At 74.0% G+C, this 222,809-nt stretch carries 224 protein-coding genes, 1 tRNA gene, 11 pseudogenes and 1 riboswitch (2 of these 237 running past the window's edge); of the genes and pseudogenes, 138 read left to right on the top strand and 98 right to left on the bottom strand.

Features of this window, described 5'->3' with window-relative positions:
- Nucleotides 1-308, top strand: the final stretch of a protein-coding gene (locus ACQPYN_RS04305; protein ID WP_433033925.1) for an acyl-CoA dehydrogenase family protein. It extends 1,705 nt beyond the left edge of the window; only the last 308 of its 2,013 coding nucleotides appear in the window; the start codon falls outside the window, past its left edge; it ends in the stop codon at nt 306-308.
- Between the two features lie 169 nt (nt 309-477).
- Nucleotides 478-1,029 (top strand): DUF4190 domain-containing protein, encoded by a 552-nt coding sequence (locus tag ACQPYN_RS04310; RefSeq protein ID WP_433033928.1) that lies wholly within the window; start codon nt 478-480, stop codon nt 1,027-1,029.
- Between the two features lie 329 nt (nt 1,030-1,358).
- On the opposite strand, the gene ACQPYN_RS04315 is transcribed toward ACQPYN_RS04310, so the two are convergent.
- Entirely contained in the window at nt 1,359-1,706 is a 348-nt protein-coding gene (locus tag ACQPYN_RS04315) for a phosphodiester glycosidase family protein (RefSeq protein ID WP_433038708.1), read from the bottom strand.
- Complete coding sequence (locus tag ACQPYN_RS04320; protein WP_433039176.1) at nt 1,624-2,025, bottom strand: hypothetical protein; 402 nt, start codon at nt 2,023-2,025, stop codon at nt 1,624-1,626. Before ACQPYN_RS04320 ends, ACQPYN_RS04315 begins: the two co-directional genes overlap by 83 nt.
- A 781-nt stretch (nt 2,026-2,806) precedes the next feature.
- Between ACQPYN_RS04320 and ACQPYN_RS04325 the strand changes: the two genes are divergently transcribed.
- The 7 genes and pseudogenes from ACQPYN_RS04325 (at nt 2,807) to ACQPYN_RS04355 (ending at nt 7,595) form a co-directional block, all read left to right on the top strand.
- The gene (locus ACQPYN_RS04325; protein ID WP_433033931.1) at nt 2,807-3,907 is read left to right on the top strand and encodes a TerC family protein; all 1,101 of its coding nucleotides are present in this window, start codon (nt 2,807-2,809) and stop codon (nt 3,905-3,907) included.
- 10 nt (nt 3,908-3,917) lie between these two features.
- Complete coding sequence (locus ACQPYN_RS04330) at nt 3,918-4,379, top strand: DUF309 domain-containing protein (protein WP_433033934.1); 462 nt, start codon at nt 3,918-3,920, stop codon at nt 4,377-4,379.
- A gap of 73 nt (nt 4,380-4,452) precedes the next feature.
- On the top strand, nt 4,453-5,037 hold the full coding sequence (locus ACQPYN_RS04335) for a type 1 glutamine amidotransferase domain-containing protein (protein ID WP_433033937.1): 585 nt from the start codon (nt 4,453-4,455) through the stop codon (nt 5,035-5,037).
- Between the two features lie 37 nt (nt 5,038-5,074).
- Nucleotides 5,075-5,593: pseudogene (locus ACQPYN_RS04340) on the top strand (lyase family protein); the annotation flags it as partial.
- Nucleotides 5,584-6,387, top strand: coding sequence for a lyase family protein (locus ACQPYN_RS04345; RefSeq protein WP_433033940.1), 804 nt, complete (start codon nt 5,584-5,586; stop codon nt 6,385-6,387). The pseudogene ACQPYN_RS04340 and the gene ACQPYN_RS04345, both read left to right, overlap by 10 nt.
- The gene (pcaC, locus tag ACQPYN_RS04350) at nt 6,384-6,782 is read left to right on the top strand and encodes a 4-carboxymuconolactone decarboxylase (protein ID WP_433033943.1); all 399 of its coding nucleotides are present in this window, start codon (nt 6,384-6,386) and stop codon (nt 6,780-6,782) included. Before ACQPYN_RS04345 ends, pcaC begins: the two co-directional genes overlap by 4 nt.
- Nucleotides 6,783-6,887: 105 nt before the next feature.
- The gene (locus ACQPYN_RS04355) at nt 6,888-7,595 is read left to right on the top strand and encodes a hypothetical protein (RefSeq protein ID WP_433033946.1); all 708 of its coding nucleotides are present in this window, start codon (nt 6,888-6,890) and stop codon (nt 7,593-7,595) included.
- Nucleotides 7,596-7,626: 31 nt separating this feature from the next.
- Here the strand turns inward: ACQPYN_RS04355 and ACQPYN_RS04360 are convergent, their stop codons facing one another.
- Nucleotides 7,627-8,148, bottom strand: a complete 522-nt coding sequence (locus ACQPYN_RS04360; RefSeq protein WP_433033949.1) for an FBP domain-containing protein — start codon at nt 8,146-8,148, stop codon at nt 7,627-7,629.
- Nucleotides 8,149-8,384: 236 nt separating this feature from the next.
- On the opposite strand from ACQPYN_RS04360, the gene ACQPYN_RS04365 reads away from it, so the two are divergent.
- Nucleotides 8,385-10,313, top strand: coding sequence for an MFS transporter (locus tag ACQPYN_RS04365; RefSeq protein ID WP_433038710.1), 1,929 nt, complete (start codon nt 8,385-8,387; stop codon nt 10,311-10,313).
- Between the two features lie 90 nt (nt 10,314-10,403).
- Nucleotides 10,404-11,501 (top strand): YoaK family protein, encoded by a 1,098-nt coding sequence (locus ACQPYN_RS04370; protein WP_433033952.1) that lies wholly within the window; start codon nt 10,404-10,406, stop codon nt 11,499-11,501.
- Nucleotides 11,502-11,603: 102 nt separating this feature from the next.
- Here ACQPYN_RS04370 and ACQPYN_RS04375 read toward each other — a convergent pair whose 3' ends face one another.
- From ACQPYN_RS04375 to ACQPYN_RS04385, 3 genes are all read right to left on the bottom strand, one after another.
- Nucleotides 11,604-12,500: a type IV toxin-antitoxin system AbiEi family antitoxin domain-containing protein gene (locus ACQPYN_RS04375; protein ID WP_433033955.1), complete on the bottom strand. Its 897-nt coding sequence runs from the start codon at nt 12,498-12,500 to the stop codon at nt 11,604-11,606.
- Nucleotides 12,501-12,645: 145 nt separating this feature from the next.
- Nucleotides 12,646-13,488 carry a YceI family protein gene (locus ACQPYN_RS04380; protein ID WP_433033958.1) on the bottom strand — a complete coding sequence of 281 codons (843 nt, stop codon included), beginning with the start codon at nt 13,486-13,488 and terminating at the stop codon, nt 12,646-12,648.
- A complete protein-coding gene (locus ACQPYN_RS04385) occupies nt 13,485-14,447 on the bottom strand; it encodes an MSCRAMM family protein (protein WP_433033961.1) in 963 nt (320 codons plus the stop codon). The genes ACQPYN_RS04380 and ACQPYN_RS04385 overlap by 4 nt, the downstream gene beginning before the upstream one ends.
- A gap of 179 nt (nt 14,448-14,626) precedes the next feature.
- Here ACQPYN_RS04385 and ACQPYN_RS04390 point away from each other — a divergent pair, with 179 nt between their 5' ends.
- Nucleotides 14,627-15,871 carry an acyl-CoA dehydrogenase family protein gene (locus ACQPYN_RS04390; protein WP_433033964.1) on the top strand — a complete coding sequence of 415 codons (1,245 nt, stop codon included), beginning with the start codon at nt 14,627-14,629 and terminating at the stop codon, nt 15,869-15,871.
- A 67-nt stretch (nt 15,872-15,938) separates the two neighbouring features.
- Nucleotides 15,939-16,847, top strand: a complete 909-nt coding sequence (locus tag ACQPYN_RS04395; protein WP_433033967.1) for a DMT family transporter — start codon at nt 15,939-15,941, stop codon at nt 16,845-16,847.
- On the opposite strand, the gene ACQPYN_RS04400 is transcribed toward ACQPYN_RS04395, so the two are convergent.
- The 4 genes from ACQPYN_RS04400 to ACQPYN_RS04415 form a co-directional block, all read right to left on the bottom strand.
- On the bottom strand, nt 16,819-17,139 hold the full coding sequence (locus ACQPYN_RS04400; protein WP_433033970.1) for a DUF202 domain-containing protein: 321 nt from the start codon (nt 17,137-17,139) through the stop codon (nt 16,819-16,821). The genes ACQPYN_RS04395 and ACQPYN_RS04400 overlap by 29 nt on opposite strands.
- A complete protein-coding gene (locus ACQPYN_RS04405; RefSeq protein WP_433033973.1) occupies nt 17,136-17,513 on the bottom strand; it encodes a YidH family protein in 378 nt (125 codons plus the stop codon). Before ACQPYN_RS04405 ends, ACQPYN_RS04400 begins: the two co-directional genes overlap by 4 nt.
- 67 nt (nt 17,514-17,580) lie before the next feature.
- Nucleotides 17,581-17,763, bottom strand: a complete 183-nt coding sequence (locus ACQPYN_RS04410) for a hypothetical protein (protein WP_433033976.1) — start codon at nt 17,761-17,763, stop codon at nt 17,581-17,583.
- A 78-nt stretch (nt 17,764-17,841) separates the two neighbouring features.
- The gene (locus ACQPYN_RS04415) at nt 17,842-18,918 is read right to left on the bottom strand and encodes a sulfite oxidase (protein WP_433033979.1); all 1,077 of its coding nucleotides are present in this window, start codon (nt 18,916-18,918) and stop codon (nt 17,842-17,844) included.
- A gap of 229 nt (nt 18,919-19,147) precedes the next feature.
- Between ACQPYN_RS04415 and ACQPYN_RS04420 the strand changes: the two genes are divergently transcribed.
- From ACQPYN_RS04420 to ACQPYN_RS04430, 3 genes are all read left to right on the top strand, one after another.
- Nucleotides 19,148-19,318 (top strand): hypothetical protein, encoded by a 171-nt coding sequence (locus ACQPYN_RS04420; RefSeq protein WP_433033982.1) that lies wholly within the window; start codon nt 19,148-19,150, stop codon nt 19,316-19,318.
- Nucleotides 19,319-19,868: 550 nt separating this feature from the next.
- A complete protein-coding gene (locus ACQPYN_RS04425) occupies nt 19,869-20,921 on the top strand; it encodes a hypothetical protein (RefSeq protein WP_433033986.1) in 1,053 nt (350 codons plus the stop codon).
- Between the two features lie 5 nt (nt 20,922-20,926).
- The gene (locus ACQPYN_RS04430; protein ID WP_433033989.1) at nt 20,927-21,568 is read left to right on the top strand and encodes a flavin reductase family protein; all 642 of its coding nucleotides are present in this window, start codon (nt 20,927-20,929) and stop codon (nt 21,566-21,568) included.
- Here the strand turns inward: ACQPYN_RS04430 and ACQPYN_RS04435 are convergent.
- Nucleotides 21,526-21,969: an acyl-CoA thioesterase gene (locus ACQPYN_RS04435; RefSeq protein WP_433033992.1), complete on the bottom strand. Its 444-nt coding sequence runs from the start codon at nt 21,967-21,969 to the stop codon at nt 21,526-21,528. The two genes, ACQPYN_RS04430 and ACQPYN_RS04435, sit on opposite strands and share 43 nt — an antisense overlap.
- Nucleotides 21,970-22,068: 99 nt before the next feature.
- Here ACQPYN_RS04435 and ACQPYN_RS04440 point away from each other — a divergent pair, with 99 nt between their 5' ends.
- The 3 genes from ACQPYN_RS04440 to ACQPYN_RS04450 all read left to right on the top strand — a co-directional run bounded on the left by ACQPYN_RS04440 (nt 22,069) and on the right by ACQPYN_RS04450 (nt 24,887).
- A complete protein-coding gene (locus tag ACQPYN_RS04440; protein WP_433033995.1) occupies nt 22,069-23,124 on the top strand; it encodes an LLM class F420-dependent oxidoreductase in 1,056 nt (351 codons plus the stop codon).
- 88 nt (nt 23,125-23,212) lie between these two features.
- Entirely contained in the window at nt 23,213-23,665 is a 453-nt protein-coding gene (locus tag ACQPYN_RS04445; RefSeq protein ID WP_274196006.1) for a MaoC family dehydratase, read from the top strand.
- Nucleotides 23,666-23,675: 10 nt separating this feature from the next.
- Nucleotides 23,676-24,887, top strand: coding sequence for an acetyl-CoA C-acetyltransferase (locus tag ACQPYN_RS04450; RefSeq protein ID WP_433033998.1), 1,212 nt, complete (start codon nt 23,676-23,678; stop codon nt 24,885-24,887).
- A gap of 8 nt (nt 24,888-24,895) precedes the next feature.
- On the opposite strand, the gene ACQPYN_RS04455 is transcribed toward ACQPYN_RS04450, so the two are convergent.
- The gene (locus ACQPYN_RS04455; protein WP_433034001.1) at nt 24,896-25,675 is read right to left on the bottom strand and encodes an enoyl-CoA hydratase/isomerase family protein; all 780 of its coding nucleotides are present in this window, start codon (nt 25,673-25,675) and stop codon (nt 24,896-24,898) included.
- A 194-nt stretch (nt 25,676-25,869) separates the two neighbouring features.
- Between ACQPYN_RS04455 and ACQPYN_RS04460 the strand changes: the two genes are divergently transcribed.
- A complete protein-coding gene (locus ACQPYN_RS04460) occupies nt 25,870-26,394 on the top strand; it encodes a MarR family winged helix-turn-helix transcriptional regulator (RefSeq protein WP_433034004.1) in 525 nt (174 codons plus the stop codon).
- The gene (locus ACQPYN_RS04465) at nt 26,391-29,105 is read left to right on the top strand and encodes an MFS transporter (protein ID WP_433034007.1); all 2,715 of its coding nucleotides are present in this window, start codon (nt 26,391-26,393) and stop codon (nt 29,103-29,105) included. The genes ACQPYN_RS04460 and ACQPYN_RS04465 overlap by 4 nt, the downstream gene beginning before the upstream one ends.
- 43 nt (nt 29,106-29,148) lie before the next feature.
- On the opposite strand, the gene ACQPYN_RS04470 is transcribed toward ACQPYN_RS04465, so the two are convergent.
- On the bottom strand, nt 29,149-29,640 hold the full coding sequence (locus ACQPYN_RS04470; protein WP_433038712.1) for an inorganic diphosphatase: 492 nt from the start codon (nt 29,638-29,640) through the stop codon (nt 29,149-29,151).
- A 426-nt stretch (nt 29,641-30,066) separates the two neighbouring features.
- On the opposite strand from ACQPYN_RS04470, the pseudogene ACQPYN_RS04475 reads away from it, so the two are divergent.
- The 25 genes and pseudogenes from ACQPYN_RS04475 to ACQPYN_RS04595 all read left to right on the top strand — a co-directional run.
- Nucleotides 30,067-30,567, top strand: a pseudogene (locus ACQPYN_RS04475) (D-alanyl-D-alanine carboxypeptidase); the annotation flags it as partial.
- A gap of 176 nt (nt 30,568-30,743) precedes the next feature.
- A pseudogene (locus tag ACQPYN_RS04480) lies at nt 30,744-30,905 on the top strand (D-alanyl-D-alanine carboxypeptidase); the annotation flags it as partial.
- Nucleotides 30,906-31,107: 202 nt separating this feature from the next.
- A pseudogene (locus ACQPYN_RS04485) lies at nt 31,108-31,281 on the top strand (D-alanyl-D-alanine carboxypeptidase); the annotation flags it as partial.
- Between the two features lie 41 nt (nt 31,282-31,322).
- A complete protein-coding gene (locus ACQPYN_RS04490; RefSeq protein WP_433038714.1) occupies nt 31,323-32,396 on the top strand; it encodes a zinc-dependent metalloprotease in 1,074 nt (357 codons plus the stop codon).
- Between the two features lie 10 nt (nt 32,397-32,406).
- Nucleotides 32,407-33,434: pseudogene (gene tilS, locus ACQPYN_RS04495) on the top strand (tRNA lysidine(34) synthetase TilS).
- A gap of 14 nt (nt 33,435-33,448) precedes the next feature.
- Complete coding sequence (hpt, locus tag ACQPYN_RS04500) at nt 33,449-33,994, top strand: hypoxanthine phosphoribosyltransferase (protein ID WP_274189970.1); 546 nt, start codon at nt 33,449-33,451, stop codon at nt 33,992-33,994.
- A gap of 65 nt (nt 33,995-34,059) precedes the next feature.
- Nucleotides 34,060-35,052 (top strand): hypothetical protein, encoded by a 993-nt coding sequence (locus ACQPYN_RS04505; protein ID WP_433034010.1) that lies wholly within the window; start codon nt 34,060-34,062, stop codon nt 35,050-35,052.
- Entirely contained in the window at nt 34,938-35,765 is an 828-nt protein-coding gene (locus ACQPYN_RS04510) for an efflux RND transporter periplasmic adaptor subunit (protein ID WP_433034012.1), read from the top strand. The genes ACQPYN_RS04505 and ACQPYN_RS04510 overlap by 115 nt, the downstream gene beginning before the upstream one ends.
- Nucleotides 35,766-35,770: 5 nt before the next feature.
- Nucleotides 35,771-36,481: an ABC transporter ATP-binding protein gene (locus ACQPYN_RS04515; RefSeq protein WP_433034015.1), complete on the top strand. Its 711-nt coding sequence runs from the start codon at nt 35,771-35,773 to the stop codon at nt 36,479-36,481.
- Nucleotides 36,478-37,686 (top strand): ABC transporter permease, encoded by a 1,209-nt coding sequence (locus ACQPYN_RS04520; RefSeq protein ID WP_433034018.1) that lies wholly within the window; start codon nt 36,478-36,480, stop codon nt 37,684-37,686. The genes ACQPYN_RS04515 and ACQPYN_RS04520 overlap by 4 nt, the downstream gene beginning before the upstream one ends.
- A gap of 25 nt (nt 37,687-37,711) precedes the next feature.
- Nucleotides 37,712-38,374: a hypothetical protein gene (locus tag ACQPYN_RS04525; RefSeq protein WP_433034021.1), complete on the top strand. Its 663-nt coding sequence runs from the start codon at nt 37,712-37,714 to the stop codon at nt 38,372-38,374.
- A 91-nt stretch (nt 38,375-38,465) separates the two neighbouring features.
- A complete protein-coding gene (locus ACQPYN_RS04530; protein WP_433034024.1) occupies nt 38,466-40,037 on the top strand; it encodes a helicase HerA-like domain-containing protein in 1,572 nt (523 codons plus the stop codon).
- A 169-nt stretch (nt 40,038-40,206) separates the two neighbouring features.
- Nucleotides 40,207-42,771, top strand: a complete 2,565-nt coding sequence (ftsH, locus tag ACQPYN_RS04535) for an ATP-dependent zinc metalloprotease FtsH (RefSeq protein WP_433034028.1) — start codon at nt 40,207-40,209, stop codon at nt 42,769-42,771.
- Between the two features lie 106 nt (nt 42,772-42,877).
- Nucleotides 42,878-43,492, top strand: a complete 615-nt coding sequence (gene folE / locus ACQPYN_RS04540) for a GTP cyclohydrolase I FolE (RefSeq protein ID WP_433038716.1) — start codon at nt 42,878-42,880, stop codon at nt 43,490-43,492.
- A 70-nt stretch (nt 43,493-43,562) separates the two neighbouring features.
- The gene (gene folP / locus ACQPYN_RS04545; RefSeq protein ID WP_433038718.1) at nt 43,563-44,381 is read left to right on the top strand and encodes a dihydropteroate synthase; all 819 of its coding nucleotides are present in this window, start codon (nt 43,563-43,565) and stop codon (nt 44,379-44,381) included.
- A complete protein-coding gene (folB, locus tag ACQPYN_RS04550; protein ID WP_433034031.1) occupies nt 44,378-44,752 on the top strand; it encodes a dihydroneopterin aldolase in 375 nt (124 codons plus the stop codon). Before folP ends, folB begins: the two co-directional genes overlap by 4 nt.
- The gene (folK, locus tag ACQPYN_RS04555; RefSeq protein WP_433034034.1) at nt 44,749-45,252 is read left to right on the top strand and encodes a 2-amino-4-hydroxy-6-hydroxymethyldihydropteridine diphosphokinase; all 504 of its coding nucleotides are present in this window, start codon (nt 44,749-44,751) and stop codon (nt 45,250-45,252) included. Before folB ends, folK begins: the two co-directional genes overlap by 4 nt.
- Nucleotides 45,252-45,731, top strand: coding sequence for a DUF3180 domain-containing protein (locus tag ACQPYN_RS04560; RefSeq protein ID WP_433034037.1), 480 nt, complete (start codon nt 45,252-45,254; stop codon nt 45,729-45,731). Before folK ends, ACQPYN_RS04560 begins: the two co-directional genes overlap by 1 nt.
- An 89-nt stretch (nt 45,732-45,820) precedes the next feature.
- Nucleotides 45,821-46,780, top strand: a complete 960-nt coding sequence (locus tag ACQPYN_RS04565; RefSeq protein WP_433034040.1) for a DUF6779 domain-containing protein — start codon at nt 45,821-45,823, stop codon at nt 46,778-46,780.
- A 48-nt stretch (nt 46,781-46,828) separates the two neighbouring features.
- Nucleotides 46,829-48,052: a PrsW family intramembrane metalloprotease gene (locus tag ACQPYN_RS04570; RefSeq protein WP_433034043.1), complete on the top strand. Its 1,224-nt coding sequence runs from the start codon at nt 46,829-46,831 to the stop codon at nt 48,050-48,052.
- 130 nt (nt 48,053-48,182) lie between these two features.
- Nucleotides 48,183-49,166, top strand: a complete 984-nt coding sequence (locus tag ACQPYN_RS04575) for a Rossmann-like and DUF2520 domain-containing protein (RefSeq protein ID WP_433034045.1) — start codon at nt 48,183-48,185, stop codon at nt 49,164-49,166.
- A 14-nt stretch (nt 49,167-49,180) separates the two neighbouring features.
- Nucleotides 49,181-50,080: a pantoate--beta-alanine ligase gene (panC, locus tag ACQPYN_RS04580; protein ID WP_433038720.1), complete on the top strand. Its 900-nt coding sequence runs from the start codon at nt 49,181-49,183 to the stop codon at nt 50,078-50,080.
- Between the two features lies 1 nt (nt 50,081).
- Nucleotides 50,082-50,528 (top strand): annotated as a pseudogene (panD, locus tag ACQPYN_RS04585) (aspartate 1-decarboxylase); the annotation flags it as partial.
- A 191-nt stretch (nt 50,529-50,719) separates the two neighbouring features.
- Nucleotides 50,720-51,550: a type III pantothenate kinase gene (locus ACQPYN_RS04590; protein ID WP_433034048.1), complete on the top strand. Its 831-nt coding sequence runs from the start codon at nt 50,720-50,722 to the stop codon at nt 51,548-51,550.
- Nucleotides 51,551-51,702: 152 nt separating this feature from the next.
- Nucleotides 51,703-52,473 (top strand): hypothetical protein, encoded by a 771-nt coding sequence (locus ACQPYN_RS04595; RefSeq protein ID WP_433034051.1) that lies wholly within the window; start codon nt 51,703-51,705, stop codon nt 52,471-52,473.
- A 17-nt stretch (nt 52,474-52,490) separates the two neighbouring features.
- Here the strand turns inward: ACQPYN_RS04595 and ACQPYN_RS04600 are convergent, their stop codons facing one another.
- Complete coding sequence (locus tag ACQPYN_RS04600; protein ID WP_433038722.1) at nt 52,491-54,020, bottom strand: GAF domain-containing protein; 1,530 nt, start codon at nt 54,018-54,020, stop codon at nt 52,491-52,493.
- Nucleotides 54,021-54,264: 244 nt separating this feature from the next.
- On the opposite strand from ACQPYN_RS04600, the gene exaC reads away from it, so the two are divergent.
- From exaC to ACQPYN_RS04620, 4 genes are all read left to right on the top strand, one after another.
- Complete coding sequence (exaC, locus tag ACQPYN_RS04605) at nt 54,265-55,788, top strand: acetaldehyde dehydrogenase ExaC (RefSeq protein ID WP_433034054.1); 1,524 nt, start codon at nt 54,265-54,267, stop codon at nt 55,786-55,788.
- A 16-nt stretch (nt 55,789-55,804) separates the two neighbouring features.
- The gene (locus ACQPYN_RS04610) at nt 55,805-56,242 is read left to right on the top strand and encodes a DUF779 domain-containing protein (RefSeq protein ID WP_433034057.1); all 438 of its coding nucleotides are present in this window, start codon (nt 55,805-55,807) and stop codon (nt 56,240-56,242) included.
- A 105-nt stretch (nt 56,243-56,347) separates the two neighbouring features.
- On the top strand, nt 56,348-56,947 hold the full coding sequence (locus tag ACQPYN_RS04615) for a cysteine hydrolase family protein (RefSeq protein WP_433034060.1): 600 nt from the start codon (nt 56,348-56,350) through the stop codon (nt 56,945-56,947).
- 120 nt (nt 56,948-57,067) lie between these two features.
- The gene (locus ACQPYN_RS04620; RefSeq protein WP_433034063.1) at nt 57,068-57,436 is read left to right on the top strand and encodes a histone-like nucleoid-structuring protein Lsr2; all 369 of its coding nucleotides are present in this window, start codon (nt 57,068-57,070) and stop codon (nt 57,434-57,436) included.
- Here the strand turns inward: ACQPYN_RS04620 and ACQPYN_RS04625 are convergent.
- Nucleotides 57,408-58,142: a Crp/Fnr family transcriptional regulator gene (locus ACQPYN_RS04625; RefSeq protein WP_433034066.1), complete on the bottom strand. Its 735-nt coding sequence runs from the start codon at nt 58,140-58,142 to the stop codon at nt 57,408-57,410. The genes ACQPYN_RS04620 and ACQPYN_RS04625 overlap by 29 nt on opposite strands.
- Before the next feature lie 182 nt (nt 58,143-58,324).
- Between ACQPYN_RS04625 and ACQPYN_RS04630 the strand changes: the two genes are divergently transcribed.
- The 3 genes and pseudogenes from ACQPYN_RS04630 to ACQPYN_RS04640 all read left to right on the top strand — a co-directional run.
- On the top strand, nt 58,325-59,584 hold the full coding sequence (locus tag ACQPYN_RS04630) for a M23 family metallopeptidase (RefSeq protein WP_433034069.1): 1,260 nt from the start codon (nt 58,325-58,327) through the stop codon (nt 59,582-59,584).
- 336 nt (nt 59,585-59,920) lie between these two features.
- Nucleotides 59,921-62,458 carry an ATP-dependent Clp protease ATP-binding subunit gene (locus ACQPYN_RS04635; RefSeq protein ID WP_274196038.1) on the top strand — a complete coding sequence of 846 codons (2,538 nt, stop codon included), beginning with the start codon at nt 59,921-59,923 and terminating at the stop codon, nt 62,456-62,458.
- 224 nt (nt 62,459-62,682) lie between these two features.
- Nucleotides 62,683-63,564 (top strand): annotated as a pseudogene (locus ACQPYN_RS04640) (oligosaccharide flippase family protein); the annotation flags it as partial.
- Nucleotides 63,565-64,116: 552 nt separating this feature from the next.
- Here the strand turns inward: ACQPYN_RS04640 and ACQPYN_RS04645 are convergent.
- Nucleotides 64,117-65,115 carry a helix-turn-helix transcriptional regulator gene (locus ACQPYN_RS04645; protein WP_433034073.1) on the bottom strand — a complete coding sequence of 333 codons (999 nt, stop codon included), beginning with the start codon at nt 65,113-65,115 and terminating at the stop codon, nt 64,117-64,119.
- A 34-nt stretch (nt 65,116-65,149) separates the two neighbouring features.
- Entirely contained in the window at nt 65,150-66,217 is a 1,068-nt protein-coding gene (locus ACQPYN_RS04650; protein WP_433034076.1) for a YihY/virulence factor BrkB family protein, read from the bottom strand.
- A gap of 61 nt (nt 66,218-66,278) precedes the next feature.
- Between ACQPYN_RS04650 and ACQPYN_RS04655 the strand changes: the two genes are divergently transcribed.
- On the top strand, nt 66,279-67,391 hold the full coding sequence (locus tag ACQPYN_RS04655) for a winged helix DNA-binding domain-containing protein (RefSeq protein ID WP_433034079.1): 1,113 nt from the start codon (nt 66,279-66,281) through the stop codon (nt 67,389-67,391).
- Between the two features lie 52 nt (nt 67,392-67,443).
- Here ACQPYN_RS04655 and ACQPYN_RS04660 read toward each other — a convergent pair whose 3' ends face one another.
- From ACQPYN_RS04660 to ACQPYN_RS04670, 3 genes and pseudogenes are all read right to left on the bottom strand, one after another.
- A complete protein-coding gene (locus ACQPYN_RS04660) occupies nt 67,444-68,244 on the bottom strand; it encodes an SIR2 family NAD-dependent protein deacylase (RefSeq protein ID WP_433034082.1) in 801 nt (266 codons plus the stop codon).
- A gap of 74 nt (nt 68,245-68,318) precedes the next feature.
- The gene (locus ACQPYN_RS04665) at nt 68,319-68,633 is read right to left on the bottom strand and encodes an antibiotic biosynthesis monooxygenase family protein (RefSeq protein WP_433034085.1); all 315 of its coding nucleotides are present in this window, start codon (nt 68,631-68,633) and stop codon (nt 68,319-68,321) included.
- Between the two features lie 9 nt (nt 68,634-68,642).
- A pseudogene (locus tag ACQPYN_RS04670) lies at nt 68,643-69,529 on the bottom strand (A/G-specific adenine glycosylase).
- A gap of 111 nt (nt 69,530-69,640) precedes the next feature.
- Here ACQPYN_RS04670 and ACQPYN_RS04675 point away from each other — a divergent pair.
- Nucleotides 69,641-70,549: a DUF4232 domain-containing protein gene (locus ACQPYN_RS04675; protein WP_433034087.1), complete on the top strand. Its 909-nt coding sequence runs from the start codon at nt 69,641-69,643 to the stop codon at nt 70,547-70,549.
- A 27-nt stretch (nt 70,550-70,576) separates the two neighbouring features.
- On the opposite strand, the gene radA is transcribed toward ACQPYN_RS04675, so the two are convergent.
- Together radA and ACQPYN_RS04685 are read right to left on the bottom strand one after the other, a co-directional pair.
- Nucleotides 70,577-71,980: a DNA repair protein RadA gene (gene radA / locus ACQPYN_RS04680; RefSeq protein WP_433034090.1), complete on the bottom strand. Its 1,404-nt coding sequence runs from the start codon at nt 71,978-71,980 to the stop codon at nt 70,577-70,579.
- Nucleotides 71,981-72,030: 50 nt separating this feature from the next.
- Nucleotides 72,031-72,573, bottom strand: a complete 543-nt coding sequence (locus ACQPYN_RS04685; protein ID WP_433034093.1) for a copper chaperone PCu(A)C — start codon at nt 72,571-72,573, stop codon at nt 72,031-72,033.
- Nucleotides 72,574-72,794: 221 nt separating this feature from the next.
- Here ACQPYN_RS04685 and ACQPYN_RS04690 point away from each other — a divergent pair, with 221 nt between their 5' ends.
- The 5 genes from ACQPYN_RS04690 (at nt 72,795) to ACQPYN_RS04710 (ending at nt 76,821) form a co-directional block, all read left to right on the top strand.
- On the top strand, nt 72,795-73,277 hold the full coding sequence (locus ACQPYN_RS04690; RefSeq protein ID WP_116707106.1) for a CarD family transcriptional regulator: 483 nt from the start codon (nt 72,795-72,797) through the stop codon (nt 73,275-73,277).
- Nucleotides 73,278-73,314: 37 nt separating this feature from the next.
- A complete protein-coding gene (ispD, locus tag ACQPYN_RS04695; RefSeq protein ID WP_433034096.1) occupies nt 73,315-74,007 on the top strand; it encodes a 2-C-methyl-D-erythritol 4-phosphate cytidylyltransferase in 693 nt (230 codons plus the stop codon).
- A 2-nt stretch (nt 74,008-74,009) separates the two neighbouring features.
- Nucleotides 74,010-74,474: a 2-C-methyl-D-erythritol 2,4-cyclodiphosphate synthase gene (gene ispF / locus ACQPYN_RS04700; RefSeq protein WP_433038724.1), complete on the top strand. Its 465-nt coding sequence runs from the start codon at nt 74,010-74,012 to the stop codon at nt 74,472-74,474.
- Nucleotides 74,475-74,551: 77 nt separating this feature from the next.
- Nucleotides 74,552-76,039, top strand: a complete 1,488-nt coding sequence (locus tag ACQPYN_RS04705) for a hypothetical protein (RefSeq protein ID WP_433034099.1) — start codon at nt 74,552-74,554, stop codon at nt 76,037-76,039.
- The gene (locus ACQPYN_RS04710; RefSeq protein WP_433034102.1) at nt 76,036-76,821 is read left to right on the top strand and encodes an ESX secretion-associated protein EspG; all 786 of its coding nucleotides are present in this window, start codon (nt 76,036-76,038) and stop codon (nt 76,819-76,821) included. Before ACQPYN_RS04705 ends, ACQPYN_RS04710 begins: the two co-directional genes overlap by 4 nt.
- Before the next feature lie 147 nt (nt 76,822-76,968).
- Here ACQPYN_RS04710 and ACQPYN_RS04715 read toward each other — a convergent pair whose 3' ends face one another.
- Genes ACQPYN_RS04715 through ACQPYN_RS04725 form a run of 3 tightly spaced genes read right to left on the bottom strand, consistent with a single transcriptional unit; the run spans nt 76,969 to nt 80,085 of the window.
- Nucleotides 76,969-77,895: a vWA domain-containing protein gene (locus ACQPYN_RS04715; protein ID WP_433034105.1), complete on the bottom strand. Its 927-nt coding sequence runs from the start codon at nt 77,893-77,895 to the stop codon at nt 76,969-76,971.
- Nucleotides 77,858-78,946: an AAA family ATPase gene (locus tag ACQPYN_RS04720; protein ID WP_433034108.1), complete on the bottom strand. Its 1,089-nt coding sequence runs from the start codon at nt 78,944-78,946 to the stop codon at nt 77,858-77,860. The genes ACQPYN_RS04715 and ACQPYN_RS04720 overlap by 38 nt, the downstream gene beginning before the upstream one ends.
- Before the next feature lie 14 nt (nt 78,947-78,960).
- Entirely contained in the window at nt 78,961-80,085 is a 1,125-nt protein-coding gene (locus ACQPYN_RS04725; protein ID WP_328302180.1) for an NDMA-dependent alcohol dehydrogenase, read from the bottom strand.
- A 153-nt stretch (nt 80,086-80,238) separates the two neighbouring features.
- Between ACQPYN_RS04725 and cysS the strand changes: the two genes are divergently transcribed.
- Together cysS and rlmB are read left to right on the top strand one after the other, a co-directional pair.
- Nucleotides 80,239-81,639, top strand: a complete 1,401-nt coding sequence (cysS, locus tag ACQPYN_RS04730; RefSeq protein ID WP_433034112.1) for a cysteine--tRNA ligase — start codon at nt 80,239-80,241, stop codon at nt 81,637-81,639.
- Nucleotides 81,640-81,644: 5 nt separating this feature from the next.
- On the top strand, nt 81,645-82,667 hold the full coding sequence (gene rlmB, locus ACQPYN_RS04735) for a 23S rRNA (guanosine(2251)-2'-O)-methyltransferase RlmB (RefSeq protein WP_433034115.1): 1,023 nt from the start codon (nt 81,645-81,647) through the stop codon (nt 82,665-82,667).
- Nucleotides 82,668-82,763: 96 nt separating this feature from the next.
- Here the strand turns inward: rlmB and ACQPYN_RS04740 are convergent, their stop codons facing one another.
- The 6 genes from ACQPYN_RS04740 to ACQPYN_RS04765 form a co-directional block, all read right to left on the bottom strand.
- Nucleotides 82,764-84,365 carry an adenylate/guanylate cyclase domain-containing protein gene (locus tag ACQPYN_RS04740; protein WP_433034118.1) on the bottom strand — a complete coding sequence of 534 codons (1,602 nt, stop codon included), beginning with the start codon at nt 84,363-84,365 and terminating at the stop codon, nt 82,764-82,766.
- Between the two features lie 53 nt (nt 84,366-84,418).
- Nucleotides 84,419-84,790: a hypothetical protein gene (locus ACQPYN_RS04745; protein WP_433034121.1), complete on the bottom strand. Its 372-nt coding sequence runs from the start codon at nt 84,788-84,790 to the stop codon at nt 84,419-84,421.
- A gap of 102 nt (nt 84,791-84,892) precedes the next feature.
- Entirely contained in the window at nt 84,893-85,654 is a 762-nt protein-coding gene (locus ACQPYN_RS04750; RefSeq protein ID WP_433038726.1) for a sulfite exporter TauE/SafE family protein, read from the bottom strand.
- Between the two features lie 8 nt (nt 85,655-85,662).
- Nucleotides 85,663-86,511 carry a metal ABC transporter permease gene (locus ACQPYN_RS04755; protein ID WP_433034124.1) on the bottom strand — a complete coding sequence of 283 codons (849 nt, stop codon included), beginning with the start codon at nt 86,509-86,511 and terminating at the stop codon, nt 85,663-85,665.
- Nucleotides 86,508-87,308, bottom strand: a complete 801-nt coding sequence (locus ACQPYN_RS04760; protein WP_433034127.1) for a metal ABC transporter ATP-binding protein — start codon at nt 87,306-87,308, stop codon at nt 86,508-86,510. Before ACQPYN_RS04760 ends, ACQPYN_RS04755 begins: the two co-directional genes overlap by 4 nt.
- Entirely contained in the window at nt 87,305-88,234 is a 930-nt protein-coding gene (locus ACQPYN_RS04765) for a metal ABC transporter solute-binding protein, Zn/Mn family (protein ID WP_433034130.1), read from the bottom strand. The genes ACQPYN_RS04760 and ACQPYN_RS04765 overlap by 4 nt, the downstream gene beginning before the upstream one ends.
- 190 nt (nt 88,235-88,424) lie before the next feature.
- Between ACQPYN_RS04765 and ACQPYN_RS04770 the strand changes: the two genes are divergently transcribed.
- Nucleotides 88,425-89,522: a LacI family DNA-binding transcriptional regulator gene (locus ACQPYN_RS04770; protein ID WP_433034133.1), complete on the top strand. Its 1,098-nt coding sequence runs from the start codon at nt 88,425-88,427 to the stop codon at nt 89,520-89,522.
- 42 nt (nt 89,523-89,564) lie between these two features.
- Here the strand turns inward: ACQPYN_RS04770 and ACQPYN_RS04775 are convergent, their stop codons facing one another.
- Nucleotides 89,565-90,992, bottom strand: coding sequence for an alpha,alpha-trehalose-phosphate synthase (UDP-forming) (locus ACQPYN_RS04775; protein WP_433034137.1), 1,428 nt, complete (start codon nt 90,990-90,992; stop codon nt 89,565-89,567).
- Nucleotides 90,958-92,331 (bottom strand): threonine/serine ThrE exporter family protein, encoded by a 1,374-nt coding sequence (locus ACQPYN_RS04780; RefSeq protein ID WP_433034140.1) that lies wholly within the window; start codon nt 92,329-92,331, stop codon nt 90,958-90,960. Before ACQPYN_RS04780 ends, ACQPYN_RS04775 begins: the two co-directional genes overlap by 35 nt.
- A gap of 338 nt (nt 92,332-92,669) precedes the next feature.
- Here ACQPYN_RS04780 and ACQPYN_RS04785 point away from each other — a divergent pair.
- Nucleotides 92,670-92,745, top strand: a tRNA-Thr gene (locus ACQPYN_RS04785).
- Between the two features lie 54 nt (nt 92,746-92,799).
- On the opposite strand, the gene ACQPYN_RS04790 is transcribed toward ACQPYN_RS04785, so the two are convergent.
- The 9 genes from ACQPYN_RS04790 to ACQPYN_RS04830 all read right to left on the bottom strand — a co-directional run bounded on the left by ACQPYN_RS04790 (nt 92,800) and on the right by ACQPYN_RS04830 (nt 97,997).
- Nucleotides 92,800-93,954, bottom strand: coding sequence for a site-specific integrase (locus tag ACQPYN_RS04790; RefSeq protein WP_433034143.1), 1,155 nt, complete (start codon nt 93,952-93,954; stop codon nt 92,800-92,802).
- A 6-nt stretch (nt 93,955-93,960) separates the two neighbouring features.
- Nucleotides 93,961-94,206 carry a helix-turn-helix transcriptional regulator gene (locus ACQPYN_RS04795; RefSeq protein WP_433034146.1) on the bottom strand — a complete coding sequence of 82 codons (246 nt, stop codon included), beginning with the start codon at nt 94,204-94,206 and terminating at the stop codon, nt 93,961-93,963.
- Between the two features lie 341 nt (nt 94,207-94,547).
- The gene (locus tag ACQPYN_RS04800; protein ID WP_274196068.1) at nt 94,548-94,760 is read right to left on the bottom strand and encodes a hypothetical protein; all 213 of its coding nucleotides are present in this window, start codon (nt 94,758-94,760) and stop codon (nt 94,548-94,550) included.
- Nucleotides 94,757-95,185: a hypothetical protein gene (locus tag ACQPYN_RS04805; RefSeq protein WP_433034150.1), complete on the bottom strand. Its 429-nt coding sequence runs from the start codon at nt 95,183-95,185 to the stop codon at nt 94,757-94,759. The genes ACQPYN_RS04800 and ACQPYN_RS04805 overlap by 4 nt, the downstream gene beginning before the upstream one ends.
- On the bottom strand, nt 95,182-96,690 hold the full coding sequence (locus tag ACQPYN_RS04810) for an FtsK/SpoIIIE domain-containing protein (protein WP_433034153.1): 1,509 nt from the start codon (nt 96,688-96,690) through the stop codon (nt 95,182-95,184). The genes ACQPYN_RS04805 and ACQPYN_RS04810 overlap by 4 nt, the downstream gene beginning before the upstream one ends.
- Nucleotides 96,687-96,908, bottom strand: a complete 222-nt coding sequence (locus ACQPYN_RS04815) for a hypothetical protein (protein WP_433034156.1) — start codon at nt 96,906-96,908, stop codon at nt 96,687-96,689. Before ACQPYN_RS04815 ends, ACQPYN_RS04810 begins: the two co-directional genes overlap by 4 nt.
- A 2-nt stretch (nt 96,909-96,910) precedes the next feature.
- Nucleotides 96,911-97,228, bottom strand: a complete 318-nt coding sequence (locus tag ACQPYN_RS04820) for a hypothetical protein (protein WP_433034158.1) — start codon at nt 97,226-97,228, stop codon at nt 96,911-96,913.
- The gene (locus tag ACQPYN_RS04825) at nt 97,228-97,593 is read right to left on the bottom strand and encodes a WhiB family transcriptional regulator (protein ID WP_433038728.1); all 366 of its coding nucleotides are present in this window, start codon (nt 97,591-97,593) and stop codon (nt 97,228-97,230) included. The genes ACQPYN_RS04820 and ACQPYN_RS04825 overlap by 1 nt, the downstream gene beginning before the upstream one ends.
- Nucleotides 97,593-97,997 (bottom strand): hypothetical protein, encoded by a 405-nt coding sequence (locus tag ACQPYN_RS04830; protein ID WP_433034161.1) that lies wholly within the window; start codon nt 97,995-97,997, stop codon nt 97,593-97,595. Before ACQPYN_RS04830 ends, ACQPYN_RS04825 begins: the two co-directional genes overlap by 1 nt.
- Before the next feature lie 164 nt (nt 97,998-98,161).
- On the opposite strand from ACQPYN_RS04830, the gene ACQPYN_RS04835 reads away from it, so the two are divergent.
- Genes ACQPYN_RS04835 through ACQPYN_RS04845 form a run of 3 tightly spaced genes read left to right on the top strand, consistent with a single transcriptional unit; the run spans nt 98,162 to nt 99,996 of the window.
- Complete coding sequence (locus tag ACQPYN_RS04835; protein WP_433034164.1) at nt 98,162-98,911, top strand: helix-turn-helix domain-containing protein; 750 nt, start codon at nt 98,162-98,164, stop codon at nt 98,909-98,911.
- A 38-nt stretch (nt 98,912-98,949) separates the two neighbouring features.
- On the top strand, nt 98,950-99,462 hold the full coding sequence (locus ACQPYN_RS04840; RefSeq protein ID WP_433034167.1) for a hypothetical protein: 513 nt from the start codon (nt 98,950-98,952) through the stop codon (nt 99,460-99,462).
- Nucleotides 99,463-99,522: 60 nt separating this feature from the next.
- Nucleotides 99,523-99,996, top strand: a complete 474-nt coding sequence (locus tag ACQPYN_RS04845; RefSeq protein WP_433034170.1) for an NUDIX domain-containing protein — start codon at nt 99,523-99,525, stop codon at nt 99,994-99,996.
- Here the strand turns inward: ACQPYN_RS04845 and ACQPYN_RS04850 are convergent.
- The gene (locus tag ACQPYN_RS04850) at nt 99,993-100,595 is read right to left on the bottom strand and encodes an HD domain-containing protein (protein ID WP_433034173.1); all 603 of its coding nucleotides are present in this window, start codon (nt 100,593-100,595) and stop codon (nt 99,993-99,995) included. The two genes, ACQPYN_RS04845 and ACQPYN_RS04850, sit on opposite strands and share 4 nt — an antisense overlap.
- A 241-nt stretch (nt 100,596-100,836) precedes the next feature.
- Between ACQPYN_RS04850 and ACQPYN_RS04855 the strand changes: the two genes are divergently transcribed.
- The 3 genes from ACQPYN_RS04855 to ACQPYN_RS04865 all read left to right on the top strand — a co-directional run bounded on the left by ACQPYN_RS04855 (nt 100,837) and on the right by ACQPYN_RS04865 (nt 103,733).
- Nucleotides 100,837-101,631: a hypothetical protein gene (locus ACQPYN_RS04855; protein WP_433034176.1), complete on the top strand. Its 795-nt coding sequence runs from the start codon at nt 100,837-100,839 to the stop codon at nt 101,629-101,631.
- A 34-nt stretch (nt 101,632-101,665) separates the two neighbouring features.
- Entirely contained in the window at nt 101,666-102,802 is a 1,137-nt protein-coding gene (locus ACQPYN_RS04860) for a helix-turn-helix domain-containing protein (RefSeq protein WP_433034179.1), read from the top strand.
- A gap of 67 nt (nt 102,803-102,869) precedes the next feature.
- Nucleotides 102,870-103,733 (top strand): hypothetical protein, encoded by an 864-nt coding sequence (locus ACQPYN_RS04865; protein ID WP_433034182.1) that lies wholly within the window; start codon nt 102,870-102,872, stop codon nt 103,731-103,733.
- A 268-nt stretch (nt 103,734-104,001) separates the two neighbouring features.
- Here the strand turns inward: ACQPYN_RS04865 and ACQPYN_RS04870 are convergent, their stop codons facing one another.
- From ACQPYN_RS04870 to ACQPYN_RS04885, 4 genes are all read right to left on the bottom strand, one after another.
- The gene (locus tag ACQPYN_RS04870; protein WP_433034184.1) at nt 104,002-104,316 is read right to left on the bottom strand and encodes a hypothetical protein; all 315 of its coding nucleotides are present in this window, start codon (nt 104,314-104,316) and stop codon (nt 104,002-104,004) included.
- A 310-nt stretch (nt 104,317-104,626) separates the two neighbouring features.
- A complete protein-coding gene (locus ACQPYN_RS04875) occupies nt 104,627-104,950 on the bottom strand; it encodes a hypothetical protein (protein ID WP_433034187.1) in 324 nt (107 codons plus the stop codon).
- 161 nt (nt 104,951-105,111) lie between these two features.
- Nucleotides 105,112-105,789, bottom strand: coding sequence for a hypothetical protein (locus ACQPYN_RS04880; protein WP_433034190.1), 678 nt, complete (start codon nt 105,787-105,789; stop codon nt 105,112-105,114).
- Nucleotides 105,786-106,550, bottom strand: a complete 765-nt coding sequence (locus ACQPYN_RS04885; protein ID WP_433034193.1) for a hypothetical protein — start codon at nt 106,548-106,550, stop codon at nt 105,786-105,788. The genes ACQPYN_RS04880 and ACQPYN_RS04885 overlap by 4 nt, the downstream gene beginning before the upstream one ends.
- A 245-nt stretch (nt 106,551-106,795) precedes the next feature.
- On the opposite strand from ACQPYN_RS04885, the gene ACQPYN_RS04890 reads away from it, so the two are divergent.
- Nucleotides 106,796-108,193, top strand: a complete 1,398-nt coding sequence (locus ACQPYN_RS04890) for a pentapeptide repeat-containing protein (RefSeq protein WP_433034196.1) — start codon at nt 106,796-106,798, stop codon at nt 108,191-108,193.
- 333 nt (nt 108,194-108,526) lie between these two features.
- On the opposite strand, the gene ACQPYN_RS04895 is transcribed toward ACQPYN_RS04890, so the two are convergent.
- Complete coding sequence (locus ACQPYN_RS04895) at nt 108,527-109,291, bottom strand: zinc-ribbon domain-containing protein (protein ID WP_433034199.1); 765 nt, start codon at nt 109,289-109,291, stop codon at nt 108,527-108,529.
- A 14-nt stretch (nt 109,292-109,305) separates the two neighbouring features.
- Nucleotides 109,306-110,727, bottom strand: a complete 1,422-nt coding sequence (locus ACQPYN_RS04900) for a hypothetical protein (protein WP_433034202.1) — start codon at nt 110,725-110,727, stop codon at nt 109,306-109,308.
- A gap of 521 nt (nt 110,728-111,248) precedes the next feature.
- Between ACQPYN_RS04900 and ACQPYN_RS04905 the strand changes: the two genes are divergently transcribed.
- The gene (locus ACQPYN_RS04905) at nt 111,249-111,587 is read left to right on the top strand and encodes a hypothetical protein (protein ID WP_433034204.1); all 339 of its coding nucleotides are present in this window, start codon (nt 111,249-111,251) and stop codon (nt 111,585-111,587) included.
- 265 nt (nt 111,588-111,852) lie between these two features.
- Here ACQPYN_RS04905 and ACQPYN_RS04910 read toward each other — a convergent pair whose 3' ends face one another.
- On the bottom strand, nt 111,853-112,008 hold the full coding sequence (locus ACQPYN_RS04910; RefSeq protein ID WP_433034206.1) for a hypothetical protein: 156 nt from the start codon (nt 112,006-112,008) through the stop codon (nt 111,853-111,855).
- A 35-nt stretch (nt 112,009-112,043) separates the two neighbouring features.
- Entirely contained in the window at nt 112,044-113,204 is a 1,161-nt protein-coding gene (locus tag ACQPYN_RS04915) for an MFS transporter (RefSeq protein WP_433034209.1), read from the bottom strand.
- Between the two features lie 1,119 nt (nt 113,205-114,323).
- Here ACQPYN_RS04915 and ACQPYN_RS04920 point away from each other — a divergent pair.
- The 3 genes from ACQPYN_RS04920 (at nt 114,324) to fmdA (ending at nt 116,629) form a co-directional block, all read left to right on the top strand.
- Nucleotides 114,324-114,560, top strand: coding sequence for an FmdB family zinc ribbon protein (locus ACQPYN_RS04920; protein ID WP_433034212.1), 237 nt, complete (start codon nt 114,324-114,326; stop codon nt 114,558-114,560).
- 84 nt (nt 114,561-114,644) lie between these two features.
- Nucleotides 114,645-115,316, top strand: coding sequence for an AmiS/UreI family transporter (locus ACQPYN_RS04925; RefSeq protein ID WP_433034215.1), 672 nt, complete (start codon nt 114,645-114,647; stop codon nt 115,314-115,316).
- Nucleotides 115,317-115,375: 59 nt separating this feature from the next.
- Nucleotides 115,376-116,629 carry a formamidase gene (gene fmdA / locus ACQPYN_RS04930; protein WP_433034218.1) on the top strand — a complete coding sequence of 418 codons (1,254 nt, stop codon included), beginning with the start codon at nt 115,376-115,378 and terminating at the stop codon, nt 116,627-116,629.
- Here the strand turns inward: fmdA and ACQPYN_RS04935 are convergent.
- The gene (locus ACQPYN_RS04935; RefSeq protein WP_433034221.1) at nt 116,536-116,871 is read right to left on the bottom strand and encodes a hypothetical protein; all 336 of its coding nucleotides are present in this window, start codon (nt 116,869-116,871) and stop codon (nt 116,536-116,538) included. The genes fmdA and ACQPYN_RS04935 overlap by 94 nt on opposite strands.
- A 230-nt stretch (nt 116,872-117,101) precedes the next feature.
- Between ACQPYN_RS04935 and ACQPYN_RS04940 the strand changes: the two genes are divergently transcribed.
- From ACQPYN_RS04940 to ACQPYN_RS04950, 3 genes are read left to right on the top strand one after another with little or no spacing between them, the layout of a single operon-like run.
- On the top strand, nt 117,102-117,467 hold the full coding sequence (locus ACQPYN_RS04940) for a hypothetical protein (RefSeq protein WP_433034224.1): 366 nt from the start codon (nt 117,102-117,104) through the stop codon (nt 117,465-117,467).
- Nucleotides 117,468-117,508: 41 nt separating this feature from the next.
- Nucleotides 117,509-117,793, top strand: coding sequence for a chorismate mutase (locus ACQPYN_RS04945; protein ID WP_433034226.1), 285 nt, complete (start codon nt 117,509-117,511; stop codon nt 117,791-117,793).
- Between the two features lie 43 nt (nt 117,794-117,836).
- A complete protein-coding gene (locus tag ACQPYN_RS04950; RefSeq protein ID WP_433034228.1) occupies nt 117,837-118,631 on the top strand; it encodes an alpha/beta fold hydrolase in 795 nt (264 codons plus the stop codon).
- A gap of 9 nt (nt 118,632-118,640) precedes the next feature.
- Here ACQPYN_RS04950 and ACQPYN_RS04955 read toward each other — a convergent pair whose 3' ends face one another.
- The gene (locus ACQPYN_RS04955) at nt 118,641-119,396 is read right to left on the bottom strand and encodes a helix-turn-helix domain-containing protein (RefSeq protein WP_433034230.1); all 756 of its coding nucleotides are present in this window, start codon (nt 119,394-119,396) and stop codon (nt 118,641-118,643) included.
- Nucleotides 119,397-119,856: 460 nt separating this feature from the next.
- Between ACQPYN_RS04955 and ACQPYN_RS04960 the strand changes: the two genes are divergently transcribed.
- Nucleotides 119,857-120,261 (top strand): hypothetical protein, encoded by a 405-nt coding sequence (locus tag ACQPYN_RS04960; RefSeq protein ID WP_433034232.1) that lies wholly within the window; start codon nt 119,857-119,859, stop codon nt 120,259-120,261.
- A 15-nt stretch (nt 120,262-120,276) separates the two neighbouring features.
- On the opposite strand, the gene ACQPYN_RS04965 is transcribed toward ACQPYN_RS04960, so the two are convergent.
- Nucleotides 120,277-121,173, bottom strand: a complete 897-nt coding sequence (locus ACQPYN_RS04965; RefSeq protein WP_433034234.1) for an AurF N-oxygenase family protein — start codon at nt 121,171-121,173, stop codon at nt 120,277-120,279.
- A 103-nt stretch (nt 121,174-121,276) separates the two neighbouring features.
- On the opposite strand from ACQPYN_RS04965, the gene ACQPYN_RS04970 reads away from it, so the two are divergent.
- The 5 genes from ACQPYN_RS04970 (at nt 121,277) to ACQPYN_RS04990 (ending at nt 125,526) form a co-directional block, all read left to right on the top strand.
- The gene (locus tag ACQPYN_RS04970; protein ID WP_274196102.1) at nt 121,277-121,918 is read left to right on the top strand and encodes a TetR/AcrR family transcriptional regulator; all 642 of its coding nucleotides are present in this window, start codon (nt 121,277-121,279) and stop codon (nt 121,916-121,918) included.
- Between the two features lie 72 nt (nt 121,919-121,990).
- Entirely contained in the window at nt 121,991-122,431 is a 441-nt protein-coding gene (locus ACQPYN_RS04975; protein ID WP_274196103.1) for a VOC family protein, read from the top strand.
- A gap of 2 nt (nt 122,432-122,433) precedes the next feature.
- The gene (locus ACQPYN_RS04980) at nt 122,434-123,099 is read left to right on the top strand and encodes a DUF3159 domain-containing protein (RefSeq protein ID WP_433034240.1); all 666 of its coding nucleotides are present in this window, start codon (nt 122,434-122,436) and stop codon (nt 123,097-123,099) included.
- Between the two features lie 231 nt (nt 123,100-123,330).
- A complete protein-coding gene (locus ACQPYN_RS04985; RefSeq protein ID WP_433034242.1) occupies nt 123,331-124,506 on the top strand; it encodes a hypothetical protein in 1,176 nt (391 codons plus the stop codon).
- A 108-nt stretch (nt 124,507-124,614) separates the two neighbouring features.
- Nucleotides 124,615-125,526, top strand: a complete 912-nt coding sequence (locus ACQPYN_RS04990) for a S1 family peptidase (RefSeq protein WP_433034244.1) — start codon at nt 124,615-124,617, stop codon at nt 125,524-125,526.
- Between the two features lies 1 nt (nt 125,527).
- Here the strand turns inward: ACQPYN_RS04990 and thiE are convergent, their stop codons facing one another.
- Entirely contained in the window at nt 125,528-126,196 is a 669-nt protein-coding gene (thiE, locus tag ACQPYN_RS04995) for a thiamine phosphate synthase (protein WP_433034246.1), read from the bottom strand.
- Between the two features lie 80 nt (nt 126,197-126,276).
- Between thiE and thiO the strand changes: the two are divergent.
- From thiO to ACQPYN_RS05010, 3 genes and pseudogenes are all read left to right on the top strand, one after another.
- Nucleotides 126,277-127,361: pseudogene (gene thiO / locus ACQPYN_RS05000) on the top strand (glycine oxidase ThiO).
- 19 nt (nt 127,362-127,380) lie between these two features.
- Nucleotides 127,381-127,489, top strand: a riboswitch (TPP riboswitch).
- A complete protein-coding gene (thiS, locus tag ACQPYN_RS05005) occupies nt 127,486-127,689 on the top strand; it encodes a sulfur carrier protein ThiS (RefSeq protein ID WP_433034248.1) in 204 nt (67 codons plus the stop codon). Its footprint overlaps the riboswitch before it by 4 nt.
- A complete protein-coding gene (locus tag ACQPYN_RS05010; protein WP_433034250.1) occupies nt 127,686-128,447 on the top strand; it encodes a thiazole synthase in 762 nt (253 codons plus the stop codon). The genes thiS and ACQPYN_RS05010 overlap by 4 nt, the downstream gene beginning before the upstream one ends.
- Nucleotides 128,448-128,512: 65 nt before the next feature.
- On the opposite strand, the gene ACQPYN_RS05015 is transcribed toward ACQPYN_RS05010, so the two are convergent.
- Nucleotides 128,513-129,052, bottom strand: coding sequence for a TetR/AcrR family transcriptional regulator (locus ACQPYN_RS05015; RefSeq protein ID WP_433034252.1), 540 nt, complete (start codon nt 129,050-129,052; stop codon nt 128,513-128,515).
- 62 nt (nt 129,053-129,114) lie between these two features.
- Here ACQPYN_RS05015 and ACQPYN_RS05020 point away from each other — a divergent pair, with 62 nt between their 5' ends.
- Complete coding sequence (locus ACQPYN_RS05020; protein ID WP_433034254.1) at nt 129,115-129,630, top strand: nuclear transport factor 2 family protein; 516 nt, start codon at nt 129,115-129,117, stop codon at nt 129,628-129,630.
- Between the two features lie 62 nt (nt 129,631-129,692).
- Here ACQPYN_RS05020 and ACQPYN_RS05025 read toward each other — a convergent pair whose 3' ends face one another.
- On the bottom strand, nt 129,693-130,979 hold the full coding sequence (locus tag ACQPYN_RS05025; RefSeq protein WP_433038730.1) for a cytochrome P450: 1,287 nt from the start codon (nt 130,977-130,979) through the stop codon (nt 129,693-129,695).
- Between the two features lie 68 nt (nt 130,980-131,047).
- Nucleotides 131,048-131,887, bottom strand: a complete 840-nt coding sequence (locus tag ACQPYN_RS05030; RefSeq protein ID WP_433034256.1) for a hypothetical protein — start codon at nt 131,885-131,887, stop codon at nt 131,048-131,050.
- Between the two features lie 42 nt (nt 131,888-131,929).
- Between ACQPYN_RS05030 and ACQPYN_RS05035 the strand changes: the two genes are divergently transcribed.
- Nucleotides 131,930-132,889 carry a D-2-hydroxyacid dehydrogenase family protein gene (locus ACQPYN_RS05035; RefSeq protein ID WP_433034258.1) on the top strand — a complete coding sequence of 320 codons (960 nt, stop codon included), beginning with the start codon at nt 131,930-131,932 and terminating at the stop codon, nt 132,887-132,889.
- 24 nt (nt 132,890-132,913) lie between these two features.
- Here ACQPYN_RS05035 and thiD (ACQPYN_RS05040) read toward each other — a convergent pair whose 3' ends face one another.
- Complete coding sequence (gene thiD / locus ACQPYN_RS05040; protein WP_433034260.1) at nt 132,914-133,750, bottom strand: bifunctional hydroxymethylpyrimidine kinase/phosphomethylpyrimidine kinase; 837 nt, start codon at nt 133,748-133,750, stop codon at nt 132,914-132,916.
- A gap of 82 nt (nt 133,751-133,832) precedes the next feature.
- Here thiD (ACQPYN_RS05040) and ACQPYN_RS05045 point away from each other — a divergent pair, with 82 nt between their 5' ends.
- On the top strand, nt 133,833-134,840 hold the full coding sequence (locus ACQPYN_RS05045) for an NAD(P)H-dependent glycerol-3-phosphate dehydrogenase (protein ID WP_433034262.1): 1,008 nt from the start codon (nt 133,833-133,835) through the stop codon (nt 134,838-134,840).
- 21 nt (nt 134,841-134,861) lie between these two features.
- Here the strand turns inward: ACQPYN_RS05045 and thiD (ACQPYN_RS05050) are convergent, their stop codons facing one another.
- The 3 genes from thiD (ACQPYN_RS05050) to ACQPYN_RS05060 all read right to left on the bottom strand — a co-directional run bounded on the left by thiD (ACQPYN_RS05050) (nt 134,862) and on the right by ACQPYN_RS05060 (nt 137,423).
- Entirely contained in the window at nt 134,862-135,695 is an 834-nt protein-coding gene (gene thiD, locus ACQPYN_RS05050) for a bifunctional hydroxymethylpyrimidine kinase/phosphomethylpyrimidine kinase (RefSeq protein ID WP_433034264.1), read from the bottom strand.
- Between the two features lie 64 nt (nt 135,696-135,759).
- A complete protein-coding gene (locus ACQPYN_RS05055) occupies nt 135,760-136,668 on the bottom strand; it encodes a S1C family serine protease (RefSeq protein ID WP_433034266.1) in 909 nt (302 codons plus the stop codon).
- Between the two features lie 167 nt (nt 136,669-136,835).
- Nucleotides 136,836-137,423, bottom strand: coding sequence for a peptide deformylase (locus tag ACQPYN_RS05060; protein ID WP_433034268.1), 588 nt, complete (start codon nt 137,421-137,423; stop codon nt 136,836-136,838).
- A gap of 142 nt (nt 137,424-137,565) precedes the next feature.
- Here ACQPYN_RS05060 and ACQPYN_RS05065 point away from each other — a divergent pair, with 142 nt between their 5' ends.
- Nucleotides 137,566-137,865 (top strand): DUF3263 domain-containing protein, encoded by a 300-nt coding sequence (locus ACQPYN_RS05065; protein WP_116707140.1) that lies wholly within the window; start codon nt 137,566-137,568, stop codon nt 137,863-137,865.
- A gap of 428 nt (nt 137,866-138,293) precedes the next feature.
- On the top strand, nt 138,294-138,701 hold the full coding sequence (locus ACQPYN_RS05070) for a LytR C-terminal domain-containing protein (protein ID WP_433034271.1): 408 nt from the start codon (nt 138,294-138,296) through the stop codon (nt 138,699-138,701).
- 14 nt (nt 138,702-138,715) lie between these two features.
- Here ACQPYN_RS05070 and ACQPYN_RS05075 read toward each other — a convergent pair whose 3' ends face one another.
- The 4 genes and pseudogenes from ACQPYN_RS05075 to moeA form a co-directional block, all read right to left on the bottom strand.
- Nucleotides 138,716-140,995, bottom strand: coding sequence for an AAA family ATPase (locus ACQPYN_RS05075; protein ID WP_433034273.1), 2,280 nt, complete (start codon nt 140,993-140,995; stop codon nt 138,716-138,718).
- 196 nt (nt 140,996-141,191) lie between these two features.
- Nucleotides 141,192-142,118 (bottom strand): annotated as a pseudogene (pssA, locus tag ACQPYN_RS05080) (CDP-diacylglycerol--serine O-phosphatidyltransferase); the annotation flags it as partial.
- Between the two features lie 8 nt (nt 142,119-142,126).
- Complete coding sequence (locus ACQPYN_RS05085) at nt 142,127-142,891, bottom strand: phosphatidylserine decarboxylase (protein WP_433034275.1); 765 nt, start codon at nt 142,889-142,891, stop codon at nt 142,127-142,129.
- A gap of 359 nt (nt 142,892-143,250) precedes the next feature.
- Complete coding sequence (gene moeA / locus ACQPYN_RS05090) at nt 143,251-144,501, bottom strand: molybdopterin molybdotransferase MoeA (RefSeq protein ID WP_433038732.1); 1,251 nt, start codon at nt 144,499-144,501, stop codon at nt 143,251-143,253.
- 130 nt (nt 144,502-144,631) lie between these two features.
- Here moeA and ACQPYN_RS05095 point away from each other — a divergent pair, with 130 nt between their 5' ends.
- The 3 genes from ACQPYN_RS05095 to groL all read left to right on the top strand — a co-directional run bounded on the left by ACQPYN_RS05095 (nt 144,632) and on the right by groL (nt 147,821).
- A complete protein-coding gene (locus ACQPYN_RS05095) occupies nt 144,632-145,843 on the top strand; it encodes a serine/threonine-protein kinase (RefSeq protein WP_433034277.1) in 1,212 nt (403 codons plus the stop codon).
- Nucleotides 145,840-146,010, top strand: coding sequence for a hypothetical protein (locus ACQPYN_RS05100; RefSeq protein ID WP_433034279.1), 171 nt, complete (start codon nt 145,840-145,842; stop codon nt 146,008-146,010). Before ACQPYN_RS05095 ends, ACQPYN_RS05100 begins: the two co-directional genes overlap by 4 nt.
- A gap of 176 nt (nt 146,011-146,186) precedes the next feature.
- Entirely contained in the window at nt 146,187-147,821 is a 1,635-nt protein-coding gene (groL, locus tag ACQPYN_RS05105; RefSeq protein ID WP_433034281.1) for a chaperonin GroEL, read from the top strand.
- A gap of 92 nt (nt 147,822-147,913) precedes the next feature.
- On the opposite strand, the gene ACQPYN_RS05110 is transcribed toward groL, so the two are convergent.
- Together ACQPYN_RS05110 and ACQPYN_RS05115 are read right to left on the bottom strand one after the other, a co-directional pair.
- Nucleotides 147,914-149,293: an MFS transporter gene (locus tag ACQPYN_RS05110; protein WP_433034283.1), complete on the bottom strand. Its 1,380-nt coding sequence runs from the start codon at nt 149,291-149,293 to the stop codon at nt 147,914-147,916.
- 92 nt (nt 149,294-149,385) lie between these two features.
- On the bottom strand, nt 149,386-150,006 hold the full coding sequence (locus ACQPYN_RS05115) for a TetR/AcrR family transcriptional regulator (protein WP_433034285.1): 621 nt from the start codon (nt 150,004-150,006) through the stop codon (nt 149,386-149,388).
- A 104-nt stretch (nt 150,007-150,110) separates the two neighbouring features.
- Here ACQPYN_RS05115 and ACQPYN_RS05120 point away from each other — a divergent pair, with 104 nt between their 5' ends.
- The 6 genes from ACQPYN_RS05120 to ACQPYN_RS05145 all read left to right on the top strand — a co-directional run bounded on the left by ACQPYN_RS05120 (nt 150,111) and on the right by ACQPYN_RS05145 (nt 156,295).
- Nucleotides 150,111-150,950 carry a MaoC/PaaZ C-terminal domain-containing protein gene (locus ACQPYN_RS05120; protein ID WP_433034287.1) on the top strand — a complete coding sequence of 280 codons (840 nt, stop codon included), beginning with the start codon at nt 150,111-150,113 and terminating at the stop codon, nt 150,948-150,950.
- The gene (locus tag ACQPYN_RS05125) at nt 150,950-151,768 is read left to right on the top strand and encodes an alpha/beta fold hydrolase (protein WP_433038734.1); all 819 of its coding nucleotides are present in this window, start codon (nt 150,950-150,952) and stop codon (nt 151,766-151,768) included. Before ACQPYN_RS05120 ends, ACQPYN_RS05125 begins: the two co-directional genes overlap by 1 nt.
- Nucleotides 151,765-153,420, top strand: coding sequence for an AMP-binding protein (locus ACQPYN_RS05130; protein ID WP_433034289.1), 1,656 nt, complete (start codon nt 151,765-151,767; stop codon nt 153,418-153,420). The genes ACQPYN_RS05125 and ACQPYN_RS05130 overlap by 4 nt, the downstream gene beginning before the upstream one ends.
- A 1-nt stretch (nt 153,421) precedes the next feature.
- Nucleotides 153,422-154,450: an alcohol dehydrogenase catalytic domain-containing protein gene (locus ACQPYN_RS05135; protein ID WP_433034291.1), complete on the top strand. Its 1,029-nt coding sequence runs from the start codon at nt 153,422-153,424 to the stop codon at nt 154,448-154,450.
- 67 nt (nt 154,451-154,517) lie between these two features.
- Complete coding sequence (locus ACQPYN_RS05140) at nt 154,518-155,816, top strand: MFS transporter (RefSeq protein WP_433034293.1); 1,299 nt, start codon at nt 154,518-154,520, stop codon at nt 155,814-155,816.
- 44 nt (nt 155,817-155,860) lie between these two features.
- Nucleotides 155,861-156,295, top strand: coding sequence for a YccF domain-containing protein (locus ACQPYN_RS05145; protein ID WP_433038736.1), 435 nt, complete (start codon nt 155,861-155,863; stop codon nt 156,293-156,295).
- Between the two features lie 3 nt (nt 156,296-156,298).
- Here ACQPYN_RS05145 and ACQPYN_RS05150 read toward each other — a convergent pair whose 3' ends face one another.
- From ACQPYN_RS05150 to ACQPYN_RS05160, 3 genes are all read right to left on the bottom strand, one after another.
- The gene (locus tag ACQPYN_RS05150) at nt 156,299-156,826 is read right to left on the bottom strand and encodes a cysteine dioxygenase (protein ID WP_433034295.1); all 528 of its coding nucleotides are present in this window, start codon (nt 156,824-156,826) and stop codon (nt 156,299-156,301) included.
- 10 nt (nt 156,827-156,836) lie between these two features.
- On the bottom strand, nt 156,837-157,397 hold the full coding sequence (locus tag ACQPYN_RS05155) for an N-acetyltransferase family protein (RefSeq protein ID WP_433034297.1): 561 nt from the start codon (nt 157,395-157,397) through the stop codon (nt 156,837-156,839).
- Nucleotides 157,398-157,629: 232 nt separating this feature from the next.
- Entirely contained in the window at nt 157,630-158,091 is a 462-nt protein-coding gene (locus ACQPYN_RS05160; protein WP_433034299.1) for a GNAT family N-acetyltransferase, read from the bottom strand.
- Nucleotides 158,092-158,194: 103 nt separating this feature from the next.
- Here ACQPYN_RS05160 and ACQPYN_RS05165 point away from each other — a divergent pair, with 103 nt between their 5' ends.
- On the top strand, nt 158,195-158,656 hold the full coding sequence (locus ACQPYN_RS05165) for an ester cyclase (protein ID WP_433034302.1): 462 nt from the start codon (nt 158,195-158,197) through the stop codon (nt 158,654-158,656).
- A 13-nt stretch (nt 158,657-158,669) separates the two neighbouring features.
- Here ACQPYN_RS05165 and ACQPYN_RS05170 read toward each other — a convergent pair whose 3' ends face one another.
- Nucleotides 158,670-160,385, bottom strand: coding sequence for a DNA repair helicase XPB (locus ACQPYN_RS05170; RefSeq protein ID WP_433034304.1), 1,716 nt, complete (start codon nt 160,383-160,385; stop codon nt 158,670-158,672).
- Nucleotides 160,386-160,862: 477 nt separating this feature from the next.
- On the opposite strand from ACQPYN_RS05170, the gene ACQPYN_RS05175 reads away from it, so the two are divergent.
- The 4 genes from ACQPYN_RS05175 (at nt 160,863) to ACQPYN_RS05190 (ending at nt 167,040) form a co-directional block, all read left to right on the top strand.
- The gene (locus ACQPYN_RS05175) at nt 160,863-164,267 is read left to right on the top strand and encodes a nitrate- and nitrite sensing domain-containing protein (RefSeq protein WP_433034308.1); all 3,405 of its coding nucleotides are present in this window, start codon (nt 160,863-160,865) and stop codon (nt 164,265-164,267) included.
- Nucleotides 164,268-165,321: 1,054 nt separating this feature from the next.
- Nucleotides 165,322-165,744: a roadblock/LC7 domain-containing protein gene (locus tag ACQPYN_RS05180; RefSeq protein WP_274189874.1), complete on the top strand. Its 423-nt coding sequence runs from the start codon at nt 165,322-165,324 to the stop codon at nt 165,742-165,744.
- Nucleotides 165,745-165,767: 23 nt separating this feature from the next.
- Entirely contained in the window at nt 165,768-166,457 is a 690-nt protein-coding gene (locus ACQPYN_RS05185) for a DUF742 domain-containing protein (RefSeq protein ID WP_433034310.1), read from the top strand.
- Entirely contained in the window at nt 166,438-167,040 is a 603-nt protein-coding gene (locus ACQPYN_RS05190) for a GTP-binding protein (RefSeq protein ID WP_433034312.1), read from the top strand. The genes ACQPYN_RS05185 and ACQPYN_RS05190 overlap by 20 nt, the downstream gene beginning before the upstream one ends.
- 223 nt (nt 167,041-167,263) lie before the next feature.
- Here ACQPYN_RS05190 and ACQPYN_RS05195 read toward each other — a convergent pair whose 3' ends face one another.
- Together ACQPYN_RS05195 and ACQPYN_RS05200 are read right to left on the bottom strand one after the other, a co-directional pair.
- Nucleotides 167,264-168,328 (bottom strand): helicase-associated domain-containing protein, encoded by a 1,065-nt coding sequence (locus ACQPYN_RS05195; RefSeq protein WP_433034314.1) that lies wholly within the window; start codon nt 168,326-168,328, stop codon nt 167,264-167,266.
- A gap of 244 nt (nt 168,329-168,572) precedes the next feature.
- Nucleotides 168,573-169,616 (bottom strand): hypothetical protein, encoded by a 1,044-nt coding sequence (locus ACQPYN_RS05200; protein WP_433034316.1) that lies wholly within the window; start codon nt 169,614-169,616, stop codon nt 168,573-168,575.
- Nucleotides 169,617-169,727: 111 nt separating this feature from the next.
- Here ACQPYN_RS05200 and ACQPYN_RS05205 point away from each other — a divergent pair, with 111 nt between their 5' ends.
- From ACQPYN_RS05205 to ACQPYN_RS05230, 6 genes are read left to right on the top strand one after another with little or no spacing between them, the layout of a single operon-like run.
- The gene (locus tag ACQPYN_RS05205) at nt 169,728-169,916 is read left to right on the top strand and encodes a hypothetical protein (RefSeq protein ID WP_433034318.1); all 189 of its coding nucleotides are present in this window, start codon (nt 169,728-169,730) and stop codon (nt 169,914-169,916) included.
- Nucleotides 169,917-169,933: 17 nt separating this feature from the next.
- The gene (locus tag ACQPYN_RS05210) at nt 169,934-170,524 is read left to right on the top strand and encodes a nucleotidyltransferase family protein (protein WP_433038738.1); all 591 of its coding nucleotides are present in this window, start codon (nt 169,934-169,936) and stop codon (nt 170,522-170,524) included.
- Nucleotides 170,521-171,987 (top strand): NAD-dependent malic enzyme, encoded by a 1,467-nt coding sequence (locus ACQPYN_RS05215; RefSeq protein ID WP_433034320.1) that lies wholly within the window; start codon nt 170,521-170,523, stop codon nt 171,985-171,987. Before ACQPYN_RS05210 ends, ACQPYN_RS05215 begins: the two co-directional genes overlap by 4 nt.
- Nucleotides 171,980-172,468, top strand: coding sequence for a cyclic pyranopterin monophosphate synthase MoaC (moaC, locus tag ACQPYN_RS05220; RefSeq protein ID WP_433034322.1), 489 nt, complete (start codon nt 171,980-171,982; stop codon nt 172,466-172,468). Before ACQPYN_RS05215 ends, moaC begins: the two co-directional genes overlap by 8 nt.
- Nucleotides 172,440-172,973 carry a MogA/MoaB family molybdenum cofactor biosynthesis protein gene (locus ACQPYN_RS05225; RefSeq protein ID WP_433034324.1) on the top strand — a complete coding sequence of 178 codons (534 nt, stop codon included), beginning with the start codon at nt 172,440-172,442 and terminating at the stop codon, nt 172,971-172,973. Before moaC ends, ACQPYN_RS05225 begins: the two co-directional genes overlap by 29 nt.
- Complete coding sequence (locus ACQPYN_RS05230) at nt 172,970-173,410, top strand: molybdenum cofactor biosynthesis protein MoaE (RefSeq protein WP_433034326.1); 441 nt, start codon at nt 172,970-172,972, stop codon at nt 173,408-173,410. The genes ACQPYN_RS05225 and ACQPYN_RS05230 overlap by 4 nt, the downstream gene beginning before the upstream one ends.
- Nucleotides 173,411-173,414: 4 nt before the next feature.
- On the opposite strand, the gene ACQPYN_RS05235 is transcribed toward ACQPYN_RS05230, so the two are convergent.
- Both ACQPYN_RS05235 and ACQPYN_RS05240 read right to left on the bottom strand, forming a co-directional pair.
- Complete coding sequence (locus ACQPYN_RS05235) at nt 173,415-174,122, bottom strand: transglycosylase family protein (RefSeq protein WP_433034328.1); 708 nt, start codon at nt 174,120-174,122, stop codon at nt 173,415-173,417.
- Between the two features lie 388 nt (nt 174,123-174,510).
- Complete coding sequence (locus ACQPYN_RS05240) at nt 174,511-175,146, bottom strand: LysM peptidoglycan-binding domain-containing protein (RefSeq protein WP_433034330.1); 636 nt, start codon at nt 175,144-175,146, stop codon at nt 174,511-174,513.
- A gap of 524 nt (nt 175,147-175,670) precedes the next feature.
- Here ACQPYN_RS05240 and ACQPYN_RS05245 point away from each other — a divergent pair.
- The 3 genes from ACQPYN_RS05245 (at nt 175,671) to ACQPYN_RS05255 (ending at nt 179,041) form a co-directional block, all read left to right on the top strand.
- Nucleotides 175,671-176,567 carry an AAA family ATPase gene (locus tag ACQPYN_RS05245; RefSeq protein WP_433034332.1) on the top strand — a complete coding sequence of 299 codons (897 nt, stop codon included), beginning with the start codon at nt 175,671-175,673 and terminating at the stop codon, nt 176,565-176,567.
- 217 nt (nt 176,568-176,784) lie between these two features.
- On the top strand, nt 176,785-177,843 hold the full coding sequence (locus ACQPYN_RS05250) for a vWA domain-containing protein (RefSeq protein ID WP_433038740.1): 1,059 nt from the start codon (nt 176,785-176,787) through the stop codon (nt 177,841-177,843).
- A complete protein-coding gene (locus ACQPYN_RS05255; protein ID WP_433034334.1) occupies nt 177,836-179,041 on the top strand; it encodes an XdhC family protein in 1,206 nt (401 codons plus the stop codon). Before ACQPYN_RS05250 ends, ACQPYN_RS05255 begins: the two co-directional genes overlap by 8 nt.
- Nucleotides 179,042-179,062: 21 nt before the next feature.
- Here ACQPYN_RS05255 and ACQPYN_RS05260 read toward each other — a convergent pair whose 3' ends face one another.
- Both ACQPYN_RS05260 and ACQPYN_RS05265 read right to left on the bottom strand, forming a co-directional pair.
- Nucleotides 179,063-179,332: a DUF4242 domain-containing protein gene (locus ACQPYN_RS05260; RefSeq protein WP_433034336.1), complete on the bottom strand. Its 270-nt coding sequence runs from the start codon at nt 179,330-179,332 to the stop codon at nt 179,063-179,065.
- 72 nt (nt 179,333-179,404) lie between these two features.
- Nucleotides 179,405-180,241 (bottom strand): class I SAM-dependent methyltransferase, encoded by an 837-nt coding sequence (locus tag ACQPYN_RS05265; RefSeq protein ID WP_433034338.1) that lies wholly within the window; start codon nt 180,239-180,241, stop codon nt 179,405-179,407.
- 179 nt (nt 180,242-180,420) lie between these two features.
- Between ACQPYN_RS05265 and ACQPYN_RS05270 the strand changes: the two genes are divergently transcribed.
- The 7 genes from ACQPYN_RS05270 to ACQPYN_RS05300 all read left to right on the top strand — a co-directional run bounded on the left by ACQPYN_RS05270 (nt 180,421) and on the right by ACQPYN_RS05300 (nt 188,425).
- Nucleotides 180,421-183,078 (top strand): ATP-binding protein, encoded by a 2,658-nt coding sequence (locus ACQPYN_RS05270; protein ID WP_433034340.1) that lies wholly within the window; start codon nt 180,421-180,423, stop codon nt 183,076-183,078.
- A gap of 71 nt (nt 183,079-183,149) precedes the next feature.
- Nucleotides 183,150-183,875 (top strand): AzlC family ABC transporter permease, encoded by a 726-nt coding sequence (locus ACQPYN_RS05275; RefSeq protein ID WP_433034342.1) that lies wholly within the window; start codon nt 183,150-183,152, stop codon nt 183,873-183,875.
- Nucleotides 183,872-184,174: an AzlD domain-containing protein gene (locus ACQPYN_RS05280; protein WP_433034344.1), complete on the top strand. Its 303-nt coding sequence runs from the start codon at nt 183,872-183,874 to the stop codon at nt 184,172-184,174. Before ACQPYN_RS05275 ends, ACQPYN_RS05280 begins: the two co-directional genes overlap by 4 nt.
- A complete protein-coding gene (locus ACQPYN_RS05285) occupies nt 184,171-184,875 on the top strand; it encodes a PIG-L family deacetylase (RefSeq protein WP_433034346.1) in 705 nt (234 codons plus the stop codon). Before ACQPYN_RS05280 ends, ACQPYN_RS05285 begins: the two co-directional genes overlap by 4 nt.
- A gap of 127 nt (nt 184,876-185,002) precedes the next feature.
- Nucleotides 185,003-186,307 carry an iron-containing alcohol dehydrogenase gene (locus ACQPYN_RS05290; RefSeq protein WP_433034348.1) on the top strand — a complete coding sequence of 435 codons (1,305 nt, stop codon included), beginning with the start codon at nt 185,003-185,005 and terminating at the stop codon, nt 186,305-186,307.
- A gap of 493 nt (nt 186,308-186,800) precedes the next feature.
- On the top strand, nt 186,801-187,751 hold the full coding sequence (locus ACQPYN_RS05295; RefSeq protein WP_433034350.1) for a sensor histidine kinase: 951 nt from the start codon (nt 186,801-186,803) through the stop codon (nt 187,749-187,751).
- Nucleotides 187,748-188,425 (top strand): MadR family response regulator transcription factor, encoded by a 678-nt coding sequence (locus ACQPYN_RS05300; protein WP_274189855.1) that lies wholly within the window; start codon nt 187,748-187,750, stop codon nt 188,423-188,425. The genes ACQPYN_RS05295 and ACQPYN_RS05300 overlap by 4 nt, the downstream gene beginning before the upstream one ends.
- A gap of 77 nt (nt 188,426-188,502) precedes the next feature.
- On the opposite strand, the gene ACQPYN_RS05305 is transcribed toward ACQPYN_RS05300, so the two are convergent.
- Nucleotides 188,503-189,381, bottom strand: coding sequence for a sigma-70 family RNA polymerase sigma factor (locus tag ACQPYN_RS05305; protein ID WP_433034352.1), 879 nt, complete (start codon nt 189,379-189,381; stop codon nt 188,503-188,505).
- 84 nt (nt 189,382-189,465) lie between these two features.
- On the opposite strand from ACQPYN_RS05305, the gene ACQPYN_RS05310 reads away from it, so the two are divergent.
- Nucleotides 189,466-189,918 (top strand): carboxymuconolactone decarboxylase family protein, encoded by a 453-nt coding sequence (locus ACQPYN_RS05310; RefSeq protein ID WP_433034354.1) that lies wholly within the window; start codon nt 189,466-189,468, stop codon nt 189,916-189,918.
- A 44-nt stretch (nt 189,919-189,962) separates the two neighbouring features.
- Here ACQPYN_RS05310 and ACQPYN_RS05315 read toward each other — a convergent pair whose 3' ends face one another.
- Nucleotides 189,963-190,505 (bottom strand): winged helix-turn-helix transcriptional regulator, encoded by a 543-nt coding sequence (locus ACQPYN_RS05315; RefSeq protein ID WP_433034356.1) that lies wholly within the window; start codon nt 190,503-190,505, stop codon nt 189,963-189,965.
- A 59-nt stretch (nt 190,506-190,564) separates the two neighbouring features.
- Here ACQPYN_RS05315 and ACQPYN_RS05320 point away from each other — a divergent pair.
- The 3 genes and pseudogenes from ACQPYN_RS05320 to ACQPYN_RS05330 all read left to right on the top strand — a co-directional run.
- Nucleotides 190,565-191,131 (top strand): annotated as a pseudogene (locus ACQPYN_RS05320) (MFS transporter); the annotation flags it as partial.
- Nucleotides 191,132-191,334: 203 nt separating this feature from the next.
- Complete coding sequence (locus tag ACQPYN_RS05325) at nt 191,335-191,961, top strand: MFS transporter (protein ID WP_433034358.1); 627 nt, start codon at nt 191,335-191,337, stop codon at nt 191,959-191,961.
- Between the two features lie 32 nt (nt 191,962-191,993).
- Complete coding sequence (locus tag ACQPYN_RS05330) at nt 191,994-192,518, top strand: OsmC family protein (protein ID WP_433034360.1); 525 nt, start codon at nt 191,994-191,996, stop codon at nt 192,516-192,518.
- A gap of 72 nt (nt 192,519-192,590) precedes the next feature.
- Here ACQPYN_RS05330 and ACQPYN_RS05335 read toward each other — a convergent pair whose 3' ends face one another.
- Together ACQPYN_RS05335 and ACQPYN_RS05340 are read right to left on the bottom strand one after the other, a co-directional pair.
- Nucleotides 192,591-193,697, bottom strand: coding sequence for an FAD-binding oxidoreductase (locus tag ACQPYN_RS05335; protein ID WP_433038742.1), 1,107 nt, complete (start codon nt 193,695-193,697; stop codon nt 192,591-192,593).
- Between the two features lie 867 nt (nt 193,698-194,564).
- Nucleotides 194,565-195,476: a hypothetical protein gene (locus ACQPYN_RS05340; RefSeq protein ID WP_433034362.1), complete on the bottom strand. Its 912-nt coding sequence runs from the start codon at nt 195,474-195,476 to the stop codon at nt 194,565-194,567.
- Nucleotides 195,477-195,724: 248 nt separating this feature from the next.
- Here ACQPYN_RS05340 and ACQPYN_RS05345 point away from each other — a divergent pair, with 248 nt between their 5' ends.
- The 3 genes from ACQPYN_RS05345 to ACQPYN_RS05355 all read left to right on the top strand — a co-directional run bounded on the left by ACQPYN_RS05345 (nt 195,725) and on the right by ACQPYN_RS05355 (nt 199,069).
- The gene (locus tag ACQPYN_RS05345) at nt 195,725-195,916 is read left to right on the top strand and encodes a hypothetical protein (RefSeq protein ID WP_433034364.1); all 192 of its coding nucleotides are present in this window, start codon (nt 195,725-195,727) and stop codon (nt 195,914-195,916) included.
- Between the two features lie 399 nt (nt 195,917-196,315).
- Nucleotides 196,316-197,491, top strand: coding sequence for a nitric oxide synthase oxygenase (locus ACQPYN_RS05350; RefSeq protein WP_433038744.1), 1,176 nt, complete (start codon nt 196,316-196,318; stop codon nt 197,489-197,491).
- Nucleotides 197,492-197,572: 81 nt separating this feature from the next.
- Nucleotides 197,573-199,069 carry a long-chain-fatty-acid--CoA ligase gene (locus tag ACQPYN_RS05355; protein ID WP_433034366.1) on the top strand — a complete coding sequence of 499 codons (1,497 nt, stop codon included), beginning with the start codon at nt 197,573-197,575 and terminating at the stop codon, nt 199,067-199,069.
- Between the two features lie 65 nt (nt 199,070-199,134).
- Here the strand turns inward: ACQPYN_RS05355 and mftM are convergent, their stop codons facing one another.
- The 4 genes from mftM to mdo all read right to left on the bottom strand — a co-directional run bounded on the left by mftM (nt 199,135) and on the right by mdo (nt 204,331).
- Complete coding sequence (mftM, locus tag ACQPYN_RS05360) at nt 199,135-200,073, bottom strand: mycofactocin oligosaccharide methyltransferase MftM (protein ID WP_433034368.1); 939 nt, start codon at nt 200,071-200,073, stop codon at nt 199,135-199,137.
- A gap of 7 nt (nt 200,074-200,080) precedes the next feature.
- On the bottom strand, nt 200,081-201,625 hold the full coding sequence (locus ACQPYN_RS05365) for a VWA domain-containing protein (protein WP_433034370.1): 1,545 nt from the start codon (nt 201,623-201,625) through the stop codon (nt 200,081-200,083).
- Between the two features lie 29 nt (nt 201,626-201,654).
- Complete coding sequence (locus ACQPYN_RS05370; protein ID WP_433034372.1) at nt 201,655-202,914, bottom strand: AAA family ATPase; 1,260 nt, start codon at nt 202,912-202,914, stop codon at nt 201,655-201,657.
- 124 nt (nt 202,915-203,038) lie between these two features.
- On the bottom strand, nt 203,039-204,331 hold the full coding sequence (gene mdo, locus ACQPYN_RS05375; RefSeq protein ID WP_274192030.1) for an NDMA-dependent methanol dehydrogenase: 1,293 nt from the start codon (nt 204,329-204,331) through the stop codon (nt 203,039-203,041).
- A gap of 260 nt (nt 204,332-204,591) precedes the next feature.
- Between mdo and ACQPYN_RS05380 the strand changes: the two genes are divergently transcribed.
- Nucleotides 204,592-205,299 carry an SDR family NAD(P)-dependent oxidoreductase gene (locus tag ACQPYN_RS05380; RefSeq protein WP_433034375.1) on the top strand — a complete coding sequence of 236 codons (708 nt, stop codon included), beginning with the start codon at nt 204,592-204,594 and terminating at the stop codon, nt 205,297-205,299.
- 243 nt (nt 205,300-205,542) lie between these two features.
- Here the strand turns inward: ACQPYN_RS05380 and ACQPYN_RS05385 are convergent, their stop codons facing one another.
- Together ACQPYN_RS05385 and ACQPYN_RS05390 are read right to left on the bottom strand one after the other, a co-directional pair.
- Nucleotides 205,543-205,905: a GntR family transcriptional regulator gene (locus ACQPYN_RS05385; protein ID WP_433034377.1), complete on the bottom strand. Its 363-nt coding sequence runs from the start codon at nt 205,903-205,905 to the stop codon at nt 205,543-205,545.
- Nucleotides 205,902-206,492 (bottom strand): TetR family transcriptional regulator, encoded by a 591-nt coding sequence (locus ACQPYN_RS05390; protein ID WP_433034379.1) that lies wholly within the window; start codon nt 206,490-206,492, stop codon nt 205,902-205,904. The genes ACQPYN_RS05385 and ACQPYN_RS05390 overlap by 4 nt, the downstream gene beginning before the upstream one ends.
- 142 nt (nt 206,493-206,634) lie before the next feature.
- On the opposite strand from ACQPYN_RS05390, the gene mftA reads away from it, so the two are divergent.
- The 6 genes from mftA (at nt 206,635) to ACQPYN_RS05420 (ending at nt 210,919) form a co-directional block, all read left to right on the top strand.
- A complete protein-coding gene (gene mftA, locus ACQPYN_RS05395; RefSeq protein ID WP_274192079.1) occupies nt 206,635-206,712 on the top strand; it encodes a mycofactocin precursor MftA in 78 nt (25 codons plus the stop codon).
- The gene (gene mftB, locus ACQPYN_RS05400) at nt 206,712-207,056 is read left to right on the top strand and encodes a mycofactocin biosynthesis chaperone MftB (RefSeq protein WP_433034381.1); all 345 of its coding nucleotides are present in this window, start codon (nt 206,712-206,714) and stop codon (nt 207,054-207,056) included. Before mftA ends, mftB begins: the two co-directional genes overlap by 1 nt.
- Nucleotides 207,053-208,291: a mycofactocin radical SAM maturase gene (gene mftC / locus ACQPYN_RS05405; protein ID WP_433034383.1), complete on the top strand. Its 1,239-nt coding sequence runs from the start codon at nt 207,053-207,055 to the stop codon at nt 208,289-208,291. The genes mftB and mftC overlap by 4 nt, the downstream gene beginning before the upstream one ends.
- A gap of 206 nt (nt 208,292-208,497) precedes the next feature.
- Complete coding sequence (locus ACQPYN_RS05410; protein WP_433034385.1) at nt 208,498-209,334, top strand: alpha/beta fold hydrolase; 837 nt, start codon at nt 208,498-208,500, stop codon at nt 209,332-209,334.
- Nucleotides 209,335-209,431: 97 nt separating this feature from the next.
- Nucleotides 209,432-209,761 carry a hypothetical protein gene (locus ACQPYN_RS05415; RefSeq protein WP_433034387.1) on the top strand — a complete coding sequence of 110 codons (330 nt, stop codon included), beginning with the start codon at nt 209,432-209,434 and terminating at the stop codon, nt 209,759-209,761.
- Between the two features lie 138 nt (nt 209,762-209,899).
- Nucleotides 209,900-210,919, top strand: coding sequence for a class I fructose-bisphosphate aldolase (locus ACQPYN_RS05420; protein WP_433034389.1), 1,020 nt, complete (start codon nt 209,900-209,902; stop codon nt 210,917-210,919).
- Nucleotide 210,920: 1 nt separating this feature from the next.
- On the opposite strand, the gene ACQPYN_RS05425 is transcribed toward ACQPYN_RS05420, so the two are convergent.
- From ACQPYN_RS05425 to ACQPYN_RS05450, 6 genes are all read right to left on the bottom strand, one after another.
- A complete protein-coding gene (locus ACQPYN_RS05425; RefSeq protein WP_433034391.1) occupies nt 210,921-211,796 on the bottom strand; it encodes a LysR family transcriptional regulator in 876 nt (291 codons plus the stop codon).
- Nucleotides 211,797-211,865: 69 nt separating this feature from the next.
- Nucleotides 211,866-212,864 carry an AAA family ATPase gene (locus tag ACQPYN_RS05430; protein ID WP_433034393.1) on the bottom strand — a complete coding sequence of 333 codons (999 nt, stop codon included), beginning with the start codon at nt 212,862-212,864 and terminating at the stop codon, nt 211,866-211,868.
- Nucleotides 212,851-213,318 carry a ribulose bisphosphate carboxylase small subunit gene (locus ACQPYN_RS05435; RefSeq protein WP_433034395.1) on the bottom strand — a complete coding sequence of 156 codons (468 nt, stop codon included), beginning with the start codon at nt 213,316-213,318 and terminating at the stop codon, nt 212,851-212,853. The genes ACQPYN_RS05430 and ACQPYN_RS05435 overlap by 14 nt, the downstream gene beginning before the upstream one ends.
- 10 nt (nt 213,319-213,328) lie before the next feature.
- Nucleotides 213,329-214,753, bottom strand: a complete 1,425-nt coding sequence (locus ACQPYN_RS05440; RefSeq protein ID WP_433034397.1) for a form I ribulose bisphosphate carboxylase large subunit — start codon at nt 214,751-214,753, stop codon at nt 213,329-213,331.
- Between the two features lie 35 nt (nt 214,754-214,788).
- Nucleotides 214,789-216,012, bottom strand: coding sequence for a GAF domain-containing sensor histidine kinase (locus ACQPYN_RS05445; protein WP_433034399.1), 1,224 nt, complete (start codon nt 216,010-216,012; stop codon nt 214,789-214,791).
- Entirely contained in the window at nt 216,009-216,686 is a 678-nt protein-coding gene (locus ACQPYN_RS05450) for a response regulator (protein ID WP_433034402.1), read from the bottom strand. The genes ACQPYN_RS05445 and ACQPYN_RS05450 overlap by 4 nt, the downstream gene beginning before the upstream one ends.
- A 99-nt stretch (nt 216,687-216,785) precedes the next feature.
- On the opposite strand from ACQPYN_RS05450, the gene ACQPYN_RS05455 reads away from it, so the two are divergent.
- Together ACQPYN_RS05455 and ACQPYN_RS05460 are read left to right on the top strand one after the other, a co-directional pair.
- Complete coding sequence (locus ACQPYN_RS05455; RefSeq protein WP_433034404.1) at nt 216,786-217,730, top strand: phosphoribulokinase; 945 nt, start codon at nt 216,786-216,788, stop codon at nt 217,728-217,730.
- Nucleotides 217,727-218,449 (top strand): HAD-IA family hydrolase, encoded by a 723-nt coding sequence (locus ACQPYN_RS05460; protein WP_433034406.1) that lies wholly within the window; start codon nt 217,727-217,729, stop codon nt 218,447-218,449. The genes ACQPYN_RS05455 and ACQPYN_RS05460 overlap by 4 nt, the downstream gene beginning before the upstream one ends.
- Nucleotides 218,450-218,827: 378 nt before the next feature.
- On the opposite strand, the gene ACQPYN_RS05465 is transcribed toward ACQPYN_RS05460, so the two are convergent.
- The 4 genes from ACQPYN_RS05465 to ACQPYN_RS05480 form a co-directional block, all read right to left on the bottom strand.
- Entirely contained in the window at nt 218,828-219,988 is a 1,161-nt protein-coding gene (locus tag ACQPYN_RS05465) for an Hsp70 family protein (RefSeq protein WP_433034408.1), read from the bottom strand.
- An 89-nt stretch (nt 219,989-220,077) separates the two neighbouring features.
- Nucleotides 220,078-221,256, bottom strand: coding sequence for a heparan-alpha-glucosaminide N-acetyltransferase domain-containing protein (locus ACQPYN_RS05470; protein WP_433034411.1), 1,179 nt, complete (start codon nt 221,254-221,256; stop codon nt 220,078-220,080).
- 144 nt (nt 221,257-221,400) lie between these two features.
- Complete coding sequence (locus ACQPYN_RS05475; protein WP_433034413.1) at nt 221,401-222,414, bottom strand: M1 family aminopeptidase; 1,014 nt, start codon at nt 222,412-222,414, stop codon at nt 221,401-221,403.
- Between the two features lie 381 nt (nt 222,415-222,795).
- Nucleotides 222,796-222,809, bottom strand: partial view of a BPL-N domain-containing protein gene (locus tag ACQPYN_RS05480; RefSeq protein WP_433034415.1) — the 3' end only. The gene runs 652 nt beyond the window's last position; 14 of the gene's 666 nt are visible here — the last part of the coding sequence; its start codon lies off the right edge, out of view — the gene reads right to left on this strand; its stop codon occupies nt 222,796-222,798.

Genomic DNA, 222,809 nt, shown 5'->3' on the forward strand with positions numbered 1-222,809 from the left:
TGCGCGGCGTCGAGGCCGCCGTCGACCCGTCCGCGCGGGCCCTGCTGGGCACGGTCTGCGACCTCTACGCGCTGTCGGTGATCGAGGAGGACAAGGGCTGGTTCCTCGAGCACGGGCGCATCTCGGCCGCGCGGGCCAAGACCGTGACCGCCGAGGTCAACCGTCTCTGCCAGGAGCTGCGGCCCCACGCCCGCGCGCTCGTCGACGCCTTCGGCATCCCGGAGACCTGGATCGGCGCGCCCATCGCGACCGGCGCCGAGCAGCGCCGCCAGGACGAGGCCCGCGCCCACGCGGCGTCCTTGCACTGATCGGAGAGCACCGTCCCGGTGCAAGCCCTGCGTCCTCGCTTGCACTGGGTGCCAGGAAAGCCGCTTCGTCAGAATGCTCCATCGGTGGACTCCGAGTGGAACGGGTACCGGTGGCACGATGACCGCCCGGCCGTCGGCCGGAGCTTCGAGGCGCGAGAGGACTTTCGACGTGACCACTCCGGGCGACGGCTACGGCCAGCAGGGGCAACAGGGCTGGCAGCAGTCCTACGGAGACCAGGGCGGTAACCCGCCGGGCTGGGGCCAGCCGGCCACGCCCCCCAAGCCCCGCAACGGCATGGGCACCGCGGCGCTGGTGTTCGGCATCCTGGCGCTGCTGTCGATCGTCATCGTCTGGGTGCCGTTCCTGGGCATCGTCACGATCATCCTGGCGCTCCTGGCCGTCATCCTCGGCTCCGTCGGGCGCGGGCGGGTCAAGTCGCTGCAGGCCACGAACGGCGGCGCGGCCACGACCGGCCTGGTGCTCGGCGTGATCATGCTGATCATCGGCGTCATCACCCAGATCCTGGTGATCTTCTTCGCCGTCGCGTTCCTCAACTTCGGCGGCGCCAACTCGCTGCAGCAGCTGCAGGACTGCGTCAACAACGCCAACAACCAGCCGAACCCGGCCGCGGTCCAGCAGGCCTACGAGCAGTGCGGCCAGCAGTTCGGCCAGCAGCTCCCGGGCAGCGAGCCGGAGGGCCCGGAGGGCGAGGGCGGCTGATCCCTCCCCGCGACGACGACGGCCCCCGCACCCTGATGGGTGCGGGGGCCGTCGTGTGTCGGGTGTCCGGACCGGGCGATGAGCCGCCTCGCGGCGCGCGGCACAGCAGGGCTTCAGCCGAACGATCGTCCCTGGAGGCCTTCTTAAATGAGACCCGGGGGCACATGGCGCCCGGCCCGGACGTCTCATTGAACCGCATGAGGGGGCCGCGTGTTCCCGGGTGGGGGCGGAAATCGTCCCGGCCCGGTCGACCTGGCTCGATCGAGATGGGGGCTTTGCTGACCTTGGACGTCAGCATGGTCCCCAGGCTGGCAGGTCAGCGGGGCAGGTCAGCGGGGCAGGACGGCGAGGGCGTCGGTGACGGCGCGCAGGGGGTCGGCGGAGGGGCTGTTGACGACGGTGAGGTCCTCGTCACGCCCGCGCCGGACCATGGTCGTCGAGCCCCCGCCGTCGAGGGACGCGGCGACGGGCGCGCCGAGGTCGGTGAGCAGGCGCCCGAGCTCGGCGAGGGTGGTCCCGATGCTCGCGTCCTGGCGCCCGTCGACGGTGACGAGCCACAGCCGCCGCCCGTCCGCCGAGAGCCCGACTGCCGTGCTAGGCGCGCGTTCGGTGGCCTGCAGGCCCGGCAGGGGACGCCCGGCGCGCGCGAGCGGCAGGGCCCCGACGGCGACGCGCAGGGGCGGGCGCCGACGGCGTCGAGGCGGTAGTCGACGGCGACCCGGGTGCCGACGGGCAGGGCGCGCAGCGACGCCGCGCCCTCTCGCGCCCGACGAGGGCGAGGGTCCCGGCGGGCAGGCGGCCCTCGCCGGGCGGCCCGACCGCGGTGACCCGCCCGCCGGCCACCCGGACCTCGACCGTGTCGGCGCTGCACCCGGCGCGCGGGTCGGTGTCGGAGCCGCAGGTCGCCGCCTCGCGCGACGCGTCGCCCCACGCCGGGTCGAACACCCCGACGCCGTCCACCGGCACGGCGTAGCCGTCGAGACCCGCCAGCGGCACCGTGCGGCCCCCGCGACGAGCCGGCCCCGGAACTGGACCCGGGCGAGGTGCGCACGCCCGGCGCGGTCGATGCCGACCACCGTGTCGGGGTCCTCCCGGGCGGCGCCGGCGGGGCGGGACGCCGGCCGACGGGCACCCCGGAGCTCCGCGGTGCCCCCGCGACGATCTCCGCGCCGACCGGGGCGCCGCTGCCGCCCTCGTCGAAGAAGCCGCCGTTGACCGCCGCGACCGCCCCCGCCCGCCCGGCGAGCTCGGGCACCGTCGCCACGGCCGCCACCGTGGGCGGGGTGAGCAGGTCGACGCGGACGGCGGTCGAGGTCAGGTCCACCTCGACGACGTCGCCCCGGATCGGACCGCCCCGCGGGTCGGGCAGGGTCGTCGTGAACTCGCGGTACGACGTGCCGGCGAGGTCCGGCGCGCCGCGCGGGGCGAGGAGCTGGTCGAGCACCCGCCCGTCCGGGGGCGGCGGTGCCGGTGCGGCGGCCCCGAGGGCGAGCACCCCGGCCAGGGCGAGGGCGAGTGCGGACCGGCGTGGTCCCACGCGTACCTCCGGGTCCCTCGGTCGACCCGGGGGACCCTGGTGGGACGGACGATCATGCCGGGGCCCGACACCCCGACCCCCCGCGTTCTCCGCCCGTCCGGGTGAGACGGCGGGAATTCGGACAACGACGTCGTTACCGCTCGCGGGTCGGTATCGTCACACCGGGGAACCGACCGACCACCGCGTCCGTTGGCGAACGCGACACCCCGAGCACGACGACGGCGATGGCGAGGAGCAGGCGTGACGGTCCCGTTCTGGGCATGGGCAGCCACGATCGGCGGGATCATCGTGCTCGTCGGTATCGACATCTGGCACGCGCGGTCCCCGCACGAGGTGAGCTTCCGCGAGGCCACGCTCTGGTCGGTCATCTACGTCGCGGTCGCCGTGGTCTTCGGCGTGATCCTGCTGTTCACGATGGGCACGCAGTCGGGCACCGAGTACTTCGCCGGCTATCTGGTCGAGAAGAGTCTCTCGGTCGACAACCTGTTCATCTTCGCGGTGATCCTCGGGCAGTTCGCCGTGCCCAAGCGTCACCAGCAGAAGGTGCTGCTCTGGGGTGTCATCGGAGCGCTGGTGATGCGCGCGATCTTCATCGCCATCGGCGCCGCGGTGATCTCCGCCTTCGCGTTCGTCTTCGTCATCTTCGGCCTGTTCCTGATGTACACGGCGTGGACGTTGATCAGGCAGCACGGTCAGGAACCGAAGGACATGCACGACAACCGTGCGGTCAAGGTGGTCCGCCGGTTCGTCACCGTCCACGAGGACCAGGGCGACCACGAGGGCGAGTCCGACGACGGCCGGCTCACCTCGCGGGTCAACGGCAAGTGGGGCGTCACGCCGCTGTTCATCGTCGTCGCGGTGATCCTGTCGGTGGACCTCGTGTTCGCCCTCGACTCGATCCCCGCGATCTTCGGGATCACCCAGAACTCGTACATCGTCTTCACGGCGAACGCGTTCGCGCTGCTGGGCCTGCGCGCGCTGTACTTCCTGCTGGTCGGCCTGCTCGACCGGCTCGTGCACCTGAGCTACGGGCTGGCGTTCATCCTGGCCTTCATCGGCGTCAAGCTGATCCTGCTGTACCTGCACGAGGACGTGAACCCGGCGATCCCGGAGATCCCGACCTGGCTCTCGCTGGTGGTCATCGTCGCCACGCTGGCCGTCGTCACGGTGACCAGCCTGATGTCGACGCGGAACGCGACGAAGGAGTCGGCCGACGACGGCGGGGACGACGACACCCCGGCCGTCACCGAGGGCGAGGGATCCGCGGGCGGCCAGGACGGCCGGGGCACCCAGGAGACGACGACGGACTCCGAGCAGACGGGCTCGCGCTCGCAGTCCTAGGATCTCGGGCGTGGTGGCCGACCGGGACCGGGACGAGGCGGGACGCGCGAAGAACTCGCGGCCCCGCGACGCCAGCGGCCGCCCGCTGCCCCGCGGAGCGACCGGCGTGCCCCGACCCGACGAGGAGGAGGACCTCCCGCCGGACGAGGTGTTCGCCCGCGCGCAGGACCTGCTCGACCGGGACCGGCCTTTCGACGCCCACGACGTCCTCGAGGGCGCGTGGAAGGCCGCACCACCCGACGAGCGGTTGCTCTGGAAGGGCCTGGCCCAGCTCGCCGTGGGGCTGACCCACGAGCAGCGAGGCAACCCGCGCGGGGCCTCGTCGCTGCTGCGGCGCGGCGCGGAGACCATCGCGGAGGCCCCGGCGGCGGCCTCGCGCCACGGCGTCGACCCCACCGCGCTGGCGGGGTGGGCCGCCGCCCGTGAGGTCTCCGGCCCCCTCGCCCCGGGGCTCGTGCTGCGGCAGCGCTGACCGTTTCGGGCCGCCCGCCGACCGGGGACCCGAGGGGTGAGCACTGGAGTACACCTCGAGGAGGACACCCGGAATGGCCGGCGCACTGGACGGACTGCGGGTCGCGATCATCGCGACGAACGGCGTGGAGCAGGCGGAGCTCGAGCAGCCCCGCGCTGCGGTCGACGAGGCGGGCGCGCGCAGCACGCTGGTCTCGCTGTCCACCGACGCGATCCAGGCGATGAACTCGGACATCAACAAGGGCGACACGTTCACCCCGGACGCGGCGATCTCCGACGTCTCGGCCGACGACTTCGACGCGCTCGTCCTGCCCGGCGGGACGATCAACGCCGACCAGCTGCGGCAGAGCGGCGACGTCGTGTCGTTCGTGCAGGCGATCTTCGCGGCGGGCAAGCCGGTGGGCGCCATCTGCCACGCGCCGTGGACGCTCGTCGAGGCCGACCTCGTGCGCGGCCGCACGCTGACGTCGTACCCGAGCCTGCGCACCGACATCCGCAACGCCGGCGGCGAGGCCGTCGACGAGGAGGTCGTGGTCGACCGTGGCCTCGTGACCAGCCGGAACCCCAACGACCTCGACGCCTTCTGCGCGAAGATCGTCGAGGAGTTCGGCGAGGGCGCGCACAGCGTCCGCCACGCGGGGGCCACCGCCCAGGCATGATGCCCGCGTGACCGACCGCCCCGGGCTCTTCGACCCCGTGCTCGCGCGCGGGGCGGCCCGGGCGGCGGTCGCGGACGACGCCTGGGTCGCGGCCCTGCTCGAGGTCGAGGCCGCGCTCGCGGCAGCGGCCGCCGACGTCGGCACGCTCGACCGCGCGGACGCCGACGCCATCGCCGACGCGTGCCGCCGCCCTGTGGACGCCACCGTCCTCGGCGAGCAGGCCGCCGCGTCCGGGAACCCGGTGGTCCCGCTGGTCGCCCATCTGCGAGGGGCGTTGAGCGGCTCAGCGGCCTCCGGGGTCCACCGGGGCGCCACCAGCCAGGACGTCATGGACACCGCGGCGATGCTGGTGGCTCGCGCGGCGGTCGGCGCGATCACGGCCGACCTGCGCGCCGCCGCCGAGGCGGCCGCCGACCTCGCCGCAGCGCATCGCGACCGCCCCGCCGCCGGTCGAACGCTGCTGCAGCAGGCGGCCCCCATCACGGTCGGGCTCCGGGCCGCGGGGTGGTGCGCGGGACTGGACGCCGCCGCCGACGCCCTCGCCGCGTGGCGGCCCGCGGTCCAGCTCGGCGGCGCCGTCGGCACCCTCGCCGCGTTCGACGGTCACGGCCGGGCCGTGCGCGCCGCGCTGGCCCGGCGGCTCGACCTCGTCGACCCCCGCTCGCGTGGCACACCGAGCGCGGCCGTATCGCCGAGCTCGCCGGCCTGCTCGGGCGCGCCGGCGCGGCGGTCGGGTCCGTGGCCACCGATCTGGTGCTGCTGGCCCAGACCGAGGTGGGCGAGGTGCGCGAGGACGTCCCCGGCCGCGGCGGGTCCTCGACGCTGCCCCACAAGCGCAACCCCGTCGCCGCCGTCTCCGCGCGGGCCGCCGCCGTCGCCGCGCCGGGCCTCGTCGCCTCGGTGCTCACCGCCGCCTCGTTGCACGAGCACGAGCGCGCCGCCGGACCCTGGCACGCCGAGTGGCGCCCGCTCACCGAGCTGCTGCGCACCGTCGGCTCCGGGGCGGCGTGGCTCGCCGACGCGACCACGCACCTCGTCGTCGACCCGGACCGCGTGGCCGCCGCCCTCGACGTCACCGGCGGGCTGCTGCTCGCCGAGCAGGCGACCACGGGGCTGCGCGAGCGGCTCGGGCACGCCGCCGCCAAGGACCTCGTCACCACCGCGGCGAGCACCGCCCAGGACGAGCACCGGCCCTTCGCCGACGTGCTGGCCGAGGCCCTCGCCGGCCTCGAGAACCCGTCCGCCGATCCCGCCGCCGAGGCGCGCGCGCTGCTCGACCCGGCCCGCGCCGTCGGCGAGGCCGCCGCGCTCGTCGACGACCTGCTCCGATCGCGTCAGGAGAACCCGTGAGCCCACACCCCTCGACCGAGCACTGGGACCCCGCCGGCGAGGAGGTGCGCCGCGCGGTGCTCGGCGACGGCCACGTCGATCGGGCCGTCGCGAACACCGACGACGTCACCGCCGATTTCCAGGACTTCATCACCCGCTACGCCTGGGGCGGCATCTGGACCCGGCCCGGGCTCGCCCGCCGGGAGCGCAGCATCGTCACGCTCTCGGTGCTCGCGGCCCTGCACCACGACGGCGAGCTCGCGATGCACGTGCGCGCGGCCCGTCGCAACGGGCTGACCCGCGAGGAGATCCAGGAGGTCCTCCTGCAGGTCGGCGTCTACGCCGGCGTCCCCGCGGCCAACCGGGCGTTCGGGGTCGCGCAGCAGGTGCTGGCGGAGGAGGAGCCGGACGGCTGAGGTGCGCCGCGCCCGGACCCGGTGACCGCTACTACCGTGGTCGGCGCAGTACCGTCACGGTCGCCTGCGGCGAGGGCGGGCGAGGGCGACGACGAGCGGGGGCCGATGGAGCGCGCGGGAGCGGGTCCGGCGACGTGTCCGGCGACGGGGCCGGCGCGGCGGGGGTCCCGACGCGGCCGTCTCGCGCTCGCGGGCGCGGCCACCGGGCTCGCGCTGCTGCTGAGCGCCTGCTCGTCCAGCCTCCCGAGCGGTACCCCGCCGATCCCCACGTTCCCGGGTCCCGGCGCGGCACCGGCGACGAGCGCACCGCCGCCCCGCAACAGCATCCTGCCCACCGACTGCGACCAGGTGCTCCCGTCCGACCAGGTGCCGAACTACCTCGGCCTGCCTCTCGGCACGGTGCGCGTCACCGATCTGCGCGACGTCCCCGCGCCCTCGGTCGGGCGCCTCGAGCGGGTGACGTGCAACTACACCTCGCTCGGCGGCCCCGGCGCGCCGCCGTCGGACACCCTCATCCTCAAGATGCTGACCAGCGGGTACACGACCCCGGAGGCCGCGACCGCGCAGTCGCAGGTCAACCGGGACGCCCAGGCCAGCTCCGGCGTGCCGGCCCAGCCGGTGCCCTTCGGCGCCGCCGAGGCGGTGTTCTACCCCGACCCCGAGGGCCCGGTGCTGGTCGTGGTCTACGGCCGGGTGACGGCCAGCTTCACGCTCACGCCCGACCGGCCGATCCCGGAGGACCAGGCCCAGCCGGTGCTCATCGACCTCGCGCTGCGCGCCCTGCCCGTCCTCGTGCCGCAGGCCGGGTCCTAGGCGCGGACGATCTCGTCGGTCTGCTGACGTCCTAGGGGGTGGCCGGGGCTCCCGCGGCGTCGACGGTCCCGCGGATCGAGGCGAGGAAGGTGTCGAGGCGGACGCGCAGCCCGGCGGTGCGCTCGTCCACCGGGTGGCTGAGGTCGGGCGCGACGCTCGGGGTCGCCTTCTCGAGGCGCGTGGTCGCGGGGCAGGCGAGGTCGTCGCAGATGTAGGTGCCGACGGTGTTGCCGTCCCGCCCGGAGGCGCCCGCGCGTGGCGCGGTGAAGAGCGTGACGTCGCCGCCCGAGCGGGTGGTGCGGCACAGCGCGCACATCGCCGTGCGCCGGGGCCCGCCGCCCGCGGCCGGCCGCAGGAGCACCCCGGTGACCGCGCCCTCGTGGAGGCTCACGAGGTACGCCCGCTGGGGCATGCGCGGGTCGCGCCAGCCGACGAACTCGACCTCCTCGAGGTCGGTGCCGACGACGTCGTCGGCGAGGGTCATCCGCTTCGCGTCGCCCTTCGAGCAATTGATCATCGAGCGGCGGACCGTGTCGGCGGTCAGGGCGGTCACGGGCGGGCTCCCGGGGTGGGCGTGCGGCGTACCCCGGGCACGGTACGAGGACGTCACACCGCGGGGCTCGACGAGGCGTGCCTATAGTTGACCGAACCTAACGGTCTGACGGCGGAGGCCATGTGACGACGAGGGCGGACGCGGCGGTCGCGCCGGCGGTGGCTCACCTGGGGCCCCGCTACAAGTGGATCGCGCTGACCAACACCACGCTCGGCGTGCTGATCGTGACGATCAACATGTCGATCCTGCTCATCGCGCTCCCGGACATCTTCCGCGGCATCGCGCTCGACCCGCTGCGGCCCGAGAACATCAGCTACCTGCTCTGGCTGATCATGGGATACCTGGTGGTGACGGCCGTCCTCGTCGTCACCTTCGGTCGCGTCGGCGACATGTTCGGCCGGACCCGGATGTACACGCTCGGGTTCGCGGTGTTCACCGTGTTCTCGATCCTGCTGGCCGTCACGTGGCTCAAGGGCGACGCGGGCGCGATCTGGCTGATCTCCATGCGCGTCCTGCAGGGCATCGGCGGCGCGCTGCTGCTCGCGAACTCCACGGCGATCCTCACCGACGCGTTCCCGACCCACCAGCGCGGCCTGGCGCTGGGCATCAACTCGATCGCCGCCATCGCCGGGTCGTTCCTCGGGCTGATCCTCGGCGGGGTGCTGGCGCCGGTGGCCTGGCACCTCGTCTTCATCGTCTCGGTGCCGATCGGCGTCGGCGGCACCATCTGGGCCTGGTCCAAGCTCAAGGAGACCAGCGAGCGCCACGAGGGCCGCATCGACTGGTGGGGCAACGTCACCTTCGCCGTCGGCCTCGTCGCGGTGCTGATGGGCATCACCTACGGCATCCAGCCCTACGGCGGGCACGTCATGGGCTGGACGAGCCCGACGGTCCTCGTCTGCCTCATCGGCGGCGTCGTCGTCCTGGCGGTCTTCGTGGCCATCGAGCGGCGCGTCCCGCACCCGATGTTCCACCTGTCGCTGTTCGGCATCCGGTCGTTCACGGCCGGGAACATCGCGAACCTGCTCTCGGCGCTCGGGCGCGGTGGCCTGCAGTTCATCCTGATCATCTGGTTGCAGGGCATCTGGCTGCCGCGCCACGGCTACGACTACGAGTCGACGCCGCTGTGGGCCGGCATCTACATGGTCCCGCTGACCATCGGCTTCCTCATCGCCGGACCGCTCTCCGGCGTGCTCTCCGACCGGCACGGCGCCCGCTGGTACGCGGCAGGCGGCATGCTGGTCGCCGCCGTGAGCTTCCTGCTCATGGGGTTCCTGCCGGTCGACTTCCCGTACTACCTGTTCGCGATCCTGCTCGCGGTCAACGGGCTCGCGATGGGCCTGTTCTCCTCGCCGAACCGCGCCTCGATCATGAACAGCGTCCCCGCCCGCCAGCGCGGCGCGGCGGCGGGCATGACGGCGACGTTCCAGAACGGCGCCACCGTCCTCTCGATCGGCATCTTCTTCTCGATGCTGATCCTGGGCCTCGCTTCGACGCTGCCCGCGGCGCTGTTCAACGGGCTGACCGGGCAGGGCGTGCCCGCCGACGTCGCGGGCCGCATCGCCGAGCTCCCGCCGGTGAGCACGCTGTTCGCCGCCCTGCTCGGCTACAACCCGATCGAGACGCTGCTCGGCCCCGGCGTGCTGTCCCAGGTGGGGCCGCAGCAGGCGGGGTTCCTCACCGGTCGCAGCTTCTTCCCGGAGCTGATCTCCGGCCCCTTCGCCGACGGCCTGTTCCTGGCGCTCGGCTTCGCCGCGGTCTGCTGCCTCGTCGCCGCGATCGCGTCGCTGTTCGACAGCGCGAAGCCGTCGGTGCAGGAGGCCGGTGGGATCGAGAGGGCGGCCGGCGAGGCGCTGGGGGAGGAGGACCCGAGCGGGCCCGTGGCGCGCCCCGTCGCCGTCGCGGGCCGCATCCTGGCGCCCGACGAGGCGCCGGCCGCGGCCGTGCTGACGCTCGTCGACGCCCACGGGCACGAGGCCGACCGCGCGGAGAGCGACGACGAGGGCCGCTTCACGCTCAGTACGGGCGGGCGCCCCGGGGACTACCTGGTGATCGCGACACCCCGGGGGCGAGGTGCGGCGGCGCCGGCCGCCACCCGGGTCACGGTCAACGGGTCGCCGGTGCACGTCGATGTCGTGCTGCGCGAGCGTGCGGCCGTGCGCTGAATCACGCTGGGCCGGTCGTCCGAGCAGCCTCACACGAACGCCGCACGTAGGTCATCAGTTCGTCAAAGATCGCTGCCAGCGTCGGTGTGCGTGACCGGATTCGACGAACCCGAGCGTCGCCCCCGCACGCTCAGCGCCGTGACCGTCGTCCTCACCGCTGCCGCCGGTGCGATCGACGTCGTCACGTACTTCGCCTTCAACCAGGTCTTCGCCAGCACGATGACCGGCAACCTCGTCATGCTGGGGCTGGGCCTCGGACAGGGCGACTGGCCGCAGATCCTCGACAACGTGTGCGCCATCGGCGGCTACTGCGGTGGCCTGATCGCGGGCACCGTCTTCTGCGGGCTGGCGATGCGACGCTGGCCGTGGCGCAACGCCGTCGGCGCGACGCTGACGTTCGAGCTCGCGCTGCTCCTGCTGCTCGGCGGGTTCTGGTACGGGGTCGACGAGGACAGCCCGCTCGTCCAGTGGAAGGTCGTCGTGCTCGTGGTCGGCTCCGGGCTGGCGATGGGCGTCCAGGCGGCGGCCGTGCGCTACGTCGGCCCGGCCGGGACCCCGACGAGCTTCATGTCCGGGACGATCACCAACTGGGTCTCGAGCCTCGTCGAGCTGCACAAGCCGTTCACGTGGAACTGGAACTCACCGCTGCGCCTGCTCGCCGTGATCGCCGCCGCGGGCGGCAACGCCGTGGTCCAGCGCTTCGCCCCGGACTGGTCGTTCGTGGCGCCCGTGGCGCTCGTCCTGGTCGCGATCGTGCTCATGGCCGTCGTGACCCGGGCCAACAGCGGCGGGCTCACCGTCGGCGAGCCGCAGTTCGCTCCCGATCCGCGCGAGGAGGTCCCGGACGCCGACGCCCACGAGGAGGCCGACGAGGACGCGGGCGTGGCGGCCGGCCCCGTGCACGGCCGTGTCCTCGGGCTCGACGGCGACGCCCGCCCCGCGGTGCTGACCCTGGTCTCCGACGGCGGCGAGCAGGTGGGGCGCGTCCACACCGAGGTCGACGGCACCTATCAGCTCGATCCGCCGGGGTCCGGGGACTTCATGCTGGTCTGCACCCCGCACCGCATGGGCGGGCGTGCCGCCCGGCCGCGCGCCGTGCTGATCTCGGTCGACGGCCGCCCGGTCGTCCACGACCTCGTGCTCGGCGCCGCCCCGGGCGAGGGCGACCAGGAGCCGGTGCCGAGCTGACCGGGGTGTCGCGCCCTTCCTCGGCCAGCCCTGCGGTTACTGGCTGGTATCGCTCGCTCAGCGAGCGATACCAGCCAGTAACGGGACAACGGCGCGGCGAGCTCACGCCGCGACAGCCGCGTTCAGCGCTCGGAGCACGACGTCCACGAGGTAGTCGGGCGTCTCCTGGAGGTCGAACCAGGTCACCCGGATGACCCGCCAGCCGCCGATCACGACTTCGTTCTGGCGAAGGCCGTCACGCCGGAAGCGGTCGATGTCGCGGTGGTACGCCCAGCCGTCGATCTCGACGGCGACCCGGTGTTCCGGGAACGCGATGTCGAGGACGACGCGCCCGAAGCCAGGGAGGTCGACCGGCAGGTTGGCGGTCCAGCCTGTGATCCGGGCCCTGGTGAGGCGCCGGAGGGCGTCCCGTTCCGCCTCTGACCTCGCTCCGCCGTCGGCGAGCGCGACCAGGCGCCGGGCCAGGACCACGCCGTGCCGCTGACCCAGGGCTCGCAGGGCCTTCCGAAGGGCGGGCATGCCGACGCGGTCCTGCTGCAGCGCTCGGTCGAGCAGACGGGCGCCCTCGACCAGTCCGAGCGACGTCGCCGCCTCGAGCGCGGCGGACGCCCGATGCTCGACCCAGACCCCGTCGACCTTCACCCGGCCGAGCAGCGCCATCGATCTCCGTTCCAGGCGGATGCCGGGGGGCGGCGAATGCCCTCCGGTCTCTCCGACGGCGATCGTGGTCGTCGTCGGGCGGCGGTCCGTGAGGTTCCACCACGCGGCGGCGGCGAGCCCCGTGAGCGTCGCCGCGTCCCCGGCCCACAACGCGGCCGCCCGGAGAGCCGCGCGCGGCGTGAGCGTGTGGGCCGCCGTGAGGTAGACGCGCGGATGAATCTCGAGCCATTCGCCGGAACTGACGCGCCGACCGATGGCGGCGGGCGACAGTCCGAGCTCGCGAGCCTGATCGTGGCGGATGAGGCCGTCCTGGGTCCGGACGAGTTCGAGGAGTTCCATGCCGGGTTCGACGCACCATGGCCGGCGTCGGCTCCATCGCCCGCCGCGGGCGTTCCCCGATCGCGATTACTGGCTGGTATCGCTCGCTCAGCGAGCGATACCAGCCAGTAACCGCGTATCGATCACCGCGCCGACATCTCGCAGTTCAGGACGTGCGCACCGCTTCGATGTCGATCTCGATGCGCAGGGTGCGGCCGACGGCGAAGATGCCGGCGATCACCGACTGGTTCCACCGGATGTCGAAGTCGTCGCGCGAGAGCTGGGTGGTCGCGCTGAAGCCCGCGCGCTCGCCGCCCCAGAGGTCCGGCCCCGAACCGTGGTAGACGACGTCGAGGGCGACGGTGTTGCGCACGCCCTTGAGCACCAGGTCGCCGGTCATCGTCCAGTGGTCGGGGCTCTGAGCGGTGATCACGGTCGAGGAGAACTCGATGCGCGGGAACGCGAGGACGTCGAGGAAGTCGCCGGCGCGCAGGTGCTGGTCGCGGGTGTCGTCGTCGGTGTCGACGCTCGCCGGGTCGATGGCGGCCTGCACCCGCGTCCCCGCGAGGTCGGCGCCCATCTCGATTGCCCCGGAGAAGCTGCGCAGGCGCCCGTGGACCTTGGTGATGCCGAGGTGGAACGCCGAGGCGGCGATGCGCGAGTGGACGGGATCGATCTCCCAGCGCCCCGGGGCGGGCAGGCTCAGCGCGCCCGAGCGCGTCAGGACCACGCGGCCCAGCTCGCCCGGCCCGGACAGCGGGCGCGCCGCCGGGGAGTGCCCGACCGCCGAGGTGATCACGGTGACCGGCCCCTCGGGCAGGCCTTCGACCTCGAACGTGCCGTCCCCGCGCACCGACGTGCCGCCGACTTGGGTGCCGGAGGCGTCGATCACCGTGACGACGGCGAACGGCACGGGCCAGCCGTCGCTCGTCACGGCGAGACCGCGGATCCGGCCGTCACCCCGGGATGCGCCGGAGGCCGCCTCCGCCGTGCGCTCCCCAGCACTCACCGCAGCTCGCCGCCCGACTGGCTGTTGGTCCGCGAGGTCTCGGTGCCGTCGTCGGTGTCGAGGTGGTGGACGTGGCGCCCGCCGCCGTCGCCGTTGCCCGCGACCGCCCCGTCGTCGCCGAGCGGTGCGTCCGGGCGCGACGGCGTCCCGTCGACGGCCGGCGGCACGAGGCTGAGCACCACGTCGGACGGGTGGCCCGGTCCGATCTCGATCTCCGAGGCCACGGGGGCGTAGCCGCTCGCCGTGATCGTGTAGACGCCGTGGGCGACGTCGTCGAAGCGGAACGAGCCGTCCTCGCCGGTGACGCGCGAGCCGACGACGTGGCCGTCCTCGCTGACCAGCGTGGCCAGGGCCTCGGCGACGGGACGCCCGGCGCCCGCCGAGCGGACGGTGCCGGAGAGCTGGGTGCGGGTGGCCAGCGCGACGTCGTGGGTCACGTGGCCCTCGCCGGGGACGCGGACGGTCTCGGCGACCGGCGCGAGGCGCGGCGCCGAGGCCGTGAGCGTGTAGGTGCCCTCGGTGAGATCGGAGAAGCGGTAGCCGCCGTCGGTGCCCGAGCGGGTCACGGCGACGACGGTGCCGCGCACGTCGGTGAGGGTGAGCACGACGTCGTCCCAGCCGCTCACGCCCGTGCCGTTGCCGTTGGTCGCCGCCCCGTGCCGCACCCCGACGGTGCCGCCGAGCGAGGCCCCGCCGCCGGTGAGCCCGACGTCGTGGCGCAGCGGGCGGTCGGCGACCGCGACCAGCGAGGCGTGCGGCTGGTGGGTCGACGACGCGCAGATGACCAGGTAGGTCCCGCCGGTCGGCGGTACGAGCTGGAAGTGCCCGCCCTCGTCCGCGGCGGCGCGGTCGAGCTGGTCACCGGAGAGGTCGCACAGCGTCAGCGCGGCACCGGGCACCGGGGCACCGTCGCTCCGCGTCACCCGACCGAAGATCATGATCGGTTCCTGTCCGTCCACCGACGTCCACCTCTCTCGACACGCGTCCGGCCGCGGTCCATCGTCCACCGGCCGCACCCCGCCCGCCGGGAGCGGGCACGACCGTGGGGTCCATTTGCTTGGATAGTACAAGCATCATCTCGACACGGCCCGGCGGTGATCAGTGGCGTGCCCCGCCGGGGCGGGCCACGCTGGAGGGCATGCCCGAGCTCCCGTCCGACTTCCCCGCCCTGCCGCGGCCCGCGCTCGACCTCGCCCCGGACCGGGACGCGGTGGCCGACTTCTTCGACTACGCGGACCTGCTCACCGACGACGAGACCGCGACGCTGCGGCGCCTGCGCTCCTACCTCGGCGAGGACGTCGCCCCGCTGGTCGAGAACGCCTGGGAGCGCGCCGAGTTCCCGATGCAGCTGGTCAAGGGCTTCGCGGACCTCGACCTCGCGGGGCTGCCCTACGGGCTCGGCGAGGGTCGGACCGAGCCCGCCCGCCGCCTCTTCCTCGGCTTCCTGCACGCCGAGATCGCGCGGGTCGACCCGTCGGTGAACAGCTTCTTCGGCATCCACACGGGCCTCGCGATGGGATCGGTGCACGCCGGCGGCACGGAGGAGCAGCGGCAGCGCTGGCTGCCCTCGATGGCGCGGATGGAGACGATCGGCGCCTTCGGGCTCACGGAGCCGGACGGGGGGTCCGACGTCGCCGGCGGCATGCGGACCACCGCCCGCCGCGACGGGGACGAGTGGGTGCTCGACGGCGACAAGCGCTGGATCGGCAACGCGACGTTCGCCGACATCGTCGTCGTCTGGGCGCGCGACCTCGAGACGAACGAGGTGCGCGGGTTCGTCGTCCCCCGCGACACCGAGGGCATGACGATCGCCAAGATCGAGGGCAAGACGGCCCTGCGCATCGTCCAGAACGCCGACATCGCGCTGCGCGGGGTCCGGGTGCCCGACGATCACCGTCTCTCCGGCGGCACGGGCACGTTCGAGGACGCCGGTGGGGTCCTGCGGCTCACCCGCGGCAACGCCTCCTGGGGCGCGGTCGGCACGCAGATGGGGGCCTACGAGCTCGCCCTGTCCTACGCGTTGCAGCGCGAGCAGTTCGGCCGCCCGATCGCCGGGTTCCAGCTCATGCAGGAGCTGCTCGTGCAGATGCTGGGCAACGTCACCGCCTCGCTGGGCATGGCGGTGCGCAACGCCCAGCTCCTCGACGCCGGCCGGGGCTCCGACGCGCACTCGGCGCTGGCCAAGGAGTTCTGCGCGAGCCGGATGCGCGAGACCGTCGCGTGGGCCCGCCAGCTCGTCGGCGGCAACGGGGTGATCCTGGGCAACGGCGTCGGGCGCTACTTCGCCGACGCCGAGGCGCTGTACTCGTTCGAGGGCACCCGCGAGATGAACACGTTGATCGTCGGCAAGGCGGTCACCGGCCACAGCGCGTTCGTGCGCTGACCGTCCGGACCGGGTACCTCGCCGCCGTGCCGCCCCTCCCCGTGTCACCCCGCTCCGGGTGCCGCCGGTGACCGCCAACGCGTCCATCGCGGTCGCCCTCGCCTGCTGCTCCGCGCTGGCCTACGCGCTCTCCGCGGCCCTGCAGCGGCGCGAGACCGCCCGCACCGTCGACGGCTCCACCCGCACCGGCACCGGCGTGCCGTTCTTCGGCGCGCTGCTGCGCCGGCCCTGGTGGTGGGGCGGGGTGACCGCGATGGTGCTCGGAGCGCTCATCCACGTCGTCGCCCTCGGCTTCGGCTCGATCACCCTCGTCCAGCCGATCGGCGTGACGTCGCTGATCCTGGCGCTGCCCCTCGACGCGTGGCTCGAGCGTCGCCGCATCCACCGCCGCGAGTGGATCGGCGCCGTGGTGCTCGTCATCGGGCTGGCGGGGCTCTTCGGGCTCGCCGAGCACCAGCCGTCGGACACCCGCCCCGACGCCGGGATCGTGCTCACGACCCTGCTCGTCGTCCCCCTCCTCGCGCTGCTGGTGGCGGGGGCGAGCGGGCGCGCCCCGGCCGTGCCGCGGGCGGTCATGCGCGCCGCGGTCTCGGGTCTGTGCGCCGGGGCGACGTCGGGCCTCGTCCGTCTGACGTTCCGGCTGGTGCAGGACGGCCGGTCGCCCTGGCTCATCGGGGCGGTGCTCGCCGCGGTCGTGGTGCTGCCCGTGGCCTCGGTGCTGCTGCTGCAGACCGCCTACCGCGACGGGGGGCTCGACGCCGGGCTGTCGACGCAGATCACCGCCGACCAGGTCACGGCGATGGCGATCGGCATCGTCGTGCTCGGCGAGCGCTTCGCGCTCGGCCTGTCGGGCGGGATCCTCGCCGTCCTGAGCGCGGTGGTCGCCGTCGCGGGGCTCGTGACGCTCATCCGCTCCGGGCCCACGCCGGAGCAGCGGGCGCCTGCGGCTACGGCAGCACCAGCACCACACCCGTGACCAGCGCCAACAGGGCCACCGCGCCCCCGAGCAGCGGGACGGCGCGGTCGGCGGCCAGCGGCGAGGGCAGCGGGGCACGGCTCAGCAGCCGGGTGCGGTACCGCCCGTAGACGGCGATCACCACCGCGAGCACGGCCGCGGCCGCGGCCAGCACGAGCGCCTGGCCCGGCTCGTCGTGGGTGAGCTCCCGGACCGCGAGCAGCACCGCGTTGGCGCCGACGCCGAGCGACGTCCGGCTCCACGACAGCCCGGTCCGCTCGGCCTGCAGGCCCCCGTCCGACGGGGAGGTCACGCCGCGCCCCGCAGGGCGATCAGCACGAGGCCGAACACGGCGAGGACGACGAGCCCCCCGGCGAGCACCCACGGCATCCGTTGCGTCGGCAGCGGCCGGCCCCGACGGATCGCGGACTCCACCCCGCGCCAGCGCAGCACCCCGCCCGCGGCGGTGATGACGGCCAGCGCCGCGAGCAGGCCGCCGACGACCACCCGCGTCCCGGGGACGGCGAACTCGGGCAGGAGCTGGACGACGGCCACGCCCGCGGCCAGCAGCGAGAGCGACGTCCGCAGCCACGCGAGGAAGGTGCGCTCGTTGGCGAGGGTGAAGCGGTAGTCGGGCTCGTGCTCCTCGGTGTCGGTGGCGGTGTCGCTGTCGGGGGCCTGACCCACGGACCCTCCCTCCGGTGCACGGGCGACGACGTGCGCATCGTGCCGGGTCGGGGGCGCCTGTGCGGGATCAGGCGGGCGCGAGGAGCACGACGAGGGCCCCGAGGGAGCCGGTGGTGGTGGAGCCGCTGGAGGGGGCCGTGCTCTGGGCGAGCCAGAACAGCACCCCGGCCAGGACGATCAGGACCGCCAGCAGGACGGCGACGAAGACTCCGATGGGTGGGCGGCGGGACGAGCGAGCGCCGGTGCTCATGGGATGGCGACCTCCGGATTCGCACCACGACGGTGCCCTCGCGGATATCCGGTGCGCGCCCGCCCACCCGTGTTCGGGTCAGACAGCGTGCAGCGTCACGCGGGCCCAGGAGTTGTTGACGTAGCCCTTCGGGTTCCAGACCTCGGCCGGGTCGGCGGGCTGCACCCCGGCCGCCGAGTCCCACGCGCGGGCGACGACGCGGGTCGTGCCGGGCGGCAGGTCGAGCTCGGCGTGCCACAGCCGCCAGCTCCACCGCGAGGCCTGCGGGTCGAGGTCCGCCTCGCGCCACGTCCGGCCGTCGTCGGTGGAGACGTCGACGCGCACCACGGTGCGGTCGCCGCCGGCGAGGGCGTAGCCCGTGACCTGCGTGGGGCCGGACCGGACCTCGGCGCCGTCGGCGGGGGCGAGGACGTCGGCGTTCACCGCGATCGGGCCGAGCGGGACGCCGCGGCCGCGGGCGGGGGACGCGTCGGCGGGCAGCAGCCGGTACGCGACGGCCTGGTAGTGCCCGTCGGAGGGCCGGTCGGCGACGGTGACGCGCTCGAGCCACTTCACGCTGCGCGCCCCGATCCAGCCGGGGACGACGACGCGCACCGGGGCCCCGTGCGCGACGGGCAGCGGCTCGCCGTTCATCGACCACGCGAGGAGCACCTCGTGCGCCAGGGCCTTCTCCCGCGGCACCGAGACCGCATAGGGCGCGGGGGCGCCCGGCTCCTCGGTGACGTCCGCGCCCGTGAACTCGACGTCCGTGGCGCCCGGCTCGACGCCGACCTCGCGCAGCACGTCGGCGAGGCGCACCCCGGACCAGCGCGCCGTGCCGGTGGCCCCCGGGCCCCACGGTGTCTCGCCCGGCAGGTCGGCCACCTCGGCGAGCCCGGCGCGCCGGTTGCCGGCGCATTGGAGCGTCACGACCTCCGAGTGCTCGCGGAACCGCTCACGCAGCGCGCCGAGCGAGAACGTCGCCGGCCGTTCGACCATCCCGTCGACCCGCAGCGTCCACGTCCCGGGATCGGGTGACGGCATCTCGGGGGCGTGGTTGCGGTGGTAGAAGGCCTCGAGGGGCGTGATGTCACGGCCGGCGAGGGCCGTGCGCGGTGGCTCGGCGTTGTACGGCTGCGCCGAGTGGACGGTGAGTTCGACCGGTGGGTGGGGCACGGTTCTCCGACGTCGGCGACACGGGGTGAGGGCTCTTCGGGCCCGGTTGATCCGTTGGGGTGGACCTCGTCGGCGGGTCCGTGACCGGTCCTCGTCCGGTGTCCGGTCATGATCGACGGCAAGCTCCTCCGTGAGGACGTGTCCCCAGCTCAGCAGGGGTGTGAAACCCCGAGTGGGTGTGGCCGGAGCGGCCGTCGGGCGCCGTCGGCGGAGTCGTAGGGTGCCGCGCATGACGCAGACGCCGATCTACGAGGAAGTCCGCCGGGCCCTCGGCCGGTTCGATCGTGGAGCCGAGCGGCGCGCGTTCCGTGAGGACCTCTCCGGAGGGGGCGAGGCCCGGCCGTCCCGGCCGGTCATGCTCCGCGGCACCGGCGGCCGTCACCGGCGCTCCGGCGACTGACCCGAGGTTCCGGTGCGGGGTCGCCGAGGGTCCGGCTCACGCCGTGGGGCACCCTGGGGACCCGGTCACGTCCGGGCGCGTGACCGGTCACCGAGGTCAGCGAGGGCAGGGATGAGCGAGCACTCCGGACCCCCGGACGGCTCCGGTCGCGGGCGCCATTCTGCCCCCGGGCCGGACGGGGACGAGGCCGCGCAGGGCTCGTCGGGCTCCGACGCCGTCGACCCCTCGGCGCCGCAGGGACCCGGCATGCCGCCGGCGGGACCCGGACGGCCCGGCCCCGGTGGCCCACCCGGCCAGCCCGGCGCGCCCTGGCCCCCGGCGCAGCCCGGCCCTCCGGGAGGCCGCCACGGCGCGCCCGCCGGCCCACCGCGGCCCGGGCCGCCGCAGGGCATGCCGCCGCAGGGCCCGCCCCCGCCGGGCATGCCTGCGCAGGGTCCCCGCAGGGCCCGCCGCCCGGCCAGTACGGGCCGCCGCCCGGTGCGCCGGGACGTCCGGGCCACGGCGGTCACGGAGGCCCCGCGCCGTACGGCGGCGCGCCCGACGAGCGGCCGTGGCGCACGCCGGCCGACGACCAGCGCACCTCCGTCGCCCCAGGGCGAGCGAGGCGAGCGACGAGCCGACGAGCCACCGCCCGGCGGGCGAGGCGGCGGCCTCCGGGAGCCCGCTGTCGGCGATCAAGGTCTCCGGGCAGGCGTTCGCCGCGGTCCTGACCGCGGCGGCCGGCTCGTTCATGGGCGGCGCGGCGGGCACCGTGGCCGGCGCCGGGATCGCCGCGGTCATCACCACCGTGGGGGACGCGGCCTACCAGCGGTCCGTCGAGCGGACCCGCGACCACGTCCGCAGCCGGATGAAGGCGCGGCGCGGACCGGGTCGCCCGGGCGAGGTCGAGGGGGCCGACGAGCGCCGCACGGTCGCCGTCGGGGCCCCGGGTCGGGGCGCCGGGCCGGACGAGCAGCCGACCGTCGTGATCGGCGGCGGCGCGGCGCGGGTCGGGGCGGCGCCCGCCACGATGGCCATGGGCGGTGGCCCGGCTGGTGGTCCCGGTCGTGGTCCCGGCGGACCCGACGACGACCGGACCCGCGCGATCGGCGACGACGCCACCCAGGCCGTCGACCCCCGCACCCGTGCGATCGGCGACGACGCCACGCAGGCGGTCGGTCCGGGCACCCGCGTGATGGGCGGGTCCGACGACGACCCCACCGTCCTGCACGGTGTCCCCGGCGGCCCGGACGACCCCGACGACCCCGACGACGACTCCGACCCGCCGCGCTCGACGCCCTGGAAGCGCTACGGGGTGCTCGCGGCGACGGCGCTGCTGATCTTCCTCATCGCGATGCTCGCGATCACCGGGATCGAGCGGGTCAAGGGCTCGCCGATCTCGGGAGGCGAGTCGGGCACGAGCTTCGGGCAGGTGTTCGGCACCGCCGAGCCGACGACGTCGACCTCCGCGCCGGAGGCCACCACCAGCGGTGACGCGCCGGAGGGCACGACGACGTCCGGTGAGGAGACGCCGACCAGCACCACGGGGAGCACCTCGTCGTCGCGGACGACGACCTCGGAGCGCCCGCAGCTGGTGCCGAGCGGTCTGCTCCCGGGTAACTGACCGTCGTGCGCACCGACTTCGATCCCGACGCCCTGGGCGCCGGCCGCTTCTACCAGTTCCTGACCCAGGTGATCGTGCCGCGGCCGATCGCCTGGGTGGTGACGCGGTCGGCCGAGGGCGTCGACAACCTGGCCCCGCACTCGTTCTTCACGGTGGCGAGCACCGACCCGCCGATCGTGCAGTTCACCTCGGTGGGGGAGAAGGACTCGCTGCGCAACGCCGAGGCCACGGGCGAGTTCACGGTGTGCCTGACGCCCGAGAAGCTGATCGAGGAGATCAACGCGTCGGCGACCGACTTCCCGGCCGACGAGAGCGAGATCGACGCGACGGGGCTGACCCGCGAGCCGTCGTCGCGCGTCGCGACCCCGCGGATCGCCGAGTCACCCGTGGCGCTGGAGTGCCGGCTGGAGCGCACCGTCCCGCTGGGCAACTGCACGATCGTGCTCGGCCGCGTCGTGCACGCCGTCGTCGACTCCGACGCGCTCGTCGACGGGCGTCCCGACGCCCGGCTCCTCGCGCCGATCGCTCGTCTCGGCGGCAGCGAGTGGTCCACCCTCGGCGAGGTGCGCAAGACCCCCCGGATTCGCTACGACGAGTGGCCGGGTCACTTCTCGGGGGCCGCCTCGGAGGGCTCGCCGAGGAGCTGAGGGCCGGTCTCCGGGTCGGCCAGCGCGAGCATCCGCCCGCGGGGGTCGGCGACGAGCCGTCGGGTGGCGTGGTCGAGCAGCCCCATGATGCCGGTGAGCGTCGCGCACACCTGCTCGCCGCGACGGAGCTCGGTGTCCATCCGGAACGTCTTGCCCTCGCCGAAGCGCACGTCGACCGCCACCTCGACCTCGTCGCCGACGCGGAGCTCGGCCAGGAACCGGACGGTGGACTCGAGGATCACCGGGCCGAGCCCGGCGTCCGTCAGGTCCGGCACGTCGAGCCCGGCGACGCGGAGGAACTCCGTGCGGCCGTGCTCGCCGTACTGGTGGTAGACGGCGTGGTTGACGTGCCCGTTCGCGTCGGTCTCGTAGCCGCGCACCGTCACCGTCGTCGTGAACACCCTCGCGCCCTCGCCTCCGCCGTCTCCATGATCCGGGCGATCGTGGCAGGCTGCCCCGGCGGGACGGCCAGGGCGTCGGACGCCGAGCGAGGAGGCAGCGTGCGGATCGGGATGGGCCTGAACTACAGCGGCGGTTTCGAGGAGACGGTCGCGGAGCTGGCCGAGCACGAGGCGGCCGGGCTCGACATCGTCTTCGTGCCCGAGGCCTACAGCTTCGACGCGGTCAGCCAGCTCGGGTACATCGCCGCGCGCACGAGCACCGTCGAGATCGCCTCGGGCATCCTGCAGATCTACACGCGCACCCCGTCGCTGACGGCCATGACCGCCGCGGGCCTCGACTACGTCTCGAACGGCCGGTTCACCCTCGGCATCGGCGCCTCCGGGCCCCAGGTCATCGAGGGCTTCCACGGGCTCAAGTACGACGCACCGCTGGGCCGCACGCGCGAGATCGTCGACATCTGCCGGCAGGTGTGGCGCCGCGAGAAGGTCCAGTACTCCGGCAAGCACTACTCGATCCCGCTGCCCGCCGACCAGGGCACCGGCCTCGGCAAGCCGCTGAAGATCATCAATCATCCGGTGCGCAGCCGGATCCCGATCGTCATCGCCTCGATCGGCGCGAAGAACGTCGCGCTGACCGCCGAGATCGCCGAGGGCTGGCTGCCGATCTTCTTCGTCCCCGAGCGGGCACACGAGATCTGGGGTGAGTCGCTCGAGACCGGCAAGGCCAAGCGAGACCCCGCCCTCGGTGACCTGCAGATCTACCTGCAGGCCTCGCTCTGCATCACCGAGGACGAGGCCACGGCGCAGGCGATGCTCGACGGCATGCGCCCGTTCGTCGCGCTCTACGTCGGCGGCATGGGCGCGAAGGGGAAGAACTTCTACAACGACGTCGCCCGCCGCTACGGCTACGAGGAGGAGGCGGAGAAGATCCAGGACCTCTACCTCGACGGCAAGAAGGACGACGCCGCGGCGGCGGTGCCCGAGGAGCTCGTGCGTGCGATGTCGCTCATCGGGCCGCGCTCCTACGTCGCCGAGCGGCTGCAGGCCTTCGCCGCCGCCGGCGTCACCACGATCAACGTCACGCCGCTCGCCGGCACACCCGCCGAGCGGGTGTCGTTGGTGGGGCAGGCGAAGGAACTCTGTGCCGATCTGTAGGGCCGATCTGTAGGGCCGATCTGTAGGGCCGATCTGTAGGGCCGATCTGTAGGGCAGACCTGTAGGGCCGAACATCTAGGAGCTCCCCATGCGCGTGTTCGCCGATGTCGAGGAACTGCGCGGCGCGGTCGGCGAGGACCTGGGCACCAGCCCCTGGGTCACCGTCGACCAGAAGCGTGTCGACACCTTCGCCGACGCCACGGACGACCACCAGTGGATCCACGTCGACCCGGAGGCCGCCGCCGAGGGGCCGTTCGGGAAGACCGTGGCGCACGGCTTCCTCACCGTCGCGCTCATGCCCAAGTTCGGGTGGGACACCTTCAAGGTCGAGGGTGTCTCGATGACCGTGAACTACGGGCTGAACAAGGTCCGGTTCCCGGCGCCGGTGCCCGTCGGCTCCCGTGTGCGAGGTCACTGCCGCCTGGTGGACGTCACCGACGTCCCGAACGGCGTGCAGGCCACCATCGGGGGGACCGTCGAGATCGAGGGATGGCCCAAGCCGGCGTGCGTCGCCGAGGTCATCCTGCGCTACGCGTACTAGGAGGTCGGCCGTGGCCGATGCGGTGATCTGTGAGCCCCTGCGGACCCCGGTGGGGGGCTTCGGCGGGGCGCTGCGGGATGTGGCGGCCCAGGAGCTGGCGGCGACGGTGATCCGTGAGCTGGTGGCTCGGACGGGGATCACGGCCGACCAGATCGAGGACGTCGCGTTCGGGCACTGCTACCCGACGATGGACGCCCCGGCGATCGGGCGGGTGGCGGCGCTGGACGCCGGGCTCGAGGTGACGGTGCCGGGCATCCAGGTGGACCGTCGCTGCGGGTCGGGGCTGCAGGCGGTGCTGTACGCGGCGATGGCGGTGCAGACCGGCGGCGCGTCGCTGGTGCTCGCCGGCGGCGCGGAGTCGATGTCGGGCGCGACGTACTACAGCCAGGCACCGCGCTGGGGCACCAAGGCGGGCGGGTTCCAGATGAAGGACGCGCTGGCCGAGGGCCGCGTGCACGCCGGCGGCAAGGACCACCCGGTGTGGGGCGGGATGATCGAGACCGCCGAGAACGTCCGGAAGCGGTACTCGATCGGCCGCGAGGAGCAGGACCGGCTCGCGGTGCGCTCGCACGAGAAGGCGACCGCGGCGGTCAAGGACGGGCGCTTCGCCGACGAGCTGGTGCCGGTGACGGTGCCCGGGCGCAAGTCGGACACGGTCGTCGAGGCCGACGAGCACATCCGCCCGGACGCGGCGCTGGAGAAGCTCTCGACGCTGCGCCCGATCATGGGCAAGCAGGACCCGGACGCGACGGTCACCGCGGGGAACGCCTCGGGGCAGAACGACGGCGCGGCGGTGTGCATCGTGACGACGCCGGAGAAGGCCGAGGAGCTGGGGCTGCGGCCGCTGGCGCGGCTGGTGTCGTGGGGCGTCGCGGGCGTGGGCCCGGAGGTCATGGGCATCGGGCCGGTGCCGGCGACCGAGGCGGCGCTGGGCCGGGCGGGGCTCTCTCTGTCCGACCTCGATGTGATCGAGCTGAACGAGGCCTTCGCCGCCCAGGCCCTGGGGGTCGGGCGGGAGTGGGGCATCGACCTGATCAACGACGAGCGCGTGAACCCCAACGGCTCGGGCATCTCGCTGGGCCACCCCGTCGGCGCCACCGGCGTGCGGATCCTGGCGACCATGCTGCGCGAGATGGACCGCCGCGAGGCGCGCTACGGCCTCGAGACCATGTGCATCGGCGGCGGCCAGGGCCTCGCCGCGGTGTTCGAGCGGGTGCGCTGACGCGCACCTCAGCGGCCCTGCCAGCGGGGCTCGCGCTTCTCGCGCGCCGCGGTCATGCCCTCGACGGCGTCCTCGGTCGCGCCCGCGACGCGGCGCATGGTCTCGCCGAAGCGGATGGCGTCGGTCTCGCCCAGGTACGGCGCCCGGCGGGCCATCTCCTTGATCGCCCGCTGGGCCAGGGGCGCGCCCGCGAGGAGCCGGTCGGCGAGGGCGCGGGCCTCGCCGAGCAGGTCGTCGTGCGGGACGACGCGCGAGACGAGCCCCATGTCCCGGGCGCGCTCGGCGTCGACGCGCTCGCCGGTGAGCAGCAGCTCCATCGCCGGCTGCCAGCCGATGCGCTGGGGCAGGCGGATCGCGCCGACGATCGTCGGGATGCCGAGGCGGACCTCGGGGAAGCCGAACGTCGCCCGCTCGCTGGCGATCACGAGGTCGCACCAGGTGACCAGCGTCAGCCCGTAGCCCAGGCAGTGCCCGTTCACCGCGGCGATGACCGGCTTGTAGATCTCCCAGCCGCTCTCGAACGAGTTGACCGTCGGGCGCTCCCAGAACGAGCCGGGGAAGTCGCCGGCCGGGTTGCCCTCGCCGCTCGCGTCCGCCCCGACGCAGAACGCCCGGCCCTCGCCGGTCACGATGCCCACCCACGCCTCGTCGTCGGCACGGAAGCGGTCGAACGCCTCGTTGAGCCCGTCGCGCATCGCGCCGTCGATCGCGTTGAGCTTCTCGGGACGGGAGTAGGTGATCGTCGCGACGTGCCCGTCGCGCTCGTAGGTGACGCGCTCGCTGCTCACGGTTCGACACCGTAGGGCGAGGCGCGTTCCGGCGAAGGGCGCCCGTCGCCGCTCTATCCGGCCGAAGGTGCCCTTCGCGCGGAAACCCGCCGGCCCCGGACCGCACCGTGACGTACCCGACCGGGGCCCGGTTGGCGGGAACACGGGCGGCGGGTGCATGCTTGTAGTCAGCAACCGATTGTACGGAGCATGCAATGGATTCCACGCGGCTCCCGGCGCCGCCGGGGGTGGACGACCGCTGGCTGGTCTCGGACCGCCTCGGCCACCAGATGATCCGCCTGATGCGGGCGGTCGAGCGGGCCAAGGCCGGCAAGGCCGTCGGCCCGGACGGTGTCGAGCGGGCGGCCTACGTCCTGCTCGCCCGCCTCGTGCTCGAGGGCCCGCGGCGGTCCAACGCGCTCGCCGAGTCGGTGCACTCCGACCCCTCCACCGTCAGCCGGCAGGTCGCCGGCCTCGTCCGGGCCGGTCTCGTCGAGCGACGCCCCGACCCCGACGACGGACGGGCCACCCTGCTCGCCGCCACCGACGAGGGCCTGCGCGTCTTCCAGGCCAACCGTGACCGTCGCAACCGCGAGATCGGAGCGCTCACCGCGCACTGGGACGAGTCCGACCGCGTCCGTCTCGTCGAGCTCCTCGACCGGCTGACGAGCGACTTCGAGAACCACCACCTCTCCAGCGCGGCGTCCTCGCCGGTGCTGGCTCCCCCGGAGGCCTCATGAGCACCACCGCTGCCCCGGCGGCTCCGCCGGCAGCCGCCGCCGCGGCGAGCAGCACCGGCTTCACCCACCGGCAGATCCTCGCCATCCTCTCCGGGCTGATGCTCGGGATGTTCCTGGCCGCGCTCGACCAGAACATCGTCGCGACCTCGATCCGCACGATCGCCGACGACCTGCAGGGCCTCAACCTGCAGGCCTGGGCGACGACGGCCTACCTGCTCACGGCCACGATCTCGACGCCGCTCTACGGCAAGCTCTCCGACCTCTACGGGCGCAAGCCGTTCTTCCTCTCCGCAATCGGGATCTTCGTCGTCGGCTCGGTGCTGTGCACCATCGCGACCTCGATGTACGAGCTCGCCGCGTACCGCGCGATCCAGGGGCTCGGCGCCGGTGGCCTCATGAGCCTCGCGCTCACGATCATCGGTGACATCGTCCCGCCGCGGGAGCGCGCCCGGTACCAGGGCTTCTTCCTCGCGGTGTTCGGGACGTCGAGCGTGCTCGGCCCCGTCATCGGCGGGTTCCTCGCGGGCCAGACCACGATCTTCGGCATCACCGGCTGGCGCTGGGTCTTCCTCGTCAACGTGCCCATCGGGATCGTCGCGTTCCTGGTGGTCCTCCGGGTGCTCAACCTGCCGCACACCCGTCGCGACCACCGCATCGACTTCCCCGGCGCGGTCGCCCTCGCTGTCACCCTCGTGCCGATCCTCGTCGTCGCGGAGCAGGGCCGGGAGTGGGGCTGGACCTCGACCTCGGCGATCATCTGCTACGTCGTCGCGGCGGTCGGACTGGTCTCGTTCCTGCTCGCCGAGCGCGCCTACGGCGACGACGCCGTGCTCCCGCTGCGGCTGTTCAACAACTCGGTGTTCAGCCTGACCTCGATCATCGCGATCATCACCGGCATCGGGCTCTTCGGCGGCATCGCGCTGGTCCCGCAGTACCTCCAGATCGTCACCGGCTCCTCGCCGACGCAGGCGGGCCTGGAGATGCTGCCGCTGGTCGGCGGCCTGATGGTGTCCTCGATCCTGTCGGGCCAGCTCACCTCCCGGACGGGTCGCTACAAGATCTTCCCGGTGATCGGCCTCGGCCTCATGACGGTCGGCCTGGTGCTGTTCCACCTCCGGCTGCACGCGGACACGCCCTACGGCGAGGTCGCCGTCCTCATGGCGATCTTCGGGCTGGGCGTCGGCCTGTGCATGCAGACCCTCGTGCTCGCGGTGCAGAACGCGGTGCCGGCCAAGGACATGGGCGTCGCGACCGCGTCGGCCACCTTCTTCCGGCAGATGGGCGGCACGCTCGGTGTCGCGGTCTTCCTGTCGATCCTGTTCTCCACCGTCGGCGACAACATCCGCACGGCCTTCGCCGCCGCCGTCGGCACCCCGGCGTTCCAGGCCGCGGCCGCCGACCCCGTGGTGGCGGCCAACCCGGCCAACGCCGTCGCGCTGAACCCGGTGACGGGCGCGGCGCAGGTCGTGCAGGACTCCTCGGTCCTGCAGCGCATGGACCCCCGCCTCGCCGAGCCGTTCCTCGTCGGGTTCGCGGACTCGATGGACCTCGTGTTCCTCGTCGCCGCGTGCGTGGTGGCGATCGGCTTCGTGCTCATCTGGTTCATGCGGCAGCTGCCGCTGCGCACCGTCTCGGGCATCCAGGCCCGCGACGCCGAGCAGGCGGCCACCCCCACCACGACCGCCACGGCCGTCGGCGGCCCGACCGCCGGAGCAGCGGCCCTGGACACCACGGCCTCCGCGCCACCCGTGCCCGCGGGGGCGGCCGCCGGGCCCTCCCGGCACGACGCCGAGCCCGGGTGGGGGCCGCCGAGCGCGGCCGTCGCGCCGAGCCCCGCGCCGCGCCGATCCTCGGGACCGACCGTCCACGGCCACGTCACCGGCACGACCGGGGTCCCGGTCGAGGCGGAGGACGAGGTGACGGTCTCGCTCCACGGCCTGGACGGCGCCCCGGTGGAGCGCACGGACCTCGACCCCGCCGGCGGCTTCGTCCTGCGGGCGCCCGCGTCCGGCACGTACGTGCTCATCGCCAGCTCGCCGCGGCGTCGGCCGTTCGCCGAGCTCGTCACCGTCGACGGCGTCCCCGTGCGCCGCGACGTCGCCCTGGCCCGCGCGGCGACCCTGGACGGACGGGTCACCGAGCCCGACGGCACGGGCGTCGCCGGCGCCACCGTGACCGTCACCGACCCCACCGGCGGTGTCGTCGGCGTGCACCGCAGCGACGCCGACGGCCGGTGGGAGGGCGGCGAGGTCGCGGCCGGCATCTACACCGTCACCGTGCTCGCCCCCGGGCGCGCGCCGCGGGCCACGCGGGTGGAGGTCGGCGACGGCGGCGCGCGCGCGGACGTGACGGTGCCGGTCGCGCGCTACTCGCTCGCCGGGGCCGTGCGGGCCTCGGGCGGGGCGCCGGTGCCCGAGTCGCTGGTCGTGCTCGTCGGACGCGACGGCGGTGTGGTGGCCTCGGCGGTCACCGGTGCCGACGGCCGCTTCGAGCTCGACGACCTCGCGCCCGGCCGGCACATGCTCACCGCGAGCGGCTTCGCGCCGGTCACCGAGGAGGTCGTCGTCGACGGCGCCGCGGGCCCGGTGGACGTCACGCTCACGGTGGCCCCGCCGCGCCCGGCCACATCCGGCCCCGAGGGCGGGCGCCACGAGGCGCCGGACACGCAGGCACCGCAGGACCGCGACGACCTCACACGGTCGGTCCGGTAGACGCGTCGGCCGCCGGGACCCCTGGTCCCGGCGGCCGCGGCGTCTAGTGGCTGCCCTGCTCCTCGGCCCGCTTGCGCGAGGCCTTGATCTCCAGCTCGGCGTCCGAGCGGCCCACCCAGGAGGCGCCCTCGACGCTCTTGCCGGGCTCGAGGTCCTTGTAGACCTCGAAGAAGTGCTGGATCTCGAGGCGGTCGTACTCCGAGAGGTGGTGGATGTCGCGCAGGTGCTCCTGGCGGGGGTCGTTCGCCGGCACGCACAGCAGCTTGTCGTCGCCGCCGGCCTCGTCGGTCATCCGGAACATGCCGATCGCGCGCGCGAGCACCAGGCAGCCCGGGAACGTCGGCTCCTGGACGAGCACCAGCGCGTCGAGCGGATCGCCGTCCATCCCGAGGGTGTGCTCGACGTATCCGTAGTCGGCCGGGTACTGAGTGGCCGTGAAGAGCGTCCGGTCCAGCCGCAGCCGGCCGCTCTCGTGGTCCATCTCGTACTTGTTGCGGACCCCCTTGGGGATCTCGATCAGTACGTCGAACTGCACGGTGCCGCTCACCGCTCCCTGTGCTCGTTCTCGTCGTGGCCTGGTCGGCGGCGTGGCCGGAGGGCCACGACCCGGCCTCTAGTGTGGGGTACCGACCGGGGTGCACCGTCACCCCGTCGAGGTGACCTCCCCCTCGTCCGGGGTGGGGTGAACTGCAGGTGAGGAGGGGTCCGGGGGCGTGAGCGGCGACGGTCACCGCGCGGATCCCGCGTCGTCAACCGCCGGTCGCCGGTGGATCCCGGCGCTCCTCGCGCTCGCGGTCGTCGTCGTCCTGCTCGCCGGTCTCGGCGTGGGCACGGCGTTGCAGGCGCCCTCGTTCGCGCGGTCGGTGGGCCTGCCCGTCTCGCTGCTCGGCGGGGAGGCCGCCGAGCCCCCGGACCCCTCGACACCCCGGCTGCGCCTGGCCGCCGCCGGCGCCGAGGCCCGGTGCCGACCGAGGCCGGGCTCGCGACGGCGCTCGACACCCGGACCGCCGCGCTCGGCGACCTCACCGGCGCCGTCGTCGACCCCGCCACCGGCACCACCCTGTGGAACCGGCGCGCCTCCGAGCCCCAGGTCCCGGCCTCGGTGACCAAGCTGCTCACGAGCACGGCCGCCCTGCTGCGGCTCGACCCGACGATGCGCTGGACGACGACGGTCGTCGCCGGGCCGACGCCCGACTCCGTGGTGCTCGTCGGCGGCGGCGACCCGACGCTGTCGTCGCTGCCGGCCGGGCAACGGACCGTGTACCCCGACGCGGCGCGCCTCGACGACCTCGTCACCGCGGTGACCGCCGCCCGCGCCGGGCAGCCGGCGGTCAAGCGGGTCTACGTCGACGTCTCCCGCTACGAGAACGGCGGAGGCAACGGCGTCGCGCCGGGCTGGGACCCCACCGACGTCGCCGGCGGCTTCGTCGCGCCGATCGTGCCGGTGATGCTCGACGGCGGGCGCTCGGACCCGACCCAGCTCGACATCCCGCGCACCGCGACGCCGGCCTCCGACGCCGCCCGCGAGCTGGGCCGTCGCCTGGCCGCGAGCGGGACCGCCCCGACCGCGACGGTCGGCACCGCGCCCCCGGCGCGGCGGTGCTCGGGCAGGTCGTCTCGCCGCCGGTCACCGAGCTCGTGCGCACGGCGCTGCAGAACTCCGACAACGTCCTCGCCGAGGCCCTCGGCCGCGAGGTCGCCCGCACGGTCGGCCTGCCCACGACGTTCGACGGCGCCGCCCGCGCGGTGACGCAGGTGCTCGGCGAGGCGCAGATCGACACGGCCGGGGTGACGCTCGCCGACACCAGCGGGCTCTCGGTGAACGACCGCGTGCCGGCGACCGCGCTGTCCGGGGTGCTCGCCCCGCCGCGGCCCCCGTCGGCACCGACCCGCGCACCGCCGCCCTGCGGCCGCTGCTCGACGGGCTGCCCGTCGCCGGGGGCGGGGCACGCTCGCCGACCGCTACGCGCCCGGGACGCCGGCGGCGGACGGCCGCGGCTGGGTCCGGGCGAAGACCGGCACGCTGACCGCCGCGAACGCGCTGGCCGGCGTCGTCGGCACCGCCGACGGGCGGGTGCTCGTCTTCTCCTTCATGAGCAACGGCGTCGACCCGGGGAGCGCCCGGCCTCGCCTCGACGCCCTGGCGGCGGCGCTGCACGACTGCGGCTGCCGCTGAGGGACCCGCTGCCGGGGGAGGGCGCGACGTACGGTGGAGCCGTGACCGCCGAGCTGACCTCCGCGCCCCCGACGGGGCTGCCCGTCGACTGGGACCTCGCCGCCGCCACCGGGGCGCGCCTGGTCTCCGCGGGGCCGTCGGTGACGCCCGAGGAGGCGGCCATCGAGGTCACGCGGCTGCGCGACGGCGCCCGGGTCGGCGAGGGGCACGTACGGGCGCTCACCGGGCTCGGGGCCGGACTCCCGGTGCCCGAGGCCGACGTCGTCGACCGGCCGGGCTGGATCCGCTCCGCGGTCGACGGCATCGCCACGCTGCTCGAGGACACCCCCGGGCCGCGCGCGCCGGAGGGCCTCGTCGGCGACGCCTTCGGCCGCGTCACGCGCTCGGCGGCCGGGCTGCAGATGGGCACGCTGCTGGCGTTCCTCGGCAGCCGGGTGCTGGGTCAGTACGACCCGTTCGGCGGCCCCGAAAAGGCCGGGCGCCTCCTGCTCGTCGCGCCCAACGTCGTCGCCGCGCGCCGCGCCCTCGACGTGGAGGCCGAGGACTTCGCGTTGTGGGTCTGCCTGCACGAGGCCACCCACCGGCTCCAGTTCACGGCCGTCGACTGGCTGCGCGACCACTTCCGCTCCGAGGTCGCGGCGTTCGCGGGCGGGTTCGACCGCACCGCGTCGGGCGCCGTCGACCGCCTGCCCGAGATCGTCAAGGCCGTGCGCCGCGATCCGCCGAAGGACGGGCTCGCCCTGGTCGAGATGTTCCAGGGACCCGAGCAGCGCGAGGTGCTCGACCGGCTGCTCGCCCTCACCACGCTGCTCGAGGGCCACGCCGAGCACGTGATGGACGCCGTCGGCCCCGAGGTCGTCGGGTCGGTGTCCACGATCCGGGCGCGCTTCACCACCCGGCGCCGGGGCGGCAGCGTCGTCGACCGGCTCCTGCGCACGCTGCTGGGCGTCGACGCCAAGATCAAGCAGTACGAGCAGGGCCGGGTGTTCGTCGACCACGTCGTCGACGTCGTCGGCCTCGACGGTCTCAACGCCGTCTGGACCTCGCCGGACACCTTGCCCCGGCGCGCGGAGATCACCGACCCCGCCGCCTGGCTCGCCCGCGTCCACGGCTGACGTCCCGCTCGTGCGCGTCCCGGAGCCGGTGGCCGAGGTCCGCCGGGCGGTGCGCGAGGCCCTCCCCGACGCAGCGAACGGGCGGTTCGCTGCTTCTACGCGCACGAACTCCCCGTTCGCGGTGATCGTCGCCTGCTCGGGCGGCGCCGACTCGCTGGCCCTCGCCGCCGCGGCGGTCCACGTGGCCCCGGGCCTGGTGCTCGGGGTCGTCGTCGACCACGGCCTGCAGGAGGGCTCCGACGAGCACGCGGCCCGGACGGCCGCGCAGCTCCGGGACCTCGGGACGGCGCGTGCCGACGTCGTCGCCGTCGAGGTCGGCACCGCCGGCGGGCCCGAGGCCGCCGCGCGCGCCGCCCGCTACGCGGCGCTGCGCTCCATCTCACAGCAGCACGGGGACGCGCCCGTGCTGCTCGGTCACACGCTCGACGACCAGGCCGAGACGGTGCTGCTGGGACTCGGCCGCGGGTCCGGCGCGCGCTCGCTCGCGGGCATGGCCGCGTGGGACCCGCCGTGGTGCCGCCCGCTGCTGCGCGTGCGGCGGGCGACCACGCGCGCGGCGTGCGCCGCCGCCGGTCTCGTGGTGTGGGACGACCCCCACAACGCCGACCCGCGCTACACCCGCGTCCGGCTGCGCCACGAGGTCCTCCCCTGCTCGAGGACGTGCTGGCCGGTGGCGTGGCGCCCGCGCTCGCCCGCACCGCCGCCCAGCTCGCCGACGACGACGCCGCGCTCACCGCCCTCGCCGACGGTCGCCGCCACGAGCTGGTCGACGACGACGGCGCCCTCGACGCGGCGGCCCTCGCGACCGACCCGCCCGCGATCCGGCGCCGGGTGCTGCGGGCGTGGCTGCACGACGGCGGGGTCGCGGAGCTCAGTGACGCGCATCTCCGCGCCGTCGACGCGCTCGTCGCCGCGTGGCGCGGGCAGGGCGCGCCTCCCCTCCCGGGCGGGTTGGAGGTCGTGCGGGCTCGTGGGAAGCTGCGCGTGGCTGCGGCCGGAGCAGGGACTGCGCCACACGCCCCACCACCGATCTGCTGAGGAGCTCGACAACGGTGTACGACGGCGACATCGCGTCCGTGCTGGTCACCGAGGAGCAGATTCAGAGCAAGATCGCCGACCTGGCGACCGAGATCGGCGCCGCCTACGGCGAGCACGACCAGGACCTCGTCCTCGTCGGGGTGCTCAAGGGCGCCGTGATGTTCATGACCGACCTCGCGCGCAAGCTCCCGATGCCCACCCAGCTCGAGTTCATGGCCGTGAGCTCCTACGGGTCGTCCACCTCGTCCTCGGGCGTCGTCCGCATCCTCAAGGATCTCGACCGCGACATCTCCGGGCGCCACGTCCTGATCGTCGAGGACATCATCGACTCGGGCCTGACGCTGTCCTGGCTGCGCAAGAACCTCGAGTCGCGCGGGCCGGCGTCGCTGCAGGTCGTGACCCTCCTGCGCAAGCCCGAGGCGGCCAAGCTCGACGTGGACGTCGCCTACATCGGCTTCGACATCCCCAACGAGTTCGTCGTCGGCTTCGGTCTCGACTACGCCGAGCGGTACCGCGACCTGCCCTACATCGGCACGCTCGACCCGCACGTCTATGCCTGAACCGTCACTCACCCAGTGCGGACCCGGGCGTCGGGGCCGGGTGACGGCGGGATAACGTCCGCCACATGGCCGGTGGGCGTCGCTCTCTGTGGATCGTCAACGGGCTGATCGTGCTGGTCGTGCTCCTCGCGGCGGGCGGCGCCGTCGTGGCCCTGTCCTCGAGCGGCACCGACGACGCCGGCCTGCGCACCACCCCGGTGGGACGCGGCACGGTCGCCGAGACCGTCACCGCCTCCGGCGCGGTGACGAGCGCCCGGAGCTCCACGCTGAACTTCGCCGCCGGCGGCCGCGTCGAGGACGTCCGCGTGGCCATCGGGGACACGGTCACCGCCGGCGAGGTCGTCGCGACCCTCGACCCGGAGTACGCCGACGCCAACCTCGAGGCCGCGCGCGCCCAGCGGGACTCCGCCCGCCAGCAGCTGCGCGACGCCCGCGAGGCGCGCGACAACCCGACCACCACCGCCGCGCCGGCCCAGCAGCCCGCGGCGGGTGGAACGGCGCCTGCAGGGGGACGGCACCGGCCGGTGGAACACCACCGGCGGGTGGAACGCCGCCAGCGGCGGGTGGCGCCGGTGGACCGGGGGCGCCGGGGAGCGGGAGGACCCGGTGGCGCCGGCGGACCCGGAGGCCCGGGCGGAGCGGGCGGCGCAGGAGGTTCGGGCGGGGCTCCGGGAGCACCTGGCCAGCCGGGTCAGCCGGGGCAGCCGGGTGGGCAGCAGCCCCCGCAGCAGAACGCCCCGCTGGTCGGCGTCAACGGCTTCTCCTCGCAGCCGAAGGCCGCCGCTCCGACCCCGACGCCCACCCCGACCCCGGGCACCGGCAGCACCGGCTCCGGAGCAGCCGGCGGGTCGGGCGCGGGTGCCGCGGAGGCGCCGCCGGCGGCTCGACCCCCGAGGGCGCCGTGGCCTCGGCCGAGGCGGCGCTCGCGCAGGCCGAGGCGACGGTGGTGCAGGCCGAGCAGTCCGCCGACGACCTCGAGCTGTCGTCCCCGCAGGACGGCACCGTCGTCAGCCTCGACATCGGACCCGGCCAGATCGTCCCGGCCGGCGCCACGGTGAGCAGTTCGACGTCGTCGGGCAACCCGACCGGCGGCACGCTGCCCGACGGCACCGCGGGCGGGACCGGTGCCGGCGCCTCCGCGGCGGCCGGCGCGGCCTCGGGCGGAGCCGGTGCGCAGTCGGGCGGGGGGACGGCGTCGGTCACGGGGTCGCCCACGGCCCCGGCGGCGATGACGGTCCTCGACCTCACGACCCTCCAGATCCGAGCGGACGTCCCCGAGCTCGACGTCGGGCGGCTCACGGTCGGACAGCCGGTGGCGGTCTCGGTGAACGCGCTGCCCGGGCAGTCGCTGCCCGGCACCGTGAGCGCGGTCGACCTGCTGCCCGGCGCCGGCACCTCGGTCGAGTACGGCACCGCGGTCACGCTCACCACCCCGCCGCCGAACCTGCGGCCCGGGATGTCCGCGAGCGTCGCCGTCACCGTCGCGCAGTCGCCGAACGTCGCGTTCCTGCCGTCGGTGGCCGTCACGCCGATCGGCGGCGAGAGCGCGACCTCCGGGACCGTGCAGGTCCTCGGGCCCGACGGCGTCCCGCAGGCCCGCACCGTCGGTCTCGGGCTGAGCTCGGACACGCTCACCGAGATCCGTTCCGGTCTCGCGCCCGGCGAGCTCGTCGTCCTGCCCGACCCGAACACCGGCAACGCCTTCGCGCCGGGCCAGCGGCCGCCGCGTCTGGACAACAACGGTGGTGGCGGCTCCGGCGGGGGCGGGTGACGACGGTGTCGGCCATCGAGGGCGTCGGGGAGGTCGAGCACGTCCTCGACGTCCGCGGCCTCTCGAAGGTCTACGGCGAGGGTGAGACCGCGGTGCACGCGCTGCGGGACGTCGACTTCAGTGTCCGTCGCGGGGAGTACGTCGCGGTCGTCGGCCAGTCGGGGTCGGGGAAGTCGACGCTGCTCAACATGCTCGGCTGCCTCGACGCCCCGACCTCGGGCCGGTACCTGCTCGAGGGTCTCGACGTCGCGAACCTCGACGAGCGCCAGCAGGCCGTCCTGCGCAACCGGCAGATCGGCTTCATCTTCCAGGCGTTCAACCTCATCCCGCGCACCACGGCGCTCGCCAACGTCGAGCTGCCGCTGGTCTACGCGGGCGTCGGGCGGCGGGTGCGCCGCGAGCGGGCGGAGGCGGCGCTCTCGCTGGTCGGGCTCGAGGGACGGTCCGGCCACCGTCCCAACCAGCTCTCCGGCGGGCAGCAGCAGCGGGTCGCGGTGGCCCGCGCCCTGGTCACGACCCCGGCGCTGCTCCTGGCCGACGAGCCCACCGGCAACCTCGACACGGCGAGCACCCACGACGTGCTCGGGCTGTTCGACCGCCTGCACGAGGCGGGGCGCACCATCGTGATCATCACCCACGACGACGAGGTGGCGGCGCGGGCCGAGCGCGTCGTCGTGGTCACCGACGGGCGGCTCACCGAGGCGGCGCGGCGATGAGTGTCGTCGAGATCGTCCGCTTCGCGGTGCGCGGCCTGATCGCCAACCGTCTGCGGTCGTTGCTGACGATGCTCGGGATCATCATCGGCATCGCGGCGGTCATCCTGCTCACGGCGCTGGGCAACGGGGCCTCGGTCTACATCCAGAGCCAGATCGCGGGCCTGGGCGCCAACAGCATCACGGTCCTGCCGCGCCAGCCCCCCGAGACCGCGGGCACGGACGGACGCCCGCTGACCTCGGCCGACGCCCGGGCGCTCGCCGATCCCCAGGGCGCGCCGGACGTCGCGTCGGTGTCCCCGGTGGTGACGCTCTCGGCGACCACGGCCGCCGGCCGGGCGACCAGCGACGTCACCGTCGTCGGCAGCACCCCGTCCTACTTCTCGGGCGCCAACGTGCAGATGGGCACCGGCCGCTTCTACACCGAGGCCGACGTCGAGGCGGGCCGCAAGGTCGTGCTGCTCGGCCGCACGGTCGCCGACGACCTGTTCGGCGCCGGCTCGGACCCGGTGGGCCAGAACGTGCTGGTGGACGACGTGCCGTTCCTCGTCATCGGCACCCTCGCGCCGGCCGGCCAGGGGCAGGGGCTGTCGAACCCCGACGAGAACGTCCTCGCTCCGCTGACCGCCGTACAGGGCTCGTTGACGGGGTTCGGCAACCTGAGCCAGATCGTCGTGCAGGCCCGGTCCACCGAGGCGCAGGCGGCCGCCGAGAGTGAGATCAACTCGATCCTCGACCGCCGGCACGGCATCGACGGCGTCGACGCCCGCGACTACCAGGTGATCAGCGCGCGCCAGCTCGCCGACGTCCTCGACCAGACCCTCTCGGCGTTCACGCTGCTGCTCGCCGCCATCGCGGCGATCTCGCTGGTCGTCGGCGGGATCGGGATCACGAACATCATGCTGGTGTCGGTCACGGAACGGACCCGGGAGATCGGCATCCGCAAGGCCCTCGGGGCGCCGCCGTCGGCGATCCTCGGGCAGTTCCTCGTCGAGTCGATCATCCTCAGCGTGGTCGGCGGCATCCTCGGTGTCGCGGTGGGCTACGCCGGGACGCTCGTGCCGCTCGGCGACTTCCGGCCCGTGATCCTGCCCGCCGCGGTGGTGGCCGCCGTCGCGGTGTCGGCCGCCATCGGCATCTTCTTCGGCGCCTACCCCGCCCGCCGCGCCGCCCGCCTGCGGCCCATCGACGCCCTGCGCCGGGAGTGACAGCAGTGGACCTCCAGGAGGAGCCGTGACCCAGCCGCCCGACCCCGACCAGGGGACGTCGACGGACACCTCGACGGACACCCCGTCGTCGCGGGACGACCGCGACCCGAGCCACGAGCGTGACGGCCACGACGGGCATGACGCCGACGCGCCCACGGCGGTGCACCCGCCCGACGCCGCGCCGACCGAGCAGTTCCCCGTGCCGCCTCCCCCGGCGCGCCGGTCGGGGCCTGCCCAGCAGACCCGGCAGACGCCCCGGCAGGACGACGCGGCGTCGGTGCTCGACCGCCCCGTCGACGACGTCGACCTGGCCACGCGCCTGCAGCGGCCCGGGCTCGCGCGCTCGACCCGCATCCTGCTGCTGGTGCTCGGCGGGGTCGTCTGCCTGGTGCTCGGCGCCTTCATCGGCCGCGCGACCGCCCCGGACACCGGGCCCGGCTCGGTGCCCGACCTGCTCGGCGTCGTCGAGTCCGTCCAGCCGACCGGCGGCGGCTTCCCGATCGTCACGGTCCGCTCCGGCGACGGCACCCTCACGCCGCTGCGCACCACGGCGGGCACCGGTGTCGCCGTCCCCCGCCCCGACGGACCGGCGGGCCTGCGCGTGGGCCAGCAGGTGACGGTGCACGCCGAGCGCGGCGCGGACGGGGCGATCACCGCGGTGCGCGTGGACGTTCCCGCGGGGTCCTAGGACCGACGTGGGGGATGTCCTGACGATGAACGTCAGCATGGCCCCCATGCTGAGACACCCCCGCGCCCCCGGAGCCCGCTAGCCTCCCCCCGTGGCCGACCAGGGTGCAGCTGCAGAGATCGCCGCCGGATACGCGACCGAGGCGGGAGCGCTCGAGCTGGGCGCCGTCGTGATCGACGGCGTCGCGGCGCCGGAGGCGCACGTCCGCATCCCGTTCGCGACGCTGAACCGCCACGGTCTCGTGGCCGGCGCGACGGGCACGGGCAAGACCAAGACGCTGCAGAACCTCGCCGAGCAGTGCTCCGCGGCCGGGGTCCCGGTGCTGCTCGCCGACATCAAGGGCGACCTCTCGGGGCTGGCCCGGGCCGGCGAGACGTCCGATCGCGTCACGCAGCGCGCGCACGAGACCGGGGACGACTGGGCGCCGACCGCCTACCCCGTGCAGTTCCTGTCGCTGGGGCGGGGGATCGGCGTGCCGGTCCGCGCGACGATCACCGGGTTCGGGCCGATCCTGCTGTCCAAGGTGCTCGGGCTCAACGAGACCCAGGAGTCGACGCTCGGGCTGATCTTCCACTGGGCCGACGGCCAGGGTCTGGCGCTGCTGGACACCAAGGACCTGCGCTCGGTCATCCAGCACCTGATCTCCGACGAGGGCAAGGCCGAGCTCAAGGGCATCGGCGGGGTCTCGGCGTCGACGGCCGGGGTCATCCTGCGGGCGCTCGTCAACCTCGAGGCCCGGGGCGGCGACGAGTTCTTCGGCGAGCCCGAGTTCGACCCGGAGGACCTGCTCGTCGTCGAGCCGGACGGCAAGGGGCGGGTGACACTGCTCGAGCTCGCCGACCAGCAGGCCGACCCCACGCTGTACTCGACGTTCCTCATGTGGCTGCTCGCCGAGCTGTTCGAGGAGCTCCCCGAGGCCGGCGACGTCGAGAAGCCGAAGCTCGTGTTCTTCTTCGACGAGGCGCACCTGCTCTTCAGCGACGCCTCGAAGGCGTTCCTCGACCGCATCGAGCAGACGGTCAAGCTCATCCGCTCCAAGGGCGTCGGCGTCTTCTTCTGCACCCAGCAGCCCACCGACGTCCCCAACGACGTGCTCTCCCAGCTCGGGGCGCGCGTGCAGCACGCCCTGCGCGCGTTCACCCCGGACGACCAGAAGGCGCTGACGAAGACGGCGCGGACGTACCCGAAGAGCGCGGTCTACGACATCGAGGAGCTGCTCACCACGCTGGGCACCGGCGAGGCCCTCGTCACCGTGCTCTCCGAGCGGGGGGCGCCCACGCCCGTGGCCTGGACGCGGATCCGCGCGCCGCGCTCGCTGATGGCCGCGATCGGGGAGCCCGCGGTCACCGAGGCGGCCCAGGGCTCGCCGCTGTGGCCGAAGTACGGCACGCCCATCGACCGCGAGTCGGCCCACGAGAAGCTCGCGGCGCGCACCGGGGCGACGACTGCGCCGGCCACGCCACCGGCCGAGCCGGTGCCGCCGCAGCAGACCCCGCAGGAGGCGCCGCCGCAGGCCCCGCCGCCCGCCGAGGACGAGGGGCCGGGCATGGTCGAGAAGGCCATGGCCAACCCGGCGGTGAAGTCGTTCGTCCGCTCCCTCGCCAGCCAGCTCGGTCGTGAGATCACCCGCGGGCTGTTCGGGACCGCGCGCCGCCGTCGCTGAGGGCCACCGGGTCTTGCGCGCCCGGACCACCGTCGGGTCCGCGGGGTACATTGAGCAGATCAGGGCCCCACGGACGTCCGTGCGTGGGCGGACCCCGAGCCGAGACGACTGACACCGACCGCAGGGTCCACCCGGGGAGGGTCGAGGGCCGCCTGGAGGCCGCAACCGTATGGACCGCAAGCGCCTTCTCCGCAATCCACTCATCTGGATCGTGGTGTTCTTCCTCGTCTACCTCGGGGTCTCGTCGCTGCTCAGCGACACCCGCGGGTTCACCGAGGCCCCGACGTCGCTCGCCCTGCAGCAGGTCGAGGCCCGCAACGCGTCCGAGATCACGATCGAGGACAAGGAGCAGCGTCTCCGCCTGACGCTGACCAACCCCGTGCAGGTGCCCGGCGTCGACGGCGCCGCGCCCACGACGACCAACCAGATCTACGCGCAGTACCCCGCCGCCGCGACCGACCAGGTGTTCGCCCTGGTCCGCGAGAACCCGGCCGGGTCGGGCTTCGACACCCGGGTCACGCAGGACTCGATCCTGACCCAGATGTTGATCTACCTGATCCCGCTGGGCCTGGTGCTCCTGCTGCTGTTCTGGATGATGAACTCCCAGGGCGGGGGCAACCGCGTCCTGTCGTTCGGCAAGTCCAAGGCCAAGCAGCTCAACAAGGACATGCCGAAGACCACGTTCTCCGACGTCGCCGGGGCGAACGAGGCGGTGGAGGAGCTCTACGAGATCAAGGACTTCCTCCAGAACCCGGCCCGCTACCAGCAGCTCGGTGCCAAGATCCCCAAGGGCGTCCTGCTCTACGGTCCGCCCGGCACCGGAAAGACGCTGCTGGCGCGCGCGGTCGCCGGCGAGGCGGGCGTGCCCTTCTACACGATCTCCGGCTCGGACTTCGTGGAGATGTTCGTCGGTGTCGGCGCCTCCCGCGTGCGCGACCTGTTCGAGCAGGCCAAGCAGAACTCCCCCTGCATCGTGTTCGTCGACGAGATCGACGCCGTCGGCCGCCACCGCGGCGCCGGCATGGGCGGCGGCCACGACGAGCGCGAGCAGACGCTCAACCAGCTGCTCGTCGAGATGGACGGGTTCGACGCCCGCGGCGGCATCATCCTCATCGCCGCCACCAACCGGCCCGACATCCTCGACCCGGCGCTGCTGCGGCCCGGCCGCTTCGACCGCCAGATCCCCGTGGCCGCGCCGGACCTCGCCGGCCGCCGCGCGATCCTCGCGGTGCACTCCGCGGGCAAGCCGCTCGCCCCGGAGGCGGACCTCGACGGTCTCGCCAAGCGCACGGTCGGGTTCTCCGGCGCCGACCTCGCCAACGTCATCAACGAGGCCGCGCTGCTCACCGCCCGGCTGGGCAAGACCCAGATCGACAGCGCCGCGCTCGAGGAGTCGGTGGACCGCGTGATCGGCGGCCCCGCCCGCAAGAGCCGCATCATCTCCGAGCAGGAGAAGAAGGTCGCGGCCTACCACGAGGCGGGCCACGCGCTGGCCGCGTGGGCGATGCCGGACATCGAGCCGGTCTACAAGGTCACGATCCTCCCGCGCGGCCGCACCGGCGGTCACGCGCTCGTCGTCCCCGAGGACGACAAGGAGCTCATGACCCGCTCGGAGATGCTGGCGCGCCTGGTGTTCGCGATGGGCGGACGCTCGGCGGAGGAGCTCGTGTTCCACGAGCCCACCACCGGGGCGTCGTCCGACATCGAGCAGGCCACGAAGATCGCCCGCGCGATGGTCACCGAGTACGGCATGAGCGCCAAGCTCGGCGCGGTCAAGTACGGGCAGGAGCAGGGCGAGCCGTTCCTCGGCCGCTCGGCGGGCCGGCAGCCCGACTACTCGCTCGAGGTCGCCCACGAGATCGACGAGGAGGTGCGCAAGCTCATCGAGGCGGCGCACACCGAGGCGTGGGACATCCTCAACGTCCACCGCGACGCGCTCGACGCGCTGACCGGTGAGCTGATCGAGCACGAGACGCTGCAGCGCCGCGACCTCGAGCGGATCTTCGCGTCGGTCACCAAGCGGCCCCGCATCACCGCGTTCAACGACTTCGGTGAGCGCGTGCCCTCGGACCGGCCGCCGATCAAGACGCGACGCGAGCAGGCCGCCGAGCGTGGCGAGCCGTGGCCCCCGCCCGGCGAGCAGCGCGAGGAGCCCGCCACGGTCGGCTCCGTCGCCGGCAACGGGCACGCGGCGGTGCCGGCCGTCAACGGCTCCTACGGGGCCCACGCCGCGGGCAACGGGCACGAGCGTCCCCACGACGGCCACCAGTCGCCCACCCCGCCCCAGGGCACGCCCACCCAGGGCATCCCGGACGTCTACCGCAGCGGTGCCGGCGCCGGCTCGAACGGTGGCGGCGGCCGTCGCTCCGCCGAGGACAAGCCGTCGTCGGTGGCGCCGAACTACGGTGCCCCTCCCGGCTGGACGCCCGCGACCGTGCCGCACGGCACGACGTGGAACCCGGGCGGGGCCGGTCGTTCCGGCGGCCAGGGACAGGGCCAGGCGCAGGGCCCGGGCCAGTACGGCGCGTCACGCCCGGCGGGCGAATCCGTGCCGAACCCGTACGGTGACCCGGATGGCCGAACCCGCGAGGGCCGGTCGGACGGCTGGCCGGAGGGTCGACCCGAGGGTCGGCACACCGGTCCGTCGTCCACGGGCTGGGGCCACGACGGGTCCGACGGCACCACCGGCTCGTCCGGCACGGACGGACGGGACACCCCGCGCGGCCAGGGCTGAGGCCACCGGTGGACCGACCGCTGGGCCCACCGCTGGACCAAGGGGCCGGCTGTCCGCCGGCCCGGTCGAGGAAGACCGCGAGGGAGACGTGACGACCAGCAAGGAACTGGACGGCCAGCCGTCGAACGGCACCGGCCCGGCGCCGGAGCTGCCGCCGTTCGACGCCGAGCGCGCCGAGGCCGCCGTGCGCGAGCTGCTGGTCGCCATCGGCGAGGACCCCGACCGCGAGGGCCTGCGAGACACGCCGGGCCGGGTGGCGCGCTCCTACCAGGAGCTGTTCGCCGGCCTGCGCGCCGACCCGCCTGCCGTGCTCGACCGCACGTTCTCCGAGAACCACGACGAGCTCGTCCTCGTCCGGGACATCCCGATGTTCTCGATGTGCGAGCACCACCTGCTGCCCTTCCACGGGGTCGCGCACGTCGCCTACATCCCCGGACCGGGAGGGCTCGTCACGGGCCTGAGCAAGCTCGCCCGGCTCGTCGACCTCTACGCCCGACGCCCGCAGGTGCAGGAGCGTCTGACCACCCAGATCGCCGACGCCCTCGCCGAGCGCCTCGACACCCGGGGGGCGCTCGTCGTGATCGACGCCGAGCACCTGTGCATGTCGTCGCGCGGCGTCCGCAAGCCCGGCGCCCGCACGACGACGTCGGCCGTGCGCGGCAGCTTCAAGACCTCGGCCAGCACCCGGGCGGAGGCCCTCAACCTCATCCGGGGCGGCTGAGGTGGGGGTGCCCGGCGGCTCCCCGCCGCCCCGATCGCACCGGTTGCCCGATCCGGGCCGGTGCGTCGTGATGGGCGTGCTCAACGTGACGCCGGACTCGTTCTCGGACGGCGGTCGCTGGCTGGACCGCGACCACGCGGTCGCCCACGGCATCGACCTGCACCAGCGCGGTGCCGACCTCGTCGACGTCGGTGGCGAGTCCACCCGGCCCGGCGCGGAACGGGTCGACGCCGCCACCGAGACGGCGCGGGTCGTGCCCGTGATCCGGGACCTGGTGGCGGCCGGCGTGCGGGTCACCGTCGACACCACGCGCGCGGCCGTCGCCGCCGCGGCCGTCGAGGCGGGCGCCAGCATGATCAACGACGTGTCGGGCGGTCTGGCCGACCCGCACATGGCGCGCACGGTGGCGGAGGCCGGCGTGCCGTGGGTGATCATGCACTGGCGCGGCCCGAGCGACCGGATGGTCGAGCTGGCCTCCTACGAGGACGTCATCGGCGAGGTCCGCGCCGAGATGGTCGAGCAGGTCGACCGCGCGGTGCTCGCCGGCGTCGATCCGTCGCTGCTGGTGCTCGACCCGGGTCTCGGGTTCGCCAAGACCGCCTCGCACAACTGGCAGATCCTGCGCAAGCTCTCGGTCTTCACCGGCCTCGGCTTCCCGGTGCTGGTCGGGGCCTCGCGCAAGCGCTTCCTCGGCGCCCTGCTCGCGGACGACGACGGCACGCCCCGCCCGCCCGACGGCCGGGAGATCGCGACCGCCGCCGTCTCGGCGCTCGCCGCCGCCAACGGCGCCTGGGGCGTGCGGGTGCACGAGGTCGGCCCGTCGCTGGACGCCGTGGCCGTCGCGGCGGCGTGGTCCTGGGGGACCTCGCCGGCGGAGATCGAGCCGTGAGCGATCGCATCGCCCTGCGCGGTCTCCAGGTACGGGGGCATCACGGCGTGTTCGACCACGAGCGCCGGGACGGGCAGGACTTCGTCCTCGACCTGGTGCTCGACGTCGACCTCGCGAAGGCCGGGGCGTCCGACGACCTCGCCGACACCGTCGACTACGGCGCGTTGGCCGAGGGCGCCGCGGCCGTCGTCGCCGGCCCGCCGCGGCGGTTGATCGAGGCGGTGGCGGCCGAGGTCGCGCAGCGGGTGCTCGACGACGAGCGGGTCGCCGCCGTCGAGGTGACCCTCCACAAGCCGCAGGCCCCGATCACCGTGCCGTTCGACGACGTCGCGGTGGTGGTGCGGCGGTCCCGGGAGGGGGAGCGCCGATGAGCCGGGCCGTGCTGTCGCTGGGCTCGAACATCGGCGACCGCGCCGCGAACCTGCGCAGTGCGCTGGCCACGCTGCGCGCCGCGGGCGCCCGGGTGGTGGCCGTGTCGCCGGTCTACGCGACCGCGCCGTGGGGCGGGGTCGACCAAGACGACTTCCTCAACGCCGTCGTCGTCGTCGAGGACCCGAACTCGCGTCCGCGCGACTGGCTCGCCCGGGCCCGGGCCGCGGAGAGCCGCGCCGGCCGTACGCGCGACGTCCGCTGGGGTCCGCGCACGCTCGACGTCGACGTGCTCGACGTGGACGGGACCACCAGCGACGACCCCGAGCTCACGCTGCCGCACCCGCGCGCCGCGGAGCGGGCGTTCGTGCTCGTGCCCTGGCTCGACGTCGACCCCGAGGCCCGGATCGCGGGGCACGGCCGGGTCGCCGACCTGCTCGCCGCGCTGCCCGCGGCCGAGCGCGACGGGGTGCGCGCCGACCCCACGGCGCCGGTGTCGTGATGAGGACGCGCACGAGTCCGTCGCTGCTGGTGGTCGCCGCGGTCGCCGTCGGGCTGGCGGTCAACCTCGCGGTGCAGGTGGCCTACGGCGACCTACCGCCGCTGCCCCTGCTCGCCGGGCTCACCCCGCTCGTGCTGGGCCTCGCCGAGCTCGTCCTCGCGGCGGTGCTGCGCGCCCGCATCCGGCGCCGGCCCGGCTCCCGCCCGGTCGACGCGCTGGCCACGGCCCGCGCGGTCGCCCTGGCCAAGGCGTCGTCGGTGGCCGGCGCGGTGCTCGGGGGCGCGTGGCTGGGCGTCCTGGCCTACGTGCTCCCGCTGCGCGGGCAGGTCGACGCCGCGGGCGCGGACACCGCGAGCGCGATCGTCGGCGTGGTCGGCAGCGCGGTGCTGCTCGGCGCGGGGCTCTGGCTGGAGTACTGCCTGCGCATCCCCGACGACCAGGGCGACGACCGGGACGACCCGGATCGGCGGCGGCCCTGACCGCGGCCGCGGGCCGGTCGCCGGTCGCGACCACGCGCTCGTCCGGCCGGGTGACCAGGACCGTTCCGGCCCGGGGCTATCCTGCGTCGATGAGCACCCCGGACGGGGAGCTGCGCGGACGCGCCGGCCCCGACCGCCGCCGCGCGGCGCTGCTGGCCACGGCGGCGACGCTCGCGGCGCTGGCCGCCGCCGCGGTGGTGCTCGCCGACGACGCCCGCTGGCTGCGCCTCGGCGTGGTCGCCGCCCTCTGGGCCGCCGTCGTCGCCGGCATCCTGGTCGCCCGCCATTCCCGCGGGGCGGCGGGAGCGGCCGAGGCGGCACAGGACGCCGCCGCCGACCTCGCCGCGGCCCAGGACGAGGCCGACGAGAAACTCGCCGCCCTGCGCCGCGACCACGACCTGCAGCTGGCCCGCGAGGCCGCCGCGCGGGAGGAGTCGGAGCGCGCGGCCGAGAAGGCCCGCGAGGACGCCGCGCTCCTGCGCGAGCAGCTCGAGCGGATGCGCGTCGACACCGGCGCCGACGCCGTCACGCTCCAGTCGACCGGGATGCCGGTCCCGCCTCGGCCCCTGCAACCCCTGGCGCCCCGGCCGCGGGACACGCGCCTGCGGGTCGTCGGTGACTCCGGGCCGCTGCCGGCCGGACGGCCCGCCGCCGTCCCGCCGCCGGTCCCGCCGCCCGCGCCCCTCCGCCCGGCCGTGCCCGTGGCGCCCGCGCCCCGCTCCGGCGGGGCCGCGGACGGCCGACGCGCGGTGACGTCGCGGCCCGTGTCGCCGCCCCCGCCCCGGGCCGATCCCTCGCCGACCCCGGCCGACCCGTCGCTGCTCGCCACCGGGTCGTTCGTCGACCAGTACGTGCGCTCGGCCGGGTACGAACCCTCCGCGGACCCGGTGCCGGAGCAGCCCGGCGAGCGCTCCGGGCGCCGCGCAGGCGCCGACGAGACGTCCCGCCGGGCCACCGACTCCGACTCCGGCGGGCGCACCGTCGCCGAGCTCCTGGCCGCCCACGCCGCCACCGGCCGCACCGGCGGGAGGCGCCGCCGGGAGCCCTGACCCGGCGGTCGGGCGGGCTGCGCCGGGGAGGAGTCGTTACCCTCCCCAATGGTGATCGCCCCTCCGGTACGGCTCGCGCCGCAGCAGCGCCGCACGCTCGTGTGGCCTGTCGTCGGCCTGATCGTGCTCGGCGTGTGCGGGCTCGTGACGGTCGGACTGGCGAGCACCGAGATCGGGGTCGTCGGCGTCGTCATCGGCGTGGTGCTCGCGCTGGTCCCCGTGGCCCCGGTCGTGGCGGCGTTCCTCTGGATCGACCGGTTCGAGCCCGAGCCGCCGCGGCTGCTGCTCGCGGCGTTCCTCTGGGGTGCCGGGCTCTCGGCGCTCGTCGCGGTCGTCATCAACTCCAGCGCGATCATCGCCGCCGAGCTGCTGCTCGGGCGCGGTCAGGGCGACGTGATCGGCGCGGTGATCTCGGCGCCGCTGGTCGAGGAGTTCGTCAAGGGCGCGTTCGTCGTCGGGCTCCTGCTGGTCCGGCGCCGGGAGTTCGACGGGATCGTCGACGGCGTCGTCTACGCCGGCATCACGGCAGCGGGCTTCGCGTTCACCGAGAACATCATCTACTTCGGGCGCGCCTTCACCGACGCCGAGGGCGCGCCGGGCACCGCCGTGCTCGCGACCTTCGTGCTGCGCGGGGTGCTCTCGCCGTTCGCGCACCCGCTGTTCACAGCCATGATCGGCATCGGGGTGGGGATCGCGTCGCAGGCGCGCTCGCGCGTCGTCGGCACCCTGGCGGTGCTCGGCGGCTACGTGCTCGCGGTCATCCTGCACGCGCTGTGGAACTCGTCGACGCAGCTCGGCGCCGGCTTCTTCGGCGTCTACGTACTGATCATGCTCCCGCTCTTCGCCGGCATGATCGGGCTCGTCGTGTGGCAGCGACGGCGCGAGCGCGAGGTGCTCGCCCGCCAGATGCCGGGGTTCGCGGCCGCCGGGTGGATCGCGCCCAGCGAGGTCCCGCTGCTCTCCAGCCTCACCGGACGGCGGCGCTGGCGCACGGCGGTGCACCGGCGGGCCGGGGCACCCGCAGCGCGGGCGGTCGAGGACTACCAGCACGCGGTCACCGAGCTCGCGTTCCTGCGCGCCCGGGCCGAGCGCGGGGCCCTGCCGCCGCGGCCCGACTGGCATGCGGAGCTCCTCGACAACGTCGTGCGCGCCCGCCTCGCCGCGGTCAACGCGCCGGGCGTCCAGGGTCCGGCCGGAGCGCCGACCCAGGGCCACGTCGGCCCGCCGCCGTCCTGGCCCGGCGGGCCACCGGCGCGCCCGCCCGGCGTCTGAGGCCGCCCCGCGGGCGTGAACCCGCTCACCGCGGCGGCCGTCGCCGCCCCCGACGACTACCGTGGGTGCCAGTGATCGTCCGGTACCCGCGCTGGCGGGACGGGAACGAGCCGAACGAGTGAGGTGGCGTGTGAGCACCGACGCCGACGGGGGCGCCGGGCGGTGGGAGCAGGGCTCCCCCGATCCGTCCGCAAGCGCGACCCCGGCTCCTCGTGAGGGCTCGCGGCTCGCGGTCGGCGTGGTCTCCGCCGGGCGGGTCGGCGCGGTGCTGGGCGCCGCGCTCGCGAACGCCGGCCACCAGGTCGTCGCCGCCTCCGCGGTCTCCCGCGCGTCGCGCGCCCGGGTCGAGGAGCTCCTGCCCGGCGCCGAGATCCTCCCGCCCGACGAGGTCGTGCGTCGTGCCGACCTCGTGCTGCTCGCGGTGCCCGACGACGTGCTGCCCGGCCTGGTCCGGGGCCTCGCGGCGTCCGACTGCCTGCGTCCCGGCCAGATCGTCGTCCACACCTGCGGCGCGGCCGGGGTCGGCGTGCTGGCCCCCGCCGCCGAGTACGACGTGCTGCCGATCGCCCTGCACCCGGCGATGACCATCACCGGGCGGGCCGAGGACGTCGCGCGCCTCACCGGCGCCTGCGTCGGCGTCACCGCCCCCGAGGGCCCGGGGGAGGACGCGGAGGCCGCCTGGCTCGTCGGCGAGGCACTGGTGGTCGAGATGGGCGCCGAGCCGGTGCGCATCCCCGAGGCCGTCCGCCCGCTGTACCACGCGGCGCTGGCGCACGGGGCGAACCACCTGGTCACGCTCGTGCGCGAGGCCGCCGACCTGCTCTCCGGCGCCGGCATCGAGCCCGCCGAGCGGGTCCTGGCGCCACTGCTGTCCGCGGCCCTGGACAACGCCCTGCGCCACGGCGACCGCGCGCTCACCGGCCCCGTCGTGCGCGGCGACGCCGGCACGATCGCCACCCACGTCCGTCACCTCCAGGAGCGGGCCCCCGACGCCGTGCCGCTCTACCGGGCGCTGGCCCGGCGCACCGCCGAGCGCGCCCGCGCCGGCGGTCTGCTCGACCCGACCGCCGCGCAGGACGTGGTGGACGCCCTCGCCGAGAGGCCCCGCTCGTGACCAAGCCCTCCAGCCTGCGCACGCACGACCTCGTCGGTCGCGCCCGTCCGCAGTACCACGCCGACCGGCTCACGGTGCAGCGCGACCCGACCGCGCTGCGCCGCGTCACGAAGGCCCTGCGTGGTGCCGGCCGTCGCGTCAACCTCGTGCCCACGATGGGTGCGCTGCACGAGGGCCACCGCGAGCTGATGCGCCGCGCGCGGGGCGTCCCGGGCTCCACGACCGTCGTCTCGATCTTCGTGAACCCCCGCCAGTTCGGGCCGAACGAGGACTTCGGCCGCTATCCGCGCGCCTTCGAGGGCGACCTCGAGATGTGCCGGGAGGAGGGCGTCGAGCTGGTGTTCGCGCCCGGGGTCGAGGACATGTACCCGGAGGGCTTCGCCACCTCGATCGACCCCGGGCCGCTGGGTGACGAGCTCGAGGGCGCGATCCGCCCCGGGCACTTCGCCGGGATGCTCACGGTGGTGAACAAGCTCTTCGCGATCGCCGTCCCGGACGTCGCGTTCTTCGGCGAGAAGGACTACCAGCAGCTCGCGCTGATCAAGCGGATGGTGCGCGACCTCGACATCGACATCCACGTCGTCGGCGTCCCGACGGTCCGCGAGCCCGACGGGCTGGCCCTGTCGAGCCGCAACGCCTACCTGTCGCCGGACGAGCGCGCCGCGGCGGTCGCGCTGTCGGCCGCGCTGTCCGCGGGGCAGTACGCCGGCGAGGAGGGCGCGGCCGCGGTGCTCGACGCCGCGAACGCCGTCCTGGCCGCCGAGCCGGGCCTGCAGGTCGACTACCTCGAGCTGCGGGACGACGACCTCGCCCCGAACCCGACCATCGGCCCGGCACGGCTCCTCGTGGCGGCCCGGGCCGGCTCCACCCGACTGATCGACAACGCCGCGGTGTCCCTCGTGAGGAGAGTCTGACGTGCAGCGCACGATGCTGAAGTCCAAGATCCACCGTGCGACGGTCACGGACGCGAACCTGCACTACGTGGGCTCGGTGACCGTCGACGAGGACCTCATGCGGGCCGCGGACCTGCTCCCCGGCGAGCAGGTGGCGATCGTCGACGTCACCAACGGCGCCCGCCTCGAGACCTACGTGATCACCGGCCCCGCCGGCTCGGGGGTCATCGGGATCAACGGCGCGGCCGCGCACCTGGTGTCGCCCGGCGACCTCGTCATCCTCATCTCCTACGGGGTGATGGACGACGCGGAGGCCCGCACGTACCAGCCGCGCGTCGTGTTCGTCGACGAGGCGAACCGCGTCCTCGACCGCGGCGCCGACCCGGCCCGGGTGCCCGCCGCCGCGCCGACGACGTCCCTGCTGCGCCCCGGCACCGAGGCCCGCCCCGCCGCGCGCCGCGAGGCCGTCGCCGGGCCCGCGATGACGACGGTCGGCACCGGCTGGGGCGCCGAGCCGGCTGCGCCGCCCCGGGAGCAGTCGAACCGTCGCGGCGGGCGGTCGGGCCGCAAGCCCGCCGAGACCACCGACGCCCGGCGCCTCGACGCGCTGCTGTCCGCCGACCACTAGGGCCCGGCACCCGGGGGGAGGGCGCGGCCGTCGTGCTGCTCTGCGTGGACGTCGGCAACACCCAGACCGCGCTCGCCCTCTACCCGGACGACGAGACCGGCGCCGCGGTCTGGGACGCGCGCCTGCGCACCGAGCCGCGGGCCACGGGCGACGAGCTCGCGCTGCTGGTGCGCGGTCTGCTCGGCACCCGGGTCGGTGACGTGTCGGCGGTCGCGGCCCTGTCGACGGTGCCGGCGCTGCTGCGCGAGCTGCGGGGGATGGTGACCCGGCACTTCGCGGGGCTGGACCACCTGCTCGTCGAGCCCGGCGTCCGCACCGGTGTGCCGCTGCTCGTCGACAACCCCAAGGAGGTCGGCGCCGACCGCGTCGTCCAGGCTCTCGCCGCCTACGAGCGCCACGGCGGGCCGTGCGTCGTCGTCACGTTCGGGACGTCGACGACGGTGGACGCGGTGTCGGCGCGCGGCGAGTTCCTCGGCGGGGCGATCGCCGCGGGCGTCGCCGTGTCCGCCGAGGCGCTCGCCGTCCGTGCCGCCGCGCTGCGTCCGGTGGAGCTCGTGGTCCCCCGCTCGGTGCTCGGGCGCAACACCGTCGAGAGCATGCAGGCCGGGCTGGTCCTCGGCGCCGCGGCCATGGTCGACGGCCTCGTGACCCGCGTGGCCCGCGAGATCACCAGCCGCGACCCCGAGGGGCGCGCGCCGGTCGCGGTGCTGGCCTCGGGCGGCCTGGCCCCGCTGGTGGTCGGCGAGTGCGCGACCGTCACCGAGCACGTGCCCGACCTGACCCTGCTCGGCCTGCGCACGGTGCACCGCCGGTGGCGCGAGCGGCGCGACGACCGGGCCGCCCGGCGGGCGACCCGGTCCTGAGGCACCACCTCGCCGAAGTGGGGCACGCCCCCGCGCCCGGCCGAGGGCCTGCCCGACCCGGGACGGGGCGCGCCCGATGGAGGGCCGAGGCGCCGCCGCGCAGGCTCGGACCGGCACGGACACGCCGCGCACGGCCCGCCGGAGGAACGACCATGAGCCAGATCCACGAGCATCCCTACGGCGCCGGACCCCACCCCGGGACGTCCTGGCCGACGATGCCGCCGCCGGCGCCCCACCCCTTCGTCCCCGCACCCCGCCGGGGTGACGTCCCGCCGGCCGGGCTGTCCTACGGCTACGGACCCCCGACCCCCTACGGCGCCGGACCGCCCCCCTGGATGCCGCCGGCACCGCCGCCGCCGCCCCGGCGCGGGAGGACGGCGCTGATCGCGGCCGTCCTCGGCCTGGTCCTGCTCGGCGGGATCGTCCTCGCCGTGACGATCATGGCCCGGGCGCTGCCGGCACCTCCGGCGCCCGGGCCCGCCGCGCCGCCGGCCCAGAGCGGGCCCCCGTCGAGCCCGTACACGCTGACCAGCATGTTCGGGGGCAACGGCACCTGCACCCCGGCGACCGCCGACGCGCAGATCCCGATGAGCTCGGAGGGGCTGAGCTGCACCGGGCAGGGCGACGGCACGGTGTTCGCCTTCTACGAGTACACCGCGCCCACCGACACCTTCCAGGACACGATGGTGCGGGAGTGGGGAGGCTCGGGGCTGACGCAGCGCGCGCAGGACGACTGCCGCACCCAGTACACCGGCACCGTCGACGTCCCCGGCGTCGGAGCCACCCCGGTGGTCGTCGACGTCTACCGGCACTCCCCGTTCATGGCCGTGACGGCAGCCGCCGGCGGCAGTGCCGGCAGCACCGACGCCACCACCCCGCAGTACCGGGTCGCCGACCGCGGCAGTCTGTGCGCGGGCGGCTGACGCCGGAAGAGGCGTGCTCAGGCGGGGCGGTCGACGATCTCGTCGCGGCGCGGGTCGCCGTCGGGCAGCAGGCGGCGCAGGCGCTGGGCGAGCTCGGGGTCCTCGGCGCCGGACTCGGTCTGGGCGAGTGCCCACAGGGCGTCGACGTCACCGCGACGCAGGACCGCCCCGCGCACACCGACCTCGATGATGTCGCGCTCCTCGCGCACACCGGGCGCGTCGGAGGTGGGCAGCAGGGCGCCGCGCCGCAGGACGTCGGGCGGGGGGAGGCGGCGCTCCCGCAGGGCGGCGCGGACGTCGATGAAGTCGGCGTCGACGCGGGCCCGCAGGCGGTAGGGCTGGGTGCTGATGATGCTGTATCCGGCCTCCGGCGCGTCAGCTCCGCTGCGCTTCGTGCCGCAGGATCCGAGGGCGGCGCGCAGCCGGTGCACCTCCGAGCGGACCGTTACGGGGTTGCCGGCGTCGCCGTAGAGCGCCTGGGCGAGCTGGTCGGCGGTGAGGCCGTCGGGGTGCAGCGCGAGGAGCACGAGCATCTCGGCGTGGCGCAGGCTGATCCGTACCGGGCGCCCGTCGAGGCGGGCGACGGGACGCTCGGTGCCGAGGAAGGGCAGGGCGAGCGTCGGGCGCGAGGTGGTGCGCGGCGCCAGACGCAGCAGCCAGCCCTCGGCCAGCGGCTCGAGCAGGCCCTCGCCGCGGTCGCCGAGGTCGACGCGGTCGCCGTCCTGGGGGATCGACACGCGGTCGGGCAGCCAGCCGTCGGGCCGCGCGGTGAGCACCCGGCCGCGGGGCGCGAGCAGCGCGCCGGGTTCGCCGCGCAGCCCGTCGAGGTGGGGCTCGTTGCGCGCCCGCAGTCGCTCGTCGCGCTCGGCGAGACGCGCGCGCAGCGTCATCTCGGCCAGTTCGGCGGCGGCGCGGACGAGCGCCAGCGTGCTGGGGTGGAACGTCGTGAGCGGGCCGGTGAGGTCGACGGCCGCGATCACCTCGCCCGTGTCGGGGTCGTGGATCGGGGCCGCGGCGCACGTCCACGCGCGGTAGAGCCGCACCAGGTGCTCGGCCGAGTGGATCTGCACGGCGCGTCCGTCGGCCAGCGCCGTGCCCATGGCGTTGGTGCCGATCGAGTCCTCGCTCCAGCGCGTGCCCTCGACCAGGGCCACGTCGTCGGCGCGCCGCAGCACGCCGGTGTTGCCCTCGCGCCACAGGATGTGCCCGCGCGCGTCCGTCACGATCATCATGTGGACGGCCTCGTCGGCCGCGTCGAGCAGGGTGCGCCGCAGGACGGGCAGCGCGGGGGCGAGCACGTGGCTGCCGCGGACCTCGTCGAGCTCGTCGGCGCCGAAGACGTGACGGGGACGCCCGTGGTCCGGGTCGACGTGCGCGTCGAGCGAGCGGCGCCACGACGCCGACACCACGTCGCGGGGTGAGGCGGGGCCCGTGCCGCCGGACAGGACGGCGTCGCGGACCCTCTCGAGCAGCCGGCCGCGCTCGACCGGGTCGCCGGTCGCGGTGCCCGTCACGGGGCGCCCGCCATCGCCGTCGCGCTCCGGCATCGGCGCCCCCACCAGTGGAACGGGAGGCGGGACGGGTGCCGCCGTGGCACGTCGGCGTCCCACCGGGGACACGGGTGTCCCTCCGAGAAGAGTGCTGCATCGTCGCTGGTGAGGCAACCCTACATCGAAGCCGCGTGCGCGGTGCCGTTCGGTTGAGCAGCCCGAATCTGCGGTTGCAACGCCCGTGCAACCCCCGCGTGCCTAGTGTCCGCGATCACGTCACCCAGCATGTGGAGGTACACAGATGGCCACGTACGCGGCCCCGGGCACCGACGGCTCCGTCGTCACTTTCAAGCCCCGTTACGACCACTTCATCGGCGGCGAGTACGTCGCGCCGGCGAAGGGCCAGTACTTCGAGAACCCGACCCCGATCACGGGTCAGACGTTCACGGAGGTCGCGCGCGGCACCGCCGACGACATCGAGAAGGCCCTCGACGCCGCCGAGGCCGCTGCCCCGGCGTGGGGCAGGACGTCGGTCGGCGAGCGCGCGAACGTCCTGAACAAGATGGCGGACCGCATCGAGGCGAACCTCGAGATGATCGCCATCGCCGAGTCCTGGGAGAACGGGAAGGCCTGCCGCGAGACCCTCGTGGCCGACATCCCGCTCGCGATCGACCACCTGCGCTACTTCGCGGGGGCGATCCGGGCGCAGGAGGGCGGGCTCTCCCAGATCGACAACGACACGGTCGCCTACCACTTCCACGAGCCCCTGGGCGTCGTCGGGCAGATCATCCCCTGGAACTTCCCGATCCTCATGGCGATCTGGAAGCTCGCGCCCGCCATCGCGGCCGGCAACGCGGTGGTCCTCAAGCCCGCCGAGCAGACCCCGGCCTCGATCCACGTCCTCATGGACGTCGTCGCCGACCTGCTCCCGGCCGGCGTCATCAACATCGTGAACGGCTTCGGTGTCGAGGCGGGCAAGCCGCTGGCCTCGTCGAGCCGTATCCGCAAGATCGCGTTCACGGGGGAGACCACCACCGGGCGGCTGATCTCCCAGTACGCCTCGGAGAATCTCATCCCGGTCACCCTCGAGCTCGGTGGCAAGAGCCCCAACGTCTTCTTCGACGACGTCGCGGCGCAGCAGGACGCCTTCTACGACAAGGCGCTCGAGGGCTTCACGATGTTCGCCCTGAACCAGGGCGAGGTCTGCACCTGCCCGTCGCGTGCGCTCATCCAGGGCGGCATCTACGACGAGTTCCTCGGCCAGGCCGTCAAGCGGACCGAGCAGGTCAAGCAGGGCAACCCCCTCGACACCGACACGATGATCGGCGCGCAGGCCTCGAACGACCAGTTCGAGAAGATCCTGTCCTACATCGACATCGGTCGCCAGGAGGGCGCGAAGATTCTCACCGGCGGCGAGAAGGCCGACCTCGGCGGCGACCTCTCGGGTGGCTACTACATCCAGCCCACCGTGTTCGAGGGCAACAACAAGATGCGGGTCTTCCAGGAGGAGATCTTCGGGCCGGTCGTCTCGGTCGCGCGGTTCGACGACTACGACGACGCCATGAGCATCGCCAACGACACCCTCTACGGCCTCGGCGCCGGCGTGTGGTCGCGTGACGCCAACACGGCCTACCGTGCGGGGCGGGACATCCAGGCCGGCCGTGTCTGGGTGAACAACTACCACGCCTACCCGGCCCACGCGGCCTTCGGCGGGTACAAGCAGTCGGGCATCGGGCGCGAGAACCACAAGATGATGCTCGATCACTACCAGCAGACGAAGAACATCCTGCAGAGCTACTCGGACAACGCGCAGGGCTTCTTCTGATCCTCGAGGAGGATCCATGACCGAGGTCACGACGGACACCGACGTCACGAAACCCGTCGCCGCGGTGCCGGGGTCGGGCACGGCCCGGGTCGCGGTGACGCCCGCGGCGGCGGAACTGCTGCCGAAGCTCACCGAGATCCACGGACCGCTGATGTTCCACCAGTCCGGTGGGTGCTGCGACGGCAGCGCCCCGATGTGCTACCCGGACGGCGACTTCAAGATCGGCGGTTCGGACGTCCACCTCGGAGATCTCACGATCGAGGGGCTGGAGAAGCCGATCGGCTTCTACATGTCCTCGTCGCAGTACGAGTACTGGAAGCACACGCACCTCACCGTCGACGTGGTGAAGGGCCGTGGCAGCGGGTTCTCGGTGGAGGCGCCGGAAGGCGTGCGCTTCATCATCCGCTCGCGGCTGTTCACCGACGACGAGATGCGCGAGCTGGGCGACCTCTAGCGGTCCCCGAGCACGACCGAGTAGGACCCGGGGGCGCCCCGGCCGCGGACCACGCGGCCGGGGCGCCCCTCGCACGTCCAGACCATTCCGACGAAGGGTTCGACGATGAGCACCCCGTCCACGACGCTGCGCGAGCTGACCGGCATGCCCGCGACGCCCGCGAGCCTGCGCGACTCCGCGCTGGTGATGATCGACCTCCAGAACACCTACACGCGCGGCGTCATGGCCCTCGAGAACGTCGAGCCGGCCATCGACGAGGCCGCCGCCCTGCTGGACCGCGCGCGCAGCGCCGGCATCCCGATCGTCCACGTGCAGCACGACGCCGGTGAGGGCACGCCCTACGACGTCCGCGACGAGATCGGCGCGATCGTCGACCGCGTGGCGGCCCGCGACGGCGAGCACCGCATCGTCAAGAACTTCCCCAACTCCTTCGTCGGCACCGACCTCGACGAGTACCTGCGCGGGGCGGGCGTGACGAATCTGGTCCTCGCCGGGTTCATGACGCACATGTGCGTGAACTCGACGGCCCGCGGCGCGTTCAGCGCCGGTTTCTCCCCGTCCGTCGTCGCCGGGGCCACCGCGACCCGCGCACTGCCCGGCCCCGACGGCACGGTTTCCGCCGCGAGCCTCCAGGCGGCGAGCCTGGCGGCGATCAGCGACATGTTCGGTGTCGTCGTTCCGGACAACAAGGGGATCCCCGACTGACGTCAATTGTGGCCGCCCCGCGAAAAATCGCGCCGGGCGACGCGCGTCACTCGACAACTCCCGGCTCCGGAAATAAGGTCCGGCCACATTAAAGGTCGGTGATTTGACGGAGGTCGCGTGATGGCGCAGAAAGTCGTGGTTTCCCTCGTCGACGACCTGGACTCGTCGGAGGCGGACGAGACCGTCGAGTTCGGGCTCGACGGTGCCACGTACGAGATCGACCTGTCGGACGCGAACGCGGCCGCCCTGCGCGACCGGCTCGCCGACTACGTCGCCCACGCGCGGCGCAGCGGCGGCCGGCGGCGGTCGTCCCCCGCGGCGTCGTCCTCGTCCGGCTCGCGCCGCGGGAGCGGGTCGGGCGGGCGCGCCGCGGTCGACCGTGAGCAGAACCAGGCCATCCGCGAGTGGGCCCGCAAGCAGGGCATGACGGTCTCCGAGCGTGGCCGCATCCCGAGCGAGGTCAGCGAGGCGTACCACAAGGCGCACTAGCGTCGGAGGTGTAGGCGACGAGGGCCGCGCGGTCGACGGTCAGCGTGCGGCCGCCGGGGTGGACGACGAGCAGGCCGCGGGCGGCCAGGCTGCGCAGCGCCGTGTTGAGCGTCTGGCGGGCCACCCCGAGGCGCTGGGCGAGCAGCACCTGCGGCCCGCCGAGGTCGATCCGGTCGTCCCGGTGCTCGAACTCGAGCAGTAGGGTCGCGACGCGGTGGGTGACCGGGTGGAACACGCGCTCGACGACGGCCCGGTGCTGCAGCCGCACGATCCGCACGAGGTCCCCGAGCAGGGCGAGGAGCGTGTCGGGGCTGGTGCGGAGCACCCGGTGCGCGACCGTGGCGGGCAGGACGAGCACGGTCGCGTCGCGCAGCGCCACGGCGTCGTCGGCCCGCGGGCCCGGCCGTAGCACCTCGAAGTACCCGAAGGCCTGCCCCGCGGCAGCGACCCCGACGTCGACGACGTCGGGGTCCGACGAGCAGGTCCGCGAGACCACGGCGCCGCGCAGGAGCACGAACATCGACTCGCAGGGCTCACCCGTGCGGAACACCGTGTCCCCGGCGGCGTAGTGGCGCACCCACGCGGCCCCGGCGAGCGCGTCGAGAGCCGCGGGGGTGAGGCCGTGGAGCTGCGGGCAGGCGAGGAGCGCGCCCCGGACGTCCTCGTGCCGCCCTCCGACGGGCACGGGCGCCGCGGTCGTCGTCATGCCACCTCCCGGAAGCGGTCGGCCGCGGATCACTCCTCCGGCCCAGAGGTGCTGTCACGCCGGTGACAGCGTGTGGATCATCGGCTCCCTACGTTTCCCGGTCGACGCCTCCGGCGGATCCCCGACAGTTGCCGGCGTCGGGACCCGGGGGAGACGGCGTGCGGACAGGTGGGCCTCGGCGGGTGGCGGCGATCGGTGCCGTGCTCGCGGCACTGCTGGTGGGTGCGGCGTGCGGCTCCCCCGCGGGAGGTCCGCCGCCCCCGTCGGCGTCCCCCGTGGCCGGCGTCGCGTCCGTCGAGGGCCCGTTCGGCGGCTCGTCCGCCTCGGACACGGTGTCCGGCGGGACGTCGGTGTTCACCCCGGTCGCGGCGTCGGTGCTCCGGGCCCCGGTCCCGGTGCCCGCGACGGACGGCCGGGTGCACCTGGCCTACGAGCTCCAGGTCGACAACATCCTGAGCTCGCCGGCCACGATCACCGCGGTCGAGGTCGTCGGCGACGGCCGGTCGCTGCTGCGCCTGGAGGGCGACGCCCTCGCCGCCTGGATCAAGCCGTTCGGCGGGCAGCTGGGCTCGCGCGACCTGCAAGGAGGACAGGGCGGGCTGATCTGGCTGGACGTGACCCTCGCGCCGACCGACCCCGTGCCCGCCCGTCTCGAGCACCGCCTCGACACGGCGTTCGCCCAGCCGTCGCCGCCGCTCGTCCCGTCGACCCTGACCGCGACGGTGGCGCCGACGGCGGTCGACCGGACGCCGCCGGCGCGCATCTCGCCGCCGCTGCGCGGACCCGGGTGGCTCGACGGCGACAGCTGCTGCCGCCTCAGCGCGCACCGGGGCGCGGTCAGCCCGATCGACGGGCAGCTGTTCGCGCCCGAACGCTTCGCCATCGACTACGTCCAGCTCGACGCGGCGGGCCGGATGATGAGCGGGCCGCCGACGGACATCGCGAGCTACGCCTACGTGGGCTCCGACATCCTGGCCGTCGCCGACGGGCCGGTCGTCGGGCTCGTGGGCGATCTCCCGCAGCAGCCGCCCGGGGCGAACCCGGGCGGCCTGACGCTGCAGCAGTACGGGGGCAACCACGTCGTGCAGGACATCGGCGGCGGGCGCTACGCCTTCTACGCGCACCTGCAGACGGGCAACCCGCGCAACCTCGCCGTGGGGCAGCAGCTGCGCCGGGGCCAGGTGCTCGGCAAGCTGGGCAACTCCGGCAACACCGATGCACCCCACCTGCACTTCCACGTGATGGACCGCCCCGACCCGCTCGCGTCGAACGGCCTGCCGTTCGAGTTCGACACCTTCACCCTCGAGGGCCGGGTGGTGTCCGAGGACTCGTTGCAGCAGGGCACCGCCGGTCCGGTGCCGTTCGGGATCGACCGGGCGGGGGCCGGGCCGCGCGCGGGTGTGTCGCCGCTCGGCCTCGACGTGATGGGCTACGCGCCGTGACCGCGGGGACCCGACCCGGGTGGGTGGTTCGCCCGTGGCCAACGGGTCGCGGGGATGAGGCGAACGTCTCCGGTGGTTGGAGAGGTCATGGTTCCCCGGGCTCCAGCGGCCCGGGGTGCAGGATCGATGTCGGCGCGCGTGACCGCCGTCACGGACGGGGAACCGTCACCGTCCCGTGACGTCTCGCGCGACGACTAGGATGGGGCTGCGGTGTTCTGCCAGCTTGGGCATCGTGGGCGTCCCGATCCGTCATCGGGCACCAGCCAAGGGGCCACCGGGCCGTTCCTTCGTGGACACTCGGTGGAGGACCGCCGGCGCAGCAGTCAGGAGTGACGAATGTTCGAGAGGTTCACCGACCGCGCGAGGCGGGTGGTCGTCCTGGCCCAAGAAGAGGCCCGGATGCTCAACCACAACTACATCGGCACCGAGCACATCCTGCTCGGGCTGATCCACGAGGGCGAAGGCGTCGCCGCCAAGGCCCTCGAGTCGCTGGGCATCGCCCTGGAGGGCGTGCGCCAGCAGGTCGAGGAGATCATCGGTCAGGGCCAGCAGGCCCCGTCCGGCCACATCCCCTTCACCCCCCGCGCCAAGAAGGTGCTGGAGCTGTCGCTGCGCGAGGCGCTGCAGCTCGGGCACAACTACATCGGCACCGAGCACATCCTGCTCGGGCTCATCCGCGAGGGCGAGGGCGTCGCCGCCCAGGTGCTCGTCAAGCTCGGCGCGGACCTCAACCGTGTGCGCCAGCAGGTGCTGCAGCTGCTCTCGGGCTACCAGGGCAAGGAGCCCGCGGAGTCCGGCAGCCAGCGCGGGGAGGGGACGCCGTCCTCCTCGCTGGTGCTCGACCAGTTCGGTCGCAACCTCACCCAGTCGGCCCGCGAGGGCAAGCTGGACCCGGTCATCGGCCGGGAGAAGGAGATCGAGCGGGTCATGCAGGTCCTCTCCCGGAGGACCAAGAACAACCCGGTCCTCATCGGCGAGCCCGGCGTCGGCAAGACCGCCGTCGTCGAGGGCCTCGGCCAGGCCATCGTCAAGGGCGAGGTCCCCGAGACGCTGAAGGACAAGCAGCTCTACACCCTCGACCTCGGGTCGCTGGTGGCCGGCTCGCGCTACCGCGGTGACTTCGAGGAGCGCCTCAAGAAGGTGCTCAAGGAGATCCGCACCCGCGGCGACATCATCCTGTTCATCGACGAGCTCCACACGCTCGTGGGTGCGGGTGCCGCCGAGGGCGCGATCGACGCCGCGTCGATCCTCAAGCCGATGCTGGCCCGTGGCGAGCTGCAGACCATCGGGGCCACCACCCTCGACGAGTACCGCAAGCACGTCGAGAAGGACGCCGCCCTCGAGCGCCGCTTCCAGCCGATCCAGGTGGGTGAGCCCTCCGTGGCGCACTCCATCGAGATCCTCAAGGGGCTGCGCGACCGCTACGAGGCGCACCACCGCGTCTCGATCACGGACCCGGCGCTGGTCGCGGCGGCCACCCTGGCCGACCGCTACATCAACGACCGCTTCCTGCCGGACAAGGCCATCGACCTCATCGACGAGGCCGGCGCCCGCATGCGCATCCGCCGCATGACCGCGCCGCCGGACCTGCGCGAGTTCGACGAGAAGATCGCCGACGTCCGTCGCGAGAAGGAGTCCGCGATCGACGCGCAGGACTTCGAGAAGGCGGCGCGCCTGCGCGACGAGGAGAAGAACCTCATCGGGCAGAAGACCGAGCGCGAGAAGCAGTGGAAGTCGGGTGACCTCGACGTCGTCGCCGAGGTCGACGACGAGCAGATCGCCGAGGTGCTGGCCAACTGGACCGGCATCCCCGTCTTCAAGCTCACCGAGGAGGAGACGACCCGTCTGCTCCGCATGGAGGACGAGCTCCACAAGCGGATCATCGGCCAGGAGGACGCCGTCAAGGCGGTCTCGCAGTCGATGCGCCGTACGCGGGCCGGCCTCAAGGACCCGAAGCGCCCCTCGGGCTCGTTCATCTTCGCCGGTCCCTCGGGTGTCGGTAAGACCGAGCTCACCAAGGCGCTCGCGGAGTTCCTGTTCGGTGACGACGACGCCCTCGTCCAGATCGACATGGGCGAGTTCCACGACCGCTACACCGCCTCGCGGCTCTTCGGTGCCCCTCCCGGGTACGTCGGCTACGAGGAAGGCGGCCAGCTCACCGAGAAGGTGCGCCGCAAGCCGTTCTCCGTGGTCCTCTTCGACGAGATCGAGAAGGCCCACTCCGAGGTCTACAACACCCTCCTGCAGGTGCTCGAGGACGGTCGCCTGACCGACGGTCAGGGTCGCATCGTCGACTTCAAGAACACCGTCATCGTGTTCACGTCGAACCTCGGCACGCAGGACATCTCGAAGGCGGTCGGCCTGGGCTTCCAGTCCGGCTCCGACAGCGGCTCGAACTACGAGCGGATGAAGAACAAGGTCACGGACGAGCTGAAGAAGCACTTCCGTCCCGAGTTCCTCAACCGCATCGACGACATCATCGTGTTCCACCAGCTGACCGAGCAGGAGATCGTTCAGATGGTGGACCTGATGATCGGGCGCACCGAGAAGCAGCTCCAGAACAAGGACATGTCTCTGGAGCTCACCGACAACGCGAAGAAGCTGCTCGCCCAGCGCGGCTTCGACCCGGTGCTCGGGGCCCGGCCGCTGCGCCGCACCATCCAGCGCGAGATCGAGGACCAGCTCTCGGAGAAGATTCTCTTCGGCGAGATCGAGGGCGGTCAGATCGTGCTGGTCGACGTCGAGGGCTGGGAGCCCGAGACCGACGACAACGGGGTCACCAAGCAGGCTCCGGAGACGGCCACCTTCACCTTCCGCGGTGAGGCCAAGCCGACCCCGGTGCCCGACACCCCCGAGGTCGCCGCGGCGGAGTAAGCACTCCGCCCGCTGCACGCCCGGAGCCCCGGTCCCCCTCGTGGGGGGCCGGGGCTCCGGCGTGTGATCCCGAAGTAGGGCGTGCCCCACCTGCTCCGGGGGCCGTCTCCCTCCTGCCCGATCCCGTCCGCGGCGAGGCTGGTGCCATCGCCGCAGGGAGAGGGCCGGAGACGATGCGCACGCTTCGGGGACACCAGGAAGCCGCCGCCGGGACAGCCGTGCTGATGCTCGCGGTCGTCCTGACCGCGCCCCTGCACTACGGCTTCGGGCTGGTGCTGACGTGGCTGCTGCCGGCGGCGGACTTCGGTGTCGTGAGCGTGCTGCTGACCGTGCTCCTGCTCGCCACCACGGTCCTCGCCGCCGGGTTCCCCTGGGCGCTGGCGCGCACCGTCGCCCGTGCCGAGGACGGCGACCCGGAAGCCGCCGCGGAGGTCGACGCCGCGTTCCGCTCCGCGCTGGTCGGCAACGTCGGCCTCGGCACGGCGCTGGCCCTCGGGTTCGCGGTCGTCCAGCTCACGACCGGCGCGATCCTCCCGGGTGTCGGTGCCGGCGTGACGCTGCTGGCCGCCGGGACGATCGTCCTCGTCGCGCTCGGCCAGGTGCTCCTCGGCGGGCTCCAGGGAGCCCGGCGTTTCGCGGCGGTCAGCGGCGCCCGCGTCGTCGAGGTCCTGGTCAAGGTCGCGGTCGGCGTCGGCGCGGTCGCGCTGATCGGCACCGGCGCCGTCGGGGTCGGCTGGGGCCTGCTGCTCGGCGCGGCCGTCGCCGCGCTCTGGGCCTGGTGGACGATGCGCGACCGCCTGCCGCGGCTGCGTGGCGCACTCGCCGGGTGGCGCTCCTTCGCCGCCGCCGCGCCGATGGCCGTCGGCACCACCGGCTTCGGTCTCATCGGCACGCTCGACGTCCTGCTGCTCGGCCCGCTCGGACACGCGTACGGCGTCACGTTCGCCGCCGTCGGCACCTACCAGGCCGCCGCGCTCCTGGCCAAGGCCCCGTTCCTGGTCGGCAGCACCCTGTCCGACGCCGTCTTCCCGTTCATCGCCCGGGCCCGCGGCGCCGCGGAGGCCCACGGCTGGGTCGTGGCGGCGATGCGCTGGGTGCCCCTGGCCCTCGTCCCCGTCCTGCTCGTCCTCGTCGTCACCCCCGACGCGCTGGTCGGCCGCATCTTCCCCGTCGAGCACGCCGCGGCCGGCGCCCTGGCCCGCCTGATCGCCGTCGGCACCCTCGGCCTGGTCGTCGGCGACATGCTGCTCAAGGCGCTGTTCGCCCGCGGCCTCGCCGGTGCCGCCGCGGCCAGGATCCCCGCCGCCGCGGTCGCCGAGGTGGCCACGATGGCGCTCCTCGTGCCGGGGTACGGCGCGGCGGGGGCGGCCGCCGGGTTCGCGGTCGGCGCCTGGGTCGGCGTCGGGGCGCTCGGCACCGTCTACCTGCGCCACCACCGGCCGGGCGCACTGCCGGTGCGCGCCGCCGCCGGCTGGGCCGTCGCGGCCACCGCCCTCACCGGCGTGCTCGCCCTCGCCGCCGTCGCCGGGCCTGCCCTCGACCTGGCGCTGATCGCCCTGGCCGTCATGGTCTACGCGGTGCTGGCCGTCCGCCTCGGGGCCGTGCCCGCCGCCGACGTCGACCGGGCCCGCGCGTGGATCGCCCGGGCGACCGGTGCGTCAGCCCGCGTAGAGCCCGGCGAGGGTGCGGGCGACGTCGGCCATCTGCTCGCGCAGGGCGACCGGGGCGAGCACCTCGACCTCCGCACCGAGGCCCAGCAGCTCGGAGCGGGCGTGGGCGAGCGACTCGATCGGGATGACCGCGCGCACCCAGCCGTCGTCGTCGGTCGGCCAGCTGCCCTCGGCGAGCGCGCGGGCGGTGTGCGGGCGCAGGAGGGCCGGGGCCAGCTCCATCGCCCGCGGGGACAGGCGGACGGTCGCCTCCGCCTGGTAGAGGGCGTCGGTGAGCTCCTGGGTGCGCCGGTGCCAGTACTTCCAGAGGTCGAAGTCGTCGGGCCGGTCGAAGCGCACGTCGAGCGTCTCGAGCGTCAGGATGCGGGCGACGCGGTAGGTGCGTGGCGTCGCGCCGGGGTCGCCGCCGTGGGGGAGGGCCACCAGGTACCAGGTGCCGGCTTTGAGGACGACCCCGAGCGGCTCGAGCTCGCGTTCCACCTCCGGCTCGCGCCCGCCGGTGGCCCAGCGCCGGTAGCGCACGCGCAGTACCCGTTGGTTCCACACCGCGTCCGCGACGCCGGTGAGCGTGGGGACGTGGTCGGCCTCGCGGAACCAGCCGGGGGCGTCGAGGTGGAAGCGCTCGGCGATGCGGCCCGCGCGGTCGGAGAGCTCGCCGGGCAGGGCCGCCTGCACCTTGAGCTGCGCCGCCGCGAGCACCCGCCCGAGACCGAGCTCCGCGGCGGCCTCAGGCATGCCCGAGAGCGCGAGCGCGTCGGCCTCCTCGGCGGTCATCCCCGTCAGGTGGGTGCGGTAGCCCTCGAGGAGCGAGTAGCCGCCGTCCGGCCCGCGGTCGGCGTACACGGGCACCCCGGACGCCGAGAGCGCGTCCATGTCGCGGTAGATCGTGCGGATCGAGACCTCGAGCTCGTCCGCGAGCTCGCGCGCGGTCACCCGTCCTCGGTTCTGCAACAGGAGGAGCACGGAGAGCAGCCGGCTGGCGCGCACGGGGTCAGTCCTACCCCATCCCTGACACCTCCTGTCAGGCACGTCCCCCGTCCGGCGCCACGGGTTCAGCCGACTGCTCGTCCTGAGGCGCGGGCTGCAGCTCGTCGGGGATGCCGTCGGCGTCGTCGTCGCGCAGCAGCGGGTCGCCGATCCCGGCCCGCGCCCCCTCGAGCTGCGCGGCGACGGCGATCCCCAGGAGCAGGGCGACGCCGGTGACCGTCGCCCACAGCAGCAGCGCCATGATCCCGGCGAGCGGGCCGTAGGTGTCGCTGAAGTCCCCGGACACCGCGACGTAGAGCGCCACGCAGCCCGACGCCGCCAGCCAGAGGATCACGGTGAGGCCGGCGCCGAGCGCCAGCCAGGAGAGCCCGGGCTGGTGGCGCCGCGGCGAGTGCCGGAAGAGCACGGTGACGGCGACGACCAGCGCCGCGAGCCCGACGGGCCAGCGCAGCACGTCGAAGATCGTCTCCGCGACGTCGCCCCAGCGGTAGACCTGTTCGACGGCGTCACCGAGCGGCCCGCCGGCGATGATCAGCACGAGACCCAGCCCGAGCGACGATCCCGCCGTCAGCGTGAGGACGGCGGCGCGGGTGTACTTGCGCAGGAACGGCCGGTCGCGCTCGGTGCCGTAGATGCGGTTGGTGCCGCGCTCGAGCTGGGCGATCGCGCTCGTCATGGCGAGGAACGCCGTGACCAGCCCGAACGCGACGGCGAACTCGCCGACGTTCTCCGAGCGCGAGTCGTCGCCGCCGGTCTCCTCGGGGAGCTCGGCGGGCCCGCGGGCGACGACGTCGGCGAGCAGCTGGTCGCCCGACCCGGGGGACACCGCCACGACGGTCTGCGCGACGACCTGCGCCACCGATTCGGCGCCCACGGCCGTCGCCAGCCCGGCCCCCGCGATGACGAGCGGGACGATCGCCAGCGCGAGCTGGAGTGCGAACCCCCGCGCGTGGCTGAACCCGTCGCCGAAGCGGAAGCGGACCAGCGCGTCCCGCAGCAGCGCGACCAGCCCGATCCGGCGCGCGGTGTGCCAGGCGTCGTCGGCCGACAGCGTGTCCCCGTCCATGTCCGTCGTGACGGGCACCGCGCGCACCGAGCTCACGGACTCATCTTCCCCGCAACCTGACGGGAGGTGTCAGGCACGGTGCGGAAAGCTGACCACCATGGTGGAGACGCTGACGCGCGAGCAGGTCATGGCGCACCGGATCGCCGCGCAGGGCCTGCACCGCGACCGCCCCGGCGCGATCGCGGCCCTGGCCTCGCTCGGTATCCAGGACTCGGGCCCCACCGCACGGCTCGTCCTCGCCGCGCGCACCGAGGGCGACGTCGACCCTCTCGCTCACGGCCTCACCGACGGCTGGACCCATCGCGGCGCCCCGCACCACCATCCGACGCCGCAGCGCAACGACATCGCGGCGGCCGCGCGGCCGTTCGGCGACGCCGACGCGGGCGCCCGCCTCAACTGGAGCGGGCCGGAGCAGCGGCGCGTCGGCATCCCGGCGCGGGAGGCGATCGACCGGGCGGCGGACGCGCTCGCCGAGGTCGTCACCGAGCCGATCACCAAGGGCGCGGCGAGCACCGCCGTCACCAAGCTGCTGCCCGAGGCGCTGCTCCGCGACTGCCGGTCCTGCGCGTGCGTCCACGTCAACGAGCAGCTCATGCGGCTCTCGGCGTTCCCGGTCGGCGTCGGGCTGGACGCGACGGGCAAGACGCTGCTGCTCACCCCGCCGCCGCCCGACTGGTCCCGCCCGGTCGAGGGCGACCCGGCCCGCGCCGCGCGCCTGGTGCTCGACTACCTGCGCGTGCTCGGGCCGGCCGGGCCCCGCGAGGTCGCCGACTTCGTCGGGACGTCCCCGACCGCCTTCGCGCCCGCGTGGGAGGCCGCCCTCCCGCAGCTGGTCGAGGTCCGGGTGGAGGGGCGACCCGCGTGGCTGCCGAGTGCGGACCTCGATGCGGCGCTCGGCGCCCCGGAGCCCGACCTCGTGCGCTTCCTGCCGCCGCTGGACCCGATGCTCCAGGCCCGCGACCGCGAGCTCCTCGCGCCCGACCCCGCGGTGCGCAAGGACCTCTACCGCGTCATCGGCAACCCGGGCGCGCTGCTGGCCGACGGCGAGATCGTCGCGAGCTGGCGACCGCGGGCGTCGGGCAAGCGTCTGACGATCGAGGTCGCGCCCGTCGCGGAGCTCGAGCCGGACGTCCGCGCGCGCCTCGACGACGAGGCCGAGCGCGTCGCCGCCGCCCGCGGGCTCACGCTCGCCGGCCTCACAGGGGTCTAGGACGCAGCGAACGAGCTGTTCGCTGCTTCTAGGCGCCCGAAGTCCCCGTTGATCATGCGGGAAGGGCCGCGTCGATCGCCTCGAGCGTCGCCCGCGCCCCGGAGGCCAGGGAGACCCCGCGCCCGTGCCGGATCCCCGGCTCGCGCACGTTGATCCGGATCAGTGCGCCGGACGCCGCCGACGCCAGCTCGGCGTGCCGTCGCACGGTCGGCACCGCCGTCCCGGCCCCCAGCTCGACGACGACGAGCCGCTGCGCGTCCTGCGCGCGCAGCCACTCACGATGGGCGGCCATGCGCTCGGCGTGGTGGCCGGGCACCCAGAAGCCGTCGCCGAACATCAGGATGTTGGGCCGCGCCACCGCCCCGCACCGCGGGCACGTCGGCAGGGGAGGGCGGGCGCGCATCGTGGCCTCGTCGATCGCGACGTCGACCCGATCCGTACTTCCCGTCGCTTCGCTCGCCGAACCGTCCGCCGACCAGGTCCCGTCGTGGCACGGCCGGGTGCATTGCAGCATCCCGATCGCGCCGTGGCACTCGACGACCGTCTCCGGGTCGAACCCCGCGGCCTGGAACGCGCCGTCGACGTTGGAGGTGAACACCCGCGTCGGCCACCGGTCGGCCCACCGGCGCAGGACCGCGTACCCCGCGTGGGGCACGGTGCGCCGGTAGAGCGCGAGGCGGTGGCCGTAGAAGCCCCAGGCGAGCTCGGGGTCGGCGTGGAAGTGCTCGGGATCGGCGATCTCCTCGAAGCGCAGCCCGAGCCGCCGGTAGGGCGGGTAGGCGCGCCAGAATCCCTCGGGCCCGCGGAAGTCGGGCAGCCCCGAGTCGACGCCCATCCCGGCCCCGGCGCACACGAGCACCGCCGTGGCCTGCGCGAGTCGCTCGGCGGCCTCGGCGACGTCCTCCGGGTCCGGGGACTCCGGAGAGGTCAGGAGCCCGATCCGTCGACGTGCAGCACGACCTCGAACTCCATGAGGTCGGCGCCCGACGAGACCGGCTTGGCGCGCTCGCCCGCGTGGGCGGCGGCCGCGGCGCCCCCGTCACGCCAGTTGGCGAACGCCTCCTCGGACTCCCAGCGGGTGTAGACGAAGTAGCGGTCGTCCCCGGCGGTGGGACGCAGCAGCTCGTAGCCGAGGAACCCCGGCGTGTCCTTGATCGAGTCGCCACGGGCGGCGAACCGGCGCTCCAGCTCGGCCTCGTTGCCCTCGGGGACCTTGATGGCATTGATCTTCACGACGGCCATGACCCGAGCCTACTGCTCTCCCGGCAAGCAGAAACGGCCGTCGGCGAGCTGCTCGACGAGCCCGTCGACGAGCAGCGAGTCGAGGCACCGGGCGCGCTGGGCGGGGTCGGTGAGCCAGGCCGCGTCGAGCGCCGCCGCCGGCACCGGCCCCGGTGCTCCCCGCAGCACGTCCAGCAGCCGCCCGCGGACCTGGCGGTCGGTGCCGGCCCAGCGCTGCGCCTTGCGCGCCGGACCGTCGCCGGCGGGACGCCCGAGGCGCTGCCAGGTGCAGGCGCCGGACACCGGGCAGTCGGCGCAGCGGGGGTGCGCGCCACGCAGATCGTGGCACCGAGCTCCATCAGCGCGGCGGACATGGTCGCCGCGTCGGCGGGGTCGTCCGGCAGCAGGGCCTCGGTGTCGACGAGGTCGCGGGATGCCGCGGCCCCGGCGTCCGCGCGGCCGAGCACCGCGCGCGCCACGACCCGGCGGACGTTCGTGTCGACGACCGGGACGCGTTGCCCGTGGGCGAACGCGGCCACCGCGCGGGCCGTGTAGGTGCCGATGCCGGGCAGCGACTCGAGCGTCTCGACGTCGGCGGGGACGACGTCACCGTGGTCGGCGGCGATCGCCTGCGCGGCCGCGTGCAGGCGCAGCGCCCGGCGCGGGTAGCCGAGCTTGCCCCACGCCCGCAGCACCTCCGAGGCGGGCGCGGCGGCCATCGCCGACGGTCGTGGCCAGCGCTCGAGCCACGCGCGCCACGGCTCCTCGACCCGCGCCACCGGGGTCTGCTGCAGCATGATCTCGGAGACGAGCACACCCCACGCGGTCGTCCCCGGGCGGCGCCAGGGGAGGTCCCGGGCGTGCGCGCGGAACCACGGGACGAGGACGTCGGCGAGGGTCGTGGTGGTGGGGCCCATCGACCGCCGATCCTGCCCCGCCCACCCGCTGACGCCACCGTCGGGTGAAACGGGCGGGCGACCGCGTGGTGGTCGGTCGCGGAGAGCTGAGTGGAACTTACTTTCCGTGACGTGTGGGAGCCGCTCGGACCGCTCGCGCCGTCGGTCTACTGGCGGCGCCGGATCGCCGCGCTCGGGGTGGTCCTCGCCGTGCTCGGCGGTTTCGTCTGGGCCGTGGCGGGTCTGGGCGGCGGCGAGCCCGACAGCGCCACCGTCGAGGCCCGCGCGCGGGCGGCCGCGATGGCGAGCGCGCCGACGCCGGAGCCCGCTGCTCCCGCTGCGCCCGCGGAGAGCGGTATCCCCGGGCCGATCGAGGCCGCGCTGCCGGCGGTCGTCCCGCCCGGCGGGGCGCCGGGCCTGGTGGCGCCGCCCTCGCCCGACGGCGCCCTGTTCGCGCCCCCGGGCGGGGACGGCTTCCGCGGATTCCTCCCGCCCGGGGTGCCGACGGGCTCGGCGGGGCCGCTGCTCTCCACGCCGACGAGCACCCCCGCTCCGGTGGTGCCGCCGAGCACGACGCCGCCCGTCACCTCGGCGCCGACCACCGAGGCCGCCCCGGCCGAGCCCCTGCAGGAGCGGGCGCCCGCGCCCGGGCCCTGTGCGGACGGGGACCTGAAGGTCACGGCGCGCACCGACGCCCCGCGCTACGCCGCCGGGACCAAGCCGGTGCTGAGCCTCGTCGTCACCAACACCGGCAGCGCGCCCTGCGTGCGTGACCTCGACGCCGCCAAGCAGGCCGTCGCCGTCGTCGTCCGCCCCGGCGAGGGGCTGTGGGGGAGCAACGACTGCTCGCCCGGCGACACCGACGACGTCCGGACGCTCGCGCCGGGCGAGGAGGCGGTGTTCTCGGTGCGCTGGTCGGGCAAGACCTCGACGCCCGGCTGCGCGGGTGCGCGGACGGTCGTGCCGCCCGGCGACTACCAGCTGCTCGCCCGCCTCGACGGCATCGTCAGCGAGCCGGCGAGGTTCACGCTCGCCGGTTGACCTCCGTGTACGCCGGCCCGGACGGAATCAGACCGTCTGCGCCGTGGTCAGCCCGACGCGCAGCAGCGCGCCCTGGAGGTCGTCGACCTCCACCGCCCCGAGCCCCTTCGGCGTGCGCACCTCGCCCGGCGGCACGAGCGCCCGGCTGATGCCCAGCCGGCCGGCCTCGGCCAGGCGCCGTTCGAGCGCGACCACCCGGCGGACCTCGCCACCGAGCCCGACCTCGCCGACCGCGATCAGCCCGGGCCGGACGGCCTCGTTGCGGAACGCCGACGCGATGGCGATGGCGATCGCCAGGTCCGAGGCGGGCTCGCGCAGGCGCAGGCCGCCGATGGTGGCGACGAACACGTCCTTGTCGTGCAGGCGCAGGTGGCAGCGCTCCTGCAGCACCGCGAGGATCTTGGCGACGCGCCCGCTGTCGAGATCGGACACGACGCGCCGCGGCGCGCTCTCCGAGCTGCGTGTGGCCACCAGGGCCTGCACCTCGGCCATGAGCGGGCGCTTGCCCTCCATCGCCACCGTGACCGCCTGGCCCGCCACGGTCTGCACGCGCCCGCCCGTGAACAGGCCTGACGGGTCGCTGACCTCGGCGATGCCGCCGTCGTTCATCTCGAAGCAGCCGACCTCGTCGGTGGCCCCGAAGCGGTTCTTCATGCCGCGCACCAGCCGCAGCGGGGAGTGCCGCTCGCCCTCGAACGAGAGCACGACGTCGACGAGGTGCTCGAGCGTGCGCGGCCCGGCGACCGCGCCGTCCTTGGTGACGTGACCGATGAGCACGACCGGCAGGTCCCGCTGCTTCGCGAGGGCGACGAGCGCCGACGTGACGGCCCGGACCTGCGACACGCCGCCGGGCGTGCCGTCCACGGTGGCGGTGCCCACGGTCTGCACGGAGTCGACGACGAGCAGCTCCGGGTCGACCGCCTCGACGTGCGCCGCGACCTCCTCGAGATCGGCCGTCGCGGACAGGAACAGGTGCGGCGCGAGGGCGCCGGTGCGCTCGGCCCGCAGCCGGACCTGGCCCGCCGACTCCTCTCCGGTGACGTACAGCACGGTGGCCCCCAGCCGGGCGCGTCGCGCCGCCACCTCGAGCAGGAGCGTGGACTTGCCCACCCCCGGCTCGCCCGCGAGCAGCACGACGACCCCGGGCACGAAGCCGCCGCCGAGCACCCGATCGAGCTCGCCCACCCCCGTCGGGCGCGCCGTGGCCGTCTCGAGATCGACCTCGCTGATCAGCCGCACGGGGCTGGACGGGCGCGCCGCGGGCGAGGGCGGGACGCCGGTGCGGCCGCCGCCCGTCGCGACGGCGGGGAGGTTCGGGGCCTCCTCGACCGTGCCCCACCCGCCGCACTCCGAGCAGCGCCCCACCCACTTCGCGGACGCGTGCCCGCAGGCGGTGCACTCGAAGCGGGGGGCGCGGGTCCGTGGGGGCACGGTCCGCACCGTAGGCCGGACCCCCGACAGCGCGGGGCCCGACGGGCGGATCAGCCCAAGGCCTCGCCCTCGCCGACGACGATGACGGGCACGGTCACGGTGCCGGCCTTCTCGAAGGTGAAGGTGACCTCGTACGTCGGCCCGGCGCGGAGCTGCTGCGTGACGCCGGTGAGCACGATGCGCGCGCTGCCGCCCACGCGGACGAAGGGGTCGGGCGGGCCGACCGGGCCGGGGTCGTTGCCGATGATCCGCAGGGAGTTGTTGGCCGGGATCGTCGTCGGGCCCTCCGGCCGGACGCTCACGGCGTACGGCGACGTGACCGACACCAGCCGGTCCTCCGTCGGGGTCTGGTTGATGATCGTCAGACGCAGGGGGACCTCCGCGCCCGCGGGCACGGTGTTCGTCGGACCGGCGTCGAGGGAGACGTCCCGCAGGAGGATGCCGCCGACCTGTCCGGTCGCGCCGTCGGCCTGGGAGACGATGGTGTCGGTCTGGGTCACGGAGCCGGCGCTGCAGCCCCCGAGCGCGAGGCCGGCGGTCAGCAGCGTCGCGACGACGATCGCCGGTCGGGTCCCGCGGGGGCGGCGGCTCATGATCTCCGAGTGTCCTCTCGGGAAGTGGGGCACACTGGTGTCTGGGCAGCGACACCCTAGTACCAGGGCCGCGTCCCGGCCTGGCGGGAGCGCGGGGTGCCGGGACCAGCACGCCCTGATGCGCTTTGTCAAGTCCCTGACCTGCGAAGACGGCGCAATCCCCTGCGATGCCCGCCCGCCGGGCGTGTTAATCTGGGTGTAGCGAAAGGGGCTCGGGACACATGGTTTTCAAGGTCGGCGAGACCGTCGTCTACCCGCACCACGGTGCCGCTCTCATCGAGGCCATCGAGACCAGGACGATCAAGGGCGAAGAGAAGAAGTATCTCGTCCTCAAGGTTGCTCAGGGCGACCTGACCGTCCGGGTTCCCGCGGACAACGCCGAGATCGTCGGCGTCCGCGACGTGGTTGGCCAGGAGGGGCTGGATCGGGTGTTCGAGGTGCTGCGTGCGCCGCACACCGAGGAGCCGACCAACTGGTCGCGCCGGTACAAGGCGAACCTCGAGAAGCTCGCGTCGGGCGACGTGAACAAGGTGGCCGAGGTCGTGCGCGACCTCTGGCGCCGGGAGAAGGACCGCGGCCTGTCCGCGGGTGAGAAGCGGATGCTGGCCAAGGCCCGGCAGATACTGGTCAGCGAGCTGGCCCTGGCCGAGGGCACCGACGAGGTGGCGGCCGAGTCGCTGCTCGACCAGGTGCTGGCGTCCTGATCCGGTCCTGAACCGACGTGATGGCCGCGGTGACGCGGTGAGCGTCGCCGCGATCGTGCCGGCGGCGGGTCGAGGCGAACGACTGGGCCTCGGCCTGCCGAAGGCGTTGGCGGTCGTTGGCGGGCTCAGCCTGGTCGCGCGCGCCGTCGACGGACTCGTCTCCGGGGGCGTGGACGCCGTCGTCGTCGTGGCCCCTCCGGGCGACGAGGACGCGATGCGTCGCGCCCTCGGCGATCGCGTCGTCACGGTGGTGCCGGGTGCCGACGACCGCGTCGGTTCGGTCTCGGCGGCGCTCGACGCGCTGCCGGCCGACGCCGACGTGGTGCTCGTGCACGACGCCGCGCGCTGCCTCTGCCCGCCGGAGGTCGTGCGCGCGGTCGTCGACGCCGTGCGTGCGGGCCATCGCGCGGTGATCCCGGCGACACCGGTGGCCGACACGCTCAAGCGCACCGGCGCGGCGGGACAGGTCCTCGCGACCGTCGACCGCTCCGACCTGGCCGCCGTGCAGACCCCGCAGGGTTTCGAGCCGGCGACGCTGCGCGCGGCGCACGACCGTGCCCGCGCCCGGCGCGACGCCGGCGAGCCGGTCGCGGCCACCGACGACGCCGGGCTCGCCGAGGACCTCGGTGTGACCGTCGTGACGGTCCCCGGCGACCCGCGGGCCTTCAAGGTGACCACCCCGCTCGACCTCGCGATGGCCGAGGCGCTCGTCACGGCGGGGCCTGCGTGACCATGCGGGTCGGCATCGGCACCGACGTCCACCCGGTCCGCGCGGGCGTGCCGTGCTGGGTGGCGGGGCTGTTCTGGGAGGGCGTCGACGGCTGCGCCGGGCACTCCGACGGCGACGTCGCCGCGCACGCGCTGTGCGACGCCGTCCTGTCCGCGTGCGGGCTCGGCGACCTGGGCGCGGTGTTCGGCACCGGTCGCCCGGAGTGGTCCGGGGCGTCCGGGGTCCGGCTGCTCGGCGAGGTGCGCGCGCTCGCCGCGGCCGAGGGCTGGGCGCTGGGCAACGCCGCGGTCCAGGTGATCGGCAACGCCCCGAAGATCGGCACCCGACGTGCCGAGGCGCAGGCGGCGCTGTCGGAGGCGCTCGGGGGACCGGTGGCCGTGTCGGGCACGACCTCCGACGGGCTCGGGCTCACCGGTCGCGGCGAGGGTCTCGCTGCCGTCGCCACGGCCCTGCTCGTCCCGGCCTGAGGTCGCGCGCCGAGTTCCCCCGAACGGCACCCACGGCTCGCCCGCGGTTCCTACGATCCGCGAGGGGAGGTGGGCCGGTGTTCACGACCAACTGGCAGGGGAAGAGCCACCAGGAGATCTACGACCAGGTGAACGGCGGTCCCGCCAGCGGCGTGCCGGGCGACGGGTTCGTCGACAGCGGTCAGTCGTGGCACCGGCTGGTCGGGCGGATGGCGCGCGTCGCCGACACCGTGGACGCCGCGGGCTCCAGCCTGCGCGCGAACTGGCAGGGGCAGGCCGCCGAGTCCGCGGACCGGTCGATCCACCCCCTCAAGCCCTGGGTCGACCAGGCGCGCGCCCTCGGACGCGCCGTCGGCAGCCTCTCCCACGAGCAGGCCCAGAACCTGCAGGACATCCGTCTCGCGATCCAGCCGCCCCGCCAGAACCTCCCGCCGGCGGCACCGGTGTGGAGCGACATCCTCAGCGCCGCGGGCCCGATGGGAGCCGACTACCAGGTCGCGATGGCGGTGCAGGCCGAGGAGGAGCGGGCCGCGCAGCAGACGATGGAGCGCTACCAGCACTTCAGCGCCGACCGGATGACCACGTTGCCCCAGTTCGCCGGCCCCCTCGGCCCGCAGATCACGCCGGCGGACCTGCCGGTGGCCGGTGGCGCCGGGCCCGAGGGCGGCGGTGCGGGCGCTACCGGGGGTGGTGGAGCCGGCGGTTCCGGAGGCGGCGGCGTCGGCGCGGTGCCCGGAGGTGCCGGTGGCGCCGGGCCGGTCTTCCGCCGGGCGGCGGAGGTCCGGGCGGGGGCAGTGCCGGCGGCGGTGCTCCCGGAGGAGGTGGCGGCGGAGCAGGCACGGGCGCTGCGGCACCGGTCGTGCCGTCGCCGACGACGGCGGCCGGGACGCCGGCCCCGAACGGGGTCCCCGCGCCCTCCGGTGGCGCGGCGGGGGTCCCGGGGCGGGCGGCGTGCCGGCCGGGAGCGCGCCGAGCACGGGGGCGGGGCCGGCGCCGCCGTCCCGCCCGTCGGCGCCGTGCCGGGCAGCACGGGTGGTGGCGGTGCCGGCCGGATCCCGCCGGGTGCGGCGACCGGCAGGTCCGGTGTCCCGGGCAGCACAGGTCTGCCGGGTAGCTCGGGGACCCCGGGCGGCTCGGCGTCGGGAGGGCTCGTGCCGGGCGCGCGGGTCGGCGGGGGTGTCGGCGCTGGGCCCGGCGGCGGTGTCGGTGGCGGCGGCGTCGGTGGCGGTGGTGTCGGCGCCGGCCCGGGTGCCGCCGCGGGCACGGGACGAGGCGGCGTCGGTGGTGGTGCCCTCGGCGGTGCCGGTGGAGGAGGCGCCGGCGAGCTCGGTGCGCGCACCGGGGTCGGCGGTGGTGGCGCCGTGGCGGAGTCGGCCGCGGTCCGCGCGGCCGGGGCTGCCGCCGAGGGCCGCGGCGGTGCGGTCCCGATGATCCCGCCGGGCGGCATGGTCGGTGGCCAGGGCGGCGGCGGGGACCGGCGCCGCCCCGACTACCTCTACGAGGACGACCCCGACGCCATCGCGGGCACCCTGCCCGCGACGACACCCCCGGTGCTCGGCGAGTGACGATCGGAGTCCGCGCCGGCGTGCACCTCGACACCGGCCAATACCTCGCGCTGTGGCGGCATCTCGGCCTGGGCGAGCACCCGCTCCTGCTCTCCGTCCTCGACCACGGCCGCACCTACGCCGAGCGGGACGCCCTCGACGCCGCGGCCCTCGACCGGCTCGCGGCCCAGGGTCTGCTCGACGACCCGTCCCTCGCCGAGATGCTGTCCGTGCTCGCCGCCCCCGTCCGCGAGGTCGACGTGCGGGTCCTGGCCGAGGGCGCTCCGCCGCTCGGCGTCGTCGCCGCGACGCGGGGTGCGCTCGGCGTCGTGGCGTGGCTGGTCCCAGGCGGCGTGCGCCTCGATCCCACCGACCCGGACGACCCCGCCGGCGCACTGCTCGCCCGCCTCCCCGACCGACCTGCCGCCCCCGGCGTCCCGATGTCCCTGCCCGCCGACGCCCTGCTCGGCGACGGGGTCACCCTCGACGAGCGCGCGCGCCGCCTGCGCCGCGCCGGCGTCTCCGCGCACCACGTGGAGCGCTTGCGCGCGATCTGGGCCGCGCCGCCTGAGCGGGTCGCCACCTTCGGGGTCGCGGTCCGCGACGCGGTCGGGGTCCGGCGTCGCGGGCCCCACGTGGTCACCGTGCTCGACACCGCGAGCGGCCGCCTCGCGATGGGTCCCGACGCCACGGGTTCCCGCGTCGTGGTGCGCCCGACCGACCGTCCCCGCCTCCGCGCCGAGCTCGCCGCCCTGCTCGAGGGTCACGAGCGGGACATCGCCGCGAGCTCCCGCCGTCGGTAGGACGCGCCTCGGCGGAAGCTTCGGTTTCCGAAGCGTCCGGCGCCAGGGGTGGCGGCTCGGCGGCCCGTCCGCTGGGGGCGTCCTCGCCCCACCGCCGATGCTTCAGTTTTCGAAGCGTCCTGCTCAGGAGTCAGACGACCTGACGCCTCAGCGCAGCACCGCCCGCACGGCGGCCGGGGCGTCCGAGGGCCGGAGCAGCGGCACCGAGCGCCCGCCACCCGCGGCGGCGATGCGGGCGCAGGACGTCCGCGCCTCTTCGTCGTCCACCGTCACCAGCGTGTGCACCCGCGCGACGCCGGAGGCCCCGGCGATCGGGGCCGGATCCTCGCCCTCGTTCCAGGCGCCGTCGGTGAGCACGAGGACGTCGGCGTGCGGCACCCGCGCGGCCGTGGCCTGCGCGAGGGCGGTGCGCAGGCCGAGTGCGAGATCGGTGGTGGAGCCGCCGCGCAGGTCGAGCAGCGAGTCGAGCACGGCGGACGTCGGCGCGGGGGAGTGCAGGTGGCGCAGCACCACCGCGCGCGACCAGAACGCGATCACCGCGAGCTCGTCGTCGGTGCGCAGCCCGGCCGCGAGGGCGCCGGCCGTGGTGACGGCCGTGGTCAGCGGCTTTCCGGCCACCGAACCGGACGCGTCGACCAGCAGCACGATCGCGCGTCCCGGCGACCGCCAGCCCCGCCAGCGGAGGTCCTCGGCGCGGATCGGCCGGTGCTCCAGGGACTGCTCGAGGGTGGCGTCGAGGTCCAGGTCGAGCCCGTCGCCGGTGACGGTCGCGAGCCGGGTCGAGCCCCGTCGCTCCGTCTCGCCCGCTCGGGCCGGGGGCACGAGCAGGCGGACGGCGAGGCGCCGTGCCTTCGCCCGCAGGATCGGGTCGGTGGCACGGGCGAGGTCGGCGAGCAGGTCGATCGTCCCGTCGGCGTCCTCGCCGAAGGCCCCGGCGGTGGCGGCCTCGTCGAGCACCCCCACCGTCGGGCTGACGCTCTCGAGGTCGTCGTGGCGACGCTGCAGGTCGGCGCGGGTCTCGGTGCGCCGGGCCTGGTCACGCAGCAGGTCGGCGACCTCCCGGGGGTCCGACACCACCTTCGGCGGCGCCCCGGGCGAGCGGCCCGCCTGCGGGGGCGGCGAGCCTCCGGGGCTCAGGCTTTTCCTCGCCACCACCCTCGGCGCCGACGCGCTCGTCGACGGGCGCGCTCGCCGCCCACAGGTCGGCGACGACCTCCTCGACGGTGCGCGTCGAGCCCTCGAGCAGCTGCACGCGCCCGGAGAGGGCGGCCAGCGCGGCGTCGGTGCCGGTGGTCTCGGCGTCCGGGGCCAGCCGGCCGGCGAGCCCCACGTCGCGCAGCTCGGCCAGCGAGGCCGCGACGGCCACGAGGTCCAGCGCGCCGCGCACCGAGGAGCCCAGGCGCAGGTCGGGGTGCTCGCGGGTCGCCCGCGTGGCCCGGACCGCGCGCGCGACGAAGGCCTCGTCGACGACGCCGTGGTCGCGACGCACGATCGCGGTCTCCTCGTCGGCGTCCTGGTGCACGAACCCGACGCGGCACGACCGGTCGTAGAGCGCGGGCGTGATGCGCCCGGTGCCGACGGCGTCCGACGGGTTCATCGCCGCGACGAGCCGGAAGGACGGCGCCGCGTCGACGATCCCGAGCCGCGGGACGTGCAGGCGGCGCTCCGAGAGCACGCCGAGCAGGACGTTGAGGGTCTCCTCGGGGACGCGGTTGAGCTCCTCGACGTAGAGCAGCGCGCCCGAGGTCAGCGCTCGGACCAGCGGCCCGGGCACGAAGTTCTCGGGGGTGTAGTCCTCGGTGAGGACGCGCGACGGGTCGTGGTGGCCGACGAGACGCGCCGGCGAGAGCTCGGCGTTCCCCTCGACCAGCTCGAGCCCGACGCCGGCGCCCTCCGCGAGCGCGCGCAGCAGCGTCGTCTTGCCGGTGCCGGGCGGGCCCTCGAGCAGCACGCTGCGGCCGGCCGCGAGCGCCGCGGCGATCACCTCGGACTCGCGCACGCGCCCGATGACCCGCGCACGGGAGGCGTCGATCATGGCGCGGACCGGCAGGCCGCCCGCGGTGGGCAGACGGGGGGCGGCCCCGGTGTCCACGAGGGAGACCGGGGCCGCGGAACCGTTCGTCACAGGGAGTCGATACCTCAGTCGAAGATCAGGACGCCGCGGATGTTCTTGCCGGCGTGCATGTCCTCGTAGCCCTGGGCCACCTCGTCGAGCTTGTACTGCTTGGTGACGAGCTCGTCGAGCTTGACCTTCCCCTTGTTGTAGAGGTCGAGCATCTTGGGGATGTCGGCCTTGGGGTTGGACGAGCCGAACAGGGAGCCCTTGATCTTCTTCTCGAAGAGGGTCAGCTCGCCGATCGGGATCGGCACGCCCACCTCGGTGATGTCGCCGAGTCCGGTGACGACGACCGTGCCCTGCTTGCGGATCGAGGCGAAGGCGTTGCCGACGTGCTCGGGCTTGGTGATGCCGATCGTGACGATCGAGACGTCGGCGCCCTGGCCGTTCGTGTAGCCCTTGGCCAGCTCGGTGGCCTCCTCGATCGACTCGACGGCCTCGGTGGCGCCGAGCTCGAGGGCCTTCTCGCGCTTGAACGCGACGGGGTCGACGGCGATGACGTTGGCCGCGCCCGCGTGGGCGGCGCCCTGGACGGCGTTGGCGCCGATGCCGCCGATGCCCTGGATGATCACGGTGTCGCCGGGGGCGACCTCGGCGGTGTTCACGGCGGTGCCCCAGCCGGTGCCCACCGAGCAGCCGAGCAGGCAGGCGACCTCGAGCTTGGTGTCCTGCGGGACCTTGATCGCCGAGTCGACCGCGACGGTCGAGTACTCGGAGAAGGTCGAGATGCCGCACATCTGGCCGACGTTGGTGCCGTCCTCGAGGTGCAGACGGGTCGACGGGTCGTCCCAGCGGGTGCCGGCGAGCAGGCCCGCGCCGAGGTCGCAGAGGTTCGAGTGGCCGGTGGCGCACCAGCGGCACTGCCCACAGGCGGGGAGGAACGAGAAGACGACCTTGTCGCCCACCTCGAAGCCCTTGGTGTTCGGGCCGACCGACTCGACGATGCCGCCGCCCTCGTGGCCCCCGGCGAAGGGGTAGGTGCCGACCGGGATGTCACCGGTGGCGATGTGGTCGTCCGAGTGGCAGAGGCCCGAGGCCACCATCTTCACCCGGATCTCGTCCTGACGCGGGTCGTCGACCTCGACCGTCGCCGTCTCGTACTTGCCCGGGGCCTGGCGGACGAGGGACGTCCGGCACGTGATGGACAACGCTGACCACTCCTTGCGTAGCGAAAACGTCGAATGATGCGCCCGACTCTATGTCTCGCCTCACAGGTTGGGAAGAGGGTTACCGAACGATCGGTCGGTTGCGTTCCGGGTGCGTCCGTGGGAGCGGATCCGCCGTTCCGTAGGATCCGGACGGTGAGCCTGCACCTGTACGACACCGCACGACGCGAGCTGCGGGAGTTCCACCCGCAGCGCGCCGGCACGGCGTCGATGTACGTGTGTGGGGCGACCGTGCAGGGCGTGCCCCACGTGGGCCACGTGCGCTCCGGTCTGGACTTCGACGTGCTCCGCCGCTGGCTCGCCCACAGCGGGTACGACGTGCTGCTCGTCCGCAACGTCACGGACATCGACGACAAGATCCTGAACAAGGCCGAGGCCGCGGGCCGGCCCTGGTGGGAGTGGGCGGCGACGCACGAGCGCGCCTTTGCCGCGGCCTACGACGCGCTGGGCTGCCTGCCGCCGTCGGTGGAGCCGCGCGCCACGGGCCACATCACCGAGATGGTCGAGCTGATCGAGCGCCTCGTCGAGAGCGACCACGCCTACGCCATCGACGGCGACGTGTACTTCGCGGTGGGCACCTGGCCGTCGTACGGGGAGCTGTCCGGCCAGCGCGTCGAGGAGATGGAGCAGGGCGAGGGGGCCGATCTGCGCGGCAAGCGCGACGCCCGCGACTTCACGCTCTGGAAGGCCGCGAAGCCCGGCGAGCCGTCGTGGCCGACGCCCTGGGGTCGCGGAAGGCCTGGCTGGCACCTGGAGTGCTCGGCGATGGCCACCCACTACCTGGGCCCGCGCTTCGACATCCACGGCGGCGGCCTCGACCTGGTGTTCCCGCACCACGAGAACGAGCTCGCCCAGTCGCGGGCCGCCGGCGACGGGTTCGCCGAGTACTGGCTTCACAACGCGTGGGTGACGATGTCGGGCTCGAAGATGTCGAAGTCGCTCGGCAACACACTGACGATCCCCGCGGTGCTCGAGCGCGTGCGGCCGGTCGAGCTGCGCTACTACCTCGTGGCGCCGCACTACCGCTCGACGTTGGAGTACTCGGAGCACGCGCTGGCCGAGGCCGCCGCTGCGTACCGGCGCATCGAGACGTTCGTGCACCGCGTGCACGACCGCGTCGGCGCCGTCGAGGTCGGGCGCATCTCCGACGCGTTCGCGGCTGCGATGGACGACGACATCGCCACCCCCGCGGCGCTCGCCGAGGTGCACGAGACCGTGCGCGCCGGCAACGCCGCCCTCGACGCCGGCGACCGCACCGCCGCGATGGCCGCCGCGAGTGCGGTGCGGGCGATGACCGGCATCCTCGGCCTCGACCCCGTCACCTGGGGCGACGGCGCCGCGGGTGGCGGCGCCGACGACGCGGCGCACCAGGCGCTCGGCTCGCTCGTCGACTCGCTGCTCGAGCAGCGCACCCGGGCCCGCGCCGAGCGCGACTTCGCGCGGGCCGACGCCCTGCGCGACGAGCTCACCGCGGCCGGCGTCGCCGTCGAGGACACCTCCGACGGCCCCATCTGGTCACTCAAGGACGGTGCCTGAACCCCATGGCCGGCAACTCCCGCCGCCCCGGCGCCCGCCGCAACCCGGGCTCGAAGAAGGGCCCGACGAAGGGCTCCGGCGGCAAGGGCCGCAAGAGCCTCGAGGGCCGGGGCCCGACCCCGCCCGCCGAGAAGCGCCCGAACCACAAGTCCTACCGGGGCGAGGGCGGATCGAGCTCGGCGTCCGCGCCCCGGCGCCCCGCCACCGAGGAGCGCTCCGCGCCACGCCGTGCCCCGTCGCGGCGTGACGACCCCGACGGCCCCCAGACAGTCCTCGGGCGCAATCCGGTGGTCGAGAGCCTGCGCGCGCACAGCCCCGCCATCGCGCTCTACATCGCCCAGAACATCGACGTCGACGACCGCGTCCGCGAGTCGATCCGCAGCGCCTCCGAGCGCGGGATCTCGGTGATGGAGGTGCCGCGCGGCGACATCGACCGGATGGCCGACGGCGCGGTGCACCAGGGGCTCGCACTCTCGGTGCCGGCGTTCGACTACCTCCACCCCGACGACCTGCTCGAGGAGGCGCGCCAGCGCGCCCACCTGCAGAAGGTCGAGCCGCTGCTCGTCGCCCTCGACGGCGTCACCGACCCCCGCAACCTCGGCGCCGTCCTGCGCTCGGTGGCGGCGTTCGGCGCGCACGGCGTGCTGCTGCCCCTGCGCCGGTCGGTCGGCGTGACGCCGGTGGCCTGGCGGACCTCGGCGGGCGCGGCCGCGCGCGTGCCCGTCGGGCGGGCGACGAACCTCAGCCGCACCCTGTCGGCGTGGCTCGACGAGGGCCTCGTCGCGGTCGGGCTCGACGGCTCCGCGGACGCCGACATCGACCACCTCGACGACGCCGCGGGCCCCGACGCCGCCCGCGGGCCCCTCGTGCTCGTCGTCGGCTCCGAGGGCAAGGGACTGTCGCGCCTCGTGCGCGAGACCTGCACCGCCTCGGTGTCGATCCCGATGGCCGGCGAGTTCGAGTCGCTCAACGCCTCCGTCGCGGCGGGCGTCGCCCTCGCCGAGATCGCCCGGCGGCGCCGCGCCTGACCTCGTCGCAGCGAACGGCCTGTTCGCTGCTTCTACGCGCGCGAACTTCCCGTTCGCTCGCCCGGACCGTCCTGGCGAAGGGCACCCCTTGCCGCTCTATCCGAGCGAAGGTGCCCTTCGGCCGGAATCGGCGGGCACCCCGCGAGACGACCCGGAGCGAGGCGCGTGCTCCCGCGGCACGGCCAGGTCGGTGTCGTCCTCGCGACCCCGGAGCACGCGGGACTCGACCACCTCCCACCGCTGCGCCTCGTCCCCCGCGCGCGACAACGCCGCCCCCGACGCCACGACCCCGCCGTCGAGCTCCTTCGCGACCTCGGTCAGCCGCGCGGCCTCGTTCACCGGGTCGCCGATCACCGTGTACTCGTAGCGGCGGGTGTCGCCGATGTTGCCGGCGACGGCCTCGCCGGCCGAGACGCCGATGCCCGCGGAGATGTCGTCGAGCTCGTCGGCGATGCGCCGCGCCATCTCCCGCCCGGCGCGCAGGGCGCAGCCGGCGGCGTCGTCGAGCGCGGTCGGCGCACCGAAGATCGCGAGCGCCGCGTCGCCCTCGAACTTGTTGATCCAGCCGTCGTGCTGCTCGACCACGTCGATCACCACGGCGAAGAACGCGTTGAGGATCTCGACGACCTCGTGCGGGGGCCGGGTCGCGGCGAGCCGGGTGGAGCCGACGAGGTCGACGAACAGCACCGCGACCTCGCGCACCTCGCCCCCGAGCTCGACGTCGTTCTCCATCGCGGTGCGGGCGACGTCCTCGCCGACGTGCCGGCCGAACAGGTCCCGCACGCGCTCCCGCTCGCGCAGCCCGCCGACCATGGTGTTGAAGCCGGCCTGGAGCAGGCCCAGCTCGGTGGTGTCGAACACCGGGACCTCGGCGTCGTAGTCGCCGTCCTCGACCTGGCGCTGGGCCCGGCGCACGGCGAGCACCGGCGCCGCCGTCGACATGGCGGTGAGCACCGTGACCAGGAAGCCCACGACGAGCGCCACGCCGCCGAGCACGAGGACGACGAGGGCGAGCCGGTCGGTGGTGTAGCCGCCGAACGCGAGCGAGGCCACGGCGGCGAGCAGGACGCCGACCAGCGGCACCGCGGTCCCGAGCACCCACGAGCCCACCGCGCGCAGCGCCACCCCGGGCAGGACGCGTCCCGACGGCGGGCGGTCGTTGAGCACGCGCGCCACGTCGCGGCGCAGGACGCGCTCGACGAGCCGGTAGGTCACCGCGACCGTCGCCACCCCGCCGAGCGCCACGGTGATGCCGACCGAGATGCCCAGCCGGGGGCTCGCGAAGACGTTGATGAGCACGAAGACGACGACGGCCGCCGCCCACAGGACGGTCTGGACGGTCGCGAGTCGCAGCGGGCCGCGCAGCACGACGCGGCGCAGGCGCTTGCGCTGCCGCCGCACGGCGCGGTCGTCCGCGCCCGGACCCGGGGGCCGCGGTACCCGCATCCGGAAGTGACCCCAGACCACGCCGACGAGCACGGCGCCGAGCACGTAGGCCCCGAACGCGACGAGGTTGCGCATCAGTGCGCCGGGGTCGTCCTCGACGAGCTCGCCGAGGGGCAGCACCCAGGCGGCGACGACGAGCACCACCCCCGCGCCCATGATGTTGGGGATGACGACGACGAGGGCGAGCGCGAGCCGCGTGACCATCCGGAGACCGCGCTCCTCGGTCGCCGTACCTCGGGACGCTCCGGACATGGGCGGACCCTAGCCGCGGGCCGGCGACCAGCGACGTCACACCGCCGGGAGGCTCACTCCCCCGTGGACGGAACGGCGCGACGGCGCCGGACGACGACCCACGCGGCGACGTAGGCGACCGCCGCGGCGACGAGCACCGCCGCCAGGGCCGGGTGCATGTCCTTCGAGAGGCTCGGCGCGCGGTCCGGGCCGATCGCCCAGAGCACGAGCGGCGTCGCGAAGGCGACGGCGAGACCCGCCGCCCACCACCGCAGGGCAGCGAGCCGGGCGTGGCGCCAGGTGCTGACGACGACGATCGCGACCGGGACGACGGCGAGCATCGCGAACTGGCCGACGACCATGACCGCCACCGCTCCGGCGGCGATGGGGGCGGACCGCGGCAGGCGCCCGGTCGTCGGCGACGGGCTGGTGACGGTGACGGACATGGGACGCTCCCCCGATTGTGACCACCGCTCACGTCTGCGAGCACTGCTCTCAGCATGGCAGCCGAGCGACCGAGAAGCAAGAGCACTGCTCTCGAAAACGAGTCACCGCACCAGCAGCTGCACCAACGCCGCGACGCCCACCACGACGATCACTCCGCGGAGCACCACCGGCGGCAGCCGCCGCCCGACCAGCGAGCCGATCACGCCGCCGACGATCGACCCGCAGGCCACGCACGCCACGACCGGCCACGACACCGGCGCGACCAGCGCGAACACGATCCCCGAGACGAGGTTCGCGAGCGTTGCGAGCACGTTCTTCACCGCGTTGTGCCGTTGCAGGTCGTCGTCGATCAGCAGGCCGAGCGTCGCGAGCAGCAGGACGCCCTGCGCGGCGCCGAAGTACCCGCCGTAGACGCCGGTGCCGTAGGTCGCCGACCACACGGCGGGGCCGACGCGGGTGCGGGGCGCGCCGTCGGGACGTCGCGCGGCCATCCGGCGCGAGACCCAGGGCTGGATCACCACGAGCACCACCGCCAGGGCGACGAGCGCCGGCACCACCGCGTCGAACGCCTTCGGCGGCAGCCAGAGCAGCAGCACCGCGCCGGTGAGCCCGCCGAGCACCGACGCGACGCCGAGCCGGACGACCCGCCCGCGCAGGCTGCGGAGCTCGCGCCGGTAGCCGATCGCGCCGGTCAGGGAGCCGGGGACGAGGCCGAGCCCGTTGGAGACGTTGGCGGTCAGCGGCGGGTAGCCGAGGGCGAGCAGGACGGGGAACGTCACCAGCGTCCCGGAGCCGACGATCGTGTTGACCATCCCGGCCCACACGCCCGCCACGACGATGATCGCCGCATGCCCGAAGTCCAGGCCGGGGGTCACCCGGACATGATGGTCGCGCGCGTCGATCGCCGCCGGGTCCGCAGCGCCCCGAGGGCGCGGCAGACCACGTAGATCACGAACGCGATCGAGGCGACGAACGGGCTGATCGGCAGCCCGGCGTCGAGCGACGCCACGATGCCGCCGATCACCGCGACCTCGGCGAACACCACGGCGAGCACGGACGCCAGCGTCGGCGACGCCGTGACCTGCGCGGCGGCGGCGGCCGGCGTGATGAGCAGGCAGAGCACGAGCAGCGCGCCGACGATCTGGACGCCGAGCGCCACCGTCACGCCCAGCAGCACCGCGAAGACGATCGAGAGCGCGCGCACGGGCACCCCGCGGGCGGCGGCGACCTCGGGGTCGAGGCTCGCGAACAGCAGCGGCCGCCGGACCACCGCGAACACGCCGAGCACGACGACGCCCACGATCGCGAGCGTCAGCACGTCGCCGACGTCCACGCCGACGATCTGGCCGACGAGCAGCCCGAACTTGTTGGCCGAGCGCCCCGTGTAGAGCGACTGGAACAGCACCCCGAGGCCGAGCCCGAACGACAGCAGCACCCCGATCACGGAGTCGCGCTCGCGCTGGGCGCGGCCGAGGGCGCCGAAGAGCAGGGCGACGAGCACCGCGCCGACGAGCGCGCCCCAGCCGACGGCGTCGGTGCCGAAGACGAGCAGCGCCCCGGCGCCGCCGGCGAACGCCAGCTCGGCGGTCCCGTGCACCGAGAACGCCATGCCCCGCCCGACGACCACGGGGCCGAGCAGTCCGGACAGGACCGCGAGGACGACGCCCGCGATGAGCGCGTTGCGGACGAAGTCGAGCGAGAGGAGGTCGAGCGTGCTCACGGACCGCCCCCGGTGTGGACGAGGCGGTCCTCGGCCCCGACGACGACGATGCGGTCGCGCACCCGGACGACGTCGACCTCGGTGCGGTAGAGCTCGGAGAGCGTCTCGGAGGTCATCACCTCGTCGGGCGTGCCGATCCGGAACTGGCCGTCGACGAGGTAGAGCACCCGGTCGGTGACGGGCAGGACCGGGTTGAGCTCGTGGGTCACGAGCACCACCGCGGTGCCGTGCTCACGGCGGCGCCGCTCGAGCAGGTCGACCACCGTGCGCTGCCGGGCCAGGTCCAGCGAGTGCAGCGGCTCGTCGGCCAGCAGCAGCCCCGGGTCCCCGACGAGCGCCTGCGCGATCCGCAGCCGTTGCTGCTCCCCGCCGGACAGCGCGCCGACCGGGGCGTCGGCAAGGTCCAGGGCGTCGACCTGCAGCAACGCCTCCCGCACCTTCCGGGCCCGCTCGGCCCGCCCACGGAGGACGGGCCCGAAGCGGTGCCCGTCGAGGCCGAGCCCGACGAGGTCCCGTCCGCGCAGCGGGGTCAGCGGGTCGACGTTCGTGTGCTGCGGGACGTACCCGACGGTCGCGTTCCCGCGCCGCGGCGCGTGCCCACCGACCTCGCACGTCCCGGCCGCCAGCGGGAGCAGCCCGAGCAGCACCGAGAGCAGCGTCGTCTTGCCCGAGCCGTTCGGGCCCAGCACGGTGACGAACTCGCCGGGAGCGACGGCGAGATCGAGCCCCGTCCACAGCGTGCGCCCGCCGCGGCGCACCTCGGCGCCGGACAGGCGGAGGGACGGGGTCGAGCTCATGCAGGGGCTCCCAGGGCGCGGGCGAGCTCGGTGCGGGTGGCACCGAGCCAGGTCAGGTAGTCCTGCCCGGCGGGAAGTGTCTCGGTCACGTCGACGACCGGCACACCCGCGCCCGTCGCCGCGTCGCGCAGGCCGGTGGTCAGCGGGGTCTCGGTCTGCGGGTTGAAGACCAGGGCGTTCACCCCGCGGGTGCCGACGAGCTGGTTGGCCTCGGCGAGCGTCGCGGCCGGCGGGTCGGTCTCGTTCTCGATCGCCTCGCTGAACGCGGGCGGGGTGGCGTCGGCGACGCCGGCACCGGCGAGCAGGTAGTGCGCGATCGGCTCGGTGGCGAGCACACGGGAGCCGGGGCGGGCCTGGCCGATCGCCGCGAGCCGCGCCGCCTCCTCGTCGACGCGACCGGAGAACGTGCTCGCCCGCTGGCGCAGTGCGTCGGCCTGGGCGGGCTCGACGGCCGCGAGGCGGTCGGCGACCTGGGTGACGACGCCCTTGACCGCGGTCGGGTCGAACCACACGTGCTCGTTCTCCTGCGCCTGGTCGCCGCGCAGCGCGAAGGCCTCGACCGCGCGGCCCTGCAGGGCCGGGTCGCCGTCGAGGATCTGCTCGACCCACTCGTCGTACCCGCCGCCGTTGTAGACCACGAGGTCGGCGTTCGTGATCGCCGCGGCGTCGGCAGGGGTGCTCTCGTACGAGTGCGGGTCGGCCGCGGGGTCCTGGATGATCGAGCGCACCTCGACCCCGGGCCCGGCGACCGCGCTCGCCACGGAGCCCCAGACGTTGGTGGTGGCCACGACCGTCAGCGTCCGCCCCGGGGTCGGAGCCTGCGGAGCGGGGGTCGCCTGCGTGTCACCGGACCCGCCGCAGCCGGCGAGCAGCAGCGCACCGAGCGCGAGGGCCACGACGGCCGCGGTTCGGGGACGGACGGGCACGGGCGGGCTCCTCGTCGACGGTGGGCCGGCGGGGTCCGGTCCGTTCGCCCGAAACGATAACGGTTATCGATTGCGAGAGGCAGGGTCGGGTTCACCCGACCCGGTCACATGCGGCGCGCACCCGGCGCACCACCCGCCCCATCGGTCGCGCGGAGTGGCCCTAGATCGAAACAGTCGATACGTTCGGGCGGTGGGAGAGGCACTCGAGGGGCGCCGGTCGCGGCGTACCGCCACGCTCGCCTCGCTGGCGGCTGAGCTGGGCGTTTCCCGGACGACGGTCTCGAACGCCTACAACCGCCCCGACCAGCTCTCCCCGGCCCTGCGTCGCCGCGTGCTCGACACGGCGCGACGCCTCGGCTACCCGGGCCCGGATCCCGTCGCCCGATCCCTGCGCACCCGCAAGGCCGGCGCGGTCGGCCTGCTGCTCACCGAGGCGCTGTCCTACGCCTTCCGCGACCCCGTGGCGGTGCAGTTCCTCGAGGGGCTCGCGCTGGCCTGCGAGGACAACGGCTCCGGCCTGCTGCTCGTGCCGGTGAGCCCGGAGGCCGACGACCCCGGCGCCGTCGCGCGGGCCGGCGTCGACGGCTTCGTCGTCTACTCGATGCCCGACGACGACGACAACTTCGCCGCGGTGCTCGAGCGCCCCGTGCCCGTCGTCGTGTGCGACCAGCCCACCGCGGTCTCGGACGTCGACCGCGTCGGCATCGACGACCACGCCGCGATGGTCGACATGGCCCGGCACCTCGCCGGGCTCGGCCACCGCAAGGTCGGCGTGCTCTGCATGCGCCTGTCGACCGAGCGCAACGACGGCTTCGCCAGCGTCGGCCGCCAGGAGAACGCCCGCTACGAGGTGCAACGCCGTCGCCTGTCCGGGCTCCGCGAGGGGTTCGCCGAGGCCGGCGTGGACTGGACGACCGTGCCGGTGGTCGAGCGCTTCGACCACAGCGAGTCGGCGGGCGCCTCGGGCGCCGAGCAGCTGCTCGCGCGCCACGACGTCACGGCGATCGCCTGCACGTCGGACCTCCTCGCCCTCGGCGCGCTGCGCCACGTCCGTGAGTCGGGCCGCCACGTGCCCGACCAGGTCTCCGTCACCGGCTTCGACGGTGTCCCCGCCGCCGAGCGCGCGGAGCTCACCACCATCCGCCAGCCGACCCTCGACAAGGGCCGCGCGGCGGGCGAGCTCCTGCTCGACCGCGGCGACCGTCAGCGTTCCCGCACCCTGCTGCTGCCCACCGAGCTGCTCGCCCGCGCCACCTCGGGGCCCCCGCCGGGTGCCTCCGGCAGGTGAGCACTTCGAGGTGCTGAGGCACCCCGAACTGCTCACGAGCCGTCAGGCACCCACGCCCAGCGCCTCGAGGAACCCCGCCGCCCAGCGCTCGACGTCGTGCTCGAGCACCTGCGCGTGCAGCAGGCCCATCCGCCGCCGGGCCTCCTCCGGGTCCTGCGAGGCCGCGGCGACGATCGCGTCGCCCACCGCGTGGATGTCGTGCGGGTTGACCAGGTACGCGCCGTCGCCCAGCTCGTCGGCCGCGCCGGTGAACTCCGAGAGCACCAGCGCCCCGCCGCCGTCGGACCGGGACGCGACGTACTCCTTGGCGACGAGGTTCATGCCGTCGCGGTAGGGCGTCACGAGCATGACGTCGGCGCAGCGGTAGAACGAGACGAGCTCCTCGCGCGGGACCCCCTGGTGCACGTAGTGGATCACCGGCCGCCCGATCGAGGCGTACTCGCCGTTGATGCGGCCCACGCTCAGCTCGATCGTGTCCCGCATCTCGGCGTAGTGCTCGACGCGCTCGCGGCTGGGCGTCGCCACCTGGACCAGGACCGTCTCTCCCGCGTCGAGCCGCCCGTCGCCCAGGGCCTCCGCGAACGCCTGCAGGCGGACGTCGATGCCCTTGGTGTAGTCGAGACGGTCCACGCCGAGCAGCACGGTGCGCGGGTCGCCGAGCTCGTGGCGCAGGGCCTCGGCGCGCTCGGCCGTCTCCGGGTCGCGGGCCATCTCGTCGAGCTGGGGCGCGTCCACCGAGATCGGGTAGGCGGCGACGCTGACGGTGCGGCCGTCCGGCGCGGTGAGGTGGTCGGCGCCGGACGCGGGGCCGGCCTCGGGGCCGGCCTCGGCGTCGGTGAGCCGGGTGGCGACGCGACGGAAGTTCCCGGCGCCGCCCGCGGTCTGGAAGCCGATCACGTCGGCACCCAGCAGCCCCTCCACCACCGCGTCCCGCCAGGGCAGCTGGGCGAAGAGCTCGGGGGGCGGGAACGGGATGTGCAGGAAGAACCCGATGTGCAGGTCCGGACGGCGCTCGCGCAGCAGGTGGGGGACGAGCTGGAGCTGGTAGTCCTGCACCCAGACCGTCGCTCCCTGGGCCGCCGACCGCGCCGCGGCGTCCGCGAAGCGCTCGTTCACCCGTCGGTAGGCCTCCCACCAGGACCGTTCGAAGCGGGGCGTCGCGACGACGTCGTGGTAGAGCGGCCAGAGCGTCGCGTTGGCGAAGCCCTCGTAGTACTCGGCGACCTCGTCGGCGCTGATCGCTACCGGCCGGATCGCCAGGCCGTCGTCGTCGAACGGCTCCGCCTCGACGTCCGGCCGCCCGGGCCAGCCGACCCATGCGCCCTTCCGCGCGCGCAGGGTCGGCTCGAGGGCGGTGACCAGCCCGCCCGGGCTGCGCTGCCAACTGCCGTCCTCGTCGATGCCGAGAGGAAGGCGATTGGCGACCACCACCAGGTCAGAAGACCCGTGGTCGTCCTCGGCGTGCGTCACGTTCTCTGTCCTCCGCGGTCTCTCCGGGCAGCACACGGCGGAGCAGCCGTTGCAGCGGCCAGCCGATCTGCTCCCCCACCGAGACCCCGGCCGCGAGAGCGAGACCGAAGGTCAGGGCGAGCAGGATCGTCACCGCGCCCACGGCCACACCGCCGTACGCGAGCTGCGAGAACCCGCGGTACATCGTGAGGCCCGGCAGGAGCGGCGTGATCCCGGCGATCACCAGCACCAACGGGGGTGTACCCAGTGAGCGGGGCAGGACCATCGCGACGAGCCCGAGCGCGGCCGCCGCGAGCGCCGCGGCCACGACCTCCCCGGCACCGAGGATCCCGAGCAGCCCGTAGCCGGCCCACGCCACCGCGCCCGCGAGCGCGGCGAGCGGCAGCGAGCGCCACGGCGCGTAGGCGGAGAGGGCGAACAGCATCCCGGCCGCCGCGGCGGCGAGCAGCGAGATCGGGTGCAGCGACGGTGCCGGGCTCTGCGGCACCACGGCCGCGTAGGCGCCCGCGTCGGTGCCGAGCACCGTGGCGACGAGCTTGATGCTGACGACGACGCCCACCAGCAGCCCCGCCGACGCGAGGACGACCTCGACCGCACGTCCGGCCGCCGTGAGCGGGAAGCCGGAGATCGCGTCCTGCACGAGGCCGACCAGCGACAGGCCCGAGAGGAGCACGACGATGCCGGCCGCGATGACGAACGCGGGGGAGTCCTCGAGCGTCCCGGTCCACGCCAGCGTCGTCGCGCTGAGCGTGACGATGGTGGCGCCGACCATCTGCTGGAAGAACATCGGGACCCCGTGCTTGCGGAGCCAGCGCGCCGCGGTCCAGATGACCCCGGTGGCCAGGGCGGCGAGCACCGCGACGAGCAGGCCGCCGCCGATGAGGAAGGCGACCGCGCCGGCGAACAGCGACCGCGCCATGCCCGCGACGAACCGCGGGTAGGGATGCGGGCCGTCGACGGCGGTGCCGAGGCGGGTGAACGCCTCCTCGACGCTCAGCGGCTCCTCGCGGTCGACGATCATGGAGATGATCGCGTCGACGTCGGCGAGGCGCGTGTAATCCTGCGTCCGGTAGCGGACGTTGCGCATCGTCGTCACCGGGCCGGCCTCGTTGCCGCGGTGGCAGCACATCGTGATCGTCGAGAAGGCGATGTCGACGTCGCACGTCGGCAGGCCGTACGTCCGCGCGATGGAGAGCATCGTGTCGTGCGCGACGGCCGCGCCCGCGCCGGTGGCGAGCTGCACCTCGCCGATGCGCAGCGCGAGGTCGAGCACGCGCAGCACGAGGGTGTCGTCGGCGACCTGCGGCCCCGGCACGGCCGGGAGCAGCGTGTCGCGCATCGTCGGCGCGTCGATCGCGCGACGAAGATCGGGTGTGACCGGGAACTGTCGGCGGAGCGAGCCTCGTGCTCGCTGGGCCACCCCCACGGGCGGACCTTCCTCTCCCTGCTCGCCGGAGTGCTCACGCTGATGACGGGGCACTCCGGGAAACTTCATCCAGCACCTGCCCAGACGTGTGGGAGCCGATCAACGTTGTCCCGGGTGGCGCGTGTGACGCCCCACTCGGACAGGGGACGGGGCCGCCCCGGCTCGACCGCCACCCCCGCACGACGACACTAGCCACCGCCGCGCCGGGCGGGGGCTGCCCGCCCACGGGCGCCTCGTACCATGGCTCCCGTGCCGGCGTAGCTCAATCGGCAGAGCATTCGCCTTGTAAGCGAAAGGTCCGGGGTTCGATTCCCCGCGCCGGCTCCATCTTCACTGGTCGCGCTGGGTGCTGGATGTTGGCCGCAGTGATCAACCCACGTCTTACTCACCGGATTCCTCCTCGTCGTGCCAGGCGTCGAGGGCAGCGGCAGCGCCGGGGTTGGCGATCCGTCGGCCCAGGTAGTGGTTCTGGGTCATCGAGACGTGGGCGTGCCCGAGCTGGTCGGCAATCGCACGGGGCGTCTGGCCGGCGGTGTCGAGGATCGTGGCGCAGGTTCGGCGGAACACGTGCGACGTGACCCAGGCGAAGCCGTCGCTTCCTCGTGCCTCGCGGAACGCCCGGCGGGTGTTGGAGGGGTCACGCCACCCGCCGAGGGTGTCCGGGAACACCGGTCCGTCGACATCGCCCGCTCGTTGGCGCCGCCCCAGCATCGAGCGCAGGAACCCGGGCAGGATCAGGAGCCGCTCGCCTGTCTCGGTCTTGGTGCTCTTGCGAACCAGGCCGACGCCCGTGACGCGGATCAGGGTGTGCCCGACGTCGACGGTTCCCGCGTCGAGGTCGACCTCCGCCCAGGCCACCGCCAGCGCTTCACCGATGCGGACTCCGGTCCCGATCATGAACAGACACAGGTCCGGGAGGTCCTTCTCGACCGCTGTCTCGTCCGCCTTTAGGTGCGCGAGCCAGGAACGGCACTCGTCGAAGGTGAGCGCCCGCGTCGCCTTGCGCCGACTCGTGTTGATGCGGCTGACATCCCGCACAGGGTTCGAGGGGATCGCCCCGTGCCGGACGGCGACCCCGAGCACGCCCGAGAGCACCGTCCTCGTGAGCTTCGCGGCTGCTGGACCTCGCTGCGTCCGTACGGCCTGGATGAACGAGTCGAGGACGGGAACGGTGGCCTCTCGCAGCCTCAGCTCACCGACGCCGGGGAGGATGATCCGGTCGAGCTGGCGGCGATAGTGCTCGGCCGTGCTCGGCGAACGGTCCCCTTCTTCCGCCGCGGCCTCGATCTTCTTCAACCACTCGGGAACGATCTCGCGGATGCGCGTGTCCCCGGTGACGCCGGTGCCGGTCCGCGCCCGGTCCTTCAGCGCCGCCTTTAGGTTGTCCCGGGCCTTGGTCTTGCTGGCGCCGCGTCGCTCGACCTGCCTGGCCTGACCGTCGAGGTCGCGGAACAGCGCTCGTGCGACGTAGTTGCCGGGCTCGCCGCGGACAGTGATCTGCCCATAGCTCCCGATCGGGATCGCGGGTCGTGGCATGGCGGATCAGCCCCGCTCGGTGTCGTCGAGGCCGTCGAACCACGCCCGAACCTCGGCGGGGTCGTAGCGGAGGTACCGGCCCACGCGCCGGCCGCGAGGGCCGTACTTGGTGTAGCGCCACTGGTAGATCGTTCGGAGCGGCACGCAGAGGAAGCTCGCGACGTCCTCGGCGCCCCAGAGACGCTCCGGGCGGCTGGGGGCTGCGGCCGTCGTGCGATCACCGACGGGCCGGACGATGTCGTAGGTGGTCATCGCTAGTCCTCCTGGTTTCGTCGTGCGAGGTGCGCGAGCTGGCCGAGCGCCCGCTCGAGGTGGGCCGCGACGGGCTCGAGGGCGGCTGCGGCCTCGACGAGCTCCGACTTCGCCTCGAGCAACGTGGTGGCGGGGTCGGTGGCGCGGTCGTCGCGGAAGCCGTTGGCCTCTGCCCGCTGGAGACAGCGCCCGAGGTAGGCCAGAAGCTGGGGCAGCCGGCCGGCGACGGTGGCGAGCTGGAAGACAGCCGAACCGAGGGCATGGACGTCGACCAGGCCGTGGAACGAGACGTGGTTGGCCTCGCTGATGCCGCGGGCAGCGCGGTCGAGGGGGGTCTTCGATCATGTGCGCGCCCCAGCCGATGCAGCGGACAGGGCGTCGCCAATACCGCTGGCGATGGCGCCCAGGACGTGGCCGGTGCCGGTGACGACGCCGGGAGCGACGACGGCGAGCAGCGCGACCGTGATGACGCCGAGGACGACAGCGGCGCCGACGGCCCGGGTCTGGGCCGCGATCACCGTGAGCAGGGCTGCGATGATGACGGCGGCGATCATGGGCGCTGCCCTCCGGGTTCGGTGCGGTCCAGTCGGACTGCGTGGACGTGGTGGAGCTGGCGGCGCGGTGGGTCAGGTGCGGACGCGAGCTGGCGCTGGCGGTGGGCTTCAAGGGCGCGGTCGGTGGCGGCGGTGAATGCCTCTACGACCGAGGCGTCCCGCAGAGCGCGGCGGCGAGCGAGAAGGACCCAGCCGGCTGCAGTGAGTGCGCCGAGGACGAGGACGATGGCGACGCCACAGCCGACAACGCGGTTGGCCTCGGCCGTGGTGGCAGCGACGCCGCGGAGTCCGGCGTCCAGAGCGCGGTAGCCCCCGGCGGCCAGGAGGACGAAGCCGGCCAGGCCGACGAGGGCCCCGAGCAGCGAACCGCCCGATTCGGCGTCGCCGGTCGTGCGGATGACGTTGATCAGCCCGATCTGTCTCATGCCGCCTGCCCTCCCGAGCTGGACCCGCCGGACCGCTTGCTGCGGGTGGCGAGCGGGGGGACCTCGACCTGCTCAGGCGCGGGGTACTCGGCGGCCAGGTACGACAGTTCGGCGTCGGAGACCCAGTCGGCTCGAACCTTGATGGGCTGGCGCTTGCCGCCGTCCTCATCGATGACGAACCCCATGCCGGGGCAGGCCTCGGGGATGGCGTCGCACCGGGCGCCGCGGTCGTAGGCGGAGTCGGTGAGCACCATTCGGGTCTCGACGTCGGAGTCGAGCCGCAGGGCGACGCGGTAGCCGAACATGTCGCGGAACGAGAGGACTTCCTTGCGGGGGTCCTGCACGCAGCCGATGACCACGACACCGGGGGCGCGACCCTGGGAGAGCATCCGGCGCACCGCGGCGTTGGCCCGGTCCTTGAGGTCGCGGTTGGCGATGTAGGTGGTCAGCGCCAGCAGCTCGTCGACGAGGATCACGTAGAGCGGGTAGTCGCCGAACATCCGCGCGAGCAGCTTGCGGACGTTGCCGCCGAGCGCTTCGGCGCGCTGGCGCATGAGGTCAGCGGCGAACTCCAGGGCGGCCACGAGGTGCTCGTCGTCGCCGTAGGCCAGCATGTAGAACAGCTCGGAGACCATCCGGTACTCCATGCCGCCCTTGGGGTCGATCCCGACCAGGCGCACCTTCCCGTCCCGGATTGCGGGGGCCAGCGCGCGGATGATCGCTGCGACGAGCCCGGACTTGCCGGCGCCGGTGAGGCCCGCGATCAGGACGTGGGTGCCCATGAGTCGCAGCCACCAGGGTTCGCCGTCCTCACGGCGCCCGACGCGCAGCCACTTGAGGTCGGCCGAGGCCAGTGGCTCCTCGTCGGCGTCCTCGGCGAGGACGTCGCGGTAGACCACGCGCAGCAGCACCCAGCCTTCGCGTGAGGGGTGGGCGAGGACGCGGACCTCGAGGGCACACCACTCACAGGCCAGGGCGTCGGCCTGGCGAGCGATGACGCCGGGGGTGACGCCAGCGCAGAGCTGGACGTGGAGCTGGTCGACGTGCTCGCCCAAGGACACCCACAGCAGGCGGGGGACGATGACGCGATGGGAGGCGTCGGTGGCCTTGACTCCGGTCGCGGCGCACACGTCGTCCCAGGACCAGCGGTAGCGGGTCCGGCGAGCGAAGCGCCGGAGCCGCGAGGTCACCCGCGACTCCCAGGAGGCGGGGGAGGACCGCGACCAAATCCGCGCGACGAGCGCCCCGACCAGGGCGACGACGAGCAGCCCCCACGGCCCGAGCGCGAGCCAGGCCAGCGCGGCAACGGTCAGGGCGCCGCCGAGGGCGGGGACATAGAGGCAGCCCCAGACGGTCATGACGGTCAGCCAGCCGGCCCACCACCCGGCGGTGAGGCTCCAGCGGATGAGCCGGGAGCGCTCGTGGAGGCGTTCCATGCGCATGACATCGGCGCGGGTGCGGATGGTCTGGCCGCGCCACAGCCGCGCGGTGCTGATCTCTCTCATCGGGCACGCCCCCCGAGCCCGCCACGGGTGATGCGGTCCTTGGGGGTGTGGTTGGCGAACTTGCCGCCCTTGCCGTTGCAGGCCCCACAGCGCCCGTAGGAGCGCTCCCAGCCACGGGAGGTCCAGGTGCGCTGGGCGCAGGAGCCGGAGCCCTGGCATGCGGTGCAGAAGTGGTAGCCGCCGGTGGTGAGCCCGGTGGCGCGCATCGGACGAGCCATGATCAGAAACCCCTTCCTGAGCGGGATGAACGATGGGTGGTGCCGCGCCCGCGGCGGCGGGTGCGGGCGGTCGGTGAGCCGGCAACCTGGGCCTCGGTGACCTCCCAGGTGGAGGAGCCGCAGGCCGGGCAGACCTCGATCGACAGGGCGACCACGAGCCGGCCGTCGCGCTCGACGGGGCTTGGGGTCCACTGCGCGAGGCAGTCGCCGTCGCGGCACGTCAGGACAAGCACGTCGAGGGCGGCCGAGGTGTCGACGTGCATCGAGGCCGCGGCGAGCGAGAAGCCGGCCGTTCCGGGGCAGGGCAGTTGACGGGTCATCACGCGGCCCTCCGCTCGACGCAGGCTGGGCACAGCTCTCCGTCGACCGCGGGCATCGGGAACAGCAGCGAGCAGGCCGGACACGACGCCGCGTCGCCGAACGAGGCGGACGCGCCGGCCAGCCGCAGCCGGCGCATCATCCGGCGCTCACCGGGGATGGTCGCGGCCCATACGCCGTGGTCCTCGCCGGAGTCGAGCGCCCAGGCCAGGCACTCGCGCTGCACCGGGCAGAACCGGCACACGTGGCGAGCGGCTGCCACCTGCTGCTGCACGGCCGGGGCGTCATCGAGGCCCTGGCCATCGTCCGGCGGAAAGAACAACTCCGGGTCGTGGTCACGGCAGGTGCCTCGGGTCTGCCAGCGCATCACGCGGCCTCGCCCTCGGCGGTGCGCCGGCTCGGGCGCTGCGGCCCCGCCAGGGGACGAATGGCTTCGGCGGAGAAGCTGACCTCGACGCCCTTGCCGCCGTTCCGAGCGGGCTTGACCCGGACCCACAGCCCGTCCAGCTCCACGGGGGAGTACGGCGCTAGCTCCGGGGCCTCGTGGGACACGACCCGTACGCCGTGCAGCTCGTGGCGACCGTCGCGGCCGGTCGGGAGCATGACGTCGTAGATGCGCACCGGGGCGCCGGTGGCCTCATCGATCAGTGGCTGGCCCGAGGATCGTCGGCCGGTCGGGGTGTCCTCCCAGCGCTCCATGGTGGCGCCGTGGCCGGTGGCGATGACGTCGAGCCGGCTCGTGTCGATGGGTGCGGAGATGTCGTAGGGCATTTCGTTCGTCTCCTGATGTCGGCGGCGTGGCCGCTTGTGCGGTGCCTCACCAGGAGACGGCGAGTGCGGGGGACACCAGCACCACCAACAAGGGACGTGACGGGACGTCCTTGGCAGCTTAAAGTGTCCCTATCGGCCGTAGGAACGTCCCGGGGAGTCCCCTCATGGGAACCAATCAGCGATTGCGTGGCTCGATCGTTTCTGCGGGTCTGCGGCCTGCTGAGCTGGCGGAACGGCTCGGCGTGGACGCCAAGACGGTCGAGCGCTGGATCACTAAGGGACGGCTCCCGCACCGGACACATCGCGTCGCCGTCGCGTCGGCGCTCGATGTCGACGAGGCCTACATCTGGCCCGAGGTGGTCGACTCACCGGCCACGCAGTCAGCGAGCGTCGCCGAGCTCCTGGCGCTCCACCCGACCCGTGCAGCCATCCCGCACGACACCTGGACCCAGCTGATGGCCGGCGCCGGCGAGGCTATCGACGTGCTTGTTTACGCGGGCTCGTTCCTGTTCGAGCAATACGACTTCGCCGCAACGATCGCGCAGAAAGCAGCCGAGGGCGTCCGGGTGCGGATACTGCTCGGTGACGAGACGGCGCCGGCCGTGGCACTCCGCGCAGAAGAGGAGGGCACGACGGGTGGCTTGCAGGGGCGCATCCAGCTGCACCGCCGCTATCTCCGGCAGGTGCACGGTGTGCGCGGCATCGAGGTTAGGACGCACGGGACGACGCTCTACAACAGCTTGTATCGCTTCGACCAGGACATGCTGGTCAACGGCCACGCCTACGGCGCACCAGCGAACGAGTCGCCGATCCTCCACCTGAGGCGCGTGCCTGGCGGTCGTATGTGGGACCACTACATGAGGTCGTTCGAAGAGGTTTGGAAGGTTGGTTTTTCGGAAGTAAGCCGCAACTGACCGTCGCAGTTTCTAGTGTCCTAGATAGGAAGCTATTGGTGGACGTTATCGCGCTTGCCTCTGTCATCAGTTCCGGCACTGTCGGACTTGCAAGCGTGGCCGCTACGCTTTGGAATGCTCGACGTCCTGTACAGGTCGCTCGCGAGCAGCGTACCGCGGACGCTTACCTGCAGATCCTTGAGATTATGGAGAGGCATGCGCTCTGGCTCGTCAACATCGAGCACAACTCAAGTCTCGATCACTATGAGGTTGAGATTGGGGCCGCGGAGGCCATCAAGAACCCTCGTCCTGAGCGATCCGACCGAGCGAAAGCTGCGGCTCTTCTGAGTGCGCACGGCTCGAAAAGGGCACTGGGGGCCTATAAGGCATGGCGGAACGAGGCGGACCGCGCCGAAAACCACATCGAAGCGATGTCCTTCGACGCTACCGAAAACTATCCACATGGGCCGGACGATGCGCTGCTGAAGAGATTTAAAGAGGAGTTCCGGCCGCAAGAGGTTGCGGCTAGAGAAAGGTTCGCTGATGTCGTTCAAGAAGAACTAGGGCGGTGACGTAGGTGGGTCGATGCCTGGAGGCTGGGCCCTCGCCGACGAACCGGTGATACTAGGCCTGTGGCCCGCATCGACTACTACGACGATCCCGAGGCGCCGCCGGCCAACAGCCTGGTGCCGTCGGTCACTGCCGCGGTGCGGGACGACGGAGGCCGAATCCTGTTGATCCACAAGATCGATAACGATCGGTGGGCGCTCCCAGGTGGTGCGATGGACCTCGGTGAGTCGGTCGCCGAAGCCGCGGTGCGGGAGGTCGAGGAGGAGACCGGCGTCCGCATCGAGGTCACGGGGCTCGTTGGTATCTACACCGACCCGGGCCACGTGATGGCCTACGACGACGGCGAGGTTCGTCAAGAGTTCTCCGTCTGCTTCCACGCGCGTGTCGTCAGCGGAGAGCCGCGGCAGGATGGCGTCGAGACGAAGGCCGCGAAGTGGGTGGACGTGAGCGAGGTTCCTGACCTCGACGTCCACCCGTCGATGCGACGCCGCATCGAGGCTGCGCTTAGGGCGGACAGCGCCCCGGAGATTGTCTAGGCAGTCGCCAGACGGCTGTTGGTGCGCTCGATCGCTGCCTGGATCGAGGGCTGCGCACGGGACATGGCGCGCCCGACGATCGAGTCCTGGTCATACCGAGCAAGAATCTCCGACAGGCGCTCCGCGTAGTCGAACCGCTCGCCACCTGGCCCGGTCGTCATGTCTGCCGTCCACAGCGCGTCGGGCACTGGACCTTCCTCGCGGGGCCAGTCCGCTAGCTCGACCTCGAGCCCGCGCTCCGCAGCCTCGAAAGTCGCGGCCGAGTGGTGTGCGACCAGTGCGCACAACCGCGGCGTGTGGCCCTTCGATGCGAGGTAGCGGGCGCCGTCGATCGGGTGGAACCCGGTCTGCACGAGATCAGGCGCGTACCCGAGGTCGTGCCACCAGGCCGCGACGACGAGCAGCTCCCGGTCTTCCGGTGGCACAGCGTCCGACAGCTCCTCGGCTTGGGCCGCGACATTCACCGTGTGCCGGTACCGATCACCGAGGGGCGCGAGCAGCTCGCGCGCCACAGCGGCGGCGATGGCACGCCCGGTCGTGAGTGCGACCTGGCCGTCCTCAGCGCCCGGCAGGCCTGGCTCACCGGCGTCGGTCGACACGCGTTCACGTTAGTCGCCCGCTCGTACAGGCTCATGGCACGAGGGTGACCGACGAGACGAGGGCCGGGGTGGCCTCTTCGTCGCGGGGCCCTCGCAAGCTAGTCCGTTCAGGCCAACGTCTTCTTCTGGTACGCCCCTACTCCCTGCCACTCAACGTGCGTCGGTGCCGTTCAACGCATCAGCAGCTGCCTACGGTTCAGTTTGAAACACAAAATCCTGTCCACGGTGTACTGTCCACGGCGTGGCAGAGAGCAACACGGTCGAGGTGGTCCTCGGCGAAGCCGGCGTGCTGGCTGCAGTGCGCTGGGCGCGGTGGTCGACCCATCGGCACGTCCTCGAGCACTACGACCCCGAGACGGGGCACGACCGCGCCTGGCTTGGGACGACGTCGTACACGGTCCTTCGCGACCGCCTTGACCGCGTCTTCCAGTGCGGGGCCTACCAACCTCCGAAGGACGACGCCGAGGCGGGTCGTGACGTCCTTGCTGCGGGCCTTCGCTCTGGGGAGCTCGAGTTGATGCCCGCCCTTCCTTTAGGCCGTGTGGTGCGCGACGGCCTGAACGGTTCCCCCGGCTGGCGTTTCGAACAATGGCGCTTCCTGCTGATGTCATTCGATCCGGGTGGAATTGACCGCATCTATTGGTCCGATAAAAGCGACACAAAGCAGCAAGTGGCATCTGCGCCCGATCCGGAACAGCTCGGACTAGTAGTAGATGCTGGCGGCGAGCTAATGATGCCCGACGAATCTCCCGAAGGCGCTCGCCACGTGGATCAGGTGCAAACACTGGTTGCCGCTCATGCCCTGAACCCGGAGACTGGTAAGGGTGAAATCTTTCTTGGTCGCCCTCGCATTGCCCACGATGGCGAGAAATGCTGGCACTGGCGGTTTCAAGTGCACGGCGACGGCGGTCCCGACGACACTCGAGGTTCTCGTCCTTCGACGCCGGACCCAGAGGGTCCGGAGTCAACTGGCGATACTGGCGCGGACGACTTGCCTCTGCGCCTTCGGCAGAACCCGAAAGAAGGGCGTCGGTAGCGCGCGCGATGAGTAGAGGCGGTACGATCACGCCATGAAGCTGGCTGATGTGGCACGTGTTTTCGATGGCGAGCGGCTAACGCTTGCTCGCCACCTCGCTGGCCTGCAGAAGAATAAGCTTGCGGCAAAGATCTATAAGACTCCGACCGCTGTAGCTTCGTATGAGAACGGTACGAAACGACCGTCGCCAGAGACTGTCGGCCAACTATCGTTGGCTTTAGGAGTTGACCCAGAGTTCTTTCTGGCGGGCGGAAGTAGAGCGGGCGCGGCTAGTGGTCCGCCACATTTCCGGTCCTTGCGGTCAACCACTCAGGCGGCGCGTGACCAGGCACGGGCATATGGGCTCGTGGCGGCTGACGTCGCCGAGACACTAGAGCGACACGTCGAGTTCCCGGTTGTGAACCTGCTAGAGGAACCAGTCTCCTTGGACGAAGACGATGTCGGCACGGCGACGCCGGAGGACTGCGCCCGAGCGGTGAGGGAGGCTTGGGACCTCGGACTAAGGCCAGCACCTCATCTTGTGAGGCTTCTGGAGAGCGAGGGGATCGTTGTGGTCTTCAGCCCGCGGCAGGTAGCCAGCGTCGACGCGTACTCTTTCGATTCCCGAGGGCGACCTGTCATTGTGCTGAATCCCGCAAAGCATGACTATTATCGTCAGCGCTACGACGTCGCACACGAGCTGGGTCACTTGGTGATGCATTGTGATGCAGAGCCTGGCAGTAAGATCGCCGAGTCTCAGGCTAACCGCTTCGCGGCTGAGTTCTTGATGCCTGAGCGCGCGATCCGTCCACTGCTTCCGTCTCGGGTGAACTGGCCGACGATGTTGTCTCTGAAAGAAGAGTGGAAAGTAAGTTTGCAGGCGCTCCTTTATCGTGCCAGAACGCTGGAGGTACTACCTGAGAGCGCCCATCGCACCGCAATGATCTACATTTCTAACCAGGGGTGGAGAAGGCAGGAGCCGGGCAAGACGACGAGCGTAGAGCAACCCTCACTTCTTCCGCGAGCCTCGTCGTTGTTAGAAGAATCAGGCCGTTCAGAGTCGGACCTGGCAACGGAGTGCAGGGTCCCACTTGGGCTGTTTCGTAGTGTGGTGTCGAGAGTTCCTGAGGACGGCGAGCGAGGCTCGGACGCTGAACGGGAGAAGTCGAAGGTCATCTCGCTTGTAGGTTAGGTGAGTCTTCTTATGCCGAAGGTACGCGCCGGCTTGGTGCCAGCCCGCCGACTCGAGGGAGGCATTCGTGAGCAGCAGGAGAATCAACAAGTCGGCGATCCGGCGGCAGGTCAAGGACATCGGCAGGGCGTACGAAAAGGAATGGAAGCGCTACGGACCCAAGTTGCCGATTGAGCCAGAGAGTCCGCACGCGGGACTACCGGAGAGTGCCCGGGAGGCAGACGTGCCCGACCGATTCGCCCGGCGTGCACGCGTGCGTCAGGCCTTCCTCATGTGGTTTGCACGGCACGAGAACCCCCACCCAGGGTGGGGGACTTTCATCGAGGAAGTGGCCGAGCTCGATGGTGAACCGATAACTGAGGAAGAGCGGGACGAGGCCGTCCAGCGTCTGCTTGACGATGAACTCCTCGGCGGTAGCGCCCGGATCGAGGAGTCCGACTGGCCCATGCTGCTCGAACTTACTGCGAACGGCCGGCGATGCGTGCAGGACCTCGACGGCGACACGGTTCTATGGGCGAACAAGCATCACAGAGTTGGAGCAATCTACAACGACTACCGCGATCAACGAGATCAGCGAGTCTTCGCTCAGGGCGCGTCCGGGCAGGTCGCGGCACACTCGCTCGGCGCTCATCAGGAGCAACAGAACGTAGAGCTGGACCTGCGAACGGTTCGCAGCGCTGCCCGTTACCTGCTTGCAAATATCGACGATCTCGACGATGAAGGCTTTGCCGCAGAAGCGCGGGACGGCGTCGAGGAGCTGGCCTCGGAGCTTGTAGAGGCTGCGAACAACCCTGTTGCCGAGCACGGCGCTCTTCGTCGGATTGCGAGCCGTCTTAATGCAACCCTGCTAAGCCACCCAGTCACAGCCGGCTTAGCCAGCGGCGGCACAAGCGGCACTGCTAGCGCACTCTTAACTGCGGCGCTCAACTGACAGGACGGGTCGGAGCACTGCGCTTCCGTACGTGAAGTGAGCCCCTCAGAGCCGCCGCCTTCAGCTCGGGCCAGCAGCTCTGGCCCGAGCCGAGCGCGCTCGTCGCACTCCCACGCGTCTGCGCTTAGCACGGGCGGAGAGTCAGTGTCCATGTCTTCGACAGCCATCGCGTCACTGGTGGCCCTCGGTTACGCTGTCGACGATAAGCGAGCCATCAAGAGTTACGCCGCGAGCGAAGCCGACGAGTCGTCCTCGAAGGTCAGAATCGTCAACCTTGGCGAACAGGGCTGACGCGCGTATTGCGGAGTTCAGCTTCGAGACTGTGCCCCTTGGCCCGCAGCTTCTCGACGACGGCACGCTGGGTGTCGTCGGCCTCGCCGGTGACTTCAGGTGCTTCTGGTTGCCCTGGGAGGCGTCGTAGCCACTCGTGCGCTTCTTTCTGACCCTCGAAGCGGAGCAGTACCGCGTCGGGTGCTCCCAGCGACGATTCCGCGAGTCGCTCGGCGATGAACACCTGGCGCGTCACCCGCGTGTCTTCGACGCTGCTGGTTGGTCGCTGCAGGACCGATGAGTGCCGCGCCATGGCAGTCCTCCTAGGTCGAGCTGCTTCGGTGGGCAGCCGCTTTGCTGCCGGTCACTCATGCTTATAGGGCGGTCCCACAGCGCAGCCGTCGTACTGTGACGAGGACCACTCGATTACCTAGTCCTCAGACGGTAACTGGCCGACCGCGCGAACTGAGTGTGTTCCTCAGCTAGGCGAGGGGTGAGACTCATGTAGAAAACGCGACCGAATGAACTAATCGGACATGCCGTCTGCAGGGCAAGCTTAGTGGCGATCCGGGGGCGACGACGCGACAGGCGAAAGTGGTCCCGACGGGGAATCGAGCGCCTAGTCACACCTTTGGCTCGCCGCGGAGCATGGAGGCGTCTGCTCTGCGGAGTTCAGCTTCGAGACTGTGCCCCTTGGCCCGCAGCTTCTCGACGACGGCACGCTGGGTGTCGTCGGCCTCGCCGGTGACTTCAGGTGCTTCTGGTTGCCCTGGGAGGCGTCGTAGCCACTCGTGCGCTTCTTTCTGACCCTCGAAGCGGAGCAGTACCGCGTCGGGTGCTCCCAGCGACGATTCCGCGAGTCGCTCGGCGATGAACACCTGGCGCGTCACCCGCGTGTCTTCGACGCTGCTGGTTGGTCGCTGCAGGACCGATGAGTGCCGCGCCATGGCAGTCCTCCTAGGTCGAGCTGCTTCGGTGGGCAGCCGCTTTGCTGCCGGTCACTCATGCTTATAGGGCGGTCCCACAGCGCAGCCGTCGTACTGTGATCCGAATCACATGCCCTGCGAACGCCGTTGTTCTAGCGGACTGCCTGACGGGCATAGGCAGCTCAGCGGCCCTGAGTCTGCCTGAATCTACGGAGCGCGCTACTCACCGCTTCCGATGTTATGCCGAGTCGCGCGGCAATCTCCGACTGCTTGTACCCATATGCGGTCAAGAGGAGCATCTGCACAACATCTGGCGGCGTTGTAGCAAGTAGGTCCGATACTGTATCTCGGTTGACTGCAACTGACTCAGGATCATCGCTGGCACGGGAGGAACGGAGCGATTCCGCCAACTCCACATCGTCGGTAGGTATCGCTTGGCTCCGCTCTTCGCGCAGGAACGCCTTGTACTCGTCGACGAAGGTGTACAGGCATCTCCGAACGAAATACGTTCGGAGTGACGCGCCGGCGGACGGACTCCACGCTCCTCCGAAGATCGCTGACTCCATGAACTGCTGCCCGGCGACGAGCGCGGTTAAAACGATTAGCCGCGCTAGATCTTCGACATACCCGGCTGGGGGCGGTACCAGCCTGATACCGGTTTGCTTGGTGACTTCCATAAAGAGGGCGCCACGTCGCAACAGATTCATCATGGCGCCCGTGCCGAAGTCGCGAAGTGCCGTCTCTAGTTCACGGCTCTCGATGCTGCTCGGACCCGCGTCCCGAACGAGTTCAACAATTCGAATATCTGCGGACGTCCTAACAATGTCGTCCGCTCGCTCACGTCTGGAGGCGGAAGTCATGAGGAGCCACCTTCCAACTTCCTCCGCAGCATCTCGATGGCCATAATCTCTCGGACTTCCTCGCTTGTGTACCCCTTGCCGTACAAGAATAGCGCCTGCCGGTCGTCCATCCCTGGACTTATCGGAAGACCCGATCCGCCTGCCGTTGTTGGGAGGCTGGAATCTGCGTCGAGGCCCTCGTCTTCTTCACCGCCTGTTGCCGATCCGAGCTCCATCTCAGCGTCATTACCTGGAGCACTTGTGCGGCTGGCACGCCAGTCTGCGTAGATCTCGTCGAGGTAGACAATTAGACAGGTGGCAATGAAGTAGGAGGCCAAGCTAATCTCCCCGTCTTCGCTCCACTCGTCCCTCCGACGACCTTTCTCTTCGAAGAGTCTCAATGCGCGAATTATGGTGTTATCGACCATGGCATCGCGCTCGCGCGCTGACCAATCGGCTGGAGTCGGTTCAAGTGGCCTGTCGAGTACGCGGCAACACTGCTCAACGATCACGCCGCCTGCGGTCCAAGCCCCCAGAACCGTCAAAGCGTAACTCGTCAGCCTCTTTGCAAGCGCGATCCAGCGCGGGCCCTCGAAGTCGACCGCACATAGATCTTTCCAAACGTCACGACTCTCGTCAGGGTCCCTCAGGCGCCGAGCCGACTCTTGCTCCTCCTCGTGTAGATCAGCGAACTCTGGGGCAAGATCGTCCAACTGGTCGTCGACTTCTTGTGCCGCGTTCTCTGACGGTCTCTGCGCTTCCTGGTCCGTCCGATCGCTCATGATCGGTCGCGGCGTTCGGTGCCGCGAGGGACCAGAACGTTGCCGCCCTCGGATGGAGGCGTCGGCACACGGCGGTACCGTGCCGAAGTAGCGAGTCCAAGCACCAGGTCCCCCCTCGACGCCTTCCCCCGACCCGCTGGGAGCGTAGCGCAAGCTGCCGCACGCGGTACTTTCCTGCTCCTCGGGCTTCCTGGCCGGGATGGGAACGCTGATGGCGAACGACGGTTGTTACCCGAGGAGGGACTGTGGGAGAGGGCCCCGGTGATGTTGGATCGGGCAGCGGTAACGCGTCGCGCGATCTGCTGTTCCACCTGGCGGCCGTATTCGCATCGGCTGCGGCGGCTGCGGCAATGTCAGCGGCAGTACTGCTTGGCCTCAAAGAACTGTTGACCATCGTGCTAGCCGTTGTAGCCGCCATCGGCTTGATCGTTGTTTTGGTGCAGTTCATTCGAGCGCCAGTCGGAGATAAGGCCTCATGGCGCCGGTGGATGACGATTGTCGTCGGCACCGCCTTCATCGGAATCGTGGGCGTCGCCCTACTCTTCAACAAGGCGCCCGACCTCTACCCAGTGACCGGTAACGTCACACTCGATGCAACTCGCTTCAGCGCCATAGCAACAACGCGAGCCGCTGTGCTCGCAAGCGTCGTAGGGGTGGCAGCTGTCGGGACACTCGTCGTGAATGCGGTCGGCGCTCGGATTGCCGTACGAAATCTCGAGCTAGGGCAAGAAACATTGGTTAGTACCCAAGAAGCTAGTCGGGAGAGCGCTGATGCGGCGCGCCGCAACATCGAGCTGACCCGGTCCAGCCAATTGATAGAACGCTACGCTGGCGCTGTGGAGTTGCTCGGCAAGACGGGTGACGCAAGTGCGATAGGTGGCATCTACGCTCTCGAGCGGCTGGGCAAGGATGCTCGGGAAGAATACAATACGACAGTCGTTGAAGTGTTAGCGGCATATGTTCGATCCGAAGCTTCCCTGGCGGAAAATGAGGTCGCCGGCGCTCAACATCTCAGCGCGTTGGTATCGGGAGAAAGCGCCGGGTCTTCCATCGAGTCACCGAAGGATGCGAAGATTTCGTGGGGCGTCCGCGTGGCACTTTCGGTCCTTACTCGTATCTCAGAACCTCCACCCGTTCCACCTCCTAGTAGCTCTGGGGCCGAGCTCATCGAAGAGTTCACTACTCGCGTTTTTCGTACCGGCGCGGCAGTCGATCTCCGGCGTGTGAACTTGAGGCGCCTTGCCCTGACGGCCGCTGACCTTCGCCGCGCTGACCTGCGAGGTGCGGACCTTAGCGGCGCGAAGCTCGTTAGGGCTGATCTCCGCTACGCTAAGCTTGAGGGAGTTGACTTTACCGGCGCAGACTTGAGTTTCGCGAGTTTCATAGGTGCTGAGCTTTCGGGTGTGCGGTTCGATGGTGCGAATCTGACCGATGCAGTATTCGGGGCGAGGGACGGCCGTCTCGGTTCGGCCGTCATCGTTGGATCGCACTTCGCCGATGCCCGATTGCATCGCGCGAATCTACGCGGTGTGAATTTGTCCGGGGCTAGAGGTTTGGTTCAGCAGCAGATCGATTCCGCTGAGGGTGATAGTCGCACTTCGGGCCTCAACGGCCTGTCGCGCCCGCCGAGTTGGTCAACCTAGAGCCCTCGATTCGAATGAGTCTGGGCTGGCGTTTCTCCCGCTGGAATCGAGTCTACTCATGCAGGATCACTAGTATTGGCGCTGAGCTCGCAGTGCGTCTCCTCGTGGGATGAGTTGAGGTACTGGATCACGGGTCCGTCACCCGGACTGCGGCGCAATCCGTTCCTTCGCTCGCGCCCGTACTAGTCTCGGCGGCTAAGGGTTCGGTTCAGCGACGCTTGTGGCAGCGCGAGAGAGGCGCTGCGGCCTAGAGCCCCAGGTGCTTGGCGACAGAGCTTGGTTGCTCTATCGAGGTCGCCTCAGGGGTCTAGGAACACGGCACGTCGCTTCGCTCTAGCGCCTCCTCCGCTGGCCCACGTGTGCGCAAAAGGTTGGCGCCCAACGACTAAGCTCTTCGATGTCAACAGCTCGAATGTGTACGCCAATGGTGCGTGCCTTTGGCTGCTCTTTCGATGCGCGTATGGCGATGCGGTGGGGGATATCGAGCGCAATCATCCACTCCGACAGCTGTTGCGTGGTCGTCGTAACATGATGTCCGGTGAATGTGTCGCTCCGCCACCAAGTGATGCCCGAATCGTGTACGTTGGCTGGTGCGCAGTTCAGAAACCCTACGAGAGCCCGCTGTGCCGCACGCTCGTTGCTGGTGAGTCGGCGGGCGTTTATCTTGCGCCGGTAGTAGCTAGCGCGTCCGGAAGCACGTTTGCGTTCGAGGCGCTTCCCGTCGCACGCGCGGTCGAGATCGGCGCCGCAGTCCCAACAGTTCTGCTGGTTCTTCTCGGCGTTCCTTCGTTGGGCGGTGCGCGTGTGGCCACAGCCGGGGTAAGTGTGGACGACGAGCCGAGTGGGGGAGCGGATGCACTCGGGGCAGGCGGCGACGTCGTCGTTCTTCCACTTCGGCATGGCGGTGCGGGTGGCGACCTTGTCTCGCCACTCGTGGCCCTCCGAGCAGCGCCACCACACGGTGGCCGACGAACTCGCCGCGATCGTGTCCGGGTCGTATCGGCTCGGGCCAGTGCCGTTCCGCTCCGGGTGCCACTGGGCGGCGAGGGCCGGGAATCGGGCCGCGAGGGTGCGGCTGGGGTCGAGGCTGCGAGACATGGTCGGGACCTCCATTAGGCCGCGTGTGGGTAGGGGACGGGCGGTGGTGGTGGGTCGGTGCCGGCGCGCTTGTGGTGCAGGCGGGTGCCGTGGTTGGTGAGGTCGATCGCGAGGCCGCGGGTGTCGAACCAGGCGAGGATGGCGGGCATCCCGCCTGCGCGGCCGGCGGCCTTGAGGGTGTCGAGTTCGTAGGCCACGACGGTGCCGTAGTCGGCCGCGGAGATGTAGGCGATGGTCTCGGTGCCGAGCTCTTCGGCGTCGGCGAGTTCCTGTTCGGTGGCCTCGTCCTCGAGTAGCGGGCCGGGGATATCGAGCTCGCGGGCTTTGTCGGCGAACCAGCCGCGCATCAGCGGCGGCCATTGGCACTGCCGGAACCGCATCTCGGTCGCCGTCTTCGACCACTCGCTGATCAGGCGGGCGTCGGCCTCGGCGGCCTGGTGGTCGCCTTCAGCTATGGCGACGGCGCAAGTCTCCATGACCTCGAAGGGGGTGCGGTGGCGGCGGCCGGGTTCGTCGCGGCCGTGCTTGAACACCGACCCGACCGTTTCCAGCGCCATCTTGAACGGGTAGCGGGCGAGGTCGGTGCTGCTGGTGTCGGGGCCGGTGTCCATGACCTTGACGTCGAACCCGGCCGACTCTCGTTCGCCACCACGTAGGACGTAGCTGATGGCGTCGAGGCCGTGTTCGGCCAGGCCCTCGCACCAGCGGTGCCAGCTCTCGGCGAGCACGGTTTCGGCGTAGGGAGCGGTGATGCCGATCGGGTCGCCGATGGGCTGGTCGAGCGCGGTGCGGGTGCGGCCTTCGGTGCCCCACGGGACCTGCTTGGTGCTCCATTCGCGGGGGTCGCAGAGCAGGAACACGTGCATGTGTGGGTGCCAGCCGGCCTCGTCGCCGACGGTGCATTCGAAGGCGCGCAGCACGAACCGCACCCCGAGCCGTTCCTTGAGCCGGCGCCACGGCCGGTCACTGGTGACGTGGCGCCAGGCGGTGCGCTGCGCCTGCACGAGCGTCCGTAGCGAGTGTCCGAGGTGGTGGCGCGCGGAGAACGTCGCGAGCACGACGGTGCCGCCGAGTGCTTCCCATACTGAGAAGGCGTGCGCGAGGTCGCGGGCGCGTCCGACGGCGATCTTCGCTCCGCAGCACACGCAGGAGTGCCATGTCGCGCAGGTCTGCAGGCCGCCGACGCCGACGTCGAGCGAGCCGCGGTCGTCGGTCTCCAGCCCGCGCAGCGGCAGCTCTTCGGCCTGGGCGTCGAACCGGAACCGGCGACAGGTGCGGACCTTGCGCAGCGGGGACACGGTCCACATCGCCCGGTGCACCGCCCACCGCACGTCGGCGTCGTCCGGGGGCGGCACCGCGTCCACAGCAGCGGGCCCGGCGGCGGTGTTGGGGGCGGGGGAGCTAAACCCCTCATTCCCAAGGCGCGGTGCGCTCACGGCGCGTCACCGCCAGCGGCGGGGGCCGGCGCTGGCGCGCCGGTGCCCGGCCCTTCCGGGCCGGGCACGCTCCGCTCCTGTCTTCGACCCGCGGCGCGCGCCCGGCCCGAGGGCCGGGCGGGGCGAGGGCAGCGGCGACCACGGCCACGGCGGGAAGCACGTGGAGCAGCCCGGGCCGGGGAAGGTGGGGGAGAGCTCGCGCGCTCGACTCACGGGCCGTGGGGCTGCTCAAGGCCGCGCGGCCGAGATCCCGGAGGAACCGCCTACGGCGGGGCGGGGCGACGGCGCGCGAGCTTGTACGGCCGTCCCTCGCCAGCAAGGGCCGCAAACCATCTTCACCGGCAGACCGACGACGAAGACCACGGCTCGGGGCGAGGGGCCGCTGAAGATCGTTTGCTTCCTCCCTTGCTGGCGAGCCTCCGACGGCCGAAGGGCCCGCAGGCGCGGTGGGGCCGGGACGGACCCCACCCGGGGCGCGCACCGCCGCCCCGCCGATCTCACGGGCGTTGGAGGTGGCCGGGATGCGAGTCCTCGTAGCCGGCTCGAAGTTCTGGACCGACGGGAAGACACTGACGGGAGCGCTGGCGCTGGTATGGGAGCCCGACGCCGTGCTCGTCACGGGCGCGTGCCCCGAGGGCGTCGAGGAGCTCGCGGCGCGGCGGTGGCAGCAGTGGGGCGGGCGGGTCGAGCGGTGGGAGTTCGACTGGGACCAGTCGCAGGGGACCGTGGTCGCGGGCCGGCACCAGCGGATGCTCGAGGCTCGCGCCGCCGTCTGCCTCACCTTTGGCGGCTTGATCGGACCGCAGTCGCTCGAGGCGATGAGCCGCGCGGCCGGCGTTCCGACGTACCTCTGGACCTGACCGCGGGACCAAGATCGACCCACGCTGTACCTACCGGAATCGCGCCGTGCGCACTCCGAGACGTCCGCCAACCTTGAGACCGCTGGGTGGGTGTTCGTGCAGCTCACCGGCAGGCCACGGGCACCGATGGGCAGCGGGGAGAACTGACTGACTAGATGCGAAAGGTCCGGGGTTCGATTCCCCGCGCCGGCTCCACATCCGACCAGGGACGACGTCCGTCGCAGGGGTCCTGTTCCTGGGCCTCCTGCACCAACGGTCGTCGCGATCACAGGTCGTCACCCCAGTCGATGGCGTCGAGTGCCTGGCGCATGGCGTCGAGGTCGGTGTGGGCGTAGATCGTCATGGTCACGTCGACGTCCGCGTGACGGGCGATGGCCTGGACTACGTGCGACGGAGTGCTGAGGTCGAGCAGCAGGCTCACGACCGTGTGCCGAGATCGTCTCGTCCCGCTGGGACTCACTCGTGGCTGGCAACGAGCCGTGCGTAGGTCCCGACGGAGGCCCACGACAGTGCAGCGACCACGAGGAAGGCCAGGTAGACGCCGCCGAAGCCGATCACGGTGGCGACCGTGGCGGCGGTGACGGGTGCGAGGAGGCCTGCGACGCCCCAGCTGGTGAACACGAGGCCGTAGGTTGTGCCGAAGCGTTCAGGCGGGACCACGTCCGAGGTGGCCGCTGGCGTCAGCGTCGACAGCGCCCCGTACTGGGTGCCGAGCAGCAGCAGGGCGGCCAGGGCGAGGGGTCCGCTCGCGCTGAGGGCCAGCGGGGTGCAAGCGAGCACCAGCAGCGCCGAGTTGGCGTGGAGCGCGGCGCGCCGACCGATGCGGTCGGAGAGGGGGCCGGCGATGAGCCGGCCCGCAAAGTTGCCGAGATTGAGGAGCACCACCGCGAGCGTCACGACCGCCACGTCCCCGGCGAGGTTCCCAGCCTGAGCGAAAGCCGCGAGGGCGGGCGCACTTCCGAGGCCGAAGGCCAGCCACAGGGCGATGACGGGCCCGGTCGGGCGGGTCGGTCGGACATGGTGGTCGCGCGGTCGACGCGAGGTGGGGGCGTTGCCGGGCACGAGGGTGGCCGCGACGGCGAGCAGGACTCCGAGCACGCCGGCCAGGACGACGAAGGTCCAGCCGCGGCCCAGAGCCGCCAACAGCCAAGAGGCCACCGGCGCCAGGACTGCGGTCCCGGCGGCGTAGGCGCTGACGACCAGGCCGAGGGCGAGCCCACGTCCCGAGGCGACGGTCCCGGCTACGCGGACGGCGGTCGCGTAGCCGAGTCCGGTGGATCCGCCGACCAGGACGCCGAACGTCAGGAACAGGACGACTGGCGAGGTGGCGACGGCGCTGCCCAGCAGGCCGAGCACGGTGCCGGCGAGCGCGACGAGGGCGAGTCGGCGCGGCGAGAACGCGTCGGCGGCGCGTCCGCCGACCAGGACGCCGAGCATGAAGGCGGCCAGGCCGACGGAGAACACGCCGGCCAGCAGGGCGTGGCTGACGCCGAGGTCCCTACCGAGGGAGTCGGTGAAGACATCCCAGGCGAACAGCGGGCTGACGGCGAGGTCGAGCAGGACGGCGCCGGTGAGTGCGCGTCTCTTGTCGGCCGTTGCGGCGCCGGTGTCGACCACGGGTCACATGGTGCGCGCGGGCACCAGCTCGGTCAGCAGCTCGCGGACGCGCTGGTCGATGTCGTCGCGGATGGGGCGGACGTCGTCGATGCCCTTGCCGACGGGGTCGGTGAGTCCCAGTCGAGGTAGCGCTTGCCGGGAAGATGGCTCGACGCGGGTGCCCGCTCGACGAGGGGTCTGGAGGACACCTCTCTCAGGTGGTCCCGGAGGGCTCGGAGGGACACGATGGTCTCGCCGTGACGACGACGTCCCGTCCGCAGCTCCAGCACGACGGCGACGGCTCGGGATCACGCCCCTCGACGTCGCAACGGGGACAACGCCAATGGCTGACGATGACGGTCAAGACGATTCTCCTTCCCTGCGGGGGCGGGACGACAGCTGGGAGCCTCCGGAGAAGCACCGGGCGGCAGACCGGTTCGCCGGGCGCAGCCTGCGCAGCGCGCAGGCGATCACGGATGCCCTCGCGGAGGCCGGTGTCGTCGATGACGGCGTAGTGGTCGTCGACCGGCGCGGTCCGCGCCGTGGGCTCGGCGATCTGGAACGTCTGCTCGACTCCGCCCTCGAGGAGGTCGAGGAGGACCCCCCGCCCGAGCCGGGGGCCACTGGGCCTCACGGCATGCCGCCGAGGCCCGACGATCCCGAGGGCGCTGGGCAGACCGGGCCTCGGTGAACCACGCACACCCAGAGCGGAGCGAAAGGGAGGCCCTCGACGCGCGGGTGGTACGAGCGTGCGGGCTGCCCGTGCAGAACGGGGTACCAGCAGCGCTCGCAGAGCGGCGGCACTCGGTCGCCGTTCCACGGCTGTCGGATCATCGCGTCCGTGCCCGCAGGGTCACGGGCGGCGCCAGCCGCAATATCGGGGTCTGCATGGTCGGTCCGCCCTCCTCGAGCTCGGGAGTTACCCCACCGGTGACGGGCGGAGCGGCCGGGGGCACTTCTGCGACGAGTGCACCGTGCCGGTCGCCCAACGGTGGGAGGCAGCCGCTCGCCGCCGACGACAGGCCACCGCGCGGTGTCCCGACCGTGGCCGAGGCGCAACCTGGAGCCCTTGCGCCGTCCCGGCAGGGAGGCGACGCTCGCTCCTTCGAGCGCGATGAGAGTCGGACCTCGGAGGTCGCGATGGCCACCTACGCCTATCGCTGCCCCGGCTGTGGTGACTTCGACCTGACGCGCCCGATGGGCGAGGCACCGGACCGCGCGATCTGCACGCGCTGTGGTGCGTCCTCACCGCGGCGGTGGGACGCACCGTCGCTCGCCGGGATGAACCCGGCACTGCGCTCCGCGATGGCTCGCGAGGAGGCCAGCCGGGACGCACCCGAGGTGGTCCGTCGCTCGCCCGGCGGCGAGCGCCGCTAGTCGTTTCGCCCCGGCCGAGCGGGACCGCGCCGCCGCACCGGGATCTCGGGAGGTCGACGACGCCTGCCCGAAGGAGGACGTGTCGTGGCATCGGTAGGTCTGTTCTACGTCGGAGCCGTCCTGTTCATCAACGGTGTGATGCTGCTCGGGAGGGTCGAGCCGCGGGCCGGCGCGATCATGAATCTCTTCGTCGGTGGCCTCCAGGTGGTCACCCCGACGTTCCTGATCTTCACCGCGAACGGGGACCAGGACACCATCCTGTTGGCCTCGGGGCTGTACCTGTTCGGCTTCACCTACCTCTACGTCGGGATCGGCTTGCTGGCCGGGCTGGATTCCACCGGTGTGGGCTGGTTCTCGTTGTTCGTGGCCATCGCCGCGCTCGCCTATTCGTTCATGAACTTCACCCGGCTCGCGGACGCCCCGTTCGGCGTCATCTGGCTCTACTGGTCGTTCCTGTGGTCCCTGTTCTTCGTCCTGCTCGGGCTCAAGCAGGAGTGGCTCACCCGCTACACGGGCTGGGTGGCCCTCATCGAGGGCTGGGTCACGGCCGCGATCCCGGGCTTCCTGCTGTTCTCCGGCTATTGGTCGACCTCCAGCACCACCGCGATCGTCCTCGCCGTCATCGGCGTGGCGATGGTGCTGGTCCTGCTCCCCACCGCACGCCGTGACCGCCGTGATCGCGGGGCGCACGCCCAGCCCGCGCCCACCCCCGAGCCGACCGCACCGGCCCCGGACCGCCCGGTCAGTACCCGCTGAGTTGACCGTTCCACCCCACCGGCCGGGTCGGGACCCGTGCCGCCCGAAGGAGGATCACCATGCCCGAAGTCGTGTTCTCGGTGGACCAGGGCAAGTCCATGCGCGAGCAGGCGGTACCCGGCCACAACCGCTGGCACCCGGACGTCCCGGTCGCGACGATGGTCCGCCCGGGGAGCGACTTCCGGGTCGAGTGCCGCGAGTGGACCGACGCGCAGATCGGCAACAATGATTCCGCGAACGACGTCCGTGACGTCGACCTGTCCCCGGCGCACATGCTCTCCGGACCGATCGGCGTGGAGGGCGCGGAGCCGGGCGACCTGCTCGTGGTCGACATCCTGGACCTCGGCCCGGTGCAGGCGCCCCAGGAGTTCGGCGACGCCCCGGGTCAGGGCTGGGGCTACACCGGGATCTTCGCGCGGGAGAACGGCGGAGGGTTCCTGACCGAGTGGTTCCCGGAAGCAGCCAAGGCGATCTGGGACTTCCGTGGCCAGGTCGCCACCTCCCGCCACCTCCCCGGTGTGCGATACACCGGCATCACCCATCCCGGGCTGTTCGGCACCGCGCCGTCAGCCGACCTGCTGGCCCGATGGAACCGTCGCGAGCAGGCCCTCATCGATCGCGAACCCGACCGGGTCCCTCCGCTGGCCCTCCCACCGCTGACCGACAACAGCCTGGGCGGCACGGCCACCGGTGAGGTCGCCGACCGGATCGCGCGGGAGGGCGCGCGCACCGTCCCCGCGCGGGAGAACGGCGGGAACCACGACATCAAGAACTTCACACGGGGCAGCCGCGTGTTCTACCCGGTCCACGTGAACGACGCCAAGCTCTCCGGCGGCGATCTCCACTTCAGCCAGGGCGACGGCGAGATCACCTTCTGCGGCGCCATCGAGATGGGTGGCTTCATCGACTTCGGAGTCGACCTGATCAAGGGTGGGATGGAGACATACGGGGTGACGACCAACCCCATCTTCATGCCGGGCAACGTCGAGCCGCGCTACTCCGAGTTCCTCACGTTCATCGGCATCTCGGTGGACCACGAGAACGACACCAACGAGTACCTGAACGCCACGCTGGCGTACAAGAGAGCCTGCCTCAACGCCGTCGAGTACCTCAAGAAGTTCGGGTACTCGGGCGAGCAGGCGTACCTCCTCTTGGGCTCCGCGCCCATCGAGGGGCGCGTCAGCGGCATCGTGGACATCCCGAACGCCTGCTGCTCGCTCTACCTGCCGACGGCGATCTTCGACTTCGACGTGCGCCCGTCGTCGGCCGGCCCGGTGTCCGCCGACCGCGGGATGGCGGCGATCACCAACTGAGCGTGGCGCCGGAGGCGGACGGCGGCGTAGCTGCGCCGTTCCAGGGCACGGCGCCACCGCCCGAACATACGAGCCCCCACCCCGGCGACGACCAGGTCCGCGGAGACCTGTTCGGCAAAGCAGAGCAGCACGTGGATGTGGGCGTGCCAGCCGTTGCGCTCGCCCCAGGCCACCTCTACCGCGCGTGCCCAGCCGAGCAGGCCGCCGAACAGGGCGCTGTCCTTCTGGGCGGTGACGACCACTCTTGATCGGGCTTGTCAGCGAAAGGTCCGGGGTTCGATCCCCCGCGCCGGCTCCACGTCCATCGGGACCACGCTCCTCGACCACTCCCGGCGCGCCGCACCGTCGTCGACTGGTCGCTCGTCGTGGAAGTGCTGCTCACGGCGCTGGGCGGTTCGAGTGAGGCTCGGGTCGGCCCGCTCGTCGCGCTGTCACACTCGGCGGGACCGAACGGCGAGCGACGGAGCGCCCGATGTCGATGATCATGATCTCGATGCCGATCCCGCCCGAGAAGTACGCGGAGTGGCGGGAGGCGATGGAGGAGTTCGCCGGAGCGCGGAGGGACGAGTACACGGCGGCCCGGGCGCGGCAGGGCGTGACCCGCCAGGGCGTCTTCGTCGACCACACCCCGGACGGACCCCGGGAGATCATGGTGATGGAAGCCGAGGACCCCGGGTGGACGCTCGAGCTGATGGCGACGTCGCAGGAGCCGTTCGACGTGGAGTTCCGGGAGTTCCTCATGAACATCTACGGCCTGGACCTCTCGGAGCCGCCGGCCGGTCCGATGCCCGAGGTGGTCCTCGACTGGTGCGCCCCCGTCCCGGCCCGAGACGGCTGAGCTGACGACGAGGAGGGGATTCTCGGGCACGATCGCGACGCATGTCCCTCGACGACGTCCGTGCGGCCATCGACCGCATCGACGACCAGATCGTGGCGCTGCTCGCGCAGCGCCAGGAGCAGGTCCGGGCCGCGGCCGCGTTCAAGGCCGACGACGCGGCGGTCCGGGCTCCTGATCGGCGCGCCGCCCTCCTGGCCCGCATGCGGGAGCGGGCGGAGGCCGAAGGTGCCGACCCGGACGTGGTGGCGGCGACCTACACCGCGATGGTGGACGCCTTCATCGCCCTGGAGCTCGGGGAGCACCGCGCCCGCGGGAACCCCGCGTAGAGACGTGGGCGGGAAGGGCGGCACGTTCTCTCAGGAGGGGTCCATGGACCAGGAGTCGGTCACGTCCCGCGACGGCACGTCCATCGCCTACCGGCGCAGCGGGCACGGACCGCCGCTCGTGCTGGTGCACGGGACCTCCGCCGACCACAGCCGGTGGGCTCCCGTCCTTCCGGCGTTCGAGCAGCGCTACACGGTCTGCGCGATCGATCGCCGCGGCCGCGGCGGCAGTGGCGACGCGGAGGACTACGCGCTGGAGCGGGAGTTCGAGGACGTGGCCGCCGTGGTCGACTCGCTGGGGGAGCCCGTGATCCTCCTCGGTCAGTCGCACGGTGGGCTGTGCGCGCTCGAGGCCGCCCTGCTCAGCTCCGGCGTCCGGGCGCTGGTGCTCTACGAGCCCCCGTTCGAGGCGGCGGGCGCGGAGATGAACCCTCCCGAGGTCCTCGAGCGACTCGAGACGTTGTTGCAGGCGGGGGACCGGGACGGGGTGGTGGCGACCATGGCGCGCGAGATCGCGGGCGTGCCGCAGGAGGTGATCGAGTCCTCGCGCTCCCTGCCCGTGTGGCGGGCGCGGATGGCGACGGCGCACACGATCCCGCGGGAGCTCCGCGCGGCGAAGGCGTACCGGTTCGACCCTGAGCGGTTCCGGGAGCTCGCGGTGCCGACGCTACTGCTCACCGGGAGCGAGAGCTCGCCCGTGCTGCGGCTCGCGACGGAGGCGGTGCACGAGGCGTTGCCGGACTCCCGCATCGTCGTCATGGCCGGGCAGGGGCACGTGGCCATGGACACCGGGACCGACCTCTTCACCGGCGAGGTCCTCCGGTTCACCGAGGGTCTCTGACGGTGCACCTCAGGCGCGCAGCGTCTCGCTCGGCGAGCAGCCGTAGCGCCGCCGGTAGGCGACGGAGAAGCGCCCGGGGTGCGTGAAGCGCCAGCGGGAGGCGATGTCGGCGACGGTCCGGCCGTCGCGGGGGTCGGCGGCGCGCAGCTCCTCGTGGGCCCCGACCAGTCTGATGTCGCGCAGGTGGGCCAGCGGCGTGGTGGCACGCCACCGGCGGAACGCCATCTGCAGGCCACGGGTGCCGAGCCCGGCGGCCGCGGCGACGTCGGCGACGTCGACGTCCTCCGTCGCGTGCTCCTCGAGGTAGGCGATCGCGCGGCGCACGTTCGCGGGCTCGGCGGGATGGACCGTGCCGGCGGCCTGCTCCTGACCGAGCTCGTCGACCACCTGCTCCGCGCACGCGAGGATCGAGGCTCCGGCCTCGCTGGCGCGCTCGAGGAGCAGGTCGAACGCCGCGTCGGGCGTGATCCCGTGGTGGCGGGAGAGCAGCGCACGCGCCGCGACGACGAGGTCGCGCGCCCGGACCGCCGCCTCCGAGTCCGACGGGGTGAGCAGGCGGTGCACGTGACGGGCGAGCTCGGCGGCGACGGCCCGCGTCGCGGCGTCGAAGGCGGCGCGCGTGTCGGAGGCGAGGGTGAGGGCCCCGTCGCCGCCGGGGAGCGGGAGGACCAGCAGCGACGCGGGCGTCCGGGTGCCGTCGCGCAGACCGATCCATCGGGGTCGCCGGCGACGTCGTCGACGACGACCGTGGTGCCCGACCGGCACGCCGCGGCGCGGGGCCCGCGGGCCAGGGCCTCGGCGGTGGTCGGCGAGACGTCACCCGCCGACGCGACGACCGGCGCCGCGCCCCGGACGGCGACCACGACCTGCGCCCACTGCACCGAGCCCGCGACCTGCAGCGCGTGCGCGCACATCCGCTCCAGGGCGCCGACGGGGACCGTCTCCGCCTCGAGCCGGGGCCGCCCCGTCCCGGGGTCGCGCTCCGGGGCGCGGCGGGCCATCACCGGGGCCCGCCCGTCGAGCAGGTCGGCCAGGCCGATGGCGTCCGACGACACGGGTGAACGCTGCTGGGTGCTCACGATCCGGGATCCGTCCCACGCGACATCCCCGCGACATCCGGGGCGCAGTGGCTGGGCGGTCAACCGGCCCGTCACGGTAACCCACGACGACGCTGTCCGGGGAGCGCACGTCGGAGGGAACCCGCCGGCGCCGATACGCTGCACGCATGCCGATCGGGACGGCCTCCGACGACGGTGCCGCACGCGTGCGCCGGGCCGGGTGGCTGGTCACCGCGGCCGCGCTGCTCGTCGCCGTCGCCACCCTGGTCCTGGTCGGCCTCGTGCCGCCGAGCCCGGGGCGCACCGTCGCCATCGTCGTCGCGGTGGTCCTGGCCTTCGGGCTCGCCGGCTGGCGGGCGGTGCGGGCCCGCCGGGACCCGACGACCGTCGCCGGCCTGCGGCCGATCTCGAGCTGGCTCGCCGCCTTCGGGTGGGGCGCGACGGTGTTCTCGGCGCTGGTCGCCCTCGCCGCGCCCGACTCCGGGGGCCGCGCGGTGATCGCCGGGATCCTCGCCGGGTGCCTGCTCGTGCTCGTCGGGCGCTCGAGCGAGCAGGTGGCGGCGCGGCGCTGACCCAGAGGCGCTGACTCAGATCAGCCCGGCGCGCCGCCAGACGAGCTCCGACGGTCCGCCGACCATGCCCACGCCCCGCAGGAAGTCCAGCACCTTCTCGAGCATGAAGCGCTTGGTCGCGAGGTGGTGCGGGTTGGCCAGCGCCGCGGCGCGACCGACCCGGCCGGAGATCCCGACGGAGCGGTAGACCCGGGCCTGGACCAGGGCGTTCACCACCTCCGTCGACACGAGCGCGGTCAGCCAGCGCTCCCGCTCGAGCGCGGCCCGCGACAGTGTCGGGACGAGCCGGACGAGCTCCTCGCGGGCGAACCGCACGTGGCGGGCCTCCTCGACGACGTGCACCCGGCTGACGGCGCGCAGCATGGGCTGGATGCGCTCGTCGTGCATGGACTCGCGCTGGAACCGATCGGTGGTCTCCTCGGCGACCAGGACGCTCGCGAACATGCTGGGGCCGGCCCCGATGTGGCCGTACAGCCCGCCGAAGCGGTGGAGGAGGCCGTGCGGGCGGTAGTCCGGCGTCCCGAGCTTGCTGACGGCCCGCGCGAACATCACCGAGTGCCGCGTCTCGTCGCCGACCTCGGTGAGCGCGTACTGGGCGTGGCCCTCGCGGAGGTCGAGGTCGTAGGCGTAGCGGGTGAGCATCTGCATGAGGATCACCTCGAACCACAGCCCGACCGAGAGCATGCTCGCGACCTCGTGCTCGGAGAGCGTGATCCGCTGCTGCTCGTCGAGGGAGTCCCACAGCTCGGTGCCGTAGAGCGAGGTGCGCTCCGGCGGCAGGCCCCAGCCGCCGGGGACGAGCGGGGCGTCCCAGTCGACCTCGAGGGACGGGTCGAGGGTGTGGCGGGCCGAGGACGCCAGGAGCCGGGCGGCCGTGTGCTCCCGGTCGGTCGGTGCGAGCGCGCGGGTCATGGCGTGCCTCTCGTGCCGCGGGTAGGTGCAACGCAATGTAACGGATACATCGTGTCACGCCTAGTTGGTACCGTCCTGTCGGCGGTGGGACCCTCGGGAGACCATGAGCGAGACGCCCACCACCGACGGACGGGCGCGGCGGTGGGCCGGGCACCGGGAGGCACGGCGCCTGGAGCTCGTCGACGCCGCGTGCTCAGCGATCGCCGAGCACGGTCCCGAGGTCACCACCGAGCAGATCGCCGCGCGCGCCGGGGTGTCCCGTCCCGGGCTGTACCGCCACTTCGAGGGCCGTGACGACCTGCAGAGCGCCATCGCCGCGCGGTCGGTCGAGCGGCTCGTCGCCGAGCTCGAGCCGGTGTGGCGTCCGTCAGGGCGCCCGTTCGACATGCTCGCCAAGGCCCTGCGGGCGCACCTGCGCTGGCTGGGCGCCAACGGCAACGTCTACCGCTACCTCAAGCGCACGTCCTTCGGCACCGGCGGCGAGTCGGCGACCACCAACGTGCGCGCGACCGTCGCGGCGCACGTTGCCGGGATGCTCGTCGACGGCTCGCTGGGCGCGGAGATCGAGCCCGCGGTGGCCCACCCGCTCGCCTTCGGGCTCGTGGGGATGGTCGACTCGGCGAGCTCGCACTGGCTCGACGAGCCCCACGGCGCGACCCTCGACCAGCTCGTGAGCCAGCTCACGGAGTCCTGCTGGGCGGTCATCCGCGCCTCGGTGGGGACGGACGCCGTCGCCGGTCCGTGATCGGCCCCAGGCTCCGGTCCCCGGCGGCGGTGCGCCACGATTGGGGCCCCCGCCGGAGAGAGGATCCGACGCATGGCGATGCGCCGCTCGTTCCCCACCGTCCTGTCCGACCGGCTGCCCGAGACGCGTGACTTCTACGTCGCGCTGCTCGGCTTCGAGGTCGCGTTCGACAGCGACTGGTACGTGGCCCTCACCCTCCTCGACGGGGACGAGGCCCACGAGCTGGCGATCTGGGCCGTCGGCCACGAGCTGGTGCCGCCCCCGTACCGCGCCGACCCCGCCGGGGTGATCCTCACGTTCCTCGTCGACGACGTGGACGCGGTGCACGCCGAGGCGCGCCGGGCGCGGATCCCCGTGGTCGCGCCGCCGCGTGACCTGTTCCACGGTCGTCGCCAGATGCTGGTGACCGACCCCAACGGCATGCTCGTCGAGGTGTCCAGCCCGAGCACGCCCTCGCCCGCGTTCGCCGCGGAGCTCCTCCGCCGGGGCCGCGCCCCGGAGACCACCGGCTGAACGTGCCCGACGGTCGGGGACCCGAGACGAACCCGCTCGCCGAACTGCTCGGTGGCAAGGGCCAGGCGGTCGACGCCTCGGTGCCCTCGGTGGCGTTCGTCGCCGTCTGGCTCGCGGCGGACGCGCTCGGCCGGCCGCAGCCGGTGCTGGCCGGCGGGATCGCCGCCGTCGTCGTCGCGGGCGGGGTCGCCCTGTGGCGCCACCGGCGCGGAGAGCGTCCCCGGGCGGTCGCGGTGGGGCTGCTGCTGGCCGTCGGCGCGGCGCTGCTCGCCCTCTACACCGGACGGGCGCAGGACTTCTTCCTGCCCCGCATCATCGCCAACGCCGGGAGCCTCGCGGCCTGGCTCGTCTCGATCGCGATCCGCTGGCCCCTGCTCGGGCTCGTCGTGGGCGCCCTCACCGGCCACCCGACGCTCTGGCGCCGCGACCCGGACCTCGTGCGCGGGTACTGCCGGGCGAGCTGGGTGTGGGTCGCCCAGTACGCGGTGCGCGTCGTCGTGTTCACGGGCCTCTGGGCGGCCGACCAGGTGGTCGCGCTGGGGATCGCCCAGGTGGCGCTGACCTGGCCGCTCGTCGTGGCGTGCATCGCAGCGTCCTGGCCGTTGGTTCGTTCGGCCCTGCCGCCCGGGCACCCGGGCCCGCGGCGTCCCGTCGTCCACGAGTCGTGAGCCGTTCGGACCAGCGATTGGGCCGAGCGGTGGAGACACAGATCGTCCGTGGGTGAACGCTCTCACCGGCGGACAACGAGGCACGATGGGAGACGTCGTCCGTAGTGGTCGACGTGATGTCGACCTGCCCTGCGGTGCCCTCACACGGCGCCGACCGCCCCCGATCCGTGCAGCCCGGGAGCCATGTCCGACAAGACCTCCGAAGAGAAGTCCGCCGCACCCTCGTCCGGTATGGGACTGACCTTCCCGCAGATCGCAGCCAGTGCGCTGGCGGCCGCCACGGCGGCGATCCTCGGGTCGTTCATGGGTGTCCTCGGCACCATCGGCGGCGCCGCCGTCGCGTCGATCATCAGTACCGTCGGGTCGGCGCTCTACCAGCGCTCCCTCGAGGCCACGCGTGACCGGGTCAAGCAGAAGCTCGTCGTCACGAGTGCGGGCAACACCCGCGTCGCCGCCGCCGTCGGCAAGGTCGCCGGTGTCGCGGGTCCGGCGGCCGTGCCGCCGGGACAGCCCGGGCCGACCCGGGTGCAGGGCGGTCGGCCGATGGTCGGCCCGCCGACGCCCGGTCCCGGGGTCCCGATGCCGCCACCCCCGCAGGGCCGCCCCGGCATGCCGCCGGCCGACCCGACGCGCCGCGTCCCCACCGGTCCGCCGACGGCGCGCCCCGGTCAGCCGGGGCAGCCGCAGGTGCCGCCCGGCCGCGTCGCGCTGCGCGCCGAGGGGCTCGCGGACCCGACCCGGGTGCACCCGCGGATGGATCCGAACGCGGACCCCCACGCCGCGCCCACCGAGGTGCGTCCCACGGCCTTCATCCCGCAGAGCCGCCAGACCGGGACGCCCCCCGGCGGCGGCCCCACCGCGGTCATGGGTCAGCCCGGGCGTCCCGGTCCGGGTGGGCCCTTCGGTCCGGGTGGCCCCGGCGGACCGGACGACCCGGCCACGCGCGTCGCGCCGGTCGAGCCGGAGCCCGCGCGTCCGAGGTTCAGCCTGGCGGCCCTGAAGGCGGGGCTGAAGGGCCTCGGCTGGAAGACCTGGCTGACGCTCGGCGGCGTCACGGCCAGCGTGTTCGTCATCGCCCTGCTCGCCACCATCGGCGTCGAGACCGCCACCGGACACCCGCTGTCCGGCGGGTCGGACGGCACCTCGGTGGGGAGCCTGTTCGGTCAGGAGACCGGCACGAGCGAGGCCACGACCACGCCGGCCGAGTCGTCCACCGACGACCAGGACACCGCGACGACCACGCGGGAGACCGAGCAGCAGCAGTCTCCGTCGGACGGCGACACCACGACGTCGCAGTCCACGCGGTCGACCACGCAGCCCCCGCGGACCTCGCAGAACGGGATCCTCCCGAACCTCGGGGGCGGTTCCGGCGGCCAGGGATCCGGAGGCGGTTCCACCAACGGCTGAGATCTCCGGTGATCTCCCACCGACGGCCGGACGAACGTTCTAGCGTTCGTCCGGCCGTCGGCGTCTGTACGCCGAACGGCCCAACGGGCAGACGAGTCGGGGGTACGGATGGGTCGGCGGGTCCTGCTCCTGCTGGTCGTCGCCGCCGCTCTGCTGGGCGCTCCGGTCCCGGCGCTGGCGGCGCCGGCCGAGACCCCCGCGGAGCTGGGGCAGGTGAAAGAGGCGATCGACGCGCTCGCCGAGCAGCGCGGCGCCCCCACGGCGGTCAGCGCGTGGTGGGTGGACGCGACGAGCCGGTCGGTCGTCCTGGCGCTCAACAGCACCCCGCGCGACGGCCGCACCTCGGGGTGGGTGGACGAGGCCCGCGGCGTCGACCCGGCCGTCCGGGTGATCGACGGCGTCGCGGCGCCGACGCCGCGCGCGGACCCGCCCGTCTACGACCTCGTGGGCGGCGACGCGATCCGGATCACCGGACGACGCTGCTCCGTGGGCTTCTCCGCGACGGCCGCCTCCGGCGCGCAGCGGCTGGTCACCGCCGGGCACTGCACGCAGCGGGGCGGCGAGGTCGCCGGCGCCAACAACGTGCCCATCGGGCCCGTGCGCAGCTCGGTGTTCGACCGCACCGGCGACTGGTCCGTCGTCGACGTGGGCCCCGGCTGGCGCGCGACGCCGTCGGTGGCCGCCGAGGGATCGAGCACGCGCTCGGTCACCGGGACCGCGACCGCCCCCGTCGGCGCGGCCGTCTGCCGTTCGGGCTCCACCACCGGCTGGCGCTGCGGCACCGTGACCGCCGTCGACGTCACCGCCAACTACGCGGCGGGCCCCGTCCAGGGCCTCGTGCTCACCACGGCGTGCAGCGAGGGCGGGGACTCCGGCGGGCCCTTCGTGTCCGGCAGCTCGGCGCTCGGGGTGCTCTCGGGCGGGACGGGCGACTGCACCACCGCCGGCGGCACGAGCCTCTACCAGCCGATCGACGAGGTGCTCCGCGCCGAGGGGCTCCGGCTGGCGACCGCCTCGTAGCTCAGAGGCGGGTGCGCAGACGGCGGGCTGCCGCCTCGGGGTCGTCGGCCTCGGTGATCGCGCGGACGACGACGACGCGGGTGGCGCCCGCGGCGAGGACCTCGTCGAGGCGGGCGTCGTCGATCCCACCGATCGCGAACCACGGCCGGGCGGGAGCGCGGGTGGCGGTCTCGCGGACCAGGTCGAGGCCCGGGGCCGGGCGCCCCGCCTTGGTCGGCGTGGGCCAGCAGGGTCCGGTGCAGAAGTAGTCGGCGCCCGGTTCGGAGGCGGCCGCGGCCGCCTGGTCGGCGTCGTGGGTGGAGCGCCCGATCAGCACGTCGTCGCCCACCACCCGGCGCGCCCACGGCACCGGGAGGTCGTCCTGCCCGAGGTGCAGGACGTCGGCGTCGGCGGCCAGGGCGAAGTCGGCGCGGTCGTTGACCGCCAGCAGCGCGCCGTGACGCCGCGCGGCCCCGCCCAGCACCGCGAGGGCGGCGAGCTCGTCGCGCGCCTCGAGGCCCTTCTCGCGCAGCTGGATGATGTCGACACCACCCCGCAACGCCGCGTCGGCGAACTCGGCGAGATCGCCCTGCGCGGCCCGGGAGTCGGTGCACAGGTACAGCCGCGCCGCCCCGAGGCGGGCGCGTCGGTCGGTGCGGCCGGCGGCTCCGGCGATCGGCGTGGCACTCACCGTGACGACGCTAGCGCGTAGCGTCGGCGGGCGTGTCGGACCGGCTCGTCGTCGTGGGTGCGGGCGCCGTGGGCGCCGCCGTGGCGTGGGTCGCGGCGCGCGACCGGCTCGCGGGCGAGGTCGTGCTCGTCGACCCCGACCCCGGTTCCGGGGCCTCGCGGGTGGCGGGCGGGATGCTCGCGCCGATCAGCGAGGCGTGGCCGGGGGAGCGCGAGGTCCTCGAGCTGGGCGCGGCGTCGCTGGCGCTCTGGCCGGGGTTCGCCGAGGCCGTCGCCGCCGACGGCGGGCTCCCGGTCGGGCTGCGGCGCGAGGGGACGGTGCAGGTGGCGGTCGACGCCGCGGACGTCGCGGACCTCGACCGCGTCGTCGAGCACCTGCGCGCCTGGGGCCGCGACGTCGAGCGGTGCGGGGGCCGCGAGCTGCGCCGACGCGAGCCCGCGCTCGGCCCGCGGTGCGGGCGGGCCTGCTGATCCCCGACGACCTCGCCGTCGACAACCGCGCGCTGCTCGCCGCCCTCGAGGCCGCGGGCCGTGCGCACGGGGTGGTGGCCTCCCGGCGTGCCGTGTCGCGGGTGCTGGACGACGGGGTGCGGGTGACGGGCGTCCTCTGCGACGACGAGGTGATCGAGGCCGACTGCGTCGTCGTGGCCGCCGGCGCCTGGTCGGGGGCGCTGCACCCCGTCCTCGAGGGCCGGGTGCGCCCGGTGAAGGGCGAGATCCTGCGCGTGCGGGCGCGACGGTCGTCGCTGCCGCCGCCGTCGCGCACCGTGCGCGCGGCCGTCAGCGGGCGGCCGGTGTACGCGGTCCCGCGCGAGGGCGGGCGGCTGGTGATCGGGGCGACGCAGTACGAGGCCGGCTTCGATCCCGACGTGCTCGTGGGCGGGGTCCGCGATCTCGTCCGCGACGTCGAGCGGGTCCTGCCGGGCGTCGCGGACTACGCCCTCGAGGAGACCGCCGCGTCGTTCCGTCCGGGGACGGACGACAATCTGCCGCTGCTCGGGCCGGTCGGGCCCTCGGGTCTCTTCGCCGCCACCGGGCACGGGCGCAACGGGATGCTGCTGGTCGCCGTCACGGTCGGGGCGTTGGCGGCCGCCCTGCGCGGGGACCCCCTGCCCGACGAGGCCCGCGCGGCCGCGGCCGACCGCGCGGCCGTCGCGCCGGGCTGAGGTCCGCGCGTACGGTGGAAACGGACACCACGGGAGCCCCGTCAGGGGCTGAGAGGGGGCCATCAGGGCCCCGACCGTCGAACCTGATCCGGGTCATGCCGGCGCAGGGAGTGAGGGGTACGCGATGACCACCGTCTGGTTGAACGACGAGAGCCGCGAGGTGCCGGACGGGACGACGGTCGCCGCGCTGATGGCCGAGCACGGGGTGCCCGAGCGGGGTGTGGCCGTGGCCCTCGACGGCGCGGTCGTACCCCGGGCGAGCTGGGCCGCCGTCCGGCTGCTCGAGGGCGCGCGCCTCGAGGTGCTCACCGCGGTGCAGGGAGGATGACCATGGACCCGCTGGTGATCGGCGACCGCAAGTTCGGCTCGCGCCTGATCATGGGCACCGGGGGCGCCTCCGGCCTCGCGGTGCTCGAACGCGCGCTCGTCGCGTCCGGCACCGAGCTGACGACGGTGGCGATGCGACGCCTCGACGCTGGCGGGGGACCGGGCGTGCTGGCGCTGCTCGAGCGCCTCGGCATCGAGGTGCTGCCCAACACCGCCGGGTGCCGCACCGCCGCCGAGGCCGTGCACACCGCCCGGATGGCCCGCGAGGCGCTGGAGACCGACCTGGTCAAGCTCGAGGTCGTGCACGACGAGCGGACCCTGCTGCCCGACCCGATCGAGCTCCTCGACGCCGCCGAGCAGCTCGTCGACGACGGCTTCACCGTCCTGCCCTACACCAACGACGACCCGGTGCTCGCGGCGAAGCTCGCCGACGCCGGGTGCGCGGCGGTCATGCCGCTGGGCGCCCCGATCGGCACCGGCCTGGGCATCCGCAACCCGCACAACATCGAGATGATCACGTCGGCGGCCTCCGTGCCGGTGGTGCTCGACGCCGGCATCGGCACGGCGTCCGAGGCCGCGCAGGCGATGGAGCTGGGGTGCGACGCGGTCCTGCTCGCCACCGCCGTCACCCGCGCCTCCGACCCGGAGGTCATGGCGCACGCGATGCGCCTGGGTGTGGAGGCGGGGCGCCTGGCTCGTGGCGCGGGGCGGATCCCCCGCCGCCACTGGGCGCAGGCGTCGAGTCCGGCGGCCGAGTAGTGCCAGTGCAAGCCCTGCGTCCACGCTTGCACTGAGCGCCAGGAAATCCGCATCCTCGCGAGTCGTCAGAGACCCGCGACGGCCAGGCGCCCCGCGGCGTGCATCGGCTCGGTGGAGCGCAGGGCGCGGCTGAGGACGAAGGCGCCCTCGAGGGCGCAGAGGATCGCCAGCGCCCGGTCGCGGTCGCCGTCGAGGCGCTCGGTCAGGGCCTCGGTCCAGGCCGTGAACACCTCGGCGGTCGCCTGACGCAGGACCTCGTCGGTGCTCGCCACCTCGAGGGCGACGGTCGCGATCGGGCAGGCGTCGACGTAGTCGGTCGCCTCGAGCGTCTCGGCGGCCCCGGCGAACACGGCGCGGACGGACTCCGCGGTAGTCGGCTGATCGTCGTAGACGGCGACCACGAGCGCCTGGAAGAACGCCCCGCTGGCGCGGATGACCTCGCCCGCCAGCTGCTGCTTCCCACCGGGGAAGTGGTGGTAGAGCGAGCCGAACGGGGCCTCGGCCTCGGCCACGACGGCCTTGAGCCCGGTGCCGGCGTAGCCCTGGCGCCGGAAGAGCTCGGCGGTGGCGAACAGGATCCGGTCGCGGGTCGGGGTCTTGTCCACCGCCACATCCTATGCTGTTCTCTCACTAGAGCGTTCTACCTAGAACTGAGGGAGTGAGTGCGATGCGCGGGATGTTGACGGGGGTCGGGATCGGCGTGGCAGCGGGCCTGGGGGCGCGGGCGGCGCTGCCGGTGGCGCTGCGGAGGAAGTTCACCGGGGACGTCGCGCGGCTCAATGCGGGCGACCCGACGGCGCTGCTCGACGCGTACGCCGACGACGCGGTGCTGCACTTCCCGCAGGGCGACCACCGCTTCTCGGGGCCGTGGGCGGGCAAGCCGGCGATCGAGCGCTTCCTGCGGATCTTCGTCGCGTCGCGGATCCAGGGCGAGCTGCGCGACGTCGCGGTCAGTGGGCCGCCGTGGGCGATGACGATCTGGGTGCGTTTCGACGACCACGCCGACGCCGAGGACGGCACGCGCCTCTACGAGAACCGGACGGTGCTCGTGCTGCGCACACGCTGGGGTCGCGTCGTCGACCACGAGGACTTCTTCACCGACACCGAGCGGATCGCTGCCTTCGACCGGGCGCTGGCCGAGCGTGAGCCCGAGCTCGCGGTGGTCGGGTCAGCGCGCCGCTGACCGTCGAGGATGCGGATTTCCTGGCGTTGAGTGCAAGCGTGGACGCAGGGCTTGCACGGGGGTCAGCGCAGGGCCACCGGCAGGGCGTCGACGCCGTAGACGATCGAGGTCGTGCGGAAGGGCTGGTCGTCGAGGGTGCCGGCGTCGTCGGCGAGGCGCAGCTCCGGGAAGCGGCGCAGGAGGGCCGGGTAGGCCGCGCGCAGCTCCATGCGGGCGAGCTCGGCGCCGATGCAGCGGTGGATGCCGTGCCCGAAGGCCAGGTGCGGCGTCGGGGCGCGGCGGGGGTCGAAGCGCTCGGGGTCCGGGGTCAGGCGCGGGTCGCGGTCGGCGCCCGAGAGCGACACGAGCAGCCCGTCACCCTTGCTGATCGCGACGCCGCCGAGCGTCATGTCCTCGGTGGCGAACCGCGGGAACGCGATCTGGACGACGGTCAGGTAGCGCAGCAGTTCCTCGACGAAGCCGTTCACGGCCTCCGGCTCGTCGCGCACGAGGGCGAAGCTGTCGGGGTCGCGCAGCAGCACCATCGCACCGAGCGCCAGCATCGACGCCGAGGTCTCGAGGCCCCCGGTCAGCAGGCCGTCGGCGAGCTCGGCGAGCTCGTCGGTGTCCAGCTCGTCGCCGTGCTCGCGGATCAGCTGCCCGAGCAGGCCCTCGCCCGGCTCGATCCGCTGCCGCTCGACGACGCCGCGCAGGTACTGCAGCGAGCCGGAGATGTTGTCGAACACCGCGCCCGCGCCGCCGAAGAGGTCGAACCGGGCGGTGGAGAGCGCCTGGAACTCGTCGCGCTCCTCGTAGGGGATGCCGAGCAGCTCGCAGATGGTCAGCGACGGGATGGGCGTGGCGAAGTCGCGCACCAGGTCCACGGGCTCGCCCGCCGCCGCCAGCTCCGCCATCGCGTCGAGGCGGCCCTCGACGATCTCGGCGATCCGGGGGCGCAGCCGGCTCAGGCGCCGGTAGGTGAACTCCGGCGTGAGCAGGCGGCGCAGCCGCGTGTGTTCCGGTGGGTCGGTGAAGCCCAGCCCGCCCGGGTTCTGGCCGCCCTCGATGCCGGCCTGGCCGACGAGGTGCCCGAAGTCGTTGGAGAGCCCTCGCGTGCGGCCGAGGACGGCGCGTGCCTCCTCGTGGCCGGTGATCAGCCACGCCGTCACCCCGAAGGGCAGCGGGAAGTGCCGCACCGGTGCGTCCTCGCGCGCTTCGCGCAACGCCGGCACCGGGTCCAGGCCCTCGCGCCGCAGGGGCATCAGCGCGTGGTCGGGGAGCAGCGTCACCGGGTCCAGGCCGCGGCGGCTACGCCACGCGAGGTACTGCCGGGCCGCCCACCCCACGACGCGCGACCGCAGTGCGGCCAGTCGTGAACGGTCCACCACCGTGTCCACTGTGCCCTCCCTGCCCGGTGCGACGCCGACGGGGGCCGAGGCTAGGCCGTGTGTCCCCCGGTCGGACCCGGTGGAGGGGGTGTGTCACCCCACCGTTCGTCGGGGTCGCCCCCGGCGAGATGTCCGGGTGACCGCTGTGCCGTGCTGTCCGGATCGTCCCCGATGTCGCCGTTGCCGTCCACCGTGCGGGGCATGACCGGGCCCGTGACCAGCGTCGGACTGCCCAGACCGAGCCTCGCGAGCTCGAGATCGGCCAGCCGCGCGAGCACATGGGGGTCGCCCTGACGCCATCCGCTCGCCGCACCGGGCACCGATCGGGTGAGTCTGCGCGGCGACGCATGGGCGAGCGCCCGCAGCGCGAGGAGGTCCGCGTCGGCCTCCCCGCCGCGCACGCCGTCGCGCAGCAGGAGCACCGCGCGGGCCGAGAGCATCCACCGCACCCGCAGCCACGCCCACGCCACGACCACGGGGACGATCGCGAGCAGGGCGAACGCCCACGACAGGCCGGAGGCCAGCGCCTCGATCGCGGCGATCTCCTGGTCCCCGGCCGCCACCAGCCCCTCGCCCGCCTGCGTGCCGTTCGAGAGCGCGCGGGCGAGGTCGTCGCCGACGAACGGGACCCCGGAGGCGGTGTCGGCGGCGCCGCCGAAGGTGTCGCGCACCTGGACGCCCGCCGCGCCGAGCTGGCGGCCCGGTCCCTGGAGGGTCAGCACTGCGTCGTGGAGCAGGATCGCGATCGAGACGACGATCGCGACCCACGTGAGGACGGCGACGTCGGCGACGAACTGGCGCGCCCGCCGCCGCGGCCGCTCGGCGTAGACCGGCCAGCGGGCCCGGGTGGGGTTCAGGACGGGCACCGGGTCGCCGGCCTCGGGACGCACGGCGGGTGTGTGCCCCCCGGGCGGGGAGGGCACACACCCGCCGTGCCGCAGCCCCGTCGCATCGCCGTCCTCGACGACTACCAGCAGGTCGCGTCCACCTACGCCGACTGGGACGCCCTCGGCGCGGAGGAGGTGACGTTCTTCGCCGAGCACCTCGGTGACGCCGACGGCGTCGTCGCCGCGCTCGAGCCCTACGACGTGGTCGTCGCCATGCGCGAGCGCACCGCCTTCCCGGCCGACGTCCTCGACCGCCTGGGGAACCTCCGGCTGCTGGTGACGACGGGCCCGGGCAACGCCGCGATCGACGTCGAGGCCGCCCGCGCCCGCGGCGTCACGCTGTCGGGCACCGGCGGTGTCAGCCCGTCCACCCCGACCGTCGAGATGACCTGGGCGCTCATCCACGCGCTCGCCCGCCACGTCCCCGCCGAGGACCGCGCCGTGCGCGAGGGGCGCTGGCAGCACACCGTCGGGCGCGACCTCTCCGGTCGCCGTCTCGGCGTGATCGGGCTCGGGGGACTCGGGCGGCCCGTCGCGACCGTCGGCCTGGCCTTCGGCATGGACGTCGTCGCCTGGAGCCAGCACCTCGACCCCGAGGACGCCCGCGCCGCCGGCGTCACCGCGGTGGGCAAGGACGAGCTGCTGGAGACCTCCGACGTCGTGACGATCCACCTCAAGCTCTCCGAGCGCACCACGGGCCTGCTCGGGCGCGACGAGCTGGCGCGGATGACACCGACCGCGCTGCTGATCAACACCTCGCGCGGGCCCATCGTGGACGAGGACGCGCTGGTCGAGGCGCTGCACGCGGGCACGATCGGCGGCGCCGGGCTGGACGTGTTCGGCACCGAGCCGCTCCCGGCCGACTCGCCGCTGCGCACCGCCCCGCGCACCGTGCTCACCCCGCACCTCGGCTACGTCACCGAGGGCACCTACGACGTCTTCTTCCGCGGGGCGGTCGAGGACATCCGGGCGTGGGCGGACGGGGCGCCGATCCGCGAGCTCTGAGGGGCGGAGTGCGGCGGAGCCGCCTCACACGTGCGCCTGCACGGCCCAGAACGGCGAGACCGGGCCGACGCCGGCGCCGAGGGGGTAGGACTCGGCGACGGCGCGGCGGATGTAGCGCTCGGCGGAGGCGACGGCGTCGGGCATCGACAGTCCCCGGGCCAGCGCGGCGCAGGTCGCGCTGGCCAGGGCGTCGCCCGCGCCGTGGACGTGCGGGGTGTCGATGCGCGGCCCCGAGAACTCCCAGGTCTGCTCGCCGTCGAAGAGCAGGTCGACCACCTCGGGCGAGCCGTGCAGGTGCCCGCCCTTGACCAGCACGTACCGCGGTCCCATCGCGTGCAGGGCCTCGGCGGCCTCGCGCGCCGTCGCCGCGTCGGTCACGGTGATCCCGGCGAGCAGGCGCACCTCGTCGAGGTTCGGGGTCGCGAGCTCGGCACGCGGGAAGAGCCGGGTGCGGATCGCCTCCATCGCGTCCTCGGTGAGCAGCGGGTCGCCGCGCATCGAGGCGGCGACGGGGTCGACGACGAACGGCGTGCGCTCCGGTCCGCGCCCGATGCCCACCTCGTCGACGACGTCCGCGACCGCGGCGATGATCTCCCGCGAGGCGAGCATCCCGGTCTTGGCGGCGCCCACCCCGATGTCGGTGACCACCGCGCGCACCTGCGCCGCGACCGTCTCCGCGGGCACCAGGTGCACGCCGGACACGCCGAGGGAGTTCTGCACGGTCACCGCGGTGACCGCGACGCACCCGTGCACCCCGCAGGCGGTCATCGCCCGCAGGTCGGCCTCGAGGCCCGCGGCGCCGCCGGAGTCGGAGCCGGCGATGGTCAGCGCGCGCGGCGGGGTGGCCTTCACGGCGGTCATCCTGACCCTTCGGGGCACGGCGTCGCGCCGCCGGGACCACGTCGCTAGCGTGGCCCGGCTCACCCGCGATCAAGGAGGCTCCATGACCCGCGACGTCCGCGTCACCGTGCTCGGCTCCGGATCCTGGGGGACGACGGTCGCGGGCCTCGCCGCGTCGAACGCGCCGACCCTGCTCTGGGCCCGCTCGCCGGAGACCGCGGAGGAGATCACCACCCAGCACACCAACAGCCGCTACCTGGGCGACCGGCGGCTCTCCTCGAAGCTGCGGGCCACCTCGGACCTCCAGGAGGCCGCCGAGCACGCCGACGTGCTCGTCGTCGGCGTGCCGTCGCACAGCATGCGGACGGTGCTCACCGAGGCGTCCCCGCACCTGCGCCCCTGGATCCCGGTCATCTCGCTGGCCAAGGGCCTGGAGCCGGACAGCCGCAAGCGCCCCACGCAGGTCCTCGAGGAATGCCTGCCCGGGCACTCGGTCGGCCTGCTCGCCGGCCCGAACATCGCCGGCGAGATCGCCGAGGGCCTGGCCGCCGCGGCGGTGATCGCGACGCCGGACACCGCGGTGGCGGCCGCCCTGCAGCCGCTGTTCGCCCGGCCCCGCTTCCGCGTCTACACCAACCACGACGTCCTGGGCTGCGAGCTCGGCGGCATCCTCAAGAACATCGTCGCCATCGCGTCGGGGATGGGCGACGGCCTCGGGGTCGGCATGAACACCCGCGCGATGGTGATCTCCCGCGGGCTGGCCGAGATGACGCGGATCGGCGAGGCCATGGGTGCCGACCCCCGCACCTTCGCCGGGCTCACCGGCCTCGGCGACCTCATGGCCACGTGCATGAGCAGCGCGTCGCGCAACCGGCGGGTCGGCGAGGAGCTGGCGAGCGGGAAGAGCATCGACGAGGTGCTCGAGGGGATGACCCAGGTCGCCGAGGGGGTCAAGACCGCGCGCAGCGTCGTCGAGCTCGCCGAGGAGCACGAGGTCGCCGCCCCCATCGCGGGCGAGGTCGACGGCGTCGTCAACGAGGGCCGCACGCCCGCGCAGGCCTACCGCGGCCTGCAGAAGATCGCCGCGGGCAGCGAGTACGAAGCAGCCTGAGACGTCACGGCCTGGGGCTGCTCACGGCTCCCAGTCGGCCACCGACCACAGCGCCGACACCGGGCCGTGGCCCGCGCCGAGCGGGTAGGCGTGCTCGACGGCCCGGGTGATGTAGGCCTTGCCCAGCGCGACGGCGTCGACGAGCGGGAGCCCGCGCGCGAGGCCCGCGGTCACCGCCGACGCGAGCGAGTCGCCGCCGCCGTGGCTGTGCTTGGTCTCCCGGCGCCGCGAGGTGAACCGGTGCTCGGTGCCGTCGGCCGTGAGCAGGAGGTCGACGACCTCGGGCGAGCCCTCGAGGTGCCCGCCCTTGACCAGCGCCGCCCCGGCGCCCAGCCCGACGAGCGCGCGGGCCGCCTCGCGCGCGGTGTCGTCGTCGACGACGTCGACACCCACGAGGAGCCGGACCTCGTCGAGGTTGGGGGTGACGAGCGTGGCGCGCGGGATCAGGTCGTCGCGCAGCGCGCCGAGCGCGTCCGGTGCCAGCAACGGGTGGCCGTGCATCGACGCGGCGACGGGATCGACGACGAACGGGATCCGCGTGCCGAGCCCGACTTCGTCCCCGGCCGCCACGACCGCCTCGATGATCTCCGTCGAGGCGAGCATGCCGGTCTTCGCGGCGTCGATGCCCATGTCGCCCGCCACGGTGCGGATCTGGTCGGCGACGACGTCGGGCGGGATCGGGTGGAACCCCGAGACGCCGACGGAGTTCTGCACGGTCACCGCAGCGATCGCGACGGCGGCATGGACTCCGCAAGCGGTGAAGGCGCGGACGTCGGCGGTGATGCCGGCGCCGCCTCCGGAGTCGGTGCCCGCGATCGCGAGGGCGACGGGCGGGGTGCGTGGTTCCGCGGTCACCCGGCCAGCTCACCCTCCGGGTCGCGGGTGGGCAACTCCTGGTCGGGACAGCCCAGGGATCGACTCAGTGGTCCGCGAGCTCCGTCGGGACGGCGAGCACGTCGACCATCGCGGCGCCGCGCAGCACGGTGACCGGCATCGTCCGCCCGATCGACGCCGCGAACAGGCGGCGCTGCAGGCCCTGCGCGTCGGAGACGGGCTCGCGGTCGGCGGAGACCACCAGGTCGCCCGCGCGCAGCCCGGCGTGGGCGGCGGGGCTGCCGGCGACCACCTCCGCGACCCGCAGACCGCGCGGGCGCCCGAGGCGCGCGGCGATCTCGGCCGGCAGCGGCGCCGGAGCGCCGACGAGACCCAGGTAGCCGCGCCGCACCCGGCCGTCGGCGCGCAGGGACTCGAGGATGCGCCGCGTGGTGGCCGAGACTGGGACCGCGAGCCCGAGCCCCACGCCCGCGACGGCGGTGTTGATGCCGACCACGCGCCCCGAGGCGTCGGCCAGCGCACCGCCGGAGTTGCCGGGGTTCAGTGCCGCGTCGGTCTGGATGACGTCCTCGACGACGCGGCTCGCGCGGCCGCTGCGCACCGGCAGCGCCCGCCCCAGCCCGCTGACCACGCCGGCCGTGACCGACCCGGCCAGGCCCAGCGGGTTGCCGACGGCCACCACCAGCTGGCCGACGACGAGCTCCGCGGCGTCGCCGAGCTCCAGTGGCGGCGGGGTGGGGTCCGGGGTGACGAGGACGGCGAGGTCGGAGAGGGGGTCGGTGCCGCGCACCGTCACCGCGCCCTCCGTGCCGTCGGCGTAGGCCACCGAGCCCTCGCGGTGCCCGCCGACGACGTGCGCGTTGGTGACCAGGACCCCGTGGTCGACGACCACCGCCGACCCGCTGCCCCCGCCCGCGCGCACGGCGGCCACCGACGGCCCCACGTGCGCCGCGACCGCGCTGACCGTCCGGGAGTAGGCATCGAGCTCGTCCACGCCCTCGTGCTTACACCGTTGCACACGCTTGCGGCCTCCTTGTCCGCTGTGGGCGGACGCTGGTGGTTCGGCCCACCAGGCGGGGTCGCGTCTCGTGATCAACGGGGAGTTTGGACGCGTAGAAGCAGCGAACAGCACGTTCGCTGCGTCAGGGGTGGGTCGGCGGCTCAGTGGCCGAAGGGGTCCGGGTCGACGCCGGGCATCCAGGAGTGGCCGGGGACGCTCCAGCCGTGGTCGCGGACGGCGCGCTTGGCGGAGCGCCGGTACCGGCCGACGAGGCGGTCGAGGTAGGTGTAGCCGTCGAGGTGGTCGGTCTCGTGCTGCAGGCAGCGGGCGAGGTAGCCCGTGCCCGTCACGACGATCTCGTGGCCGTCGACGTCGACGCCGCGGACCTCGGCGTGCTCGGCGCGACCGGTCGGGAACGACTCGCCGGGCACCGACAGGCAGCCCTCGTGGTCGTCGTCGGGGTCCGGCATGGTCTCCGGCGGCGGGTCGGCGGTGAGCACCGGGTTGACGACGACGCCGCGGCGGTTCTCGCCGTCGAGCTCGGGGTCGGGGCAGTCAAAGACGAAGACGCGGCGGTCGTCGCCGATCTGGTTCGCGGCCAGCCCGACCCCGTTGGCGGCGTCCATCGTCTCGAAGAGGTCGTCGACGAGGGTGCGCAGCGAGTCCCCGCCGAACTCCTCGGGCGTCACCGCGCGGGTCGGGCGGTGCAGCACCGGTTCTCCGACGATGAGGACGGGCCTGACGGTCACGGCGGGCACCGTAGTGCCCCCGCTCGGCGGAGTTGCGGGCGAGGAGCGCCCGCGCTGTCGGGGCGCCGTGCTTGAATGGAGGGGCCCGAATGACAGGCGTGTCATTCGTGGGCCAGCGCCGGGTGAGCGGGAGGCGAGAAGCGTGGCGGACGCCGTACGGGTGCATCCTCCTCAGGACGAGCCGTCGGACGGGCTCGACCGTCGCGACCGGGAGATCCTCGCGTTCGAGCGCCAGTGGTGGAAGTACGCCGGCGCCAAGGAACAGGCGATCCGCGAGCTCTTCGACATGTCCGCGACGCGCTACTACCAGGTGCTCAACGCCCTGGTCGACCGTCCGGAGGCCCTCGCGGCCGATCCCATGCTCGTGAAGCGCCTCCGCAGGCTCCGTCAGAGCCGGCAGCGGGCCCGTGCGGCGCGTCGCCTCGGAGTCGAGCCCCGTTGATGTTCTCCTGACTCCGAGGCGGTCTTCCGCCGAGCGAGCAGGGCGGACGCGGTCCGCCGAGGGGAGCACGAGATGACAGGGCCCGGGTCCGCCGACGCCTCGCGGATGCGCATCGCGGGCATCGTCCTGCTCGCGATCGCCGGCGTGGCCGCCGTGGTCGGTCTGCTCGCGCTCGGCGGGGAGGGGCCCTCGAGCCCCACGGCCGCGCCCGCGAGCCCGTCCGCGACGCCGCTCCCCGGCGCGAACGGCGCTCCCGCGCCCGGCGACCCCGCCGCCCCGAACCAGGCCGGTCTGCCGCCGGCGCCGGGCACACCCGGTGGTCCTGCGCTCCCCGGCGGCCCGGTCCCCGGCGGACCCGGCGCGCCCGGTGTCCCCCAGCCGGCACCCCCGGCGCTCCCGGCGCCGGTCCTGCCGTCGGCGCGCCGATCGTGCCCGGCGGCGGTGCCGGTGCCCCGGGCGGTCCGGGCGGTGCGGGCGCGCCCGGTGGCGGCGGCGGTGTGGTGGCCGGCGGCTCGGGCGGCGGCTCCGGTGGCGGCGGCGGCGCCGTCTCGGCGGTCGGGGTCCGCGTGTTCAACAACTCGACGATCCCGGGTCTCGCCGATCGCGCGGCGGGCGAGATGCGCTCGCAGGGCTGGAACGTCGTCGAGGTCGGCAACTACCCGTGGGGCACGATCCCCGTCAGCACGGTCTACTACCGCCCCGGCACCGACGAGCAGGGCGCCGCGAGCGCCATCGCGGGCGAGTTCGGCCTGCGCTCGGAGCCCCGCTTCGACGGCATCCAGGGCGCCTCGCCCGGCGTCATCGTCATCGCCACCAACAACTGGGGCTCGAGCTAGTTTCTCCCCGGCGGCTAGTTCTCTCCGGCGTAGGCCTCGAGCGCGGCGAGCTGCCGGGGGTCCAGCGAGGGCCGGACGGCCTCGCGGGCGGTGGCCAGGTCGCGCGCCGACACCTCGGTGGACTCCAGCGACGTCCGCATCGCCGTCAGGGCCGCCTCGCGGATCAGCGCGGCACAGTCGGCCGCCGAGTAGCGGTCGAGGTCCTCGGCCAGCGCGTCGAGGTCGACGTCGTCGGCGAGCGGCGTGTCGCGGGACGAGGCGCGCAGGATGTCCGCGCGGGCGGCGGCGTCCGGCGGCGGCACGTACACCCGGCGCTCGAGACGCCCGGGACGCAGCAACGCGGGGTCGATGAGCTCCGGGCGGTTGGTGGCCGCGAGCACGACGACGTCGCGCAGCGGCTCGGCCCCGTCCAGCTCGGTGAGCAGGGCGGCGACCACCCGGTCGGCGACCCCGGCGTCGGTGGACCCGCCCCGGCGCGGCGCCAGGGCGTCCACCTCGTCGAGGAACACCAGCGCGGGTGCGGCGGCCGCGGCCCGGCGGAACAGCGCCCGGACCGCCCTCTCGGACTCGCCGACGTACTTGTCGAGCACCTCGGCGCCCTTGACCACGAACACGTTGAGCGCGCCCGTGCCGGCCAGTGCCCGCACGAGGAAGGTCTTCCCGCAGCCGGGAGGGCCGTAGAGCAGCACACCGCGCGGGGGTGAGACCCCGAGCCGCGCGAACGAGTCGGGGTAGCGCAGCGGCCACAGGACGGTCTCCGTGAGCGCCTGCTTCGTCTCGACCATGTCGCCGACCCGCTCGAGGGTCAGCCCGCCCGAGGACAGCGTCTGCGAGCCCGACGACAGCGAGGCAGGGCGCACCGAGGTCACGGCGCCGAGCAGGTCGTCGGTCTCCAGCGTGGGGTCGTCGTCGCCGGAGCCCACCCGCAGCGCCGCCCGGACCGCGGCCTCCCGCCGCAGCGCGACGAGGTCGCCCGCGACGAAGCCCGGGGTGCGCGCGCCGACGGAGGCGAGGTCGACGTCCTTCGCGAGCGGCACCCCGCGCAGCAGCACCCGGAGCAGCTCGGCGCGGTCGCGGTCGCCCGGGGCGGGCAGGGTCAGCTCGCGGTCGACGAGGTCGGGACCCCGCAGCCGCGGGTCGAGGGACTCGGTCCGCGCCGAGGTGACGACCACCGCCACGCCCGGCGTGTCCACCGCGCGTCGCAGGGACTCGAGGACCAGCGTCGCCAGCGGCGGCGGCTCGGAGGCCGGCAAGAGCACCTCGGCGTCGGTCACGAGGAGCACGCACGGCATCGACGAGGTGGCGTCGTCCACGGCCTCACGCACCCGGGCGGCGGCCGCGCCGGCCTCGATGGCGGCGGCGCCCGGCCCGTCCAGGCGCACCACGCGCGCGTCGGTGTCGGCGGCCACGGCGCGGACGAGCGTCGTCTTCCCCACGCCCTCCGGACCGCTGACCAGCACGCCGAGGCGCGGGGCCGCGCCCAGCCGTTCGAGCAGCTCGGGACGGCGGAAGACGAGGTCGAACCACTCGCCGAGACGGCGCGCGGGGTCGGCCTGCCCGACGAGGTCGGCGACGGCCACCACGGGCTCGGTGGGGACCGACTCGACCGGCTCCGTGACCACCGTCGGCGCGGCCTGCGCTCCCGCGACCGGCGTGGGCCCGGCCCGACCCGGCGCGGTGGAGGCCGCCTCAGCGGTACCCGTGCTCGCCCCGTTGCGCCACCGCACGACCGTCGTCGGCCCGACGCAGAGCGCCGCGGACGGGTCCGCGCCCGCGGGCGGCTCGGCGGCCGTGACCGTCACGAGCTCGGTGGTCCACGTGCCGCCCAGGGCCGCCGCGAGCCCGCGACGGGCGCCCGCGGCGTCGGAGCCCGGGATCGGGGCGAGGTCCTGGGGCAGCAGCGAGAGCGTGTCGCCGGCCAGCAGGACCTTCCCGGTCAGCGCGAGGCGCAGCGTCTCCGGGGCGAGGGCGACGGTCGCGAGACGGGAACCGGCCAGCTCGATGCCGCGCGCCACGGCCACCGGCGCAGCCGTGACGCCCACGGTGGCGCCGTCGACGGCGCCGGCGTTGACCATCGTGGTCTCGTCGAGCACCGCCGCGCCCGGGGCCGCCGGCGCGGGGGCGGGGGCGACGAGGGCGGCGGTGGTGCGCGCCCCGGTGACCCGCACGGCGTCCCAGGCCTCGACCCCCAGGGCGGTGATGACCTCGGGGTGCAGGCGGACGACCCCGCGGCGCGCGTCGCCCGCGGAGGTGCCGAGACGGGCGAGGAGGTCGACACCGTTCGGCGCGGTCACGGCCGGTCGTCCCGGGGCCGGTCCTCGCGGGGCCGGTCGTCGCGGGGCCGGTCGTCGTCCCGGTGCCGGCGCAGGCCGAGCCGGCGGGAGCCCCGGGGGCGACGCCCGTTCGGGAGGCCGCGCTGGGTGGGCGGGGCAGCGGGCCGGTGCGCTCCGGGCCGCGGGCGCGGTCGCGCTCGTAGTCCCGCTGGTAGTCGAACTCGCGGGGGTAGTCGCCGTCGCCGTTGCGGTCCCGGTCCCGGTCGCGGCCGATGTTGCGGGCGGCGCTCCCGGCGCGCGCGGCGGCGCCGGCGACCCGTCGGCGCAGCGGACGCCGGGGCGGCGCCAGCCCGAGCCGGCGGTGGGCGCGACGCACCGCGCGGCGCTGGCGCGGCGGCACGTGCCAGACCTCGGGGTGGCGGCCCAGCCAGCGGTAGCGGTTGGCCGCGTAGGGGATGTGCAGCAGATAGGCGCCGACGGCGACGGCGTAGACGACGAACGGGAAGGTCACCAGCGCGGCGGCGGCGAGCGCGACGACCACGAGCAGTGGGGCGACGAGCCGCGGCGGCACCCGCACGCTCTTCAGCGACGCCGTCGGCACCCGGCTGATCATCAGCGCGCCGACCATCACCGTCCACACCGACACCACGATCGGCTGCGACCAGAAGCCCGGGCCGAGCTGGACGTCGAGCGCCAGCGGGGCCAGCGCGACGAGCGCGCCGGCGGGCGAGGGGACGCCGACGAAGAACTCGCCCGCGTACGGTGGGGCCTCCTCGTCGTCGGAGAGCGTGTTGAAGCGGGCGAGACGCAGCGCCGCCGACACGACCATGGCGAGCGCGACCACCCAGCCGATGCGGATGTCGTTGAGCGTCCAGAGGAACAGGATCAGCGCGGGCGACACCCCGAACGAGATGCAGTCCGAGAGCGAGTCGAGCTCGGCCCCCATGCGGCTGGTGGCGTCGAGGAGACGGGCCAGCCGCCCGTCGAGGGCGTCGAACACCGCGGCGAGGGTGATCGCGGCGAGGGCGGCGGCGCGGTTGTCCGTGAGCATGAACTGCACGCCGGAGAGCCCGGAGCACAGCGCGAGGACCGTGACCGCGTTCGGCAGCAGGCGCACCCCGCGGCCGCCGCTGCGCTCGGCGATGTCGGGCGTCACCGGGGGAGTGTCCCGGCGTCCGGGAGATCCGCGAGCACCGTCTCGCCGCCGACGGCGCGCTGGCCGGGCTCGACGCGGACGGTGCTGCCCGGGGGGAGCAGCAGGTCGACCCGCGAGCCGAACCGGATGAGCCCGTAGACGTCGCCCGCCCGCACCTCGTCACCCGGCGCCGCGTCGCACAGGATGCGCCGCGCCACCAGGCCGGCGATCTGCAGGACGGCGAGGTCGTGGCCGTCGGTGCCGTGCACCCACATCGCGGTGCGGGCGTTGGTGTCGCTGGCCGCGGGCAGGTCGGCGGACAGGTAGCCGCCGGGACGGTGCTCGACGGCCTGGACCTGGCCGTCGACCGGGACGCGCTGCACGTGCACGTCGTAGACGGAGAGGAACACGCTCACCCGCGGGCGCGGGCCGGGCGGGAGGCCGAGGGCGACGAGGTCGTCGGGCGGCTCGGCGGTGTCCACGAGGCTCACGGTGCCGTCCGCGGGCGCCACCGCGATGCCGGCGCGACGCGGTGTCTGCCGGTGCGGCGCGCGGAAGAAGGCGGCGACGCCTGCGGTGACGGCGAGGGCGGCGAACGTGCCCCGCCCGCGCAGGGCGCGCAGGCCGAACGCGGCGGCGGCGACCGCGCCGATCACGGGCCGACCGCCGGGGTGCAGCGGGGGCAGGGTGTCGCGGACCAGGGTCAACGCGTGTCGCACCGTGCCGCCGGGCGGGCCGGACGGGCGGTCGGCCTCTCGGGGGGAGTGGTCGGACAGGACCATCGTCGGTACGGATCCCTCTCGTCGACGGCGCGCGCACGAAACCTATCGGCCGGGCGGGAGGTGCGACGAGGTGGGAAGGCCCGGGATGGGGCCGGGGCCGCCAACCCCCGAGTCGGCGACCCCGGCCGGGAACCGCTCGTCCGCTCCCCAGCGACAAGCGGTTGGTCCTGTGAGGGGCCCACCCGGTCAGGTGTCCGGACGCGTCGAGACGCTGTCGATGACACCTGTCACACATGGTGCCCGATGTCGCCTCACGGCGGAAGTCCGGGTCGCTCCAACGGCGCAACCGGAGCGCTCGACAGGAGGGTGGACCCCCGGTCGAGCCCCCTGCCCGGGGGCTCCATCGAGCCCCACGCGCATCACCCGTCCAGGAGCCACACCTCGACGGCCTCGCCGGCCTCGACGCGCGTCGTCTCCTCGCCGACCACGAGCAGGCAGTCCGCGCGGGCCAGAGCGGCGAGCAGGTGCGAGCCCGGCGCGCCCACCGCGGTCACCGTCCCGTCGACGGCGTTCAGGCGCCCGCGACGGAACTGGCGGCGCCCGGGCGGGGAGTCCAGGGGCTCGGCCAGGCGGGCCCGCACGCGTGGCCGACCGGGCTGCGGGTGGCCGAGGGCGGCGCGCAGGACCGGGCGGACGAAGACCTCGAACGACACCAGCGAGCTCACCGGGTTGCCCGGCAGCGTCACCACCGCGACGTCGCCCGTCGGGCCGTGGTGGTGCCCGAGGCCCTGCGGCATGCCCGGCTGCATCGCGACCTTGGCGAACGTGATCCCGCGGGCTGGTTCTCGACCCGGCTCCGCTGCGCTGCGCGGGAGGCTGAAGGCGTCCTTGACCACCTCGTAGGCCCCGGCGCTGACCCCGCCCGAGGTCAGGACGAGGTCGACGGGGTCGTCGGCGCGGGCCGCGAGGGCCTCGTCGAGGGTCCCGAGGAACTGATCGACGTCGTCGGGCACGAAGCGCAGGAGCTCGGCGACCGCGCCCGCGTCGGTGACCGCCGCGGCGAGCATCGGCCCGTTCGACTCGTGGATCTGGCCGTGGCGCAGCGGCTCGCCCGGGGCGACGAGCTCGGAGCCGGTGGAGAGCACGAGCACCCGCGGCCTGCGGCGCACCGCGAGCGACCCGGCGCCGACGGCCGCGGCGAGCCCGACCTGGGCGGGGCCGAGCACCGTGCCCGCGGGCAGCACGACCTGGCCCGCGGTGACGTCCTCGCCGGCGACCCGCACGTTCTGCCCGGCGGCGACCGCCCGGTCGATGCGCACCCGCTCGGTGCCGGCGTCCGTCCACTCGACCTGCACCACCGCGTCCGCGCCGTCCGGCATCGCGGCGCCGGTCATGATCCGGTGCGCGGTGCCGCCGTCGAGGGCGGGGCCGTCGGTGCGCCCGGCCGGGATGTCGGCGGCGACGGGCAGCTCGGCGGGCAGGTCCGCCAGATCGGCGCTGCGCACCGCGTAGCCGTCCATCGCCGAGTTCGAGAACGGCGGCAGCGCCATCGGGGAGACGAGGTCCTCGGCGAGGATCCGTCCCAGCGCCCCGGCCAGCGGCACCGTCTCCGTCGCCGTCGGCCCCAGCAGGGCGGCCACGGCCTCGGCGTGCTCGGCGACCGGCCGCATGGCCGAGGGATTGCCGTGGTCGTGCCCGTGTCCCGTCACGGCGCGCATCGTCCCGCCCGCCGCGTGACCTCGCGATCGGGCCCCGCGATCCGGCCCGGGGGAGCACCTCCGCGGCGTTAGGGTCGTCGGCGTGGCGGACCGGAACACGCAGGACCTGACCGGGCAGCGGCTCGGTCACTTCCGCGTGGACGGGGTGATCGGCCGCGGCGGGATGAGCGTGCTCTACCGCGCCACCGACACCCGGCTCGGGCGCCGCGTCGCGCTCAAGGTCATCGACGAGGCCCTCGCCGCCGACCGCGAGTTCCGCGAGCGCTTCACCGACGAGGCCCGCAACACCTCGGCCGTCGACCACTCGCACGTCGTACCGCTCTACGACTTCGACGAGACCGACGGCCACCTCTACATCGCGATGCGCCACGTCGAGGGCCCGGACCTCGCCAGCGTCATCGACGGCAGGCCCCTGACGGTGGCCCGGACGCTGCGGCTGCTCGGCCAGGTCGCCGACGCCCTCGACGCCGTGCACGCCCGCGGCCTCGTGCACCTCGACGTCAAGCCCGCCAACGTCCTGGTGACGACGCGGGAGTCCGCAGGCGAGCACGTCTATCTCGCCGACTTCGGCCTCACCCGCCGCGGCGCCACCGGCCACCGCACCTCGGGCGGCGACTTCCTCGGCTCGCCCACCTACGCCGCGCCCGAGCACCTGCGCGGCGAGCCCGTCGACGCGCGCACCGACGTCTACTCGCTGACCTGCGTCCTCTTCACCTGTCTCACCGGCCGCGCGCCCTACCTCGGCTCGGTCACCGAGGTCATCGAGGGCCACCTGGGCGGCGAGGTCCCGTCGGCCGCCGAGCTCGCCGGGCTCGACCCGCGCATCGACGACGTCGTCCACCGGGGCATGGACCCCGACCGCCCGCGCCGCCACGAGTCGGCCAGCGCCGTGATCGAGGCCGCCCGGGGTGCGCTGACGGTCCCGGGCCCGGCGCCGCTGGTGGGTCCGCCGCCGCGACGCCACGCCACTCGCCCACCCGGCCCGCCCCGCGTGCCCCCGGTGCGTCCGGTCGCGCCCGTTGCCGCGGTGCCGCCCGTCCCCGCCGTGGGCGCCGCGAGGAACGGCACCTCCTCGGCCCCGGACGAGGTCCCCACGGGCGACGGGCGGCAGCCCGAGGCCGCCCCGGACGCGGCGCCGGCACCCGCGAGCAGCACCCCGCCGACGACCCCACCGCGCGGTGCACCGTCCGGGCCCCCGCCTCCGGGGCGTCCGCCGTCCGGCCCGTTCCCGGCGCCCGGCCGGCCCGGACACCCCGGCGCGGCGGGACCCCCGGCCCGCCGCCGGGCCCGTTGACGCGGTCCTCGGTCGCGCCGCCGATGCGCCTGCGCGACCCCGTGCCGCCCGACCGCGACGGGTCGTTCGCCCGCAACACGGGAGCCGTTCCGCAACGGGTCGTCGTCCTCGCCGGCGCCGCCGTGCTCCTGGTGCTCGTGGTGCTGCTCGTCCTGCTCCTGGCCTGACGCCGACACCCCGGGCCACCTCAGTTGCACTCGCCCCACCCGAGTGCCAACATGGCGTTGGCACTCGCTAGTGTCGAGTGCCAGGTCGGGTCGGTGAGGCCGGCGTAATGGAGCCGGTCGTCCGTCGCGGGCACCGCCTGACCGCGCACACGTGTCCACATCGGAGGACCACCCGTATGGCCAAGATGATCGCGTTCGACGAAGAGGCCCGTCGCGGCCTCGAGCGTGGGATGAACACCCTCGCGGACGCCGTCAAGGTGACCCTCGGCCCGCGTGGCCGCAACGTCGTCCTGGAGAAGAAGTGGGGCGCCCCCACGATCACCAACGACGGCGTCTCGATCGCGAAGGAGATCGAGCTCGAGGACCCCTGGGAGAAGATCGGGGCCGAGCTCGTCAAGGAGGTCGCGAAGAAGACCGACGACGTCGCCGGTGACGGTACGACCACCGCGACCGTCCTCGCCCAGGCGCTCGTGCGCGAGGGTCTGCGCAACGTCGCCGCCGGTGCCAACCCGATGGCTCTGAAGAAGGGCATCGAGAAGGCCACCGAGGCTGTCTCGCAGCAGCTCCTGAAGTCGGCCAAGGAGGTCGAGACCAAGGAGCAGATCGCCGCCACCGCGTCGATCTCGGCCGGTGACTCGCAGATCGGCGAGCTCATCGCCGAGGCGATGGACAAGGTCGGCAAGGAAGGCGTCATCACCGTCGAGGAGTCGCAGACCTTCGGGCTCGAGCTCGAGCTCACCGAGGGCATGCGCTTCGACAAGGGCTACATCTCGCCCTACTTCGTCACCGACCAGGACCGGATGGAGGCGGAGCTCGACGACCCCTACATCCTGCTCATGTCCTCCAAGATCTCGTCGGTGAAGGACCTGCTCCCGCTGCTGGAGAAGGTCATGCAGTCCGGCAAGCCGCTCGCGATCATCTGCGAGGACGTCGAGGGCGAGGCCCTGGCCACCCTGGTCGTCAACAAGATTCGCGGCACCTTCAAGTCGGTCGCCGTCAAGGCTCCCGGCTTCGGTGACCGCCGCAAGGCGATGCTGGCCGACATGGCCATCCTCACCGGCGGCGAGGTCATCTCGGAGGAGGTCGGCCTCAAGCTCGAGACGGCCGACCTCACCCTGCTGGGCCGCGCTCGCAAGGTCACCGTCTCCAAGGACGAGACCACGATCGTCGACGGCGCCGGCTCCCCGGACCAGATCCAGGGCCGCGTCACGCAGATCCGCTCGGAGATCGAGCGCAGCGACTCGGACTACGACCGCGAGAAGCTCCAGGAGCGCCTCGCGAAGCTGGCCGGCGGCGTCGCGGTGATCCGCGCCGGTGCCGCCACCGAGGTCGAGCTCAAGGAGCGCAAGCACCGCATCGAGGACGCGGTGCGCAACGCCAAGGCCGCGGTCGAGGAGGGCATCGTCGCCGGCGGCGGCGTCGCCCTGCTGCAGGCCTCGGTCGGCGACGTCTTCTCGGGCCTCGGGCTCGACGGGGACGAGGCCACCGGCGCCAACATCGTGCGCACCGCGCTCGAGGCGCCGCTGAAGCAGATCGCCCACAACGCCGGCCACGAGCCCGGCGTCGTGGCGGAGAAGGTCCGCGGACTCAACACCGGTGAGGGCCTCGACGCCGCCACCGGCGAGTACAAGGACCTCATCGCCGCGGGCATCATCGACCCCGCCAAGGTCACCCGCTCGGCGCTGCAGAACGCCGCGTCGATCGCCGCGCTGTTCCTGACCACGGAGGCCGTGGTCGCGGACAAGCCGGAGAAGGCCGGCGCCGGCGCCGGCGGCGACCCGACCGGCGGCATGGGCGGCATGGACTTCTGATCCACGCCGTCAGCGTCAGCTGATCACGCGAAGGGCCGCATCCCCTCGGGGGTGCGGCCCTTCGTCGTGCGTGGGTTCCGGAGTCGGCCCGGTCAGCGGGCCGGCGACGACTCCGGGCGACGGGCGGCCGACGCCGCGGCGTCCTCGTCCGCGGAGGTCTCGTAGAGGTCGCGGCGGAAGCGCTCGCGGATGGTGGCGACGGCGAGGAACGTCACCACGGCGGTGGCGATGATGTAGAGCGACACCGACCAGGACGCGCCGGTGGCGGCGAGGAGCGCGGTCATGATGAACGGCGCGAGTCCGCCCGCGAACACCGAGGCGAACTGGTATCCCAGGGAAGCGCCCGAGTAGCGGACGTCGGCCGGGAACATCTCGGCGTACAGGCTGGCCTGCGGCCCGTACATCGTCGCGTGGATCGTGAACCCGACGAGCAGGGCGAGGAAGACGAGCGGGACCGAGCCGCTGTCGAGCAGCCAGAACAGCGGGAACGCCCAGATGGCCATGCCGACCGTGCCGGCGAGGTAGAGCTGCTTGCGCGAGCCCAGCCGGTCGGTGAGCGCGCCGAAGAACGGCATGGTGATCACCTGGGTGAGCCCGGCACCCATGACGCACAGCAGGATCGAGGTACGCGTCATCCCGACGGTCTTGGTCGCGTAGTCCAGGACGCCGCTGATGAGGATGTAGAAGGTCGCATTGACGACGAAGAACGCGCCGGTCGCCTGGAGGATCTCCTTCCAGTAGCGCCGGATCGCCTGGAGCAGCGGCGCCTTGCTCAATCCGGCCTCGCGCTTCGCAGCCGCCGAGCTCGCCTGCAGGGCCTTGAACACCGGGGTGTCCTCGATCTTGAGCTGCACGTAGAGCCCGATCAGCACGAGCACCACGCCGGACAGGAACGGGACGCGCCAGCCCCAGCTCGTGAACTGCTCGTCGGACAGCGTCGCGGTGAGGATCAGGAAGAAGAGGTTGCCGGCGACGGCCCCGAGGACGGCGCCGGTCTGCACGAGGCTGCCGTAGAACCCGCGACGCTCGGTCGGCGCGTGCTCGGTGAGCAGCAGGGCCGCGCCGCCCCACTGCGCGCCGACGCCGAGGCCCTGCACGAGGCGGGCGACGACGAGCAGGATCGGGGCCCAGACGCCGATGGCCGCGTAGTTCGGCAGCACGCCGATGGCGAACGTCGCCACGCCCATGACGAGCATCGCCGCGACGAGCGGGGGCTTGCGGCCGTACCGGTCGCCCGCGTGGCCGGCGATGATGCCGCCGAGGGGCCGGGCGACGAAGCCGACGGCGAAGGTCGCGAACGACGCCAGCGTCCCGGCCACCGGGTTCGACGACGGGAAGAACTGCGGCCCCAGCACCAGGGCGGCCGCGGTGGCGTAGATCAGGAAGTCGAACCACTCCAGCGTCGTCGCGAAGACGGCGGCCGTCGCGAGCCGTCCCATGCGGGGCGGCGTGTCGGGATGGGTCTCGGTCACGGCACTTGCCCTCCGATGGCGACGGCGCCGTCGCGACGCCGGTACGAACGATCGTTCGTACCGTAAGAGGGCAGCGCCGTGGACGGCAAGACTCAGCGCGGGAGCGGGCTCTCCAGGAGCGCGAGGGCGTACCGCGCCTGCTGCTCGGCGAGCTGGCCGCGCGAGAGTCGGCCGTCCGGGCGGTACCAGGCGGCCACGCCCGCCAGCCCCGAGAGCACGCTGCGGGCGGCGTCGGCGGGGTACGGCGTGCGGAACTCCCCGGAGGCGACGCCCTGGGCGACGATGTCCTCGAACACCGCCTGCGTCGCGTCCCGGTCGAGCACCAGGCGCTCCCGGTCCTCCCCGTCGAGGTAGCGCACCTCGTTGGTGGAGACGACCATCGCGAGCTGGTGGTCGACGACGAAGCGCACGTAGGCGCGGACCGCCTCGCGCATCCGCGGCACCGCGTCGTCGCCGGCCTCGTCGACGGCGACGTGCAGCCGCGTGACCAGCTCGTCGTTGGCGTGGCGCAGAACCTCGGCCAGCAGGCGCGACTTGGACGGGAAGTAGTTGTAGAGGTTCGAGAGGCTGGTGCCCGCCCCGCGTGCCACGTCGCGCATCGACGCCCCGTGGAACCCCTTGTCGCCGAACGCCTCGAGGGCGGCGTTGAGGATCGCGGCCTCGTGGCCCCGGCCGGTGTCGCCCACGAGCGAGGCCGTCGAACGCGCGTTCACGTCGGCCAGCCTAGAGGGCCGTCGGGCCCCTGCTTGACGCGTCGGGCGGCGGATGATGAATTGACACACGAACAGTCGTTCGTGTGGTGGGCGGAGGAACCTGCGTGACCGATCTGGCTGGGCGGACCGCCGTGTCCCCGACGACGTCCCCCGGCACCGCGGAGGGGCGGTGCTTCGAGGACTTCGCGGTGGGCCAGCGGTGGACGAGCCCGCCGCGCCCGGTGACGGACGACGACCTCGCGACCTTCACCCGGCTCAGCGGCGACGACCACCCCCTGCACGTGGGCCCGGACGCGATGCTGCAGGGACCGTTCGGGATCGCCGTGGCGATGGGCCTGCTCCAGGGGCTCGGGATCCACGGGGAGGCGGTGCTCGGGCTCCTCGACACCCACTGGGCCTACCGCCGCCCGCTCCGGGTCGGCGACACGGTCACCCTCGAGGTGACGATCGTGCGCTGCCACCGGACCTCGGCGGGCGACCGCGGCGTCGTCACCCGGCACATGCGCCTGGTCACCGCCGACGGCGCGACCGTCCAGGAGGGGACGACGAGCGCGCTCGTCGCCGCGCGGGGCACCGGCCCCGACCCGGCCGGGCGCGCCTTCGGCACGGTGGCCTGGGCCGAGGCGATCACCGGCCGATCGGACATCGCCGAGGACCTGTCCAGCTGGGACGGCACGATCGGCCTGCGCTCGGGTGACGACGAGGTGCACCTGCGCGTCTACCGCGGGCGCGTCATCGACGTCGCCCGACGCGCCCCGCGCGGCGCGACGTTCGTCTTGGGCGCCGACGCCGCGACGTGGCTCGAGATCGTCGAGGCCCCCGAGAACCCGTTCATGCGCCTGGCCATGGCCGGGCGCTTCACGGTCACCGGCGACGGCTACGAGTACCTGCGGCTGACCTCCGCGCTCCACCGTCTCGTCGACGCCGTCCGGGAGATCGCGTGATGCGCGCCGAGTACCTGACGGTCGGCGGCACCCTCGCCTTCGTCGAGCAGCACGGCGAGCCCGATGCCCCGCCCGTTCTCTGCCTGCACACCGCCGGTCAGAGCGGCGTGCAGTGGCGTCACACCGCGCCCGCCCTCGCCGCGCGCGGGTACCGGGTCGTCGTGCCCGACCTGCCCGGCCACGGCCGCTCCGAGCCCGCTCCCGGCGGGCCGGTGACCGACCTCGGTGACTACGCCGCCTGGTGCCTGGACCTCGTCGCGCACCTCGGCCTGGAACGGCCTGCGGTGGTCGGCTGCTCGATCGGCGGGAAGATCGCCCTCGACGTCGCCGTCCGCGCGCCGGACCGGCTCGCCGGCGTCGTCGCCATGGCGGCCGACGCGCACACCGGCGGGCGCCCGTCGCTGCGCGGCCTGCGCCGGGAGCTCTCCGACGTCGCCGCCCCCAGCCGCACCGATCGCACCCACCTCGGGACGCTCGCGGTGATCGGCCGCCGCGTGGCCCGCGAGCGGGCCGAGCTCATCGCGACCATGCACCGGCGGGAGGATCCGGCCGTGTCCACCTCCGACCTGCTGGGCTGGGCGACCCACGACCTGCGCGAGGACCTGCCCCGGATCACCTGTCCCGCGCACCTCGTCGTGGGCGATGACGACCTGTGGCTCGACGTCGAGCGCGTGCGCCGGGCCGCCGCCGGCATCCCGGTCGGGCGCTGCACCGTGCTGGAGGGCATCGGCCACTACCCGATGGAGGAGATCGCGGACTTCGACGCCGTCCTCGACGGCTGGCTCCGCGAGCTCGCGCCGGCCCGGGAAGCCTCGTGACCACCGTCGTGACCCCGCACGCCGTGAGCGCGTTCCCCGCCCCGCACGAGGCCCCGACCGACTTCCCGGACCTCCTCCACCGCCTCGCCCGTCGCGACCCCGACGTCACCGCCGTGCTCGACACCACGCCCGACGGCGTGACCCACGCCGTGAGCCGCGGCGAGCTCTGGCGGCGGACCCGTGCGCTCGCCGAGGAGCTGCGCGCGCACGGGATCGGGCGTGGCGACGCCGTCGCGGTGTGGATGCCGAACTGGAGCGACGCCCTGGTCTGGCAGGCCGCGGTCGCGGCACGCGAGGCGCACGTCGTCGGCATCAACACCCGCTACGGCCTCGAGGAGGTCACCCACCTGCTCGAGCGTGCACGGCCGCGGCTCGTCGCCCTGGCCCAGGGGTTCCACGGGCTCGACCTGCTCGACCGCCTCCGCGCGGCCGTCGAGCGCTCCGGTGTGGTGCCCGAGGTCGCCGTCGTCACCGGCCCGGGCGGACCGACCCCCGAGCCGGGAGCCTGCAATGTCGGCGCCGGCGCCTGGAGCCCGCGGCGCGACGACGGCCCGGACCCCGCACCGTCGGACCCGGACGCGCTCGCCGTGGCGTTCACGACGTCCGGCTCGACGGGCCTCCCGAAGCTCGCCGCGCACACGGCACGGGCGGTGCTGGCCCACGCCGTCGCCGACGCCGCGGTGCTCGGGCTCGTCGAGGGCGACGTGGTGCTCGGCGCGCTGCCGCTGTCCGGGGTCTTCGGCTACAACGCGATCATGGCCGGGTTGGCGGCGGGCGCGACGGTGCTGCTCGAGCCCACCTTCGACGCCGACCGCGTGCTCGACCACGTCGCGGCGCACCGCGTCACGCACCTCGCCAGCGGCGACGACCTCGTCCTGCGGCTGCACGAGGCGTGGTCCGTGACGCACCGCGACCTGTCGAGCTGGCGGTGGTGGGGCGTCGCGGACTTCCAGGGCCGGTCCCACGAGCTGGCCGCCTGGCTGGGCGAGCAGGGCACGACGGTCGCCGGCGTCTACGGCTCGTCGGAGGTCTTCGCGCTCGCCGCCACCTGGCCCGACGACGAGCCCGCGCCCGGGCGCCTCACCGGCGGCGGGCGCGTGGTGCACCCCGACATCGCCGTTCGCGTCGTCGACCCCGACACCGACGCCGTCCTCGAGCCCGGCCGCGAGGGCGAGGTGCAGTTCCGCGGCCCGAACGTCGTCGACGCCTACCTCGGTGCCGAGGTGCCGGACGCGTTCACCGCCGACGGCTGGTTCCGGTCCGGTGACCTCGGCGTGCTCGTCGACGAGGGCGCGTTCGTCTACGTCTGCCGGCGGGGCGACGCCCTGCGGCTGCGCGGGTTCCTCGTGGACCCCGCCGAGATCGAGCGTCGGCTGGCGGCGCACGAGGACGTCGCGACGGCCAAGGTCGTCGGGGTCCCCGGGGCGGACGGGGCCACGATCGCGGTCGGCTTCGTCGTCGCGACGGCGGGGCGGACGCCGGTGGGGGAGGATCTGGTGGCCTGGTGCCGCGCGACGCTCGCGGGGTTCAAGGTGCCGGCGGCCGTGCACGTCGTCGAGGCGATGCCCACGACGTCCGGCACGAACGGCACCAAGATCAAGGCCGCGGAGCTGCGTCGGTGGGCGACGGAGCGGGCTCTCGGGATGGGGTGAGGTGCCGGTGCGAGGGGTGTACCTGCCGGGCGGGCGCCGGGTGGACCTGCGCGAGGTGCCCGACCCCGAGCCCGGGCCGCGCGAGGTGGTCCTCGCGGTGCGGGCCTCGACGATCTGCGGCAGCGACCTGCGGGCGATCTACCGCGAGCACCTGGGCGAGGGTCCCGAGGCCTACCAGGACGTCATCGGCGGGCACGAGCCGTGCGGGCAGGTGCTCGCCCTCGGCCCGGAGGTCGAGCGGGTGCGGGTCGGCGACCGCGTCGTCGTCTATCACATCAGCGGCTGCGGGCAGTGCGACGAGTGCCGCCGCGGCTACCAGATCAGCTGCACCTCGCCGCGCCGTCAGGCCTACGGCTGGCAGCGCGACGGCGGGCACGCCGACCAGCTGCTGGCCCGCGAGCGCGACCTCCTGCCGCTGCCCGACTCGCTGACCTTCCTCGACGGGGCCTGCGTGGCCTGCGGCTTCGCCACCGCCTACGAGGCGCTGTGCCGTGTCGCGCTCGCGGGCGGCGAGCAGGTGCTCGTCACCGGGCTCGGCCCCGTCGGGCTCGCGGCCGGGCTGCTCGCCTCGGCCATGGGCTCGCCGTGGGTGGTGGGCACCGATCCCTCGCCCGAACGCCGCGCGCTCGCCCGCGAGCTGGGCGCGGTCGACGTCGCGGTGGAGAACGACGACGAGCTCGGCGACCTCCTCGGCGACGGCGCCGAGGTGGCCGTCGAGTGCTCCGGCGCGGGCGCCGCCCAGCTCACCGCCCTGCGGCACACCCGCCGGCACGGACGCTGCGCGCTCGTCGGGGAGGGCGGGACGCTGACGGTCGACGTCAGCGAGGTCCTCATCCATCGTCAGCTCACCGTCCACGGCTCGTGGGTGGCGCCCACCTGGCGGATGTCCGAGCTCCTCGAGCGCCTCGCGCGCTGGGACCTCCACCCCGAGCGCGTGATCACCCACCGGTTCCCGTTGGCCGAGGCCGCGCAGGCCTATGCGACGGCCGACGCCGGCGTCGGCGGCAAGGTCGGCATCGTCGCGGAGTAGCGGCCTGTACCGGGAGCGCCCGGTCGCCTACGGTGCGTCGCAACGAGGGCGAGCGGAAGGGGCACGGATGAGTGAGACGTCCGCATCGACGAGTACCGAGCGCCACCAATTACCGGTGCGGACCCTGGTCGCCGCGAGCATCGGCAACGCGATCGAGTGGTTCGACTGGACGATCTACGCGACGTTCGCCGTCTACTTCTCGTCGCAGTTCTTCGACAAGTCGAGCCCGACGCTCGCGCTGATCGGCACGACGAGCACCTACGCGCTCGCCTTCTTCTTCCGCCCGCTCGGCGGCATCCTGCTCGGCCGCCTCGCCGACGTCCGCGGGCGTCGCTGGGCGATGCTCGTGACGATCCTGCTGATGGCGGGCGGGTCGTTCGTCATCGCGATCCTGCCGACCTATCAGATGGTCGGCTGGCTGGCGCCGATCCTCCTGCTGCTCGCCCGCATCGCGCAGGGCCTGAGCCTCGGCGGCGAGGTCTCCAACGCGAGCGCCTACCTGGCGGAGATCGCCCCGTCGGCGCGCCGCGGCCGCTACTCGAGCTTCTTCTACATCTCCACCGGCATCGCGCTGCTCGCCGCCGGGATCCTGGGCCTGGTGCTGACGACGACGCTGTCGCGCCCCGAGCTGGAGACCTGGGGCTGGCGCATCGCGTTCGGGGTCGGCGGCCTGCTCGGCCTGCTGGGGCTGTGGCTGCGCCGCACGCTCGCCGAGACCGAGCAGTTCGAGGAGAACGCCGAACGCGCCCGCGCCGTGCGCAACCCGCTGCTGCTGACCCTCACGCAGCACCCGAAGGCGGTCCTGCAGCTCTTCGGGTTCACGCTGCTCTCGACGCTGTGCTTCTACACGTTCTTCAGCGCGCTGACCCCGTTCGCGGTGCAGTTCCGCGACGCCGACGGCAGCGAGGTGTTCCTCGCGCTCTCGATCGGGACGGTCGTGTTCATCGCCCTGCAGTACCCCATGGGCGCCGCGGCCGACCGGTTCGGGCGCAAGCCCCAGCTGCTGATCTGGTCGGGACTGATGACCGTGATCACCGTGCCGCTGAGCCTGCTGATCACCGACCGGCCGCCGCTGCTCAACCTGATCATCGTCTTCTCGGTCGGGCTCGGGCTCTACACGTTCATGTCCTCGATCGCGCCGGCGGTCATGAGCGAGCTGTTCCCGACCGAGCTGCGCGCCCTGGGCATCGGCGCCTGGTACAACCTCACGGTCGCCCTCTTCGGCGGGACCGCCCCGCTGCTGATCTCGGCGCTGTCCGCGGCGGACCGCCCCGACCTGTTCTTCTGGTACGTCTCCGGCGGCGCCCTGATCGCGTTCCTGATCATCCTGACGATGCCCGAGACCAAGGGCCGCCAGCTGATGTAGCAGACGAAACGGGCAGGCGGTGGCACCCTGGTGCCATGGCGCTGCTGCGGACCCTCCTCAACCTCGTCTGGCTGGTCCTGGCGGGGGTGTGGATGGCGCTCGGCTATCTGCTCGCGGGCATCATCTGCTGCATCCTGATCATCACGATCCCGTGGGGGATCGCGTCGTTCCGGATCGCCCTGTTCGCGCTGTGGCCCTTCGGCAGCCGCATCGAGCGCCGGCAGGACGCCGGTGTGGGCTCCACGCTGGGCAACGTCATCTGGATCATCGTCGCCGGCTGGTGGCTGGGGATCGGGCACATCGTCACGGCCATCCCGCTGGCGGTGAGCATCATCGGCATCCCGTTCGCGTGGGCGAACCTCAAGATGATCCCGGTGTCGCTCACCCCGCTCGGCCGCCGGATCGTCGACACCGACGACCCGCGGGGCTTCGCGGTGGACGGGCACCACGCCGCGCCCCCGATGGCAGCGCGACGCTGATCGTCAGCCGACCACCGGCAGGTCGTAGCGCCGGCGGATGCTCGACCCGAGACGGCGGACGTCGACCCCGTAGACGTGCAGCGAGATCGTCGTGACCGGCGCGGTGTTGGTGACGCGGTGGATGTCGCCCGGCGGCAGCAACCCGGTGACGGTCCCCGGACCCGCGACGTCCTCGCCGTCGACGACGAGGTGCTCGCCCACCCGGCGGTAGCGGATCTCGTGCTCCGCCCCGGTGTGGACGCCGACCACGCACCACGACAGGTGGTCGTGGATCGGCGTCGTCTGCCCGGGCCGCCACACGAGCGCCACCAGCGAGAACGCACCGTCGTCGGCGACGTGCAGGACGTGCTGCCGGTAGTGCGCGGCGTCGCCGACGCACTGCTCCGGCCGGAGCAATCGTGGATCACCGAGGTGCGGAGCGAGGGCTCGGCCGACGGCGTCGACCCGGGCCCGGCCGGGGTGCGTGCCGCGCACGGCGGCGTCGAGGTCGTCGGTCAGGGCGGTCAGCGGGGTGACGAGTGCGGTGGTCATGGCGTGCTCCTCAGGCGGCGGCGATCAGGCGGGACGGGATGCCGACGGTGAGGTCGGCGGTCAGGGTCGTCTCGTGGCCGCGGGTCTCGACCGTGACGATCGGCAGCACCGAGGCGAGCAGGACGCGCATCCCGGTGTTCTCGGTGAGCACGTCGGCGACGAGGCGCGAGTAGCCCTCCTCGCGGCCGCGGGCGGCGACGGCGCGCAGCAGGCGTCGTCCGACGCCGCATCCCTGCCAGGTGTCGACGACCTCGATGGCGAGCTCGGCGTCCCGCAGCCCCAGGGAGATGAGCCGCGCGATGCCGATCGGCGCGCCGTCCGGGCCGAAGGCCGCGACGCCGATGTGGCGCCGGCCGTCGACGGCGGCGAGCGTCGTGCGCACCGCCCGGGTCAGGCGCGGGGTGGCGCCGTGGAAGCGCAGGTAGCGGCTGTGGTCGGAGAGGCCGGCGAAGACCGTGTCGAGCACGTCGACGTCGCCCCGGCCGAGCTCGCGGACGGTGGGGGCACGACCGAGGGGTCGGGGCCCGGGTGTCTCCGGAGCCCCGGTGGTCCAGGTGCTGACGAGATGCATGGTGGGTCCTCCCTCGCGCGGCCGGACACCTCGTCCGGCGACAGGACCGAGCCTGCGGCGCGAGCACCCCCCGCCTCGTCGGTGAGCACTCCCCATCTCGGCGCGCGCCGGTACCCATGCCGGGCGCGGGGCGCTGCCCACGACGAAGCGGATTTCCGCGCACCCAGTGCCAGCGAGGACGCAGGGCTTGCACGGGCCCGACGTCAGGCGACGAGCACCGACCACGTGGCGCTCACGGCGGCGCCAGGTCCCGGTACATGCGGATCGCGGGGCCGAAGCGGGTGGGCGCCTCGCCGACCGTGCGGAAGCCGCAGCGGGCGTAGAAGGCCTCGGCGCGGGGGTTCGCGGTGACCACGAGCAGCGGTGCGCCGGTCGCGCGGGCCGCCCGTGCCGCGTCCTCGACGAGCCGGGCGCCGATGCCGTGGCGCATCCGGGCCGGGCGCACGAACAGGGCGTCGAGCTCGGCGGTGCCGTCGGGCAGGGCCAGGACGGTGGCGAAGCCGGTGACGGTGCCGTCGACCTCGTGGACGCGGACCCGACCCGCCCGGAGGTCCGCGCGCGGCACCTCGATCGCGTCGGGGTGGGCGAGCAGATCCTCGCGGTGGTCGTCCCAGATCATCGAGGCCTCGCGCATGAGGTCCTCGAGTGCGGCGGCCTCGTCGATCCGGGCCGGGCGGAGACGGCCGTGGTCCATCGGACGATGGTGCGGGCCGTGTCGAGCGGGTTCGCGGTTCCCCCCGATGTCGCCGCAGGGCTCCTAGCCTCGGTGCGGACACCCCGGGCAGCAGGAGGACACCGTGAGCACTTCCTCGACGAGGCCGGACGGCGGCGCTCATCTCGTGACCCGGTTGCTGGATCTCTGGTCGCGCCCGCTGCCCGCCGACGACACCGCCGCCCTCGCCGAGTTCGGCGAGCTCTACACCGACCCCGTCGACGTCAACGGCACGTCCGTGAGCCTCACCGACATGCTGGCCCGGGCCCGCGCGATCCAGGGCGCCTTCAGCGGGCTCGAGCGCGTCGTCCTCGAGCAGGTGGAGGCCCCCGGCAAGGTCGTGGTCGCGTTCCGGCTGGTCGGGACGCACACCGGCCCGCTGCCCACGGCGCTGGGCGTCGTGCCGGCCACCGGCGGGGCCGTCGACCTCCGGGTGATCGACGTCCTGACCCTCGTCGACGGCCGGATCGGCGGCATCGTGATGGCCGGCGACGAGCTCGGGAACCTCGTCCGGCTCGGGGTCGTCGCGCTCGCGGACACCACCTGAGCCGGACAACCCCCTACGAGGGGTCGGGTCGCTCCGTCTCGGGCTCGCCCTCGGTCTCGGTGGGGACGTCCGGGATGGCCGGCCCGAGCAGGTCGTCGGCGTCGACGATCCGGTAGGCGTAGCCCTGCTCGGCGAGGAAGCGCTGGCGGTGCGCGGCGTACTCGGCGTCGACGGAGTCCCGCGCGACCACCGAGTAGAAGTGCGCCTGCCGGCCGTCGGTCTTCGGGCGCAGGATGCGGCCGAGGCGCTGGGCCTCCTCCTGGCGGGAGCCGAACGTCCCGGACACCTGGATGGCCACCGACGCGTCGGGCAGGTCGATCGAGAAGTTCGCGACCTTCGACACCACCAGCACCGGGAGCTCACCGCGCCGGAACTGGTCGAACAGGAGCTCGCGCTCCTTGTTCTTCGTCGAGCCCTGGATCACCGGGGCGTCGAGGGCGACGCCGAGCTCGTCGAGCTGGTCGAGGTAGGCACCGATGACCAGCGTCGGCTCCCCCGGGTGGCGCGCCAGGATGCTCTTCACCACCGGGATCTTGGTGCGCGCGCACGCGCAGAGCCGGTAGCGCTCCTCGGCCTCCGCGGTGGCGTAGATGATCCGCTCGTTGTCGGTCATCGTCACGCGGACCTCGACGCAGTCGGCGGGCGCCACCCACCCCTGGGCCTCGATGTCGCGCCACGGGGCGTCGTAGCGCTTCGGCCCGATGAGGGAGAAGACGTCGCCCTCGCGCCCGTCCTCGCGCACCAGCGTCGCGGTGAGGCCGAGGCGGCGGCGCGACTGCAGGTCGGAGGTCATGCGGAACACCGGCGCGGGCAGCAGGTGCACCTCGTCGTAGATGATCAGCCCCCAGTCGCGGGTGTCGAACAGCTCCAGCGCCCGGAACTCGCCCTTGGTCTTGCGCGTCATCACCTGGTAGGTGGCGATGGTGACCGGGCGGATCTCCTTGCGCTCGCCGGAGTACTCGCCGATCTCGTCCTCGGTGAGCGACGTGCGCGCGACGAGCTCGCGCTTCCACTGCCGCCCGGCGACGGTGTTGGTGACGAGGATCAGCGTCGTCGCCCCGGCCCGCGCCATCGCGGCGGCGCCGACGAGGGTCTTGCCCGCGCCGCAGGGGAGCACGACGACGCCGGAGCCGCCGTGCCAGAACCCCTCGACGGCGTCGGCCTGGTAGTCGCGCAGCTGCCAGCCGGACTGGTCGAGCTCGATCGCGTGGGCCTCGCCGTCGACGTAGCCCGCGAGGTCCTCGGCGGGCCAGCCGACCTTGAGCAGCGCCTGCTTGAGGCGCCCGCGCTCCGACGGGTGCACCACGACGGTGTCGTCGTCGATGCGGTCGCCGATCATCGGGCTGATCTTCTTGTTGCGCAGGACCTCCTCGAGCACGGCGCGGTCGTTGGAGATCATGACCAGGCCGTGCACGGGGGAGTTCGTCAGCTGCAGGCGCCCGTAGCGGCCCATGGTGTCGACGACGTCGACGAGCAGGGCCTGCGGGACCGCGTAGCGGCTGTACTGCACGAGCGCGTCGACCACCTGCTCCGCGTCGTGGCCCGCCGCGCGGGCGTTCCACAGCGCGAGCGGGGTGACGCGGTAGGTGTGGACGTGCTCGGGTGCGCGCTCGAGCTCGGCGAACGGCGCAATCGCCTGGCGAGCGGCGGGCGCCGCCTCGTGGTCGACCTCGAGCAGCAAGGTCTTGTCGGACTGCACGATGAGCGGTCCGTTGCCGGGCTGGCTCAACCTCTCGACCTCCGGGCACATCGACGGGTGGTCCGTCCCATTGTCCTCGTCGGTACGACACACCGTCGGGCGGAGCTGGGACGCCGCTCGGGGAGCGCACGGACACGCCCGGTCATTCCCGGGGGCACGACGGATACAGTGAGCGCGCTCGACCCCGCCCTCGAGGAGTGACCACCCGACCCCGATGGGCTCACGGCGCAGTGCCGGGGCCCGTCACCAGCGAGGACCGTCCCGCGGACCTCGCGCCGACCGCCCTGGACGCCTGACCACTCTGATGCGCCCGCTCGCCTCGTTCCCCGATCGTCGCACCGACGTGTGCCCGCGTGACGTCGCGGTGTCACCCGTGTGCCACCGCTCGATCCGGACGGCGGCGACTGTAGACCATCGCCGGTCACCGAGCGTGGACCAGGCAGGCCTTCGGCGTGGGGGAGGGTCGGGCCAAGTCCGACCGACCGGAGGAACCGGGAGGACCAGTCCGTGACCACCCCCGAGCGAAGCCCGGATCGGGCCTCCGTCCGGTACCACGACCCGCGCGACGGTCGTCCCGGTCCGGACGGCCCCGACGGCGGCGACTGGACCGAGCGCCTGGCGCTGCGCAACTGGAGCCTGCCGGTCAAGCTCACCGCGGTCCTGCTGGTGCCGACGCTGTTCGTGCTGACCCTCGGCGTCCTGCGGATCGTGGAGCAGACCCGGGACGCCGCCGAGTTCGACGGGGTCCAGCAGGCCGTCGCGCTCGAGGACGGCACGGCATGGGTGATGGGCAGCCTCGCCGACGAGCGCTCCGCCGCGGCGGTCTACGTGGCCGCGGGACGCGCCGGGGGCTCCGGTCCGGTCGAGGAGCGGATCGGCGCCACCCGCGACGCGGTCTCCGAGCTGCGGCGCTCCTCCGGGCTGGCCGACTCCCTCGACGAGCAGACGCGCACGTCGTTCGACCAGGCCGACGCCGAGATCGACCAGCTCGACCGCCTGCGCGACGACGTCATCGACGGCCGTGTGGACGCCGCGGGCGCGATCGCCCGGTACACCGAGGTCGTCGACACCCTCGAGATCTTCGACAGGTCGCTGTCCCGGGAGGCCGCCGACCCGAGCGTCGCCGGGCTCGCCTCCGGCCTCTACTCGCTGTCGGTGGTGCGCGAGGAGGACGCCTACGTCCAGGCCGTCGTCGCCGCCGGCATCGCCGCGGGCCGCATCGACGCCCCGTCGATCGACCAGGCGCGCAACGCGACGCTGCGCCGCTCGATCGCCGTCGACGACTTCCGCTCGGCGGTCGGCACCGACAACGCCGGGCTGGCCGACGCCGTCGTGGGACCGGACGTCGACAACCGCGACCTCCTGGCCCAGGTGGTCCTCGGCCGCGGCGCCGCGGGGCTCCCGCTGCAGGTCTCGGGGCCGGACTGGGAACGCGCGTCGTCGGCCGTCGAGGACCGCGACGCCGCGACCTCCGAGCAGCTGCGCGGCCAGCTCCAGGAGCAGGCGGGCGCCCTGCAGCAGGCCGCCCGCAACGGCGCGGGCGTCGCGTCGGTGATCCTCCTGCTGGCCCTCATGGCCGGCGCCGCGGTGGTCTTCTTCGTCACCCGCTCGCTGCTGCGCCCGCTGCGCCTGCTGCGCCGCAGCGCGCTCGACGTCGCCGAGCGGCGCCTGCCCCAGGCCGTCCGCAGCCTGCGCGAGGGGGAGGCGCCGGACACCACGATCGTCCCGACGCCGATCACGACGCGCGAGGAGATCGGCCAGGTCGCCCGCGCGTTCGACCAGGTGCACGAGCAGGCGGTCCGCCTGGCCGCCGAGCAGGCGGGTCTGCGCTCGGCGTTCAACTCGATCTTCGTGAACCTGTCGCGGCGCTCCCAGGCGCTGGTCGAGCGCCAGCTGCGCCTCATCGAACAGCTGGAGAACTCCGAGGAGGACCCGGAGGCGCTCTCCAACCTCTTCCAGCTCGACCACCTCGCGACGCGCATGCGCCGCAACTCGGAGAACCTGCTGGTGCTCTCGGGCACCGACCTCTCCCGGCGGGGCAGCCGCCCGGTGCCGCTGGTCGACGTGCTGCGCGCCGCCGCCTCCGAGGTGGAGCAGTACCAGCGCATCGACCTCGCGCCGCCGCCCTCGGCCCAGCTGCTGGGCCGCACGGCGAGCGACGTCGTGCACCTCGTCGCCGAGCTGCTCGAGAACGCCACCACCTTCTCCGCCCCCGACACCCGCGTGCGGGTGCAGGCGACGCAGAACGGCGACGGCTCCCTGCTCGTCGAGATCATCGACTCCGGTGTCGGCATGAGCGAGGAGGACCTGCACGACGCCAACGTGCGGCTCGACTCGCCGCCGACCGTCGACGTGTCCGCCTCGCGGCGCATGGGCCTGTTCGTGGTCGGGCGGCTGGCCACCCGCCACGGCATCACCGTCTCGCTGCGCAACCGCGAGGACGGCGGCGTCGCGGCCACGGCCCTGGTGCCCGCGTCCGCGGTGCTCGCCGTCGCGCCCGAGGGCGCGGCGACCCCGGCGGTCACGGCCGGGGCGTCCGCGAGGGCCTCGAGGTCCGTTCCCGACCAGGCACGCGGTGGGGCCACCGGGCTGCCGCAGCGCGGTCAGCGCCAGGGTGGCGGAGCGCCCGGGTCGTTCTTCGCGCCCGGCGTCGACCCCGAGCAGGGTGGCGGGGACGCCGCCCGCCCCGGCGGCGCCCGGGAGCGCCGGTCGATGCTGCCGCGGCGCGGGTCGTCGAACGGAGCGCCCGGCACCAACGGGTCCAACGGCTCCCACGGCCACGGGACGAACGGCACGAACGGGTCGGTGCCGGGGCCTGCGGGGCCCTCCGGTCCCGGGCGTCCGGGCGGACCGACCGGCCCGGGACGTCCCGGGCCCGCGCCCTCCGAGCCGCCCCGTGAGCCCGCCGGCCGCGCCCCGGCCGAGGAGCCCGACACCCCGGAGGCGCCGGCCGAGGACACGGCCGTCGACGGCGCCGCCGAGCAGGACGAGCGGGGCCGCCACGGTCTGGTCGGCGGCGCTGCCGCCGGCGGGGCCGCGGCCCTGATCGGTGCGGCCGCCGCCCGTCGTCGCAGCCGCCGTCCCGAGGACGGCGACGAGGACGTCGCTCCCGACGCGGAGGCGCCCGGCGCCGACGAGGTCGTCGAGCCGGACGCCGCCGACGGCGACGCGCCGGAGTCCGGCGAGGCGGACGCGGGCCGGCACGTCCTGCGTCCCACCGGGCTCGCGCCCGGTCAGGGTCCCGGCCCTGGTCAGGGGCCCGGGCAGCCGCCCGGCCCGATGCCCTCCCGCCCCGGCGCGGGCGGACCGGCCGGACCCGGCTGGGGTCCCCCGGACCTCCCGGCGCCCCGCGCGGCGGACCGCCCCCGGTTGGCGCGGCCCCGGCACCCCTCCCGGCCGCGGACCGGCCGGCCCCGGCTGGGGACCGCCGCCCGCGGGTGCCGGACGGCCCGCCGCCGCCGGCCCGCCGATGTGGAACGGCGCGCCCGTCGTGCCCCCGCCCGGACCGGGACCGGCCGAGTCCGACGAGGCGCCCGTCGAGGTCGTGGACGCGGTCGAGAACCCGGTCGAGGCGCCCGCCGAGACGCCGGCCGAGACGCCCGCCGAGGCGTCGGTCGAGGCCCCGGCGGACGCTCCGGGCGACGAGCAGGTCGAGGAGTCGTCCGAGGCCGCCGCCGCGCCGAGCGAGACCCCGGAGGCCGCGGCACCGCTGCCGACGCGTCGCGGGACCTTCCCGCTGCGCCCCCGGGTCGTGCGGCCCCAGCCGCAGGCCGAGGCCGCCGAGAGCCCGGCGGACAGCCCTGTCGGCGCGACCCCGGAGCCCGAGCAGGCCGTCGAGGAGCCGGCGGTCGTGGACGCCGCCGAGCCCGTCGCCGAGCCTGTCGCCGAGCCTGTCGCCGAGCCCGCCACTGAAGCCCCGGTGGCCTCCGCGGAGCCGGAGGAGTCCGAGGACCCCGTCCCGCCCGCCCGTCGGGCCGGCGCCTGTCGCCCAGCGGCGTCCCGTTCGCTCCCGGCATGGCGCCCCGCCTGCGTCCGCGACGCACGGGGCCGGCGTCCGAGGGCGAGGACGTCCCCGCCGAGCCGCAGGGGACCCCGGCCGAGGAGACCCCGGCCGAGGAGACCCCCGCCGCGGAGAGCCCGGCCGAGACCCCGGCCGCCGTCGCGCCCGACGAGGTCGCGGCGGCCGAGCCGGAGACGCCCGCCGGACCCCCGCCGCTGCCGGGCGGGCTGCCCCGGCGCGGCGCCGGTCCGCCGGCGCCGAACGGCGCCCCGGCCGCGGGTGGGCTGCCCCCGGGTGGGCTGCCGCAGCGGCCGCCCGGACCGCCGGCGCCGTCCGGCCCGTCGGCACCGGGTGCCCTGCCGCAGCGGTCGGCCCGGCCGCCGCAGGTCCCGGCCGGCGCGAACGGCTCGGCCACCGGGACGGGCGACGGCGCACGGCTCTTCGACGCGCCGCCTCCCGCGAACGGCGAGGGACACACCCGCAACGGCGGCGGCCCGCCCGGCCGCGCGCCCGAGCGGCCCCGGGCCGTCCCGGTGCGCCGCAGCGGGAGCGCACGCCGATCTACGACGAGGTCGCGTCCGCCTGGTTCCGGGAGGCCCCGCCCTCGGCGGGCCCGGACGAGGCCGAGTGGGCCTCGAGCTCGGGCGACGAGGGCTGGCGCGCGGCCGCGGCCACCGCGGACGCCCTGGACGCCGGCGTCAGCGCCGGTGGCACGACCGAGGCGGGCCTGCCCAAGCGGCGTCCCCGGGCGCAGCTCGTGCCCGGTGCCGCCCGGTCCGGGGGCGCCGGTGCACCCGGCGGCGTCCCGGACGGAGCCGCCGCCGGACCACGTCGCAACGCCGACGCGATCCGTGGGCGTCTCGCGAGCTACCAACGAGGCGTGGCCGACGGGCGCACCAGCCGTCAGGCCCGACCGGCCGACACCGGAGCAGAGCGCGACGCGCGCTCCGGGGATGAGGAGGAGCAGTGACGGGAGCCCAGTCGCAGCCGAGCCGGTTCGGCTGGTTGGTCTCGAACTTCGCCGAGCGGGTGCCGGGGGTGGCGCACGCGGTCGTGGTGTCCGCCGACGGGCTGCTGCTCACGGGGTCCAGCCGGCTGCCGCGCGACCGTGCGGACCAGCTGGCGGCCGTGGCGTCGGGGCTGATCAGCCTCACGCAGGGCGCCGCGCGCTGCTTCGAGGCGGGCGATGTCGTGCAGACGGTGGTCGAGATGGAGCGCGGGATCGTGCTGCTCATGTCGATCAGCGACGGCTCGTGCCTGGCCACCCTCGCCGCCCCGAACTGCGACATCGGCCTGGTGGGGTACGAGATGACGTTGCTGGTCGACCGGGTCGGCCAGCTGCTGACCCCCGAGCTCCGTGCCGAGCTTCAGGGGTCGGCGGTGCGATGAGCGCGTCGAGGGGGTGACGACCCGTGAGCGATGAACCCGGCGAGTCCTTCGCCGACGTCCTCAACGGGATCAGCGGACCGCCGCGGCCGAAGGGGCCGCGCGGCGAGCGGCGCGGGCTGTTCCGGCGTCGCCGCGACGAGCCGTCGGACGTCCCGGAGGGGTCCGACGGCTCCGAGGGGTCCGACGACGTCGCCCCCGACACGGAGACCGGCACCGTCGCCGCGGACGGCTACCTCTACGGGAGCGGCGAGCCCGACGGCGCGCACGCCCTCGCCGAGGGCGAGCCGCCGACCGCGCCCTACGGCGTCCCGAGCCCGGGCGGCGTGCCGCGGCACGAGCTCCCGGAGGCCGAGCCGCCGGACGAGCGCGCCGACGACGTCGCGATCGTGCGCCCCTACGCCTGGACCGGCGGGCGCACCCGCCCGGTCTACGACCTCGCCATCGAGACCCTGGTCTCGATCGGCAACGCGGGCCGCGACACCTCGCGGATCCCCCAGTACGAGCACCGTGCCGTGGCCGAGCTGTGTCGCGAGCCCCGATCGGTGGCGGAGGTGGCGGCGTTGCTGACGCTGCCGCTGGGCGTCGCCCGGGTCCTGATCGGCGACATGGCTTCGCAGGGCACCGTCGTGGTGCACCAGACCGCCTCGACCTCGGGCGACGTCCCGGACATGGCGTTGATGGAGAGGGTGTTGAGTGGACTTCGACGGCTCTGACGCAGCGGTCGCCGACCCCGTCCCGACCACCACCTCGGCCAAGATCGTCGTGGCGGGGGGATTCGGGGTCGGCAAGACGACGTTCGTGGGCTCGGTCTCCGAGATCGACCCGCTGACCACCGAGGCCGTGATGACCGACGCGAGCGCAGGCGTCGACGACCTCTCGGCGGTGCCGAACAAGCGCACCACCACGGTCGCCATGGATTTCGGTCGCGTCTCCCTGGACTCCGACCTGATCCTCTACCTGTTCGGCACGCCCGGGCAGGACCGGTTCTGGTTCATGTGGGACGACCTCGTGCGCGGCGCCATCGGTGCCGTGGTGCTCGCCGACACCCGCCGGCTCGCCGACTGCTTCGCCGCGGTCGACTTCTTCGAGGACCGGCGCCTGCCCTACGTGCTCGGCGTCAACCTCTTCGACGGGATGCTCCGCCACGACATCGAGGACGTCCGCGAGGCCCTGGCCATCGACCCGGCCGTGCCGATCCTGACCGTCGACGCCCGCGACCGGGAGTCGACGAAGCAGGCGCTCATCTCGCTCGTCGAGCACGCCATGCAGGTCTGGGCGGTCGGCGCCCGCGCCTGATCCCTTTGTAGCGAACGCGCTGCTCGCTGCTTCTAGGCGCACGAACTCCCCGTTCGCGCCGTCGTCGCGCGCCCCGGATGAAGCGAAAGTGCCGTTCGCTCCGTTGAACGAAGCGAAAGTGCCCGTTCGCTCCGTACCGGTCCGCGCCGGACTCGCGGTGATCAACGGGGACCTTGCGCGCGTAGAAGCAGCGAGATACCCGTTCGCTGCGACAGACCGGGACCTAGCGGTCGGCGAGGACGCTGACCGAGGTGATGCGGTGCAGGGCGAAGGACAGGGGCGAGCCGCCGATCACCTCGCCGTTGGTCTCGCCGTCGTCGGTGTCCTCGATGCCCTCGAGCACCCCGCCGCCGACGCGCAGGGGGCGCACGACGCGCTGGGACGCCGTGCCGTGGGCGTCGACGTAGCCGATCCACACGCTGCGCCCGGAGCGCGCCGCCTCGGCGAGGACCGCGACGGTGGCCGAGGTCGTCGCCGAGCGCGTCGGGTTCCCGGTCGCCCCGCGGCCCCGGGCGGCGCTCGCGGCGCGGTCGCCGGCGCGCAGCTGGGCGACGAGGGCGGTGATCTGGTCGTCGGAGAGCGTCGGCGTGGTGCCCACCGCGCGCTCGGGGCGCCGTGCGGCGGTGCGCCGGCCCTTGGGGCGGAGGTCGAGCACGCCGCCGACGTCGTCCTCGGCGACGGGGGAGAGCCCGGCGGCGCGCAGGGCCTCGAGCACCTCGACCAGTGGCTGGGTGCTGATCAGCACGGTCGGGGCGATGCGCCGCAGCTCGAGGCGCTCGGCCTCGGGGTGGACCATCACCTCGGCGATCAGGGCTTCGTCCTCGGAGCGCAGGAACGACGCCGCCGCCCCGCCGCGCAGGCGTCCGTGGCGGCGGGCGACGTCGTCGACGAGGTAGGTGAGCCCCTGGGGCACGGGCGTGGCCGAGCGGGTGCGGAACAGCTCGTGCAGGTCCGCGGCCGTCTGCCCCAGGTCGAGCGCGCGGCGCACCGAGCCCTCGCTGATCCGGTAGACGGTCGCGCTGCCCGCGGACTCGACGTCGGCCACGCGGTCGAGGGCCGCGGCGAGCACGGGCTCGAGGCGTCCCGGGGCGACGGCGGTGAGGTCGGCCTGCAGGAGCACGTGGTCGATGGGCTCGGGCAGGGCGCGGCGCAGTGCGGCGGCCGCGGCCCCGTCGGGGTCGTCGCCGGGGCTGCGCGCGACGACGAGCAGCTCGCGGGTGGCGGAGGTGACCGTGTCGTGGGCGACGAGCCCGAGCGTCGTCGCCTCGCGCAGCACCGTGCGCGCCATCTCGTCGCGCTGCCGCCCGCCCTTGCGCGGGGCGCGCCAGGCCAGGGACGCGACGAGGTCGTCGGCGCTCGGGGGCCGTCGCCGTCGGCGAACTCGCAGAGCCGGTCGAGCACCCGGCGGCGCAGCGCGGGCGCCCAGGGCCGGCGCGCCTCGTCGGAGAGCGGGCCGATGAGCTTGTCGCCCACGTCGCGGGCGCCCACCAACGACGGCGCGCGGGGCGTGTCGAGCCACCCGCGGGCGAGCGTCACCCACCGCACATCGGGGCCGGCGGCGAGCCACCGGTCGACGGCGCTGGTGGGCGTCCACGCGGGATCGTTGCCCTCGGAGACCGCGACGAGCCCCGCGCCGGCGAGCACCTCGACCAGCAGGGCCGCGTCCTGCTCGGTGACCCCGAGGTCGCGGGCCACCCGGCGCATGTCGCGCACCCCGAGCCCGCCGGAGCGCAGGACCGCGGGTGGGCTCGCCGACCACGCCGTGAGCACGGCCTCCGCACGCCGGGTGACCTCGAGGATCTCGCCGGCGGCGGTGGCGTCGACGTCGGCCGGGTCGCGGTGGCGTGGCGGGGGCATGGGGTCGGTGACCGCGACGTCGCCGAGCGGGCGGTCGCCGCGTACCGCGAGGGCCGCCTCGCGGGTGAGCTCCACGGTCTCGAGGTCGACGCGCACGAGGATGCCGGCCGCGAGGAGCCGGCCCACCGGCCCTTCGTCGGGCCCCTGCGCGCGGCTGCGGCCGACCGGCCCGTCGGTGGCCAGCGCGTCGACCACCCCGCGCTCGTCGGGGGCAGGGCGTCGACGATCTCGGCCGGGTCGTCGGCGGTGGCGATCGCCGAGAACTCCGGGGCCGGCCGCCCGAGGCCACCGGGGTAGCGCACCGAGACGTCGCGCAGCGCCGGGACGGCGCGCACACCCGCGGTGGCCGACGGGTCCGCGCGCGCGAGCTCCGGCGGCACGGTGGCGCCGTCGGACCAGGCCAGCGCCCGGCGCTCGAGGTCGGCGAGCGCGGCCCGGCCGGCGTCGGCGCGGTCGGGGCCGAGGAGCGCGAGCACGTCACCGAGGGCGGCGGACATCTCGTCGGCGCGCACCACCAGAAGCGCGTCGACCACCTGGAGCGTGAACGCGTCGAGGTCCTCGCACGCCCGGCCCACCGACATCCGCACGCTCGCCCGCGTGGCCACCACGCCGGTGTCGGCGGGGGCGGGCAGCGCCAGGTCCGGACGCGCGCGCAACAACGCGCCCAGGGTGTCGTCGTCCTGGGCGCGCAGGTGATCGAGCAGGGTCCGGCCGGACATCGCCTCCCCACGGTAGTCGGGCTCCCACGCGCGCACCCTCGAGGTGCGGCAGACTGGAGCCCCGCCGTCCCGGCGGGTGTGCGTCCGAGACGGCGGGAGGAGCCAGCGGCCATGGCAGACGAGGACGAGACCACCACCCCGCGCCAGGATCCGTGGTGGCCCGCGGACGAGGGGGACCACCCGATCACCGAGCTGATGGCGCCCACCCAGGGCTCGCCGTCGCCGTTCGGGGAGACGCAGTTCCCGCTGCCCGCCGACCAGCTCGGCTACGAGCACCCGGTCACCGAGATCAACCGCTGAGTACCGCCGCCGGTCTCCTGCTCGCCGCCGGCGGCGGCCGGCGGATGGGTCGGCCCAAGGCGGCCGTCGAGCTGGACGGCGAGCCCCTGGTGGCCCGCGGCGTGCGGACGCTGCGCGACGCCGGCCTCGACCCGGTGGTCGTCGTGCTCGGCGCCGGCCTGCCGGACGTCGCGGCGCTGCTACCGGCGGGGACGCGCTGGGTGCCCGCGCCGGGCTGGGACACCGAGGGGCAGGCCGCCTCGCTGCGCGCCGGCCTCGACGCGCTGGACGGCACGGACGCGGACGCGGTGCTCGTGGCCCTCGTCGACACCCCGGGCATCGGATCCGCGGCGCTGGCACGGGTGGCCGCGCACGCCACCGGCCCCGACGCCCTGGCACGCGGCGCCGTCGACGGCCGGGCGGGGCACCCGGTGCTGCTCGGCCGGACGCACTGGGCGAAGGTGCGGGCGGCGGCCGAGGGCGACACCGGCGCGCGGGGCTTCCTGCGCGGTCGGGACGACGTCGTGGCGGTGGACATCTCCGACGTGGCGGTGCCCGACGACCTCGACACCCCGGAGGACCTCGCGCGCTGGACGGGCGAGCAGACGACAGGAAGGGGCACACCGTGACCGTCCCGGGACCGGGGTACGCGATCACGGCCCGCGTCGAGGCGCCGGCCAGCGCCACGGCGGCGGGCGACCTCGCGGTGGCCGTCGGCCGCGTCGGCGGGGTCATGACCGCGTTCGACGTCGTCGAGTCGCGCACCGACGCGATCATCATCGACATCAGCTGCAACGCCCTGTCCGAGGAGCACGCCGAGCAGATCACCGGCGCGCTCGACGGCCTCGACGGCGTGCGGGTGCGCAACGTCTCCGACCGCACGTTCCTCATCCACCTCGGCGGCAAGATCGAGGTGACCCCGAAGGTCGGCCTGCGCACCCGCGAGGACCTCTCCCGCGCCTACACCCCCGGCGTCGCCCGGGTCTGCCAGGCGATCGCCCGCCGCCCCGAGGACGCCCGCAGCCTCACCATCAAGCGCAACACCGTCGCCGTCGTCACCGACGGCTCGGCGGTGCTCGGGCTCGGCAACCTCGGCGCGGCCGCCGCGATGCCGGTGATGGAGGGCAAGGCGGCGCTGTTCAAGCGCTTCGCCGGCGTCGACGCCTGGCCGGTGTGTCTGGACACCCAGGACACCGAGGAGATCATCCGCACCGTCGAGGTCCTCGCGCCGGCGTACGGCGGGATCAACCTCGAGGACATCGCCGCGCCGCGCTGCTTCGAGATCGAGGAGCGCCTGCGCGACAAGCTCGACATCCCCGTCTTCCACGACGACCAGCACGGCACCGCCGTCGTCGTCCTCGGCGCGCTGCGCAACGCGCTGCGCGTGGTGTCCAAGGAGATGAACGACTGCCGGATCGTGGTCTGCGGCGTCGGCGCCGCCGGGTCGGCGATCATCCGGCTGCTGCTGCCACTGGCGCCCGCCGACCTCATCGCGGTGGACGTCGACGGGATCATCCACCCGGACCGCGAGGGCCTGCACCCGAGCCTGGAGTGGGTCGCCGAGCAGACCAACCGGGAGAACCGCACCGGGACGCTGCGCGACGCGATGCCCGGCGTCGACGTCTTCATCGGGGTCTCGGCGCCGAACCTGCTCCACGAGTCCGACGTCGCCGCGATGGCCGACGAGGCGGTCGTGTTCGCGCTGGCCAACCCCGACCCCGAGATCGACCCGTCGCTGGCGCAACGGCACGCGGCCGTCGTCGCCACCGGGCGCTCGGACTACCCGAACCAGATCAACAACGTCCTCGCCTTCCCCGGCATCTTCCGCGGGCTGCTCGACGCCCAGGCCCGGGGGATCACCGACGACATGCTGCTCGCCGCGTCGGCCGCGATCGGCGACGTCGTCGCCGAGCCCAACCCGCTGTTCATCGTGCCCAGCGTCTTCGACAGCACCGTCGCGTCGGCCGTGGCCGGCGCGGTGCGCAAGACGGTCGAACGGGCCCGCGAGCAGGGCGCCGAGGCCGTCGACGTCGGCGCCGCCCTGGCCCTCGGCGAGGAGACGGCGAAGGCGGTGGAGGGGGCCGATGAGTGACACACCGAGGCTGACCCACGTCGACGCCACCGGCGCGGCGCGGATGGTCGACGTGGGGGACAAGGAGGTCACGCGCCGCACGGCGACGGCCACCGGGGTCCTGCGCACCACCGCCGAGGTCGTCGCGGCCCTGCGCGACGACACCGTCCCGAAGGGCGACGCGCTGGGCACGGCCCGGGTCGCGGGCATCATGGGCGCGAAGCGCACGCCCGACCTGATCCCGCTGTGCCACCCGATCCCGCTGGCCGGGGTGACCGTCGACCTCGACGTCGGCGACGACCACGTCGCGATCACCGCGACGGCGCGCAGCGCCGACCGCACCGGGGTGGAGATGGAGGCGCTGACCGCCGTCGCCGTGGCCGGGCTGACCCTGCACGACATGATCAAGGCGCTGGACCCGGCGGCGACGCTGGACGGAGTGCGCCTCGAGCGCAAGGAGGGGGGCCGTTCCGGTGTCTGGACCCGACCCGAGGGCCGCTGAGGGCTCCACCGCGGACCCCACAGCCGACCCGACGCGCCGCGCGCGCGTCGTCACCGCGTCCAACCGCGCCGCGGGCGGCGTCTACAGCGACCGCGGCGGGCCGATCATCGTCGACTGGCTGCGCGAGCAGGGCTTCACCACGCCCGACCCCGTGGTGGTGCCCGACGGGGAGCCCGTCGCCGCCGCGCTGCGCGACGCCGTCGCCGACGGCGCGCACGTCGTCGTCACCACCGGCGGCACCGGCATCTCCCCGACCGACGCGACGCCCGAGGCGACCCGCGCGGTCCTCGACTACGAGATCCCCGGGCTCGCGGACGCGATCCGGCGCGCCGGCGCCGACGCGGTGCCGACGTCGGTGCTCTCACGTGGCGTGGCGGGGGTCGCGAAGCGCACCCTGGTGGTGAACCTGCCCGGCTCCCCGGGCGGGGTGCGCGACGGGCTGACGGTGCTCGCACCGGTCCTGGCCCACGCCGTCGACCAGATTCTCGGAGGGGACCACCCGTGACGTCCACAGCCCCGGCCCGCGTCCTGCGCGCCACCGTCACCGAGGAGCCCCTGGACGTCTCGGAGCACGCGGCGCTGGTCGACGACGCCGCTGCGGGCGCCGTCGTGACGTTCGCGGGCGTCGTGCGCGACCACGACCACGGCCGCTCGGTGACGGCCCTGGACTACGAGGGCCACCCGAGCGCCGCGGCCGTGGTGGAGAAGGTGGCCGCCGACGTCGCCGCCGCGTTCCCCGGGGTGCGCGCGCTCGCCGTCACCCACCGCGTCGGTGCGTTGGGCATCGGCGACGTCGCCCTGGCCTGCGCGGTCGCCGCGGAGCACCGCCGTCAGGCGTTCGACGCGTGCAGCGAGCTCGTCGACGCCGTGAAGCGCGAGCTGCCGGTGTGGAAGCGCCAGGAGTTCACCGACGGCACCGAGGAATGGGTCAACTGCCCCTGAGCCCTCAGCTCATCGTGAGCGTCTGACCCGGGAAGATGAGGTTCGGGTCGGTGGCGACGTCGGGGTTGGCCTGCGCCAGCGTGCGCCAGGTCGCGCCGTGCGAGGCGGCGATCGAGCTCAGCGTGTCCCCGGCCTTCACGGTGTAGGAGCCGGCCGAGCCCGACGCAGGGGTGTCGCGCACGGTGCGGGTCTCGGGGGTGGCGTCGTCGGAGGACGACTCCCCCGACGAGTCGGAGCCGGAGTCGGCGTCGGGGCCCGGGTCAGAGCTGCTGTCGTCCTCGGAGGACCCCGCCGACGGCACGCTGCCGTTGGGTGAGTCGTCGGTGTTGCCCGTCTTCTTCGAGCACGTCGGCCAGGCGTTCATGCCCTGCTCGGCCTTGACGCGCTCGGCGACCTGGATCTGCTCCTCGCGGCTGGCGTCCTCGGGCTGCCCCGAGCCGCCGAAGGACCGCCAGGTCGAGTCGGTGAACTGCAGGCCGCCGCCGAAGCCGTTGCCGGTGTTGATGGCCCAGTTCCCGCTGCTCTCGCACTCGGCGAGCGCGTCCCAGTCGGTGTCCGCGTGCGCGGCGGGCGCCGCGAGCAGCGCGGCGGGGATGACCGGGGCGCCCGCCGCGACGACCGCGAGGGTCGCCCGGCCGAGCCGGCCGGGACGGCGCGGTGCGCGGTGACGTCCGGTGGTGGCGGTGGGCAGCACGGCACGAACGAGGTCCACGGGTCTCCCGGAGCCGCGCCACGGCCGACGTGCCCCGGGCCGTCGCGGGAGGGGAGCGGACGGCGCTTGGTGTCGGTCCCTGTCCGGGCCGTACGTCGCGGGGAGCGGGAGGCCCGTCGGACAGGGCGGCGCCCGGGCTCCGGTCGGCACCGCTCGAGCGGACCGACGCCTCGAGGCTAGATCCGCGCCGGGGCCACGGTGCGTGGCTCTCAGCTTCGTGAGCCGGCGGCGAGGTCACGAACGAATGACGAAGACGCTGCTCCGCGGTCTCGATGTCACCGAGGGCAACCTCTCTTGCACAGCCCGTCGCTGAGAAGACGTGACCGGCATCACAGACGACGGCCCCGGCTCCTGGGTGGAGCCGGGGCCGCCGGACGTGCGGGGAGGGTCAGCCCAACTTCAGCTGCTGGCCCGGGGAGATCGCGTCGGGGTCGGCGATCGCGTTGTTCTGGGCGATGGACTGCCAGGAGACGCCGTGCGCGGAGGCGACCGAGCTCAGGGTGTCGCCGCTCGCCACGGTGTAGGCGCCGCCCGCGGGGGCCGTGGCCGGCTGGGTCGCCTTGGCCTGCGGGGTCGCGGCGATGCCCTCGGCCTCGGAGGAGCCCGAGTCGGACGAGCTCTCGGAGGAGCCCGAGTCCGAGTCCGAGGACCCGGAGTTCGCCGAGCTGTCGGTGTTGCCCGTCTTCTTCGAGCACGTCGGCCAGGCGCTCATTCCCTGCTCGGCCTTGACGCGCTCGGCGACCTGGATCTGCTCCGAGCGGCTGGCGTCCTCCGGCGAGCCGGAGCCGCCGAAGGCCTTCCACGTCGAATCGGTGAACTGCAGACCGCCGCCGAACCCGTTACCGGTGTTCGTGCTCCAGTCGCCGCTGCTCTCGCACTGCGCGAGCTCGTCCCAGTCCGTGTCGGCCGACGCCAGACCGGTGCTCAGGGCCAGCGGGGCCGCCGCCATCGCGCCCACCAGGACGACCTGGGCTGCGCGCCGGGTGAAGGCGCGCGTCAGCGACTCATCGGTGTTCCGAAGCATGACCTCTCTCCGTACCGCGCCCCGCGGGAGGGACCACACGGGCGGGGTCGACGGCCGGTTCCACGCGGCCTCACCGCCCGCGGGTGCCAAGCACCCTCGGTCTCACGTCCTCGCGCCCGTCCGGTCCGCCACTTTCGTTTCGGGTCACCCGAGGCCGCTGGACGGGCATCCGGCGCGGCGGCCTCGGGGGTGTCAGGCACCCGCACACACCGGTCCGGCGCGTCGTCGGGAGCCGTGTCCGAACGGTACGGAGCACAGTGCGTCTTTCAAGCCGACCAGTTGCGAGCGCGGTCACGCCGCCGACACCGTTTCGTGACCCGCCGTTGTGGACAACGCCTGCTCCAGGGCCGACATGATCTCCGTGAAAGGCCTGCTCCGCCCGCGTGTCGCAGATCCAATCTGTGCCTGGCCTCACGGCTGTGCACGGCCGTTCGGAGCAGCCGAATCTGAGGACCGCGGCCCCGCGTCCTCATGGAGTGCACCGTCCGGTGGCTGTCGGATGACGCCTGCGGGATGCTGGGGGGGTGACCGCGAGTACCACACCGACCAGTCCGGACGACCTGGCGAAGGCCCTGGACGGCACGGGGTACCTCGCCGACGCGGGTCTCGCGTCGGCCGCCTTCCTGGCACTGCGCATGGGCCGACCCCTGTTCTGCGAGGGCGAGCCCGGGACGGGCAAGACCGCGCTGGCGCAGGCGCTCTCCGAGGCGCTGGGGCTGCCGATGGTGCGCCTGCAGTGCCACGAGGGCATCGACGCCGCGCAGGCCCTCTACGACTGGGACTTCCCGCGCCAGCTCCTGCACCTGCGTTCCCTCGAGGCCGCGGCGACCGCCTCGCAGTCGCCGCTCGACGTCGACGCCGTCGAGGCCTCCCTCTACGACCGCCGCTTCCTGCTCGCGCGACCGATCCTGCAGGCCCTGCAGGACGCGCCGTGCGTGCTGCTCGTCGACGAGGTCGACCGCGCCGACGACGAGTTCGAGGCCTTCCTGCTCGAGGTGCTCGCCGAGAACTCGGTGACCATCCCCGAGATCGGCGTCGTCCGTGCCGAGACGCCGCCGCTGGTGGTGCTGACGTCCAACCGCACGCGCGAGGTCCACGACGCCCTCAAGCGCCGCTGCCTCTACCTCTGGCTCGAGCACCCCGACCTGGCCCGCGAGACCGCGATCCTGCGTCGCCGCCTGCCCGACCTGCCCGCGGAGCTCGCCGACCAGGTCGCCCGCGCCGTGCAGGCCCTGCGCGGGCTCGACCTGCTCAAGCCGCCGGGCGTCGCCGAGTCGATCGACTGGGCCCAGGCCCTGCAGCTCGTGGGCGCGCGTCACCTCGACCTCGCCTCGGCCACCGCGACGCTGGGCGCGGTGCTGAAGTACCGCGAGGACGCCGACCGGGCGCGCGACAAGCTGGACGCCCTGCTCGCCTCATGAGCACCAGGGGCGAGCGGAGCGACGAGAAGTGAGCACAGGTGACCGGGGCGGGAGCAGCGACGGGCTCGCTCCTCGCCCCCACGCCGGCGCGGTCCTGGCCTCCGGCGTCGTCGAGACGCTCGGCGGAGGCACCGACACCGTCACCGAGGCCGACGGCGGTCCCGACGCCGTCCTCGAGGACTTCGTCGCCTTCACGCGCCTCGTCCGCAACGCCGGGGTGCCCGTCACCACCGACCGCGTCGCGGCGTACCTGCAGGCGCTGCGCCTGTCCGACCTCACCAGCGAGGTCTCCACGTACTGGGCGGGCCGCCTGACGCTGTGCGCCGACCCCGACGACGTCGTGCGTTACGACCACGCGTTCGCGGCCTGGTTCTCCGCCGACCCCCGCGACCAGCGCATGGGACGGCCGGCGCCCCCGAAGCCGCGCATCTCGACCATGGCCGCGCTCACCGAGCCCCCACCGGGCTCCGGCCAGGACGGCGAGGAGGAGGAGACCCCCGAGCTGCGGGTGGCCGCCTCCGGCGAGGAGATCCTGCGCGACCGGGACATCGCCGAGCTCTCGATCGGGGAGCGCGAGCACCTCAAGAGCCTGCTCGCGCTCCTGCGCCCGGCACCCCCGAAGCGCCGGGCCCGGCGCCGCCGCCCGGCCCGCCGCGGCGAGCCGGACCCGCGCCGCACGCTGCGGGCGGCGCTCGCCAACGGCGGCGAGATCGGCGAGATGCGCCGTCGCCGGCGCCGGGAGCGCCCGCGTCGCGTCGTGCTGCTCGTCGACGTCTCCGGCTCGATGAGCCCCTACGCGGACACCCTGCTGCGCTTCGCCCACGTCCTCACCCGGCGCACACCCACCTCGGTGGAGACGTTCACCCTCGGCACCCGGCTCACGCGCGTGACGCGCGAGCTGCGCCAGCGCGACCCCGAGCGCGCCCTGGGCGACGCGGCCCGCGCGATCCCCGACTGGTCCGGCGGCACCCGCCTCGGCGAGGCGCTGCGGGCGTTCCTCGACCGGTGGGGCCAGCGCGGCGTCGCCCGCCGCGCGGTCGTCGTCGTGTTCTCCGACGGGTGGGAGCGCGGCGGCGCGGAGCTGCTCGGGGAGCAGTCGGCGCGCCTCGCGCGGCTGGCCCACAAGGTCGTCTGGGTGAACCCGCACGCCGGCAAGAGCGGCTACGCCCCGGTGCAGGGGGGAATCGCGGCGGCCCTCCCGCACGTTGACCGTTTGCTGGCGGGCCACTCCCTCACGACGCTGGCCGAGCTGCTGGAGGTGCTGCGGGATGCGTGACGTTCTCCCCACCCTGGAGGGCTGGTGGGCCGAGGGCCGACCGGTCGCTCTGGCGACCGTGGTCGGCACCTTCCGGTCCGCCCCGCGACAGCCCGGGGCGTCCATGCTCGTCGGCGACGACGGGCAGGCCGTGGGCAGCGTGTCCGGCGGCTGCGTCGAGGGCGCCGTGTACGAGCTCGGCTCCGGCATCCTCGAGGGCACCGACGACGCGACGCTGCAGCGCTACGGCGTCTCCGACGACGACGCCTTCGCCGTCGGTCTCACCTGCGGCGGCATCCTCGACGTCTACGTCGAGCGCGTCGACCGCGAGTCCTTCCCCCAGCTCGGCGCGATCGCCGAGGCCGTGCGCGAGCACCGGTCGGTGGCCGTCGCCACCGTGGTCTCCGGGCCCGCCGAGCGCGTCGGGCGCCGTCTGGTCATCTGGCCCGACGGCCGGGGCGAGCGCAGCGACGGGGGGAACGGCGGGGTCGAGGGCAGCACCGGGTCGGTCCGCCTCGACGACGCGCTGCGCGACGACGTGCGCGGCCTGCTCGCCGCCGGCCGCTCCGCGCTGGTGTCCTACGGCACCGACGGCGAGCGCCGCGGCGAGGGCCTGCAGGTCTTCGTCGAGTCGTTCGCGCCGCCGCCGCGCCTCATCGTCTTCGGCGCCATCGACTTCGCCGCCGCGGTGGCCCGCATGGGCACGTTCCTCGGCATGCGGGTCACGGTCTGCGACGCGCGCCCGGTGTTCGCGACGTCGAGCCGGTTCCCGGAGGCGCACGAGGTCGTCGTCGACTGGCCGCACCGCTACCTCGCCGCTGAGGCCGAGGCTGGCCGCATCGACGGGCGCACCGCGCTCGCCGTCCTCACCCACGACCCGAAGTTCGACGTGCCCCTGCTCGAGGTGGCGCTGCGCCTGCCCGAGATCGGCTACATCGGGGCGATGGGCTCGCGCCGCACCCACTCCGACCGCGAGCAGCGCCTGATCGAGGCCGGGGTCACCGAGGCGGAGCTGGCCCGCATGTCGAGCCCGATCGGCCTGGACCTCGGGGCCCGGACGCCCGAGGAGACCGCGGTGTCGATCGCCGCGGAGATGATCGCCCACCAGTGGGGCGGACGGGGCACGCCGCTCTCGCGTCGCGACGGCCCCATCCACACCGAGTCCAACGTCGAGCCGGTGGTGTCGGCGGCGTCGCTCTCCGCCGCGGCGGGGTCCTGAACCGCGGGCCCCGCCCCGGGATCAGGCGCTCCAGGGCCCGAACTCGGACCCGATCTCGGTGACGCTGTCGGCCGGGAAGCCGCCGCACCGGGCGTGCTCGCGCACGACGTCGGCGGACACCGCCGTGTGCACGCAGTAGATCTTGTCGCCCGCCGCGAAGCTCTGGTGCCAGGTGTAGGGCGAGTCGAGGCCGTCGACGACGGCGTTGGAGGTCCGGGCGAGCTCCTGCAGCTCCTGCGGGCCGAGTCGGCCCGCGCCGGGGACGGTGCGCTCGATGATGTACTTCGGCATGTCGCTCTCCTGGCGTGAGGACCGGCTCCGTCGCCGGTCACGAGGGGTGTTGCGGGTCGTTCTCGATCCGCGTCAGACGACGCGGGCGGTGAGCAGGAGGTACTCCCACTCCATCACCGTCGTGCCGCTGCCGCGGTCGTGGCGCTCCGCCACCGCGGCGATGTCGGCGTCGAGCGCGGCGGTGCGCTCGGCGTCCTCGGCGTTGTTGCGGTAGGCCACGATGGTCGGCCCGTAGGTCTCCTTCCAGTACGCACGGAAGGTGTCCGGGGAGTCGAACATCGTCACCGTCACCGTCTGCTTGCGGGCCTCGACGTCGGTGACGCGGTCGCCGAGCAGGCCGCGGACGTGCGCCTCGTCGCCCCACAGCGGCGGCGGCTGGGCGCCCGGCGGGGGCGGCGGCACGTAGGGCTTCATGGTCTTGAACAGGTCCCCGACAAAGCCCTCGGGAGTCCAGCTGATCAGCCCGATGCGTCCGCCGGGGCGGGTGACGCGGACGAGCTCGTCGGCGGCCTGCTGGTGGTGGGGCGCGAACATGACCCCCACGGACGAGGTCACGACGTCGAAGGTGTCGTCGGCGTAGGGAAGCGCCTCCGCGTCGCCCTCCTCCCAGCGCACGGCGACGCCCTGGCGCTCCGCGAACGCCCGCCCGGCGGTGAAGAGCTCCGGGGTGAGGTCGGAGGCCACGACGTCCGCGCCGGCGAGCGCGGCGGGCACCGCGACGTTCCCGGTCCCCGCGGCGACGTCCAGCACCCGTTCGCCGGGGCGGATGCCGGCCGCGGTGACGAGGACGGGGCCGAGCTCCGGGATGAGGCGGGTGGCCACGTCGGGGTAGTCGCCCAGGCCCCACATCGTGCGGTGCTTGGCCTTGAGCGCACGGTCGGCGGCGGTGTCGGTGACGGTCTCGGTCATCGTCGTTCTCCCTCGTCGGAGTTCCCGCGGGGTCACGGACGGTGGCGACCCCGATGGAGAGAACGGTTCCGTGCGCAGGTCACCCGGGACATCGGGAGCGCCTCCCCATGTTGTGCGGGGAGGACCCTAGGCCGAACGGGACATTCCCCCCGTGACTTTGATCACGTACCGTGACAGGCGTGGAGCTGCTCGAGCGCGACGACGAGCTGCGTCTCCTGGGCCGCGCGTGGCAGGAGGCGCGGGGCGGCGAAGGGTCGATCGTCCTGCTCGCCGGCGAGTCGGGGATCGGCAAGACCTCGCTGGCCCGCCTGTTCGCCGCCGGCCCGGACGTGGGCGACGTGCTGTGGGGCGTGTGCGACCCGCTGGGCGTGCCCCGCCCCCTCGGCCCGCTGCACGACGTCGCCGACGACCTCGGCGAGCCCGCCGCCGGGCTGCTGCGCGCCGGGGCGCCGCCGCACGAGATCCACCGCGCGCTCCTCGACGCGCTCACCGCCCGCTCCGTGCTGCTCGTCGTCGACGACCTGCAGTGGGCCGACGAGGCGACCATCGACCTGCTGCGCTTCCTGCTGCGCCGCATCGCCGGCACCCGCTCGCTGATCCTGGCCACCTACCGCGCGGACGAGCCGGACCCGCAGCCGGCGCTGCGCGGCCTGCTCGGGGACGTCGCGCGCACCCCGTCGGCGACGCGGGTGGAGCTCGACCCGCTGTCGGTGGCGGCGGTGACGACGCTGGTGGGGGCGCGCCACATCGACCCCGCCCACCTGCACCGGCTCACGCGCGGGAACTCGTTCTTCGTCACCGAGGTCGTGAGCCAGGACCCGTCCATGATCGACGGCGCCCTGCCCGTGTCGGTCCGCGACGCGGTGCTGGCGCGGACCGCGGGGCTCGACCCGGGCGCCCGGGACCTCGCCGACCTGCTCGCCTGCGCCCCCGGAGCCGTGCCGGACACGCTGCTGCCCGCGCTCGGGGTCGGCATCGGACCGCTGCGCACGCTCGACACCGCGGGGCTCATCGCCCGCGACCGCCGCGGCATCACCTACCGCCACGACATCTGCCGCCTCGCCGTCGCGGGCGCGATCCCGCCGGGCGGCGAGATCGACCTGCACCGCCGGATGACCGAGGCCCTCGAGACGCTCCCGGACCCCGACCCGGCGGTGCTCGCCCACCACGCCCTCGCCGCCGGCGACGCGGGCCGGGTGTTCCGCTACGCCGCGCGGGCGGGCCGCGTCGCGGCCGGGTCCGGGGCGCACACCGAGGCCGCGCGGTTCTTCACCACGGCGCTGGAGCACGCGCCGCAGGACGCCGACGCGGCGCGGGCCGGGCTGTGCGAGCTGCTCGCCCAGGAGCTCTACCTCACGGACCGCCTCGAGGAGGCGATCGCCGTGTGCGGCCGGGCCATCGCCTGCTGGGAGGCGGACGGCGACCTCGACGGTGTCGGCGCCGGGCACCAGTCGCTGGCGGTGTTCGAGTGGTACAACGGCAACCGCCCGAGCGCCGAGGAGCACGCGGCCCGGGCCGTCGAGATCCTCACGCCCCGCGCCGAGCCCGGCACCCGCAGCGCGGCCCTGCTGGGCAGCGCGCTGATGATCCAGGCCGTCCAGTCCATGCAGGAGAGCGACCTGGTGGCGGCCCGCGAGCGCCACGACCGGGCCCGTGCGGTCGCCGCGGGGGTGGTCGACTACCGCCTGGACGTCCGGCTCTCGGTGGTGGACTCCGTGGTCGCGATGATGTCGGGCGACCTCGCGGCCCGCGACCGGATCCTCGCCGTGCTGGACGCGGCCGGCGACCGGTTCTGCGAGGCGCATTCGGCGGGCTGGAGCAACGTGATCAACTCCGACGTCGAGCACCGGCGGCTCGACGCGGCGGAGAAGGCCCTCGACCGCAGCCTGCCGCTGACCGTCCAGTGGGACGTCCCGCTGTGTCACGGCTGGCAGCGCGGCGTGCGGGGGCGCCTGCACATGCTGCGCGGCGCCTGGGACGAGGCCGCCCTCGACGCGGGCGCGGTCCTCACCGAGAGCGCGGCGCCCCTGACCCACACCTGGCCGTCCCTGGTGCAGGGCCTCGTCGAGCTGCGTCGCGGCGGCGCCGGGGCGGACGCGTCCCTCGAGCGCGGCTGGGACCTGGCCGTCCGCTACGCCGAGCCGCTGCGGCTCCTCCCGGCCGCGTCGGCGCTGGCCGAACGGTGCTGGGTGACCGGGACGGCGGACCGTCGCCTCGACGGCGCGGCCGAGCTGCTGGCCCGGGCCGCGACGCGGACGGGCACCGAGTGGTCGGCGGGGGAGCTCGCGGTGTGGCTGCGCAGGCTCGGCCACGACGTGGACGCGCCGTCGCTCCCGCCGGGGTCGCCGTACGCCCTGATGCTCGCGGGCGATCCGAGGTCGGCCGCCGAGTGCTGGGCGGAGCTCGGGTCGCCCTACGACCAGGCGCTCGCGCTCGTCGACACGGGCGAGCCCGCCGACGTGTTCGCGGCCCTCGAGCTGCTCGACCGCCTCGGCGCCGACGCGGTGGCCGGCAAGGTGCGCCGTGACCTGCGGGGACGCGGCGTCACCGGGGTGCCCGCCCGGCCGCGTGCCACGACGCGCACCAACCCCGCGGGGCTCACCGCCCGCCAGGTCGACGTGCTGCGCCTCGTCGCCGAGGGCCTGACGAACGCCGGCATCGCCGCGCGGCTGTTCATCTCCGAGAAGACCGCCGACCACCACGTCTCGGCGATCCTCGCGAAGCTGGACGTGCCCACCCGCCGCGAGGCCGCGGTCGTCGCCCGCCGCCTCGGCGTCGTTCCCGAGCGCCGGCGTCGGGACACCCCGGAACCCCGGCAGCAACCGGTCGCGACCTAGGGACCCACCCGCCCGGGATGGGGAGCGGCCACCGATGTGGCCACCACCCGGACAGCCGCATCGTGGGCGGCATGGACATCACTCTCCGTCACACCCGCCGGGCCGACGGGGTCACGGACGCCGTGCGCGACCTGGCGCCGGTCGTCCTCGGCCTCGCCCCGTTCGCGATGCTCATCGGCGTCACGGCCGTGCGCTCCGGCGTCGGCGCCGGCACCGGCGTCCTCTCGTCCGCCCTCCTCTACGGCGGTAGCGGCCAGCTCACGGCCATCACGCTGATGGGCAGCGGCGCCGGAGCCGGTGCCGTGCTCGCGGCGGTGACGCTGGTCAACGCGCGCTTCCTGCTCTACGCCGCCGCGCTCGAGCCCCATTTCCGCGACCAGCCGCGCTGGTTCCGCTGGGCGGCCGCGCACTTCGTCGTCGACCCCACCTACGCGATGGTGACGCGGCGCCGTGACCTCGAGGATCCGGCGCGCTTCCGCCGCTACTGGCTCACCGCCGGCGGGGTGCTCGCGGTGGCGTGGGTGGCGATGACCGCCGCCGGTGGCCTGCTCGCCCCGGTGCTGCCGGCGTCGTCGGCGCTCGACGTCGCGGCGCCCGCGATGTTCCTCGCGATGCTCGTGCCGCAGCTGCGCGCCCGCCCGGCCGCGGTCGGCGCCGGGGCCGCCGCCGTCACCGCCGCCCTCGCCTCGCCCCTGCCGTCGGGCCTCGGCCTGATGTGCGGCATCGCCGTCGGCGTCGTGGCGGCCACCGTCACGCCCGTCGCCCGCACCAGCGAGACGTCGGGGAGCCCGTCATGACCCTCCTCGTCTCCGCCGCCGCGACCTACGGCCTGCGGGTCGTGCTCATCGCCCTCGTGCCCGCACACCGGCTGCCCGCCGTCCTGCGCCGCGGGCTGGCCCACCTGGCGCCGGCCGCGCTCGCCGCGCTGGTGGTCACCGCCCTCGTCGGCCACCGGGGTGCGGCGGCCCTGGTGGTGCCCGGACCGATGCACCTCGCACTCGCCGTCGCCGCGGTCGTCGCGTGGCGGTTCCGCAACCCCGCCCTGCCGGTCCTCGCCGCCGTCGCGGTGATGATCGTCGTCGAGGTGCTGTCGTGACCCGCACCCTGCTCGGCGTCTGGGCCCACCCCGACGACGAGACCTTCCTGTCCTCCGGGCTCATGCTGGCCGCCCGGGAGCGGGGCGACCGCGTCGTCGTCGTCACCGCCACCCGCGGTGAGCACGGCACCGACGACCCCGCGCGCTGGCCCGCCGACCGCCTCGGCGCCCTGCGGGCCCGCGAGCTCGACGAGGCCCTCGCCCTCCTGGGCGTCTCCGAGCACCGCTGGCTGGGCTACGAGGACGGGGCGTGCCCCCTGGTCCCGCGGCGCACCGCGGCCGAGCGCGTCGCCGCGATCGTCGACGAGGTCCGGCCGGACACGATCGTGACCTTCGCCGACGACGGGGTCACCGGGCACGCCGACCACCGGACGGTGGGCCACTGGGCCCGGCGCGCGTGGCAGGCCGCCGCACCGGACGCCGAGCTCCTCGAAGCCGTCCTCCCTCCTGGCTTCACCCGGCGCTTCGCCGACATCAACGAGGCCTTCGGGGTGTTCATGGACGACCCCGCCGCGGAGGTCGACCCCGACCTGCACCTGCGGCTCGAGGGGGAGCACCTCGAGCGCAAGATGGCGGCGATGCGCGCGCAGGACAGCCAGACGCGCCGCCTCGTCGAGGGCGTCGGGCTCCCGACGTTCCGGCGCTGGTGGGGCGAGGAGGCCTTCCTGCGCACGACGCCCGCCGCCGTGGGAGCAGCGTGATACGAACGGTGCCGAACGACGGCTGGCCCGGGCGGAGCAGCACGAGAACCCGCTGCTCACCCTGCCGTCGCCTGCCGTCCGTCTGTAACGTGGGCAACCGTCGTCGTCCGGCAGACAAGGGGGCAGCGTGGTCCTCGTCCACAGCGTCACCCGCGCGGGGGATTCCGTCATCGCGCACCGTCGGGCTCCCGAGTCCGCGGCCGGTGCGGCGGTCACCCCGGCGCGGAGCCCGGCCGACCGGGCCACGACGCGGCCGCGGACGGAGGCGCCCCGCCTGGCGAAGTTCCACGTCCCCGAGATCCTCTTCGGTCCCGGCTCGCTGAGCGAGGCCGCGCACGCCGCGGTGCGCCTGGGCGCGCGTCGCCCGCTGCTCGTCACCGACCCCGGGCTGTGCGCCGCCGGCTGGCCGAACCAGCTGTGCGCCCACCTCGCGGAGGCCGGGCTGCGGCCGTCGGTGTGGGAGGGGGTGACGCCCAACCCCAAGGACCACGAGATCGCCGCCGGGCACGTCCACTACCTCCAGGAGGGCTGCGACGTCATCATCGCGCTCGGCGGGGGCTCGGTGATCGACGCGGCCAAGGGCATCGCGCTGCTCGCCGGCAACGGCGGCACGATCCTCGACTACGAGGGTGTCGACCGGATGGCGCTGCCGATCCCGCCGATGGTCATGGTGCCGTCCACCTCGGGCACCGGCGCCGACGTCTCGCAGTTCTGCATCGTCACCGACACCGCCCGCAACACCAAGATCACGATTCTCGGTCGCGCGCTGGTGCCGGACATGTCGATCGTCGACCCGCACCTGCTCACCACGATGCCGGACTGGCTCAACGCCGCCACGGGCCTCGACGCACTGACCCACGGCATCGAGGCCTACGTCTCGCGCGCGCACAACCCGCTCACCGACCACCACGCGCTCCAGGCGATCGCCCTGGTCGGCGAGAACCTCGAGCTCACGATGGACCACCCGGGCGAGGAGGCGGCGCGCACCTGCATGGCGCAGGCCGCCCTCGAGGCCGGGCTCGCGTTCACCAACGCGATCCTGGGTGCGGCGCACGCCATGAGCCACCAGGTCGGCGGCCTCCTCGACCTGCCGCACGGCGTCATCAACGGGGTGCTGCTACCGCACGTCATCCGCTTCAACGCCGAGCCCGACCCGCACCGTTTCGTCCCCATCGCCCAGGCGCTGGGCCTGCCCGGCACCATCACGCCGGACTCCGACGCCGGCGCCGCCGAGGCCGCGGAGTGGGCGGCGCTCGAGGTCCGCAGGCTGGCCGACGAGCTCGGGGTGCCCAAGGGGCTCGCCGAGATCGGCGTCGGCGAGTCCGACATCGGCGTGCTCTCGGCGATGACGCTGGCCGACGCCTGCCTCTCGACCAACCCGCGCGAGGCCGACCAGGCGGACATCGAGACCCTGTTCCGGGCGGCGATGTAGTGGTAGCCCTGCAATGACGGAGGCCCCGCGAGGGGTGGCCAGGCGGTGAGCAGCCCGATGTCCACGGATCACCACGACCTCGACCAGCTCACCGGGATCCGGTCCGGGAAACCGTCCTTCTACGTCGAGTACCTGGCCTCGGCCGAGCGCCTGCGCCGGGTCATCCACGCGCTCGACCGGATTTCCCGCGCGCTCGTGCGCACCACCGAGGGCCCCGGCACGCTCGTGCGCGCGGTGGCCGAGGCCGCCGCCGACCACCTCACCGCGCACTGGGTGGTGTTCGCGCTCGCCGACGGCGCGCTGCCCGAGGCCGCGCCGCGCCACCTCGTGCTCGGTCCCGCAGGCGAGGAGGTCGACGCCGACGACCCCGATGTGCCGGCGTGGGTGGCGGTGCACCTGCGGGCGGTCCGCTCCGGCGAGGGCACACCCACGCCGACGGCGGGGGCCCGGCCACGGCGTCGCCGAGGCCGCCACCGACCCGCACCACCTCCACGTGCCGGTGCACCTCGACGGCGACGTCGTCGGCGAGATCGTCGCCTGGACCGGGGCCGACCGCGCCATCGACGCCACCGACGCCTCCGTGCTGCGCGTCCTCGCCGGCCAGACCGCGGCCGCGCTGCAGAACTCGGCGCTGCACCAGCGCACGATGCGGCTCTACGGCGAGGCGAGCCAGCAGGCCGACGACCTCGCGGCGCGCAACGAGCAGCTCCAGCACACCCGCGACGCCCTCACCGTCGCGCGCCAGCGCGAGGTGCTCGACTCCGAGCGGCACCGGATCGCCCGGGAGCTGCACGACTCGGTCACCCAGTACGCGCTGTCGGCCGGCATGCAGATCGAGGTCGTGCGCTCCGAGATCCGCGACGAGCGCCAGCGGGAGCGCCTGGAGACCGCCAAGGCCCTCACCCGGCGCGCGGTGGAGCAGCTCCGGTCGGCGATCTACGCCCTGCACCACCACGGCGACCGCGGCCGGCAGAGCCTGCCCGCCATGCTCGAGGAGCTCTCCACCGTCCACATGCCCTCCGACCTGCGGGTCGAGGTGCGCATCGAGGGGCGGCCGGTCGTGCTGCCGTCGGCCGCCGAGCGCTCGCTCTTCCGCGTGGCCGGCGAGGCGCTCTTCAACGCCGCCGTGCACGCCGAGGCGGGCGTCGCCGTCGTGCGCCTGGCCTACCGCAAGGACCGCCTGGTGCTGTCGGTGTCCGACGACGGCCACGGCGACCCCGAGCACGTGCGCCGCACCCTGCGCATCGCCTCCGCGGGCGACCTCGACGGCTCGCACCGCGGCCTGGTCAACATGGCCGAGCGCGCCCGCGAGATCGGCGGCACCCTGCGCATCCGGCGCGCACCCCAGGGCGGCATCCGGGTCGAGGTCGGCGTGCCCCTGGCGCCCGCCGGCCCGGCCCCCGAGCCCGCCGACACCTCCGAGACGTCCGGGAGGCCGTCATGACCGAGATCCGTGTCCCCGCCCGCGCCACCGCCCGCCGGGGTGAGGTGCGCATCGTGCTCGTCGACGACCACGCGATCGTCCGCCAGGGCCTGCGCTCGGTGCTCGAGCGCGAGCCGCAGTTCGCGATCGTCGGCGAGGCGTCGAGCGCGCCCGAGGCGCTCGCCGTCGTCGCCCACCAGCGCCCGACGATCGTGCTGCTCGATCTGAAGCTCTCGACGAGCTCGGACTCCGAGGGCCTGCAGCTGTGCCGCCAGCTCACCCAGGCGCACCCCGGGGTCGGCGTGCTCGTGCTGACGACGTTCCTCGACGACCGGCTCGTCGTCGAGGCCGTCCACGCCGGCGCCCGCGGCTACGTCGTCAAGGACGTCGACACCACCGAGCTGACCAGCGCGATCCGCGCGGTGTCGCGCGGCGAGTCGGCGTTCGACTCCCGCTCGGCCGCCGCCGTCGTGCGCTCGCTCAACGGCCAGCAGCCCCACGGCGACCCGCTCACCGGCCGCGAGCTCGACGTCCTGCGCCTGCTCGCCCGCGGCATGTCGAACCGCACCATCGGCCGCGAGCTGTTCATCTCCGAGACCACGGTGAAGTTCCACGTCGGCAACCTCATGCGCAAGCTCGACGTCACCCGCCGCGCCGAGGCCGTCTACGCCGCCTCGAAGATGGGGTTGATCTAGCACCTCCGGTGCCAGCGTGGGGGCCATGCTGACGATCCAACACAGCACGCCGATAGGGTCAGGAAAGCCCCCACGATCTAGAGCTGCTCGACGTCCAGCTCCGCGAGCACGTCCGGGTCGGCGATCATCTCGATCGCCGCGATCCGGCCGTCCACGATCACGATGTCGAACGCCGAGTAGACCCGGCCGCCCGGGGCGTAGACCACGCCGGGCATGCCGTCGAGCAGCGCGGGCTGGGCCATGCGGGCCCGGCCACTGAACACGCGGGCCACGGCCTCGGCGCCGTGGACGGTCTCCTCGACGTCGGGGGCGCCCGGGTTGGCCTTCGCGGCGGCGACGGCCACACGGTCGGCGCGCAGCTCGACGTCCGGGTCGAGGATGGTGATCAGGCCGGCGAAGTCGCCGTCGCGGGCGGCGGTCAGGAACGCCTCGACGACCTCGCGGCGCCGTGCCGGGTCCACCTCGGCGTCGGCCGATCCGCCCTGGACGCGGCGACGGCCGCGGCTCGCGAGCTGGCGGGCCGCGGCGGGGCTGCGCTCGACCACCGTCGCGATCTCGGCGAACGGCACCGCGAACAGGTCGTGCAGCACGAACGCGAGCCGCTCGGCGGGGTCGAGGCGCTCGAGCACGACGTGCAGCGCCGCGCCCAGCGCGTCCGCCTGCAGCGCGCGGGTCTCGGGGTCGGGCTCGGTGTCCGGTTCCGCGCCGGCCTGGTCGAGGTCGGACTCGGCCCGGGTGCCGCGGGTCCGCAGCATCGAGAGCGCGACGCGGCTCGCCACGGTGGTGAGCCAGGCGCGCAGGTTCTCCACCTCCGAGACGTCGCTGCGCGCGAGGCGCAGCCACGTCTCCTGCACCGCGTCGTCGGCCTCGGCCGGGCTGCCGAGCAGGCGCATCGTCACGGCCCGCAGGTGCGGGCGGTGGCTCTCGAAGTCCGCCGCAAGAACCGTCTCGTCCATCGGTCACATCCTCCGCTCGTGGGACGTCTCCAGGGAGAGACCGCCGGGGACCGGCGGATGTGACCACCGAACGAGGAGCTTGTCATGGCCGGACGACTCGACACCTTCACCCGCGCCCTGCCCGGACTCGGCGAGGGGATCGGCACCGTGATCGGCGCGATCCGCGGCGCCGGCGTGCCGGAGACGACGCTGGAGCTCGTCCACCTGCGCGTGAGCCAGATCAACGGCTGCGCGTTCTGCGTGGACACGGGCACGAAGGGCCTGCGCAAGAACGGCGAGCCCGACGAGCGCATCGACCTCGTCGCCGTCTGGCGGGAGGCGCCCGGCTTCACCGACGCCGAGCGCGCGGCGCTCGCCCTCGGCGAGGCGGCCACGCGGATCGCGGACCGCCCGGACCCGGTGCCGGACGACGTCTGGGACGAGGCGGCCCGGCACTTCGACCCCACGGCGCTCGCCGGGCTCGTCGCGCAGATCGCCCTGACGAACTTGTTCAACCACGCCAACGTCACGATCCGCAGGCCCGTCGGCGCCTGGTGACCCGTGAGCGAAGTTCCCGGCTATAGCCGGGAACTTCGCTCACGTCAGGGCAGCGGCACCAGCAGGCGGTGCGGGCGGCGCAGGGCGAGGCTGACGGCGTCGTCGCGGACGTGGCGCTCGCCGTCGGCCCCGGAGTCCGGCTCGAGCGGCCGCGTCTCCAGGCTCGCCGGGGCGGGCAGCGTCCCGCACGCGGGGCAGACGCCGCCGTCGGCGAGGTCGGCGCCGCCGGCCGGACAGTCGGCGTGGCGGAAGCGTCGCCGGCCCCCGTCCGGGCCCACACGGTGCCGGTCGCCCCACCGGGCGAGGCCGAACACCACGGGCCAGAGATCGAGGCCCGTGTCGGTGAGCACGTACTCGTCCCGCCCGGCGGCGTAGGGCCGGCGTTCGAGGATCCCGGCGTCGACGAGGGTGCCCAGACGCTCGGAGAGCACCGCGCGCGGGATGTCGAGGTGGGCGCGCAGGTCGGCGAAGCGGCGGACGCCGAAGAAGCAGTCGCGCAGCACGAGCAGCGTCCAGCGCTCGCCGACCACCTCGAGGGCGCGGGCGAGGGCGCAGTCCTGACGGTCGTAGTCGCGGCCCAGCGGCACGGTGACCACGCTAGCAGTTCGGTTCAACCATCGAACCCGACCTGCTAGCGTCCCGCGACGTGACCCCGAGCCCGGTCGACCGGCCCCGCGCCACCCTCGCCGTCGCCGCCGCGGCCACGTTCCTCGCGCTGGTGGCGTTCACCGTGCCGCTGGCGGCGCTCCCGTCGACGGCCACCGCGCTCGGCGCCGGCCCCGAGGCGCAGGCCTGGATCCTCAGCTCGATGAGCATCGGGCTCGGCGTGGCGCTGCTGTCCGTCGGCGCGCTGGGCGACGACCTCGGCCGGCGCCGTGTCCTCGTGCTCGGCGCGACCGTCCTGGCGGCGTCCTCAGTCCTCGCCGCCCTTGCACCGTCCGCGCTCGTCCTGGTGGTCGCCCGCATCCTGCAGGGCGTCGGCGCCGCCGCGCTGGTGGCCTGCAGCCAGGGACTGCTGGGCCACGCGTTCCCCGCCGGCACGCCGGAGGCGCGCACGGCGAGCAGCGTGTGGGGCGCGAGCCTCGGCGCCGGCATCGCCGCGGGGCCGTTCCTGGCCTCGGGCCTCGACCGCCTCGTCGGGTGGACCGGGCCCTACTGGGCGACCGCGGTCGCCGCCGTCGTCCTCGCCGTCGTCACCCGGCGGGCGGTGTCCGAGTCGCGTGCCGCGGAGCCCCGGCCGATCGACCTGCCGGGCGTGCTGGTCCTCGCCGCCGGCCTGGCGGCGCTGCTCGCCGGGCTCGTCGAGGGACGGTCGGGCTTCGGGCGCCCGGGGTGCTCGCGCTGCTCGCGGTCGGGGTGGCGCTGCTCGCCGTCTTCGTGGTGCTCGAGGGCCGGCGTGCGGCGCCCATGCTCGACATGGCGCTCTTCGCCTCGCCCGCGTTCGTCGCGGCGACGGTCGGAGCGCTCGCGACCGGGATGGGCATCATCGCCACGACGTCGTTCCTGCCGACCGTCGTCGAGCGGGGCCTCGGCGGCACCGCGCTGGTGGGCGCCCTGCTGCTGCTCGCGTGGTCGGGCACGAGCGTGGTGACGGCCGTGCTCGCCCGGCGCCTGCCCGCCGCGTGGTCGGGACGCCTCCAGCTCGCCGCCGGGCTGCTCGTCGTGGCGGCCGGGCAGGCGCTGCTGCTCGGGCTCGCGCCCGGCGACGCCCCGCTCTCGCTCGTCCCGGGGCTGGCGGTGGCGGGGGCGGCGAGCGGGATGGTCAACGCCGCCCTGGGACGCGAGGCCGTCGCCAGCGTGCCCGCCGGTCGCGGTGCCATGGGCGGCGGCGCGAACAACACCGCCCGCTACGTGGGGTCGGCGATCGGCACCACCGTCGTCGCCGTCGTGGCCACGCGGCCCTCGCTGGGCGGGGGAGCGGCCGGGCTCGTCGCGGGCTGGAACGACGCCCTGCCGATCGCGATCGCGTTCTCCCTGGTCGGGGCGGCCGCCGTCGCCGCCTGCCGTCCCCGTCGGGTGCGCCAGTCCGTGACCACCGGGTGACGGACGGGCACGGCCGAGGCAGGATCGGGGCCATGGACAAGTCGAAGCTCGCCGAGACCCAGGGCCCGCTCAAGTCGCAGTACAAGGACGACCCCGAGTCGGCCGTCGTGACGCTCAAGGCCGACGGCGACGTCGACGGCTCGGGCATCGCGTGCCGGGTGCAGACGTCCCAGGCGCTCGTCGAGGCCGGCCTGCACCCCGCCACCGGCGGCGACGGCACCCAGCTGTGCTCCGGGGACATGCTGCTCGAGGCCCTCGTCGCGTGCGCCGGGGTGACGCTGCGCGCGGTGTCCACCTCGATGGGCGTCGAGGTCCGCGGCGGCAACGTGCACGCCGAGGGCGACCTCGACTTCCGGGGCACGCTCGGCGTCGCCAAGGACGCCCCCGTCGGGTTCCGCGAGGTCCGCCTGCGCTTCGACATCGACACCGATGCCGACGCCGACACCCTCGCGACGCTGCACAAGCTCACCGAGCGGTACTGCGTCGTGTTCCAGACCCTGGCCAAGCCGCCGGAGCTGTCGGTCGAGATGACCCCGCGTCAGACCGCGAGCGCCTGACTTCCCGCTCCACACACGACACGGCGCCCCCGCTCTCGAGAGCGGGGGCGCCGTTCGTCGTACAGGACGGTGTCAGTCCGTGTGGTACGGGTCGTAGTGGATGTTGCGGAACGGCGTCCCCGCGTCGAGGAGCGCGTTGGTGGTCGCGCGCACCATGGGCGGCGAGCCGCTGATGGTGATCTCGCGGTCGGCCCAGGCGCCGTAGCGGGCGACGACCTCGCCGACCGTGCCCGTCTCCGCCCCGTGCGGGCGCCCGTCGTCCTCGACGACGGGCACGACGGTGAGCCAGGGGTTCTCCTGGGCGCTGCGGCGCAGGCTCTCGATGTCGTAGAGGTCGCTCCACGTGCGGCCGCCGACGAACAGGCAGACCTTGCGGTCGGTGCCCTCGAACATCAGCTGCTCGATGATCGAGCGCGCCGGCGCGAGACCGGTGCCGCCCGCGACCATCAGCAGGTCGGAGCGCCCGCGGGGGTCGAGGGTCATCTGACCCATCGGCGGGCCGATGCGCCACACGTCGCCCACGCGGGCGTGCGACACGATGGCGCGGCTGACCCAGCCGCCCGGAACCGTGCGCACGTGGAACTCGAGCACGCAGTCGGGCCCCGGAGCGTTGGCCGGGGACATCGAGCGCCACATGCGCGGGCGCTGCGGGGTCTCGACGCTGACGTACTGGCCGGCGAGGTAGGGCACCGGCTGGCTGGTCTGCACGCGGACCACGGCGAGGTCCTGGTTGATGCGCCGGTGCTCCATGACCCGGGCCATCCACACCGCGGGCCCGCGCTCGGCGTCGGCGGCCTCGCGCATCGACTGCGCGACGATGCCGTACGCGCCCGTCCACGCGTCGTCGACCTCGGAGGTCCACAGCGCAGGCCCGGCGATCTCGCGCAGGGCGCCGAGCAGCGCCTCGCCCACCCGGTCGTAGTGCTCGCCGATGACCCCGAACTTGCGGTGGTCGCGGCCGAGCTGGCGCAGGAAGATCGAGAGCTCGTCCGGGCGGTCGACCATCTGCACGACGTGCACCAGGGCCCGCAGGAGCCGGGTGCGCTGCAGTTCCATCGTGACCGGGAAGAGCTCCCGGGTCTCCGGAGCGATCCGGAACAGCCAGCCGTAGAACAGCGACGTCAGCTCGTCGGTGCGGTGCGAGATGGCGTTGAAGCTCGTCCGGATGGTCGTGACCATGTCGTGGACGTCGTTCGACGCCGCGGCCTCGCGGGGCGCGGGCAGGCCGACGCCCTCCGGCGGCCCGGCGGGCGCCACCGATGCCGGCATGGGCGGCGGCGGCGCGGTCGGGATGTGGCCCGGGCCCGACGGCGGGCCGGACAGCTGCCCGCCACCGCCGTACTGCGGCGGGGCCGCGACACCGGGGTAGCGGGACCGCACGCCGGCGGGCGGGCCGTGCGGCCCGGACGGGTAGGTCATCGGGCTCCCCTCGGACGCGGAGCGGAACGAACCCGTGCGATCGAGTCCGGTGCCTGACGGTACGGCGGACCCGTACGGAGCTTCGCGACGGTCGTCGGCAATGTCGAAGACCGAGCTGTCGGTCTGGTCGGACCCACCCTGGCGGCCTGCACCGAGAGGGCGGGACGGGGCCGGCACGGACGTCTCGTACCCGTCCGGCTCGGGCCCCGCGGGGCCTCCGTGGCCACCGCCGTACCCGGCGTCGCCGTGGCGGGGGCCGTGGTCACGATCGGAGCGCACACCCGTGGTCGGGCGCCCGCCGAGCGGTCCCCCGGCCAGGGAGCGATCGTCCCTCGCTGCGGTCACGTCTGGTCGACTCCTCGTCCCGGATGAGTGGGCTCCCCCGACGCCGCGCCACCCTAGCGGTTGTCCCCGACCACGAAACGCTACTCCGCGTCCCGGGCAGGACCGCTCTGCCGTGTGTTCGTGCGGTCAGCGTAGGGCCACGCCCGGTGAGCGGGATGCGGCCCCGCCCCCATCGGGTGACAGGGCCGAACGGCCGCGTCACCCGTCGTCGCCCGTCGACCGTTCCCCGTGATCTCGTCGCGGACGGCCGGGGAGCTGTCGTCGTCGGTCGCCGGACGGGCCTCAGCCCGCGGTGGCGTCCTCGCCGTCGAACGCGGATCCGGCGCCCGAGCCGTCCTCGAGGCCGTCCAGCCCCCGCTCGTCGGCCGCGGACCCCTGGTCCGTCTCGTCCGGCCCGTCGGAGCGGGTGGTGGGACGGGGGGACGACGTCGAGCGCGGGGTGGGCGTCGACGTGACGGTCGTCGGCTCGGCCCGCGTCGACGGGGTCGGCGACGAGGTGCTCCGCGGTCGCGACGTCGGCGTGGTCGCCCTCGGGGGACCCGCCGGGGCCGGTCGTGCCGCCTCGGCGGCCACGGAGGACGGGGACACGTCCCGCGTCCCGCCGGCGTCCGGCTCGAGCGCCTCGACGATGCCGGTGTTGACGGTCGGGCTCACGGCCTCGGCGGTGTCCGTGCCCTCGCCGGTCTCCGGGACCGGGGTCTGCTCCGCGGGGACGTCGGGCATGTCGGGCAGCGCGACGCCGGTGCGCTCGGCGTCCAGGCCCAGGGCGATCCCGACGCCGCCCACGGCCACCGCGCCCATCACCGCGGCCACCGCCGGCAGCGACGACAAGGACGACAGCCCGCGCCGGGTCCGCGACGAGGGGGCCGCGCGGGCCAGCATGCAGGCCATCTCGTCGGCCCGGGCGCGCATGTGCCGCGACGGGCGCGGCCGGCGCCCGGCGGGCTCCTCGTCCTCGACGACGGCGTCGACGTCGGGACGCCCGGGGGCGGCGAGGTCGGCGATCGCGGGCACCTCGGGCACCGCCGGGGCGGCGCGCTCGACGGGCGTCGGGGCCGGAGCGGACCCCGGGCGGACGACCGGCAGGGCGACGGTCGGGGCGTCGGCCGGACCGCGGGGCGCGCCCGTGCCCGGCGCGTGCGTCCGCCGCGCGCCGTCCGGCTCCTGGGCCGCGGGCCCCGGGGCTCGCGTCACGGTGCACCTCCCGGCCCCGTCCGCGCGTCGTCCCCGACGACGTGACGCGCTGTGCACGAGGCCATCACACGTTGTCGACCGGTCAGCGTGCCAGATGCGATCGACCGGCCGCGGACGACCCGCTCCTCGGGCGTCCGGGTGACGCGCCCGGTATGTGCAGGGGGTGCCCGGACGACCCACTACAGTGGGCGCACGTGGAGCCGTCACGGGGAGCCGGGACGCGAGCGCGCCCGGGATCGGGACGCCGCGTGACCGTCGTGGTCGCCGCGTACTCGATCGTGGTCAGCGTGTTCGGGGCCACGCTGTCCACCGATGTCGGCACCCGGAGGCGCTGGGGACGCAGGTTCGCGGACCACCGTCCCGGGGCGCCCGGTGCCGGCGGCGCGGCGCGGATGCGCCGAACAGACCACCACGGCTCGCACCCCCTCGGGTGTGATTGATCCGAACGGCGAGATCCGCTTCGAGCACAGGGGCGGCACAGTGGACGACGGCCGCGCGGGGACGGCACGAGACACGGAGGTGGCATGACGCGCGGCGTGGCGATCGATGTGGTCGGCTCCGGGGACCCGGTGGTCCCCACCCCGCATCCGCGGGACCGTCGACCCCAGCCCCGGCCCCGGGTTCCCTCGGTCGCCGGAGTGGCCGGACCCGCGGCTCCCGCGGTGCCCCCGGGACCGCTCCACGGTCCGGACCCCGCCCCCGTGGCCACGCCCCCGCGGGCACCCCGAGCCCCGGTCCGCCCCGGTGCCGGACCAGGGCGCGCTCGCGACCGCCTCCCCGAGAGCACGATCGAGGTCGAGCCCGGGGCGCTGCCCGCGGCGGCCGTCCCCGCGACGGGCCTGCCCGCGACGGACGTGCCCGCGGCCGACGCGCCGGCGACCGACGTCCCGGCCCCCGCCGTCGACCCCGACGTGGCCGAGGAGTTCGTCCGGCTCTTCCACACCGAGAACCCCACGGCCGGCCCCGCCGAGCCGCGCATCGCCGCCGTGCGCGAGGAGATCGCCCGCACCGGCACCTACGTGCACACGCGCGACGAGCTCGAGTTCGGCGCGCGCATCGCCTGGCGCAACTCCGCCCGCTGCATCGGGCGCCTGTACTGGCGCAGCCTGCACCTGCGCGACCGCCGGCACGTCACGGCACCCGAGGAGGTCGCGCAGGAGTGCGTCGGCCACCTGCGCGAGGCCACCCGCCGGGGTCGCATCCGCTCGACCATCACGATCTTCGCTCCGGACGGGCCCGCGGGGCCCGGGCCGCGGGTGTGGAACGAGCAGCTCATCCGCTACGCCGGCTACCGCGCCGGCGGCCGGGTGCTCGGCGACCCGCGCTACGTGGGCTTCACCGACACCGCGCGCTCGCTGGGGTGGCTGCCGCCGAGCCCGATGGGGCGCTTCGACGTCCTGCCGCTCGTCGTCAGCGGCGGCGGCGAGCACGCGGCGGCGGGCCCGCAGTTCTACGAGGTCCCCCGCGACGCCGTGCTCGAGGTGCCGCTGGCCCACGCGGAGCACCCGTGGTTCGGCGAGCTGGGGCTGCGCTGGCACGCCCTGCCCGTCATCAGCAACATGCGCCTGGACATCGGCGGGATCTCCTACCCGGCCGCGCCGTTCAACGGCTGGTACATGGCCACCGAGATCAGCGCCCGCAACCTCGCCGACAGCGACCGCTATGACATGCTCGCCGAGGTGGCCGAGGCCATGGGCCTCGACACCTCCAGCGACCGCACCCTCTGGCGCGACCGCGCGGCGATCGAGCTGACCGCCGCCGTGCAGCACTCCTTCGACGAGGCCGGCGTCTCCCTCGCCGACCACCACGGCGAGTCGCGGCGGTTCCTGCGCTTCGTCGAGAAGGAGGAGGCCGCGGGGCGCCACTGCCCGGTGGACTGGAGCTGGATCGTCCCGCCGATCTCGGGCGGGCTCACGCCGGTGTTCCACCGGTACTACGACGAGCCCACCGACACCGGCCCGATGTTCCGCCTCGACGACCAGGCCGCGGCCCGCGGGCAGGGCTGCCCGGTCTGACCTCCTCGGCGGTTGGCCGAGCGCCGGAGGGGGCACCGTGCTGCCCAACCGCGCATGCGGCCCGACACACGGGAGTCGACGATGACGAATCTGGCGACGGCGCTGGTCGAGACGTCGAAGGAGCACGGCGATCGTCCGGCGCTGCGTCTCGACGACCAGGTCGTGACGTACGAACGGTTCCTCGAGGCCGCGCGCGGCGTCGCGGGCCTGCTGCGGGCGCGGGGCGTCGAGCCCGGCGCACGCGTGGGCATGGTCTTCCCGAACGTCCCGGCGTTCCCGATCGTCTTCTACGGCGCCGTGCTGGCCGGCTGCGTCGTCGTCCCGATGAACCCGCTGCTCAAGGGCCGGGAGATCGAGTACTACCTCGACGACGCGGGCATCTCGGTGGTGTTCGCCTGGGACCAGGCCGCCGACGCGTCGCGCGAGGCCGCGCAGGGCCGCGACATCGAGGTGGTCGCCGTCGGCGCCGCCGGGCCCGACGAGACCCAGCTCGACGGCACCCCGGTGGAGGAGCCCGTCGAGCGCGACGACGAGGACACCGCGGTGATCCTCTACACCTCCGGCACCACGGGATCGCCCAAGGGCGCCGAGCTGACCCACGCGAACCTGGCGACGAACGCCCGGGTCTCCTCGCGCACGCTGACCGAGCTCGGCACCGGCGACGTCGTGATGGGGTGCCTGCCGCTGTTCCACGTCTTCGGCCTGACGTGCGGCCTGAACTCCGCGGTGCTGACCGGCGCCTGCCTGACGCTGCTGCCGCGGTTCGACGCGACGAAGGCGCTCACGATGATCGGGCGCGACGGCGTGACGGTCTTCGAGGGCGTACCCACGATGTACGCGGGCCTGCTGCACGTCGAGGACCGCGAGCAGTACGACGTGTCGTCCCTGCGCTCCTGCATCTCGGGCGGCTCGGCGATGCCGGTCGAGGTGCTCCGTGAGTTCGAGGAGACCTTCGGGTGCGTGGTGCTCGAGGGCTACGGGCTCTCCGAGACCTCGCCGGTGGCCTCGTTCAACCACCCCCACGCCGAGCGCAAGGCGGGGTCGGTGGGCACCCCGGTGGCCGGCATGGAGCTGCGTCTGGTCGACGACGACGGCAACGACGTCACGGGCGACGACGCCGGGGAGATCGCCATCCGGGGCGAGGGCCTGATGAAGGGCTACTGGGGCCGTCCCGAGGCGACCGCCGAGTCGATCCCGGACGGCTGGTTCCGCAGCGGGGACGTCGGCCGCCGCGACGACGACGGCTACTACTTCATCGTCGACCGCAAGAAGGAGCTGATCATCCGCGGGGGCTACAACGTCTACCCGCGCGAGATCGAAGAGGCTCTCTACGAGCACTCGGCGGTCGCCGAGGTGGCCGTGGTCGGGATCCAGGACCGGGATCTCGGCGAGGAGGTCGGCGCGGCCGTGGCCCTGCGCCCCGGCGCCGAGGTCGGCGTCGACGAGCTCCGCGCCTTCGCCAAGGAGCGCGTCGCGGCCTACAAGTACCCCCGCCACGTCTGGCTGCTCGACGAGCTGCCGAAGGGGCCGACCGGCAAGATCCTCCGTCGGGAGATCGAGCCGCCCGAGGACCTCTAGAGGGTGGGCTGCGCCCACGTGAGCACTTCGGAGTGCCCCAGCACCCCGAACTGCTCACATGGGCGTCAGCCCACCTCGACGACCAGCCAGCCGCCGTGGTCGTCGGCGACGGTGAACGGGTGCGCGGAGCGCTCGCCGAGCGCGTGCAGGGCGGCGTGGTCGAAGGTCCTCAGGTGCCCGTACACGGGCTCGGCGACGTCCTCGTAGGGCACGGCGACCACCACGCGACGACGGGCGACGCGCAGCATCTCGTCGAGCACGGTCACCGTGTCCTGCGCGGGCAGGTGCTCGAGCAGGTGGACGGCGGTGACGGTGTCCACCGAACGGTCCGCGGCCGGCAGCCGCCGGGCGTCGGCGACGACGGTGCGCACGGCCTCGTCGCGGCGCCGGGCCACGGCGCCGAGCAGGCCCATGGTGCCGGGGGTGTGGTCCGTCGCGACCACCGCGAACCCCTCCTGGGCGAGGCGCAGCGGCAGGAAGCCGAAGCACGAGCCGACGTCGAGGACGGTGCGCCCGCGGATCTCGGCGACCGCGCGCTCGTGCACCGGGGCGAAGCCCGCGAGCGACGACTCGGGCGGCGCGAGGGGGTCGGCGGGCTCGCGGGGGTGGCGGAGCACGGCGAGGCTGTTCGCGTAGAACGTCGACCACGCCGTGAGCGGGTCGCTGATCGTCGAGCGCACGATCCCGGTGAACACCCGCTCGAAGTCCGCCGCCGACGTCACGACGCCGGAGAGCTCGCTCGCGACGAGCCCGGCGATGTCGTCGTCGAGCTCGTCGGGGCGCAGCCGGTGCAGCACGAGCAGGCGGTCGCCCGGTCGGTGGACCTCGAAGTGGTCGGTGACCCGCTCCGGGGGTCGCGCGGCCACCAGCCGGACGGGCACGGGTGCCCGGTCGACATGGCAGACGACGATCCCCGCGTCCTCCCACCGGCCCGGGTGGGACGGGGCCAGCGGATCGATGCGTATCGAGCCCGCGGCCACGCCGGGGGGGTCGCGGACGGTCATCGCGTCGTCAACGGCCGATCATCTCGGCCGCCATGTCGTGGCTGACCTCCGAGAGCCCGGTGAGGTCGCGGACGACGCGGATGCGGTCGACGAACTCGGCGTAGCGCGGCAGGTCGCAGGCGCCCAGGCCCCACGAGTAGCGGGGCTCCGGGGTCAGCCAGATCGTCTCCCGCGCCCGGCGGGTGATCTCGGCGAACGCCTCCATGTTGGCGTCGTTGCCGTTGCCCCGACCGTCCCCGAGGACGATCACCGTCGAGCGCCGGTTCACCGCCGACCCGTGGTCCTCCAGGAACGTCCCGAACGAGGTCCCGTAGTCGGAGTTCGCGTCGACGTCGAGCAGGTCGCCGCCGAAGATCAGCCCCAGGGCGTTCTCCACGGTGTGGTCGGCGAACAGGTCGGTGACCTCGATGAGGTCGGCCACGAATGCGAACGAGCGCACCTGGCCGAACATGTCCTGCAGGCCGTGGACGAGGTGCAGCGTGAACCGCGCGGTCGCCCGCACCGACAACGACACGTCCGCGAGGATCACCAGGCGCGGCTTGTCCTCGGTGCGCTCGACCGTCACCGGCCGGAACGGGATGCCGTCGAAGCGCATGTTGCGTCGCATCGTGCGTCCCGGGTCGATGCGCCCGCGGGCCGACTCGCGCCGCTTGTGGGTCAGCGCGCCGTGCAGCGTCTTGGCCAGCCGGCGCAGGGAGTCCTCGAGCTGCTGGCGCTCGTGCTCCTCGGCCCGGTCGACCTCGGCCCGCTGCGCGTCCTCGTCGGCGTGCCCACCGTCCATCACCCGCTGCTCGATCTCCAGCAGGCGCTCGAGGTGGCGCTTGATGGCCTCCGGGAGGTTCTCGAGCATCCCGGCCAGGCGCCGGCGCAGGGCCATGGCGTCGGTCTCGTCGCCCTCATCGCGGATCCCGTCCTCGACGCCCTGCAGCCACCCGAGCAGCGCCTCCTGCTGGGCGACGTTGAGGTCGGCGTCGACCTTCGTGCCCGAGTCCGTGGCGATGTCGCCGGGCAGGCCGCCACCGTGGAGGCGGTCGGTCTCGATCTGGACCTTCTCGCCCGTGCCGGTCTCGTCGGTGGCGCCGTCCTTCGAGAAGACGATCTCGTCGGTCATCGCCGCGAGGTCGATCTTGTTGGCCTCCTGGTGCAGGTTGTACTGCTGGGCCATGTCCTCGGGGTCGAAGAACTCCTTGATGTCGACGGGCGTGCCGTGGTCGTGACCCTCCTGCGGGGTCTCGCTCGGCTCCTCGGAGAGCGTGAAGTTCTCCAGGGCGCCGTCGTCGGAGAGGTCCTCGTGCCCGTGCCCGTGGCCGTGCCCGCGGTCCTCGGCGCCGATCCGCACCAGCGCGAAGAACGCGTCGAAGATCTCGTCGAACGACTCCTCGTCGCGGATGTCCTTGACCAGCGAGACGCGCAGGGCGGCCTTGAGCGTCTCGCGGTCCGCGAGCACGCCCGGCTCGCGCGCGCAGCGCATGGCGTCGAGGACCTCCGAGGTGGAGATCCGCACCTGCCGGATGCGGAGCAGCCGGACGAAGCGATGGATGCTGGCCTCCATGAGCGGGGGCCTCCTCTCCGTCGGTGCGGCTAGAGCGCGCGGCGCTTGCCGAGGCCCGCGCCGAAGGAGCGGGTGCCCTGGCCGGAGCTCACCGGGCGCTTCTTCGGCGGCTCGGCCTCGCCGCTGCGGGCCTTCTCCTGGTACTCGCGACCCGGCGCGCCGTACACGCCGGCGTGGCGCCCCTCCTCGTCCTTCGCCGCGCGGACCGCCCGGCCGTCGGGGCCGTCGTCCTCGTCGTCGGCGACGGGCCGCGACGTGGCCGGCGCCGGGCCGGTCGAGTGCCCGTCGTCCTCGTGGCCGTGCCCGTGGCCATGACCGTGGCCGTGCCCGTGGGCGTCGGGGATCTCGGCGTTGGGGTCGACGAGCTTCGGCAGCGCACCGAGGGCCTTGGTGACGTCCTTGTCGTACTTGACCACGACGCTCACGGTGTCCGAGAGGATCTGCGAGTTGAGCTCGTCGATGCCGAGCACGGCCAGCGTGCGCGCCCAGTCGATGGTCTCGGAGATGCTCGGCGCCTTGCGCAGCTCGAGCTCGCGCAGGCCGCGGACGACCTCGACGAGCTCGCGCGCGGCGGCCTCGGGCAGCCCCGTGTTCTTGGAGCGCACGATCTCCAGCTCGCGCTCCGCGGTGGGGTAGTCCAGGAACAGGTGCAGGCAGCGGCGCTTGAGGGCGGCGGCCAGGTCACGCGTGTTGTTGCTGGTCAGGATGACGTACGGCGCGTTCTTGGCGACGAACGTGCCGATCTCCGGCACCGAGACCTGGAACTCGCCGAGGGTCTCGAGCAGCACCGCCTCGAGCGCCTCGTCGGCGCGGTCGACCTCGTCGATCAGCAGCACGACGGGCTCGTCGGAGCGGATGGCCTCGAGCAGCGGGCGCTCGGCGAGGAAGTCCTCGGAGAAGAACACGCTGTCCTGGTTCTTGATCTTCTCCACCGACGACGGGATGTCGGGGGCGTCCTGCACGATCTCGGCGATCTTCTCGCGGAGCATCTGGGTGTAGAGGAGCTGCTTGCCGTAGTCCCACTCGTAGAGGGCCTTGGTCTCGTCCTGGCCCTCATAGCACTGCAGACGCAGGAACCGCCGGCCGGTGGCGACGGCGAGCATCTTGGCGAGCTCGGTCTTGCCCACTCCGGCGGGGCCCTCGAGCAGCAGCGGCTTCTCGAGGCGGGTCAGCAGGAACACCGTCGTGGCCAGGCGCCGGTCGGCGATGTAGCCGTGCTCGGCGAGCGCGTCGACGACCTCGTCGACCGAGCCGAAGGGGGACGCGGTCTGGTCGGTCGGGGTGCTCACGCAGCGCTTCCTCTCGTGTCGGGAGACGGGGCACGGCCCCGTCCTGCTCAGTGTGTCCCGGAAGACACGCCGGTGCCCGGCAGGGCTGAAGGAAGTCAGTCCCCGCCGGGCACCGGGTGGTACGTCAGCTCAGCAGGTCGTCGAGGTCACCGTTGAGGCAGTGGTCGACGACGGGGCGCACCGTGGTGAAGGTGCACTCCTTGGGGTTGCCCGGCGTGCAGGCGTCCCCGAGGACGTGGTTGGTGATGCGGTCCACGTCGGCGTCGTTGCCCGTGATCGTCTTCTCGTTCTCGTAGAACTTGGTCGGGCCCTTGCCCAGACGGTTCTTGGAGTACGAGTCCTGGGTGACGTCGGTGAACTTCTCCGGGATGCCCACGTCGCGCAGCAGACGGATGGCGGCGGCGAGCGCGGCCTCCGCGGCCTGGACGTCGGTCATGTGCGTGGTGTCCACGCCCATGGCCTGGGCGATGCGCGCGAAGCGCTTGTAGGCCACCGGCATGTTGAACGCCCACACGCGCGGGAGCGCGACGGCGTTGTTCAGGCCGTGGTGGGTGTCGTAGAACGCCGACACCGCGTGCGAGATCGAGTGGATGATGCCGAGGCCACCGGAGTTGAACGCCTGGGCGGCGATGTACTGCGCGTACATCATGCCCTCGCGGCCGGGCAGGTCCTGCCCGTTCCACACGGCCTCGCGGAGGTGGTTGTTGGTGAGCTCGATGGCCCGGATCGCGTTGCCCAGGCTCGGCTCGAAGTTCAGCCGCGAGACGTAGGGCTCCGAGGCGTGCGCGAGCACGTCGAAGCCGCACTGCGCGGTGAAGTCGACCGGGCAGTCGTAGTAGAGCACCGGGTCGTCGATCGCGAGGCTCGTCACCGAGTTGTCGTCGAACGCGACGTACTTGTGCGGGTTGTTCGGGTCGGTCGTGGTGTCGGTGATGACGTAGGCCCACGACGTCTCCGAGCCCGTGCCGGCCGTCGTCGAGACCGCGATGTGCGGCGGGTTCTTCGGGTTCTCGGACTGGTTGAAGCCCTCGAACTCGTTGACGTTGCGGCCGTCGTGGGCCACCGAGATGCGGGCGCCCTTGCACGCGTCGTGCGAGGAGCCGCCGCCGATGGAGACGAAGCTGTCACAGGAGTTCTCCTGGTACAGCTTCACCGAGTCCATGACGTTGTAGTCCTTGGGGTTGGACTCGACCTGGTCGTAGATGACCGTCTCGATCCCGTGCCACTTCATGGACTCGGAGATCTTGTGGACGATGTCCGTGCCGCGCAGGCCGGAGGTCATGATCAGCGTCTTCTTGAAGCCCATCTTGAGGGCCTCGGGGCCGATCAGCTCGTGCGAGCCGGGCCCGAGCAGCGCCCGCGGGAAGGGGTGGAACTCCTTGATCGGGAACGGCTTGAGCAGCTCGTCTACCTGCATGCTGGTCCTCTCGTCGGGGTCTGGCCCGAGGGACCCGCGCACCCGCGGGGTCTCTCGTGATCCGGCGCGACGCTAGGCGTGGCGCCGGTCACGGCGACAGGGGTACGCGGTGATCCCGACCACGGCGACGGTGCCCGTCCTGCACCTTCGGACAGGTGGGGCGCCTGCCCATCGTGCGGCGTTGTCGATCGGCCGCTGTTGCCAGTTCTACGCGACAAGGGCGGCGGGTGGAAGAGTCGATCGCGGGGAACCACCGGCGGGTGACCGAGGACCTGGCCGGACGGTGCGCGCTCGTCACCGGCGCGAGCCGGGGGCTGGGGCGTGCGATCGCCACCGGGCTGGCGGGCTCCGGCGCCCGCGTCATCGGGATGGCGCGCGACGCCGACGCGCTCGCCGAGGCCGTGGCGGCGTTCGGGGGTGAGGCGCTGGCGCACGACCTCGCCGACGTCGACGGGATCGCCGCACGGGTCGACGGGCTCGAGGTCGACGTGCTGGTCAACGCCGCTGCGGTGATGAGCGCGAAGCGCTCGAAGACCCTCGACACGACGGTGGACGAGTGGCGCGACGTGCGCGCCGTCGACCTCGACGCCCCCTTCGCGCTGATCTCGGCGCTGGTGCCGGGGATGGCGAAGCGCCGGTGGGGCCGCGTGATCAACCTGTCGGCGTGCCTCGGGCGCATGTCCGGGCCCGGCACGGCCGGCGGGCTCGCCCCCTACCGCGTCGCCAAGGCGGGCCTCAACGCGCTGACCCGCAACCTGGCCCACGAGCTGGCGCTCGGCCGCCGCGGTGTCCTCGTCGACGCGACGTGTCCCGGCCACTGCCGCACCGACATGGGCGGCCCCGACGCGCCCCGGTCGATCTCCGACGGTGCCGACACGGCGTTGTGGCTCGCTCGCCGGCACTCGATCCCCTCCGAGCCCGCCCCCACCGGGCGTCTGTGGGAGGACCGGGTCGAGGTGCCGTGGTGACGTCGGGTCGAGATCGCCGGCCCCTTCTGGCCGACTTCGGTGGCGCAACCCGCGCTGAGCGCGGGTTTCGCCACCGAACCCCGGATGGTCCGCCCGAGCTGGTGTCGGCCGCGTCGCTCGGGTAACAAGATCTGGAGTGGTGGAGCGAACGCTCCGCTCAGCGGAACGAACGCTCCACGGAATCGGATCTTGCGCCTGTCGATCTCTGCGGGGACCGCACGGGCTCGCTGGCGCCCTCGGCGATCAGGGCTCGGCGAGCGCCGCCCGCGCGAGGTCGAGCGCGCGCTCGGGGGAGACGCCGAGGGCCGTGACGCGGCGGGCGTACTCCGCGGCCAGCTCCCGCGCCGGGTCGGGCCGGCCCTCCTCGCCGACGACGAACGTGCCCAGGCGCCCGCGGGTCTCGACGACCCCGGCGGCCTCGAGCTCGCGGTAGGCGCGGGCGACGGTGCCCGGCGCGATGTTGAGGTCGGTGGCGAGGCGACGCACCGCGGGCAGGCGGGTGTGGGGCGCCAGCCCGCCGGTCCGGGCGAGCTCGCTGATCCGCGCGCGGAGCTGCTCGTAGGGCGGGTCGGTGGACGCCGGGTCGAGATCGATCAGATCGCTCACGTCGCCGAGAATCCCCGCGAGAGGGTGTCGAACGCTTCCTCGACCAGCGCGCCGAGCGCGTCGGCGTCGGCCTCCGGGCGCGTGTGCCAGGCGCTGAACACCGCGCGCATCGCCGCGACCACCGCCCGCCCGAACACCTGCGCGCGCAGCCCGCCGACGTCGACGCCCCAGCGCCGGGCGGCGTCGGAGGCGAGCGCCTGCTCCCAGTCGCGATAGCGCACGGAGGCGCGGGCGGCGAGCTCCGGGACGTCCTCGATCAGCCCGAGACGCCGGCGCAGGGCGGGCAGCTCGGCGTCGGCGTAGTGGTTCACGGCGAGGAAGGCGGCGCGGGCCGCGGCCACGGGATCGTCGCCCGGCTCGGCGGCGAGCGCACGGACGAGCCCGGCCCGTCCCTCATCGAGCTCGCCGAGCACCACGTCGAGCTTCGTCGGGAAGTAGCGGAAGAACGTGCGCCGGCCGACGCCCCCGGCCACCGCGAGCTCGTCGACGGTGGTCTCGTCGAAGCCCTGCGTGGCGAACAGCTCGAGCGCCACGTCCTCGAGGCGCCGGGCCACCGGGACCCGTCGCGCGCTCCTCGTCGTCACCACCAGAGCATCGTCTACCAAGCCGCGTCCGTGAACGCCCCCACCGAACGGACAGAGGTTTCCCACCCGGTCAACCTCTGGCGGTGGCACTGAGTGCCGCTTAGCGTTCCCAGCGCCCGAGGCACCCGCTGGTGAGGAGGACGCGATGGAGGAGAACGAGGAACTGGTCGAGGAGACCCTCGTCGAAGAGGTCTCGATCGACGGCATGTGCGGCGTCTACTGATGACGACGACGGCGGCGGGGGCCGGTCCCAAGGCCGCCCCCGCCGGCGTCGACGACTTCGACGCGGACGCCCCGTACCGGATCTCCGGTTCGGTGTCCGTGCGTCCGGAGTCGTTCGGCGCCCTGGTCTACGACTTCCACACCCGTCGGCTGTCGTTCCTCAAGACCCGCGCGCTCGTGCGGGTCGTCGAGGCCCTCGCCGACCAGCCCGACGTCCACGGCGCCCTCGAGGTGGCCGAGGTTCCTGCACACCAGCGGGAGCAGTACCTCAAGGCCCTCGCCGGCCTCGCGAAGGCGGGCACGATCCAGCCTCGTTCCACCACCGAGGGGGACACCACCTCATGAAGCTCGTCGAGCACTTCGTCGAAGGCCTGACCTCCCCGATCTGCCTGACCTGGGAGCTCACCTACGCCTGCAACCTGTCCTGCGTCCACTGCCTGTCCAGCTCGGGGCGGCGCGACCCGAACGAGCTGTCGACCGACGAGGCCAAGGCCGTCATCGACGAGCTGCAGCGCATGCAGGTCTTCTACGTCAACATCGGCGGCGGCGAGCCGACCGTGCGCAGCGACTTCTGGGAGCTGCTGGACTACGCGATCGCCCACGACGTCGGCGTCAAGTTCTCCACCAACGGCGTGAAGCTGGACAAGGCGCGGGCCGCCCAGCTCGCGGCGACCGACTACGTCGACGTCCAGATCTCCCTCGACGGCGCGACGGCCGAGGTCAACGACCACGTCCGCGGCCCCGGCTCCTACGCCACGGCGATCCGCGCGATGGAGAACCTGTACGAGGCGGGCTTCGGCCAGTTCAAGATCAGCGTGGTGGTCACCCGCCACAACGTCGACCAGCTCGACGACTTCAAGGCGATCGCCGACCGCTACGGCGCCCAGCTGCGGATCACCCGCTTCCGCCCGTCCGGGCGCGGCGCCGACTCGTGGGACGAACTGCACCCCACCCGCGAGCAGCAGCGCCAGCTCTACGACTGGCTCGTCGCGCGCGGCGAGGACGTCCTCACCGGCGACTCGTTCTTCCACCTCTCCGCGTTCGGCGAGGAGCTGCCCGGGCTCAACCTGTGCGGCGCCGGGCGGGTGGTGTGCCTGATCGACCCGGTCGGCGACGTCTACGCCTGCCCGTTCGCCATCCACGAGCAGTTCCTCGCCGGCAACGTCCGCTCCGAAGGCGGGTTCAAGACCGTCTGGCAGGACAGCGAGCTGTTCGCGGAGCTGCGCGGGCCGCAGTCGGGGGGCGCGTGCACGAAGTGCTCGCACTACGACGCCTGCCAGGGCGGCTGCATGGCCGCGAAGTTCTTCACCGGCCTGCCGCTCGACGGGCCCGACCCGGAGTGCGTGCTCGGCAACGGCGAGCGCGAGCTGGCGAAGCTGGAGATGGACACGGTCATCCCCAAGCCCTCGCTCGACCACTCCCACCGCACCAGCCCGCAGAAGAAGGACGCCGGCGGTCCGGTGCCGCTGACGTTGTCGGTGCGCAGGCCCAGCCAAGATTCTCGACCGGACAGAGCGTGCGACTCCGACCCCCTGGCCGGTGAGGGCACCCGCCTGCCCGCCGGCATCCGGGTGGGCTGACCGGCCGCCGGAGAGCACCGGTCGCGACCGCGGAGGTTCCCCGCGCGCGACCGTCGGGCCGGCCCGGGCACCCCGGGGTCCGGGTCGGCCCACCCCAGAGGCGACGTACGCACTTCCCGCCGTAGCGGTGCCTCCGTCCCGACGACGCGCGAACCTCGGGAGCCCGACGCCCGACCGGTGGGCGCCTTCGAACCCGGGAGACCGACATGGCCACGATCGCCGCGAACGGCACCACCCTCTACTACGAGAGTCGGGGCGACGGCCCTCCGCTCCTCTTCATCTCGGGGGCCACGGGCGACGCCGGCCACTGGACAGAGGTCGCCGACGCCCTGGCGGACGAGTACACGGTGCTGAGCTACGACCGGCGCGGCAACTCGCGCAGCCCTCGCCCCGAGGGCTACATCACAGCCTCGGTGGGTGAACAGAGTGATGACGCCGCCGCGCTGCTGGAGGCGCTCGCCCTCGGGCCCGCGGTGGTCTACGGCAACAGCGCCGGCGCGATCATCCTGACTGACCTCGTCCTGCGACGTCCCGACCTGCTGCGGGGCGCGGTCTTCCACGAGCCGGCGTACGCCGCCGTGACGTCGACAGGTGACGAGGTCGTCGCCGGCCTTCAACAGCTGATCAGCGAGGGGATGGCGGAGGGTGGACCACCACGGGCGGCCGAGCTCTTCCTGCGATGGGTTGTCGGCGATGAGATCTACGATTCCTTCGATCCCGACCTCCGGAACCGGATGCTGGGCAATGGCGAGGTCCTGTTCGGGATCGAGCTGGGGCCGATCATGAGCTACCTGCCCACGGCCGATCAGCTCGCCGAGGTGGAGGTGCCCTGTGCCGTCGCGGCCGGCATCGACAACCGCGATCCTGCAGCACACCTGCACTGGCTCTACGAGGCGTCCCAGTGGCTCGCCAGCGGCCTCGGGACCCGGCTCATCGAGACTCCCGGCGCCCACGTGCCCCAGGCCTCACACCCGCGCGCTCTCGTGGAACTCCTGCGCCCCGTCCTGACCGAGCTCTCCGCCTCGTCTCGCATCCAGGCCTGACCCGACCCGATCAACCGGTTGCACCCTCTGCGAGGGGTGATCGGTCCGGACGCACCCACTTTCGATCCGATCCCGTGGCCAGCACGGATGACGGTGCATGACCGGGTCATCACAGTCCGCGCCCGAGCCCCTGGCCGCCCTGCCGTTGCTGGCGGAGGCCGGGGTCAGCGTCTACTGGGTGCCGCTCGACGGACGCACGGCCTGGGTGGCCGACGCGGACACCCGTCAGGTGTGGATCTCGCGAGCGATCCCGCGGGAGGCGTTGCTGCGCCACCTCGTCGAGGCGCTGCAGTTCCTCGACGACGGGGCCGTGTCGGAGCCGGACGAGCCCGCGGGGCCGGACCTGCGGCTGGTGCACTCGACGGATCGCGTCGAGCGGCGCTCGCGTCGCCGGTCGCCGGCGTTGGGAGTCGTCGCCGACGCGTGAGGCGCGCGGTCCGACGAGCCGACCTCCCCCGTCGCCTCCACCGCGCAGGGGACGTGCGGGCGCGGGCGGACTCCTAGCGTCGAGGACGCCCCGGGGCGGCGTTCGCGGCCCCGGGTGCCACCGACGAGGGAGGCACCCGTGTCCACGACGATCGCCACCAGCCCCGCCACCACCGACCTCCGCGCGACCGCCGCCGCGCTGGTCACCGGCGGTCGCGGCATCCTCGCCGCCGACGAGAGCCCGGGGACGATGTCGCGACGCCTCGAGGGTGTCGGCGTCGAGCCGACCGAGGAGCACCGCCGGGCCTACCGCGAGCTGCTCGTCACGGGCGACGGCCTGGCGGGCCGTATCAGCGGGGTCATCCTGTGCGACGAGACGCTGCGCCAGCAGCTCGCCGACGGTCGCCCGTTCCCGCGGGCGCTCGCCGACGTGGGGCTGCAGGCCGGCATCAAGGTCGACACGGGCACCGCGGCCCTCGACGGCGCCGACGACGGGGAGACCGTGACCGAGGGGCTCGACGGCCTCGCCCAGCGGGTCGCGGAGTACGTGGCGCTCGGGGCGACGTTCGCCAAGTGGCGCGCCGTCCTGCACCTGGGCGCGGGCCGCCCGTCGGTCCGGGCGCTCGACGCGAACGCCGAGGCCCTGGCCCGCTACGCCCGCGTCTGCCAGGACGGCGGCCTCGTGCCGATCGTCGAGCCGGAGGTGCTCTCCGCGGGCGGGCACCGGCTCGAGGTGTGCGCCGCGGGCACCACGCGGACGCTGGCGACGCTCGCTCGTGCGCTCGACGCCGCCGGCGTCGACCCGGCCGCGATGGTGCTCAAGCCCAACATGGTCACCTCGGGCGAGGGCTCGCGGCAGCCCGCCGACCCGTACGAGGTCGCCCGCGCGACCGTCGACACCCTCCGCGCCACGATGCGCCCGGAGCTGGCCGGCGTCGCGTTCCTGTCCGGCGGCCAGTCCTCGGAGACCGCCGCCGCGAACCTCGCCGCGATCCGCCGGCGGGGCGGGCCATGGCCGCTGACGTTCTCGTTCGGCCGCGCGCTGGTCTCGCCCGCGCTGGCAGCGTGGGCCGGGGACCCGGCGCGGGTCGACGCCGCCCGCTCCGCGCTGCGCCGCGAGGTCGACCGCAACGTCGACCGCAACGTCCCCGCGGCCTGAGTCACGCCCGGCGCCACCCCAGCGCCTCGTCGGCGAGGAGGTGGCCGACGAGGAGCTCGGTGCTGGCGGTGGCGTCGGGGTGGGTGACGACGTGCCAGGGCCGCGAGATCGGGATCCCGGCCATCGGTAGCTCCACCAGCGCGCCCTCCGCGAGCAGGCGGGCCACGCCCTCGCGCGCCACGAGCGTCACGCCGAGCCCGGCCCGCGCCGCGGCGATCGTCGCCCCGTGCGACCCCATGATCAGCTGCGACGTCGCGCCGGGCAGGTTCTCGAGCAGGCCCGTCAGCGTCGTGCGGATGCCCGAGCCGTGCTCGCGCAGCAGCCAGGTGGCGGCGGCGGGGTCGAACCCGTCGGCCTCCCCGGGCGCGCCGACGACGGTGAGCGTGTTGTCCCGCACCGCGCGCACGCGCGCCGGGAGGTCGCCCGGCGGGCTGCCGGCGACGACGACGTCGACCTCGTGGTGGCGCAGCATCGGCCACACCACCGCGCTCGGGGCGACCTCGACACCGAGGGTGACGTCCGGGTGACGGGCGCGGAACGACGCCAGCAGGGCGGGCAGCAGGTGCTCGCCCGCGGTGGTCACCGCGCCCAGGCGCACGTGGCCGCGGCGCGGGTCGGCCTCGCTCCACGCGGCGGCGGTGGCCTCGTCGAGCAGCCCGAGGATCCGGCGGGCGTAGCCCGCGTAGCGCGCGCCGGCGGCGGTCAGGCGCACGCCGCGCCCCTCCTTCACGAGGAGCGCGACCCCGACCTCGTCGACGAGCGCGCGCACGGCGGCGGAGACCGTGGACTCGGTGACCACGAGGGCCGACGCGGCCGCGCGCACCGACCCGTGGTCGGCGAGAGCGACGAACGCCCGCAGGCGCGCGGTGGTGGTCACGCGCGCCAGCCTCCCCCGTGAGTGGAATTCCCGGCTATAGCCGGGAATTCCACTCACGGGAGGGGTGGGCTACTCCGCGCGGTGGCCGCCCGCGAAGACGCGGCTGGCGCGGAGGTCGGACGCCTCGAGGGTCGTGAGGTCCGCGAGGCCGACCTTGGTGTCCCCGCCCTCCCCGAGACGCCGGGCCTGGCGCATCCGGGCGCGGTCGAGGGCGTTGCGCACGCTGCGCGCTCCCGCGAACCACGGTTGCTCGCGGCGCAGCTCCAGGTACTCGTGGAGGGCGGTGTGCGCCTCGGGCGAGAAACGCAGCCCCTGGTCGGCGACCATGCCCTCGGCGATGGTCACCAGCTCGTCGGCGGAGAAGTCCGGGAAGTCGACGTGGTGCGCGATCCGGCTCTGCATCCCCGGGTTGGCCTCGAAGAACGTGGCCATCCGGTCGGCGTAGCCGGCGAGGACGACGACGAGGTCGTCGCGGTGGTCCTCCATCGCCTGCAGGAGGATCTCGATCGCCTCGCCGCCGTAGTCCCGCTCGTTGCCCGGGCGGTGCAGGTAGTACGCCTCGTCGACGAACAGCACGCCGCCCCGGGCCTTGCCGACGATCTCCTTGGTCTTCGGCGCGGTGTGCCCGACGTACTCGCCGACCAGGTCGTCGCGCGTGGCCGTGACCACGTGGCCGCGGCGCAGGAAGCCCAGGCCCGTCAGCAGCTCGCCGATCCGCTGCGCCACCGTCGTCTTGCCGGTGCCCGGGTTGCCGGTGAAGCACATGTGCAGCGTCGGCCGGTCGGTGGTGATCCCGAAGCGCTCCCGGACACGGTCGACCACCAGCAGCGCCGCGAGCTCGCGCAGCCGCTCCTTCACCGGCGCCAGCCCGACCAGCTCGCGGTCGAGGGCGTCGAGGACGTCGTCGACACCGGCCTCCCGGCGGACCTCGCCCAGGTCGACGGTGTCGTCGGCCGAGAGCGCCTCCTCGTCCCGCCTCCGCTCCTCGGCCTCGGCCGCCGTCTCCAGTGAGACGGCGGCCGAACGCCCGGAGGTCCCGAACGAGGTGCGTCCGTCAGCCCCGGCCATCGCCGTTGCTCCGGGCGCCGTCGTGCGAGCCGTTCCGCCCGTAGCGCTGCCCCGACGGACGGTCGGTGGCGTACGCGTGGGTGGTGTAGGCGATCTGGCGGTCCTTGCCCTCCTGGCGCTCCAGGCGGAAGCCCGGCTCGTTCGACGGCCGGTTGACCAGGAACGACAGCGCGACGGTCTGCCGTCCCAACGAGGCGTCGTAGGCGATGACCCGGACGTAGTGCTCCGGGTGCTCGTCGCGGCAGGCGCGGACCTCGTCGAGCAGGGCCGCCGGGTCCTGCAGGTCGAACATCGGCAGGCCCCACATCTCCCAGTAGGTGTTGCGGGGGTGCGGGTCGTCGGTGAACTCGATCGACAGCGGCCACTCGTGGGCGAGCGCGTAGTCGATCTGCAGCCGGATCTCGTCGTCGGTGAGGTCCGGCAGGAACGAGAAGGTGCCCTGGGTGATGCGCACGAGAGCCTCCTTACGAGGGGGTCGGGGTGGCGTCGACGGTGTCGGTCGAGGCGTAGTCGAAGGTGATGTCGCCCCACGTCGAGAGGGCCATCTCGAGCGGCTTGTTGCGCTTGCCGGCGTCACGCAGGATGTCCGGGCCCTCGGCCAGGTAGTCGCGGCCCTCGTTCCGGGCCTTGATCATCGCCTCGACGGCGACGCGGTTGGCCTCGGCGCCCTGGGCGATGCCCATGGGGTGGCCGATGGTGCCGCCGCCGAACTGCAGGATCGTGTCCTCGCCGAGGTGGTGCAGCAGCTGGTGCATCTGCCCGGCGTGGATGCCGCCCGAGGCCACCGGCAGGGTCGCCGGCATCGAGGCCCACTCCTGGTCGAAGAAGAGCCCCTTCGACGGGTCCGCCTTGTACGAGTTCTTCCGCAGCACGTCGTAGAAGCCGTGGACCGACGCCGGGTCGCCCTCGAGCTTGCCGACCACGGTGCCCGCGTGGATGTGGTCGACGCCGGCGAGGCGCATCCACTTGGAGATGACGCGGAAGCTCACGCCGTGGTTCTTCTGGCGGGTGTACGTCGCGTGCCCGGCACGGTGCAGGTGCAGGATCACGCCGTTGCGCCGCGCCCACTTCGACATCGACTGGATCGCCGTGTAGCCGACGGTCAGGTCGAGCATGACGATGACGCTGCCGAGGTCGCGGGCGAACTCGGCCCGCTCGTACATGTCCTCCATGTCGCCGGCGGTGATGTTGAGGTAGTGGCCCTTCACCTCGCCGGTCTCGGCCTGGGCCTTGTTCACCGCCTCCATGCAGGCCAGGTAGCGGTCCCGCCAACGCATGAAGGGCTGCGAGTTGATGTTCTCGTCGTCCTTGGTGAAGTCCAGGCCGCCGCGCAGGGCCTCGTAGACGACGCGGCCGTAGTTGCGCGACGAGAGCCCGAGCTTGGGCTTCGTGGTGGCACCGAGCAGCGGGCGGCCGAACTTGTTGAGGTACTCCCGCTCCTGGACGATGCCGTGCGGCGGGCCCTGGAACGTCTTGACGTAGTGCGTCGGGATGCGCATGTCCTCGAGCCGCAGCGCCTTGAGCGGCTTGAAGCCGAAGACGTTCCCGATGATGGAGCTGGTCAGGTTCGCGATCGACCCCTCCTCGAACAGGTCGAGGTCGTAGGCGATGTAGGCGATCCACTGGCCCTCGACGCCGGGCACGGCGTCGACGCGGTAGCACTTCGCCTGGTAGTGCTCGAAGGTCGTGAGGCGGTCGGTCCACACCACGGTCCACGTGGCGGTGCTCGACTCACCGGCGACGGCGGCGCCCGCCTCCTCCGGCGGCACCCCCTCCTGCGGCGTGACGCGGAACGCGCACAGGATGTCGGTGTCCTTGGGTTCGTAGTCGGGCTGCCAGTAACCCATCTCCGCGTAGGGGATGACACCCGCACTCCATCGGTCGGCCATGCCTCGAGAGTGGCCGTCATCGCTGAGAAGGACAATCAAGTGTTGTGCGGCGACACTTCGTCGATCGGCTCAGAGTCGACGGGTGCCGTGACGGTCACCGTCGTGCCCGTCCCCGGTCGCGAGGTGACCCGGACGGAGCCCCCGACGAGCTCCGCGCGCTCGCGGACCGAGGCGAGGCCGTAGCCGGTACCGTCCGCGCCGGCCCGGTCGGCGACATCGAACCCGACGCCGTCGTCGGCGAGCTCGAGCCGCACGCCGCTCGATCCGGTGGTCAGGCGCACCGTGACCTCCTCCGCGTCGGCGTGCTTGAGGACGTTCTGCAGCGTCTCCTGGGCGATCCGGTAGAGCGCGACCTCGACGTGCTCGGGCAGCCGGCGGTCCTCGAGGTCGAGGGACACACGGACGTCGGGCAGCCCGCGGGCGAGCGCCGCGAGCGCGCCGGCGAGGCCGAGGTCGTCGAGGACGGGCGGGCGCAGCGCCCCGATCGCGGCGCGGGCCTCGTCGAGGGTGGTGAGGACCATGTCGGACGCCGTGCTCAGGTCGGCGCGCGCCGCCGCGGCCTCGTCGCGTTCGAGGAACGTGGCGACGGCGTCGAGGTGGTACGAAAGCGTCACCAGGCGCTGGGAGATGCCGTCGTGGATGTCGCGGGCCAGCCGCTGCCGCTCGGCCTCCTGCGCGGCGACCATCTGCTCGGCGAAGCGGCCGTGCGCCTCCTCGCGTGCCGCGAGCCTGCGGTGCATCCGGGCCTGGTGCAGGGCCCCCGCGACGAGGCTGCCGATCGCGGTGAGCACGCGGACGTCGCGGTCGTCGAACTCCCGGTGCGCGACGGTGTGGACGTTGAGGACCCCGGCCAGTCCCGCCGGCTCGCTCTCCATCGGCACCGACACCATCGACGTGTACTGCTCGCCGTGCAGCTCCGGGATGGCGACGTAGCGCGGGTCGGCCCGCTTGTCGCCGGTGATCACCGCGGGTTCGCGGTGGCTCGCGACCCAGCCCGCGACCCCGGTGTCCAGCGGCAGCCGGACCCGGCCGACCTGCGCGTCGAACGGCGGCGTCGCCCCGGCGAGGGTCAGCGAGCGCTCGGTGTCGTCGAGGACGTGCACGAAGCAGACGTCCGTCGCGGTGGCCTCGGTGATCACTCTGGCCACCGCTGCCGCGAGGGGTTCGACCCCCGGGCCGCTGGACGTCGCCTCGATGATGGCGAGCAGGACCTCGTTCTCGCGCTGCGGGTCGTCGAGCCCGAGGCCTCGCGTGGTCACCGGAACACCCCCTCGCGCAGCGCCGCCGCGACGGCCGCGGTGCGGTCCGGGACCTGGAGCTTGCGCAGCAGCGAGCGCACGTGGCTCTTGACCGTCTCGTCGCCGATGACGAGCTGGCTCGCGATGGCCCGGTTGCTGTGGCCCGCGACGAGCAGGGCGAGGACCTCGCTCTCGCGCTGGGTCAGCCCCAGGTGCGCGCCGGGCCAGAACTCGTCGCGCTCCATCCGGGCGGCCGACGCCGCCGCCCGCCCGGCCATCGTCGCGTCGACGACGGTCGTTCCCGTGGCGGCGAGCTCGAGGTGGCGCACGAGCTCCTCGCCGCCGGTGTGCTTGAGCAGGTAGCCGGCCGCGCCCGCGCGCAGCGCCTGGTAGAGGTACTGCTCGTCGTCGTACACCGAGAGCAGCACGACCTTCTGGTCCGGCGCCCGCTCGGCCAGCGTGCGACACAGGTCCAGCCCGCTGTCGCCGCGCAACCGGACGTCGCACAGCACGATGTCGGGGGTCAGCGACAGGGCGACGTCGAGGGCCTCCTCGGCGCCGTTCGCGGTGCCGACCACACGGACCCGGCCGGCGAACGGCGTGAGCATGGCCTTGAGACCGACGACGACCATCTCGTGGTCGTCCACCACGACCACCCGCAGCGGGCCGTCGTGCTGCGTTGTGGTCCCGGTCATCGGTCCACCCTATGGCCGTCTCCCCCGTACCACCCCCCGTCGCGGGGGAGAGGTCGACGGCGCGTCGCTCTACCGTCCGTGTCGTCGAGAGGAGACCTCGTGCCCGACAAGTCCTTGCGCATGCGGCGCGCCGGCGGTGACGGCCCGGTCAAGCGGCCGGTGATGCTCGCGATCGCCGGTGACAGCGCTGCGGGCAAGACGACGATGACGCGCGGGCTCGTCGAGGCCCTCGGTCCTGATCGGTGCGTGTCGCTGTGCACCGACGACTACCACCGCTACGACCGGGAGGAGCGCAAGGAGCTGCCGTTCACGGCGCTCCACCCGGACTGCAACCACCTCGACATCATGGAGCAGCACCTGCAGCTGCTCGCGACGGGCAACCCGGTGCTCAAACCGGTGTACGACCACGCCACCGGCGAGCTGGTGCGTCCCGAGCTGGTCGAGCCGGCCGAGTTCGTCATCGTCGAGGGGCTCTTCCCGCTGTGGAGCAAGCTCTCGCGGGCGTGCTTCGACGTCACCGTGTTCCTCGACCCGCCCGAGGAGATCCGGCGCGGGTGGAAGGTCGCGCGCGACACCACCAAGCGCGGCTACACCGAGGAGAAGGTGCTCGCCGAGCTCGAGCGCCGCGAGGAGGAGTCGGCGGCCTACATCCGCCCGCAGCGGCAGAACGCCGACCTCGTCGTCCGGTTCGCGCCGATCGAGGGCCGTGACGACCCCGCGGGCACGTCCCTGTCGGCGTCGCTGATGATGCGCCCGACCATCGACCACCCCGACCTGAACGACGTGCTGCAGTCCGGGCTCACCCGCGCCATGCACCTCAAACTCGAGCGCGACCCCGACGGCCGTCCTGTGGAGACCCTCCACGTCCACGGCTACGTGCCGCGCGAGGAGAGCCTCGGGGTGGAGAAGGTGATCTGGTCGGCCCTCGGCGCGCCCGACACCGCGACCCCGGAGTGCCTCGGGCGCCTCGGCGACGCCCGCAGCGAGCCGCTGGCGATCGCCCAGCTCCTGCTGCTCTACCACCTGACGGACGCGGCCCGGTGAACGCCGTGACCCACCTCCCCGCCGCCGTCGTCTTCGACGTCGACGGCACCCTCGCCGAGACCGAGCGCGACGGCCACCGGGTCGCGTTCAACGAGGCCTTCGCGCGGCACGGCGTGGACCTGCGGTGGGAGATCGAGCGCTACCGCGAGCTGATGGTGGTCACCGGCGGACGGCAGCGGGTCGCCTACGCGCTGCGCCGGGAGGGCGTCCCGGCGGCCGAGGCCGACGAGGTCGCCGCACGCGTGCACCGGACGAAGACCGATCTCTTCGTCGACATCGTCCGGCGCGGCGAGATCGGTCCCCGACCGGGCCTGCCCGAGCTCCTCGAGGACCTGCGCTCCCACGGGGTGCGGATCGCCGTCGCGACCACCGGCCGGCGCGCGTGGGTGGAGCCGCTGCTCGCCCACCTGATCGGCGCGGACACCGCCGAGGTCGTCATCTGCGGCGACGACGTCACCGATCTCAAGCCCGACCCCGCCGCCTACCTGCTCGCCCTGTCGCGCCTCGGTCTGGACGCGACGTGGACGGTGGCGGTCGAGGACTCCGGGCCCGGGCTGCGCGCGGCCCTGGCCGCCGGGATGGCGACCGTGGTCGTCACCAACGACGACACCGCAGGCCACGACGTCACCGGCGCGGCGATCGTGCGGGAGGCCTTCGACCGGCCGACCCCGCTCACCGCGGCCTGCATGGCCGAGGCCCTCACGGCGGTCCGTTCGTAGGGCCGCTACTGGCTCGGCGTCGTGCCGCCCGGCGTCGAGCCTGAGCCGGACCCGGACCCGGACCCGGAGCCGGAGCCGGACCCGGAGCCCGAGCCCGAGCCCGAGCCGGAGCCCGAACCGGAACCGGATCCGGAGCCCGAACCGGAGCCGTGGTCGGTGGTGTCGTGGTCGTCGGTCGTCTCGCGGGAGCCGGGACGGCTCGGCGACCCGTGCCCGGACGAGCCGCCGGTGGCCGGGCCGCCGGTGGCCGAGCCGCCGGTGGATGGGCGGGGGCGCGCGTCGTGGTGGTCGTGGTGGTGGTGCTGCTCTGCTCGGCGACCGGGGCGACGGCCGGGGCCTCGGTGGCCGGGGCGGGCTCGGCGACGGTCGGGCCCGGGGTCACGGGCGCCGGCGACGGCGCGGAGGAGACCTGCGGCAGCGGTGCCGACGCGGCGGCCGGGGACGCGGCGCCGGTGAGCGCGAAGGCGCCGCCCCCACGATCCCGAGGACGATCGCCCCCGCGGCGAGGCCGACGGTGAGCCCGCGACGGGGGCGCGGCGGCGGGGCGCCGGGGCGAGGACGGGTGCCGGGACGTGCGCGTCGGCCGGGACGGACGGGAGGCTCGCGGTCTTGCGGGGGCTCTGCGGAGCGGCCGGCCGGGGCGCGCCGCCCGCGCAGCGACCACCCGGGTGCGGGGACCGGCACGGACGTCGTGGCGCCGTTCTGCTGGCCCCGGGCTGCGAGGCCCGCGGCGCCCAGCGCGACCGTGTGCTCGGGCTCGTTCTCGAGGGAGACCGGGCGCCCGAGCTCGTCGGCGAGCGCCGCCGCGATCGCGCCGGTGCGGGTGCTCCACCCCACGAGCACGACGGCGTCGAGGTCCCCGGGCAGGCGCCGGGCGCTCGCGAGGGCGCGGTGCAGACCGGCGACGGCAGCGCCGTCGGTGGGGTGCGCGTCGGTCGGGTACGGCACGGCCTCGGGGCGTCCGGCGATCGTGAACGCCCCGCCCCGGTGCACGAGGACGGTGGCGTCGACGCTCCCGCCGCCGAGGTCGACGACGGCGACCGCGCCGCCGTCACGCAGCCCCTCGCGGGCGGCGTACCGCGCCGCGGCGGCTTCCGGCTCGGAGACCAGGGAGACCGCGCCGAGCCCGAGGCTGACCGCGACTCCCGCGAACGCCTCCCGCTCCTCGTCGCCCCAGGTGGCGGGGTGGGTCAGGACGATCCCCTCGGGGGCGCCGCCCTCGCGCTCGGCGACGAGGTCGACGACGCGGCGCAGCATGGCGCCGAGCAGGGCGGTGGCCGCGAAGGGCGCGCCGTCGAGCAGCAGCGGGGTCGGGTCGGCGACCCGGGGCCGCACCTCGCGCGCCGCGCGGGACGGATCGGTCGCGGCCGCCCGTACGGCGGCGTCGCCGACCAGCGGTGGGCCGGACGCCCCCCAGTACAGGACCGAGGGCATCGCCGCGCTGTGCTCGCCGAGCGTGACGACGCCGACCTTCCCGTCCCGCGCGACGGCGGCGGTGGTGATCGTCGTGCCGAGGTCGACGCCGAGGTGGTAGGTCATGGTCGTCTCCGTGTGCGGGGTCGTGGAGGAGCGGGACGACCATGAGCCTCGCGGCGCGGCGACGATCGGGGAGTAGGGAGAACCCCACGTCAGGGGGGTGTGGACCCTCGTTCCGGCGAGACCGCGCGGGCCGCGCGGGCACCGGCGGCCGAGGCGACGGTCTCGAGCGGCCCGCGGCCCGCGGTGGCCCGCCAGGCGAGGCCGAGCAGGAGCACCGCGACGACCTGCACGACGTAGCCGGGCACCGGTGCGTAGACGTCGAACGGCGAGCTCAGGAACAGCACGTGCGCCGTGTAGAGCGTCAGCGTCATGGCTCCCGCGGCGGCGAGCGGCGCCCGCAGCACCGTCACGGCGGCACGCAGGGACGGCCGCTGCACGGCGTCGAGGCAGAGCATGATCCCGATGACGGCCAGCGCGATGCCGGTGGTGCGGGCGAGGTCGAGTGGCGTCGAGGTGTGCGGGGCGTCCACCGCGAGCCACCACCACGTCGTCGTCGGGGTCGTGCCCTCGGCGCCGGACGCGAGGATCTCCTGCAGGTCGACCGGGTCGAGGCCGGTCGCCGCGGACGTCGCGGAGAGGGCCGCGAGGCCGCCGGCGGGCCCGAGCAGGAACGCCGACGCGCCGGACGCGGCCGCCGCGAGGGCCGCGCCGCCGGCGGCGAGCCCGGCGGCGAACCTCGGCGAGCGCAGGTGGGCCCGGCCGAGCGCGAGACCGATCGCGAGGTACGGGATCCACGTCAGCGCGGGGTAGGTGCCGGTGAGCAGGAGCTCGCGCAGGAGCCCGGCCGGGTCGGTGACCAGCCGGCCCAGGGACGGGTTGTCGAGCACCGGCGGGGGCATCCCGGCGCGCACGAGGTGGCTGAGCGCGGGGAGCCCGGCGGCCCCGAGCACGGCGCCGCCGACGAGCACGGGGGTCGGCAGGAGCACGAGCGGCACCGCGAGTACGAACAGCACGGCGTAGGCGGGGAGGATCACCGCCGCGACCTCGGCGTCGGTGACGACGCCGAGCGCGAGCCCCAGCAGCCCGATCACCGCGGCGCGGGCGACGAGTGCGGCGCCCGCCCGCCGGGCCGGCCCGGCGCCCGTGACGCGGGTGCGGCCGGTCATGAACGCGACGCCGACGCCGGCGAGCACCGCGAACAGCGCGGCGGCGTTGCCCGAGGCGACCCGCCCGACCCAGGTCGGCGCGCCCGTCGCGTCGGAGACGTAGAGGGCGTGGACCGCCATCATCCCGAGCAGCGCCAGGCCCCGGGCGGCGTCGATCCCCACGATGCGCCCGCGGCTGCCGGGGACGAGGGGGCCGCGTGCCGGGCGCGGCCCGGCGTGGCGGTGCCGGGCTCGCGCACCGCGGTCTGGGTGGGGGACATCGCTGTCGCTCCTCGGGCTCGGGTGGACTGCTCGGGGGTGGTGTCCTCAACCGGGTGGGCGCAGCGCCCCGGCGCGGGTCAGCTGGTCGGTCACGGCGGGCAGCTCGCCGAAGCCGCGGGCCACGTCGCCGGGGGTGACGACGCGGTGGGCGTTCGCGGCGAGGTAGGCCCGCACCGCCTCGTCGAAGCGCTCCTCGCCCGCCTGCTCGCGCGCGGCGACGAGGGCGGCCGCGCCCTGGGTGTAGACGCCGACGTTGTAGGGCCCGAAACCCCGGTCGGCCCAGACGGCCATCGGGTCGCCGAGGCGCCCGCGCAGGCGCGCGGGGACGTCGTCGAGGGCGTAGTCGTCCGCGGTGCCGGTGACGACGGCCTGGGCGTAGGTCGCGAAGGCCTCGTCGATCCACGGGTCGCGGCCCTGGTCGTTGCCCACCAGCGCGTAGAACCACTGGTGGGCGAGCTCGTGGGCGGCCAGCTCCCCGAGCTCCTGCGGCGATGTGTCGCCGAACTGCAGCGCCCCGGGGTACTCGAGGCCCGACGTCTGCGAGGGGGCGATCGCCACCCACAGGTCCGGGTACGGGAACGGGCCGAACAGGTCCTGCAGCCGGCGGACCGCCCCGTCGAGCTCGGCGGCCCACCGCTCCGGGTCGGTGCGCGTGCCGGTGACCGGCGTGAACAGGTGCAGCCGCGTGCCGGCGATGTCGCGCTCGAGGACGCGGTAGGCGCCGACGGCGACGGAGACGTCGCGGACGGCGTCGGCCCGGAAGACGTGGGTCGTGGTGCCGGCCCGCGGTCCGGGGGCCGGGGGATCGGCGCGTCCGGCGCCCGAGACCGCCGCGCCCGCCGGGGCGGTGACGCGCAGCGCGTCGAGGCGGAAGTCCTCGCTGACCGCGGTCTCGCCGGGGATGCGCACGGCGTCGTCACGGACCCAGCCCTGCCCGCGGACCCAGGCGAGCATCGGGAACGCCGAGCCGAACCACGCGGTGCCGGCCGCGGGGGAGGTGCCGAGGCGCTCGTCGGCGTCGGCACCGAGGCGCACGGTGAAGCCGAGCTCGGCGCGCACGACCTCGCCCGCCGCGACGCAGGCGGGCAGGGCAGCTCGACCAGCGTGCCGGGGCTCCGGCCGTCGCCCCCGCGGGCCTCACGACCGGGGCCGTCGGGCGCCCGCCGACCGACGCGTCGGTCACCTGCAGCGCGTTGCCCTCGCCGGCGGGCGACGGCGCGTTCGGCCACGCCCGGAACACCAGCTCGCAGATCGGCTGGTCGGGCGTGAACGTCACCGTCTCGCGGCCCGTGACGCTGCGCAGGTCGGGTGCGACGTCCATCGCGAGGTCCACGGCGGGCCGCTGGTCCCACGGCGCGGCGGCCTCGGCGGGCCCGACGGAGCAGCCCGCGAGCGCGGCGAGGGCGGTGAGCAGGGAGAGGAGGGAGAGGAGGGCGAGCTTCACGGGCGGCCAC

This window comes from Actinomycetospora sp. CA-053990 (assembly GCF_050948445.1).
Classification (GTDB): domain Bacteria; phylum Actinomycetota; class Actinomycetes; order Mycobacteriales; family Pseudonocardiaceae; genus Actinomycetospora; species Actinomycetospora callitridis.

Bases quoted from the DNA above. Each gene is read 5' to 3' on its own strand.
- ACQPYN_RS04335 (WP_433033937.1), top strand. From the start codon at position 4,453: ATGGCCGGCGCACTGGACGGACTGCGGGTCGCGATCATCGCGACGAAC.
- ACQPYN_RS04355 (WP_433033946.1), top strand. From the start codon at position 6,888: ATGGAGCGCGCGGGAGCGGGTCCGGCGACGTGTCCGGCGACGGGGCCG.
- ACQPYN_RS04365 (WP_433038710.1), top strand. From the start codon at position 8,385: ATGTCGATCCTGCTCATCGCGCTCCCGGACATCTTCCGCGGCATCGCG.
- ACQPYN_RS04375 (WP_433033955.1), bottom strand. From the start codon at position 12,500: ATGGAACTCCTCGAACTCGTCCGGACCCAGGACGGCCTCATCCGCCAC.
- ACQPYN_RS04390 (WP_433033964.1), top strand. From the start codon at position 14,627: ATGCCCGAGCTCCCGTCCGACTTCCCCGCCCTGCCGCGGCCCGCGCTC.
- ACQPYN_RS04410 (WP_433033976.1), bottom strand. From the start codon at position 17,763: ATGAGCACCGGCGCTCGCTCGTCCCGCCGCCCACCCATCGGAGTCTTC.
- ACQPYN_RS04420 (WP_433033982.1), top strand. From the start codon at position 19,148: ATGACGCAGACGCCGATCTACGAGGAAGTCCGCCGGGCCCTCGGCCGG.
- ACQPYN_RS04445 (WP_274196006.1), top strand. From the start codon at position 23,213: ATGCGCGTGTTCGCCGATGTCGAGGAACTGCGCGGCGCGGTCGGCGAG.
- ACQPYN_RS04460 (WP_433034004.1), top strand. From the start codon at position 25,870: ATGGATTCCACGCGGCTCCCGGCGCCGCCGGGGGTGGACGACCGCTGG.
- ACQPYN_RS04465 (WP_433034007.1), top strand. From the start codon at position 26,391: ATGAGCACCACCGCTGCCCCGGCGGCTCCGCCGGCAGCCGCCGCCGCG.
- ACQPYN_RS04505 (WP_433034010.1), top strand. From the start codon at position 34,060: ATGGCCGGTGGGCGTCGCTCTCTGTGGATCGTCAACGGGCTGATCGTG.
- ACQPYN_RS04520 (WP_433034018.1), top strand. From the start codon at position 36,478: ATGAGTGTCGTCGAGATCGTCCGCTTCGCGGTGCGCGGCCTGATCGCC.
- ftsH (WP_433034028.1), top strand. From the start codon at position 40,207: ATGGACCGCAAGCGCCTTCTCCGCAATCCACTCATCTGGATCGTGGTG.
- folP (WP_433038718.1), top strand. From the start codon at position 43,563: ATGGGCGTGCTCAACGTGACGCCGGACTCGTTCTCGGACGGCGGTCGC.
- folK (WP_433034034.1), top strand. From the start codon at position 44,749: ATGAGCCGGGCCGTGCTGTCGCTGGGCTCGAACATCGGCGACCGCGCC.
- ACQPYN_RS04560 (WP_433034037.1), top strand. From the start codon at position 45,252: ATGAGGACGCGCACGAGTCCGTCGCTGCTGGTGGTCGCCGCGGTCGCC.
- ACQPYN_RS04565 (WP_433034040.1), top strand. From the start codon at position 45,821: ATGAGCACCCCGGACGGGGAGCTGCGCGGACGCGCCGGCCCCGACCGC.
- ACQPYN_RS04570 (WP_433034043.1), top strand. From the start codon at position 46,829: ATGGTGATCGCCCCTCCGGTACGGCTCGCGCCGCAGCAGCGCCGCACG.
- ACQPYN_RS04595 (WP_433034051.1), top strand. From the start codon at position 51,703: ATGAGCCAGATCCACGAGCATCCCTACGGCGCCGGACCCCACCCCGGG.
- ACQPYN_RS04600 (WP_433038722.1), bottom strand. From the start codon at position 54,020: ATGCCGGAGCGCGACGGCGATGGCGGGCGCCCCGTGACGGGCACCGCG.
- exaC (WP_433034054.1), top strand. From the start codon at position 54,265: ATGGCCACGTACGCGGCCCCGGGCACCGACGGCTCCGTCGTCACTTTC.
- ACQPYN_RS04610 (WP_433034057.1), top strand. From the start codon at position 55,805: ATGACCGAGGTCACGACGGACACCGACGTCACGAAACCCGTCGCCGCG.
- ACQPYN_RS04615 (WP_433034060.1), top strand. From the start codon at position 56,348: ATGAGCACCCCGTCCACGACGCTGCGCGAGCTGACCGGCATGCCCGCG.
- ACQPYN_RS04620 (WP_433034063.1), top strand. From the start codon at position 57,068: ATGGCGCAGAAAGTCGTGGTTTCCCTCGTCGACGACCTGGACTCGTCG.
- ACQPYN_RS04625 (WP_433034066.1), bottom strand. From the start codon at position 58,142: ATGACGACGACCGCGGCGCCCGTGCCCGTCGGAGGGCGGCACGAGGAC.
- ACQPYN_RS04635 (WP_274196038.1), top strand. From the start codon at position 59,921: ATGTTCGAGAGGTTCACCGACCGCGCGAGGCGGGTGGTCGTCCTGGCC.
- ACQPYN_RS04655 (WP_433034079.1), top strand. From the start codon at position 66,279: ATGGTGGAGACGCTGACGCGCGAGCAGGTCATGGCGCACCGGATCGCC.
- ACQPYN_RS04665 (WP_433034085.1), bottom strand. From the start codon at position 68,633: ATGGCCGTCGTGAAGATCAATGCCATCAAGGTCCCCGAGGGCAACGAG.
- ACQPYN_RS04685 (WP_433034093.1), bottom strand. From the start codon at position 72,573: ATGAGCCGCCGCCCCCGCGGGACCCGACCGGCGATCGTCGTCGCGACG.
- ACQPYN_RS04690 (WP_116707106.1), top strand. From the start codon at position 72,795: ATGGTTTTCAAGGTCGGCGAGACCGTCGTCTACCCGCACCACGGTGCC.
- ispF (WP_433038724.1), top strand. From the start codon at position 74,010: ATGCGGGTCGGCATCGGCACCGACGTCCACCCGGTCCGCGCGGGCGTG.
- rlmB (WP_433034115.1), top strand. From the start codon at position 81,645: ATGGCCGGCAACTCCCGCCGCCCCGGCGCCCGCCGCAACCCGGGCTCG.
- ACQPYN_RS04740 (WP_433034118.1), bottom strand. From the start codon at position 84,365: ATGTCCGGAGCGTCCCGAGGTACGGCGACCGAGGAGCGCGGTCTCCGG.
- ACQPYN_RS04745 (WP_433034121.1), bottom strand. From the start codon at position 84,790: ATGTCCGTCACCGTCACCAGCCCGTCGCCGACGACCGGGCGCCTGCCG.
- ACQPYN_RS04760 (WP_433034127.1), bottom strand. From the start codon at position 87,308: ATGAGCTCGACCCCGTCCCTCCGCCTGTCCGGCGCCGAGGTGCGCCGC.
- ACQPYN_RS04780 (WP_433034140.1), bottom strand. From the start codon at position 92,331: ATGCGCGACACGCTGCTCCCGGCCGTGCCGGGGCCGCAGGTCGCCGAC.
- ACQPYN_RS04790 (WP_433034143.1), bottom strand. From the start codon at position 93,954: ATGCCACGACCCGCGATCCCGATCGGGAGCTATGGGCAGATCACTGTC.
- ACQPYN_RS04795 (WP_433034146.1), bottom strand. From the start codon at position 94,206: ATGACCACCTACGACATCGTCCGGCCCGTCGGTGATCGCACGACGGCC.
- ACQPYN_RS04800 (WP_274196068.1), bottom strand. From the start codon at position 94,760: ATGATCGCCGCCGTCATCATCGCAGCCCTGCTCACGGTGATCGCGGCC.
- ACQPYN_RS04805 (WP_433034150.1), bottom strand. From the start codon at position 95,185: ATGAGACAGATCGGGCTGATCAACGTCATCCGCACGACCGGCGACGCC.
- ACQPYN_RS04810 (WP_433034153.1), bottom strand. From the start codon at position 96,690: ATGAGAGAGATCAGCACCGCGCGGCTGTGGCGCGGCCAGACCATCCGC.
- ACQPYN_RS04815 (WP_433034156.1), bottom strand. From the start codon at position 96,908: ATGGCTCGTCCGATGCGCGCCACCGGGCTCACCACCGGCGGCTACCAC.
- ACQPYN_RS04820 (WP_433034158.1), bottom strand. From the start codon at position 97,228: ATGACCCGTCAACTGCCCTGCCCCGGAACGGCCGGCTTCTCGCTCGCC.
- ACQPYN_RS04825 (WP_433038728.1), bottom strand. From the start codon at position 97,593: ATGCGCTGGCAGACCCGAGGCACCTGCCGTGACCACGACCCGGAGTTG.
- ACQPYN_RS04830 (WP_433034161.1), bottom strand. From the start codon at position 97,997: ATGCCCTACGACATCTCCGCACCCATCGACACGAGCCGGCTCGACGTC.
- ACQPYN_RS04835 (WP_433034164.1), top strand. From the start codon at position 98,162: ATGGGAACCAATCAGCGATTGCGTGGCTCGATCGTTTCTGCGGGTCTG.
- ACQPYN_RS04860 (WP_433034179.1), top strand. From the start codon at position 101,666: ATGAAGCTGGCTGATGTGGCACGTGTTTTCGATGGCGAGCGGCTAACG.
- ACQPYN_RS04870 (WP_433034184.1), bottom strand. From the start codon at position 104,316: ATGGCGCGGCACTCATCGGTCCTGCAGCGACCAACCAGCAGCGTCGAA.
- ACQPYN_RS04875 (WP_433034187.1), bottom strand. From the start codon at position 104,950: ATGGCGCGGCACTCATCGGTCCTGCAGCGACCAACCAGCAGCGTCGAA.
- ACQPYN_RS04880 (WP_433034190.1), bottom strand. From the start codon at position 105,789: ATGACTTCCGCCTCCAGACGTGAGCGAGCGGACGACATTGTTAGGACG.
- ACQPYN_RS04885 (WP_433034193.1), bottom strand. From the start codon at position 106,550: ATGAGCGATCGGACGGACCAGGAAGCGCAGAGACCGTCAGAGAACGCG.
- ACQPYN_RS04895 (WP_433034199.1), bottom strand. From the start codon at position 109,291: ATGTCTCGCAGCCTCGACCCCAGCCGCACCCTCGCGGCCCGATTCCCG.
- ACQPYN_RS04905 (WP_433034204.1), top strand. From the start codon at position 111,249: ATGCGAGTCCTCGTAGCCGGCTCGAAGTTCTGGACCGACGGGAAGACA.
- ACQPYN_RS04920 (WP_433034212.1), top strand. From the start codon at position 114,324: ATGGCCACCTACGCCTATCGCTGCCCCGGCTGTGGTGACTTCGACCTG.
- fmdA (WP_433034218.1), top strand. From the start codon at position 115,376: ATGCCCGAAGTCGTGTTCTCGGTGGACCAGGGCAAGTCCATGCGCGAG.
- ACQPYN_RS04940 (WP_433034224.1), top strand. From the start codon at position 117,102: ATGTCGATGATCATGATCTCGATGCCGATCCCGCCCGAGAAGTACGCG.
- ACQPYN_RS04945 (WP_433034226.1), top strand. From the start codon at position 117,509: ATGTCCCTCGACGACGTCCGTGCGGCCATCGACCGCATCGACGACCAG.
- ACQPYN_RS04950 (WP_433034228.1), top strand. From the start codon at position 117,837: ATGGACCAGGAGTCGGTCACGTCCCGCGACGGCACGTCCATCGCCTAC.
- ACQPYN_RS04960 (WP_433034232.1), top strand. From the start codon at position 119,857: ATGCCGATCGGGACGGCCTCCGACGACGGTGCCGCACGCGTGCGCCGG.
- ACQPYN_RS04965 (WP_433034234.1), bottom strand. From the start codon at position 121,173: ATGACCCGCGCGCTCGCACCGACCGACCGGGAGCACACGGCCGCCCGG.
- ACQPYN_RS04970 (WP_274196102.1), top strand. From the start codon at position 121,277: ATGAGCGAGACGCCCACCACCGACGGACGGGCGCGGCGGTGGGCCGGG.
- ACQPYN_RS04975 (WP_274196103.1), top strand. From the start codon at position 121,991: ATGGCGATGCGCCGCTCGTTCCCCACCGTCCTGTCCGACCGGCTGCCC.
- ACQPYN_RS04985 (WP_433034242.1), top strand. From the start codon at position 123,331: ATGGGACTGACCTTCCCGCAGATCGCAGCCAGTGCGCTGGCGGCCGCC.
- ACQPYN_RS04990 (WP_433034244.1), top strand. From the start codon at position 124,615: ATGGGTCGGCGGGTCCTGCTCCTGCTGGTCGTCGCCGCCGCTCTGCTG.
- thiS (WP_433034248.1), top strand. From the start codon at position 127,486: ATGACCACCGTCTGGTTGAACGACGAGAGCCGCGAGGTGCCGGACGGG.
- ACQPYN_RS05010 (WP_433034250.1), top strand. From the start codon at position 127,686: ATGACCATGGACCCGCTGGTGATCGGCGACCGCAAGTTCGGCTCGCGC.
- ACQPYN_RS05020 (WP_433034254.1), top strand. From the start codon at position 129,115: ATGCGCGGGATGTTGACGGGGGTCGGGATCGGCGTGGCAGCGGGCCTG.
- thiD (WP_433034260.1), bottom strand. From the start codon at position 133,750: ATGACCGCCGTGAAGGCCACCCCGCCGCGCGCGCTGACCATCGCCGGC.
- ACQPYN_RS05045 (WP_433034262.1), top strand. From the start codon at position 133,833: ATGACCCGCGACGTCCGCGTCACCGTGCTCGGCTCCGGATCCTGGGGG.
- ACQPYN_RS05085 (WP_433034275.1), bottom strand. From the start codon at position 142,891: ATGGTCCTGTCCGACCACTCCCCCCGAGAGGCCGACCGCCCGTCCGGC.
- moeA (WP_433038732.1), bottom strand. From the start codon at position 144,501: ATGCGGCCGGTCGCCGAGCACGCCGAGGCCGTGGCCGCCCTGCTGGGG.
- groL (WP_433034281.1), top strand. From the start codon at position 146,187: ATGGCCAAGATGATCGCGTTCGACGAAGAGGCCCGTCGCGGCCTCGAG.
- ACQPYN_RS05125 (WP_433038734.1), top strand. From the start codon at position 150,950: ATGCGCGCCGAGTACCTGACGGTCGGCGGCACCCTCGCCTTCGTCGAG.
- ACQPYN_RS05140 (WP_433034293.1), top strand. From the start codon at position 154,518: ATGAGTGAGACGTCCGCATCGACGAGTACCGAGCGCCACCAATTACCG.
- ACQPYN_RS05150 (WP_433034295.1), bottom strand. From the start codon at position 156,826: ATGACCACCGCACTCGTCACCCCGCTGACCGCCCTGACCGACGACCTC.
- ACQPYN_RS05155 (WP_433034297.1), bottom strand. From the start codon at position 157,397: ATGCATCTCGTCAGCACCTGGACCACCGGGGCTCCGGAGACACCCGGG.
- ACQPYN_RS05160 (WP_433034299.1), bottom strand. From the start codon at position 158,091: ATGGACCACGGCCGTCTCCGCCCGGCCCGGATCGACGAGGCCGCCGCA.
- ACQPYN_RS05195 (WP_433034314.1), bottom strand. From the start codon at position 168,328: ATGGCGCGCACGGTGCTGCGCGAGGCGACGACGCTCGGGCTCGTCGCC.
- ACQPYN_RS05200 (WP_433034316.1), bottom strand. From the start codon at position 169,616: ATGTCCGGCCGGACCCTGCTCGATCACCTGCGCGCCCAGGACGACGAC.
- ACQPYN_RS05205 (WP_433034318.1), top strand. From the start codon at position 169,728: ATGGCAGACGAGGACGAGACCACCACCCCGCGCCAGGATCCGTGGTGG.
- moaC (WP_433034322.1), top strand. From the start codon at position 171,980: ATGAGTGACACACCGAGGCTGACCCACGTCGACGCCACCGGCGCGGCG.
- ACQPYN_RS05240 (WP_433034330.1), bottom strand. From the start codon at position 175,146: ATGCTTCGGAACACCGATGAGTCGCTGACGCGCGCCTTCACCCGGCGC.
- ACQPYN_RS05255 (WP_433034334.1), top strand. From the start codon at position 177,836: ATGCGTGACGTTCTCCCCACCCTGGAGGGCTGGTGGGCCGAGGGCCGA.
- ACQPYN_RS05260 (WP_433034336.1), bottom strand. From the start codon at position 179,332: ATGCCGAAGTACATCATCGAGCGCACCGTCCCCGGCGCGGGCCGACTC.
- ACQPYN_RS05265 (WP_433034338.1), bottom strand. From the start codon at position 180,241: ATGACCGAGACCGTCACCGACACCGCCGCCGACCGTGCGCTCAAGGCC.
- ACQPYN_RS05275 (WP_433034342.1), top strand. From the start codon at position 183,150: ATGGACATCACTCTCCGTCACACCCGCCGGGCCGACGGGGTCACGGAC.
- ACQPYN_RS05280 (WP_433034344.1), top strand. From the start codon at position 183,872: ATGACCCTCCTCGTCTCCGCCGCCGCGACCTACGGCCTGCGGGTCGTG.
- ACQPYN_RS05300 (WP_274189855.1), top strand. From the start codon at position 187,748: ATGACCGAGATCCGTGTCCCCGCCCGCGCCACCGCCCGCCGGGGTGAG.
- ACQPYN_RS05305 (WP_433034352.1), bottom strand. From the start codon at position 189,381: ATGGACGAGACGGTTCTTGCGGCGGACTTCGAGAGCCACCGCCCGCAC.
- ACQPYN_RS05310 (WP_433034354.1), top strand. From the start codon at position 189,466: ATGGCCGGACGACTCGACACCTTCACCCGCGCCCTGCCCGGACTCGGC.
- ACQPYN_RS05325 (WP_433034358.1), top strand. From the start codon at position 191,335: ATGGCGCTCTTCGCCTCGCCCGCGTTCGTCGCGGCGACGGTCGGAGCG.
- ACQPYN_RS05330 (WP_433034360.1), top strand. From the start codon at position 191,994: ATGGACAAGTCGAAGCTCGCCGAGACCCAGGGCCCGCTCAAGTCGCAG.
- ACQPYN_RS05335 (WP_433038742.1), bottom strand. From the start codon at position 193,697: ATGGTCACGACCATCCGGACGAGCTTCAACGCCATCTCGCACCGCACC.
- ACQPYN_RS05355 (WP_433034366.1), top strand. From the start codon at position 197,573: ATGACGAATCTGGCGACGGCGCTGGTCGAGACGTCGAAGGAGCACGGC.
- mftM (WP_433034368.1), bottom strand. From the start codon at position 200,073: ATGACCGTCCGCGACCCCCCCGGCGTGGCCGCGGGCTCGATACGCATC.
- ACQPYN_RS05365 (WP_433034370.1), bottom strand. From the start codon at position 201,625: ATGGAGGCCAGCATCCATCGCTTCGTCCGGCTGCTCCGCATCCGGCAG.
- mdo (WP_274192030.1), bottom strand. From the start codon at position 204,331: ATGCAGGTAGACGAGCTGCTCAAGCCGTTCCCGATCAAGGAGTTCCAC.
- mftA (WP_274192079.1), top strand. From the start codon at position 206,635: ATGGAGGAGAACGAGGAACTGGTCGAGGAGACCCTCGTCGAAGAGGTC.
- mftB (WP_433034381.1), top strand. From the start codon at position 206,712: ATGACGACGACGGCGGCGGGGGCCGGTCCCAAGGCCGCCCCCGCCGGC.
- mftC (WP_433034383.1), top strand. From the start codon at position 207,053: ATGAAGCTCGTCGAGCACTTCGTCGAAGGCCTGACCTCCCCGATCTGC.
- ACQPYN_RS05410 (WP_433034385.1), top strand. From the start codon at position 208,498: ATGGCCACGATCGCCGCGAACGGCACCACCCTCTACTACGAGAGTCGG.
- ACQPYN_RS05415 (WP_433034387.1), top strand. From the start codon at position 209,432: ATGACCGGGTCATCACAGTCCGCGCCCGAGCCCCTGGCCGCCCTGCCG.
- ACQPYN_RS05430 (WP_433034393.1), bottom strand. From the start codon at position 212,864: ATGGCCGGGGCTGACGGACGCACCTCGTTCGGGACCTCCGGGCGTTCG.
- ACQPYN_RS05440 (WP_433034397.1), bottom strand. From the start codon at position 214,753: ATGGCCGACCGATGGAGTGCGGGTGTCATCCCCTACGCGGAGATGGGT.
- ACQPYN_RS05450 (WP_433034402.1), bottom strand. From the start codon at position 216,686: ATGACCGGGACCACAACGCAGCACGACGGCCCGCTGCGGGTGGTCGTG.
- ACQPYN_RS05465 (WP_433034408.1), bottom strand. From the start codon at position 219,988: ATGACCTACCACCTCGGCGTCGACCTCGGCACGACGATCACCACCGCC.